We start from the raw sequence: 215,940 nt of genomic DNA, 5'->3' as shown, positions 1-215,940 counted from the left end.
GCCCCCTGATCGCCTCATAACAATTCAAGCACAATGTTGCCGAGACTGACGACAGCGCTGCAGCGCTCGCACCACAATTATGAGTCTTGGCCCTAGTATGGGCATGGTTTTTCTCGAGTCCTCAGGACCTCAGTCTCGATCTCAATGCCGTCCAAGAGTGTTCACAGGGCAGACTGATTTACATCCGTAAAAAGTTTGACGATCCGACTACGCCACTTACAAATGGCGCGGATATGCTGACGATTTGCGATACAGAATCCCTGCAAACGACTCGACCTGAATTGCCTCATGACCTTTCAATCCGGTTCCCCGGTTGCCTTGTCTGGCGCGGCAAGGAAAGTGGTGGGCTCATTATGGTGCGCAAGAGCGATGCCGTCTGCGCCCTGCCAGATGGCAAAGGTTTGTCTGCGATGGCGCGAACGCTCGGCACTCTTCAGGAACCAGCGCCATTGGGGATTCAGTTGATCCTGTCAAACCTTGCTCGGATGACACCTTGCGGCGATTCGGGTTCCGGCCCTGATCTTCCAATTCCCTAGAACGACCCCTGGGCCGGAGCCTGCTGCGGAAACTTGATCTGCGTGGCCGGCTTCTCGACAATCACCAGGGCATCATCTGGGGCCGTACGCTGTAGCCGCTTAGCCTCCGACCATGGTGCTGTCAGCCAGGTCTCATTGGGCGGTCCTCGCCTCGGGCGAACCAGAAGTTCCAGGGCTCGGCTCCGCGAAGCTCGTCACGGGCACCACACAGCGGTTCTCCACGCCAACGTATTGCTGCAATGGCCATACTGCGGATTGCGGATGTTGGTGGTGCCGTAGTCCGCCTTGCCCTTCACCCGCTCTGTCGGCGTAGGCATGCCCAATAACAGCTTGGCAACCTCACCCTGTCCTTTCGGACCACAGCGCACAGCATGTTGGGATAGACTCTAGCGACCGCAAAAGGTTGCCCCTGATGTCCCGCATGGCGCGGGTCAACTCGCGGACGGCGTCTTGGCTGGAGGTGATGTTGTAGAGATTACACATTGTTTGGCTCAATCAGCCTCGTTCGGTCCGTAGTTGTGGAACCGTGCAGTGTCTGGATTGATGGTCCAGCCTCCGCCCCTCAACCTACTAGCTGCGTTATATCGGTGGCAGAACGTCGTGAAACGTGCTGTGTCGAAACCGTCCGTATACCAGACGCCACCCCAGACGTAGATATAGGTCTTCGTGCCCCTAATCAGTTTCGGCGGAGGGGTGCCAAAGTCTGCGCCTCGTTTAACAACGGCTCGTGGATGGACCGCACCAATTCGTTCGGCAGTTGCTTCGTTAATAGGAAACACCGCAAGTTCCCGATCGTTTGAGACGACCATATGGACGGACAATTTGACGTCCGAGGCAAAGACGTTGCCGACATTTTCGACCAATGCATGACCTATTACAGTCGGCTCAATCCGTTTCATGCGTAGGACACCACCCGGGGCTATGCTTAGGTAGGCTCTTAACTCGCGTCTGCTGGTTTCCTCGCTTTGCGTGAGCGCTGCCGTTGCTGTCCTGTCAGCACTGATCGAAAGGCGAAGTGTAAATATCAAGGCAAAAATACCGAACGCCGACAACCACACCTGCCACCAAGCCGCCGTTGCCATCGACTGCTGAACTTTGAGATCTACTGCGTTGCTAGGGCCAAATGTGAGCGCAGCAGCTACGCCGAGAAAGATCAGAACAGCAGCGGTAATTCCCTCCGCAAACGATATTGATTTCACACGGGCTTCAACGTGCCTAGCGAGCCAGTTCAAAGCCCCCTCCACTGTCTAGAACTCTGGCACCGGCTTGTCCCGGCAGCCAAACTTGCCCCCAGTCCCCGAGTCCTTGATGTTTGAATGGTAGAAGCTGCCCTTGGACTCTACGGCCAACAGCGCCGACACCGTGCCTTGGTCGATCTCGCAGTAGTGATACCAAACCTGCTTAAGCCGAATGAGCATATAGGAGTGCTCGGCGTTGTAGCAGACGCGCTTGACCACGCTGCTGTCTAACTCCCCAGTGCATTCGAACTTGGCGAGGTCCACAGGGCCCCGATACTTCACGTCCACCGTCTCAGCGAAAGCGGAAACAATAGAGCTGGGGATGACAAGTGATAGCAGCACAAGGCCGGATAGGAAGTTCCTCATGGATTCTTGTCACCTCAAGATGGTATCACGACACTTCGCGAAGCAAGGGGCGAGCACATGGCAGTGACTGACGATAAATCTGAATTGGAGGAGAGGCTAGGCCGTCTTGAATTAATTACTGCGGTTTTGGCCGCGAGTCCGTCTTTGGAGCCCGACCGGTCCGTTCTAGCAAGACTGAAGAAGGCTTTACGCTGGGATAGGCCCAATCCTCTCAATGACCCAGAGCTATACGCCCTAGCCCGAACAATTTTGAACGAACGACGTCCCTCAGAATATGGTTTCGAAGAAGATGGAACAGCAAATAACGCGGCTGGCTTCGAAGAGCCTCCGTACCGCTCTGTGCAGGATGCTCTTCTTTCGAGGCAAACGCTAAGATTGGATGATCGCATAACCGAGTTGCAGAACAAGCAGTTAGAAACCAGCCGCGAGATCCATTCCTGGCTCACAGTTCAATCTATGGGACTCGATACAAGCGACATTCCGCTGACGAGGTTCATACCGCTCAAGGTCTATCTTTCTGAGACTGAGAATGTGAGCGTGACCGAGGTAGCCGCTGCGCTGTCTTCGCTGGTTGAGGCGGTCGGTTTCGAGGTTTCGGACGAGTTCCCCGGCATAAAGGGTTCTTGGTATCAGAAATGGTTCGCAAGGACGAAAGACGTTGCGACGAGTGATGCCGTAAAAGAGAGGCTAGCTAAGGTTGAGCGTGCTCTGGAAATCAAGGGATTGGCCCTGCCACAAGCTGAGGCAGATGAAAAGCTGGCAAGTGCGGTAGAAAAATTGTCAAAGGCAACCGAACATGTTCCGTCCACTGCGATGCAGGTCGGATCAATTCTCTTCGTCAAGGTTACAAAAGACGACGCACCCGCTATACACGTTCGCACTCTAACCGCAGTCGAGATGATTCAGCTGGAGAATAACCCGGACTTACTTTCGTCGCCGCGCGACATTCTCCAAAAACTTGCGAGCCTTTGCTCTCGGCCGTCAGTTATTGGCGCTGATAGCGACCAAAACACCTTATCTCTTTCTTATGGAGGCATTGATTCCATAAAGAAATATATTGAAACTGGGAAGGGAGAGTTGCCTACTGTAGGATTAAAGGGGCTAAAGGAGGAGGATTGGCGGATTCTGGGGGGCATCTTAGCATCGAAGCCCGGTGGGTCGGATGACGACACGACCACGCCGCTGCTGGGTAGTCCAAAGCCCGAGAAGAATTCTTGAGACCGACCTCAGGAACTAGCTAGCTCGGCTTCGCCGGCTTTTCGAACGTGTGCAAGAGATGCACCCAATCGCACTGCCGAACCTATGGCACCTCCTCCTAGCCTCGCTTCGCCAGCCTCGCCAGGGTGCTCCTGGAGGCCCCGGTGGCGGCCACTATGCTGCTCCAGGACTGGCCTGCCTTGAGCATCTTGGCGATGGCTGCGTTGCGCTCCTGATCCTCGGGGCGGCCCCTATAGCGTCCCTCCTGCTTAGCCTTCTGGATTCCCTGTGCCTGCCGTCGCCGTCGGTCGTCATAGTCCTTGCGGGCGATCGCGGCGATCATATCCAGCATCATGCCATTGATGGCTTCCTGCATCCGCGCGTTAAACTCATCGGTTTCGCTTGAGGCCATGCTCCATGAGGTGGGGAGATCGAGTGCCACCACCTTCACCCGACGTTGCCTGATCTCATCCTTGAGCCGTTCCCAATCGGCTCCATTGAGGCGGCTCAAGCGGTCTACCTGTTCAATCAGGAGGGTGTCTCCCGGCTCGCAATCGGCCAGGAGGCGGAATAGCTCAGGGCGGGCCAGGGAGGCTCCGCTCTCGTTCTCTAGGTAGGTGGCGGCGATCTTGAGGCCCCGCTCCTTGGCGAAGGCTTGGAGGTCCGCCCTGGCGCGGCTGGCGTCCTGTTCCTTTGTGGAGGCGCGAAGGTATGCCCGGACAAACATGTGGAGACCCCTTTGGTAGGAATGGTCCTCGGACTTGCGTGGCCCTCGGTTCGTTTAGAGTGGTCTCCTTATTTCTGGTTCGCTTTGAGTCGTCAATGGGTATTTATCGAACCACGTCTGGGGCAGTTCGCAAAAGGTATACTCAAATCGACTGTTACGCTCACTGGCGTTCAGGCGTTGCCAGTAAGGCCCAGAGCAAGAGTGGACCGGACCCCTTTGGCACAACGTGCGAGGCGTCAATGTCAACGTCCGCCCCTCGGTTTCATCTCGCATTCACGGCCGTCCCTAGGCATTGCAATTGCTTTCCGGCTTTCTTACTGGTGACCCCAATCGGCCGGGGGGCGGTGGTATGTTGAGGCGAATCATATTTGCGGCGATATTCATAGGCTTGAGCTTTCTCGGCTATGATCAATACCGCGCCGGGTATTTCACTCGGCCAGCCATGCCAGAGGGTGCATTCTCGCTTTCTTACAAGAACGGACTGCGCGGCATATTGGTTGGCATCCCAGACGAGAAAACAACCCGTCGCTATTTGGGATTTCCCAGGGAGGTCCCGTTCTATCTGGTTGATGCTTGGTCGTTCTGCCGTGCCCCTCGCGGAGATGAGGAGCAGCATGTCTCCAAATTTATGATGGACAGGAATTGGCCCGGCGAGCGGTTCGAAGCCGTCTGTGAAATTGACGTTGAGGGCGTGCCTGTCGTACGCGGCTGGATTACCTCAGTCCCGAAGGTATAAGCGCTACCGGCATCCCCCTTTGAGGCGGGGATCAATTGATCGGCCAATATTTAGACCCAACTCGCAGGTTTCAAATCGCGCCGAAAAGGTAATAGAGTTGCCGACGCGACAACGAAAAAACGATGAGATGGGGTCAATCGATGGCTCGAACCAAGAGACTTTATCGAGCGGATAAGCGCCTTTTCAAGCGGGAAGATGCCATAACGTGCGCTGGTGAATTCGACCATCTTCAAAATCAAAATGCTCGGCAAACTACCGACTTTTTGGATGCCCTGAGGCCAGCCGGGTTTAGGAGGCGACTGGAATACCTGATGCTATTTGAAAGCGAGGAGTGTGCTAAAAACTACTTCGTCCGAATGGATAGCAGCGAACGCAAGCTCTACGAGGTTGAAGTCCTACGCGATGAAATTGTCCATTGGGGAGACATGCATCTGGTGGATCTAATCAATGCTTCGTTTTTGCGCGGTGAAGGCCCTGACCCGGCTCTCGCGAAACGATACTGGAACAGTGAGAGAACGGACCAACCATGTGTGGAGGTCTTGGTGCCGGCCGGAAAAGTTATCCGTCAAATTGTTGTTCGGCCGGCCGATGCGGCTAGACGCCTGAAGCGGCAGTACCCGGAACTTTACGCCGAAATGAGAGCCAAAGCTGGAGTACCTCCGGAATAGGTTGATTTCTCGGACTTAAGTCACCGGCAGAACGCTAACCGTGACCAACATTGGCGCTTAAGATAATCTATTGCGGGCAACCTCAACGACTGCCTCAGGGAAGCATTGAGGGTATGTCAAAATAGCGTGCTCGAAAGTCAGCTCTGCCGGCAGGGTGGCGAAGCCCATCGAAGCTCCTCGCATTACAATGTTTTCAACTGCCGACTTTAGTCCGTTACGAGAAATCGCATTTCGCGTCCTAGAGGCACGGAAACTCTTTTGCCCCTTCTCCCGCGCCTTAAGGGACTCGTACGCGCTTAGTGCCGCTTCGAGTTTAGCGGAAACCTCGGCGGGCAATTCACCTCCATACCGTCTCTTCGCCCCCTCCTCCTCGCACATTTTGACTACATCCTCCGCGCCGAGGCGCCGAGCATTGCCGAGCAGGTTCTTTAACCCGGCGTCGGTCATTGCAGCTATCTTTTCCGGCGTGTAGCTGTGCTTCATCTTCTCTGACCGTTCAAATTCTAAACTCTGCCGCCGCGCCGCCAAATAGCCGCTGCGCGGAGATCATTTGACTTTAACTTTCATCGTGGCGGTGAAGGCCTGAAATATCCGCTCGCCGCTATCATAAGCACGTAATTCATCGGACTCCAGCCAAGCGAGACCTGGGGATGTGCAATGTTTTGACCCGCAGACCATTGCCGTGTTCGGATAGCCTATCGGCTCAACTGTGACGACATACTGTCTTGTACGGCCCGTAGGTTCATGGGCTAAGCATCGAATAATTGTCATTATGACCTCTCTTGAAATGCCCTGTGGCAGATGAAATCAGACAGCTTATTCGTAAATGGACCATTTTGTGAGACTGCTACGCGCTCTCACCGTTAGCAATCCATATGAGATCGTTCGCAGCGCCTGTTGCCGCATTCACATGGCCTTGCCCTAGTGAGATTGGATATGGTCCAGTGGCGTTTGATGTTGGAGGCGGAAATCGTGAAAACGTTGGCCGAAATGCTGCCGGACCTGGACCTCCTGCTGGAGATGGAGCCAGAGGAACTCGGAGCTTTGCTGCTTTTCGTCATCCGCGAGGCCACAACGCGCAATTCAATGAGCATGGCATCGCTTACTAATATCCTCAGCAGCATTGCCACATCGGACGTAAGTGGCAACTCAGCAATCCCTATGGAGAAAAGAGACCGTGTTTTCCAGGCCATCACCGAGGCTTGGATGTGGCTTGAGGCTCAGGGCTTGCTCATACCCGCGCCGGACACCAATGGTCAAAATGGTTGGCGGAAGCTGAGCCGACGAGCCGTGAAGATTGAAAACTCTACTGACTTCTCGCGTTATTCGGCCAGTCGTTATCTCCGCAGGGAACTGTTGCATCCCCGAATGGCGAGTTTGGTATGGGCAGCCTTTTTGCGCGGCGAGTACGACGTGGCCGTATTTCAATCAATGAAAGCCGTCGAGGTCGCCGTAAGGGAGGCAGCGGGATTGGCGGAGAGCGAATTGGGCTTGTCTCTTATGCGCAAAGCGTTCAACCCCGAGCATGGAAAGCTCGCTGACCGAACAGCACAAGGGAGTGAAAAGGATGCGTTGTCCAACCTCTTTGCTGGTGCGATAGGATGTTACAAGAACACCCACTCGCATCGTTACGTTATGGTGACTGATCCTGCCTCAGCGGCAGAGGTCGTCATGATGGCAAACCAATTGCTCCGCATTGTTGACGAAAGACGCTCGGCGTTGAGCGAGAACCAAGCTGAATAGCGGGGGGCGGGGGGGGGGAACCTTGCTGCCACTGGCTCGTATACGACCTTTCAAATCTGTGACCCAAAATTTTATCGGGCGGTGCGGTGGAGGTCTGCGAACATCGTCTCAGCCATCCCGGCACAGTACAGCTCAGCGAGTTGAAGCTGGTTGAGACCATTGAGTTCCCAAGGAGGAACATAGTCCGACATCCACTCTATCAGCAGGTTTTTATCGGTGCGGTGGTAAGTACGGAAGAGAAAATCAAACGCATCAAGGGGATGCCGAAACCCTTTAGCTCTTTTCTCTGAGTGAACGCTCCGCAAAAACGAGGCAATAGGGTGTTCAGAAAAATAGTTCGGGACCGAGGAAAGCTGCTGCATGGCTTGAAAAACCTGATAGGCCTCAATGTGCAGCATTCTCGCCCGTTGCATATTGATTATGCCGCGCAGTCGCTCAGGAGGAAAATCCGCTATCTTAAATCCTGCACTGCCTACCTCATAACCAACCTTCGCCTTCGCACCCCCCACAAGCAGAGGTCTGTTTGTCACGTACAAGTAGGCCGGGGCTGCTGGGGTATCACCGACCATCATATCAATTTCCGCCTGTCGCACCTGCTCTACAAAGTGTGGAGCCCATTCCGGGACAGATTCTTTCGGTGAAATTGCTCGATTGATCTCGATAAAAATCATCCTGGGATGGTCTGCCTGTTTTAGCAGGGCATCGTAGAGCTTACCGCGAAGTCGTGGCGGTTCTGCCGATGCGCCAGCACGGGCTGAACGAGAAGTCACTGCTTTTGCTTCAACTGAGAACTTTCGGCCCGTGCCCTTGTTGGTGGCTGTGAACTCACAGTGAGACTGGCTTTTGTCCGTCTCGTCTTCAAAGGCAATTTCGAACCCTGCACGTGCAAATATTCCGATGACGTGGGCCTCGTATAATGCCCCCTCGTAGTGTTGTGCCGACTTCAAGCGCTCCAGCAGCGGTTTAGGTATTTTCTCGTTGTGAGCGCAAAGATATAAGTCATATGCGAGTGCCATCAGAGCAGCCATTGGGCCGGAAGGCTTTATCGAAAATAACCCACTACTGCCTCTACTTGAGGCCTTTTCGGCCTCCTCATACTGCGTAAATTGTTGAACGACTGGATGCCGATCTGTGAGCGGCTTACTCCGCTCTGCCTGCCACCAATCTCTACCAAAACTAATCTGAAGAAATGAAAATAGAAAATCGTTAAACGTTCGCCAATATGCCGATTTATATGTGATATTGTTGACCCTTACGTGCCTAACATCGTCTTTGACCCAGGACTCCGGTAACCTGCCGTAGCCGTACTCCCGCTTATGACTTAGTGCGATAGCGGCGTTAAAATCGCTGTTCCCCACAATGCTAGAGATCTCTTGGGCCGCTGGTGACAAAAGGTCCAAATGATTGAAATAGTGTCCGTGGCATTCTCGATGCGTCCGACCAGAACCGCATTCGCAGGCATTGGTCATGTGACCTCCACACCAAGAAACAATAAAGGCTCGATTCGTCCATGCCCCATCATAACGCAAGTTAGACACGTCATCTCGCACTACCAACTGGAAGCCGCACTGCCTCCACAAGCGCTCTCTTCGCCTTCTCCGGGTCCTGTCCCGCGTAGCGGTGCTGGGCTCTTGGACCGCTCGCTATCCGTATGGCCCACCACCCACGCGAAGGTCCACTCGTCAAACCCAGCGCCACCCGCAAGCATGGCATCAAGCGCCTTGCGGATGAACCAGCGGCGGAAGGAATGGAAGTCCACATATTGGCCTCATCGTTCGGACACTCATCTGCCCCAAGTTTGGCGATAACATTTCTGGGTAGTCGGACGAGCCCTGTAGTTATAGGCTCCGTTCAATGATTGCCCGGACTTGTTCCGCATCCATATGATCGTGCCGGCCGTCATAGGTAGACGTATCCCCGTTCCAAAGACTTGCTTTGGCGACAATCAGGACGTTGCCTCGCAGAAGCCGCACTACGACACTCGCGTCGTCTGGCAATGGAATCTCCTGGCCATCATCTTCAAAGCCGAGAACTCCATGCTCCCATATCGAGTAGTCGAGGTACTCATCATCGACTTCGACCAACTGCTCGCTCTCGGAGCGAACCGATTCATAGACGTCAGTTGGCTTCAGGCTGGCCAGTTCCATCAAAAAGAATGAGTTTGCCGGGGAACGGGCAACATATCCAAACGATAGCTTCCGTGGCTTCGCCAGATAGAAGGATCGCTCACCAGTATCGAAACGAATGCACCCGGTTTCGCGGCTGTGAGTAACCACGTCGACGTCCAGTCCTCCGCCACCGGGCAGCATCGCGTGGTTGACATTGAACCCCATGAAAGGTTGGAGGACGTCGATCATCGCATAGATGTCCGTCCACGTGGCCGATTCAGGGGCGGCCCCGAACGCCGATTTGATAGCGGCCTCCCAAGCTCTTAGGTTGTTCGCTTCGAAGTCTGACACCATTCCCGTCCCGCCCGAGTCATGAACAGCTTTATGATAGCGTACCGGGCTTGACGAGAGAAAGCTGCTCTACAACGCGCCTAAGATGGCAACTTCACGGCCTCCACAAGCGCCCTTTTCGCCTTCTCCGGGTCCTGCCCCGCGTAGCCGTGCTGGCTTAGGTCTAGGCTCTTGGCCCGTTCGCTATCGGTGTGCCCGACTACCCACGTTATAGTCCACTCGTCAAAGCCCTCTGCACCGGCAAGCTTGGCATCACGCGCCTTGCGGATGAACCAGCGTCGGAAGGAGTGGAAGTCCACGTTGCTCTTCGCCTTTTCGTTCGGGCGCTCATCCACCCCAACCTTGCGGCGATACCGTGTGAATTGCTTGGCGGCCGGATCGGAGCGCGTCTCGCGTGACTTTGGGATGGGCGGCAAATCGGCAAACAGATAGTCGCTGTCCTTCTTGCCCTCGGTGCGCCGCTTAACAATCTCCTTAAGGCCACTGTGGATCGGGACGGTACGGCGGGCGCTATCGGTCTTCCCTGCCCACACGCTGAACATCTCATCTCGGCAATCGGAAACGTGGAGCTGGCAAATCTCCTCGATCCGCATTCCGCTCAGCGCTCCAAGCGGCATCAGGTCATTGAGCAGCGGGCCGCCGTCGCCACTGAGCAGCTTGGTCACTTCCTCGTCGGTGAACGGGCGCTTGCCCTTGTCTGTTTCCGCGTCGCGTGCCTGCCTCCTCTCTGCGGGAAGCTTTTGGCCGGCCCACGGGTTCTCGCCGGCTGGCAAGTGCCCCTTGTCGAGAAGCCACGTCCAGTACTGCCTAATGAACCCTAGATAAGCCGTGGCCTTCTGCCGGCTCCTTCCCACCATCAGGGACTCAGCCAGGAACTTACCGGCGTCAACGCGCCTCACTGCCTCAAGGGCAACGGGAAGCCGACTGTCACGAAGCCACGCACCAAACCAACCTAGCACCCTTCGGAAGTCCCCTTCAGACTTCATGCGGTAGCCTTGGTGCTTCAGGAACTCGGCGGCGTGATGGTCAAGCGGTGTGACCTTTCTGCTAGCGAGGTCAAAGAATGCGTGTGCGGGACTTATGCCCTGAGTTTCCTCAATTTGCTCGGCGCGAAGCCTTATGGCGAATTGGGTGTCTTCCTCATCGCTGGAAAGCCGATGGCGGAGAGCTTCAGCCTCCAAAGGATCGTTTGTCGCCAAGACCTTCTCGGCTGCCGCTATGATGCCCTTGAGGCGCGACACCACGGGCCACTTGCGGGTATCTGCGTCTTTGAGGTCGGCGGTGTGAAGGGGATGGGTAAGCTTTCCACGGCCAATCAAATCCCGCACCCGTGCGGGCACCTTAACGCGGACCCGCCACTGCTGCCCATGCCATTCAAGATATTGCCGCTGGTTAGCCATCCCACACCCCGGTGCCCCACGTTGGTGCCCCACAGGTGAGTCTTCAAAGCCCAGAAGTCAAGGGATACAAGGGGTTCATGGTCTTGGAGGAGAGTGTCCCGCTCTCTCCGCCATATCATCAAAAAAATCAATAACTTAGATTTGAGTTACAGAACTTACCCGCCCAAAAGCCCCTCATGTAGGATGCTCTTGATTTAGACAGCATGCGACGGCATGAGACATCCAGTCGGGTTCCATTCCCATCATAAAACGATGTCATGGACCCCCATCGAGATCACTATTCTGGCAAAAGCGGTGAGCGACTACTAGGCTGAGGTGAATCCGGCCTTCTGGGTAGCGCTGTTGTGCAAATCCTGTGTCAGCTAGATTAGCACAGACCGGTCTATTCAGACTGCCCGACCGGCTGTTAGCCGGTGCCTTTTGTACGCCATGGCACGAGTTTGCGTGTCAGCGTGCGATTTTTCCCTACGCTTCGATCCCGTTAGTCTCTGCTTCCAGAGTGTCAGAGCATCAAGGGCGGAACGAAATTAGGCAAGGACGGCGGATACGCTCCGACGCGAACTGCAGCCCTCACGCGGGCTGAGCATGGTGGCAATGACGGTCCAGCCCAGCCTCATTTCCGATAAATGACTCGGCAATAGGCGGCACGCCAATCCTGAGACAGCTGTCAAGCATTGCTAATCACAGCTGTCGCCTCAGCCACCGTTTCTTTGAGCGCGATCATGTTTCTGGCCTCAACCCGATTGTTCCAATGGGCCTGGTCGACGACGGCAACGGATTTTCCTGGGTAAGCGGGTTTGCCACCTACGATCGGACTGACTTGCACTGCCGAAATACCATCCGCATTCAATGCCACCGGCGCGCCCGTTGGCAGATGGAGCATGGCGAGCCGGATGTGGGGTGCGAAGAGTGCACATATCGCTGCAAACGTCCCACGAGCAAACAGACCATTTGTCGCGTAGTCCACGAAGACGGTACCCTTAGGCTCCTCTGCCAGAAGAGCAGACCGGATCTTGATAACGGCCGTTGGGTCGACGGATGCAGGATTGCCGTTGTGGTCGGTAAGATTAATAAGCAAGGGTCCCTCCCTGAGGTTCAGTTCTTTGTTTGGGCGAAGTCCGAGACATAACTCTCAACATATGTGATGGAGTCGCGGCGCGAAGACTATTTCGCGTGAGTGAGTTCGAAAGCTGGCTACTCTCGGTGCGGATGGGTACTCGACGACGTCGACCATGCTAGCACCACTGCTCATACGGATGCATCAAATAGTTAGTGATCATTGCGTAGAAGCCGCAAAAGGTGCAGGCTGATTGCCATTCGGGCGCATAAAAAAAGGGGGTTTTGAACATGTCGGAAGCTGACGCAGCGCAATTTTTTACTTGGGGGAGTCTTCTTACTCTCGCGGGCGCCTCAGGCGCGACGTTTGTAGTGACCAATACGCTAAAGACGGCGTTTGACTTTTCACCTAAGTGGATCGGTCTCCTCATCGCGCAGATTGTATGTCTTGGGACCGCCGCCTATCTGGGGAAAAGCAGCTCAGACTACGTGATTGCGGTTTTGAACGGCTGTCTTGTCTATTTGTCTGCAGCCGGAGCATCGGTAGCGGGTGCTGCTGTTGCAAACCCCACACCGGTAGATGCCGCTGCGCGCGGCGGAAATGTTATAACTCCGAGGGACGCCGCACCCCCGCAACCTGCATCACGCTCTTTCTTTAGCTCGTGGTTTTGAGGCAGAGCAGCAAGCCGTATGCGTCAGAGTGCGGGCTCATTCGCTGAGTCGATTCGGGCCTTGGTTATCGGGGTCGGTTCGGTTGCGGAGAAAACGTTAGCCCCTCTTCCCGAATGCGTCCAAGGTGCCAATAGGGTCTTTGAAACGCTTACGGCGCAGTCGGCCTGTCGGCTGCCGCCCGCTCACGTGTGCCGCCTCACATCCTTAGAGGAAACGACACGCAATGAGATACGCGTTCAGTTGAAAAACGTCGGCGCGGCAGCCGGCTTGGACGATACTATCGTTGTCTATTTCGCCGGGCATGGCGTTGAGGCTAATAACGAATTCTTCCTGTCAACCTCACAAACAAAGTACGATGACCTCAGAGAAACCTCGATCTCTGCAGACGACATTATCGAGGCATTGGGACCAACTAGAGCAAGAGGTCTCCTGTTGATTTGCGATTGCTGCGGGGGCGCGGCGATTGCGGAGCGCTCCCCTCAGCTCTTCACACTATTAGGCGATCATTTCGAATACCGGATCGTATTGAGCGCCTCAAAGCGCGGGCAATCGTCATGGGAAGTTCGCGGGAAAGGGTCTCCCTTCACGAACCTTCTTATTGAAGCGCTACTCGGAAGATTTTCCGGGTTGGGGCACAACGGCGAAATCTATTTCAACGACCTGTTCGACTATTTGTCTAGCGAGATGGAAACGACTTTCAGCAACGAGCTTAAGGCGTTGCCACGCCAGGAACCTGTCTTCGCAGGCTCTTTTGCCAAGGATCCACTAATATTCGTCAATAGTGACGCGACCCTTAACGCCATCCGACTGAACACCAGTCGGTACTCAGCGGCTTACGTGCGCCGACGCGTGCGAACAACTCTAGTGACCTTGGGCGCCGCCGCTGCGATCCTTGTCATAGGCCTATGGACGTGGTTGGACCAGCATCACTACCTGAGTATCGAGGGGAACGGACAGGTATCCATCTACCGAGGCTATCCCGATTGGAAGCTTCTGGGGTACCCACAGTTGTTGTGGGAAACCGGCATTCGCAGCACGGACATTTCGCCGGCTTCGAAGATTGCCATGAACCACGAGTTGGTTTTCCAGAAGGACAGCGATGCTGTTGCATTGATCGCCGACCAACTCACAAGCACTGGAAGAGCTCGTTGGCTTGAGTCGGGCGGTCAGTGGGAAGAGGCTCGACGGGTGGCCGAAACCGCCCTTAGTGAAGAAAAGCTGACGAATGACGAAATTCTCGATACCCAAGAAGTAATAGTCAAGACTGCGACAGTAAACGACACTGCCGAACTCATCAGACTGGCGAAAGTAGGTAGCGATATCCGCACGGCGGTCTTAAAGCGACTACTGCAGACCGATCGACCTGCAGCCGACAAGCAGCTCGCCGATTCAGAACAGATACATTTCGACTGGGCGGAGGTGCAAACGGCTCTTCCGACGGGTTGTTCAGCTGACCTGCAACGGTATGTAGATTGGAAGCTGAAAGCAGAATGGGCCTTTGCCCCGAGAGACGCCGATTTTCTCTTGCGCACAGGATGTGTCGCGCCTGCGGTTAGTCGCGACAAAATTGACTGGTCTGAATTTGAACTAGGACAAGCATTGGTCCGAAAATATCAGAACCCCATGGCTGACGCAGCCCTTGCGTCGAGTTTTGGTGATCTACTAGCCACTTATTTTAGCCAGGTTCCGGCCTACAAACCCCTGCAAGGAGCAGCAGCCGATTTACCGGGTTTGTATCAACAGCTCGATTCCGCACTGAAGGCTTTTCTCGCTTTCCATCCGCGAGAGATGTCTTGCGACCCACGCGTTCAAGAGATTGTCGAGCGAGGCGAAGGAAGTGAACGCGGCGTCTTAGAGCCCAGCCTTGTTCAATCATACCTATTCTATTTGCTGGCCTTTTGCCCCAACGCCAAGACAGCGATCGCCTACGGCGACGACAAACTGCGCTTCACTCCGCAGGGCGGCATCGCATTTGACATCGAACCAGCAAGGTTGGAGCCAGAACTGATCAAATTGCTGTCGCAGACCGATCCGCATACAGCAGAGATGATGGCACAGGCAGAAATCCAACGTCCATGGAGGCCGACAGTTCTGATCATGCTTCTCGGGGCAATCGGGAAAAGTGACGAGGACCGCCTGATCATCGAGCGTCTCCTCAAAACCAACGAACCGGCAGTACAATTTGCGGCTCTGGTGAAGCTGTCCGATCATTGGAATGGACAATTTGTGTCGATCTCAGGTGACCATCTTTCGTCCCTTCAAGACGAAGCCATTCTAGATGTCGTTGCATTTCTAAACGCTAAGCCGGAGTTGCGAGACGAACTCATACAGCCGATTGCACACGACAACCGTCGTCCTGCTCTGCAAGGAGAACTGCGGGTACTGACCGGTACGCCAAGCGACGTAGTCAAGGAGCTAACCAATCCAGAACGAGGCAAGAGAATTGTTGCTTCGAATCTTCTCTCCTTCCGCGGCGACCTGGACGATATCCTCCAAACAGCTCAATCGTCGCCGAATGCTTTTGCAGCCTTTGTGGTCGATGACGTCAGAAAGGCTATTGGAGAGCATGCTCGGCTTATCCACGACATATCTTCGGTTGGCGTCGACGATCGAGTGTGGCGTGCAAATATTGAGCAGGATCTATCCAAAGGCGGCAAACTACTTCTTCGAAAACTGCTGGGCGTAGACGCAGCACTGGTTGAGTAAATTGACGTAGCCCAGCGCTTCCCGAACGGCTCTGAGATCGCTCGACGTTCGTCTCGAAGGACGTTTGTGCTATTCTGAGTGTGCAGAACCGCGCAAAACTGGGGCCATAGCATTGACCGCCCCGGGCACTCATGGCTTCGATCAACCAGCTCTCTCAATCTCATCTTCAGTAGAGAAAGTGCGGCCTCCGATGGGCGCATTTCGATCGGGAGACCGCGTTGCGAGTACGCCAAATTCCTTCTGAACATCACACTGACTTCGTTTCCGCCGGTCGCGAGCGCGTCGTCGCCTTTGGTGTAGCCATGGGCCGGGTCGTTGATGTCATCCGCCCAGACCGCCGCATGAACGAAGGCGTATTGCGCCTTCTTGTCGTCCGGTACGCCGGCAATCCAAGCCAACAGCTTGAATTTTAGCCTCGCATCTTTGGTTCTAAGAATTCGTAACAGGGATTGGCAAGGCACTCAATTCGTGATTGTGCACGGTCAGCTACGGAGTCATCATCAATAGGTGCGTGAAAGACGAACCATTGACGACTTGCTTTTAGAAGCGCGTTCGCGCATTCGCCGCTATACGCCTGCGGAAGCCGCCGCCGCTGTCGCAGCCGGCGCCGTCGTTATCGATACGCGCTCAGACATTGACGTCCAAACCGAGGGCCGCATCCCCGGTTCGGTCTATTTCCATCGCAACGTACTTGAGTGGCGGTGCGATCCGGCGGCATCGCACAGCGATCAGCGAGTAAATGACGTTCGCCAGCGGCTGATCATCGTTTGCAACGACGGTTGCTCCTCAAGCCTTGCTGCCGCTTCACTCGTCGCGCTCGGCTTTGCCGAAGCAGGCGATCTGATCGGCGGTTACCGCAGCTGGGTCGCCGCTGGCTTGCCCGTCGATCGCGAGTGCGTCGAACCCAATGTCGCTGTGTGTCACAATCGCCAGCAAACCGTTAGCTGGCGGGAGCGTTTCAGCAAATTTGCGCAGGCGATCCAGATTCAGAAAAGCTGAGGTTCGAAGTCTCTCATGAGCAGCAATTTTGCCCGATTTCCATCAGTCGATCGCATACTTCGAAGCGCGTCCGGCGTCGAGGCTGCTGCCAAGTTTGGTCACTCAGCAACAGTTTCGATGATTCGAATATGTTTAGCCTCGGAACGAGTTTCTTCTGAATCGACCCCAACCGTCGAGAAGGTGGGGGAACTGGCCTTATCACTCCTTAAGGATCGGATGGCGCCTCGGATTAGACCAGTGTTCAATCTGACCGGAACCGTGCTGCACACCAATCTCGGACGTGCTTCGCTTGCAGAGGAGGCCATCGAGTCCGCAACCACTGCCATGAGGCGGCCGGTCAATATAGAGTACAACTTGAATTCTGGCAGACGGGGAGAGCGTGACGATCACATTGCCGATCTGCTCTGTGAATTGACCGGAGCGGAGGCGGCAACGGTCGTCAACAATAACGCAGCAGCGCTTCTGCTCACGCTCAACACATTGAGCCAAAGTAAAGATGCCATTGTCTCTCGAGGCGAACTCATCGAAATCGGAGGGTCGTTCCGCTTACCGGAAATAATGCAAAGTGCTGGAGCCCGGTTAGTTGAAGTGGGAACTACAAATCGCACCCATGCGAGGGACTACGAGCGTGCGATGGGTGCCGAGACCGGCACATTGTTGAAGGTACACACATCGAATTTCAAAGTGCAGGGTTTCACTGCCGAAGTGTCAACGAAAAAGTTGAGTAGCATGTGCAGGCCATTGGGTGTCCCTTTGGTGTTCGATCTAGGTTCGGGATCCTTTGTCGATATGTCAACCTTAGGGCTTCCTCATGAGCCCACAGTGCGCGAGTGTGTAAATGAAGGGCCTGATCTCGTACTGTTCTCGGGTGACAAGGTCCTTGGAGGTGTACAAGCGGGCTTCATAGTTGGGCGCAAGAAATTGGTCGAGAAAATCAACCAGAACCCGATGAAACGGGCCCTCCGCGTCGACAAAATCCGCTTCGCAGCGATAGAGGCGACGCTCAAACTTTATCTGAACCAAGAGCTGGCCCTGCGTCATATACCCACACTACGGCTGCTCACGAGACCACGCGAAAAGATCACTGAAGTGGCGCGAATGGTACTGGCCCATCTTAAGCCGAAGCTGGGTGCCGCCTTTTCTTGTAAAATTACTGAATGCGAAAGCGAAATTGGCTCTGGTGCCGCTCCGACGGCAACGATCCCTAGCGTCGCGATTGCGATTCGGCCGAAGGGCGACGCAAGCGTCGTCGCACTCGAGGAAGCGATGCGTCGACTCCAAGTCCCCGTTCTTGGGCGAATTTCACATGGAACCATGATTCTGGACTTTAGATGTTTGGAGGAAGAAAGCATCGGGGATTTCGTTAAGTCGATTGGCTCCTTAAAAACTAGACAAAGTCCGTAAGGTACATTTTCTGAGGCCGCCAAATGATCATTGGGACTGCTGGCCACGTCAATCATGGCAAGACCGCCGTGATTCGCGCATTGACCGGCGTCGACACCGATCGCCTTAAAGAGGAAAAAGCAAGAGGGATCACGATTGACCTGGGGTTCGCTTACCTGTCGGCCCCGGATGGCGCGGTCCTAGGCTTCATTGATGTGCCGGGGCACGAACGGTTCGTTCGTAACATGCTGGTCGGCGCGACTGGAATAGACTTCGTACTTCTTGTCGTGGCGGCTGACGATGGGATAATGCCCCAAACCCTCGAACATCTCTCCATAGTCGACCTTCTTGGCATCGAACATGGAATTGTTGCCCTCACGAAAACCGATTTGGCCCTTGATGTTCCGCAGTCAGATATTGTCTCTAAAGTCCAGGAAACGCTCGAACAGACCTCCATTGCGGGCGCAAAAATCGTTCCGGTCTCAACCATTACTGGCGAGGGAATCTCGCAACTTCGGAACGAGCTGTTTTTGGCTTCCGCCGACCACAAGCCCCGCCGGCTCGATGGTCGTTTCAGGATGACCGTCGACCGGTCTTTCACTTTGTCGGGTACCGGCACCGTCGTGACTGGCACAGTGCTTTCCGGAGCGGTCTCGATGGGCGATCACGTGTGTATCAGCCCGTCGGGGCTCGGAGCGCGTATACGTTCCATTCATGCGCAGAACCGGCCCGTGGAACACGCCAACGCCGGAGAGCGTTGCGCCCTCAACCTTTCAGGCGATGGAGTTACTCGGGATGCGGTATCACGAGGGAGCCTAATATTGGCCCCAGAATTGCATGCGCCGACCACTCGGATTGATGCAACGCTGCGGCTCCTCCGTTCTGAGACGAAGCAACTGCGTCAGTGGACCCCGGTTCGATTGCACCATGCCGCTGCCGATGTTGGCGCACGGGTCGTTCTCCTTGGCGAAAAGTCGATATCTCCTGGGGAAGAAGCCCTTGTCCAACTTGTCCTTGATCATCCGATTGCCTCTTCGGTCGGTGACCGTTTCATCGTCAGAGACACCAGTTCCCAGCGAACCCTCGCTGGCGGGCGTTTCCTCGATCTGCGCCCGCCAATGCGAAGGCGGCGCACGCCAGAGCGTCTGAAGCAGTTGGAGGCAAACGCAATTGAAAATCCATCGCTGGCGTTTGCTGCCTTACTCCGAACACCTCCACTTTGTGTTCACGTATCTGTGTTCGCTCGCGACCGCGCTCTAGGAGAGACCGAGCTCGAAGCCATTCTTGACCGCAACGAGGTCATTCGAGCGGAAACTTCTGCTGGGACGTTTGCGATATCCATAGAAACTTGGATAGAGCTGAAGCAAAGCAGCTTGGCGATCCTAAAGGCTTTTCACATCAACAACCCGGATGCTGCGGGCATTGGAATTGAGCGCTTACGGCTACAACTCGATCCCCGCCTGCCCGCGCCTGCCTTCCGATCGATTGTTCAAGGCATGGTGCGGTCGGGGGACCTTGTGCTCGACGGAACCTGGCTAAGACTGCCCGAGCATCGGGCAATGTTGACAACACGTGGCGAACAAGTTTGGGGGACAATCCGGCCGCTCTTAGACGCGGCAGATCGTTTCTGTCCCCCGCGAGTTCGTGACATCGCCGGCCTGCTGGCGATGTCCGAGCATGAAGTGCGGCGACTGTTGAAGCTCGTGGGTCGCATGGGGAAGGTGCACGAGGTTGACCAAGATCACTTCTTCTTGACCGAAACTTTGGCCGAAATCCTATCTATTGCTACTAAGATTTCCCTAGGCGCACCTAAGGGCGAGTTTACGGTAGCCAGTCTTCGCGATCGCCTCGACATCGGCCGCAAGGTGACCGTCAAGTTGCTTGAGTTTTTTGATCGGCATGGCGTAACGCTGAGGCGGGGCGATTTCCGTCGCATGAATATTCGCCGCCTCGACCTTTTTCGGATTGAGTAACACCTGGATCCGGAGGACAACTTAGTATCTGGAGGAGAATCGCTCCCTGGTGGGACGTCCGGACTTCAAATCCGGGAGGGGCCGTTAGCCGGTCTTTGGTGGGTTCGACTCCCACTCTCCTCCGCCTCTCGAAAGGGCCTCTGCTGGCTCGGTTCTCGGGTCCCTTTCCGTCCAAACAACGATCGTTGGCCGATCGCCCAGCATTTCAGAGCTCTACCCGAACTCTAGGTGTTCCTTCCTCGACTTGACCAATGATGCGCGAGGCGAAAAAGCCCGAATCTAAAATACGGTTGAGCACGCCCTGCGCCGCTGCCGCTTCGACGGCGATCAACAAGCCGCCAGATGTTTGTGGATCAGTGAGCAGGTCGCGCTGCCATTCCTTGATACCATCCGGCAAAACTATTGAGCCCCCATAGCTCGCCCAATTGCGCTTCGAGGCACCTGTCACACAACCGTTCCTGACCAAGCTTTCTGCATCCCCGAGAAAAGGTAGTTCGCTAAAGCGGAGCACAATAGTCTTCGACGAACCCGACGCCACTTCGAGTGCGTGGCCCAGCAATCCAAACCCGGTCACATCCGTTATTGCGTGAACGCCGGGATCCTTGGCCAGGTCCGCTCCAACCTTGTTGAGAAGCGTCGTCGTGGCGATCAATTCGGCATAGCCATCAGCGGATAATACACCTTTCTTGAATGCAGAAGAGTAAACGCCAACCCCAAGAGCCTTCGTGAGTATTAGCGCGTCACCAGTGTGAGCGTCGGCGTTGCGACGCACTTCCGTTGGGTGGCAGACACCAATAACGGCAAGGCCGTAGATAGGCTCTGGCGCATCGATCGAGTGCCCCCCTGCAATCGGGATATTGGTTGCAGCGCACACGGATGAACCGCCCTGTAGAATCCTTCGCACAGTGTCGATCGAGATCTTGCCGAGCGGCATGCCGAGAATGGCAAGGGCCATGATCGGTTTCGCGCCCATGGCAAAGATGTCAGATATGGCGTTGGTCGCTGCGATGCGGCCGAAATCAAATGGATCGTCCACTATCGGCGTGAAAAAGTCAGTGGTGGCAACGATGCAAAGATTGTCGTCGACCTGCCATACTGCGGCATCGTCTCCGGATTCTGTGCCGACTAAAAGTTGTCGATAGGCAGCGGCCGCCGGTTCGCTTGCTAAAAGTTCTTGCAGGACCGAAGGGGCAAGTTTGCATCCGCAGCCGCCTCCGTGAGCAAGTTCGGTCAGGCGCGTTGGCAGGTCCATTGCACGACTCCTTTTTAATCACCGGAACCGCTCCGGCGCTAGCTGTTGATGGGCGCCAGATAAGGACGAGGTGATTTCATGGTACTGTTTTTTGCCACTTCAAAAACAATGGCATCTAATCAGAACGACAATGACTTGACCATTCTCTAATCGACAAATAGTATTCACCCGGAATAATCCGCGAGCGAAAACATGTTCGGCGTTAACCGCAGAACACGAGTTTTACCACTGACCGCCTTTCTTTTGGCGTTACCTGCGGTTATTCCAACGGCGGCAAGCACAACAATTTGGGATCCGCCCGCGATCAATGTCTTTCCCGATCACCATGCCGTGGTAACGGGAAAAGAGGGCTTGGCGGGCTTTATCTCCGATGGCCGCATTTTATTCATGGCACGCTTTAACCTGCTGGACGGGGCTGGAAGACCTATGGCGACGGGTGACTCAAAGCCCACGATTCGTAATCCGGTTGGCAACCTGTTTCAGCGGATCGCGGGGCCCGATGCGAACTCATGCGCCGGGTGTCACAATCAGCCGTTCATCGGGGCAAGCGGAGACTTCGCGGCGAATGTTTTCGTCGGCGCGCATTTCTCGGATCCACCAACAGAGAGTATAGCAAGCTCGGGCACGAACGAACGAAATACAGTTAGTATGTTCGGGGACGGCGCAATAGAGATGTTGGCGCGCGAGATGACAGCAGACCTGTTGGATCTCCGAGATGAAGCGCGGGTTAGGGCGTCTGCCCTTCAACGAGACTATCGGGTCGCATTGATTACGAAAGGCATCGACTTCGGAAACCTCCTGGTACACCCAGATGGCACAGTCGATTGCGACGGGTTGCGAGGAGTAGATACTAGCTTGATCGTTAAACCTTTCGGCGTGAAAGGCGTCGCTGTGTCGCTTCGGGAATTCACGATCTTTGCCCTAAATCAGCATCACGGGATTCAGGCAGTAGAGAGGTTCGGTTGGCCCCGGACTGGCACGGACGATTTCGATGGCGACGGCGTGGCGGACGAATTCTCGGTTGGTCAAGTCAGTGCGTTAGCAACGTTCCAAGCAGTGTTACCCGCACCGGGTCGTCCTCAACCTACCGCGAGCACACGGCGTGGCGAAGCGCTGTTTAATGAGGTGGGCTGCGCGAGCTGCCATGTACCTAAGCTCCCGCTTCGGTCCCGTTGGTTTTTCGAGCCCAATCCTTACAACCGTCCAGGAGCGGTCGTTCCAAGCGATGTCGGCGGTCAGATCGCAGTGCCGCTTCCTGTCTCTGAGGACAGCGCTGTGTTTTCAGACTCCACTGGTCAGTTGTACGTTGCCGCCTATACCGATCTGAAGCGGCATGTGATCTGTGATGACGACGACCCCTTCTTCTGTAATGAGCGGCGGCGTCAGGATTTCGTTCCGACCAACCAGTTCCTGACTTCGAAACTTTGGGATGCAGGTAGTTCTGCCCCCTATGGTCATCGTGGTGACTTGCCCACGCTTTCGGAGGCAATTGTGCATCATTCTGGGGACGCAAAGGATGTGAAGCTGGCGTTTCTCGCGTTGTCAAATGAAGAAAAAACTGCGATCATTGTATTTTTGCAGTCGCTTAAAGTGACAAAGGACTTCTCAGGTTCGACCGGATGGAGGTAGAAATGAAAGAAAAATACTTCGTTACACGAATGATCGCAGTGTTGAGTGTTTTCATGCCGATTTATATCTTCGGGGCGAATGAAGCGCAGGCGCACGCCTACGCTTGACACCGCCTCTACGTTGACAGGTCTGTCACGCTGAGGTTCTACGAAACTGCATTTGACGAATCCGAGATGATTAACGTCCGGATGCTCGGAGCGCAGACAGAAGCTGATCATTGGCTGGAACAAGGAGTCCTCGCGGATCTCAAAGGTGAGGACGCTATTCCAATCCTCGAACGAGCCTTGCAAAAACTCAAGGATTCGCGCGCGGAAATGGATCGGGCCTATGATCAGATCGGTAAACTCATCGACATCGAAAAGAACAATAAGGCGATACCCGAGCACGACGCAGCGATCGAGAGGATTCTGAAGGCCTATCCGCCGATCGAGCGCGTCAGCTTGACCAATACCCGCTTCGCGAATATCGGCGCGGGAACCGGCATCGCGATAAATTACGGACCGATTGGTGCGAACTTTAAGGAGCTGCTGGAGAACTTGCGAACTGATTTGAAAATCCTCGAGCTTGAAACAGATCGCACAATTGATGCATTCGGTGACGTGTTGCCGATGGCACAGCACGGAGGCTTCGCTTCTATAGTGCTTTCCGGTCGCGCGCCGCTACCCGAGAGGGTCATGCATTCTGTAGACCAGACCATTGTGTTCGTTCAATTTCACAATCGAGCATGCCAAGCCGCGATCGCTGCCGATATGCAAGTCTATCCCAAAGGCTTGGAGTGGATACCGAAGCCTCCGTGATTCAGCTGAACTTGCCTTGGCTGGTTCAACAAAATTGATCGGAAAGTACCCGGCCCTGCAGACTACCTGCAGGGCCAACTCATTTACAATTTCGGCGAAGCACTTCCCCCAGAGACACCCTCAACACAATCACTTCGATATAGTACAGCGGCGAGGCGATACGAAAGTCTCTTGTGGGCGTATTGCGTTCGGGCGCGTGCACTCCCGCGTCGCTTACTATTTAGAGATCGAAGACATAGTGAAGTTCGCGGTGTATCCATACTTGGAAAATACGCAGGGCTTCGAAAGTCTTCCCGGCTTTCGCGCAACGACGCCAAAGGCCATGGCCCCGTGGGTCATTATGAATGAGGGCCACTCCTTCAGCGGCATTGCCTAAGAGAATTGTCTATCCAGCAATCGGAGTAGAGTACAGAACTCCGAGAAGCTAAGTGGCAGGCTATGGCCAAGTCTGAGGTGTGCCTTGGAAGGCACGGCTCATGAACCCCGCAGCTTTCTTCCACTTGCCGCCAGGGTCCGGAAATTCGGAAACCTGTGAATGGTTGGCCCATGTTTCGTCGAGCCTAGGAGTTCAAATAGCTTGCATCATCCACCAATCGCGGTGAAGTAACCTCCAACGTTCATCGTGCGCGAATCATGATCGATTTCACAATTGACCTATTCTGGCGGGCCAGACTGGCCGGCACCGCTCGGTCAGCCGACCCGCTGGTCGCCGGCTGGAGCTTCCCGAGTGCCGGCCTGCCCGGCTTCAAAGAAGCACCGCTCTCGCCGAGCGACCTTGGGGCTAGCGATGCCGCGTTGAACTCTGGCGTCATTCTCGTGTCGGCGCCGGGCGCAGTGGGCAAGTCAACGCTTGCCCGTCAGATCGCATTCGAAACCGGAGCGGTATACGTAGATCTTGCCAAATCCGAGCCGGTTGGTGGCAACTCGATTACCGGCGGTCTTGCAAAGGCTGCACTTTTCCCATCGTGGACGGCTGACAGTGTTGCTCTACTGATCGACGGTCTCGACGAAGCGCGTATTCGCGTAACTCAGGAGGCTTTTGAGGCGTTTCTTGGCGACGTGGCCGAGCTCGCGAAAGGCAGAAAAATGCCCGTCGTGCTCTTTGGCAGGACTGGAGCCGTACAGGATGCTTGGTTGATCTTAGCCGAAAAGGGCCAAGATCCTGCCATTCTTGAGGTTGGCTACTACGATCTCGAAACCTCCGTTGAATTTGCCGTCGCGGCGTTGCAGGCGAAACGGCCGGAGAAGCAGGTATCGGTAACGGAACGCGAAGCGCTGCAACTTATTCTCGGCAGGCTGCGAGAACAGACGAAAGGCGACGGCGACCGCTTCGCTGGCTACGCTCCCGTCCTTCAGGCGGTTGCAGATCACGTCAACGCAGAGAAGAATCCCGCCGTGCTTGTCGCGAGGCTGGAAAGCGGCGAGCAGCCCGTAACGCTTCTGACCGTGGCCAATGCCATTCTCGAACGCGAGCGCGGGAAGCTTGACACGCTTGCATTCGAGAACGCGTCTGTGCGTGAGCAGTTGTACAGCCCAAGCGAACAGCTGGGGCATCTCGCGGCGAGGTTGTATGGTTGCCCGGCACCTGCTCTGCAGGCGCTAACGCCCAAGGACGAACAGACCTATGCCGACGCTCTCAACACTTGGGTGGCCGAACACCCGTTCCTGAAATCGCTTCACAGCGCCTCATCCGTAGTGTTCGAGGCCATGATTGCCACTCATGCCTTGAAAAATCCGGCCATTGCGGACCAGGTTGTCGCGAGAGAACTGGCACGCGGCGCTGCCGCCAATCCCTTCCTCGCGGAATTCTATGTACTCGATCCGGCCGAGAGCGTGTTTCTCCCACCTGACCATGTGGGCATTGTGTACGCGTCGCTGCGCGCGAGGCTTGCGCTCGGTGACAGTGCCAGTCTGCTCGTTGAGGATGCCGACGGCGGCGAGGGACCGTCTCTTCGAGCAGAGGTGGAAATTACGTTTGCACCCAAGGGCTATGAACGCTCACGTGCGCTGAAATTTGAGACCGACTATTCGTCACCGCTTAAGCTCGGCAGCTATATCGAGGATATTGAGATTGCCGCATCTGAAGCCAATGTAGAGATCAGCCAAGGGAAGGAAGCAATATTAGTCGCACCGGTTTCAATCCAGTGCGAAGGCCTGATCATTTCTGCAGACCGGCTGATTGTAGAACCCTCGCGCACGGGTCAGCAGGTTGTTTTTCTGGAAGCAGCAACCTTCGTGGGTGCGGACAGCGCTTCAATGCCTACCGTAAGGTCGGGTGCGTCGCTAGCTGCATCATGGCCGGGAGTGCGAACTTATCCGTGGACCGCATTTGCTTCTGATCCATCGCCGGTCGACGATCAGCGGATCGTCGAGGGGCTTCGGCGCTTTCGTAAATTCGTCATCGCCTTCCGCTCGCACAGCAAGGGCGAGCTGGCCAGGTACCAAGGGAAGATCGAGAGTGGCCGGATGACAAAAGGATCGGGTCAGCGGATCCTTGACCATTTGGTGTCGTGCAAGATTCTTGAACTCGTCGGTCCAATGTACATTCTTTACCCAGACGAACTCGGAGCTGTCGCGGGCGCGACGTACGCTGACTGCGTCAGGCGCGTCTACAATCCGAAGACCATTGACTTCGTCAAAGCCGCTCTCGGGATAATGTGACGGAATGCGTTTCGGGGGCCGAACCGGCCTTCGGCCGAATTCGTTTAGCAACCTCAGTTCATGGTTGTTGGCATTTTGTTCATGTGACAGAATGTCAGAAAGATTCCCAGCGCCAGCCATTTTTTTTCTCCGAGGTTCCGAATGAGTTCCTTCACCGATCTCCGCCTACGCGCGGGTTTATCAAGACGCGACGTGGCCGACCGGATGGGGAGATCCGAGAGAACTGTGTACAGATGGGAAGAGGGAGTAACTGCGCCGCTAAAGCCCGCAATTGACCTTCTGCACACGATGGCCGGTAAGCGGAAGGCAGAGCGAGAGGCGTCGTTCACGTTTGTTGATCTGTTCGCCGGCATCGGTGGGTTTCGCCGAGCGTTCGAGCCTCTAGGCGGAGAATGCGTATTCACCTCCGAGTGGGACCGGTTCTCCCAGGTTACCTACCGAGCCAACTATAATCTCAATCACGACCTAGCGGGCGATATCACGCTGGTAGAGGCCGACGAGGTTCCCGCTCACGATCTCTTACTGGCTGGATTTCCCTGTCAGCCATTCTCACTGGCAGGTGTATCAAAGAAGAACGCGCTCAAGAGGCCCCACGGCTTTCAGTGTGACGTGCAGGGAACGCTGTTCTTCGATGTTGCACGGCTGATACAATATCATCGACCCAAGGCTTTCCTCCTTGAGAATGTAAAGAATCTGAAAAGCCATGATCATGGACGCACCTTCGATGTGATCATGAAGACCCTTCAGGAGGATCTTGGCTACCACGTCCAGACAAGAGTCCTTGATGCACGCTCCTGGGTGCCCCAGCACAGGGAGCGCGTCTTTATCGCCGGATTCCGGGATAAGAATGATTTTGACTTTTCGACGCTCGTCCTTCCCCCTCAGCGCATGAACCCCACACTGGGGTCCATTCTTCATCCGGAGGATGGTTCAGAGGAAGCTGATGGGGCGGTCCTGGTTGGCCCGAAATGCAAGGTATCGGACCGCTACACGCTTTCGGACAATCTGTGGAATTATCTTCAAGCTTACGCGGAAAAGCACCGCGAGAAGGGAAACGGGTTTGGCTTCGGGCTTTTCGGTCCCGGCGATGTCGCTCGCACTCTTTCAGCTCGCTATCATAAGGATGGTTCCGAGATTCTAATTCGCCAGAAGCGAAAAAACCCCCGCCGTCTCACGCCAATCGAATGTGCAAGACTGATGGGCTTTGAGCGTCCCGGCGATACGTTCAAGATACTCGTCTCCGATACGCAGGCCTACAGGCAGTTTGGAAATGCGGTCGTTGTTCCCGTCGTCAAAGCCGTCGCTGAACACATGATGCCGTGGATAGTCAGCGATGCAAAGCCAGCAGCCAAGAAAGGACGCACGAAAGCCGTTGCCTGATATCGTAAGCGAGGAAACCAGAAGCCGGATGATGTCCGGCATCAGGGGTAAGGATACGAAACCCGAAATTCTGATCCGAAAGGCCCTGCACGCTCGCGGCTTTCGTTATCGTCTGCACTCAACCGGCATTCCAGGCAAGCCTGATATCGCGCTGCCATCACGGCGGGCCGCCATTTTCATCAATGGTTGCTTCTGGCATGGCCATGACTGCCATCTCTACCGACTTCCATCAACACGGCCGGAATTCTGGCAGACGAAGATCGATCGCAATCGTGCACGCGACGAGTTGGTTAGGGCACAGCTTGTTGCCAAGGGCTGGCGGCACCTCACGATATGGGAATGCGCAATCCGCGGTCCGACAAGGATTGGCATCAATGAGACCGTTGAACGTGCGCACCGCTGGATCGAAAGCACGACGGGAAGTTCCGAGATACGGGGTATCGCGTGAGACAATGGGTTCTTGATAACGGCTTCCTCAAAATCGCGGAAAGCTCGGGCATCGCTGACGTAACAGCCGATGAGATCTATCGTGCCGTTATAGAGAACGATGCCCCTTGGCCCGATTTGCAGGCAGGGAAGAGTGGCGCCGCGGCGGCGCTGACGTTTTCGCGCTACCCGGCATCACTTTCGATTGTGATGAACGGTCCCCTGGAGGGCGTACTGCCCCACCTGACTTACGAACTCCGCACGCAGGGCGGTCACACATTCATGGTGTCGGCAGAAGCCGTTCTTCATGGTCACGTGATCGTTGAAGATACCTGGTATCCCCTGCTTCCCGAAAACATTGAGGAGCTAAGCGGTCTGCTAGGTTCGGTCCGTCCGGGACAAAATCCAAAAAGCCTGCGCGAGGTCCTCGGACTGCGAGAGGCCGCTCTCCGGAGCGGGCCAGTAATCGACAGGATGTCGACGGGTGCGCTCGATGCCGTTGCCTTGGCCGGGAAGGCCGGACCGGCTCCGGACGGCATCCGCGCAAATCTTTATAATTATCAGGCCGGCGGCTGGCGCTGGCTGCGCTTCATCATGCGCGAACGCCTGGGCGGTCTGCTGGCCGACGAAATGGGGCTTGGAAAGACCCTCCAGATCATCAGTGCCGTTCGTGACCCGGGCACCGGCTCTGCCTTACAGGATGTCCTGGTTGTCGCCCCAGGCTCGCTACTCGAGAACTGGAAACGCGAACTCGCAAAGTTTGCTCCGGACCTTGCCGTTCTGAAGCATCACGGGTCGCTTCGCACGGGCAGACCGGCCGAACTTTCCGGCTACAATGTGGTTATCACGTCGTATGACACGGTCATCCGCGATCTCTCCCTTTTGAAGTCGATAGCGTGGAGTGTGATGATCGCGGATGAGGCCCAGAACATCAAGAATCCGGATGCCCTTCGCACGCGATGCCTGAAAGAAATTCCGCGTGCAGTCGGGCTCGCAATGACAGGCACACCAGTGGAAAACCGGCTGACTGACCTGTGGTCGATCATGGATTTTGCGGTGCCGGGATATCTCGGCGACATCGGTTCATTCAGGAAAGCGTATGACGACACTCCTGAGGGTGCTGCAATTCTCGAGCCCGTCATTTCACCGCTGATGCTGCGACGGCGCGTTGTTGATGTAGCAACCGATCTGCCCGAGCGTATCGATATTCCGGAGGCTATCGAACTGACGGAGAGCGAAGCGTCAGAATATGAGCGTATACGGGCGGAAATCGTGGAGAAGTACGGTGCGGCGGCTACGCTGGTTTCACTGACCAGCCTCAGGCAGTACTGCGCCCATCCATCACTTTTGGATTCGGAAGAAGACCTAGCGACCGTCGAGTTCTCAAAATTCCAGAGGCTCCTCGAAATCCTGACTGAAATCAGTGCATCCGGTGAAAAGGCGATTGTCTTCACATCGTACAATGGCATGGCCGACAGAATCGCACATTCCGTCCGCGATCAGCTGCGCGTTGAGGCGTACACGTTGGATGGTCGCCTCGAAATCGATGCACGTCAGCCGCTGATCGATCATTTCTCCCGCATGGAGGGAGCCGCGGTTCTTGTGCTCAATCCCAAAGCGGGCGGCTCCGGGCTGAACATCACGGCCGCTAATCACGTCATCCACTATAACCTCGAATGGAATCCCGCACTGGAAGACCAGGCTTCAGCGCGAGCACACCGGCGCGGACAGACCCGACCTGTAACAGTTCGACGAATGTTCTGTGCCGGCACAGTCGAGGATGTTGTCAATGCACGGGTCGAGCGTAAGCGGCAGATTTCGTCGAGTGCGATCGTGGGCGTTCGGGGAGCCGAGAACGACTACGCCGACATTCTGGCCGCATTGCAATCGTCCCCCTTGCGTGGGAAATTGACTGCATGAGCGAAATCCGGTCCATTTCCAAGATTTTGAGCGCCAACGACACGGGAGAGACCGGGGGTCATCAGGCTGGCATTCTCGTGCCCCGGGACAGCAAGCTCCTTGCCTTCTTCCCAGCGCTTGACGCGAAGAAATACAACCCGCGCGTTCACCTGACTTTTCAGGATTCAGATGGTCTTAACTGGGAATTCGCTTTCATTTACTACAACAATAAGTTTTTCGGTAAGACGCGGAATGAGTATCGTCTCACGCGGATGACGAAATATATCCGCGACTCCGGTCTGGCGGTCGGGGATGAGGTTGTCCTTAGTCGTGACGAAAACGACGGATATTCCGTATCCTTTCGCCGCGAGCGGTCAGTCACCGCTCCCGGAAAGGTCCTTGAGCTTGGATCCGGCTGGCGGATTATCGATATCTGAGAGGTAGCATGTCGCACGTTGAAAACATCAATTCTCCACCGGACCCCGGCCGGACCATGGCGGGTCTGCGCGATACCGGCTACAATTTTGAAACTGCTATTGCGGACCTCGTCGACAATTCGATCGCTGCCCAGGCGAACATTGTCGACATACGCGTGACGATGGATTTTCGCGGAAAGCTCCGGGTTTCCATTGCAGATGACGGCACTGGGATGGATCGGACCGGCCTTCTCGAGGCGATGCAATACGGATCACCCAAGCGGCCAGACCCGGCAAGCCTCGGTAAGTATGGACTCGGCCTTAAGACGGCATCTACGGCATTCTGTGAATGCCTGAGCGTCATCTCGCGAAAGAACGGCGCCGATCCGACTCTGATGGCGACATGGGACCTTGAGCACGTTACGCATGCCAAGAAGTGGGAACTTCTGCTATCAGACAGCCCTGACCCCGAAGCGCTGGAGCATCTCAACAAGATCGCTCCCGAGAAGTCCGGCACCGTCGTCCTCTGGACCAAGATCGATCGCCTGATGAAAGACTATCAGGCTCCTGAAGGCGCGCCGGCCAAAAAGGCCCTGCAAAAGAGGATTGAACAACTTCGGGAGCACCTCGGCGCTACCTATCAGCGTTTTCTCGATCCGAATGATAAACGTGCACGCAATGTCATCATCGTGCTCGATGGGTACCCGGTTATCGCATGGGACCCTTTCCAGCAGGGTCTCTCGGAACTGCTGGTGCAGGACACAATCACGGTGAAGGGTCCTGACGCACCGTTCACCGTGCGCGCTTTCATACTGCCGCGTCGTGAAGAATTTCCCACCGAGGAGATGGCGAAGGCCGCAAGACTCTCTTCAGACCGGCAAGGTATGTATATCTACCGGCAGGAACGTCTCATCCATTCGGCAGACTGGCTTGGCATGTTTCAGCAGGAGCCGCACAGCACGCTCCTTCGTGTCGAGTTTTCATTCGATCACAGGCTGGACGAGGCCTTTCACCTGGACATCAAGAAATCGCAGATTATCCTGAACGACGCCTTGTGGAACTGGCTGAAAGAAAGCTTTCTTCCAGCTCCCCGCCGCGAGGCAAACCGCCGATACCGCCTCGGTCAGAGAGCCGATGTCACAAAGGCTAGCAAGGGCGCCCATGACGCGTCCAACCGGACAATCGCCAACAAAGAAGCCGATGTTGGCGGGGCCGTTGTCAACGTCAAGAATCCGAACACCAACGAGGTCATCGTCACCAATCCCAACGGGAAATTCACACTCGTTCTTCCGATCGGAACGGCCGCCAAGCCAGGGGAGGTTTACGTTCAGCCCGTTGGTGAAATTGCCGATGGGCTCCTGTTCGAGCCCGCCTTTATTGACGGACATCGGGCGGTCCAAGTGAATACTGCGCATCCCTATTATCACAAGGTTTATGTTCCGAATTTCAAGGAAAGCGTAACCATCCAAGGAATGGATTCACTGCTCTGGGCGCTTTGCCTCGCTGAGCTCAACGCGACGAGCGACAAGACCGCAGAATCCTTTGCGGACATGCGATTTGAAGTCTCGCGCATTCTTCGAAAGCTGGTCGAGAGCCTCCCGGAACCCGAAACGGGAAGCAAGCAGGATGTTGCTTGATCCGGTCACACTTGCCGGGCGGATTTCCAGCGAGGCCGGACTTCAGCTCTCATCAGAGGGCGGTGCTGACGAAGACCGTCATCAGTGGATCGTATTGCGCCCGGCGGAGCTTGACCCAGCGCACACCTTTGAGATCCGGATTTCCATACTCTGGCGCCGGCTGAAGATCGAATTTCTCCCAGGGAAGTTTGCGCGACCTCTGCTTGCAGAGATGGCGAAAGCCGACGAGGACGGCAGGGCAGCCTTTGGTTCCATCGTACGCGACCTTGCGCTTCGCGGAGCATCATTTGAATGGCAAGTGGACGGGGTTTCCATTCCCTTTGATGCTCCTGACATCTGGGGACGCGATTGGTCACGGATGAGACTTCAGTTGAATCGCGGAAATCTGGAGCTTGGCATCGATGAAGGGCGTTCGGATTTCGAGATTGTAAGCGAATGGACGCAGCGTTTTGTAGCAGCGATCGTGGCGTTGCTGCCTCTTGAAGCGGTTCAGACAGAAAGGAACGAACTTCCACCAGGATTTCCCGAAGGTGCTGCGGCACCAATGCTGGTCAATCGATACGAGCGCGACCGTCGCAACAGGGCGGCGGCTTTAGCCATTCACGGCACGCGCTGCAAGGCTTGCGGGGTCGATTTTGGGGAACGATATGGCCCGATTGCTGCGGGGGTTATCGATATCCATCACACGACCCCGCTCTCGCGACTGGGAGAAGACTATGTCATTGATCCGTTCAACGACTTAGTTCCGCTTTGTCCAAACTGCCATCGCGTGGCACACAGGACCGACCCACCTCTGAAGGTGGAAACAATCACGGCAATCATGCAGCAGCGATTTGGCGGGCCCCCAAACGCCGCTAGTTAAGGATGATCTGCCGAGAGCCGACCGTCCCCTCCATCCCCTCATCTACCGTGGGAAGCCATTTCGCGGTTTCAGCAGGCCGTGCAAAAGCAAACGGAGAGGTTTGCTGACGGCCCGATTAGCTGCAGCCTTCCGAAGTCAGCCGCTTTGGGCAGGTAACCGATAGCTTCTGCGCGAGCCGGCGCGCCAATCACTGTGGCGTTTAAGTAGGAGGTGCCGCTGAATCCCAGCGCGATGCTGCGATCGCGCATTCCTTGCCGTCGTAGACAAACGCTACGCTGTAGCGCGCGCGGGTTGCGGCGACATACATGCGGGCAACCGACTTGTCGATCGCTGCGAGGCTGCCCGTTGCCAACCATTTCTTGGCACCGAGGTGTGGGAAGACCAGCACCCTTGGAAAGGTCATGCCCTTCGACTCGCCGAAATTGATCGCATCATGCGATCCGCACGCGGTCTTCACATTATAGCGGAGCACCTGCGGCGTGTAGCGCGCGACATAGGCGTCGGCATCGGCGCTTCCGACGAGGAACACGCCGTCGTGGCCCGTCACAAACTGGTTGTTCGACACCGTCTTCGGCTCGCCTGGGAAGAAACTGTCCCCGAGATCGGCGATCGCCTGATTGCAGCGATGTGTGTGCTGCTCGTACGTGATGGAAGCGAGCCCGGCCTTTTCCCATGCACGGAACTTCTTGATGATCGCGGGTCCGGCGAAGTGCTTGTGTCTCGACGAGTTATTCGTAGACAGGATGGCTTGCCGGTGGTCACCAACAAGGGTGACAATGATGCCCGCCTTCAAGATGAGCTCAAGCACGTCGAGGTCGTAGCCGGCCATGTCTTGCACTTCGTCGACGATTATCTGACCGAACCGCTGCCTAAGCCGGCTCATGACCGCGCCGCCGGTGCGGGCGTCGCATACGCAGATGAACTTTGCAATCTTGTCGGAATAGATACGGGTTCCGCTGAGGAAATAATGCCCGTCGATTTTCACCTCAGGCACATATTGCACCGACCTACCTTCGACCCAGTGAATTCCCTCTATGCGGTGCCTGTGCAGCGCGGATCGATAAGGTCGGGCCAGTTCACGCAGCAGGAACGAGTACCAGGAGATGATCTCGACATGCGGAGGAATGGCCGCAATGCGCTCATAGACCTTGCGCTCAATCTCGCGGACGTTGTTGCGAGTATATGTCACCAACGCTGTCGCGCCTTCTGTGGCAGCGAGCGACTGCTCAACAACACGCGTTGTCTTGCCCCCGCCGGCCGCGGAGATGATGATGCGGTTAGCGGATGGCACGGTCTATATAGTCCGGTGCCTTCCATGCCACGTCCGTCCCGAAGAATCGAAGGCCGGTCTCCGCCTTGTGCTTTTTCATCCACGCGAGCGCGGTTGCCCTGTCAGCGAAGGACTTGTTGAGCACCGCGTTGATCACTGCCAAACCGTTCTTTTTCAAGAGCTGCGGCTCAAGGGTGGCCGCGCCTTCATCGTCATCATACTGGATTGCGATGCCGGCGATACCTAGATGGTCGGCATATCTTGCCTTGAGCGTAGCGACGTGGCCGTCGTTGTCGGTGACCACGTCGGTTTCCTTGTCGAGCAGTTGGGCTATCGCGAGAAAACGCTTGAACGCGAGCGAGTTAACCGAGATGACATCGATGCCATCCTCGATCGGCATCCTCCCATGCTTCTTCTGAAAGGCGCGCTGCACGATCAGTTCATCCGACGGCCCTTCGACCAGGATTGTGCGCTTCGAGAGAATGAGACGAAGCGTGTCGTGGCCAGGCAGCTTCATGAAATAGTCGCGGGTTGTGGTGTCCTTGAGCTCGTTCAGACGCACGCCTTTCCCACGCTGGAACAGGAGAACTGTCTCGACCCCAAGCTTGTTAAGCACGAAGCTGCTGTGGGTAGTGATGAAGATCTGCCGTTCGCCGGCATTGGCCGCGATGTGGCCAATCAGCTCGTTCAAACTCGCGTAGGAAAGGTGGTTTTCCGCTTCCTCGATCAGGATGATGTGCGACCGGGCTGATGTTTCAAGCGCGAGCTTGATCTTTACCGCATTCTGCTCGCCCTTACCAATCAGCGGCAGAGGGATGTCGTCGAGGTGCGGCATGATCCCCGCTTCCCACGTCGCCCGCGACGAGGTGTCGAGTGATAGCGAGATCGCCTTATCGCTGATCTCTCCTTGCTTGGCGGCCAGCGCATCGTTTATGGCTCGGACCTTGGGCTGTTCTAGGAAGCGGTGCTTCATCAGGCGATAGGTCAGCGCCAAATCAACCTTCTCTTTCGGGCTCAGGCTCTCTTTGACGATATCGATGATGTAGCGGCTCGCCGCAGCGTTATTCCGGATCGTGCTCGCGTCAATGAGGCTGGCGTTGAGGGGAATTTCACGCGAGTTGAGGATGTCGCTGTCGTGAAAGCCGCGCCAACGAATACAATAGTATTCGATAGGAACCGTGCGGATTTCGGACGGATCGGCTACGTATTGCGCGAACTCTGACGCCATCGCCGGATTCAGCTCGATTGCGAGCGAAATGCCAGGGAGATCGAGCCGCTTTGAGTTGTTATCGCCCTTCAGCTTCGCTAGCGCGGGATCGTCCGCAAGGTACAGCTCGATCAGTATACGGGGCGGCACGGGGTTAAGGGCCTGGGTTCGTTGCTCGAAATATTCTGAGACTACATCGACGTTGAAGAGGTAAGGATGGATTTCGATCTGAAGCGGCCTGCCGTTCAATTGGCCGGTCAGCGCCAAGTGGATCGCTTCAAGCAACGTGGATTTGCCGCACTCGTTCTTTCCGACGATTACGTTCATCGGGGCATTGAATGTGACATCTGCTTTCTTCAAGCAGCGGTAGTTGTCAATGACGACACGTTGAATGAACATACTTCCCCCCTTTTGCGCAGAACTAACCAACGGCTTTGCCAGCTGCGAAGTGTACCCGCGATGCTTCTCCGCCTTATCTTGGCGCGGCTGACCGGAGTGATCTTGGTGATCTTTGCTTCGCCCACACGGTAGTAGCAGTTCTCCACCCAAGAAACTGCCCCCGAAGTTGACACCTGAAGTACCGCAGATTTTGGGGTCGTCCACTGGCCATCCCGGCACGCCTTGCTAGGACAAGGAGCAGCTTTCGGGAAACTGCCGGTGGTCTCGAACGTTCGAAATGGGTTCGTTCTGCGGCCCCAGCCAAGATATCCGCGGCCTCGCGATCCATTCGGTTGCAGACGCACGTTGCATTAGCTTCCGACTGCCTGTGATGGCGGACGGCGCTACGATATCGAGGTCTTCGCGCTGCCCGCCATCGGTCAGGGTCTGTCCTGCCGTGCCTGCGATGCGGTCCGTGAATTCGCCAGTTGTTCGCCCGCGAACGCCGCTTTGCCCTTTTCGGACCAGAGGCTCGGCGCGCGTTCGGCGTCCTCACTTTTGAGCTTATCAGCCATCCAGAGCAGCGCGCCGTAGATGGTAGCGCGATCGTCATTGGTGAGCTCGACAATGCCTGCCTTGACGACGAGGCCACCGAGTTCGATCAGATGTCGGGTACGTTTGCGACGCTCGACCTGCCAGGTGCGCATGTCATTGCGAGCCAGGGCCGCTTGCCGGCGATTGTGGGCTGCCCGGTTGCGCTGGAGCGCCGCGTGGGTTGCGCTGAGATGCCGGAGCAGTTCGCCTGGACCGGCTCTCGAAAAACATCACTCCACGCTTGGCCCATGCCTCACGCTTTCCGGTATCTTTCGTTTCAGCGATCGCGACCAGCGCGCCGGCCAGTTCGTCTGTGCCCAGCTGATCGGCGCCGGTGGCGATCACCAGCTGGCCAAGCTGCTGAACCTTTCGCGTTTTGAGCTCTCGCGCTTTGTCTTCCAGCGCCTTCAGTTCCGCATCGTAGTCGCGTGGCTTGCGCATCTGCTGTCTCCATCATCTCCATTGATTGTCGATGCGGCAATGATAGGCGAGAGCTTGCCGGAAGGCTTCAGCGTTGCCGAGACAGCCCGGGACGGGCTGGTCCATCCCGAGAATTTTTCGAGGGAGAGCGCGCTTATACGTCGTGCCGACGTGCGCTTTGACGTGCAAATGATCCTGTCGCGATGGCGATCTATCATCTTCACGTCAAGGTCATTGGCCGCAAGGCAGGCTCAAGCGCCGTGGCGTCGGCCGCATACCGCTCGGCTTCGCGATTGCGTGACGAGCGGATCGAACGCAGCCATGATTTTTCAGCCAAACGTGGTGTCGTCCATTCCGAAGTGATGCTGCCTGCGAATGCACCCGAAGCCTGGCGCGGCCGCGAACGGCTGTGGAACGATGTCGAGGCGTTCGAAGTCCGCAAGGACGCGCAGCTTGCCCGCGAGGTCGAGTTTGCGCTCCCGCGCGAACTCAGCCAGGCGGAAGGCATCGAACTGGCGCGCGACTTTGTACAAGTCGAGTTTGTCAGCAAGGGCATGGTGGCCGATCTCAATGTGCATTGGGACAGGGCGGAGGATGGCAGCCCCAAACCGCATGCCCACGTCATGCTGACCATGCGGTCCGTGGACCAGAACGGATTTGGTCCGAAGGTTCGAGACTGGAATGCTACCCAGATGGTTGAGCGCTGGCGCGAGCGGTGGGCGGAGCTGGCCAATGAACGGCTGGCCGAACTGGACATCGACGTGCGCATCGATCATCGCAGCCTGGAAGCGCAGGGCATTGCCCTGGAGCCGCAGACGCAGATTGGTGCGCCAGCCCAACGCATCGAGAGCAGTAGCCTGGACGCTGGCGACACTGAAGCAGATCGCGCCGAACTGCATCGCGAGATCGCACGCAACAATGGTGCGCGCATCATTGCCGATCCATCCCTGGCGCTCGATGCCATCACGCATCAGCAATCGACCTTCACCCGAAAAGACATTGCGAAGTTCTCGCATCGCCACAGCGACGGAATGGAGCAGTTCAACGAGGTGGTGGCAGCCATCAGCAACGCACCCGATCTGGTCGAACTCGGCAAGGACGGACGCGGCGAAGACCGTTTTACCACCCGGCAGATGATCGACACCGAACAGCGCCTGCATCGCGCGGCAGAGCGTATCGATTTGGACGAGCGACACGCGGTGAGTGAGGCGCATCGCGAGGCAGCGCTGGCGCGGGCTGCGCAACACGGGCTTGTCCTGTCAGGCGAGCAGAGCGATGCGCTTGCGCATATCACCGATCGTCGCGGTCTTGGTGTCGTCGTCGGCTTTGCCGGAACGGGCAAGAGCGCCATGCTGGGCGTTGCGCGACAGGCATGGGCAGCAGCGGGCTACGAGGTTCGAGGCGCGGCACTCTCGGGCATTGCCGCCGAGAATCTGGAGGGCGGATCAGGCATCTCGTCTCGAACCATCGCCAGTATGGAACATAGCTGGGGACAGGGCCGGGATCTGCTCACCGCGCGCGATGTCCTGGTGATCGACGAGGCCGGCATGGTAGGCACGCGCCAGTTGGAGCGCGTGCTTTCCCATGCGGCGGACGCTGGCGCGAAGGTCGTGCTGGTAGGCGATCCGCAGCAGTTGCAGGCGATCGAAGCCGGCGCCGCATTCCGCTCGATCCACGAGCGACACGGCGGCGTCGAAATCGGTCAGGTGCGGCGGCAGCGCGAGGACTGGCAGCGCGACGCCACGCGCGATCTGGCAAGCGGCAGGATCAATGCTGCGATCAGCGCCTACGACGCACAAGGCATGGTGCATCAGGCTGCGACGCGCGACGAAGCGCGGAATGAACTCGTCGAGCGCTGGGATCGCGACAGGCAGGCGCATCCAGAGGCAAGCCGGATCATTCTCACCCATACAAACGACGAGGTGCGCGCCCTCAACCAGGCAGCGCGCGAGCGCATGCGCGCTGCTGGCGATCTGGGCGACGATGTTCAGATAAGCGTCGAACGCGGTGCAAGGAACTTCGCCAGCGGCGACCGGGTCATGTTCCTGCGCAACGAGCGCGGGCTTGGCGTCAAGAACGGCACGCTTGGTGTGATCGAAGCGGTCAGCGACCAGAGGATGACGATTCAAACCGACGACGGCCGATCCATGCGCTTCGACCTGAAAGACTACGCGCACATCGACCACGGCTATGCCGCGACCATTCACAAGGCGCAGGGCATGACCGTCGACCGCACCCATGTGCTCGCCACGCCGGGCATGGATGCGCATGGCAGCTACGTCGCACTGTCGCGGCATCGAGACAGCATGGACCTGCATTACGGCGGCGATGACTTCGCGACCCGCGAACGGCTCATCCGCACGCTGTCACGTGACCGCGCCAAGGACATGGCGTCGGACTACGAGCAGATCGATCCGGCGCAGAGCTATGCCGAGCGGCGCGGCATCACCTTTCACGAGCGTGTCGCACAGATCGTGCGCAAGGTCGTGCCTGAAAGGCTACGCAACATGTTCGACGGCCGGCACCCTTCGGCAGATGGCGCGCCCGACTTCGACGCCATGCGCAGGCCGGAAAGAGAAGAAGTGCGCCTCGAACCCGCCGCGCCTGCCAGGGAGATCGCCGAGGACGGGCAAGCGGCGTTACGGAAAGCCCGAACCGATGCGCTCGTGCGTCATGCCCGCGCCATGGACGCGATATTCAGCGACGAGGGCGCAGGAAACAAGGCCAGCCCGATGCGGTTGCGGGAACTGGCTGACGCCCGAATAGCCTTCGATGAGGTGCGGCCCCATGGCTGGCGCGATGCCGAGGCGGCTTATGTCAAGAGCCCGGAACTTGTCGCCGAGGCCGCCGGCGGACGGATCAACCGCGCCATCCGCGCCCTCCAGTTTGAAACCGAAATCCGCACCGGACTGTACAACGATCCGGGCCGCCGCGCAGACCATTTCGTGGAGCGTTGGCACAAACTCGACCGGACCAGTCAGCACCAGTATCAGGCGGGTGACATGTCCGGCTACAAGGCGACGCGATCGGCGATGGGTGACATGGCCAAAAGCCTCGAGCGCGATCCGCAGCTTGAATCCATCCTCGCCAACCGCAAGCACGACCTTGGCATCAGCATCGATTCTGATCGGCGCCTTGGTGCGGAACTCGCATTCACCCACGGCATCGACCTCGGGCGGGGCCGGGGCATTGGACTCTAGACAGTCCTATCTGCCGCCGTCCCTATGCCGGGGTACGATGACGCGGAAAACCCTCTTGCGCGCCCGCAAGTGTCTGTCCTCTCTTGATCAGGAGCAGTCAAAAACAACCAGCAGGAGATGCGTCCATGCGCGAACCAGACCGTATCATCCGCCTGAAAACCGTCGTCTCCCGGACAGGTCTGTCCCGGTCCACCATCTATCGCAAGATCGCCGACGGCACCTTCCCACGCCAGATCCAGATCAGTATCCACGGTGCAGGCTGGCATGAATCCGACATCAGTCGCTGGATCACCAATCCCGTTTCGTGGCGTCCGCAAGACGAGGGCGACAAGTTGTGATGAGGGCGATGCACACTGCGCGGAAAGCTGGCCTTCACCGAGACGCAGCGGTCACGGCGGCAGGGCTACTGCTTGAGCCCATGTTCATTCGGAGCGCCGCCGAGGCGAGCGAACACGGCAAATGAGAAACGATAGTCGCCTCGCGCCCATCAAGATGGGTTGCTCAAGCAAGGCAACTTTGGAGCGAACCGCACACAACTGGCCGCTTGGTCTGGTTTCCCGAGCCCGCGCCGGATCGGCGGCCGCCCCTCAGGCTGACACAGCAAGCGTCACTGCGATGCGGCTGCGGCCGTGGCGGCGGCCACCGATCGGCTTCCTTCGAAGCAGACTACGTCCTCACCGCCTGTGAGGACCGTCAACTAACGGTTGCCCGATCGATCCGGCGATCATCGCCGGATCGATACTTATGGTGGCGGGCGAGGTCATCCAGCACCGAGCGGATATGCGGCCAGGGGAAATCGTCGGGATGTTCCCAATGCTCACCGTCATGCAGGATAACGAGCAGCTTGGCTAAAATGCCCTCCATGGAGGTAGCCGCTGTCTGCGGTAGATTATCCAGAAGTACGCGTTCGGCTGTTTCGGATTGCCGTATCAGTTCGTCTGCTCTCGAATAGCCGATCTCGGCATCGGCGGCGTCCCAACGCGCCTGGTGTGCCGCGAAGTCGGCAACCGCCCTACCCCATTCGACTTGAATTTCGGGAGAGTAGGCATCGTTCATGCCTTCCATGGAATGGAGCGTTAATTCCGTACCATCGGCAAGCCGTACCTTGGCGCAGGGAAAGCCGACCGTCCTGGCGAGGTGTGTCTCCAACCTTTGCTGTTCGCGGCACAGCGACAATGTCTCGTTGTGGATCTTTTGCCAGTTCCCACACAGACGAAGAGCAGGATCAGCCGCGCTGCTGCCGTCCGTCAGTTCGGCGGCCCGTGACTTTACATGGAAGGGCCATGCCACGGCGGCCGTGGCCGTGCCCGCCAGCAAGCGCCGCCGGGTGACGAAAGACAAACTCATGCTATTGTCGGAATCATCCATGATCCGAGCTCCATGAAAGCTGGGGTTGTGGTTAGGTTGGACAGGTGTGACCGCACCTGTCCAACCGCTCAAGATGCTTGTCGGCATCAACGGTAGTATCAGTGTTACTATCTATGGCCAGCAAATGCAACAAATTAGTAACAGGGTTACTACGGATGGCGATAACTTCGGCCCAGTGTCGGATGGCGCGGGCAGCTCTTCATCTAGGCATTCGCGAGCTTGCTGCCCTCGCCAAGGTGTCTCCCAACACTATCGCGCGATTGGAGCGCGGCGAGGTTTTGTTCGACAACACGCTGCAGGCGGTACAAGGTGCCCTGGAGAACGCTGGCATCGAATTCATTCCAGAGAATGGTGGAGGGCCCGGCGTGCGCTTAGCCAGGCGAAATTAGAGATGGCGTCACGCAGCGCCCATATGAGCGGAAACATCTCAGCGCCACCGCTGATAATTCCGGTTGGCCCGACGCGATCAGCGATCGATATTGCTGAACAGCTTAGCGTTCCGTTTTGCTCGCGAGCTTATCGCCTTCGGCCAGCGTTGCCGAGGCTCATGTCTTAGAGCTTTGGTCAGTTCCCGCCCCGCAAAAACGCAGCCCAATCGCTCATCATGGCGCGGCGCTTCTCAATCATGGTTTCGCGCCGGTATGCGGCCTCAACGTCGCTGTTGATGGCGTGGGCGAGCGCAAATTCCCGCATGTCTCGGGGATAGTCGGACAACTCCCCTGCCCAATCAGAAAACGTTGACCGCAGCCCATGGGGCACGGCTGGACGCTTCGAGTTCTTGTCGAGCCAGCCCGTGCGGCCCGCCTCAATCTCGCTTTCGTGCATCCGTCTCATGGTAGCGCTCAACGTCATGTCGGATAGCATGCCGCCCCGGATCGCCGGAAACACATATTCTGTGTCGGCGGCCGCAGCCTCTCTCATCGCAGTTAGGATTGTTATTGCCGCATCGGATAGCGCCACAACGTGCGGCCGCCTCATTTTCATTCGCGATGCCGGCACCGTCCACAATTTGGCGTGCCAATCGATTTCAGGCCATTCCATGCCGCGCACTTCGCCTGATCGCGCAGCGGTCAATGTCGCGAATTCCAATGCCCGTGCACCCGTGCCTTCGCGTTTGCGCAATGCTGCGAACCACGTGGGCGCGTCTTTCAACTGAACGGCGGGCTGATTATCGACTGTCGCAACCTTGCTTGGCTTGGACAACATTGCATTGAGATTGCCCTTCCACTGTGCCGGATTGTCGCCCTCGCGGTGTCCGTGTGCCTTTGCCCAATCAAGCACGCGTTCGCAACGTTGCCGCAAACGCGTGGCCGTCTCAGTCTTGGTCGTCCAGATCGGCTTAAGGATTTCGACCATGTGATGTTTGGTGACTTCGGAAACGGCAAGATTGCCGATGACGGGCATTGCATACGTGTCCAGCGTGGATTGCCATTGCTTCCGATGCTTTTCGTTCCTGAATTCCGCCAGCGTGTCGGCAAGGAATTTGTCAACGGCAACGCGGAATGTGAGATGGCGCTTTGCGGCCTCGATCGCGGCTTTGCGACGCTCGCGCTTCTCTTGAAGCGGATTGATGCCGTTGCGGATTTTGTCTTTGGTCGCCCTCGCCCGCTCGCGGGCTTCGCCCAATGATACGTCATGCCCGCCAAGACCCATTTCGCAACGCCGACCATCGACGTTTGTAGTGCGCAATAGCCATGACCGGCCGCTGCCCGGCGTGATTTGGAGCATGAGCCCGGCAACACCGCCAACAGCAAACACAGCGTTGCCTGGTGTGGTCGATCCGGGGTGTTTCAAGTTCTTGACGGCTAGTGCTGAAAGTTCCTTGGCGATCTTCGGCATTTCTCAATCCCATCATCTTACCCGCCAAAGATAATGGCATTGGATGATACAGATTGCAACGGCGCGAGACACCCATTTTATATTAAACCGTTGATATTACAGCATGATTTTCATCGGTTGAGACGACATGAGACAGCAATATGGCTGTCGCTCTCTCCGCCATTATCAAGCCAATGAAACCGCCTGCGATTTCCCACCCAGCGGGTGCGGCTGACTTTACTTCACATGCTCGCCCTGGGTTCATGGCGGATTGCCGGCTTGCTCGCCAAGCCAGGCTCAGAAATGCCGCGGAGCGATCCGGCGGTCGCCGTCACCTGTTCAACCGCCAGAGTTTCAAAGGCGTAGCCGGACCTCTGTCTTCACTCTTCGTGCCCCATCTGTCACCGTCGCAACCAACGCGTTAGTGCCGCCTGGTGCGGTCTCAGGTCGCAGATGAGGTAATTCCATGAATTATAACGATATCGACCTCAATCTATTGCGGGTCTTTGACGTGATGATGCGGGAAAGGAGCGTGACGCGGGCGGCTACCGAATTGGGCAGAACACAATCAGCTGTAAGCCACTCCCTGTCGAAGCTTCGGTATCTATTGCAGGATGAATTGTTCACCAGAGATGGCGGCGAGATGCGGCCAACTCCCCGGGCAGTTGAGCTGCTGTCGAATATTTCCGCCGCACTCGCAACGATCCGCGCATCGATCGACCGGCATCAGATCTTCAATCCAGCAACGACGCGGCGCAACTTTCGCGTTGGACTTACAGATTATCATGCCATGGTTTTCATCCCGGGCCTCATTCGAGAATTTTCCAGGCAAGCTCCTGGCGCGACGCTGAACGTCATTCCCGCAAACGGACCCGAAATCGGTTCATCGGTCTATCTGAGACAAGTTGACTGCGCGCTGACGGGAGCAGCGATACGCGACGACCCAGGTCTCTTGAAGGTGGAGCTTGGCCAGGACCGATTGTTTTGCGCAGTGTGGAGCGGAAGCAAGATCGCCAGAAGCGCAATGACGCTGGAAACCTATCTGGCCAGTTCCCACCTCCAGATTTCCGCAGATGGCCTGGCGGAAGGCCTCGCGGATGCCGCCCTCAAACAGATGGGTCTTCGCCGCAATGTCGTTGCGACCATCTCGAACTATCCGGTGCTGCCCTGGGCGCTTCGCGGCACTGAACTGATTACCCATTGCGGTGATGCCATCCTGCAAATGCTGGATGAGAGGAGTGAGGTGACGTTGGTCCCGCCACCCCTTCCGATAGCGAATGTGAATGCCTGGCTTATTGTTCACCGCCAGATGGCGAATGACCCGGGAACCAGGTGGCTCCGGGAAATCATCGTGGGAATCTACAACGAATCGCGGAGCAAGAGACACCAAGGCACCGTCGGAGCACCGGGGTCGGCCGTAAAATAGGTCGCGCGCGCTGCTTCACCACTCAACCGCTTCTCAGCTGGGAGTGCTTCGCAACTATGAGCAGCGCTCATTTTCACCATGAGAACAATCGATTTGACGAATACTTGGGCTGGAGAGCACATTCCCTTCAACAATAACAGGGGAATGCCGAAATGAGATCAACGTTCAAGGGCCTTCTTGCCCTCGCCATCGCGTGCACCGCCTCCTCGGCGTGGTCCGCAACCCTCGATAATGTCAAGAAAAATGGCGTGCTGACCTGTGGCACGAATTCGGCCACGGCTGGCTTCAGCCTTCCCGACAATGAAGGCAAATGGACCGGATTTGTCGTCGATTATTGTCGCGCCGTGGCCGCTGCCGTGCTCGGGGACGCGCAAAAGGTCAAGTTCATCCCATTGACGCCAAAGGATCGCTTCACCGCCTTGCAGTCGGGAGAGATCGACATTCTCGCCCACAACGCAACCTGGACATCGTCCCGCGATACGTCGCTAGGCATACTGTTTGCCGGCACGTATTTCTATGACGGCCAGGGGTTCATGGTGCGCAAGGCGGACAATATCACGTCAGCCAAGGGACTTGACGGCGCATCGATATGCGTCACCCAGGGCACCACGACCGAGTTGAACCTTGCCGACTATTTTCGCTCGCGGTCGATCAAGTACACGACGGTTGGTTTCGCAGACGAGGAAGCTGTAGTGAAGGCTTATGAGGAGGGACGTTGCGACGTCTTGTCCGCAGACACCTCCACCTTGAACGCGTCGCGGCTTCGCATGGCCAAGCCGGACGACAGCATTGTTCTTCCCGAGCTGATCTCCAAGGAGCCGCTTGGCCCGGCCGTGCGGCAGGGTGACGACCAGTGGCTCAATGTGGCGAAGTGGACGCTCTACGTCATGGTGGCCGCGGAGGAATACGGGGTCACCTCCAAGAACGTCGATGCCATGAAATCGTCGGACAACCCCAGCATCCGCCGCTTGCTTGGCGTGGACGGCAGCATAGGCAAGGACATCGGGCTCGGCGATAACTGGCCGGTCGAGGTGATCAAGCAGGTCGGCAATTACGGCGAAGTGTTTGATCGCAATGTCGGCAAGGATTCGCCGCTGAAAATGGAGCGCGGCATGAACGCGCTCTGGAACCAAGGCGGCGTTCAATACGCTCCGCCGATCCGCTAACGCATGTCGCTCAAAAATGGCCCCGGTTTTGAGACACGACATGCATAACGAAGACCCTAAAGCGCGTCGCCTGAGTCCGTTCAATGGCGACGCGCTTTAGGCAAAGGCATGGTTGCAAGGCGCTGGCGTGTTACCGTCAGCGCCTTGCACGGACCCGATAGGAACAGCCCATGTCCCATTTGTCGCTTCCCGCGCCGTCGCGCAGGAGGTTGTCGCTGCACGATACGAAGGTGCGGGGCATCTTCTACCAGCTCTTGCTCGCCGGCTGCCTGCTGGCCTTGGCCCTGGGCATCGGCATGCAGACTGCATCGAATATGCGGGTCCGGGGGATTCCGCTCTCATTCGACTTTTGGAATGAGTCTGCCGGCTTCGACATCAATCAAACCCTGATACCGTACGATGCATTGTCCAGCTACGGTCAGGCGTTCTGGGTGGGAGTGGCCAACACCCTCTACGTCAGTCTCCTCGCAATCCTGTTTGCGACCTTGCTTGGCTTCGTCATCGGCGTTGCCCGCCTGTCGCCGAACTGGATCGTTTCGAAGGTGGCGACCGCCTATGTCGAGCTTGTGCGCAATGTTCCGTTATTGCTGCAGCTGCTGTTCTGGTACAACGCCGTCCTCAAGCCGTTGCCCTCGCCGAAGGCGTCCATCGCCATTCCCGGCGGCATCTACCTCAACAATCGCGGCCTCATCGTTCCGGAGATTCATCTGCATCCGGGAGCGGGGCTGGTGGGCTTGGCATTCGTTGCGGCCATTTCCTGCTGCGTTGCATTCTGGTTTCGCGCCAGGAGCGTCCAGAGACGGACGGGCAGGCAGCTGCCGGTGCTTCTGGTCAGTCTGGCGACCTTGATAGGATTTCCGTTGGTCCTTTTCCTGGCGGCTGGCGAGCCGGTCTCGTTCGTCGCCCCGCAGCTACGGGGTTTCAATTTTCAAGGCGGGCATCAGCTCTATCCGGAGTTTGCCGCTCTCCTGATCGGTCTGTCGGTCTACACCGGTTCATACATCGCCGAGATCGTGCGAGGTGGAATCCAGGCAGTGCCAAAGGGCCAGACCGAGGCTGCGCATGCGCTGGGGCTGGCGCCGGGCAAGACGCTTCGTCTGGTCGTCGTTCCCCAGGCGCTGCGCATCATCATTCCCCCTTTGACAAGCCAGTATCTCAATCTCATCAAGAACTCGTCGCTTGCCGTGTTCATCGGCTATCCCGACCTCGTTCAGATCTTTGCAGGCACGGTGCTCAACCAGACCGGAGCCGCCGTCCAGGTCATGGCGATTACCCTGTCGGTCTATCTCGTTATCTCCCTTGCCACGTCATTGGCCATGAACGCGTGTAACCGACATTTTGCAATCGTTGAAAGGTGACGGATGAGCGATCAGTCCATGCGTTCGCCAGTTGACGTCAGCGCGCTCATACCAGCCATGGCGCCTCCCGCGGACGTTCGACCGGGTCCAGTGAGCTGGATGAAAAAGAACCTGTTTTCGACGCCGTCTTCAGGCGCGCTGACAATATGCTTTGTCCTCCTAGCCGCGTGGCTGCTGCATCACTTCCTGAGCTTTGCGATCTTCAACGCGGTCTGGAGCGGCGGCCATGAAGCTTGCCGTGCGAACAGCCAGGGGGCTTGCTGGCCTTTCATCGCCGAGAAGTTCGACTACCTGCGATACGGCGCGTATCCGGTTTCCGAGCGGTGGCGCGTGGACCTTGCGCAGGCGATCGGCGCCATCCTCATCGTTTGGCTCCTGTGGACGAAGGCTCCGCGGCGCAAAGTGGCGGCGTTGCTGTTCTTCCTCGTCTACCCCGTGGCCGCGTTCGTTCTCGTGCGCGGCGTTGCCTGGCTTCATTTGCCTGTCATCGATACGACGCTCTGGGGCGGTCTCTTGATCACGTTGCTGATGTCGATCGTGGGTATCGTCTTCTCGCTACCGATCGGGGTTATCCTGGCGCTTGGGCGCAGGTCGGAACTCCCTTTCGTCAAGACGGTTTGCGTCACGTTCATCGAAGTCGTCCGCGGCGTGCCGTTTATCACAGTGTTGTTCATGGCGAACTTCATGATGCCGCTCTTCGTCCCGGATTATCTGACACCTGATCGTCTGTTGCGCCCGCTCATCGCGATAGCGTTGTTCTCGTCCGCCTATATGGCCGAGGTCGTGAGAGCCGGCCTTCAGGCGATCCCGAAGGGCCAACACGAAGCGGCCAAGGCGCTCGGGATCGGCTACTTCGACATGATGCGCCTGATCGTCCTCCCTCAGGCGTTGACGATCGTCATACCGAGTATCGTCTCGACCTTCATCGGTCTGTTCAAAGACACGACTCTGGTCGCCGTCGTCGGCATCGCGGATTTTCTGAAGGCCGTCGAAACGGCGCGCGTCGATCCGAACTGGGCAGGCCCGACGATCTCATCAACCGGCTACCTCTTTGCGGGGCTGGTCTACTGGAGCTTTTGCTTCGGCATGTCGCGTTACTCGCAATCTATGGAGCGCCAATTGGCGCGTGGCCACAAATCCTAGGAGGCGCTGATGATGCCGCAAGCAATGCCCGCGGCAAGGTGACTATCAAATGGCTTGTGCAGACACGCCCGCATCGGCGCTTGGGCAACGACATATCGCGGGAATAGATTTCGACCAGATCCACGACCGTCAGCAGTTCGGATCCGTCAAATGGGCCAACCAGTGGGACGAGTTCTCTCCCCAGGTCGAGGGCCAGGACCTGCTGTCGCTGTGGACGGCGGATATGGACTTCCGCGCTCCGGAAACCGTCATCGCGCGACTGCGCGAGGCCGCGGAGCATGGCATTTACGGCTACACACGCCGCGATCCGCGCCACTATGAGATCGTGCAATCGTGGTTCGCGCACCGGCACAACTGGTCGCCGAAACTGGAGAACTTGCTTCCCGCGCCGGCGATCATGCCGTCCGTGGCTGCGATACTGCGAACCTTCACCAAGCCCGGTGACTGCGTCATTGTGCAGTCGCCCGTGTACTCGCCCTATTTCGAAGTGGTTCAGGGAAACGGCCGCGTTCTCCTTACGAACCGGCTGAGGCTGCAGAACAACAGATATGAGCTCGATCTCGAGGATTTCGAGAAACTGGCGGCCGGCGGCGCCAAGGCATTCCTGCTGTGCAATCCTCACAACCCTGCCGGAATGGCCTGGACACGCGAAGAATTGGCGGCGCTCAACGACATCTGCGAGCGTCATGGAATCCTGGTGATATCCGACGACATTCACTGCGACATAAGGTTGTCGGATCGTCCTCACATCGTCTTCTCCTCCATCTCGGAAGATGCTGCGGAGAAATCGTTCATCTGCACCGCTCCAACGAAGACTTTCAATCTTGCCGGGGTTCCTTCGGCAACGATTTCGGTAGCCAGCAAAAAGCGCCGCGAGGCGCTTCTTGCCGCAATGCAGGCGTCATTCATGGTGAATGCGAACTTTTTCGGCCGCCTGGCCCTGGAGGTTGCTTACAGCAGCGGCGCGCCGTGGCTCGACCAACTCACGCGCTACATCGCCGGCAACATCGATCTGGTTTGCGAGTTCGCCGGTGAACACCTTCCAGGCATCACGCCCATGCGGCCCGACGCATCGTTTCTGGTGTGGTTGGATGCGTGCGCGCTCGATCGCCGAGTGGGTGGAATTCAGAAATTCTTTGTCGATCGGGCCGGGGTTAATCTCTATGACGGCCGCGTCTATGGGCCTGGCGGCGAAGGCTTCATTCGCCTGAATGTCGGCTGCCCGCGTCCTCTGTTGCGCCAAGGACTGGAGCGCATGTCCAGCGCGCTGGCATCCCTGTGATCGACCGCCAGGGTGCTTCGGATGCGAGCCTGGTACTTGATGCCGGCAGCCGGTAAGGAAACGTCCAGGGCCGACGAGCCGGATGACCGCAAGTCCGGATTCCATAGACCTCGGCAGCCTTGCCGGCCCGACCCTCAAGCCAAGGTCGACATGTCCATCTCGATCGCCGCTACCATTTCACAGCGAACCCGAGTTTGGCGCCCAGGGCATGGCTGTCGCCAAAATCCTTGAGGCTTGTCCGCGCTGTCCCTTCTCCGAAGACGGCGTAGCGACCGTCCGCCCAGCTCAGCGAGCCACCAAGGCCGACACCGCCCCACAGCGCCTGATTTTCGCTGACCAGTTTCGTGCCAGACACATCGACATCATTTCCGTCGAGGAAGTCGTAGTAAAGGTTGCCGAGCCCGTAAATGTGCGTGCGGCTGACTTGCCCCGCATCGTCCACCCACTGGTCTTCATAGTCCGCGGAGAGGCCGAGGCGGCCGACGAGACTGTTGCTGCTGCCGGGCGACACGACGGCGCCAAACGGGTCGGTGAACGCGTCGAAGTCGACCGAGGAATAGGCAAGCTGGGCCTGCGGCGTCAGCGACCAGTTGCCGTTGAGGGCGATCTTCTGTCCGGCCTCCACGCTCAGCCCGTAGCCGAAACCGTTGTTGCCGTCCGCAAGCGTGGTGCTTAGCGTGGCCGACCGGATGTCACTGTCATACCATGTCGCCTCAGCCTGCGCGTCGACGTAGAAGCCACCGCTGCCGAACCAGGTGAGCGTGCTGCCGACGCCGTAGCCGGTGGCAGCGATCGACCCTGCCCCGAAGATCGAGGAGACGTCCGACGACGCGGTTCCGTAGTGGGCCGTAATCCCTCCGATCAGGGTACCGGCGTCGCTTTCGTGCAGCAGGCCATCGACGCCGGCCTGCAGCTTCCAGGTGGTCACGTCATAGTTCGTGCCGGAGGTCGACGTCTCCGGCTTGATCTCGGCATGGGCAGCTTCGATGCGCGCCCATATCGCCTTGCCGTCGACCGAGCCCTGGCCTGGCAGGTCCGCACCTTGCGGCGTAGCACCCTCGCCCCACGACCGATTGCCAATGCGTTGCTGCATGGTGCCCAGTTCATTGAAGGCCTGCAGCACCCCTTCATAGGCCTCGTACAGAGGCACGCCGGGCGAATAGAGCGGCTGCGGATCGGGATCGCCGTTGACCAGGGCCGAGCGCAGATACCAATCGCCATCGGCCGGTGTGCTGACGCCGTTCTTGTAGAGCCTGTATGCGTAGGCGCCCGCGACGACCGCTGCATCGTCTTCGAAGGTATAATTGCCGTCGAGCGAGAAGCTGCCGTTTGAGACGCCGCCGACGTCGACGATCTTGATGCCTCCGACCGTTTGGGCGCCCGACCCGCCGAAATTGACGACCTGAAGGGTACCCGTCCCTGACGTGTTGCCGGCGATCACCAGCATGTCTGTCGGCGAACCGTCACCACCGAGCGCAGCGTTGAGAACGACGGCGCCGCTATTGCCGACATAGTCGCCGCTTACGGTAAGTGTGTCGCCTGGGACGCCACCCGCGATGCGCACCGTTCCGGCGTTGCTCAGCCCCGCAATCGTCTGGGACGTGCCGGCAAGATCGAGCGTGGCGCCCGAGGCGACGGAAAACTGCGAGGAGGAACTGAACGCGTTCGCAGCGCCCGCGGCAAGCGTGCCGCCGCTGACCGTAGTGGCGCCGGTAAAGCCTGAGTTGTCCAACGCAAGCAGCAGCGTGCCTTGGCCGTCCTTGATGAACGTACCGGCGCCCGAGAGCACGCCGGCATAGCTGGCGGAGGCGACTTGGTCGAATGTGAAGGAGGCGCCGGCGCCGATCGCGACATCGCCACCGAAGCGCTCGGCTGCCGAGGCGAGGCCGCCTTGATTGACGGTCCAGTCCAGCAGCGACGTGCCTGACAGCGTCAGCACGCCGGCGCCATCCTTCATCATTGCGCCGGTGCCGGAGATATCGCCGGCGAAGCTGGCGTCCGCCGCCTGGTCGAACACGACAGTGCCGGAATTGCCGATGTCGCCACGAATCGAGGTTGCATCGCCGACCAGCGTGCCAGCGCTGACCAACGTGTTGCCGCCATAGCTGTTCGTTCCCGTAAGCGTCAGCGTGCCGGCGCCGGTCTTGGCAAGGCTGCCAGCGCCAGAGATCGCACCGGACAAGGTCAGGTCGGCCACAGTGTCGAAGGTGCCGCCGGCCGACGAAAGCGTGACGTCGCGCGCCGAGCTGAACGCCGCTGTGTTGCGCAGCGTCCCGCCGGAGAGCGTCAGGCCGCCAGCGGCAACGCCGAGATTGTTGTCGGCTGAAACAGATAGCACGCCGCCCAGGACGGTGGTGCCGCCCGTGTAGGTGTTGGCGCCGGACAGCACCAGCGTGCCCGCATCGGTCTTGGTCAGGCTGCTGGTCCCGGTTAGCACGGAGGCGATGGTGGCGGTGTAACCTGCTCCGGCCACCGTGCCGTCGCCGACCCGAATGATGCTCTCGCCGCCAGCGCCATCAAGCGTGATGGCTTCGCCTTCGATGCGGTAGCCATCGGCGGCGAATTGCATGCCCGTAATCGCAAGCGCGCCGGCGCTGCCGTCGGCGATGACGGTGCCGCCGAGCGTCTGGAAGATGGCGAAGCCGGGCTGCGGCTTCATCGCGCCAGTTACCAGGCCGGTGCTCGTCGTCCAGTTCAGGCTTGTCGCCGTCCACGTGCCGTTGCCGCCGTCGACCAGATCGTTGTTGGCATTCCCGGCCGCGTCACCGTCCCAGAACAACAGGTCGTTACCGACACTGCTGATAAGATTGACCTGGTTGGCGACAGAAGTCTGCACCGTCAAATCGGCCGCCGTGACGCCGGCCGGCAGATTGCCGAGTTCGAGACCATTGTCGGTGAGGGCGCCGCCATAATTGATGAGCCGGTAGACGCCAGGGCCAAAGCCGCCTACATCGGTGATGTTGAGGCTGCCGTCCAGCGTCAGCGCTCCGGTCACCTCGATCAGGTCGTTGACACCGCCGCCGACAATTCCTGCCTGGCCGAGCTCGTAGTCGAGCATAGAACCGGAGCTCAGGCTGAGCGATCCGACCGTAAGCGTACCCGGACTGGAGCCGGGGGCCAGCACGCCGCCATCGGCGACGATCACCGCGCCGCCTATCGAGCCGGAGCCGCCCAGCGTGCCGCCGCTGTTGACCGTCGTTTCGGTATTCCCAAGCGAACCTTCGACGACGAGCTTGCCCCCGTCGACCGTGGTGCGGCCGGAATAGGTGCTGTCGCCGTTGAGCACCAGGGTGCCGGCGCCCTCCTTGTAGACGCCGCCCACGCCGCTCAGCTCGCCATTCGCGGTCAGCGTCGTACCCGCCGCCGCGCGGAAGTAGCCATAGGCGGAAGTGAGCTTGACATCGCGGCTCATGGCGAAGCTTGCTGTCGTGCCGAGTTCGCCGCCGTCGAGTGTCAGCAGGCCCGTAGCGGCACCCAGATTCTGGTCCGACGCGACCGAGATGCTTTTGCCGGTCCCGACCTTGGTGCCGCCGCTGTGGGTGTTGGCACCGGTCAGCGTCAGCGTGCCGAAGCCTTCGATGTCGACGCTGCCCGAGCCGGAGATATTTCCGCCGAAGGTGTGGGGGCCGAGGTCGAGAAACGAGACAGCGCCGTTGTCCAGGATGTCGCCACGGATCGCCACGGTGTTGCCGGCAAGCGTTCCTGCGTTGACGATGTTGCCACCCGTATAGCTGTTGGACAAATTGCTGACGTTGAGCGTGCCGGCGCCGCTCTTGACCAGTGTGCCGGTGCCGGTCACCTGGCCTGACACGTCCAACTGCGTGCCTGCCACCGTGTCGAACCCGCCGGTCGAATTGATCAGGACATTGCGATTGGTGGCGAAGCTGGTGGTCGTGCGCAACGTGCCGCCGTCGAAGGTCAAGCCGCCCGAGAGGGCGCCCAGATTGTTGTCACTCGAAATTTGCAGGGTCCCGCCGGACAAGGTCCAAGGCGTGACGGCAGTTGTCGTCCCCGTTAGGGTCCAGGTGCTGTTTCCGGTTTTCTCGTAGAACCCAAACCCGTCATATTTGGCGCCAGCACCGATCTGCGACACACCGAAACTGGCGCTGATATCGCCACCCAGCTTGAATGTATCCGCGGCGCTGAAAGCGACCACATTGCCTATGATGGTGGAGCCGGCCTGAATCTCCAGCGAATTGACGCCGCCGGTGAACTGGATGGCTTTGCCGGCTGCCGGCGTTCCGCCACCGGTGCCGACGGCACCGCCGCTGATCGTACCCGCATTGATGACCGCGATGTTGGCGCCCTTGATCCCTGCGGCGCCATCGCCGCCTGCCAAGGAGCCCTGACCGCCACTGCCGCCAACGATCGTCGCACCTAGCTTGTTGATGACGGTTCCACCTGAAAGCAGCAGAACAGCGGCGCCACCGTCCCCACCGCCGCCGAGAACTGTTCTTCCACCGGCACCCCCGAGCAGATTCCCGCTGTTCTGGATTGTCCCGCCGCCCATCAGGACGATGGCAGCTGCGCCGCCGCCACCACCTGCTTGGACCCCAATTGTGGAAAGACTCGTGCCGCCGGTAACGCTGCCGCCCGCCTCTACAAACACGTTTGCGGACGAGAATATGCCGACGCCGCCACCACCGCTGCCGCTGTTGCCATTGGTCCCACCTCGGCCGCCAGTGCCACCACTCACCGATCCTGTGCCAGTGACTGTAACGTCGGCCGTGGCACTGACGCCCACACCGCCACCGCCACCGCCGCCGCTCCTGACGACGCCATTCGTGCCAGGGGAGCCCAAAGCGCCGGCCCCGCCGCTGATGCTGGTTGCAATGGTCCCGTCTGTCGAGATGACCAGACCCGTAGCACCAGTGGCACCGGCAACGCCATTTGGGTTGTTGGCTGTCCCACTTACCGCTCCCGATCCTCCTGGCGCCCCGTCACCCGTCGTGAGGTCAATGCCGCCACCACCGCCACCAGCGGTCGCGCCATTGGCGGCATTCTGACCCGTGGCACTCGCGAGCGCGCCGTCAACGCCACCTTGTCCAGCGCCTGCGCTGCTACCATTGCCGCCATCGGCCCGAGCCGGCGCGGCGCTCAGCGCAAGGGCAACAGTTAGGATCGTCAAGGCGGAAGTGCCGGAGCGAAGCGACACGACTTGCGGCAAGCGCGCGAGATGCAAAACCCAAAACCCATCACGCGCAATCCGCTCCGCCATGCCTAAGCTCCCTGATTCCTGAGTGCGCGAAGGCAGCATGAAAGCTATTCGCCCGCAAGAAGTTTATAGTCGTGAGAGCTACCAAGAAGCTAACGGTGATCAGTAAAATGAAGTCTGCGACTTTTGAGCGACAGAAAATAGTCAATATTAGATATAGCTTATTAAACAGAGACCTTACGGAATCGCGAGAACAATCTCGCTGCATGAATTTATGCGGAAACGTTCGGACCTCCTGGGCCCAGCCGATCCCATCGGGCGGAGGTGAGTTTCGCCTCTACGGGGCGATGAGGCGCTAGGCTGCCCCTTGGGCGACCCTCACTATCCTGCAAGAAGTGATTCTGTAATCGACTCCCACTCTGCGTCTAGCTTGCCAGTTGCCACAGGCTGCCCGGCGCGGCGGTACCAGTAGGCTGCATTAGAAAGGTCGCCTTCTTTGCGGTGCAGATAGGCATGAACCCATACAGAGGCCGGATCAGATTCGTTGGCCTGCACACACTCATGCGCCCGCTCCCAATCGCCCTGTCTATCCCACCATAGAGCGTGGAGCGCCATCCCAAGATTCGCCGGGGGCTCTACACCCTGAAGGGTCGCACGGAACTCGTCGATGTCCATAGTTACCTCGCCTCTGGCTACGCCGGTCCTGTCCCGTTCCGTGCAACGAAATGCGCCCTCTGCCGGTGATTTGCTCTGCCGACTTTAGCAATGGCTCTGGCGATCTTTAGCGGAAACGGGGTTTTCGCTCGGCAAAGGCCGCATCAAGGGCTTCCAATTGACGAATGCTCGTTGCAGGGCTGCTTCCTGCTTCTAAGCTTCATGGTCGGCAGAAGCTGCCACGGAAACCAAAGGCGCTTCCAGGCTCCATGTTATGCCATGCGGACCGTGTTCGAGAATTCCCTGCCCACTGACCGCTGCGGGCGCAACCCGCTTCAGCACAACGGTTCCAAAGCCACCTTGTCCGACAGTCTGGACCTGCGGACCATCGGATTCGGCCCAGGTGAGGTGAAAGAGCCTCGAAGCACCGGAACCGGTGATGCCCCATGTGACCGAAATCCGGCCCTTGTCCCCTGAGAGCACGCCGTATTTGGCCGAGTTGGTCGCCAGTTCGTGGAAGGCAATCCCGAGATACTGAACTGCGTTGGGACTGAGCACCAATGATGGGCCCGACATTTCGATCACATCCCCCCGCGGGAAAGGCTCGACCTGGGCCGCCAAGAGGTCGCTGATCGTGGCACCCTTCCAATCCGCCGAAACAAGCAGGTCGTGAGATCGCGACAACGCCATGATGCGCTCGCGCACCTGGGTTTCAAAGTGTTTTGGCGTCTCCGATCGCTTGTTGGTCTCCCGGATCATCGACAGGATGACCGAATACTGGTTTTTCACCCGGTGGTTGACCTCGCGCATCAGCATGCGGATGCGGTATTCATTCTCCTTCGCCGACGTGATGTCTCGCGCTATCTTCGATGCGCCGGTGATCTGCCCGGTTGCGTTACGCACGGGCGATATCGTCAGCGAAACCGGAACCAGGCTGCCATCCTTGCGCAGGCGGGTCGTTTCGAATGGTTCGACGCGCTCGCCGCGGCGAATGCGTTGGAGGATGCGGGGTTCCTCGTCCTGATGGTCTTCGGGGATCAGCATGGTCACCGACCGGCCAATCGCTTCGTCGGCGGTATAGCCGAAAAGCCGTTCGGCGCCGTGGTTCCAGCTTTTTATGATGGTGTTGAGATCCTTGCTGACGATAGCGTCAAATGAGGATTCCACGATCGCTGACAGGTGCTGCCTGGTTTCTTCGGCACGCTGGCGGTCCGTCAGGTCCAGCAGCATGTTGACGGCGCCAATCAGAGCGCCGTGCTCGTCCCGCAGCGGTGTCGGGTAGGGCAGGAACGGAAAAAACGATCCATCGGGACGCTGCGCAACAGCTTGCTGATTGCGGACCGGCCTGTTCTCCTTGAGCGCGATGGCCATCGGGCATTCATCGTGCGGCAATTCCTTGCCGTCGGCACTGAACAGCTTGAACGTCACACACCATTTATCCTTGCCGACCTCAGGCTCCCTGCCTGCCAGATCGGCCGCGGCGCGGTTGTAGTAGGTGATCGTCCCATCCTGATCGGTCGTGTAGATGGCGACGGGTAGGCCGTCGAGTATCTGGTGATAGGTACTGTCATGCTGCCTGAGCTCCGAGCGGGTGTGCACCAAGTCGGTTACATCGACCGTGAAGCACCGGGTGTTGATCAGCTTGCCGTCCCGGAAATGTCCGCTTGAGGTGACTTCGACGTGCTTGATCGATCCATCGCTGGCCCTCAATCGCGCCGGATATCTTACGATCTTCTCGCCATTGGCAAGGCGACCCAAAATGTCCTCTATGACGTCCCGGTCGGGATAGAACTCGGCGATGTGGCAACCGAGGTAGTCCTCTGCGGGATAGCCGAGAAGGTCGAGCTCAGCCTGGTTGGCATGCACGATTACGCCGTCTGCGTTCACCAGATGGAGGGCAACGGCGCCGTTTTCGAAGAAATCCTTGTAATCGAAATCCAGACCGTCATTGCTGGACACCCCCGGGTTTTCGAAGGCGACAACATTCGCCTGTGTTGCTTCATGCATCCCAAACACCTTGTCCAGTCCAACCAAATATAATGCGGCTTGGATCAGTTGGTTCCCATTGCTCGCGGTCTCGACCCGCTGCGTACGGGAACCGGACCCTAAAAGGGTCGTAGCCTCGACTCGTCTTCCATCTACAAACGTGCGATCATCCGCGCATGGGCAAACCCTTGGTCCTTGTCGTCGACGACGAAGCCTTGATAGCACTGGATATGGAGTCCACTCTTTCGGAGGCGGGCTTTGCCGTGGCATTGGCGGCGACATGTTCCCAGGCGAAACGTTTTCTTGCGGACCATACCCCCGCCGCAGCGATCCTGGACGTAAGGCTGTCGGACGGCGAGGCTGTTGACGCGGCAAAAACCTTGGCAGGGCGGGCGGTTCCTTTCATCGTCTATTCCGGCCTGGGGCTCGAGGAAACCCCCGAAGCGTTCTCGTCCGGCGTAAGAGTGATGAAACCCGCCGGACCTGCAGAGGTGGTCCGGGCTCTCAAAGCGATGACCGCCGGGCAGCAGAAGGCGACGGGATAGCCGTGCTCTGAGCACCTTCGGTCTAAACTAGCCAGGCGCTGCCGGAGCAGCTGCCGTGCCTCACGGAGCAGCGAATTGCGGCCGGTGCCGATCAGGCGAACAAGGTCGCGCGCTTGATCCTCGGTGATGCCGGTCTCTTTGGCAGTTGACAGCACCAGTGCTTCATTCCCTTCCACTTTCTTAGGGTTGTGCTCGTCCTTGCCCGTGCTGATCATGCCTTCTCCATCGGCTCAACGCCAGGATCTGAGACTCATTCTTCGACGCACGGTCAACCTCGCTGTGCCGCGTTTGAGCGACAGAGATAGCGGCTCAATTATTGCGTTGCCAGAAACGATCCTGGCAACAGCCAAGTGGCCGGGTCCGTTCGTACGATAAAGCGCCCCGCGCAGGGACGGCGCCAGCATGGGCCAGATCGACCAGACAGATTGACCGGTCCTATGCCTCTCCGAAATCGGTTTCGTTTCTTGACGTCGGTTGCCGCTCGTAGTCAACGGGCGGCGGCAGGAGCATGATTTCGGTCTCCTTGCGGCCGAACTCTCTGCCGATCTGGAACGCTGCATAGATCGCGCCAAGGCGGATAAGGAATCTAAGCATGGGGGGTCTCCTTCGACGTTAGGAACCGCAAGGCCGCGAGATTGTTCCATGGCTTGCGAGTGGGGGACGATCTTGCCGTCTCACCAGGCATTCCAGCGCCGGCGCGGCAATCTGAGACATGGCGGTGCGGCTAGGCTGTTGCGGCCGTTGCCTGGGCCGGGATCCGTTTTCGAGGGGCCGGACGGCGTCGATCGCGGCGTTTCGAAACGACTTTGAGGGGAACGGCCGGCGCTGGAGAAAGTGCGCCAAGCACAGCGTTGACCATGCCGTGCGCTACGAAATCGGCGCTGATGTCGGCGGCCAAAGCTTGCCTTTCTTGCCCGACATCGCCCTGCTCCGCGTCTGACCAGAACACAATCCCAATTCTCAAACCTGCCTTGGCGCGCTTCAGTCTCCGGACCAGAAAGCGGGCATGCTTGAGCGAATCCCGGTTCAGGAAACCGACCACGACGGTGTCGATCGCCTCTAGTTCGAGACGACGAATACCTGCCGGCTCCATATCGACAAAACTGGCCTTCGCCACCGTAGCACCTTGCACCTCCAGCACCTGAGCGAGCATGGCGGCAGCGGCATCGTCGAGTTCGCCGCGACCGCCGGCACAAAGCACCGACATGTCCTTGCCGTCGGGCAGCTCGATCTCTTCCTCTTCGACGCCATCTGTTTCCCTGCTCGAGCTCCCTTCCGCGGTGGTTGCCGGCGCATCTTCCTCGCTTGCCTCTTCCTGTGCATCGTCGGCAAGATTTGCCACAAGAATTTGGGCGCTCGCCGCCACCTGCCTTCGCTGTTGATCGCCCATCACGCCACGCATGCGGTCCTGCTCGCCCAACAGGAGAGCAGGAATGGCGACAGTGTCGTAGAAATCGATCAGGTACTTCTCCTCGAGGATCTCCTCGGCATGGTCAGTGGCCTCGTCGGGATCGCCGGCCAGGAGCCGTTGATAGAGCCGGGCGTGAGATTCAAGGACGGGCTCGTTGCCAAACAGGACGTCGAGAAATTCGAACTGCGGAACATGTCGCCCGAGGACGACGAGGCAAACTGTCAGCGGCGTCGAAAGGACCAGGCCGAGCGGCCCCCACAACCATGTCCAGAAAATTGCCGCAACGATGATTGCCAAAGGAGAAAGTCCCGTGCGCGAGCCATAGAGCCACGGTTCGATGACGTTGCCGGTTACCAATTCCATGACGACAAACAGTGCGGCGGTCCACAGCACCAGCGACCAGCCGGGCGCAACCGCCAAGGCCAGAAACAAGGGCAGCAGCATGCCGATAACAGGGCCGATATAGGGAACGAAGCGCAGCGCCAGTGCCAGCAACCCCCACAGCAGCGCGTTGGGAATGCCGAGCACCCAAAGGCCAATTGCGATTGGTATCGCGTAGACGATATTGACCACCAATTGCATGATCAGATAGCGGCCAACCCGTTTGCCGGCATCCTGCAATGCCTGCGTTGTGCGATGGAGGTCCCCATAGCCGACGAGGCGGATAAACCGGTCGCGCAGATCCTCGCGCTCAAGCAACATGAAGATGACGACGATGATGATCAGGCCAGCTGATGCCAGCGGGCTGATCAACGGTCCGATGATGTTCTGCAATACCTCCAGAGGTCTCTCGCGGGCGACGATCTCGACGGGAACAGGCTCGCGCCGGGGCTTGTCGGCCGCAGGCGGCGCCACATCCTGCTTGTCGATCTCCTGACCGACACGCTCGATCACCCCGCTCAGCCTGGCAATTATGCCGCCACCAACGCCCGTCTCCTTGAGGGAACGTACCTTGGTCAGAATGTTTGTCTGGTAGACGGAAATGTTCTGAGCAAGCTCGCTTACCTGGGTCGCAACAATGAAGCTGAACAGGCCCAGGGCCGCGAATGCGCCAATCACGCTCAGAAGCACTGCGGGCAGCCGAGGCAAGCCGACACGCTTCAGTGCGGAGACCATCGGCACCAGCGCAAAGGTCAAAAGCAGCGCGATGGCAATGGGAAGGAACACCTCACGACCGAAATACAGCGCAGCTACTGTCGTGACGATGGTTGCCACGGTAGGCAGAGCTGTGCGCGGATGGGCATTGCCTGCCGCAAGAATCCGTCCTAGCCCTCGCTCGGACGATGAGATGTCGTTTCGACGATTGGCAGCCACGTGATTCCCCCCGTTTCCTAGCGATAGTTAGACCCATTCGCCTGCCGGGCAATGTTTAGCAGGGCCGAATACATACGTTTTGCGGTTTTGCGCCCTGGGCGCTGTGCTCTGACGGTTCAGTCGATATCGTCGGAGCCGCAAATCTGTGGTAAAGCCGCCGCCCAACCAACCAAAGGACGACATCTGTGAGCGAACCGACTGTGGCTGAAGCGACCGAAAGTATCTATGCCTCGCTGCGGGCGGACAATGCCGACATCGACGCCCATATCGCGGAGCTCAAGGCTGCGCTGACACGAGAGGGCGCAAAACAGGCGGTGTTCAATCCGGCCAAATTGGCCCAGAACAACCGCTCGGGCCGTAAGTTGATGCAGGCTTATTTTCGCCAGCGCGGCGTGAGCGTCAGGTTTTCGGACCAGTAGCGCGCGGCAGCTTGGGGGAACCGCGTCTCGACGGACGGTCCGTATCTCGCCCGCTCCGCCCTGCGGTGGACTTTCGTCAATCCTAGATCGAATGGCCGCCTTGCCCTGCCCAGGTCGGTGTCACCCCCTGCCCCTGCAGCTCTTGACGGAAACCGGTGCCTCCTGTTTGAGGTGGACCAGGACGTTTGCTGCATGGGGAGATGGGCAAGGGTGGGCAAACAGTGAAGCGCGTTCTTCAGATGCTTGCCGCGGCGATCATCGCGTCCGGGGCGACCGGCTGCACGAGCATTTCCTACTACGCGCAGTCGTTGCAGGGTCACACGCAGATCATGGCCGCGCGCAGGAATGTCGGGAAACTCATCCTTGACCCTTCGACGCCCGAGGCATTGCGCGCGAAATTGACGTCGGCCAGCGCGATAAGACGGTTTGCGACGGATGAACTGGCATTGCCCGAGAACAGCAGCTACCGCAGCTATGTCGACATCCATCGCGATGCCGTGACCTGGGCCGTTTTTGCCGCGCCGCAATTCTCGCTTGCGCCACGAACATGGTGCTTTCCGGTTTTCGGCTGCGTTCCATACCGGGGTTATTTCTCCCGGAAATCCGCGGCTGAAAGCGCTGTCGAGCTTCAAAGACAAGGCCTCGACGTCTATGTCTCGGGCGTCACCGCCTATTCCACGCTTGGCTGGTCGAGTGACCCGCTGCTGAGCACCATGCTGCGTCAGGACGACACCTATCTCGCAAGCCTTGTTTTTCATGAACTGGCGCATCAGCGGCTTTATGTGGATGGCGATTCCGCATTCAACGAGGCATTCGCCGTTGCCGTCGAAACCAGCGGCGTCAGGAAATGGCTGCGCGCCGCCGGCGACTGGGCCGGATTGCGCCGATACGAAGCCGACCGCAAACGCAGCGCCGATTTTCTCGGACTGGTGGCGAGGACGCGCGACGAGTTAAGGCAGGTCTATGGTAGTCCCCGTACCCCGGAGCAGATGGCGACTGCCAAGGCAGCCGCGATCGAGAGGATGCGGGCGCGCTATCGGCGGATGCGCGACAGGCACTGGGCGGGATCCCGGGGATACGACGCCTGGTTCGCTGCCCCGATCAACAACGCCAAGCTCGCCGCAACTTCTGTCTACGGTGAACAGGTTCCGGCCTTTCTTCGCTTGTTCGACCTGTGTTCCGGCGACTATCCGAGGTTTTACGCTTCTGTCCGGCGGATCGCGGATTTGCCCAAATCGTCCCGCGCCGAAGCGCTCAAGGCTGCGGGCACATGCAATTGACTTGAACAAGCACAGGCAGGTCCTGACGATCACCCCAGCGACAGTTCCTTCGTCTGGTGTCTCAAAACGAGGCCGACCGCGCCCAGCAAGGCATCGTTCTCGGTGTGCTTGCCAACGATGATGCGCGTGCGCAGGGCGGGAGCGATATCGCGGGACTTGATCAGCGTATGGCGTTCATAGGACGCGATCAGCGGCGTCAACAGAATGTCCCCTGCCAAAGCCATGTGGCCGCCGATGATGATAAGCGGCGGATTGAGCACCGAGCCGATCAGGCCGAGACCCCGGCCGGCGATCTCGGCGGTATCCTCGATCATCCGCAACGCCCTGACGTCGCCCTGCTCGGCCATGGCGATGACATCGTCCATGGTGACTTGCCGCCCAACGACACGCGAAATCTGTTCCAGCGGCCGGGTAAAACTCGCGTAGAGCTCCAGGCATCCGCGATTGCCGCAGCGGCAAAGGTCGCCGCCGGGATCGATGCTGATGTGCCCGAATTCGCCGGCGCCGCCTGCGACGCCCGTCACCAGCCGGCCATGCTGGACAATGGCGCCGCCGACACCCAGATCGATCTTGAACAGCACGAAATCGTCCTGGCCGACGGCCGCACCCCACATCAGCTCGGCAATGGCCGCGCAGTTGCTCTCGTTGTCGGCGAAGATCGGCTGTTCCAGGACGGGTCCGAACACATCTCGTATGTTGACGCTGGCCCATGTTGGAACCATGCTGGCGCGCAGCACCACTCCATCGCGGCTGACAGGGCCGGAGACGGAGACACCAACCCCCAGGAGCCCCGCTACCGGCAGACCGTTTTCCCTGTAGGATTGGGCAATCGCCGATTTGACCGCCTGGGCCGCCTGTTGCGGCTGGTAGTCCAGCGCCATTGGAATATTTTGTTCGGCAATGACGGAATGCGAGACATCGGCGACGATGAGCCGTATCTGCTGAAGAGCCAGGTGAATGCCGACGCAGGTGCCCGCTGTCGGATTGAGCGTCACCGCCGCGGCTGGCCTGCCGATGCCTCTGATGCCGTCGCGGCTGGTCGGGGCTTCGATCACCATTCCAGACTTTTTCAAGCCGTTAAGCGCGGTTGACACCGTCGAGCGCGCCAGACCGGTGGCGCGTGCGATCTGCAACGCGGAGAGTGCGCCGCGCTCGCTCAGGCAGCGCACGATCATGCTCTCCGGCGACGCGGAGGGTCTGTCGATCAGCCAGGTTCTAAGCGAAGGTTTTGTCATGGCTCAACATAAACATCGTTGACTGATAGCTCCAATATGTCATCTTGGAAAGAACTCGAGATTGACGCATCTCGCCGGCGGCGGCTTCAAACCACGGCCATAAGCGGTCGAGACGAACCGTGCAACACGATATGGGAGTGAAACGATGAAGTCCGTCATGACCGTGCTTGCGGCCGCTGCTGCGTGCACATTTTTCGCCGGAACAGCCTTCGCCGAGCCCAAGACCAACCTTTTGCACCAATGGGCGACCGGATCGGACGCCCAGGCGATCGCCAAGCTCGGCGAGATGTTCACGGCCAAGGGCGGCAAATGGGAACAGACCTCGATTGCCGGCCACACCGCCAATACGCTGGCCAAGCTGCGCGCCGACGTGATCGCCGGCAATGCCCCGCCTGCCGTGCAGCTCAAGGGCCCTGAGATCGCCGAATGGAACGAGACCGGCATGACCGCCGATCTCGACGAGTTGGCGGCCTCGGAAGGGTGGGAGAAAGTGGTGGCGCCGGAATTGCTTCCGGTGATGAAGCCGACCGGCAAATGGGTCGCCGCGCCCATGAACATCCACCGCATCAACTGGCTCTGGGCCTCGCCCAAGGTCATGCAGGCGGCCGGCGTGGCGGAAATGCCGAAGACCTGGGCCGAGTTCAATGCCGCCTGCGACAAGATCGTCGCCACAGGCAAGATCTGCATCTCGCATTCGACCGCCGACTGGACGGATTCGACGGTGTTCGAGGTCGTGCTCTACGGCCAGGACATCGATCTCTACCGCAAGGCCTTCGTCGAAGGCGATGTCGAGTCCATGCGCAGCCCGGGGATGGTCAAGGCCTTCACGCAGATGCGCCTGATGACGAGCAGGTACATGGATCCGGGCATGGTCGGCCGCGACTGGGATTCGATGTCGGCGCTCGTCGGCAAGGGCGACGCGGCGTTCCACATCATGGGCGACTGGACGATCGGCCTTTTGACCGCCGCCGGCTTCAAGGAAGGCACCGACTATGTCTGCGCCCAGGCGCCGACCGATTGGGGCAAACCCGGCTTCATCCTCAACTCGGACTCGGTCGTGTTCTTCAAGCAGAAGGACCAGGATTACATCGACGGGCAGAAGCTGCTGGCCAGCCTGATCCTGTCGCCCGACTTCCAGACGGTCTTCAACCAGGCCAAGGGCTCGATCCCCGCACGCCTGGATATCGATCTGTCGAAGGGCTTCAATCCGTGCCAGCAGCTCTCGCAGAAGGATCTCCAGGCTTCGATCAAGGACGGCACACTGGTCCGCTCGATGGCCCACAACATGACCATCCCGCAGAAGATGCGCGGCGCGATCATGGACTCCATTACCGAGTTCGTGGCGACGCCGGACATGTCGCCGGAGGATGGCGCCAACGCGATGGCCGACGCGGCGGAAGCACAGAAATAGATGGCAATGGCCGGGCGCCATCCGCACCCGGCCATCCGCCATCCCGGTCCCGCGCTCCGCCAGTCCTGTGCTCTGCCAATCTCCGTGCTCTGAATGTCAAATCACGACCTGATCCTGTCGGTACCGGCGCCCGCCCGCCCCTGGCGCGAGCGGCTGGGCTCCGCGATGCCCTTGCTGGTGCTCGGCCCCTCTCTCGTGGCGAGCTTCGTCTACATCTTCGTGTTCACCGGCTGGACGCTCTATATCTCGCTGTCCAACTCCTCGCTGCTGCCGACCTACGGCTTCGTCGGCCTGGACAACTACGCGTCGCTGTGGGCGAACCGGCGCTGGAACATCGCCTACAACAACCTGTTTTTCTTCAGCGCTTTCTACATCGTCGGCTCGATGGCGGTGGGACTGCTGCTGGCGATCCTGATCGACCAGCGCGTGCGCGGCGAAGCGGCCTGGCGCACGATCTTCCTCTATCCGCTGGCCGTCTCCTTCATCGTCACCGGCACGGTCTGGAGCTGGCTCTACAATCCGACCGACGGCATCCAGGCCATGGTGCGCGGTTTCGGCTGGGCGAGCTTCAGTTTCGCACTCGCCAGCGACCGGCACTATGCGATCTACGCGGTGATCATCACCGGTGTCTGGCAGGCCTCGGGCTTTGCCATGGCGCTGTTCCTGGCCGGCCTGCGCTCGGTGGATCAGGACCTCGTCAAGGCCGCGCAGATCGACGGCGCATCGACGTTCCGCATCTATCGCAAGGTGCTTCTGCCAACCATTGCGCCGATCTTCCTGGCGGTCGCCGTCATCCAGATCCAGTTCGCCATCAAGACCTTCGACCTCGTGGCGGCCCTGACCAAAGGCGGCCCGGGGATCTCGACCACCTTCCCCGCCATCTACGTCTATGACCTGATGTTCCAACGCGGCCAGATCGGCGAAGGTGCGGCCGCCGCCATCATGATGCTTGCCGCTGTTGCCGTGGTGCTGGTGCCCTATTCATTCTGGGTGGTCTGGCGCCGGCGCAAGGAAGCCGGCCATGGCTGACGTCTCCCTGGACCAGTCGCTCGACCGTCGCGCTGCCGCAGTCGCGTCGCGCCGGCATTTTCTCACCCGCTTCGCCATCTATGGGCTGCTGGTCGTCTTCGCGGCGATCTACCTGGTCCCGTTGCTGGTGGTGGTGCTGAATTCATTCCGCGACCAGCAGGAGATCGCGCGCAATGGGTTGATCTCGCTGCCGCGCAGCTTCCGCCTCGATGCCTGGGGCCAGGCCTGGAGCACCTATTGCATCGGCGGCACCTGCGAGGGCATGCAGCGCAACTTCTACAACTCCCTGAAGATGACGATCCCGGCCACGATCATCTCGACGGCGGTCGGCGCGATGAACGGTTACATCCTGTCGAAATGGCGCTTCAGAGGCTCGGAAGCTTTGTTCACCTGCATGCTGCTCGGCGTCTTCATTCCGGGCCAGATTTCGTTGATGCCGTGGGCGTTCATCCTCGGCAATCTCGGCCTCAGCAATTCGGTCTACGGGCTCGTCCTCATCCACGTTATCCAGGGCATTTCGTTCACCACTTTGTTTTGCCGCAACTACTACGTCAGCATCCCCGACGACCTGATCAAGGCGGCGCGCATCGACGGCGCCGGCTTCTGGCGCATCTTCCGCAAGATCATTCTGCCGCTCTCCTCGCCGATCCTGATCGTCACGGTGATCTGGCAGTTCACCGGCATCTGGAACGAATATCTGTTCGGCGTCGTCTTCACCTCCGGGCAGCAACAGCCGATCACGGCAGCGCTCGTCGCGCTGACGGCAAGCGGCACCAATGTGCGCGCCTACGATGTCATGAGCGCCGCCGTGCTGATCGGCGCGCTGCCGCCGCTGCTGATCTATCTCTTCGGCGGCAAGTATTTTGTGCGCGGCCTGACGCAAGGTGCCATCAAATGAGGCGCGATCAAGTGAAGGGCATCGCATGTCGACATTGACCATCCGATCGCTGCGCAAGAACTACGGTGCGGTCGAGGTGCTGAAGGGCGTCGATCTCGAGGCGCAGGACGGCGAGTTCATCGCGCTGGTCGGACCCTCCGGCTGCGGCAAGTCCACTCTGCTGGCGATGATCGCCGGGCTCGAATCTGTTACCTCCGGCGAGATCCGCATCGACGGAAGGCTGGTCAATTCGGTGCCGCCGAAGGACCGCGACATCGCCATGGTGTTCCAGTCCTACGCGCTCTACCCGACGATGACGGTGCGCGAGAACATCACCTTCGGCATGGAAAGCCGCCGCGTCCCGAAGCCGCAGCAGGACGAGGCCGTCAGTCGAGTTGCTGCCTTCCTGCAGATCGAACCGCTGCTTGGCCGCAAGCCCGGACAGCTCTCGGGCGGCCAGCGCCAGCGCGTCGCCATGGGCCGGGCGCTGGTGCGTGATCCCAAACTGTTCCTGTTCGACGAGCCGCTTTCCAATCTCGATGCCAAGCTGCGGGTCGACATGCGCACCGAAATCAAGAAGCTGCATCACCGCGTCGGCAAGACCACGGTTTACGTCACCCACGACCAGGTCGAGGCGATGACGCTGGCGTCGCGCATCGCCGTGATGCATCAAGGCGAGGTCCAGCAATTCGACGATCCGGCCACGATCTACAACCGTCCGGCCAACATGTTCGTCGCCGGCTTCATGGGCTCGCCGGCGATGAATTTTTTGGCCGCGGAACTGAGCCAGGAAGGCGGTCGCGCCACTGTTGTGTTGCAGGCCGCCGATGGCAAGACGGCCAGCCTGCCGATCGTCCAGGCGCTCCCATCCGATACGCCGCGACAAATCATTCTCGGCATCCGGCCGGAGCACATCTACCGCTTCGATCCGGATCTTGCGCGCCGCAAGCCGGGCATCGCGCAGATCGATGCCGTGGTCGAACTGGTCGAGCCGACAGGCGCGGAGACCATGGCCGTCCTGCGCCTGGGCGGCAAGGAGATCACCGGCCGTTTCGACCCCGACGGCACGCCGCTTATGGGCGAGACGGTGACGCTCGGCATCGACATGGCGCGGGCGTGCCTGTTCGACCCGACGACCCAACGCCTGATCTGACCCGATCTGACCGAAGCTTGATCTGAAAAGAGTTCCGCCTTGTCCTTCGCCACCTATCCGAGCCTGTCCGAGCGTGTCGTGCTGATCACCGGCGGTGCGTCGGGCATCGGCGCCGACACGGTCCGCGCCTTCGCCGCCAATGGCGCACGAGTGGCGTTTCTCGATCTGCAGCAGGAGGCCGGCGAGGCGCTCGCGCGCGAACTCGCCACGGCAGCGCACGCGCCCCTGTTCCTGCGCTGCGACGTGACCGACATCCCTGTCCTGCAGGCCGCGATTGGCACGGTGCGCGAGCGCCTCGGGCCTGTCGCAGTGCTGGTCAACAACGCCGCCGATGACAATCGCCAGCCGGTCGCCGACGTGACCCAGGCGACATGGGACCACGCCCAGGATGTGAACCTCAGGCACCACTTCTTTGCCGCCCAGGCCGTGCATCCGCACATGAAGGAAGTGGGCTTTGGTTCGATCGTCAATTTTTCCTCGATCGCCTGGCGTTTCGGCGCGTCAGAGATGGCGCCCTATGCGGCGGCCAAGGCTGCGGTGGTCGGGCTGACCTTCGCGCTGGCGCGGGCGTTTGGCCCCGACAACATCCGCGTCAACGCCATCGAGCCGGGCGCCGTCATCACCGACCGGCAGCGGGAGCTTTGGTACAAGACCCAAGGTTCGGTCGACCAGGTCGTGCAGCGCCAGGTGATCCGCAAGGTTCTGCTCGGCGAGGAGATCGCGCGCACGGTGCTGTTCCTCGCCGCCGACGACAGCCGCATGATCACCAAGCAGTCGATCACCGTGGATGCCGGCCTGAGATGACCACACCTGACTCAAAGGATCGCTTCATGCTCGAGGTCGGCCTGAACCCCTACGGCCTGACCTATCATCTCGGCCTCCAGGGCCGCGGCACGCCACGCGCCAATCCGCAGCCAGCGGGGCTCGAAGGTTTCATCGCGCTCGCGACCGAACTCGGCGCGCGCGTGCTGGAGATCTGGGTGCCATGGCTGAGCGAGCTTTCCGACGACGCGGTGATCGCGCTACGCGAACGGCTCGCCGGCCTTGGCATCACGCCGGTCGTCAGCGGCGGCCTGCTGGTGGGCGAACCGCTCGACGATGCCTTTCGGGCCGCGCGCCTGCTCAAGGCCAAAATCATCCGCACGGCGCTGACGCCCATTCTCTGCGGCGACCGCAACGCCGCCGGCGAAAAATGGAGCGAGTACGCCGGCATCATTCGAGAGCGATTGGTGGAATGGGGTCCCCGCGCGAATGCCGAAGGGTATGTCCTTGCGATCGAAAACCACCAGGACTTCACCAGCCGGGAACTCGTCGAATTCTGCGCGCTAGGTGGTGACAGTGTGGGCGTCACCTTCGACACCGGCAACACGTTCCCGGTCGGCGAAGCGCCGCTCGATTTTACGAAGGTGATCGCCCCCTATGTCCGCCATGTCCACCTCAAGGATTATCGCGTGCAGTTCACGACCGAAGGTTACCGGCTGATCCGCTGCGCCATCGGCGACGGTGCGGTGCCGTTTGCCGAGCTGTTCGCAATTCTTGGCCAACACCACGAGCGCCTGACCGCCGTCCTCGAACCGGGCGCATTGGAGGCGCGGCATGTCCGCTATCTCAGCGACGACTGGTGGCGCGGCTACCCCGAGAAGACAGCGCGCGAATTTGCCGCCTGCCTGGCGGCCGCGCAGCGCAACCGGCTGCCCGACGATGCCGACTACCGCACGCCTTGGGAGCGCGAAGCCGACGTCTCATTGGTTTCCTATGAGCTCGACATGATCCGGCGCAGCGCCGCCAACATGCGCAAACTGATGGAGAATATCCGATGACGGCACGTGAACTCGATGGATTGACCGCCTTCGTAACCGGCTCCGGCCGTGGCCTCGGCCGCGTGATGGCCGAGCGCCTGGCCGAACTCGGCGCCAATGTCGCGATCCACGACATGGACGAGGAAGCGCCGGCGAAGTACGGCGAGTTTGCCAATCTCGGCGAAGTGGTCGAGCGCCTGAAGCGGCACGGCACGAAGGTCACGTCGGTGACCGGCAACATCGGCGACCAGAAAGCGGTTGCCGAGATGAAGCGCAGGATCGAGGCCGATCTCGGCGACGTCCATGTGCTGGTCAATTGCGCTGGCGGCGACATCGGCGCCAAGGGCGGCAAGCCGAACCCGAACAACGCCCTCGACATCGAACTGGACGACATCCGCGTGCTCACCGAGAACAATCTGATCGGCACGATGCTGGTCTGCCAGGCCTTCGTGCCTCCGATGAAGCAGCGCGGCGGCGGCTCCGTCATCAACATCGCCTCCGCGGCGGCACATCTCGGCTGCTCGCCCGAGGTCGTTTACTCCACCTTGAAGGCCGCGGTCGTGCATTACACGCGCTGTCTCGCCAAGGAACTGATCGACGACGGCGTGCGCATCAACGCGGTCAGCCCCGGCGCCACCAAGACGGCACGCTTCCAGGCGACCCGCGTGGTCGATCCCGAGCGCATGGACTCGAGCAGGAAATCGCTGAACCGCTATGCCGAGCCCGAAGAGATCGCCGAGGCGGTGGCGTTTCTGGCTGGCCCGCGGGCGCGGTTTATCAACGGGCAGGTGCTGCGGGTGGATGGCGGGTTTACGATTTTTCCGGGGTGATGGGGCGGGCCTCGAATTTCAATTTCGGGGCCGAAAGCGGAAGTGCCGTTTTCGGGATTCCTGGGTTAAATTGCCCCCTCACGCCTCGAGCTTTTCGCAGCGTCAAAACGGCTGTGGAGGGATTGGCAGGCTATACCGCTGACGAAGCGCACATGTGACGCACCGAGGATAAGTAACCCCGCTTGGTCACGAGGGCGCTGCCGACCGGTTGGTCGAAACTGGCGCTGGTACTCGCTATTCACGAAATTGCCGATCACCCTGACGAGGTCCACTAAGCAATGGTGAACGTCATTTCTGAAGTCGCAAGCAACTCGGCCGCCCTACTCCATTGAGGTCAGCCATGCCTTCGCGGAGCCGACGCAATCTCTGCTGGAGCCTGCATGCTTCTTCAGGCGCAAGCGCCGTGTCTCAGTGCGGCATGAATCCTTTTCTCAGCCAAGCCAATATCTTGCTCCCATTGAGAACCCTGCGGACACGCCCGGCGGCCCAGCCAGCCTGCATGGTGGCGCCGGTGTGGCAACTGCAGACGATCTCATGCAACTGCCAATCGGAGAGTTCGAAGAAGCGTCTGGCTTCCCCGTAGGTATCCGATTGCATGCCCGATGCACGCAGCAGTGGATCGTCAAAGGCGACACTAATCGCCGATCCGACCGCGCGCGCTTCTCCGCGGACAGAGGGATGCAGATGCTCAGTCCCGGTGAGAGCCACAAGGGAGCGCGTCGGATTTCGATAGAGCAGTTCCGCCCACCGCTCTATCCGTTGCGTCCTTGTAGCCAGCAGAGCCGGCGATAGTGGACTTATGTCCGCGACTGACTGGAGTTGATCGAGTGTCTGGTGCTTCATGACTGCCTCCTGTTGGTCGTTCCAATCCCTAGGCCTTTGCTGCAGGATTGGCTCACACGCTAAGCCGCCTCGTAAAGGAGCGGCGGCCGATCAGGTGTTGCCACCAATCGCCCACTGGCACCGCGCGGCGGCATCTGCAGCGACACCAACTGCATTCCTTCGCCAATGTTCCAGCGGGATGAAAAAAACTGTGCGGCCGGCCGACCCGACGGATCCGGCTGGCGCACGCAGGATCCTGAACTGCTGGACGATGATGACGCAGGCCTGGAAAGGCGGCTAGGTTGGACCTTGCTTTTCAGGCTTGACCATGATGTTTCACTACCCGCTCGGTCATCGCGGGAAGGCCAGGAGCAGAGCCGCTGGCAACGGTGAGTTGCGGACCAGGGCGGGCGGTGGTGGACGACGCCCTTGGGCCGCCAGGTCACTGAAGGAGCAACCGAAGCGGCGCTTCGGGCGTAAAAGCGATGTCCTTGTAGGTCTGCAATGTCTGCTTATGGAGGAACGGCGGCAAGGCCTCTTTGACCGGCATGGGGCGCATTGCTGACCGGCAGATTTTCGGCCGACAGCAGACCCTCTGCTGCTTGGGTACCCAGCACGCAAGCTGACATGTGAGACCTCGGTGCGAAGGCCGGGACCAGGCCCACTGCGAACGTACGTGTTGGTTCGCATGTTGGCGCTGAAGCGCCTTATCGTTCAGCCTCGCGGCACATAGATCATATGAACCGTATCGTCATCGATCAATGTGCTCGACACCAGTTGCAGCGGAGGCCTTGCCTCGTGGAAGAAAGGCTTGCCCTTGCCGAGCACGAACGGCCTCACGTGCAGGTGATATTCCTCAATCAGGCCCAGCCCGGTCATAAGACCGGCCAGTTCCGGACCGGAAACGCTCAGGATACCCTCCGTGCGGGCCGCGATCTCGCGAATCTGCGTTTCAATATCTCCGGAGATGAGGGTGGAGTTGGGGCCTACCCGTGAAAGTGTGTGCGAAACGACCCATTTGGGCAGCTTGCGCCAGAGTGTCGCGAACTGGCGAAGCGGAGCGTCCCATTCCGCGTGATCATCGTCCCAATAGCGCATGACCTCGTACATCCGGCGGCCATACACAGCGCCGGCATGGTTGCGGATCGTCTCGATCCAGTACTCGAAGTGCTTCTGGCTTGGTGCGCCCATGACCAGATTTCCGGCAAGGTCATCGACATAGCCATCGATGGAAACGTTCATTCCCAAGATAAGTTTGGCCATAAGCAGCGCCTTCGCATAGTCGGTTCACGGATTAACCGCTTGTAATTTGCAAGCAGTCAGACGCTATAGCAACTGATTGCAAATCGCAAGCAGCATGGAAGAAGCGTTCGTGCCGCAAACGAGCCCTGCCTTGTCCCATCAACCCTGCACTTGAACAGCTGGGTGATCCGTCCCCGCTACCGCCATCTAGGCCTGCCTTCCCGAATCAAGCTGCACCCCAAGTCGCTCGTTCCGTCTCCACCGCACCACGGCGCGATAGCTGGTATGATCGACCGGCACGTGAAGCACGAAACGGTCGGGGATTGCGATATCGGCCTTCACCCGTAGCTCCGCGCCATGGGCGTGCTGGTTACAAACCAGACAATTGATACTGGCGTCGCCAACGCGGATTGTCGCTTCCTTCAGAACAAGATCACGGATAAGCGACCGTCGCTCTATCGGTGGGTCAGCCGGCATTGCCTTATCCCTCTGATTTGACGACCTGAAACTCTTCTGAACCCGGAATGGAAAGCGCACTACCGGCCCAGCGGTTGCCTCGAAAGACTGACGAGCTCGGCTTCGTCGACCACGCCGGCCATATAGTTCGCGATAATCCGGGATGCGATGGCGTCGCGTGCTTCGGGCGACTGACCGTCGCGCTTAAGCTGCTCGAATACACGGCCCAACAGCTCGAGTTCGGATGGCTGCAAAACGCCGGCCTCGGTGGCTTTGCGTCGAATGGGCATTTGTGATCCTCCACTACGGTCAACAACATACGACCGCGGCAGGGAAACTCAACTCACCTGTCGAGGGCGCCGCGCGGGCGGCGCCGACCACAAATCCCGTTTACCCGAGCGGGGAGTTTTTCACTCAAAGCCTCAGTGATCTGGCGTCCATACAAAGCCCGCCAGCAAAGCCGGCGGGCGCAATATTCATAAGATACGCCGCTAGAACCAGCTTCGGTCGCGTTCCTGGCTTTGCCCGAGCAGCATGCCGATCAACAACCCGGCAATGCCACCAAGCACGAAAGCGCTGCTGATGGTGCCGGGATTTTGCTGGACGGCTTCGGACACCGTCTGCGCCTGCGATCTCAGCTGCTGCGTTGCCCGTGCCGCGCGCTCGGTCGCGCTGCCGTACCAGCCGCCGGCTTCGCCGACGGCATCTTCTGCGCGGTCGGCAAGCGTCCGGTTGATCTTGCTGATCTCGCGCCTCAGCGATGCGACCTGCTTCTCCAGGGCCTCCTGGGCCTCTCGGGCGGAAATCTTCGGGGTGTCCTTGGGGGTGTCCTTCGCGGTGTCCTTCGGGGTGTCGTTGTCGGCCATGGCTGTTCCTTTCGTTGAGGCAGGGGGAACGGCCAACGGACAAGGATGGTTCCGCTGCCTGCCGTCACAGTCATTCGCCCGGCCGGCCGCTAACTTTGGGAACACTCTCCCGATCCAACGGTTGTGTCTGATGGAGGGCACGCATTTGTCGAATCGATCGAGCCATGCTGAAACGCTGCGGACGGTCTCCGACCTGCTCCACCGCGCCCGCCGTGTCATTCGCGACGGCGGCCATGCGGCGGCGATGTTCGAGATAGACACGCTGCTGCAGGTCGCCCAGACAGAGGTTGCGCGCCGCCTCGAACGCAACGATCGCTGAACCTCGATAGGCCACCGCGGGCGCTATTCATTGCGGGCGGCGAAGGCCTCGTTTCCCTTTGCGATGGACTTGCAAGGCGCCCATCGAGCGGGTCGCCGTCCGAGCCACGCGTCGACATCGCAAAGGCGCAAAATCCGAGGATGAGGGGCCATCATCGCGGCATCGACCCTCCCGGTTATAACGCTTGGGCGGCGGAACAAAGCTTGGCCGCACTGGTTAGGCTCACAGCACGATGTGTGCCCCAACGAGGATCTCTGTCCATGAAAACACGTGTTCTTCTAGCTTCGCTGGCCACCGCCACAGCCATGGTCTTCGCCCTGCCCGCCTTCGCCGCCGACAGCGCTCAGGACTTTGTCGACAAGGCCGCCATCGGCGGCCTGTTCGAAGTGGACTCCAGCAAGATCGCAGAAGGCAAGGCCCAGGATCAAGGCGTCAAGGATTTCGCCAAGAAGATGATCGACGATCACGGCGCCGCCAACGCCAAGCTTGCGACCATCGCCGGCGAACAGAAGCTGAAAGTGCCGACGGAGCTGGACGCCAAGCACAAGGCCGATCTGGAGGCTCTGCAGAATGCCAACGATGCCGTCGACAAGCCCTATGTCCAGATGCAGCGCGATGCGCATTCGGAGGCGGTCACGCTGTTCGAGAGCTATGCCAAGGACGGCGACAACGCGCAGCTGAAGACCTTCGCCTCCGAGACCTTGCCGACGCTCAAAATGCATCAGGGAATGGTCGAGAAGATCGCTTCCACCGACAATGCATCGTCGACCACCAGCTCCACCACCCCGGCCGTGAGCACGACCGACACCACCAATCCGGCCGCCCCGGTCCCGGGTGCCAACAGCTTCACCGAGGATCAGGCGAAGAGCCGCATTCAGGATGCCGGCTTCTCCGGCGTGTCCAAGCTGACCAAAGACGACCAGGGCATCTGGCGCGGTCAGGCCACCAAGGATGGCAAGACCACGACCGTGGCGCTCGATTATCAGGGCAACGTCGTTGCCGGCGCCAACTGAACCTCTGAACCAGATCGAGGAGATCAAGACCATGAAAACCGTAACAGGACTTTTCGACAACTACGATGATGCCTCCGATGCCGTCGGCGAACTGGAGGCAATCGGCGTGCCGCAGGCCGACATCAGCATCGTCGCCAACAATTCGGACGACTGGTACGACGATGGCGACACCTCCAACGCCGCCGAGGATGCAGCCGGCGGCGCCGGTCTCGGAGCTGTCATTGGCGGCGCCGGCGGGCTTCTGACAGGGCTCGGCATCATGGCCATTCCGGGCGTCGGTCCGGTCGTGGCCGCAGGATGGCTGGCCGCCACCGCGGTCGGCGCCGTTGGCGGCGCGGTCGTCGGTGGCGCTGCCGGCGGCATCGTCGGGGCGCTGACCGAGTCAGGCGTCCCCGAAAGGGATGCGCATGTCTATGCGGAGGGCGTTCGCCGCGGTGGCACGATGGTGACCGCCAGGGTCAGTGACGAACTCGCCGACGAGGCCGAGCGTATTCTTGGCGAATCCAACTCGGTCGATCTGCAAGACCGCCGACGCGCCTATGAAGCCGGTGGCTGGACCGGCTTCGATGCCAATGCCGACCCCTACACCGACATCGAGGCCGAGCGCGACAAAACGCGCAACGCCAGCCCACTCTGATCATCGAGCCCCGTCGCCGCACGGCGGCGGGGCCGAAGGTGCTGTCGGCGCAGCAAGCGGCGTTCAAATTCGGCCATAAGGGGCGGGTTCTCATCGGACCTGCCCCTTTTCGCTGTTGCCTTGGCTTTACCGGCTCTTGCCGTGTTAGCATCGAACCAACGAAACCAGCCCCAGGAAGGCATGAGCCCGTCCCCGCAACTGATTGCCGAATGGCCGTTGTCGCCGTCAGCGACACTCGGGTCCGCCGTGCGCTCCAAGGGGATCGAACGTGAAGTCAGAGCCCGCCTTCCATGGGCAGTCAGGAAGCACGTCAAGGCCGAGACGGGGCGCATCGCATTGCGAATGTCGAGATCCGAAGCGGAAGCGTTCAAGGCCGCCTCTGCCAGTATCTCCAAAACACTGGAGGGAGTGGAGGCGCTGCCTGTGCTTCCACGCGAGGTCGAGGATATCCTTACGATCTCTTCGCGCGAGCGCCACAAATGGCTCAAGGACGGTCGGCTGCAAAGCACCGGCACACGTACCGTCAAGATGCGTGGGCGATCAAAGTCTGTCACCTTCCACGTTTTCGACCCGCGCCACATCGAAGACGTCCTGGACCGCGATCTGGCAACCGTGTGGAGAGAGCAGGATGTCCAGGAGGTCGCCGAGAACAGGCGGCGCGGCGCGGGCAAGGCCGCGCTGACGCGCGCGGGAAAGGGCACCGGGCAGGCTCGCACTGCGAGGAACGCCCGGGACACGGATGGCCCGCCGCCCGGACTGAAGGGCTGGGATGCGTTCGAGGACGAAGGCCTGCTGCGATAATGATGCTGGCGCTTGCCCTTGTCCTTTGTGCGGGGCGAGCCTCAGCCTCAGCGCATCAATCCCGCTGCCCGCAGCGCGTCCTCGATGACCTTGGTAATCCCGCCAGCCGGACCGCCTGGCGGATTGACAGGCTCCGGGGTCGGATCGACACGGACGGCTCGCGGTTTTTCCTTCGGCGAGAAAGGCTGCAATGCAGTGCCTGAAGCGGCCTCGGCTTTCGCCGCGCGTCGTACCTCTGGCTTCGTCAGCCCCCAGAAACGGGCGATGTGGCGCGTCGAGGAAATCCCGGCATCCAGCATGAACGGCCCTGCTTTGCCGAGAGCATTGTCGCCGCTCGCTTGCAATGGCGTGCCATGGCCCATGCCGGCAATGCTGTATGCCTCGACCACGTCGCGGCCTTTGCCATCGGACCAGACTTTGCGGCTCTGACCGTCGACCTTTTCCGTGCGTGTCGGCGCTTGAGCGAGGCCGTGCACGCCCTGCCATTGCGCCAGCACCGCGCCGGCATTAGAAGGCACCACGGTCGTGTCGGCCGAGCCCTGCCAGATCGAAATCCTCGGCCACGGCCCCTTGTGCGGCGAAGCCTCCCGCAACAGACGCTGCAGGTCGGTTCTGGACGGGCCGCCATGGCCACGCATGCGGTCGAAGGCTTCGGGGATGGTCGAGGCGCTGCCATAGGCAAGCCCGGCAATGATCGCGCCACCGGCAAACACGTCCGGGTAGGTCGCCAGCATCACCGCCGCCATGGCGCCGCCGGCGGAAAGACCGGTGACGAAGATTCGCTTGCGGTCGAGACCGTGGGTGAGGACAGCCGCCTCGATCATCTGGCGGATGGACAGTGCCTCGCCGCTGTCGCGGCTTACATCGCCCGGCACGAACCAGTTGAAGCAAAGATTGGCGTTGTTGGCGCGCTGCTGCTCGGGGAAAAGCACGGCAAAACCCTGCTCGTCGGCGAGCTCGGTCCAGCCGGAACCATAGTCGTACGCGGCGGCAGTCTGGGTACAGCCATGCAGCACCACGACCAGCGCCGCCTGCTTCGGCAGGTTTTCAGGAAGATAAAACCGCGCGCGCAAGGCGCCGGGATTGGACCCGAACCCTGTCATCTCGGACAGGTGGTCGTCCTTGCTCTGTCCTGTACCGGCTGGCCGGCCGCGCATCGCGCTCAGCCGGGCGATCGTATCGGATATGTCTCGCAAATCGGTATCCTTGCGCGCCGGAATGGGCAGACTCGTGCACACAACGCACACGCAGGAATATCGTTGCTGCACTGCACAATAACAAGCGCCGCGGTCGATTAAATGACCCGGTGGATCACAGGATCCGCTGCACGGCTTGTGACGACGAGCGCAATTTGGCCCGGCTGGCCTCTGGTCAGTCAGCCGGTCGAGGGCGGCAGGCGCTGGCTCACCAGCGCTGATGCACGTAGGGCTTGATGTTCTCGTCGTAGACCGCCTCCACCTTGGCCATCAACTCGGAGGACAACGGCGCAAGCTCCGCCGCTTCCGCATTGGAAACCGCCTGCGCCGGATTGCGGGCGCCGGGGATGACGACCGTCACAGCGTCGAACATCAGGATCCAGCGCAGAGCGAATTTCGCCATGGTGGTGTCGCCTGACACCAGCGGCCGCACCTTCTCGACGGCCGCCAGGCCGACCTCATAGGGCAAGCCCGAAAACGTCTCGCCGACATCGAAGGCTTCGCCATTCCTGTTGAACAGGCGATGGTCGGTGGTCTCGAACTTGGTGTCCGCCCTGAACTTGCCCGACAGCAGGCCGCTGGCCAGCGGCACGCGGGCGATGATGGCGACGTCGTTCTTTTTCGCCTGGTCGAAGAACAGCTCGGCCGGGCGCTGGCGGAAGGCGTTGAAGATGATCTGCACGCTGACGACGCCGGGATATTGCATCGCCTTCAGCGCCTCTTCGACACGCTCGACGCTGACGCCGTAATTGCGGATCTTGCCTTGCTCGGCGAGCTTGTCGAGACGCTCGAACACTTCCGGGTGGTAATAGAGATCGGTCGGCGGGCAATGCAGCTGCACCAGGTCCAGCGTGTCGGTCTCGAGGTATTTCAGGCTGCGGTCGATCCAGCCGTTGAGGTTCTCGACGCTGTAGCCTTCGACGGTCTGTTTCGGCAGCCGCCGTCCGGCCTTGGTGGCGATGAACGGGCGCGCGCCGCCACGTTCCTTCATCACCCGTGCGATCAGTTTTTCCGAACGGCCGTCGCCATAGACGTCGGCCGTGTCGAGGAAGCTGACGCCGGCATCGAGCGCGGCATGCAGGGCGGCGACCGCATCGTCGTCATTGACCTCGCCCCAGGCGGCGCCGATCGCCCAGGCGCCGAAGCCGATCTCGCTGACTGATCTGCCGGTACGGCCAAATTTCCGTGACTGCATTTTGCTTCCTGACTTGCGGCTTTGATGACGGTTCTGATTTCGGGAGCCTCATACCGCATGGCAACGCGATTGACATCCCTCTTCCCTGGATTTACCAGATCACAGGGTTGTATGACAACCCGGTAAGATTGCAACGATTTCGAGCCGGGAGGAACATGTCGCTGATTCGCGAACTCGATCTCCGACGGGGTCGCCGGATGAGCAGTCCGTCAACCGTGGTTGGCCCCCTAATCGTGAACAGCCTTGTCGCGCAGATCCTCGAAGCGGGCATAGCTCTTGGTCAGATGGCTGCGCATGGCGCGCCGCGCGGCATTGACGTCCCTGGCTTCGATGGCCCCGAGAATGGCGCGATGCTCGCGCTGCATGCGGTCGAGATATTTTTCCCGCTCGGCCTCCGTCATGCGGTCGAGCCGCGTCCAATGGCGCGGGACCATGGCGCTGCCGAACGTGTCGAACAGCCGGGTGAAATTCGGGTTCTGCGTCGCGGCGAGAATGGCGCGGTGGAAGCCGAAATCCTCTTCCGAGCCGGAGCCGCCGGCACGCACCGCCGCCTCCAGCGCGTCGAGCCGCGCGCTCATCTGTTGAAGCGCCGCCTCGCTGCGCCGTTGGGCAGCGAGGCCGGTCGCCTCCACCTCGATGCCCATGCGCAGTTCGAGCACGCGCAGCACCTCGTCGATCGATTCGAGATCGTCGGGCAGCACGGAAAACGTCTTCGGCGGCGGATCCTTGGCGACGAAGGCGCCGAGCCCCTGGCGCGTGGTAATCAGCCCGCGCGCACGCAGCGCCGCCAGCGCCTCGCGCACCACGGTGCGGCTGACGCCTGTGGCAGCAACAATCTCCTGCTCGGTCGGCAGCCGCTGCCCCGGCGCAAGGTCACCGGATTCGATCTGCGCAATCAGCGTGTTGACCAGACCCGTCCGCAGGTTGGGCGCCTGCGGTATGGCGTCGAAAGTCATGGGCTCCGCCATCAGCGCGACTCCGGTTCGATTCTTGTTCAAAGGATTGCATCGACGGGTGCCCGCCGCAAGGTGACGAAAGTTCGGCCCGTTGGCACGGGCGATAGGAGGATTGCATGAAAGAACGCATCGGCTTCATCGGCCTGGGCAGCATGGGCGCCGGCATGGCCGACAATCTGCTCAGCAAAGGCTGGCCACTGGCGGTGTATGTCCACCGCAGCCGCACCGCCGCCGACCGGCTGATCGCGGCCGGCGCCACCGAAGCGGCAAGCCCGCGTGCGCTTGCCGCCGCCTGCGACATCGTCATCCTGTGCGTCACCGGCACGCGCGAGGTCGAAGCGCTGGTCAAGGGACCGGACGGGCTGGCAGCGGCCGCGACGCCTCTGCTCATCATCGACTGCTCGACCTCCAACCCGTCATCGACGACAGCGCTTGCCACCGATCTCGCCCAGCAAGGCATAACGCTGATCGACGCGCCGCTGGCGCGCACGCCCAAGGAAGCCACTGAAGGCAAGCTCGACGTCATGGTCGGCGGTCCGGCGGAAGTCGTTGCCCGCGCCCGGCCGGTGCTCGAAGCCTTTGCCGCCCGTGTCGTCCACACCGGCCCGACCGGCAGCGGCCACACCATGAAGCTGCTCAACAATTTCGTCTCGATGGGCTATTCCGCGATCTATTCCGAAGCGCTGACGCTGGGCGCCAAGGGCGGCCTGACGCCGCAGGTCTTCAACAGCGTCATCTCCGGCAGCCGCATGGATTGCGGCTTCTACCAGGCCTTCTTCGACTTCGTCCTCAACCGCAACGAAAACGCCCAGCGCTTCGCCATCGCCAACGCGCTGAAAGACATGACCTACCTCGCGTCGTTCGCCCAGGCCGCAGGTGTGGCCAACCCGATCGGCGCTGCCGTGCGGAATGGGTTTGCCACGGCGGTTGCCACCGGCCACGGCGAGAAGTTCGTGCCGGCATTGTCGGATATTGTCGCGGGGTTGAATGGGGTGTCGCTGGTGGAGACGGCGGGGGAGTGATGGGACTGGAGCGATAGGGCAGCGCGATCATATATTTGAGCGCCATGGGTGCCAGAGGATTATCGAACTGAACCCCGCGATTTGGCGATCTGGGTGTACTCGGTGATGGCAAAGTGCGCGCCTAGCTGAGCGAGTTCCATCGACGGAAACTCCCAATCGAATTGACGCTCACCATCCAACCAATCGAGATATTGGACGATTGACCCAGCGTAGCGCTCTAGTGCCCGCACGGCGCGCGTGAATGTATAAATCTCTTCGGAGCTCACCTCGGTATGGGTGCCGATATGCACGTCGAGTTTGTGTGGGCTCTTTCGGTAGCGCGTCACGTATGATTGGCGAATGTACGATGTTACCCCACTAGTGATTGGGTCGTGGATAAATCGGTTGCGGGCTGCTCGAATTTCACCATCGATCAAGTCAACCAGGATAGGGATATGGTCGCTGTGGCGCTCCCAGCGGTTAGCGACCGCATGTCCCTTGCAGACCTGCAAAGCACCGCGAAGGTCGAGCTCGTTTCGGATAAGTTCATAGGCCGTGTATTCGATATCCCGCATGGTGTAAAAGAGGACCATGAAGCACCCTTCCTCAAGATGTGCCCATGCAATGCACATGTCGCCAAGAGCGTGCTTAATTCTGTCAATCTCAAATTCGTCGTAGGCCATTCTAGAACCTAGTGAAAAACGGATATATGCAGCTAAAGACACGCTGAAGCGAATGCTCAAAACGCCGCAGCTGCATGGCTACAGTAGAGACACAAAGACGAATCCGCAGGCCTGGGCAAGTCCAGAAAGCGCAGATAGCAATCAATCCATAGATATGTCATTATCCGTGCTCACTTCATCAAATTTGGGGAACCCGATGTTGCGGGCAGCACTGATTTTTCTTGCAACAACATCGGCCGCGCTTCCAGCATTTGCTGGCGATGTACAGAAGTGGATTGAGATGCCTCCCGATCAGAGTGGGATAGCAGTCTATGTCCAAAATCCGTCCAAAGAACTGTCCATTTCCGCCACCGATGCGAAGGGCAATTCTCTCGACAATTTTGAATGGAACCTGCCCGGTTTTCCCCTCGTAAGGCAATACCGCGTGCCGCCTGGGGAATATCAAGTGATGCTTGATGGGCAGCCAGGTGCATTGATCGCCAATACATCGAGGTGTCACAAAATGACGCTTCTGATTTTCGCGCCGTTCTAAAATCTGACAATTTCGACGCGTATAAGTCTGGCTTCGTTGATGCGCTTGGAGCGATAACTGAAAAACTTGGATACGAGAGTATCAAACCTCTCATATTTGCTCCGGTCGGGAATAAGATCTATATTAGGATGGCGGGGCCGGGAGTTAAACCGCCCCCAAACTGATGGCAAATGCGATGCGCGAACCGTCTAAAATCAATTTTGATGCGCTCAGAAACGCGATCTACCACACCGCGCGGCGCAACTACTACGACCTGCTCAACCGGCTCATGAGCTTGATAATTGTCGCAGCGGGCGCAGCGGCCGTAGCCGATTTTGAGAAGACCTTCGCTCCCCCGGCGGTTCTGGCTTTTGTGGCAACCATGGCGGGACTATTGCAGTTGGTGTTCGACTTTGGAGGTAAGGCGCGCACACATGAATTTTTGCAACGCCGTTTCTACGAACTAACGGCGGAAATCGCTGAGGCCGACAAGCCTAGCCCCTCAACGGTCAGAGATTGGGAGGCGACCCTTAAACGCCTCTACGCAGAGGAGCCGCCTCCGATGCGCGCAATGGACGCCATAGCCTACAATGCTGCTGCCGAAAGCCTAGGCAGCGACAAGTCAAAGCGCATTTACTTGACTTGGTGGCAGATTATTAATCGCTACTGGTGGGCATTCAACGGCGCGGAGTTTCCCTTCGTTTCTGACGTAAAAGCAAAAGACGCGTCGCCTTCTGCTTAGCTTCACCAATCCGACGGGTACGGCAGGTCATTCACACTGCCGCCAGCGACCTTAGCCCTGCGATGATCACTCTCGATGTCGTGTTGGAACAGTCCGCCGACCGGACAGACTGAGCCACTGCCTATCTTGCGACCTGCCCGCAGCCATCCGCAGTCGTTAATGCGCGCCGGAGATGCGGCACGCGTCCATCCGTGTCAAACCGCAAGATCGGTCGAGCGCGACATATCCGGGAGCGCCTATCTGGTGTCGCCACGCAGGACGAGACGTTTGATGACGCCACTTGAAAACTACCATGCCCGGATGCAGCGGGTGCTGGACCACATCGACCAGCATCTGGACGGCGATCTGGGCCTGGAAGCGTTGAGCGGCGTCGCGGCGTTCTCGAAATACCATTTCCACCGGCAGTTCACGTCAACCTTCGGCTTGTCCGTGCATCGCTATGTCCAGCTCGCCCGCCTGAAGCGCGCTTCGTACCGGCTTGCCGAGAGCGACGCCCAAAGCGTCACCGACATAGCGATGGATGCCGGTTACGACGCGCCGGATGCCTTCGCCCGCGCCTTCAGGCAACGGTTCGGACAATCGCCTTCGTCGTTTCGGAAATCTCCCGACTGGGGGTCGTGGCTCATGGCCTTCGGGCCGCTCGACAAAGCAAGGACCACGCTCATGCAGATAATCTTCGAACCCGACGACGTGATGATCCGCGATGTGCCGCCGACGCCTGTGGCGATCATGGAGCATCGCGGCGACCGGGCGACGCTCCAGGACACCATCCAGCGCTTCATCGCCTGGCGCAAGGCGGCCGGCCTCTCGCCCGAGACAAGCCCGACCTTCAACATCTTCCGTTCCGAAAGGGAGCCGGCGAACCCGGCCGATTACAGCATGGATATCTGTGCCGGAACCGACCTGCCGGTAGAAGGCGGGCGGATCGAGGACGCGCAGATGAAGGCCGGCGTGATCCCCGCCGGACGCTGCGCGGTGCTGCGCTATCCCGGCAACACCAACAATCTCGAGCCGGCAGCGCTCTACCTCTACCGCGAATGGCTTCCGGCCAGCGGCGAGGAGGCGCGCGACTTTCCGATCTATTGCCAGCGACACTTTTCGTCGAACGGACCGGTGCGCGAGGTGGTGCTTGAGCTGTTTTTGCCGCTGAAATAGCGCGGTGGGTGGCGGCCTATCTCCGGCCCTGAGCTGGTTGAGCCGACGACCGAGTGAAATCTGATATGGCGCTCCCCCACTCCGTCTCGGCTTCGCCGAGCCACCTCTACCCCCACATTCGTGGGGGAGAGGAAACCCAAGCTTTGAAGGGCTGCGATGTCGGAGATTGGCATTTCCTCATCCCCATGAAATGGGGGGTCCGAAGGACGGGCGAGACCCGTGGCTCGCCCCGGCAAGGTGGCTCGGCGAAGCCGAGACGGAGTGGGGGTCAGCGCCGCCATAGGCGATTGGCCCAGCGCGCGGATAAGGCAAGGCTATCCCTAAGCCTGCCCGCGCACAGCCTTCCGCAACCGCGAATGCCGTACCGGAGACGCCGCCTCGGGCCCCGGCGCTATCTCCGCAGCTTCCCCCTCATGCAACCCCACCCGCAGCGCCGCGCCCGCCAGATGGTCGCGCATCGCCGCTTGCGCTCCTTCGGCGTCGCCGGCACGGATCGCTCTCAGGATGCGCTCATGTTCGCCGAGCGTGATGCGGGCCATGTCGTCCGACTTTTGCTGGTTGCCGGCGGCGAGAATGCTTTCGCGCACCCGCTCGGACACGAAGACCAGGAATTGGCCCATGTAGGAATTGCGCGTCGCCTCGGCGACGGTGCGGTGGAATTCGAGGTCGCTGCGCAGCCAGGCGACGCTGCCATAGGGGGCGGCGCGCATGCCGGACAGCGCATCGCCCATGGCTTTGAGATCGGCGTCGCTGCGCCGTTTTGCGGCAAGGGCCGCCGCCTGCACTTCGAGGATGCCACGCAGTTCGAACAGATTGCGAAACGAGTCGGCGCGCTGCAGCGTCTCATGGTCGATGGTCAGCACCGTCGGGTTGTTGCTCTCGACCACGAAGGCGCCGCGCCCCTGCTGCGACCAGATTCGGCCTTCCGAGCGCAGCCGCGCGATCGCCTCGCGCACCACGTTGCGGCTGACCCCGAAAGTGGTTGCCAGCGCCGCCTCGGTCGGCAGCTGGTCACCCGGCTTCAGCCGGCCTTGCGCGATCTCGCGCGAGATGGAACTGGCCACCAGAGTGGAGAGGTGTGGGCCGCGATTGACCTTGTCGAGTTTCAGCGTCATCGCTCACCTATAGTCGACGGCGGGTGCGGACGCCAGAATGCGGCCGTTGCTGAGAATGTGGCGCGGGTCGAATGCGTCCTTGATGCCGGCGGCGAGGTCGAGCGTCACCGGATCGATGCGTTCGAGGAACGCCTTCTGCTTGACCCGGCCGATGCCGTGCTCGGCGCTGATAGAGCCGCCATAGCGATCGACGACGGTGAAGATCTCGGCTTCCGCCTGCTCGAACAGATGTTCCATCGCCTCGGTGCCCATGCCTTCCGGCGGCACGACGTTGAGGTGGATGTTGCCGTCGCCGACATGGCCGTAGGTGACGGCCAGCGCGTCGGGCCGGGCTTTCTCCAAGGCGGCCAGCGCATCGGTGACGAAATCGGCAAGCCTGGAGATCGGCACCGACACATCGGTGCGCAGGTAGCGCCCGCCCCTGCCCTGCCGCTCGACCATGATCTCGCGGTAGAGCCACAACCGCTCACCTTGAGCCCTGGTCGAAGCGATGACGCCGTCCTCGACGATGTCCTCGACGCTGCCGAGAAACCCCAGCAGCATATTGGAGAGGTCGATCAGCCCGCCCGACGACACCTCGATCAGCACATAGACGGGATAGGGCTGGCTGAGCGGATCGGGAAAATCCTGGCCTTCGCGCATGGTGATCTCGATGCCGCCGCGCAGGATCAGTTCGAAGGCGGTGAGCAAATCGCTGCAATCGCGCCGGGCGCGGGCATAGAGTGCCATCGCATCCTCGACCGAGCGCAAGCCGACAAGTGCTGTTTCGATCTGCGTCGGCTTGGGAAACAGCTTCAGCGCCGCCGCGGTGACGATGCCCAGCGTGCCCTCCGAGCCGATGAAGATCTGCTTCAGATCATAGCCGCGATTGTCCTTGCGCAGCACTTTCAGCCCGTTCCAGATGCGGCCGTCGGCCAGCACCACTTCGAGGCCAAGCACCAGGTCCCGCGTCATCCCGTAGCGCAGCACGTTGAAGCCGCCGGCATTGGTGGCGACATTGCCGCCGATACGGCAGCTGCCCTGCGCGCCGAAGGTGATCGGCAGCAGGCAGTCGCTCGCTTCGGCGGCGCGCTTGGCGTCCTCGAGAATGCAGCCGGCCTCGACCACCATGGCAAAGTCGATCGGGCTGATCGAACGGATACGGTTCATGCGCTCCAGCGAGATGACGATCTCGCCGCCATCCGCCGCCACTGCGGCGCCCACGAGCCCGGTCAGGCCGCCTTGCGGCACCACCGGAATGCGCTCGGCATGGCAGAACCGCATCAGCGCCGACATTTCCTCCACCGAAGAGGGCCGCGCCACCGCCAGCGGCCGGCCGAAATGATCGCCCGACCAATCGCGGCTGTAGCGCGCCAGATCCACTTCCTCGGTCAGCAGCCCGCCATTCGGCAGCAAGCCGGCCAGGGCTGCGATCTGCGATGCGGAGGGTGGCGGCACGGCATTCATGGATTGGCTCTGGGCCCCTCGGCAAAACGGCTGGACAAATACCGGCGTTGTCGTGTTATCATACAACCCTGATTGAGAACATCAAGCGAGGCTTGCCGCCAAGCGTTCGATGTGGATGATCAGACCCGCAAATCACAGAATTCGGAGGACTTCCCCAATGAGCGACGCCCCGGGATTTCGCTATATGCACACCATGATCAGGGTGCTCGACCTCGACAAGTCGATCGCCTTCTACACCGAGGTGCTCGGCATGACTCTGCTGCGCCGCGACGACTACCCCGGCGGCAAGTTCACCAACGCCTTTGTCGGCTACGGCCCCGAGGACAAGGAAGCCGTCGTCGAGCTGACGCTGAACTGGGGCCGCGAGGAGCCCTACGAGATCGGCACCGGCTTCGGCCATCTGGCGCTCGGCGTCAACGACATCTACGCCGTCTGCGCCGAACTGGAAAAGCGCGGCGCCAAGATCCCGCGCAAGCCCGGCCCGATGCAGCACGGCACCACCCACATCGCTTTCGTCGAAGACCCCGACGGCTACAAGATCGAGCTGATCGGCCTCGACACGATGTAATCCGATCGGGCCGGACCGCATCGGCCTCGCGCCGATGCGGTCCCGGCCTGTCCGCGCTTGCCTGGGAGGCGGGATCACTTGATGACCGCGATCTTGCTGCGGTCGATGGTGATGGCGACGGCGGCAATGAGCACCGCGCCGAACACCATGTTTTCCAGGAAAATATTGACGCCGACGAAGGTCATGCCGATGCGCACGATCGAGATGATCAGCGCGCCGACCGCCGTGCGGGCAACGCCGCCGAGCCCGCCGGTGATCGCCGTGCCGCCGACGATGACGGCGGCGATGGCCGGCAGCAGCAGCTGGTTGGCCAGCACCGGCGAACCGCTCGACAGCCTGGCTGCCAGCACGATGCCGGCGAAGGCCGCGAGCATACCCGACGCGGCAAAGGCGATGATCTTGGTGCGGTCGACATTGATGCCCGCGGCCCACGCCGCCGGCTCGCCGGCGCCGACCGCGATCGCCTGGCGGCCGAAGCGTGTGTAGCGCAGCGCCAGAAAGGCGGCGATGCCGATGACCGCCGAAATCAGCACCACCACCGGAATGCCGATGATGGTGGCGTTGATCCACGCCGTGTTTTCGCGACCAGCCTCCTCGATGGTGATGGCGCGGCCATTGGAGACCCAGAGCGCCAGGCCGGTGACCACGCCGCCGGTGGCGAGTGTCGCGACGAAGGACGGCACGCGCAGCTTGACATGGACGACACCGCTCAACACGCCGAAGGCGAGCCCCGACAGGATCGCCACCGGAAAGGCGGCGAGGCCGAGCGACGGCAGCAATTGCGCCAGGATGACGCTGGCTAGTGACGCCACCGCCTGGATCGACAAATCGATGCCGCCGAGCAGAATGGCGAAGGTGACGCCGGTCGCCAGGATGAACAGCACGGAGGTGTTGGCAAACAAAAGCGCCACGGTTTCGCCGGCGAGGAAGCCGGGCGCGGCGATCTCGATGACCAGCAGCAGGCCGACCAGCAGGATCAGCGGAATGGCGCCTTGCGTCCACTTGCCCTCGAAAACCTGCCTGATGGAGAACGCCTCATTCATCGGTTCACACCATTGCCCTGAGAAGATCGACCTGGTTCGGCTTGTTGCCCGGACTGGCATCGAAGCGCGCGGTGATTGCACCGTCGCGCATCACCAGCACCTGGTGCGACAGACCGATCGTTTCCTCCAGCGTGTCGGAAATCAAAAGGATCGCCACGCCTTGCGCCGAGAGATCGCGCACCAATTCGTAGACCTCCTCCTTGGCGCCGACATCGAGGCCGCGTGTGGGATGGTCGAGCACCAGGATGCGCGAGCCCGCCGTCATCCAGCGCGCCAGCACCACCTTCTGCTGGTTGCCGCCGCTGAGCTTGCGGCAGGCGGCATCGGGACCGGGCGCCTTGATGCGCAGCCGCTTGATCCAGTCGGCGGCAAGCCGGCGCTCCTTGCCATAGTCGATGGCGCCATGGCGCATGACGCTGGAGAGATCGGCCAGCGAAATGTTCTCCGCGATCGACAGGAACATCACCAGCCCTTCGAGCCGGCGCTCGCGCGGGACATAGCCGATGCCCTTGCGCACAGCCGGCTCCGGCGAGGAGAAGCGCACGGCATCGCCGGCGATTTTCATCTCGCCGGCATCATGCTGGACGAAGCCGCCAACGGTGCGCGTCACCTCCTCGCGGCCGGAGCCGACAACGCCGGCAATGCCGACAATCTCGCCGGCCCGGATCGAGAGATTGACGCCGTGATAGTAACCGTTGGCGCCAAGCCCCTTAGCCTCGACCATCACGATATCGCGCGGCGCGAGCTGGCGGGCCTCGCGGTAATATTCGGCCTGCAGGCCGCGCCCGACCATGATCTCGTGCAGCTCCGGCGCGGTGACTTCAGCTGCGCGGTGCTCGGCGACGACCGCGCCGTCCTTCATCGTGTAGACACGGTCGGAGATGTTGAGCACCTCGTCGAGGCGGTGCGAGACGAACACAAAACTGGCGCGGGATTTAAGCGAGCGCACCCGCGCGAACAGCACCTCGATATCAGCGGCGTTGAGCACCGAGGTCGGCTCGTCGAGCAGGATGAGCAACTGCCGCTCGACCACTTCCTCCAAGGTCAGCGCCTTGGCGAGCTCGACCATCTGGCGTGCGGCGAAGGTGAGTTCGGAGGTGCGCGCGGTGACGTCGATGTCGATGCCGATCTTGGCCAGTTGCCGCCGCGCCGCCGCGTTCATGGCGCGCCAATTGACGAGGCCGAAGCGGGTGAAGCGGTCCTCTTCGCCGAGATAGATGTTTTCGGCAACCGTCAGGTTCAGCACCAGCGACTGCTCCTGGAACACCATGCCGATGCCATGCCTGGCCGCATCACGGGCGTTGCGCATGCGCAGCTGTTCGCCATCCAGCGTGAGCGAGCCGCCATCCGGCCGGTAGCCGCCTGCCAGCACCCGCATCAGCGTCGACTTGCCGGCGCCGTTCTCGCCGATCAGCCCGACAACTTCATTGGGCCGCACCTCGATGGAGACGTCGCGCAGCGCCTGGACGCCGGGGAAATTCTTGATGATGTTGGACGCCTGCAGCATGGCGTTCACTTGACGATTTTCAGGCGGACACGGTCGAGCGACAGCGCCACCGCGGCGATGATCATCAGACCCTGCACCGTCTGCTGGATGTAGGGCGAGATGCCGAGCAGGATCATGCCATTGGCAAGCACGGTGACGATCAGCACACCGATCAGCGTGTTGACGACGCCGCCCTCGCCGCCGGTCAAAGCGGTGCCGCCGACGACCACTGCGGTGACCGCTGCAAACAGCCTGCCGTCGCCGATGACGGCGTGCGACTGGCCGAGCTGTGCCGCGGCCAGCACGCCGGCAATGCCGAAGAAGAACCCTGCCAGCGCAAAAGCGGTGATGCGCACGCGCACGACATTGACGCCGGAGAGCTTGGCGACATCCTCATCACCGCCGATCGCCAATATGTGGCGGCCGAGCTTGGTGTGATACTGGATGACAGTGGCGAGCAGGAAGGCGCCGAACGCGACCCAGACCGCCACCGGCAGGCCGAGGAAACGGTGCAAGGCCAGGTCGCGGATCGAGGCGTCGTTCAGCTTGATGGCCGTGCCGCCCAGCATATAGACCGACAGGCCGAGGCCGATGAACCACATGCCGAGCGTGCCCATGAAGGACGGGATGCGCAGCATGGTCTGGACGAGACCGCTGACGAAGCCCATGGCGGTGCCGGCGGCGATGGCAGCGAGCACCGCCCACCACCCATAGTCGTTGCCGTTGCCGTCATTGGCGGCGAGCAGCACAAGCACCATTGCCGCCACCGAAAGCGTGCCTTCGACTGCAAGGTCGATGCTGCCCATCAGGATGATGAAGGTCAGCCCCATCGCCAGCGTCAGCGGCACGGCGGCGGAATTCGCAAGCCGCACCAGATTGCGCAGCTCGATGAAATTGGGGTTGGCAATGGCGATGAGTACGCAGAGTACAATCAGCACCGCCAGCGGCGCCAGGCTGCGCCAGCGCCTGCCGCCCAGGAATGTCGCGATACGGCCGGGGAACGGTGTCATAGGCGTCGTCCGCTCGATGTCCGAAACGGACTTCAGGGGTTCTGTATGGATTGTCAAGAAACCGCTTCCCGTCTGCTGGTGACAGCCGTCGCGACAAGGGGATCGCGACGGCTGCGGGAGGAAGCGGGCCGCCAGGGAGTTGCAGCCCACTCCGATGGATCAGGTGCGGATTGCTCCGGTGACCCGGCCCCACAGATCGTTCCAGTCGATCTCGGGCTTCGCATCGACATTGGTCTTGTAATATTCCTCGACATTGTCGTGCGAGATCAGCACCGCCTTGCCGTAGAACTCACGGTGCTCCGCGGGCTCCTTGGTCGGGTCGAACTTGCCGATCTTGGCGTTGTAGCCGATGGCCAGACCCATGCCGCCCTGCCAGAACGGATCCGAAGTGACGGTGCAGGCGAACTCGCCGGTGCGCACCGCATCGACCGCCGTCTTGATGCCGTCGACGCCGACGATCGGCACCTTGCCGGCGAGATTTTCGGCACGCAGCGCTTCCAGTGCGCCGGAGCCCATATCGTCATTGGCCGCCCAGATGCCCTTGATGTCGTCGCCGAAGCGGGTGAGCAGATTGCCCATCAGGTCGAAGGCTTCGGTCGACTTCCAGTTAGCGACCTGGAAATCGAGCAGCTTGATGTCTGGGTTGGCGGCAAGCGCCGCATCGAGGCCCTTCTTGCGTTCGATCGCCGCCGTGGTCGAGATCAGGCCGCCGAGTGCGACGATGCCGCCCTTGCCGCCTATGGTCTTGAACAGGATCTCGGCGATGGTCTTGCCGCTGTCGATGCCGTCGAACTCGATATGCGAGACATAGTTCGGGTTGAAATCCTTCGGGTGCAGATCCCCAGGCTTGTTCCACTGCGTCACCACATAGGCGCCGGCCTTGGCGCAGGCCTCGACGATCGGGCGCGCATCGGGCGTGTCGTTGGGATCGGAATTCAGCACCATGTTGCCGCCGGTCTTGGCCAGCATCGCCTTGATGTCGGCAATGCCCTTCTCGCTGTTGCCTTCCGAAACCAGCGTGACGTGTTCCAGCCCGGCCCATTTGGCATACGCTTCGGCGCCGGTCTTCCACACCGCGTGATAGGGGTTGGACAGCGAGCGGATCGACGTCACCAGAGTCGGCTTGTCCTGCGCGCGCAGCACGCTCGGCATGGCGAGTGCCGCCACGCCGGCGGTGGCGCCCATCATCAGCGTGCGCCGGTTGACCGCAAAATTCTTCGTGTCGTTCATGCCTCGAAACCTCCCGATTGAATTCTGTTCCGCCCGGCATCTTGCGCAGGGAGCGCGGCCGGGACCTCCTGGTGAGGATCGTCAAGCTCCTCCACTTGTACGACAACCCTTCAACACGATAACCATACCCTTTCTCTTGACGCGGCACAAGCGACTTGAGATCGTCGCGCGCAAGAGGAAGGGGCGGTGATTTTCATCGCCCGCCGGAGCATGATCCCTAGAAGTGGGAACCGGTTTTTTCGGACAAATCGGGAAACCGTTTTGTCCGGAGATCATGCTCCAACAAAGAGAACCCGGGAGTGGAAATGACGGATTACATCATTGTCGGCGGCGGTTCGGCCGGCTGCATTCTGGCCGCCCGGCTGAGCGAGGACCCGGACGTGTCCGTCGTGCTGCTCGAGGCCGGTCCGCCCGACACCGACCGCTACATCCATTTGCCGGTCGGCTTCTTCAAGATGACGTCGGGGCCGCTGATCTGGGGTTATGACACCGCGCCCGGCAAGGAGATCGACGGCCGCACCATGGTCTATCCGCAGGCCCGCGTGCTGGGCGGCGGCTCCTCGATCAACGCCCAGGTGTTCACCCGCGGCTGCCCTGAGGATTATGACGGCTGGGCGACTGAGAATGGCTGTGCCGGCTGGAGCTATGCCGACGTGCTGCCCTACTTCGTCCGCTCCGAGGGCAACGACACTTTTGCCGATGCGCAGCACGGCACTGACGGCCCGCTCGGCGTCTCCAGCGGCGCGCCGCATCCGCTGACCCGCATCTTCGTCAAGGCGGCGCAGCAGGCGGGCCTTCCTTTCCGCGCCGACTTCAACGCCGGTGAGCAGGCGGGCGCCGGCTTCTACCAGACGACGACGCGTCGGGGGAAACGCTCGAGCACGGCGGTTGCCTATCTGAAGCCGGCGCTCGGCCGCAAGAATCTGACGCTACGCACCGACGCCTCCGTCAGCCGCATCGTGGTCGAGAACGGCCGCGCCATCGGTGTCGAGATCATCGTCAATGGCCGCACCGAACTGCTCCGCGCCGAGCGCGAAGTCATCGTCGCCGCCGGCGCCATCGGCTCGCCGAAATTGCTGATGCTGTCCGGCATCGGCCCGGCCGTGCATCTCGGCCATCACGGCATCGAGGTGGTCCACGATTCCAAAAACGTCGGCCAGAATCTGCACGATCACATGGACGTCGATGTCGTCGCCGAGCTCAACGGACCGCATGGCATCGACCGTTACAAGAAGAAGCGCTGGCAGGCGGTTGCCGGTCTTGAATATGCGCTGTTCGGCAAGGGGCCGGTGGCCTCCAACATCGTCGAGGCCGGCGGCTTCTGGTGGGGCGACCGCGCGGAGAAGACGCCGGACATCCAGTTCCATTTCCTGCCCGGCGCCGGCGTCGAGGAAGGCATCGGCTCGGTTCCCGGCGGCAATGGCTGCACGCTGAACTCCTACCATGTGCGCCCGCGTTCGCGCGGCAGCGTCACGCTCAAGTCCGCGGACCTGCGCGATGCGCCCATCATCGACCCCAACCCGTTCGCCGAGCGCTATGATCTCGAACGCGCCATCGACGGCATCGAGATCAGCCGCGAAATCCTGTCGCAGCCAGCCTTCGCCAGATACATCAACCGCGAGCATCTGCCCGGCAAGGCGATGCAGGGGCGCTCAGCACTCGAAGCCTTCGCCCGAGAACATGGCCGCAGCGCCTATCACCCAGTCGGCACCTGCCGGATGGGCGGCGATGCCGACAGCGTCGTCGATCCCGAGCTGCGCGTGCGCGGTCTGCAAGGCCTGCGTGTCTGCGACAGCTCGGTCATGCCAAGCATCGTGTCGTCGAACACCAACGCCGCCGTGGTCATGATTGCGGAGAAGGCGGCGGATCTGATTGCGGGGCGGATGCTGCCGGTGGCGTAAGCAGGACAATCGCATGTGGTGGCGCCACGCGATTGCCCTGCCTTGAGCACCTATCGCTGAGCGCATAGCACTCGAACCGCACTAAAAACGACAGCCTCCCGCAGCGCCTTCAACCGACGCTTGCGCAATCCACCAACCGACCGGAAACCCCCGGTTGCGGGCTCGTTGCCGACGCCTGCGCGGGGATGTGAAAGCGCTTTTGCGCCAGTTCCGCGATCACACCATATGAACCGATCCAAGCTCTGCTAGCTTGTGGGCGTGGGACTTGTCCCGCTTTGGCCGGTGCTTCAGGCAACCCCATCCCAACCCCCCGCCCCCTGCGGTACCGGCCATCCCCCTCCCCCTTTTGGCAGGCTTCTCGACCTGCCATCCTCAGCCGTCGCTGCCAACTTCGAGGTCGACGACGAGGCCTGATGCGTGGCATGCAAATCAAGACCATCGGCAGCGTATCGAGGGATTTCACATCGGCTGTCTGGACGACGTCCTGGAGAGCGACAGATCGGGGTCGAGCCGCCTCAGCTCCCGGTTGATGGCCGCCAGGTGCTCCGGTTCGCCTTCCGTGTTGCAGACATTGAGAGTAACGACGCGTAAGCGCATCAGCGAACCACCGCCGCGATGCGTTCCAACGTGGTGCGCGAAACGGCTCGGCCATCGGCGCGGTTCGGCTTGCCAAATGCCGCCATGCCGCCCATACACGGCTTGAACAACCGCCCCGAGGGTCCGCGCCCATTTTGCCAAAGGATACTCTCCGATGTCTGTGACGCCGTCCCCCTGGTCAAAGCCATGACGGCCTCCCTCGCAAGCCTGGGCTGGACGGATTTCTTCGGCGACCAGCTTGAAGCCGATGAGGCAGACCTCGTGCCGACGCGCATCGCCTCGGTGCACCGCGACCGCCTGGCCGGCCTGTCCCGGGCAGGGCCAGTGGATCTGACGCTGCCGGCCAATGCCAACACCGGCGACTACGCCGTCGGCGACTGGGTGCTGGTCGAGCAGCATACACATCTGCTGCTCCGCCGGCTGACCCGCAAGACGGTGCTGGAGCGCCGTACCCAGGGCGGCAGGATCCCGCAGCTGGCCGCGGCCAATGTCGACACGCTGTTCATCGTGACGTCCTGCAATGCAGATTTCAACATCGCCCGGCTGGAGCGCTATCTGGCGCTGGCCAACGAGGCCGGAACGACGCCGGTGATCCTGCTGACCAAGGCCGACACCGCTGACGATGCCGAGAGATACCAAAGCCAGGCTGCCGCCCTTCAGCGTGGTTTGCCCGTAGTGACGCTGAACCCGCGCGTCGCCGATGCCGCAGCGGCGCTTGCTCCCTGGTGTGGCGCAGGGCAGACGGTGGCGCTGGTCGGCTCCTCCGGCGTCGGCAAATCGACGCTGGTCAACACGCTGGCCGGAGCGGCGCAGCAATCGCCGCAACAGACTGCGGGCATTCGCGAGCACGATGCCAAGGGTCGCCACACCACCACGGCGCGGTCGCTGCACCCCATCGCCGGTGGCGGCTGGGTAATCGACACGCCGGGCATGCGCACGCTGCATGTCAGCGACGTCGCATCCGGCATCGACACGCTGTTTGCCGAAATCACCGAGCTCGCACCGCTGTGCAAGTTCCGCGACTGCACCCATGTCCACGAACCGGGCTGCGCGGTGCAGGCTGCGTTGAAGGCGGGTACGCTCGACCCTGAGCGCCTTGCCCGCTGGCGCAAGCTGTCGGAGGAAAACCAGGGCAACACGCCGGTTCAGAGCGGCCCGCGCGGCAACAAATCGCCTGCCGGGCGCCCGAAGCGGCGTTGAGAGGATAGGAATTGCGGAACGAGACGTCGGAGGCCCGGCATGTGCCGGGCCTCCCTTTTTTCACTCTCCGCGCATCGTTGCCTGGAAGGTCGGCAGGTGCTTCTGCTGCGCCTCCAGCATGCGCTCGCGGTAGACGCCGTAGATGACGTCGGTGTCGTGCAGCGTCACGCCGGCAATGGTCGGCGAGGCGAAGACCGGCAGTTCGATGCCGCGCTTGGCGAGCTGCTCGGCCGTGCGCGCGATCAGCTCATGCGCCAGGATCATGGCAAGCACCGTCGATGAGCCCGACACCGGCCGGCTCCAGCCCTCGACCGGCACGATGGCGTCCTCGATCGGCGAACAGGTGTCGATGACGAGGTCGGCGGCATCCGCCAGCCGCTTGCCGGACGAGTGCGTCGCCGGCTTGTCCAGATTGTTCTTGCTGGTGACAGCGACGACGAAGATGCCGCGCTTCCTGGCGTAGAGCGCGGTGTCGATGCCCGACGAGTTGCGGCCGCTATGGCCGAAGATGATGATCGAATCGCCCTTGTTGAGCGGCTGGTGGTCGAGGAATTTTTCGGCGTATCTTTCCGTACGCTCCAGCCACAAAAGCTCGCGCACGCCGCCGGCGCCGAGCACATTGTGCCACATCACGCGCGGGTCGGTCAGGGGGTTGAAGCCGACATAGCTGCCATAGCGCGGAAACACTTCCTGCACCGGCAGCACCGAATGGCCGGAGCCATAGAGATGCACCAGCCCGCCGCCCTCGAGCGAGTCGGCAAAGCGGCTGGCGGCCTGGCCAAAGGCCTCTTCATTGGCTTTCGCAGCCTGGTCGATGAGGGCGGCGAGACGGTGGATGTAGAGATCGGACACGTGGGTACTCCTGTTTGCTGTGTCGGTCTGGAATGGATCAGCTTCTCGGGTTCAGCGGCACGCGTCCGGCGCGCAGCGTCGAGCGGATTTCGTAGCGGTCGCCGCGCATGATCGAGACGGTGAATTCGAACGGGCCGCGCTCGTCGGTGGTGATGCGTTCGACGACGAAGGCCGGGCTGCCGACAGCGAGGTCGAGCAGTTCGGCGTCCGCCGCGCCGACCGCGCCGACCCGGTAGTTTTCCCGCGCCGCCACCGGCACGATGCCGTAATGGCGCTCCAGCGCCTCGTAGAGCGAGCCCTGCAGCAGGCCGGCATCGAGGAAGCCCGGCACGCGCACGGCCGACAGCTGCGCCGTCTGAATGCCGATCGGCTCGTTGTTGCCGAGCCGCAGCCTGCGAATGCGCACCACCGGATCGCCTTCCTCGATCTCCAGCGCGCCGGCAGCCGCCGCGTTGGCGGTGGTCAGGCTGCAGTCGAGCAGGCGCGAGCCCGCGACCACGCCCATATTGCCCATCTCCTGGGTGAAGCTGGTCAGCTCGCGCGTGCCGGCGACCAGCGTGGTCGAGCGCACGAACGTGCCGCGGCCATGTTCGCGCCTGAGCAGTCCTGCCTCCTCGAGGTTGCGCAAGGCGTGGCGCAGCGTGATGCGGCTGACGCCGAACAGGGCGCACAGCCTGTCCTCCGCCGGGATCTGGTCGCCCGTTGCCCATTCGCCGCTCTTGACGATGGCGCGGATCGCCTCTTCGACCTGATACCAGAGCGGCTCCGGCCGTCTGCGGTCCGGCTGCTGAAAGCTTGCTTCGCTCATCGCACATGCCTCCACCCTTGCCCAACGGCGCCGGCCAGCGCCGCGCCGACGAGGCCGGCGCGGGGACCGAATTTTCCGGGCTTGATGTCGATGCCGCGCAGATGCGGCGGCAGTTGGCGTCGCAGCGCTGCAAGCAGCGGCGGCCGGATCACATCCAGCGCCTCCGCCAAACCACCCGAAATCAGAACCGCTTGCGGATCGAGCAGCGCGACAGCGCCTGCAAGCGCGGTGCCGAGCTGTCGCGCCGGCAGTTCAAGCAAGGTGAGTGCGGCCAGTTCGCCGGCCTGGGCAGCGGCGATCAGCTGGCGGCCGTCGGCAAGGCCGATCTGTCCGGCAAGGGCATCAAGCGCCCGGCCCGACGCGACGCGCTCCAGCCAGCCGCTGCGCTCTTCACCATGATCCCTCACGTCGGCGCAGGCCCAGCCGAACGAGCAGGCGCCGCCATGCGCGCCGGCAACGATGCGGCCATTGGCCAGCACCGCCGAACCGATGCCGGTGCCGATGGCGAGCAGGATCGCTTCCGACATGTTTTTCGCACTGCCTTCGACAGCCTCCGCCAGCAGCGCAATCTGCGCGTCATTGCCGAGCGCTACGCGCAGTTTGGGAAACAGCGGCTGGATATCGACGCCGTCGAGGAACGGCAAGTTGGGGATCCAGCGGCAGATTGAGCCCTCGACCAGACCCGGCACCGCGATGCCAAGCGCTGAGACCGACCCGGCCTCAGCGCACAGCGCGTCGATGCGCGCAATGAAGGCACCAAGGGTTGCCGGCGCCGGCTCGCTGCCCAGCGCCTCCAACGCACCGACATCGCCCGTAGATACGGCGGCGCGCAGATTGGTGCCGCCGAGATCGATGGCGAGTACCCGCCTCATCGACCGGACCCTTTGCCGAAGGGGAGCGAGAACAGGCCGCTGCCGGCATTCCACGAATGCGACGCCGCCGCGAAGGCCTGCGCATGGCGCGTGCCACGCAGGCAGCCGCGCAGCCGGTAGAGCGAACTGTAATAGTCGACATAGGGGAAGCTGCTCAGGCCGCGCGCCAGCTCATACTCCATGACCGCGTCGCGCCAGGCCTCGAACCCGTCGCTGACATCGACGAGATGCTCGGGCCGGAAGCCGTCATCGTCCTCCCAGTTCTCGCCGAACAGCAGCAGTTGCGGCGTGTGCGCCGGATGGTCGCTGGCAACGGTCGGCAGTCCGGCGAAGAAGATACCGGTCTTCGTCAAATGCGCGGCGGCGCGATGGTCCTTGTGCCAGCTGCCATGCCAATGGGTGATGACGATCTCGGGTTTCAGCTCGCGAATGATGTCGCCCACTTCGAGCGCCGTCTGATCGTCTGTGGGCAGGAAGCCGTCGCGCAGGCCAAAGCTACGCATGGCGACGCCGAGCCGCTCCGCCGCGCTGCCCGCTTCCTCTTCCTTCTGCACGCAATAATGCGCGGGAACCAGGTACGGATGGCCCTGCTCACCCATGGTCAGATGCAGGAAGGTCACCGTGGCGCCGCGCTTGACGGCAGCGGCCGCCAGCGGCCCGGCCATCACCTCGGCATCGAAGGCGTGTGCGCCGACCACCAGGATGGATTTCGCCGCATAAATCCTGTCTTCGATCATTTCATGCCCCCTCCGGTGCCGACGCCTTCGCGAATCTGCCGCGCCAGCAGACAATACATGATCAGGATGGGCGCCATGGATATCGCCAGCGAGGCGAACACCAGGCCCCAGTCGGTGCGGAACTGGCCGACGAAGACGCTGATCGCCAGCGGCACCGTCTTGTAGCGGTCGTCGAAGATGAAGATCAGCGGGAAGAAGAAATCGTTCCACACCGCGATCGCGGTGAAGATTGCCACGATCGACACCGCCGGCTTGACCATCGGCAGGATGATCTGGAACAGGATGCGGACCTCGCCGGCGCCGTCCATGCGCGCCGCCTCGTCCAACTCGGAGGGCAAGACGCGCATGAAATTGGCGAAGATGAAGACGGCGAAGGGAATGCGGATCGCCGAATAGACCAGGATCAGCCCGGTCAGCGAATCCAGCAGGCCGAGATTGCGCATCAGCGTGAACAGTTCGACCGAGGCCAACCGGATGGGCAGCATGATGCCGGACAGGAACAGGCCGAGCATGATGGCATTCCAGCCAAGCTTGTAGCGGCTGAGCGGATAGGCGGCCATCGCCGAGACGACGATGGTGAGGATGACGGCGCCGCCCGTGACGATCAGGCTGTTGATGAAATTCTGGCCGAGATCGGCGCGCGTCCAGGCGTTGATGAAATTGTCGAAGGCAAAGCTTTGCGGCAGGCCGAGCCTGTTGTCGTAGATCTCGGCCGTGGTCTTGAAACAGGAAACGATGAGGATGTAGAGCGGCAACAGCACGGCCGCCGTCCATACGACCAGCACCGTCCAGCCGGGCAGCCGCGCCAGCTGCCGAGAGATGGCCGGTCTTTGTGAAATCGCCAGCGCGCTCATAGCTGCACCGTGCGGCGGTCGAAGAAGCGCAGCATCATGAGCGTGCCGATGCTGAGGATCAAAAACAGCACGGTGCCGAGCGCCAAAGCCAGACCGATATCGGTGATGCCGACAGCACCTTCCGCGCCGAAGGCCAGCCGGTAGAAGTACGTCACCAGCGTGTCGGTCGAATAGCTCGGATTGCCCTGCACGCCCTGCATGACATAGACGAGGTCGAACTGGTTGAAGGTGTTGATGAACGACAAAGTCGTCAGCGTGCCCAGCGCCGGCATCAGCAGCGGCAGCGCGATCGAGAACAGCATGCGCGCATTGCCGGCGCCGTCAAGTTTTGCCGCCTCGAAAATCTGGCCGGAAATCTGCCGCAGACCTGCCGTGTAGATCAGCACCGGCAGGCCCATCCAGTTCCAGGCATCGACGGCGATCAGCATGGCGAGCGCGGTGTGGCTGTTGCCGAGCACAGTCAGGCTGCCCTGGTGCAGGCCGAGCCCGTTCAGCGCCCATTCGACGACGCCACCCGGTGCCAAAAGCAACCGCCACAGCGCGCCAATGATGACCGGGCTCAGCACCGCCGGAAAGAAGAACACCGACTGGAAGAAGGCCGCACCCTTGTCGCGCAGGAACAGCAGCCAGGCGAACAACAGGCCGAGGCCATTTTGGAAGACCATGATGCCGAAGAACCAGGCGGTGTTGTGCCACAGCGCGCCGTAGATCCGCGCGCCGCTGGGGAAAACGAACAGCCTTGAGAAATTCGACAGGCCGGCGAACTCGACCATGCGCAGCCCCTTCCAGACGAAGAAGCTGCCCCAGAGCGACATCCCCAGGGGATAGAGGACGAACAGCGCATAGACCGCCAGCGCCGGCAGGATGAACAGCACGGCCATGCGCTGCTGCGTGCGGCGAAGGCTGCTGGTGCGGCGAAGGGTGCTCATGCGCTTTTCTGGTCCGTGAGAGGCCGGCCGCTTTGCGACGGGCCGCGCCTACTGCTTCGGCTTGAACCAGGTGGCGACTGCGGCCTGCATGTCGGCCGCCAGCTTCTCCGGCGCGATGTTGCCTTCGACCATGTCGATGATCTCCGACTGCAGCACCGAAGACGCCGTCGGCGACTGCCAGCGGAAGCCGACCAGCGTCAGATAGGGCGTCGAATTCTTCGCCATCTCCATCATCGAGGCCAGCACTGGATCCTTCACCGTCACATCCGTGCGGGCCGGCGGCCAGCCGAGCTCGTCGGCGAACATCTGCGCGAACTCTGCCGAAGCCATGAAGCCCAGCACCTTGGTCGCGGCTTCCTTGTTCTGGCTCTCGGAGACCAGGCCATAGGAGCCGTCGGAGAAGGCCGAGGTGTAGAGTTTTGCCCCGGCATCGTCGGCGGGGAACGGGAAGATCGAGAATTTCAGCTTCGGGTTCTGCGCCTTGAAGCTGCCGTTCTCGAACGAACCGCCGAGGAACATCGCCGCCTTGCCGCCGATGAACTGCTGCGTGGCGGTGGTGTAGTCGATGCCGGCGAAGCCGTCGGGGAAATACGGCTTCAGCTCGGCGAAGCGCTTCAGCGCCGCGACATAGCGCGGATCCTCGAAGGTCGCCTTGCCGCTCATCATCTCGTCGTAGAATTCAGGACCATAGACGGTCGGGCCGACGACGCCGACGGCGATCTCCAGTTCCCAGGCCGAGCCGTTGGCGCCGCCGGTGGCGATCGGCGTGATGCCGGCCGCCTTCAGCTTCTCGCAGACAGCGGTGAAATCCTTGTAGGTCTTGGGGATCTCGATGCCCTGGGCGGCGAAAATATCCTGGTTGTAGAAGACGCCCATCATCGGCACCGAATAGGGCACGCCATAGAGCTTGCCGTCGCTGCGGCCGCGCGCGCCGCCAAGCGCCGCGTCCTCCATATTCTTCAGCTCCGGCACGCTGTCGTCCAGCGCGTCGAGATAGCCGGCCTCGACGAAGGGCTGCAATTCGCCATAGGCCTTGAGCTGCGCGATGTCGGGCCCGCGCCCGCCGCGCAGCGCCGTGCTCAGCCGGTTCTGGTAGTCGGCATCCGGCGTGAACTGAATGGCGACCTTGATGCCGGGATTCTTCGCCTCGAAGGCATCGAAGATGCGGCGCATCGCTGCCTCGTCCTCGGTGCGCCAGCTCCACAGCGTCACCGTGCTGTCGGCGGCTCGCGCCGGCAATGAGGCGAAGACGCCGGCGCAGGCGGCGGCAAGGCCGCCGATCAGGCCAAGTGCTGCGCGCCGGTGAAGTGAAAGCATGCTCATTGCCAGTCTCCCATTGTTCTCTGTGCTTGGCGTCCCGCGGCGTTCCCGTGCCGTGAGAAGCCATTGGTTCGGCAAAAGTCATTATAACGACATAGCGGTATTCGCAAGAGGTCTGCTGCGCCTCAGGAATGGCGGCGTTTGGCCCCCTCGCGACATTGCAGTACCCGCAACTGTTTGTTACATAACGACAAATACCCACATTCCAGCGCCGCAAAGAAATCTGTGACCGTACCATGTGAGACTTTTTCGCCAGCAAGCCCTTGCGTCGCCGCGCTGACTTGTCATAACCTCATGCGAACCAATAGGGAGGATGAGGAATGTCGTTTGCCTGGACGTCGAAACTGGCACTGGCCGCAGGCCTCGCCATCCTGCCCGCCACGGCCTGGGCGCAGTCGGTCAACATCTCCTATCTCACCCACTGGTCGCCGGAGACGGTCGCGCTGCTGGAAGCGGCGGCCAAGGATTATGCCAAGACCAATCCGGATGTCAGCGTCACCGTGCGCGCCGTCCCCTTCGGCGACCTCCTGACCACGCTGCGCTCGCAAGGCGGCGGCGCGGACGGCCCGACGATCGGCGGCATCTACGATCTCTGGTTGCCGGAACTGGCGCGCGACAAGCTGGTCGCGCCCGCCCCCGATGCGGTGGCCAGCGAGGTCAAGGCCGCATGGCCGGCGGGCATCACCAGCGCCGCCTCGGTCGGCGGCACGCTCTACGGCATCCCCAACGAAATCGACGTCTATGCGCTGAACTACAACAAGGCGCTGTTCAAGCAGGCCGGCATCGCGGCGCCACCCAAGACCTGGGACGAGTTCAAGGATGCGGCCAAGAAGCTGACCAACCAGGATGCGGGACAGCAAGGCTTCGGCATGATCAACTCCTGGGCGGCCGGCGTCGTCCACCCCTTCGCCTCGCTGCTGGTCTCCAATGGCGGCGACCTGGTCAAGGACGGCAAGCCGGTGCTCGACAGCCCGCAGGCCGCGGAGACTTTCCAGCTCTATGAAGACCTGATCAAGTCGGGCGCCAGCGTGCCGTCGATGGCGACAGCCGACGCCAACACCACCGGCCCCTTCCTCGACAATTTCGTCTCCGGCAAGACCGGCATGATCATCATGGCCAATTGGTGGGAGAGCGCGCTGAAGGCCGGCATGGGCGACAGATTCGCCGACATTGCAACGGCGCCGATTCCCGTCGGCCCGAGCGGCGACAAGCCGCATTCGATCTCCTACTCCTGGATGACCGTGGTCAACGCCAATGCAGGTGCCGCCGAGCAGAAGGCGGCGTGGGACTTCCTCGCCTGGCTGAACAATCCAAAGTCCGGCAAGAACGGCGCTTCCGCGATGTCGGATATCCTGATGTCGATGGGCATCCTGCCCTCACGCCTCTCCGACATCGAGGCGCACAAGGACAAGCTCGGCTCGGAATTCCTCTCCGGCTATGTCAGCGTGCTCACCGACGCCAAGCCGTTCCCCGTCGTGCCCGGCGGCCAGGAATTCTCGGAATCGCTGCAGCAGACGCTCGAGGCGTTGCAGTATGGCCAGGTCTCGGCCAAGGATGCGCAGGCGACGGCGCAGGCCGACGCCATTTCGATCCTGGAGCGCGCCGCCAAATAATGATTCAGAGGTACCGTGCCTCGGCGGGCATCATGCTGGCGCCCGCCGTGACGCTGATCGGCATCTTCGTCCTGTTGCCAATGCTGCTCACCGTCTGGCTGTCGTTCCAGGACTGGTCGACGCAGACACCGTTTTCCAGCGCCGGCTTCGTCGGCGTCGACAATTTCCGCGAGATTTTTGGGGTCTCCTCGGTCGGCCGCGATTTCAAGGCCGCGCTCGCCAACACAGCCGTCTACACCGCGCTCTCCGTCGTCCTCATCCTGCCTCTGTCGGTGGCCTTCGGCCTGATGGTTTACCAGCGCGACGTCGCCGGCGGCACGGCGCTGCGCACGGTGCTGTTTGCCACCTACATGGTGCCGATGATCGCTGTCGCGCTGGTCTGGTCGAAACTCTATTCGCCGAGCGAAGGCCCTCTCAACCAGATGCTCGGCCTTATCGGCATCGGCCCGCAGCCTTTCCTGTCGTCGCCGCGCTCGGCGCTGATCTCGATCGTCTTCCTCAATGTCTGGCAGCAGGTCGGCTATTTCACCGTGCTGGCGATCGCCGGACTGACGCAAATCCCCGGCAGCCTGTATGAAGCAGCAAAGCTCGACGGCGCCAACCGTTTCGAGCAGTTCCGCTTCATCACCCTGCCGCTGATACGGCGCACGCTTCTGTTCAGCGCCGTCATCGCCATCATTAACGCCGTGCAGGTGTTCGAGCCGGTTGCCCTGATCACGCAGGGCGGGCCGGTCGGCTCGACCAATGTGCTGACCTACCACATCCGCCGCGTCGGCATCGAGCGTGCGCAGGGTGGACTGGGTTCGGCCATGGCGGTGATGCTGATGCTTTCGCTGATTGTCGTCGTCTGCGCGCTGTTTGCCTTCGCCAACCGGAAGAACGACGAATGAGCGCGGGATCGTCGAGCCGGCTGTCGCGCCGGCGCCCGTCGGGCCGCAAGGCGCTGCTGGCGACGCTGATGCTGCTGGTCGCCGTCGCCTCGGCCTTCCCGCTGGTATGGATGGTGCTGTCGAGCCTCAAGACGCCGGCCGAGAGCATGCAGGTGCCGCCGGTGTGGATCCCCCTTACGCCGAGCTTCGACGCCTATGAGAAGGTGTCGGGCGTGGTCAATGTCGGCCGCTCGATGTGGAATTCCCTGGTCATCGCCTCGATCACCACCGCCGGCATCCTGCTGACCAGCATGATGGCCGGCTACGCCTTCGCCAAATACCACTTCCCCGCCAAGTCGCTGCTGTTCTCTGTGCTGATCGCCACCATGTTCCTGCCGCCGATCGTGACGCTGATCCCGCTCTATCGCCTGGTCGGCTCGATCGGCCTCAACGCCAGCCTCGCCGGCATCATCGTGCCCAATCTCGCCAATGCTTTCGGCATCTTCCTGATGCGCCAGTTCATCTCCGGCGTTCCCGACGAGCTCATCGACGCCGCGCGCATGGACGGCGCCTCGGAGTTCTTGATCCTCTACAAGATCGTCGCGCCCAGCATCGCCCCCGCAATCGCGGCTCTGGCCCTCTTCGCCTTCGTCTACCACTGGAACAGCTATCTGTGGCCGCTGACCGTGCTGCAGGGCAATGCCGACGCCTATCCGATCGTCATCAGCCTGAGCCGCCTGCTCAGCTACAACAGAGGTGCGGTCAACACCGGCCTGGTGATGGCCGGCGCGACGCTGGCCGTGCTGCCGCCGCTCATCCTGTTCGTCTTCCTGCAGCGCTTCTTCGTCGATTCCATCGTCGGCTCGGCGATCAAGGGATAGCTCGCCTCACCCGAACCTTGCCGCCGTCCAAGCCCCACCCGCAGCATTCGACTCCACCGCCGCCGCCACAAACTTCACCCCGCGCGCGCCATCGACGACATCGGGCACCTGTGCCGCGCGCGCCGGATCAACCGTCCCGCCCGAACGGTGCGCGCGAATGATATCGGCGGCGTCGCGGTAGAAATTGGCGAAGGCCTCGATATAGCCTTCCGGATGCGCCGCCGGCATGCGCGACACGCGTTGGCTTTCCGCCGTCGAGCCATGGCCGCCGCGCACCAAAGTGCGGGTTTCCTCGCCATGGATGGAGAAGCGCAGTTCCTCCGGCCGCCCGCCCGACCATTCGAGCCCGGCTTTGTCGCCATAGATGCGCACGGAGAGATCATTGTAGTGGCCGGGCGAGGTCTGGCTGGCCAGGATCGTGCCGCGCGCGCCGCCGGTCCAGCGCAGCAGCACATGTGCATTGTCGTCGAGCCGACGTCCCGGCACGGCGGTGAACAGATCCGCCGACACCGCCTCGGCCTCGCAGCCGGAGATATAGCTCGCCAGGTTGAAGGCGTGCACGCCGATATCGGCCAGCACCGCCGACTGCCCGGCGCGCGCCGGATCGGTGCGCCACTCCGCCTGCTTCTGGCCGTCGGCGTCGATCGGTTTGGTCAGCCAGTCCTGGATGTAGGCGCCGTGCACGGAAACGATCCGCCCAAGCGCACCCGCCGCCACCATCTCGCGCGCCTGGCGGACCATGGCGTAGCCGGTGTTGTTGAGCGTGACGACAAAGCGGCGCTTCTTCGCCTTCGCCAGCGCCACCAGCGCCTCAGCGTCGGCCAGCGTCGTCGACAGCGGCTTGTCGCAGATCACGTCGATGCCGGCCTCGAGAAAGGCCGTGGCAATCGGCGCGTGCAGATGGTTGGGCGTGACGATGACAACCGCCTCGATACCATCCGGCCGCGCGGCTTCGGCCTGCGCCATCTCGCGATAGTCGGCGTAGCTGCGCTCGGGCGCGATGCCGATCTCGGCGGCCGAGGCGGCGGCGTTCTCCGGGTCCGACGACAGCGCGCCGGCGACCAGTACGATCTGGTCGTCCAGGCGCATGGCGAGCCGATGCACGGCGCCGATAAAGGCATTGCGCCCGCCGCCGACCATGCCGACCCTGAGCCGCTTGCCCGCCGATCCGTCCGATGTTGCGTAGACCATTTCAAACTCCTCCACCTGTGGCTTCGTCATCCTGGGGCGTAGCAAGGAGCGCAGCGACGCAGCGCAGACCCCAGGATCCATGCCGTGACATCAGAGCGATGCTACGGTGCAGAACCTTCTCGTCCGCTGCATTCCTCGACCATCGTCACGGCATGGATCCTAGGGTCTCCGCGACGGAGCTTCGCTCCTGCTTCGCCCTAGGATGACGACGTTGGGAAACCGCACCCCTTTCGAACGCGATTTCCAATTTTCATATTGTAAAACGATCGTACCGCGCTAGCCTGAAATCATGAGTGGGGCAAGCAAGGCATCCGGGCGATCGAGCACCGACGAGGCGGCGACGCGCAAGCGCGGGCGCTCTCTGGCGGCGCTCGGCTACATCCAGCCGCAGACCTACGAGGAGCTGCGCGCCGTGCTGTCGTCGGGCACGGTGCATTTCCCCAAGCGGCTGCGCCAGGTGGCGATCTTCCTGTGGCAGCATCCGAGCGATGTCGCGCTCGGCACCATCGCGCAGGTGGCGGCACAGGCCGGCGTGCAGCCCTCGACGCTGGTACGCTTTGCGCAGATCTTCGGCTATTCCGGCTTTTCCGATTTCCAGGGCCTGTTCAAGGAGCACATCAAGGGATCGTGGCCGGAAGGGCGCGGCGAGCCGCGCACCGAGACGGAGCCCAATCTGCATTTCCTGCACGGCATGGTCGGGGCATCGCAGGCCTCGCTTGGCCGCATCGAAGCCGGCTTCGACGTCGCGAGTTTCGACAAGATGGTAACGCTGCTGGCGGCCGCCGAGCTGATCTATGTCATCGGCTCCAAGCGCGCCTTTCCGGTCACCGCCTATCTGTCGCTGACACTGTCGCAGCAAGGCGTGCGCAACGTGCTGGTCGACAATGTCGGCTCCTCCGCACTCGACCAGATCGGCTGCATCGGCGCACGGGACGCCGTGCTTGCGGTCTCCTTCAGCCCCTACAATTCGATCACGCCCGATCTCGTCGCGGTGGCGCATGAGCGCAAGGCCCGCATCGTCACCGTCACCGACAGCACTTTCAGCCCGCTGGTTCGGCTCTCGGACGCTTGGCTGGAAGTGGTGGAATCCGACTTTGCCGGCTTCCGCTCGCTGGCGGCCTCGCTCGCCGTTGGCATGGCGCTGGTCCATGGGGTGGCGGCGCGGCGCGGCGAATGAGCCGCCGCTGGCACAATTGACTATCCAGAATTGCCGTTCCATATTTAAAAAAATAGAAACTTTATTCCCGGGAGGAGGAATGGAGATCCGGCTTGACGGCAAGGTGGCTCTGGTCACCGGGTCGACGCAAGGCATTGGCCGCGCCATTGCCGAGACGCTGGCGCGTTCCGGTGCCGCCGGGCTGCTGGTCACCGGGCGCGAGAGGGCGCGTGGCGAGGCCGTGGCGGCCGAGCTTTCGCAATTGGGCACGCCGACCATCTTCGTCGCCGCCGACCTTGCCGATGCTGACGCCCCCACCCTTCTGGCGCAGGCCTGCATCGAGCGCTTCGGCCGCATCGATGCGCTGGTCAACGCCGCCGGCCTGACCGATCGCGCCTCTTTCCTCGACGCCAGCCTCGACGATTGGGCGGCGCTGTTTGCCGTCAATGCGCGCGCGCCGTTCTTCCTGATGCAGGCGGCGATTGCCGACATGAAGCAGCGCGGCCAAGGTGGCGCCATTCTCAACATCCTGTCGATCAATGCCCATTGCGGCTCGCCGGAGCTTGCCGTCTATTCCGCCACCAAGGGCGCGCTGGCGACGCTGACCAGGAACGCCGCCAACGCCCACCGTTTCGACCGCATCCGCGTCAACGGCATCAATGTCGGTTGGACGGACACGCCGGCCGAACGCATCATGCAGGCGGAGACTTTGGGCAACGGCCCTGGCTGGCTTGAGAAGGCCAATGCCGCGCAGCCTTTCGGCCGGTTGCTGACGCCGGACGACATCGCCAGCCTCGCCGTCTTCCTGCTGTCCGACGCCGCCGGCCCGATGACCGGCGCGGTCATCGACCAGGAGCAGGCGGTGATCGGGGCGAACCGGTGAGCGCCTCCACCGAAACGCTTGGGCCGGCGCTGCTCGACCGCTTGCCGGCCTCGGTCCAGACACCGTCCTATGACCGTATGCTCCTGGCGCCCGGCATGGCGCATCTCGGCGTCGGCGCTTTCCATCGCTGCCATCAGGCCGAATACACCGACGATCTCATCTCGCTGCGCTTCGACCGCTGGGGCATCGTCGGCATCAACATCCGTCCGCCCAGCCTTGCCGACACGCTGGGACGGCAGGGCGGGCTCTACACAAGGCTGATCCGCGAGAACAGCCACATCGAGGCGCGCGTCATCGGCAGCATCGTCCGGGTGGTCGACAGCCAGGAGAGTGCGGCACCGGCGCTCGGCGTGCTGATCTCACCCGATATCGAGCTAGTGACGATGACGGTGACCGAAAAAGGCTATTGCCACATCCCGTCCAGCGGCGAACTCGACCTCGGCCACCCTGATATCGTCCATGACCTCGCCAACCCCGAGACGCCACGCAGCGTCCCCGGCCTGTTGGTGCGGGCGCTGGAGCAGCGCAGGGCCACACATGAGCGACCCATAACGTTTCTCTCCTGTGACAACATTCCGACCAACGGTACTATCCTGAACAATGTCGTGCGGACGTTTGCCGAACGGCGGAGCAAAGGGCTGGCCCGCTGGATAGAGGCCAATGTCGCCTTCCCCGCGGCCATGGTCGACCGCATCGCGCCGGCGGTAACGCAAGATGACCTCGACAGTGTCGAGCAATGGTTCGGCTACCACGATGCCGCCGTCGCTGTCGGTGAGCCGTTCCGGCAGTGGGTGATCGAGGAAAAATTCGCCGGCCGCATGCCGCGCTGGGATCTGGTCGGCGCCACCTTCGTCGACGATGTGACGCCGTTCGAGCATCTCAAGATGCGGGTGCTGAACGGCGCCCAGACGACACTGGCGACGCTCGGCGTGCTGGCCGGGCTCGAGCACACATCGGACGCCATAGCCAACCCGCTGCTGTCGGACTTCATCCGGCGCATGCTGGTCGAGGAGACGCTGCCGACGCTGATGCCGGTATCCGGCGTCCTGCCGCTTGCCTATGTCGAGCAGAGCCTTGCCCGGCTGAAGAACACCGCGATCCGCCACCGCAACCACCAGGTCGCAACCGACGGTTCGCAGAAGATCGTCCAGCGCCTGCTCAACCCGATCCGCGACCGGCTCGCAATGGGCCAGAGCATAGGCCTCCTGTCGGTGCCGGTCGCCGGCTGGATGGCCTATCTCATCCATGCTTCCGCACGCTTCGGCAAACGCTGGCCGGTGTCGGATCCCTATGCCGGCAAGGTCGCCGCGATCGCCGATGCGACCGGTCACGATGCCAGCGCGCTGGTGTCCGCCATCCTTGCCATCGACGGGATATTCGACCCCGGCCTTGCCGCCGACGATACGTTCCGCGCGGCCGTCACATCGGCGCTGGGCGACCTGCTGTCGGACGATCCGATGGCGGCTGTCCGGCACAGTCTTGAACAAGATGAGGTCGCGAGGTTGAAGCGATCCAAACAATCGGCATTATAGTCGTCGGGTCTAGGGAGGCAGAATGAAACTTGGAGTTCTTACAGCACCCTTTGCGGAGACGCCGCTTGGCGAGGTCGCCGGCTGGGCGCACTCGGCCGGCTTCGAGGCGCTGGAAATCGCCTGCTGGCCGAAGACCTCCGGCCCGACGCGACGCTATGCCGGCACCAGCCATATCGATGCCGCTTCCACCTCGCCCGCGCAGGCCAAGGAGATCGTCGCTTCGCTGACGGAGAAGAAGCTGACGGTCTCTGGCCTCGGCTACTACCCCAACCCACTGCATCCGGACCCTGCCCATCGCGAGGCCGTCATCGGCCATCTGAAGAAGGTCATCGTGCTGGCCGCCAATATGGGCGTGCCGGTGGTCAACACCTTCTGCGGTGGCGATGCCTCGAAGACCGTCGACGTCAACTGGCAGGACGCGCTGAAAGTCTGGCCCGAGACCGTCGCCTATGCGCGCGATCACGGGGTAAAACTCGCCTTCGAGAACTGCCCGATGATCTTCAGTTATGACGAGTGGCCGGGCGGGCACAACATCGCCTATTCGCCCTACATCTGGCGGCGCATCCTCGAGGCCTGGGGCGGCGAGGTCGGCATGAATTTCGACCCCTCGCACCTGGTCTGGCAAATGATCGACCAGGGCCGCTTCATCAAGGAGTTCGGCCCCTACATGCTGCATGTCCACGCCAAGGATTTGATGATCGATCATGATGGTTTGTATGAGCGCGGGATCCTTTCCGCCGGGATAGGCTGGCAGGTGCCGCGCATGCCGGGATTGGGCGATGTCGACTGGAGCGGCTTCTTCTCCGGCCTCTACCGCGCCGGCTATGACGGCTCGGTCATCATCGAACATGAGGACAGGCGGTTTGAAGGCAACGACGATGCGGTGAAGCGGGGCTTCCTGCTCGCCCGCGACGTGCTGCGCCCCTTCGTCAAATGACGAGGTGAATGACTTGGTCTGAACCTGCCGAAGGGTCTGACCCTGAGACGAAAAACAACAATGTGGAGGAGTACTGACATGAAGAAAATACTGACCATGGTCCCGTTGCTTGCGGGCGCTGCCTTGCTGGCATCGATGGGCGTGTCGTCGGCCGAAGCCAAATATACGATCGGCATTTCCAACACCGTGCAGGGCAATGGCTGGCGCGAGGAAATGGTCTGCGCCATGAAGGCGCAGGCGCTGGCTTCGGGCGAAGTGACGAAGCTCAACATCGCCCACCGCAACACCGATGCCGCCGGCCAGCTCGAAGACATCCGCAATCTGATCAGCGCCAAGGTCGACGCCATCGTCGTCAACCCCGCTGATCCCGCCGGCATCAAGGCGGGCCTGGAAGAAGCCACCAAGGCCGGCATCGTCGTCGTTGCCGTCGACCAGGCGGTGACCGAACCGTCGGCCTACATCATCTCCAACAACCAGGAACAGTATGCCTATCTCGGCGCCAAATGGCTGTTCCAGCAGATGGGCGGCAAGGGCGAAGTGTTCTACATGCGCGGCGCCGCCGGCGCCTCGGCCGATAGCGATCGCGACAAAGGCTTCAAGAAGGCGCTGGCCGAAAACCCCGGCGTGAAGGTGGCGCAGGAAGTCTTCACCGGCTGGCAGCAGGATCAGGCCAAGCAGCAGATGCTGTCGTTCCTGGCCACCGGCACGCCGTTCAACGGCGTGTGGACGTCGGGCATCGACAACGTCATCGTCGACGCGCTGGTCGAATCGCAGGCGCCGCTGGTGCCGGTGGTCGGCGCCGACAATGCCGGCTTCGTCGGCCAGCTGAGCTCGGTGAAAGGTCTCGTCGGTGCAGCCGTCACCAACCCCGGCTCGATCGGCGGCGCGGGCGTGACGCTGGCGCTGCAGATCCTCGACGGCAAGAAGCCGGCGCAGCAGACCGTGCTGGTCGACCCGCAGCTTTGGGACAACGCCACCGACGAAGGCAAGGCCAAGCTGAAGGCAGCCGCCGACCCGTCGCTCAGCCCGGAATGGCCGGTCTCGATCTCGATCCCGGAGTGGACGACCTACACGAAGGACCAGATCGTGGCCTGCAAGGGGCCGGGGGAGTAAGCCTGGTTTGAATGAACTGGCGAGGACGGCGAACGACCGTCCTCGTCACACAGACTAGCGCTCTACGGCGCCCCCTCTGTCCTGCCGGACATCTCCCCCACAGGTGGGGAGATTGGCTGTCATCTCGGCTTTCGCTAATTTTCTACGTCGCAAGACGAGGGGCGGCGCCGGAACTGCCAATCTCCCCACCTGTGGGGGAGATGTCCGGCAGGACAGAGGGGGGCGCCGTAGAGCGCCGACATTAGTTTCTGGAACCATCAATTTTGACAACAAACCAGTTGACCACCAGCCCCCTCCTCGACGCCACCGGCGTCGCCAAGAGCTACGGCGCGGTTGCAGCGCTTCGCAACGCGTCGCTCTCCGTGCTGCCGGGCGAGGTCCACGCGCTGATGGGCGCCAACGGCGCCGGCAAGTCGACGCTGGTGAAGATCCTGACCGGCGCCATTCCGGCGAACTCCGGCCGCATCCTGATCCGTGGCGAGGCGCGCGACATTCGCTCGCCCGCCGCCGCGCGCCGCGCCGGGCTGCTGCCGGTCTACCAGGAGCCGTCGCTAATCCCCGATCTCGACGTTCTCTCCAATCTCAGGCTCACCGGCACGCCGGTCGAGCCGTTCCGCGCCTGGGTGCGCGAGCTCGGCATCACCGACCTCGATCTGCGCGACACCGCGCGCGACATCCCGCTGGCCGTGCTGCGCGTGCTCGACCTGGCGCGGGCGCTCGCCGTCGAGCCGGACGTGCTGCTGCTCGACGAGATGACGGCGGCCCTGCCCGCCAACCTCGCCGAAAAAGTGCTGGAAGTGGTGCGCCGCCAGGGCGATGCCGGTCGCGCCGTGATCTTCATCTCGCACCGCTTCGTCGAAATCTCCGCACTGTGCGACCGCGCCACCGTGCTGCGCGACGGCGAGACCGTCGGTGTCGTCGACATCGTACCCGGAGTCGAGGAAAAGATCGTCGAGCTGATGCTCGGCACCCGCATCGTGAAAACTCATGTCGCCGCCCGCAGCGCCGCCGAGAAGGCCGCGCCCGCAGCTGCCCGGCCGCGCATCTCCGTGCGCAATCTCCGCGTCGGCGCCAAGCTCAGCGACGTCTCCTTCGATCTCGCCGACGGCGAAGTCGCCGGCGTCGTGGCGCTCGAAGGCCAGGGCCAGGACGAATTGTTCGCCGCCCTTGCCGGCTCGATCCGGCCCTCCGGCGGCACGATCGAAGTCGATGGCCAGCCAGTGAAATTCGCCCACCCGATCGACGCCATCCGCGCCGGCATTGCCTATGTGCCGGGCGACCGCTCGGAAGCGCTCGCCATGCAGCGCTCGGTGCGCGAAAACATCGCGCTGCCTTTCAGCGCTGCCTTGCGCAACTGGGGGCCGATCAACATGCGCCGCGAGCGCGCGACCGTGCTCAGCGCCATCGAGCGGCTGCAGATCGACACCCGCGCCCAGGGCGAAGTGCAGCGCCTGTCCGGGGGCAATCAGCAGAAGGTGACCATCGCCCGCTGGATCGCGGCGGATGCCCGCACCATCCTGTGCTTCGACCCGACGCGCGGCATCGATGTCGGCACCAAGCAGGAGATCTACAAGCTGCTGCGCGAACTCGCCGGCAACGGCAAGTCGGTGCTGTTCTACACCTCGGAACTCGAAGAGGTGCAGCGCGTCTGCGACCGCGTCATCGTCATCTTCGGCGGCCGCCTGGTCGACATTTTTCCGGTCGAGGACGCCGACGAGCCGGCGCTGATGCGCGCCGCCTACGGCCTGCCGCGCGGCGCCAAGGCCGATATCGGCATATTGGCTGATCCGACCGCGAACACTTCGGCTTCGCCGGAGGCCGCGCCATGAGCCATTTCCTGCGCCGCCAAGGCTGGGTCGTCGGCCTGTTCGCCCTGCTCATCGTCCTGTTCATCACCACCAGGATCATCCAGCCGGCCTATGGCAGCAATGATTTCGGCTCGCTCGCCCGAGCCGTTCTGCCCTATGCCTTCGCAGTCGCCGCGCAGACGGTGGTCGTCATCGCCGGCGGCATCGATCTGTCGGTCGCCGCCATGATGGCGCTGACCAGCGTCACCGCGGCGTCGATGATGAATGGCGCGAGCGAGGAATACGCGCTGTTCGTGGTGCCCTTCGTGCTCGCCATGGGTTTCGTGCTCGGCGCGCTCAACGGCCTGCTCATCGTCGTCACCCGCGTGCCCGACATTGTCGTGACGCTGGCCATGCTGTTCGTGCTGCAGGGAGCAGCGCTGTTGGTGCTCGACGCGCCGGGCGGCGGCATCGCCGAATGGCTGAAGGCGCTGATCTCCGGCACCGTGCCGATCCCCGGCCTGCCCGACGCCATAGACGCCTGGCTGCCCAAGGCCCTGCTGGTGCTGATCGTCTGCCTCTGCGTCATCTGGATACCGCTCAGGCGCTCGCGCCTCGGCCTCTCCATCTACGCCATCGGCTCCAGCGAACTGGCGGGGTTTCGCTCCGGCGTGCCGGTCAAGCGCACCCGCATCATCGCCTATGCGCTGTCCGGCCTGTTCGCCGCCTTTGGCGGCCTGGCGCTGACCATGAGCACCGGCATCGGCGCCCCCATCCCCGGCCCCTATCTGCTCGCCAGCGTCGCCGCCGTGGTGCTGGGCGGCGTCGCGCTCGGCGGCGGCAAGGGCGGCCTGCTCGGCCCCATCGTCGCCGTCTTCGTGTTGAGGCTGGTGCGCACCGACCTGACGCTGCTCGCCATCGACCCGAATGTCACGGCTATTATCGAGGGGCTGATCATGGTGGCGGTGGTGATGTTCGGGGCGTTTATCACGATGCGGGGGCGGCAATGATGGGAGGGCTGTCGCAGAGAGACGTCGGCGTTCCTTCGCGCCCCCCTCTGTCCTGCCGGACATCTCCCCCACGAGGGGGGAGATCAGCTGTCATCGCTGCTTTCGCCAGCCTTCAACGTTGCAAAAAGGAGCGAGGCGCTGAAGCTGCCAATCTCCCCACAAGTGGGGGAGATGGCCGGCAGGCCAGAGGGGGGCGCCGTAGAGCGCCATCCTCGCAGCACACAACACCAAGAGCCGCCCCATGAGCACCACCGCCATCACCCCGGTCCCCTTCGGCCGCCGCATAAAGCGCTTCATGGCCGATCGCCCGCTCATCCCGCTGATCGTCCTGCTCGCCATCCTGGTTATAATCCTGCAGGTCCTGCGCCCCGGCATCGTCAACGAGCGCTGGATCGCCAACACCATCAAATTCGCCATCCCGCTGGCGATCCTCGCGGGATGCCAGACCATGACCATGCTGACCGGCGGCATCGACCTGTCGGTCGGCACGGTGGCAACGATGAGCGCCTTCATCATGGCGACGCAAGTGGTCAACCAGGACCCGGCGGTGGCGTTCCTGCTGGCGATGATGCCGGCGGTGCTGATCGGCCTCGTCAACGGCATCGGCGTCGGTGTCTTCCGCGTCCACCCGCTGATCATGACGCTGGGCACCAGCCTGATCGGCACCGGCTGCCTGCAGGTCTACCAGCGCACGGTGATCGCGTCGGGCGCAAAAATCCCCGACTTCTTGGCTTGGCTCGGCACCGGCGTGACATGGGGCTTCCCCAACGCGCTGCTTTTGTTCGTGCCGCTCGCCGCCCTCATCGTCTTCACGCTCGCCCGGACCGGCTTCGGCCGCCTGCTCTACGCCGTCGGCGACAATGAGCGCGCGACCCGCCTGTCGGGCGTGCAATACTGGCAGGTCATCACCGCGCTCTACGTCACCTCCAGCGCGCTCGCCGGCATCACCGGCCTGCTCTATATCGGCTTGATCAAGGCCCCCTCGCTGTCGCTCGCCGAACCGCTGGTGCTGCCCTCGGTCGCCGCCGCCGTCATCGGCGGCACCTCCATCTTCGGCGGCCGCGGCGGCTACACCGGCACCATCATCGGCGCCCTGATCCTGACCGTGCTGACAACACTGCTGACCATCCTGCAGATGCCGGAGGGGGCACGGCGGATCTTGTTCGGGCTGATCGTGCTGTTCGTGACGGCGGCGTATTTGCGGATTGTGGAGGAGCGGTAGGGGGCTGGCGGCAGTAGTGCCGCCGGTCCGGCGCTGCAAGCCAGGCTTACCCGTCAGAAGCGCAAGGCTATCGCCTACGGCAGCGCCAGCCCCCACTCCGTCTCGGCTTCGCCGAGCCACCTCTACCCCCACGTCCGTGGGGGAGAGGAAATGCCAAGCTTTCATAGGAAGGAAATCCAAGTTTTTCTTGAGGCAGAACCTAAGCCTTTGAAGCCGCGACTTCCAAAATTAGCGTTTCCTCTCCCCCACGAAAGTGGGGGTAGAGGTGGCTCGGCGAAGCCGAGACGGAGTGGGGGACCGACCTACTGATTGCCACCATCCTGGGCGACCTTGCACACCCAGACGCAACGCCCCTTACTTCAACGAAATCGCCATCCCGCTCAGATCCGCATTCACCTGCAGGCCCACCTGCCGGCCGGTAAGCTCGAGCTGGGCGCCCTTGTCGTTGGTCATGACGATCACCTGCGCCCCCTTGCCGAGCGCGCCGCCACCGCCGGCCGCGCCATAAACGCCGGTCGCATCCCGCACCCTGCGGATATGGCGCACGGTGCCCCGGAAATAGGTCTTGGAAACCCCGAAGGCGAAGCCGCCCGAAACGCCGCCGATCGTGATGGGATAGGAGCGGCCGTGGAAGGTCAGCGTCCCCTCGCCGCCGGAACCGCCGACGAAGAAGGCCGCCTTGTAGACGGCAAAGCGGATCGTGCCGCTATCGGCATGCGCGGCGCTGGCAGCGCTGACGGACACAGTTGTGATGGCCGCAACCGCAAGCGAACGAAAGCTGGACGAGATGGTCATGGTGGGAGCTCCTCAAGTGCGCCGCTTGCCCAGCCGGCAGGCGGCGTCGAATTCGTAACCAACTTGAACAATCTAGCCCGTGATTTGGTTCCAGGCAGGCTGTGACAAGATCCGACGAAACGTGACGTGGTGTACTTTCGGGTTGCGGAGGAGGCGGCGCCTATTTTCTCTTCCTGAGCACTTTTCGCAGCATTAACTTCAGCCGCCTCATCTGGTAATGGCGCCGCAACTTGGCCAGCGCCGACTGGTGGGCGGTGTCGATTGCAGCCAGCGAGTCCGCCTCGGTAGCCTGCGGCAGCGCGAGCAGCGCGTCGGCCTGAAGATCGGCAAAGGGCTTGGGGTCATAGCTGGCGAACGGCGTCGGCGGGTCGCTGAGCACGGTGGGGTTGCTGTTGATCTCGAACACCACCAGCCTGCCGTCGACGAATGTGTAGTCGATGCGGCCATACTGCATGCGGGCTTTTTCGAAGACCTGCATGACCGCATTGGCGTCAGGATTCGTATCGACATAGGTCCTGATTTCTTCGATATGCGCCGGCAGCAATTGCTCGGGCGAATTCTTGACGAACCACGATTTCGACATGGCGCAATGCTGGCCGTAGATCGTATCGCCGACCCGAAACGCCGCGTACTTCCTGAAATAACCGTCCATTCCGGGGGTGCCGATCATCTCCACCACCATCGGCCGCACCAGATCGCTACCGTCCAGCCGGGCGATCGCGGCGTCCAGCGCCGGCCGGTCGTGCAGCAGCGGCGGCTCCCTGTAGAGTGCGCCCGTCTCGTCGCGGATGAAAACGGGATAGCGTATCGCCTCTTCCAGCTCGTCCGGCCTGAACACACGAAAAGCGTTGCTGCCGTCGGCATGAAGCAGGCGCAGCAGGTCGAAGCGCTGCAGGCTGGCGGTCGGGTGATTGAGCTGCGTCAGGCCGGTGTTGTCAGCCAGTTCGGCGCTGATGCCGGCCGCGCGGCTCAATTCGTCCGATGTCAGCCGGTCCATGTCGGACCAGATGACCACCCCGGCGCGAACGCCGCGCAGCAGCCCGGCATCCTCGTAGCGCACCAGCCGGAACCACGCCTCCAGGTCAGTCCGGTGATACAGAAGCACCACCGCCTGCGTGTAGGCGTGCTCCCGGTGCGCGACGTAAAATATCATGCGTTTCCGTTGTCCGTATGTAATTGCAAAGGGGAACCATGATAATTAGACAGGCTTGTGAAAGCCGTGAAATGGTTCTCGATCCGGCATGCGTCAAACAGGAGATAGAACAGGTTGACGTTTCCGTGAAGCTGCAAACCGCATTGGCAAGAAACTGCCATGCGCCATCAACGCGTTGGAAGTCGAGGCAGCCGACACATGAATTTAGACGATGTTGCGATACCCATCCGCCGGTTAGACCTGGAAGACATCCCTTTGCTGATGGAGCTTGAGGCTGCCGCCTGGGCCGCACCGCTGCAGGCGAGCGAAACGACCATCCGCCACCGGCTGGCACTCGGACACACCATGTTCGGCGCGATCGATGGCGATCTGCTTGCTGGCACCATCTGCTTTACCGAGACCAGCCAGGATCCGCTGGTGCGCGCCGATTTCCCCAGGAATTTCGATGCCTATGCATCGCTGCCGCGCAGCGAGCCGGTTTACGCACTTTACGCCTACAATCTCTGCGTCCGGCCGAGCCATCGCGGCTCCAATACGGCGGTGCGGCTCTTGAAGGAGATGGAGAGCCACGGCCGCCGCCTGGGCGCCAGCTGGCTGATCGGCGATGGCCGCTGCTCGTCCTATGCCGGCTCCTCGGGCGAAGAGTATGATCATGTCAAGGCCGATGCGCGGTTCCGCGCCACCATCGACCGCTGGAACCAGACCGGCACAAGACCGCCGCTGGAAGAGATCATCCGCGATCCGCTGCTGCGCATGCACTACCGCGTCTACGGATGCGAGTTCCTCTACGTCATGCCGGACTTCTTCCCGCAGGACGCCACGTCAGGCGGCTTCAGGGTCATTTCAGCCAAGAATCTCAAGGCATGAGATTCGAGCCGTCATGACAGCTCCGCATTTCGATCCGTTCGCGCTCGGCGACGACCCGTTTCCGCATTTCGCCCGCATGCGCGCCGCCGGCGGCATTGCGCGCGGCGTCGCGCCCTATCCCGAGCTGGCCGACGCGCATTATGTGTTCAGCCATGAGCTGGTGTCGGGCGCGCTGAAGCATCCCGCTCTTCTTCAGGCGCCGCCGGGTACATATGAAGAGGTCCGCCGCAAGCTCGTCGACCATGCGCCCATGGCTCTGCTCAGCCGCTCGGTGCTGCTCGCCGATCCGCCTCAGCATGGCGCCTTGCGCCGGCCGGTCGCTGGCTTTTTCTCACGGCCGGCCATCGAAGCGCTGACGCAAGGTCTTCGCGCGCTGAGCCACGAGCTGGTCGAGCGTGCGCTGGCGGATGGCCGCGTCGACGCCGTCGCCGGGCTCGCCGTGCCAGTGTCCTTCTGGCTGCTGCAGGAAATCCTCGGCATCGAGATCGAGGACCCTTGGGCGTTGAAATCGGTGACCCGCCGCATGGCCAGCGCATTCGACCTGCGAAGAGCGCAGCCGCCGGCAGCAAGCGCCGAGGCCTATCGCGAATGCCAGGCTTTTGTCGAGGAGCGGCTGGCTCGACAGGCCTACCGGCCGGACGGAATGGTTGCCGGCATGGTGCGGGAGGTTGCGCAAGGCCGCTGGTCGCGCGAGGACATGGTGGCCAACATCGTCTTCATGCTGTTTGCCGGACAGGAGACTGTCGTCGACGCTCTCGGCAACGCAATTGTTGCGCTGGATCGCTTTCCCGAACAGCGCGCGCTGCTCGAGCGCGGCGCTGTCGACTGGAGCAGCGCGGCGGCCGAACTGCTGCGCTATGGCGCCTCGGTGCAATACGCCGTCGCCCGCATCGCGGCGCAGGACATCGACCTCGGCGACGTCAGGATTGCGGCTGGCGAAGCGGTCGTGCCGGTGCTCGGCAGCGGCAATCGCGACGATGCCGTCTTCGCCGATGGCGACCGGCTGGACCTCACGCGCCCGCCAACCATGTCGATGACCTTCGGCACCGGCCTGCATGTCTGCCTCGGGCAGCATGTCGCCCGTATCGAGATCGCGGCGATGATAGAAGCCCTGTTCACCCGTGCGCCCGGATGGCGGCTCGATGCCGCAAATGCCGAGCGCCGCGCCTCGATGTCGTTTCACGGCATGGCTACCGCGCCGCTGATCCTCAACCCCGCTGCGTGAAAAGCGGCCGCGTCTGGGGGATGACCGCCGGGTCGAGCGACCTGACGATTTCCGAAACCTTTGCCCGCAAGGCGCCCACCGTCGCATCGTCGAGCGGATCGAGAATATCGTTCTGATCTCTCGATACCCGGTACTCGTCCAGCGACGGCGCCTCGCTCGACGGCGTGAAGCCGCCGCCGCGGGCATGCTTGTCGGCCAGTTCCTGCCTCGATTTCACGGCATAGTGGCGGATCCAGCCGATCTTCCATTCCATCGGCATGGCCGCCGGGTGCTTGTCGAGCGTCATGCCGTCGACCAGCGTCCTGCGCAGCGAGATGCGGAAACCGTGCGGGTGCGGCATGAACTGCCCGGGATCCCGCAGCGCCTTGCGCAGCACCGAGGACACGCGGGCAAACGACTTCTTCCAGCGCGCGGTCGGGGCGTCATGCGTGCCGCGCCTTTGAAACCGCACCGTCACCAGTTCGTCGTCATAGGCCTCTTTGCCGTCGCTGCCGAAATTCACCCAGCGAAAGGCGACGCTGCGCACGCCCGGGCGGCTCAAAAGCGAGCGGACCAGTTCGGCTCCGCTCCAGGGCGGCGCGTCGAGCGGCTCGAGGAACTCGTCGGCGTCCATGAAGCCCAGATAGCGATAGCCGTGGAGCAATGCCTGCCAGTAAAGATAGGAATAGGCCCGCCGCTGCGGCAGCACCGTGTCGTGTCGCCAGTCGACCAGCCGGATCCAGCCGGCATCGCGCAACGCCTGGAGCACCGCCGTCTGCGGTCCGGCGCTGCAGTTGTCGGCGATCATCAGGTCGAAGCCATGCAGCTTGTGCCAGGCGACCCACTCGATCACATAGGGCTGCTCCAGCTTCATGATCGCGCAGATCACCGGCCTGTTGACGGAAAACGGAATTCTCATCGCAACGCTTTCCCCGCGCCACCCGCTGCTGCTTGAGGCTCGACCTGCCGGAACGGGATCGCATCGCCATAAAATGCCGCAAGCTGCTCCGAAGAGCCCGTCCAGTCGCCCATGTCGAACTGGTGGAACCGATAGCGTGGGTCGTCAAGGGGCAGCAGGTCGATATCCGGCCTGATGCACCGGTCGAATATGCCGGCCACCGGCAGATGGATCGTCCGCGCCGAAGACAACCAACCGGCCAGCCAGGAGAAGCTGCTCACCCCCGTGACGAGATGGCTCGCCCGGCGCAGCGTCTCGAAATCGGTCAATGGCGACGCCTTCGGCGCGAAGACAGCATCGGGAAAACGCTGACGCAGGCGCCGGCAATAATCGTTGTCGTCATGGGTCTGGCCGACGAAGACCGGCTTGCGGCCGCTATCCTTGATGAGCGTCTCGAAGAAGCCGAATGGCATCGGGCAATAGTTGCGGTGGAAGCCGTCGAGGATGTCGCCGGCCCGCACATGGATGACGAGAAAATCGTCGCCATGGGTCGGCGCGGCGACGGCACGCCCGTCGAACAGCCCGGAGACCTCGTCCCGGTCATAATAACCCAGCCGCTGCGCGAAGCCCTTGAAGCGGATGCTCCGCGCCCGCCTGTCGCGGAACGCGGCTATGATCCCGTCGAGGTCGTAGCGGTGATAGCCGTCGACCCGAAGCAGCCGGTATTTCCACAACAAAGGCGGCCGCACCCTGGCAATGGACCATTCCGGCAGGTCGGCGTCGCAGACATAGCCACCGGGGATACGCTTCGCCAGCACATGGCAAAACATGTACTGGAACATCTTGTTCGCCATGCCGCCAAACGGCTGCATCACGATGGGCACTTGCCGCATTGGACCCCTTTCGCCAAAGACGGTCATTGTTACCCGAGCTGCGCGGGCCGGTCGACTGGCCTCTGACGCCAAGGGCGCATCATGATCGCCGCCGGCAAGCCACCCTCAGGGATAATGCGTCGGCTTTGGCGCGTAGATCTTTGGATCGAAGTCCAGATCCCTCGGCAAGGGCAGGCTTGAGCACTGCAAATGCACCTCGCGTGCGAGCAGCCTTCGCTGCTTCTGCTCGTTCTCCTTGATGGCCGCCACGAGGCCCATGCTGTAGGGCCCCAGCACGACGCCGGCGGCCCATCCCGGATGCTCCTTCTCGCGCGCGTCGTAATTCATGGCATCGGTGCGGGCCTGCTGGCATTCCGGCGTCGCCCATTTCGGGTCTTGGGTCGAGAGCGAGGCTCCATACTGGACCGGAGACGATACGCACCCTGCCACTGTCGCAGTCAACGCGACGACCATTGCAATTCTCATCCGCAAGCCCCTCCTAATGTAGGAGGCGACTACAAGACGATTCCAGCGGGAAAAAGGCAGCTTCAGGATGCGGATTTTGCAGGGCCGCTCACCCCAGCAGGTTGCGCGCCGTGCGCATGAAGATCTTCGAACCGATCGGGATCAGATCGTCGGGAAAATCATAATCGGGATTGTGCAATGACGGGGTGCGCTCGCCCGCGCCGAGGAAGAACATCGCCGACCTCGCCTTGTGGCCGAAGATGCCAAAATCTTCCGAAGCGCGCATCGGCAAGGCTTCCTCGCTGCGCGCGACGCCCTCTTCGTCCAGCGCGCGGTTGAGATGTTCCACCGCGTCTGGAGCGTTGACGCTGGCGACGAAAATCTCATGATAATCGCAGTGCACGGAAAGACGGTGCTCGGCCGCGATCCTGGTGGCCAACGCTTCCGCCGCCGCGACCAGTTCCGCCATGCGCTCGTCGCGCCTTGTACGCAGCGTCGCCCACACCTCGGCGTAGCCGGGCGCGATGCCGAACACGGCCTCGCCCATCGTCGCATGGGTGACGGTGACCATGCTGAAAACATCGTCGGCAAAGGTGCCGCGTCCGAGCGCCGGCAGCAGCGGCATGAGCTCGCTCACCGCCGGCATCGGCGACACGCCGGTTTCGGGCATGGAGGAATGCGCGGTCTTGCCCTCCAGCACGATGCGGATGCCGCGCGAGGCGCAGTTGACGACGCCGGGCTTGAGCCGCACCTCGCCGAACGGCACGCCCGGCAGATTGTGCAGCGAGAAGGCGAAGTCCGGCGCGATCTCGCCAAAGCGTGGATCGGCGACGACGCCGGCCGCACCATTGCCGGTCTCCTCCGCCGGCTGGAACATCAAGACGACGCGGCCGCGGGCCGGCCGCTCACGCCCGAGCTGGCGGCCAAGTGCGGCCAGGATCGCGGTGTGGCCGTCATGGCCGCACATATGCGATTTTCCCGGCACCTGCGAGGCATGCTCGACGCCCGAAAGCTCCTCGATCGGCAGCGCATCGATCTCCGAGCGGAACAGCACCGTCGGTCCCGCCTGGCCGCTGTCATAGACCGCCGCCACGCCATGACCGCCGAGGCCGGTCAGCACCTTGTCCGGCGCTGTATCGGCGAGGAAGCTGACGACTTCCTTGGCGGTCTGTTCTTCCTCGTTGGAGATTTCCGGGTTTTGGTGCAGCTTGCGGCGCCATGCCGTCAGCTCGATGATATCGCGATTGGTGAGGGTCATGGCTTGGGCTCCGCTTTGGTGCTGCAGGTTACACAAACACGATAGGGTTTTTCTCACGCCGTGCCATGCTGATCAATTCCACTGGTCCATCTGCCTGTCTTGTGTGAGCGTAGATGACGACATCCCATGACCACCACACAACCCAGAGAATTTCCAGCTCCGCACTGAGGCCGTCGATCTCATCTCCGACATCCGGTGGCTTCTCCTGAAAAGCGCCGCGTGCTCGCCTGTGCGACATCTTTGCTTCCATCCACCCGAAGGAACGTTTCGGAGCAACAATGGCCAGGCGGTTTGCGTTTCTCTTGGTTCGCGACTTCACGCTGTCGCCGCTGTCGCTGTTCATCGACACGCTGCGGCTGGCCGGCGATGAAGGCGACCGCAGCCGCCGGATCGAGTTCGACTGGGAGATCGTCGGCGAGCGTGGCCTGCCGATCCGCGCGAGTTGCGGTGTCGAGTTGCTGCCGACCAAGGCGATCGGCAATCCGCAGGAGTTCGACAATGTCGTCGTGGTCGGCGGTCTGCTCGACACCAACCGCAGCCTCAGCTCCGAAAAGGAGGCCTTCCTGTTGCGGGCGGCCGAAAAGTGCGTGCCGCTGACGGCACTCTGCACCGGCAGCTTCGTGCTCGCGCGCTACGGCCTGCTCGATGGCTACAGTGCCGCCGTCAGCTGGTTCCATATCAAGGATTTCCGCAGCCAATTCCCTGACGTGAACGCCCATGCCGACAGCCTGTTTTCCGTCGATAGGGGCCGCTCGACCTGCGCCGGCGGCACGGGTGCGGCCGACCTTGCCGGCCATTTCGTGTCGCAGTTCATCGGCCGCAAGGCTGCGGAAAAAGCCGCCAAGATCCTCGTGCTCGACCGCATCCGCTCGAGCCTGGATGTGCAGCCCGTCGGCGATCTCTTTCCGGCCGCGTCGAGCCGAGCGGTGAAACGGGCGCTGCTTCTGATGGAAAGCAATCTCCAGGAGACGCTGTCGGTCGCCGAGATCGCGGGCCGGTTGCATTTATCCCGGCGCCAGCTTGAGCGGCTGTTCTGCGCCGAGCTCGGCATCGGCCCGATGGCCGCCTATCTTGCGCTGCGCGTACATCAGGCCAAGTCGCTGCTGGAGGGGAGCGACTTGGCAATCGGCGACATCGCCTACCGCTGCGGTTTTCCCAATGCCGGCCATTTCAGCCGTGTCTTCCGCCATCAGACCGGTATCACGCCGACCCATCTCAGGCATCCGAACCGAATGTCCGGTGTCTTTGCCGACGGCAAGGGGAGCGGTCCCTAAGCCTATATTGGGGCGTGCGATCTCGCCGTTGGTATGATAATATCATACCAACCTGATAGGAGGGATCCATGTCCGCCACCGAAAAACGCACCTTCAGCCTGCCGGCCGAGCAGGCTGCTTTCATCGACCAGCTCGTTCGGTCCGGCACATACGCGACCAGCAGTGAAGTGATCCGCGCCGGTCTTCGCGCATTGCAGGAACGCGACGCCGCTGTGGAGCGCTGGCTGCGTGAGGAGGTCGCGCCGACCTATGATAGGTGGAAGGCAGACCCCTCCCAGGCCATCCCGGCCGACAAGTCTTTTGAAAGCATTCGCGCACATCACGCAGCTCGCCTCAAGGGGAACGTGTGAAGCGCCGGCATGTTGTCCTTTTGCCGGAAGCCCAGACGGACCTGTTATGGATATACGATACGGTCGCTCACGCATCCGGCAACCTCACCGCCCTTCGCTACATCGAGCGGATCGAGCGATTTTGCCTGGGTCTCGACTATGCCTCGGAACGCGGAACCCTAAGGGATGATGTGCGGCCGGGGCTTTGCATCGTTGGCTTCGAGCGCCGCCTGACTGTGGCCTTCACCGTAGAAGGCGACCAGGTGGTGATTCTCAGGGTGTTCTACGGCGGCGTCAACTGGGAGGACGAGTTGGCGCCTATCGCTCCGTGAACGCCCGCGCGAACGAGTCCAGCATCGGCCGCGCCAGATATTCGAGGAAGGTTCGGTCGCCGGTGCTGATAAACGCCTCGACCGGCGTTCCCGGGTAAAGCTGCTCGGCTTTCACGCCCTGCGGCAGCGTGTCGGTGATCTTCAGCCTGGCGCGGAAATACGCCTCATGCGTGGTTTCATCGATCAGCCGGTCGGCGGAAATTTGCGTCACCGTAGCCGGGACCTCAGGGGTGAGGCGCGCGTTCAGGGCGGACAGCCTGAGCTTCGCCGGCTGGCCGACGCGAACCAGGTCCACGTCTTTCGGCCGCAGCTTCGCGTCGACGATGAGGCCCGACGCGGTCGGCAGGATCTCCATGATCTTCTGCCCCGGCGCAATCACGCTGCCTTTGGAGTTGTAGATCGAGGATACCACGATGCCGGCTGCCGGCGCCTTGATCGTCGTGCGCCCCAGCACCGCCTCGGCTGCGGTGATCTGTTCGCCGATGTCGGCCAGGCTGGTGCGAACCTCGTCGAGCTTGGTCAGCGCGTCCTCGACGCGCTGCGTGGTCGCGCGCTCGACCTGCGCCTGGGCTTCGACGATCTGCGTCTTGGTCGCTGCGATATCCGCCTCCAGCGCGCCGGCCTGGCCGACCAGATCGGCCTCGCTGCGCAGAAGCTGCGAATATTCGCTGCGGTTGGTGAGACCCTTGTCGAGCAGGCCGGTCTTGATGCCGAGTTCCTTCTTCACGATCTCGGCCTGTTGCTGGATGGCGAGTTTCTGCGCCTCCAGTCCCAGCGCCGACTCACGATGCATGGCGACGCGCTGCGCCAGGATCGACTGCTCGGAGCGGAACCGGGCGAGCCTGGCCTCGAACTCCTTCTGCTGTTCGTGCACCAGATTGTCGAAATCGCGCTGGAACGGCGCGGGTGCTGCTTCGGCGATCGGCGCCAGCCTGTCCGATCCGTCGCGCTCGGCCTCAAGTCGCGCGGCACTTGCCCTGAGCGCGATCGTCTGTCTGGTCAGCCGGTTGAGGTCGGTCTGAGCCGCCCTGCGGTCGAGCAGGACCAGCGGTTCGCCTTGTTGCACGCGGTCGCCTTCATGCACCAGCAACTGCTCGATGATGCCGCCCTCGGGGTGCTGGATGAGGATGTTGCCGCCCGTCGCCGAGATCGTGCCGGAGGTGATCACCGCGCCGGAGAGCGGCGCGTTCGCCGCCCAATAGCCGAAGCAGCCGACGAAGAGCGCTATGGCCACGTAGCCGACGACGGCCATGCGGCGGAAGTCGGTGCGCGGTCGACCTTCGAAGGCGAGGCTCTGCTGCATCATCGTCTATGACCCGAAGCGGACGCTGTGCGGGCGCACGGTCGGCACGAACGAGCCTGTCACCACCGCGCTCCCGGCCTTGCCGGCCGCCGGTTGCCTCAGCACCTCGCTCGCAGGGCCGAAAGCTTCGACCATGCCGTTGCGCAGGACCATGACGCGGTCGCAGGCCGCGGCGATCGAAGGGCGATGCGTGATGACGACTGTCGTGACGCTTACACTTCGCGCGGCCGAAAGCATCCCTTCGAGCGCCGCCTCCCCACTGCCGTCGAGATGGGCGTTGGGCTCGTCCAGCACCAGCATGCGTGGCTTGCCGTAGAAGGCGCGCGCCAGCCCTATCCGCTGGCGCTCGCCGCCCGACAGCACGGTATGCGACGGGCCTATCATGGTCTGATAGCCGTCGCGCAGCGTGAGAATCAGCTCATGCGCCTCGGCGCGCCTGGCCGCTTCGACGATCGCGGCGTCATCGGCGTCGGGTTCGAAGCGGGCGACATTTTGCGCGATCGATCCCGGGAAAAGCTCCACCTCCTGCGCGAGATAGCCGATATGCCTGCCAAGCTGGGTTTCGTCCCAGCTCCTCAGGTCGGCGCCGTCGACCCTGACCGCGCCGCCGGTCGGCTGCAGCGCGCCCACAAGCAATTTCGCCAGCGTCGATTTGCCGGCCCCGCTCGGGCCGACGATCGCCACCGCTTCGCCGGCGCCGATGGCAAAATTCAACCGCTTGAGGATGGGCTCCGTGCCGAAAGCCGCAGTCGGCGCGATGAAGAACAGATCCTGCACCGAAATCGCGCCCAATGGATCGGGCAGTGCGAGCTTGCGCCCCTGCGCTGGTTGCGCCGCAAGGGCGGTGTCCAGCCGCTTCCAGCATCGCTTGGCGTCGACGATCTGCCGCCAGGATCCGATCAGCTGGTCGAGCGGCTGCAGCGCGCGCGACGACACCAGCGACGAAGCGAAGATCATGCCGGCGGTCATCTGCCCTTGTAGCACCAGCCACGCGCCGGCGCCGAGGATCGCCAGTTGCAGCATCATGCGCAGCGCCCGCGACGTCGCGCTGAAGATCGCATTTGCGCTTCCGGAACGGTCATGCAGGGTCAGCGCCTCAGCAACGTGTTGTCCCCAGACCGCGGCGGCATTTTGCACCATGCCCATGGCGCGCAGCGTGTCGGTGTTGCGGGCGAAGGCCTGCTCCGCCTGGCTGGCCACCGCCGAGCGTTCCGCCGACATGGCATCGTTCCTGCCGATGGCAAGCTGGTTGGCCACAACCAGGAGAAACAGCAGCACGGCGCCGGCGAGCGTCAGCCAGAACAGGACGGGATGGATGAAATAGAGCAAGGCCAGGAAGACGGGCGCAAACGGCAGGTCGAACAACACCGCCACGCCGCGCGACCTGATGAAGGCGCAAGTCGTGGCAAGGTCGTTCAGCGGCGACAGCCCGCTGCCGGCATGTCTGGCGCCAAGCGAGGCGGCGAATGTCCGCGCGCCCAGTTTCTGGTCGACGGTGGCCGCAACACGCTGCGCGTAGATGGCGCGGACCGCGTCCAGCAGGCCGAGGAAGGCGAGCGCGAGGACCGCCATGGCCGAGAGATAAAGCAGCGTCTCGACGCTGGAGGACGGCAACACCCGGTCATAGACCTGCAGCAGATAGAGCGGGATCACCAGGAGAAGGATGTTGATCAGCAACGAAAAGATGCCGATATCGGCGATGCCGCGCAGGAAAACCGGGCGCAGGCCGATGGCCGCATCCCTGAGTGGCGCGCGGTCCCGTGACATCTAGACCGCGTGCTCGGCTGTCGTGCTCAGATGGCTCTGCTGCAAATCGTTCAGCGTATAGGCGTGGATATAGTCGATCTTCATTTGCGCGGGCGTCGCCAGATGGTCGGGCGGCGCGCCGGCTTGACCGCCGACCGCAAGGTCGACCAGCATATACATGGGCTTGTTCATATCGGACGGCGTCGCCGCTTCCGCGACCTGGACGCCATCATAGGTCCAGACCAGCTTGTCCGGCGTCCACAACAGGCCATAGGTGTGATAGCCGTCGGTGTTGGAGACATTCACCGTCGACCCGACCGTGGTGTGGGTTCCCGTCTCATTTGTGTGCGCGGTCATGAGAAGCGCATTCGGGTTCTGCCCATACATTTCGATCACGTCGAGTTCCGGGGGCCATGAACCGTCTTCGGGCAGAAGCCAGAAGGCCGGCCACGCGCCGGCGTTTTCCGGGAGATCGGCCCGCATTTCGAAATAGCCATAGGTCTGCGAGAAGGTGTCGTGCGTCGTCAGTATGCCGGAAGTGTATTCGTAATTGTTGATCAGCGGCTTGATGTCGTCGGGCGCATGCGCCGCGGTTATGGTGAGCACGCCGCTTGCGACGCTGAACGGATGGACCGAGCTGGTCGGCGCATAATTGGCGTCGATATACCATTGCAGCTCGCCGTTCTGGGGCTGCGAGCTGCCGTTCTGCGCCCCCCACCAGAAATTGGAATCCCAGATGCCGCTCTGGCCGTTCCACAGCCTCAGCGTGTTGAAATCGTCGTTGAAGGACAGCGTCATGCCGGTCTTGTCGATCGGCAGCTCGAACTGCCCGGGCTGAAACTTGTCGATCGTGGTGTTGTGAAACACCAGCACCTCGCTCGAGCCGAGGTTCAGCTGCACGTTCGATCCCACCTGGACCATATTGGCGTGGACGGCCTCGAACGAGGTGAAAGCATAGCCGTTGAGGCGCACCGTGTCGGTCGCGCCGAAATCGGAGATCAGGTCGCTGCCATTGCCCTTGGTGATGATGAAGGTGTCGGCGCCGGCGCCGCCGATCAGGACGTCATTGCCCTTGCCGCCGTCCAGCGTCTGGCTGCCAGCGCCGCCCGTTATGATGTTGTCCTGACCATTGCCGAAGGCATAGTGGCCGTCGCCGGTGACGACGAGGTTCTCGAAATTCGCGGGCAGCTTGTAGCTCATCCAGGTATCGATCGTGTCGACGCCCGCGCCGTAGTTCTCGACCGCTTTGTTGATCGTCGAATAGAGATGGTAATAGTCGTCGCCCGCGCCGCCATACATGGTGACCTTGACGTTGGTGTCGCCCCAGAAGGAATCGTTGCCCGAGGTGCCGTAGCGGTAAGGCGCGCCTCCAGTCGCCGAGAACCAATGGGTGGAAGCGCCGGTATACGGAAGTGGAATGCCTTTGGCGTTGAGGACTGTGGTCATTCCGACACTCCTTGCGCGTGCTGCCTTGGTCGTTCGACAACCTTCGAGCGACCATTTCGGATCAACTCTTAAATTGATCCGTCGTTCCAGGGAATCATTCTATAGTACACCAAGGAGATCGTCGCCCATCATTTAATAGATAATGCCGAAGGCGTTAAGCTGATCCTAATACAACTTTGTAGGAGAGACTTACAATTTTAATAAATTGTGAGATCCGCGCCGAAAAGTTAGGCAACCTGTCAATGATGCATGCAATTTGACGCGACACGACCGCCTGCCTGAGGCGGCGGTCGAAGTCGCGGGCGGATGGCCGCGGGCAAAGGGCTCAAGAAAATTTGACAGGCTATGTCGGACCGGGTGAGGTTCACCCGTCCTTGGGGCATCGAACAACGAAACCACAAAGGATACCGAAGAGATGCCAAGCACCGTACGTTTGCACCGCGTTCTGACGACCAGCCCGGAGAAGGTCTACCGCGCATTCACAGAAGCCGACGCGCTGGCGAAATGGCTTCCGCCGAACGGCTTCACTTGCACGGTACACAGCTTCGACGCGAAAGTCGGTGGCGCCTTCAAGATGTCGTTCCGAAACTTCACGACGGGCGGCAGCCATTCCTTCGGCGGCGAATATCTCGAACTCGTTCCCGGCGAGCGCCTGCGCTACACCGACAGGTTCGACGACCCCAATTTGCCCGGCCAGATCGAAGTGACCGTGCTCCTGAAGAAAGTGTCGGTCGGCACGGAACTCGACATCACGCAGGCCGGCATTCCGGACGTTATTCCGGCTGAAGCCTGCTATCTCGGCTGGCAGGAGTCGCTGCGCAATCTGGCAAAGCTCGTCGAACCCGAGATCAATCAGTAGAGCCCATCGGATCGGCGGCGCCGCCCAGCCAGTCCGCGCCGCCGACAATGCCGAGCCGAGGACTCATCCCTCACGGCCCGGTGCAGATCGGCAACGGTTGCGGCGGCGGTGGCGGGTTGTCCTTGGCGTATTGCGCGATGATCGGCTCAAGGCTCTTTCGCGGCCAGAATTTCGGCTTGCCGATCTCCTTCAGGCAGGACGCATTCCAATAGGCGCCCGATTTACCAACGGCGGTGATGTCGCGCGATTCCGGGTAGATATAGAGCGTCGTCGGATTGCCCTTCACCATCGAAATGATCTGGTCGGCGTCGGACGGCGACCAGCTGGTGCAGCCATTGCTGCGGCCGCCAGCATAATCCACCAGCTTGCCGTATGGCACGAAGCCGTCATGGTCGGCATAGGAGCTGTTCGGGTTTTTGCGCAGGCACATGCCGCGCAACAGCCGCGCCGCGTGGCCACCGATCACCCGCTGCCTGGCGTTCGCCGTCTCTCCCTCACCGTCGAACTGGATGAAGGTGCGCAGCAGCGCCTGGTCCTTTTTTGCGCCGATGCGGTAAAAACCCTTGAATGAGGTCTTTGCCTCGCCGGTCATATAGGCGCCGCCGGTCGTCAAGGACGAGTCCAGGGCATTGCCGAAGTTTTTCGCGCAGCGTTTGCCGTTGGAGAAATCGACCACGCCCTTCAGATTGCGGCCGCCGCCATGGCCCGACGAGATCGCCCTGAACGACTGCTTGGCCTCGCAAATGACGTAGTAGCGCCGCCCTAGCACGCCATTGCCGAGATCGCCGGGGCGCGTCGCATCCATGGCGAAATAGCAGCCATTGTGGACCGAGCCTTGCGCGACCTTTTTCAGGTAAAGCGCGCGCGCCCGCTCCAGCACCACTTGCGAAATCTCGCCGTCGTCATTGCCGACATGGGCCTGCAGCCAAGCCGGTATATCGGAGGACGCGGCAAAAGACCGGGCAGACATCGTCAAGGCGATGCCGGCGATGGCGAGGAGGCCAAAGACAAAGACAGCCAGAGATTTCAACCGCACCGGACAACCCTCCCGCCCGAACCGTTCTGCGATTCTCGGAAACCCATCATAAATCGTCGCGCGCCGATCGGCGAAACACATCTTGTTCAGAACCGCGCAAGCAAGTCAGGTAGCTGCCTGTTCGCCTTTCAGAGCGCCAGGCTGCCCTGTTCCGCCTCCGCGGCATTGGGGTCGCCCGGCGCCGTCGCCCAGGCGAGCTCGACCAGCGTCACCGTGCGGCGGCCGGTGCCGTCGAGCTGGCAGACGATGAGGCCCTGCTCCTCGATATAGGTGAGCAGCCGCCGGGCGCGGCGCAGCGAATGCGAGCCGTAGGCGCGCGCGATCGCCGCGTCGCTCGGGCACGGCCAGCCCTCCTTGGCGGCGCGGGCGATCATCATGAACACGCCCTGCATGTCCTCGGGCAGCAGCGAGGCGCGCACGGAAACGTCCTGCCAGGCGTCATCGCCTGCCATGTCGGCGCCGAGCCCGGCGCGGGCACGCGTCAGCATGCGACGGAATTCTGAGAGGTCCGGCACCACCGAAGCGAGGCCTTCGATGCGGCAGCGGACGACGAACTCCTGATAAAGCACGCCGATGACGCGGAAACCCGCATCGGGCTGCGCCAGGATGGCGCGCAGGACACGGTCCACCCGCTCTCGCCGGTCGGCGATATCCTCGGCGCTTACCGCCGGTTCCGCAGGTTCCGGGCGGATCTCCATCGCCGCAGACTTCGCCGCCATCAGCTGGTCGAGCAAATCGGGCGACGCCATCCGGCGCGGCGCGCGCATCGTCTCGGGCGGCGGCGCTGCCAGGATGATGGCCCGTGCGTCCTCGAGCGCTGTTTCCGGCATTGCCATCAGCCGCGGCGTACCGTTGCGCGGGCTGGTCTCGGTCTGGCCGATGCGCACGCCGAGCGGGCGGCGCGACAGCGCTGGGCCCAACGCCATGAAGTGCCCGCGCTCCAGGTCTCGAAACGCCTCGGCCTGACGCCGTTCCATGCCCAGAAGGTCGGCGGCGCGCGCCATGTCGATATCGAGGAAGGTACGGCCCATGAGGAAATTGGACGCCTCCGCCGCGACATTCTTGGCGAGCTTTGCCAGCCGCTGCGTGGCGATGATGCCGGCAAGGCCGCGCTTGCGGCCGCGGCACATCAAATTGGTCATGGCGCCGAGCGAGAGCTTTCGCGCCTCGTCGGACACTTCGCCGGCCACGGCCGGCGCGAACAGCTGCGCTTCGTCGACCACCACCAGCATCGGATACCAATGCTCGCGGGCAACCTCGAACAACCCGCCGAGAAAGGCAGCGGCGCGCCGCATCTGGTTCTCGGCATCGAGCCCTTCGAGATTGAGCACGGTGGAGACGCGGTGGATGCGCGCCCGCTCGCCGGCTGCTTGCAGGCCACGCTCCGTATGCTCCTCGGCATCGATGACCAGATGGCCGTAATGGTCGCCCAGCGAGACGAAATCGCCTTCCGGGTCGATGATGGTCTGCTGCACCCAGGGCGCGCTCTGCTCCAGGAGCCGGCGCAAAAGGTGCGATTTGCCGGAGCCGGAATTGCCTTGCACCAGAAGCCGGGTCGCCAGCAGCTCCTCAAGGTCGAGCGCCACCGACGCACCCGCCGTCGTCTGTCCCATCTCGATGGCTACGGTCATGTCACGACTCTCCTTGCGGACAGGGCTTATCAACCCGGCCGCGAGCCGTCGAGCGCGCCATGGCAACTCGCCCGCTGTTCCACACCTATGCTGCCAAAGCGCCACACATCAGCCCATCTGCCCAAAGGGAAGCACATCAAGCGGAGTTGACCGGCGGCAGAAGCGGCGCGTCCAGCCCGTCGAAGGGATCGCGCCAGGCATCGATGGCTTCGAGCCGGCGATACCAACCCAGAACAGAGGGATAGTCCGCCAGCGGCAGGCCGGCTGGATCGTTGAACGGCAAAAACGTCGCCATGCGGAAATCGGCATAGGAGAGCGACTTGCCCACAAGCCATGGCCGCTTGGCGAGCTCCGCCTCGAGAATCGCTGCCGCGATGCGGAACTCCGCCAGCCCCTCCTCGACCTTGGTCTGGTCGACGGGCCCAATCCCGTAGCGCTGCTTGGTTCCGCGCTCGAAATGCACGGTGTCGCAGGCCCGCACGAAATTTTCCTTGCCCCAGCTCAGCCAGCGGATCATGTCGGGTTGGTCGCCGCCGCCGCGCCAGAAATCCGAACCCGCTTCGCGCGACAGAAGGCAGGCTATGGCGTCGGCTTCCCACAGGCTGCCGCCCGTCCATGCCAATATCGGCAGGGTAAGATTGGGATTGAGCTGACGAAACCGCTCAGCCTGCCGGGGCGCCATGGGTGCCGCGAACTCACACTCGACCTTGGCCTGCAGATGACGTGCCGTTGCTACCGCAAGGCGCGGATTGGGATTGCGGCTGAAGTACAGTTTCATATCCGGTCCTGGACGCTGTGGGCTCGACCCTATCAAACACGCAAACGTGCCCTCCCGGCAATCTGGTCGGACCACGATTCCGCTGGCACACGCCGTCGTTCGGCGTATTATTTCCTTCGGGAGAGGGTTCTTGGCAGGAGGAAGCCATGAACGTAGTGCCGAGCGTACCTGTCATCGACGTGACAACCCAGAACCTTGTTTCCTCTGCGCTTTCCAGATTCCGCGCCGGCGATACCGTCTCGACTAGAGCGGCGCTCGACGCCATCCGCCGCATGGATCCAACCTGTGTCGACAGCGACGACGATCTCGTCGAACTCGTCGTCATGGCGGCAATTGGTAAGACCATGGCGGTCGTGTTCGACCACCGCTCCCGCTAGCCCTGTGGGACGAACCTGTCCCGTTCAACTCGCTTGAGCTCGAGTGGGTTCGGTTGGCGAGCTTTTACAGCTGCAGCCCGGAAGCGGACGTCTTCGTGCGCGAAGCCGGCAATAGCATAAGCGGGTAAACCTCAGATCCCCAAGGGATGTGGCATGTAGCCGACGAAGCCGCCGATCTTCCAGTGGCCCGCCACCTTCCTGCAAAAATACAGCGTCTGCCATTTCAGCTTGTCGACGCTGCCATCGGCCTTGGCCACCGAGCCGTTGAACTTCTTGTGCAGCACGGCGCGGTCGCCATCGACATCGATGTCGCGCATGTTGGTGACGCGAAACAGCGCCTCGCGCAGCGGCTCGGCGAATCTGGCCGCCGCCGTCTCCTTGGCCTGGCGCAGCCATTCGTCGCGATAGACGGCAAGGCTCGGGAATTGCAGACGCCAGGCGTCGGCATCGCTGAGGAAATGCGCATGCATGCCGAAGAAGCTGTCGGCGAGGAAATCATCCTCGACCATCGACCAGTCCTGACCGATAAAGGCGTCGATGTCGCGCCGCACCAACATTTCCCAGAGCGCGTGGCGATCGGCATCGCCCTCTGGAAACGGGTTCTTGTCGAAGGTCATTGAAATCTCCTGTCGGGAAAATGCGACGCGCAAGATGCTGGCGAGCCTGCGATAAAGCAACACGCGTTTGGAAAAATGCTGCTTTCCAAAAAGCCCCCTATGAGGATCACCGGGACAGGCGTAGAGCGGTCGTCGAAAACGGGGCGCGGCCCGCCATTCTGAACAGGAGTTTCCTTTGCCTAAAGAGTGTTTTGGAACATCCCACGTGCCGCTGTCGCCGGCCGTGCGCGCCGGGGATTTCGTCTACATCTCAGGCCAGGTGCCGGTCGACAGCGACCGCATCGTGGTCAAGGGCGGCATCACCGAGCAGACCGAGCAGGTGCTGCAGAATGTGAAGGCGGCACTCGCGCTGGCCGGTTGCACCATGGACGATGTCGTCAAGACCACGGTCTGGCTCGAGGACGCGCGCGACTTCGGCGCCTTCAATGCCGTCTACGCCAAGCACTTCCCGAAGAATCCGCCGGCCCGCACCACGGTCGAATCGCGGCTGATGATCGATATCAAAATCGAGGTCGAAGCCGTCGCCTACCGGCCGGTTTGACCAGTCGGGGCATGATCTCGAAAAGTGGAAACCGGTTTTCTCGGACAAACGGAAACCGTTTTGTCCAGAGATCATGCCCCAAAACGAAGAGAGGCAGGCGCCGATGCAGTTCGATCTCCTGATCAAGGGCGGCCGCCTGATCGATCCGGCCTCGGGCCTGGACGCGCCGCGCGATGTCGCCGTTGCGGGCGGACGCATCGTGGCCATCGAGGCGGCGATCGATGCCGAGCACGCCACCAAGATAGTCGATGCTCGTGATTGCATCGTCACACCCGGCCTCATCGACCTGCACAGCCATGTCTACTGGGGCGGCACCTCGCTTGGCGTCGACGCCGACCGGCTGGCGGCCAAGAGCGGCACCACCACCTTCATCGATGCCGGCAGCGCCGGCGCCGGCAATTTTCTGGGCTTTCGCCGCCATGTCATCGAGCGCTCGAAGGTGCGCATCCTGGCCTATGTCAACATCTCCTTTGCCGGCATATTCGGCTTCTCGCAAAGCGTCTCTGTCGGCGAATGCAGCGATCTCAGGCTCTGCGAGCCACGCGAGACGGTGGCTGCGGTGCGCGAGCACGCCGATGTCGTCGTCGGCGTAAAAGTGCGCTCCGGCAAGCATGCCGGCGGCGCCAGCGGCATCGCGCCGGTCGATCTCGCGCTGGAAGCCGCCGACCAGGCCGGCCTGCCGCTGATGGCGCATATAGACGAGCCGCCGCCCGGCCGCTCCGAAGTGCTGCCGCGGCTGCGCAAGGGTGACATCCTCACGCACTGTTTTCGCCCGTTCCCCAACGCGCCGGTCTTCGCCTCCGGCGCGGTGCGGCCGGACATGCGGCTGGCCCGCGAACGCGGCGTCATCTTCGACATCGGCCACGGCATGGGATCGTTCGACTTCGCCGTGGCGAAAGCGATGCTGGCCGAGGGCCTCGCGCCCGACGTCATCTCCAGCGACGTGCATCTCTATTGCGTCGACGGTCCGGCCTTCGACATACTGGTCTGCATGTCGAAGCTAATGGCGCTGGGCATGCCGCTGGTCGAGGTGCTGCGCGCCGCCACGCAAAGGCCAGCCGAGGCGATCGCCAGGCCGGAGCTTGGGACGCTGAAAGTTGGCGGTGTCGGCGATGTCGCGGTGCTGAGACTGCGCCCCGGGCGCTTTACCTTCGTCGATGCGGTCGGTGCGGCGCTGATCGCGGATCAGCGGCTCACATCGGACGGCATCGTCGTGGGTGGTGTCTGGTGGCCGAACGAAGCCGCCGGCCACAACGAGACCGAGCGCTTCGAGGCCCACACGCACCATACGCATGTCGAGGTCGCGGCACGGCATTTCGGGCGTAGGCACGATTAGCTGGTCTCCCCTTCATGGGAGATGGTCTGTCTTTCGGCGGCGCGTTTGAGGACCGCCTTCCCCCACTCCGTCTCGGCTTCGCCGAGCCACCTCTCCCCCCTCCGGAGGGAGAGGAAAGGCGCCAGCTGGAATCGCTTCGCGCCATTCCTCTCCCCCGTCGATCGGGGGAGAGGTGTCGAGCGAAGCTCGACGGAGTTGGGGGTCGAACCTTACCCCGAATTACTCACCGCCCCAAACACCGGCGTCGCAATCCCTTCCATCCGCGCCTTGATCTGCAGCGCCACATATTTCGAGTAAAACCGCGACAGCGCCAGATTGCCGCCGTGGAACCACAGCGCGTCCTGCGCCGTCGGCTTCCACATGTTGCGCAGCTCGCCTTGCCAAGGACCGGGATCGCCCTTGACGCCGGAGCCGAGGCCCCAGCATGGCCCGACCTTGTCGGCGACCTCGCGCGAGACGATGGCCGCCACGGTCTCGTTCATCGACTGGTAGCCGGTACAGGCGACGATCGCATCGACGGCCAGCTCGCTGCGGTCGTCGAACAGGATGCCGGTCGGCGTCAATGAACTGATGCCGACGCCGCTCTTCACTTTGATCTCGCCATTGATGATCAGTTCGCAGGCGCCGACATCGATGTAGTAGCCGGAGCCGGTGCGGTAGGCCTTCATCAACAGCCCGGTCTCGTCCTCGCCGAAATCGATGGCGAAGCCGGCGGCGCATAGCTGGTCGTAGAAGTCTGCGTCGCGTGCCTTGATCACCTCGTAAAGATCCCGCTGGCCCTTGGGTACAAGCGCGAACGGCGTGGACGCGACGATCAGGTCGGCCTTGTCGGTGCTGATGCCGCGCGCCAAAGCCTTTTCCGAGAAGATCTCGAAGCCGACTTCCATCAGAGTGTCGGATTTCACCACTGTCGTCGGCGACCGCTGGATCATGGTGACGTCTGCGCCGCTCTCCCAGAGGTCGACGCTGACATCGTGCCCCGAGCTTGCCGCGCCGATGACAGCGACACGTCTGCCGCGGAATTTCTCGCCGCTTGCATACTGGCTGGAATGCAGGAGTTCGCCCTTGAAGGTCTCGGCGCCGGGCAGCGCGATCTGGCGTGGCGGGCCATAGGCGCCGGTGGCAAAGACGATATGCTTCGGCTTCAGCGTGATCTGCCGGCCGACGCGGTCGACCACCACAGTCCACACCTTCTCGGCCTCGTCATAGCTGGCGCTGAGGCATTTGGTGGCGACCCAGTAGTTGAGCTCCATCACCCTGGTGTACATCTCCAGCCAGTCGCCCATCTTGTCCTTGGGCGTGAACACCGGCCAGTTCTCCGGGAACGGAATGTAGGGCAGATGGTCGTACCAGACCGGATCGTGCAGCACGAGCGAGCGATAACGGTTGCGCCAGGAATCGCCGGGGCGCGCATTTTTCTCGATGATGATGGTGGGCACGCCGAGCTGCCTCAGCCGCGCGCCGAGCATGATGCCGCCCTGCCCGCCGCCGATCACCAGGCAATAGGGCTGCTCGGTGGCGCCGAGGTCACGCGTCTCGCGCGCCCGCGCCTCCGCCCAGGTTTCGCGCTTCGGATCGGCCTTGTGACGGATGCCTAGCGGCCGCGCCGGTCCCTTTTTCTCCTCGAACCCTTTGAGCTCCCGCACCGCCGTGAACAAGGTCCGGCAGCGGCCGTCCGTGAGGCGCACAATCCCTTCGCCCCGCGCGACAGACGTTTCGAACGTGAACCAGGCCTCGACGGTGCCCTCATCCGAGGTCGCCTCGCCGGACAGCGTCCAGTGTGAGGGCTTCGCTTCCGCCAGCGTCGCTTGCAGCATGTCGCGGATCGCACCGCGGCCTTCCATCGTGGTGATGTTCCAGGTGAAAGCCAGCAGATCGCGCCAGTAGCAGTCCTCGACGAACAGGTTGGCGGCCGCTTCGGCGTCATCAGCTTCCAGCGCCCGTGCAAGCGCGCAAAGCCATGTCGCCGCCTGTTTCGATGGTGCCATGTCGAGCATCTGTTTTTCCCTCACTTTGCGTTCCCATTGTTTCGAAAGACGGCGGCGCCGCAAGAGGGGTCGCGATATCATGGCCTCGGTTTCTAGCGGCCCGGAACGGAGCCATCTCCCGGAAATCTTTATAGGAATTTTATATCTTTCCTCCCGGCCCCGTCTCGAACCTTTATGGCGATCGGGTCCATATTCCACCACGAGCAAAACGCTCCGGACGCCGTAGCCTTCGAAGCTACGGCGGGTCGTTCTCATGGAATTTACGGCCTGCCAGCAACTGGCGCCAAATACAAGCAGAAGCAAGGACCAACACAAATGGAAATCGTCGTCATCGGGATCGAGGTTTTGTTCTTCGGTCTTTCCCTCGCCTACATCAAAGCTTGCGACGCTCTTTAAGCGGAAGGATCGCACCATGCTTGTCGATTACATCCTCGGTGGCGGCGTGACCTTGTTCCTGCTCGTCTACCTGACATACGCCCTCGTTCGCCCAGAACGCTTCTGAAGCAAGGCACGGAAAGCCATGACACTCAACGGATGGATACAGATCCTGGTTTATTGCGGGATCGTCGTTTTGCTGGTGAAGCCGCTCGGCGGCTACATGTACCGCGTCTTCAACGGCGACCGCACATTGCTGTCGCCAATACTCGGGCCCGTTGAGCGCGGCCTCTACCGCATCTCGGGCACCAGCGAACGCGAGGAGCAGCACTGGACCGCCTATGCGGCCGGCATCATCTTCTTCAGCCTTGCCAGCTTCCTGGTGCTGTACTTTGTGCAACGCCTGCAGGGCGTCCTGCCTTACAATCCGGCCGGGATGGCATCGGTTGAGCCCAATCTCGCCTTCAACACCGCCGTCAGCTTCGTCACCAACACCAACTGGCAGAATTACGGCGGCGAAAGCACGATGTCCTATCTCGTGCAAATGGCCGGCCTCACCGTGCAGAACTTCATGTCGGCCGCCGTCGGCATTGCCATCGCGGTGGCGCTGATCCGCGGCTTCGCCCGCGCCTCGGCAAAATCGATCGGCAATTTCTGGGTCGATATGACCCGCTGCACGCTCTACATCCTGCTGCCGCTCAGCATCGTGCTCACCCTCGTCTATGTCTGGCTCGGCATGCCGCAGACGCTCGGGCCTTATGTCGACGCCACCACGCTGGAGGGCGCCAAGCAGACGCTCGCCCTTGGGCCGGTCGCCTCGCAGGTCGCCATCAAGATGATTGGCACCAATGGCGGCGGCTTCTTCAACGCCAATGCGGCGCATCCTTTCGAAAACCCCGACGCCATCTCCAACATGATCCAGATGGTGACGATCTTCGCGCTGGGTGCTGCACTCACCAACGTCTTCGGCCGCATGGTCGGCAACCAGCGCCAGGGCTGGGCGATCCTGGCCACGATGGGTGTGCTGTTCATCGCCGGCGTCGTTATCTGCTACTGGGCGGAAGCCGCGGGCAATCCGCTGGTCCATGCGCTGGGCGTCGACGGCGCCAACATGGAAGGCAAGGAGAGCCGCTTCGGCATTGCCGCTTCGGCACTATTCGCCGTCATCACCACGGCTGCGAGCTGCGGTGCGGTGAACGCCATGCATGACTCGTTCACAGCACTTGGCGGCCTGATCCCGATGCTCAACATGCAGCTCGGCGAAGTCATCGTCGGCGGCGTCGGCGCCGGCTTCTACGGCATCGTCATGTTCATCGTCATCACCGTGTTCGTCGCCGGCCTGATGGTTGGCCGCACGCCCGAATATCTCGGCAAGAAGATCGAGGCCAAGGAGGTCAAGATGGCAATGCTCGCCATCCTAGCTCTGCCGCTGGTCATGCTGGTCTTCACGGCAATAGCGGTCGTGCTGCCAAGCGCCGTCGCCTCGATGGCCAATGGCGGTCCGCATGGCTTCTCCGAGGTTCTTTATGCCTACACTTCGGCGGCGGCCAACAACGGCTCGGCCTTTGGCGGCCTTTCCGGCAACACGCCCTGGTACAACATCACGCTCGGCATCTCCATGTGGGTGGGTCGCTTCTTCGTCATCATTCCAGCGCTTGCCATTGCCGGCTCGCTAGCGACGAAGAAGACGGTTCCGGCTTCCGCCGGCACCTTCCCGACCGACGGCCCGCTGTTCGTCGGCCTGCTCGTCGGCGTCATCCTGATCGTCGTCGGCCTGACCTTCTTCCCGGCACTGGCGATCGGACCGATCGTCGAGCACCTGGCTGCCATCAACGGCCAGACATTCTGAGGCTTGTCATGTCCTGGTTCTACCCAAAACGCATGAAGGCCCGGCCGCGAGCCGGCCCACGAGCCGGCAATGAGGGGGAGGAAACGCCCCCTCCCTTCCCCAGCGTATCTACCTTCCTCGGCCTCGCGGCAGTCATGATCGTGATCTGGCTGCTGGCCTATGGTCCGCCGCCCCTCTTTTCGGCATCCGATCGGTCGGTGCCGGCCAACAGTTCAGATTCTGGAGCCATCAAATGAGCCAGTCCAAATCCGCGGTCATCATGGATGCCCGCATCCTGTGGCCGGCCATCGGCGGCGCCTTCAGGAAACTCGACCCCCGCACGCTGGTCAGGAACCCGGTGATGTTCGTCGTCGGCATCGTCTCGCTTCTTACCACGGTCCTGTTCGTCAAGGATCTCGTCACCGGCGGCGGCGATTTCGGCTTTACGCTGCAGATCATCATCTGGCTGTGGTTCACCGTGCTGTTCGCCAACTTCGCCGAGGCCGTCGCCGAAGGCCGCGGCAAGGCGCAGGCCGATTCGCTGCGCAAGGCGCGCACCGAAACCCAGGCCAAGCTGCTTGCCGGCGAAGACCGCTCCAGGTTCAAGCTGGTGCCCGGCACCAGCCTGAAGGTTGGCGACATCGTGCTGGTCGAAGCCGGCGACATCATCCCGTCCGACGGTGAAGTGATCGAAGGCGTGGCCTCGGTCAACGAGGCGGCAATCACCGGCGAGTCCGCACCCGTCATTCGCGAATCCGGCGGCGACCGTTCGGCGGTCACCGGCGGCACGCAGGTTCTGTCCGACTGGATTCGCGTGCGCATATCAGCCGCCTCCGGCCACACCTTCCTCGACCGCATGATCTCGCTGGTCGAGGGTGCCTCGCGCCAGAAGACGCCCAACGAGATCGCGCTCAACATCCTGCTCGTCGGCATGACGCTGATCTTCGTGCTGGCCACCGCCACGATCCCGAGCTTTGCCTCCTATTCCGGCGGCTATATCCCGGTGACGGTGCTGGTCGCGCTGTTCGTCACCTTGATCCCGACCACCATCGGCGCCCTGCTGTCGGCCATCGGCATTGCCGGCATGGACCGCCTGGTGCGCTTCAACGTGCTGGCCATGTCCGGCCGTGCCGTCGAAGCGGCGGGCGACGTCGATACGCTTTTGCTCGACAAGACCGGCACCATCACGCTCGGCAACCGCCAGGCCACCGAATTCCGCCCGGTCAAGGGCGTCACCGAACAGGAACTGGCCGATGCCGCGCAGCTCGCCTCGCTCGCCGACGAGACGCCTGAGGGACGCTCGATCGTCGTGCTGGCCAAGGAGAAATACGCCATCCGCGCCCGTGACATGGCAACCTTGCATGCCAGCTTCGTGCCCTTCACCGCGCAGACCCGGATGAGCGGCGTCGACATCGATGGCTCGTCGGTGCGCAAGGGCGCCGTCGATTCGGTTCTCGCCTATGTCAGCCAGTCGTCATCGGCCACTCACGGCACGCGCCCCGGCAGCGACACCGTCAAGGATCTCCAGGCGATCGCCGACGAGATCGCCAAGTCGGGCGGCACGCCGCTGGCCGTCGAGCGTGACGGCCGCCTGCTCGGCGTCGTCCACCTCAAGGACATCGTCAAGGGTGGTATCCGCGAGCGCTTTGCCGAACTGCGCAAAATGGGCATCCGCACCGTGATGATCACCGGCGACAATCCGATGACTGCGGCGGCGATCGCAGCCGAAGCCGGCGTCGACGATTTCCTCGCCCAGGCCACGCCCGAGGACAAGCTGAAGCTGATCCGCGACGAACAGGCCAAGGGCAAGCTGGTCGCCATGTGCGGTGACGGCACCAACGACGCGCCGGCCTTGGCGCAGGCCGATGTCGGCGTCGCCATGAACACCGGCACGGTTGCCGCCCGCGAGGCCGGCAACATGATCGACCTCGATAGTGACCCGACCAAGCTGATCGAGATCGTCGAGATCGGCAAGGCGCTGCTGATGACGCGCGGCTCGCTGACGACCTTCTCGATCGCCAACGACGTCGCCAAATACTTCGCCATCATCCCGGCCATGTTTGCCGTCTTCTACGTTGCGCCGGGACATACAATCGGCCCCCTGCAAGCGCTCAACATCATGCATCTGGCGACGCCGCAGAGCGCCATCCTGTCGGCCATCATCTTCAACGCGCTGATCATCATCGCTCTGATCCCGCTGTCGCTTAAAGGCGTCAAATACCGCGCCATCGGCGCCGGCGCGCTGCTCAGCCGCAACCTGCTGGTCTACGGCCTCGGCGGCATCATCGTTCCCTTCGTCGGCATCAAGGCGATCGACATGATCGTCACCGGCCTCGGCCTCGCTTAAGGAAATACGTCCATGCTCACTCAGATAAGACCCGCTGTTATCATGATCGTCTTTTTCACCGTTTTGACCGGCCTGATCTATCCCCTGGGCATGACCGGCATCGCCCAGGCGCTGTTTCCGCACCAGGCCAATGGCAGCTTGATCGAGAAAAACGGCACGGTCATCGGCTCCGAACTGATCGGCCAGGGCTTTGCCGACGACAAGTATTTCCATGGCCGCCCCTCGGCTGCCGGCGACGGATACAACGCCGCAGCGTCCAGCGGCTCCAATCTCGGTCCAACCAACCCCAAGCTGATCGACCGCATCAAGGGCGATGTTGCAAAGCTGAAGGCGGAGAACCCGAACCAGCCGGTGCCGATGGATCTGGTGACGACGTCCGGCAGCGGCCTCGACCCCGCCATCAGCCCGGACGCCGCCTATTTCCAGGTCGCTCGGGTGGCCAAGGCCAGGGGCTTCGACGAAGCCAAGGTCAAGGCGCTTGTCGACAGCCATGTCGAAGGCCGCGAACTCGGCTTCCTCGGCGAGCCGGTCGTCAATGTGCTGGCGCTCAACCTGGCACTGGACGATACCAAGCAGTGAGAGACAATCTCTGAAGCCAGGGGCCGGGGATCGACACGATCCTCGGCGCCGTTCATGATCGAGCCTGATGCCGGACGCCAGAAGCAACGATACCAGACCCTCTCCGGACGCGCTGCTCGAGCATGCGGAACGGGAAGAGCGCGGCCGTCTGCGGATATTTCTCGGCGCGGCCCCCGGCGTCGGCAAGACCTATGAAATGCTGATGGCCGGCCGCGCCAGGTTGGCCGACGGCGTCGACGTAGTGATCGGCGTCGTGGAGACCCACGGCCGCAAGGAAACACTGGCGCTGGTCGACGGCTACGAGGTCATCCCGCGCCAGAAGGTCGACTACAAGGACCGCGTGCTGGACGAGATGGACATCGATGCCATTCTCGCCCGCCGGCCGGCGCTGGTGCTCGTCGACGAACTCGCCCACACCAATGCGCCAGGCAGCCGCCACCCCAAGCGCTATCTCGACGTCCAGGAAATCCTGACGCGCGGCATCGATGTCTACACCACGCTCAACATCCAGCATGTCGAGAGCCTGAATGACGTCGTGGCACAGATCACCCGCGTCAGGGTGCGCGAAACGGTCCCGGACTCCATCATCGACCAGGCCGACGACATCGAGATCATCGACCTCACGCCCGACGACCTGATCAAGCGGCTGAAAGAGGGAAAGGTCTATTTCCCCAACACTGCCCAGCGCGCAGTCGAAAACTATTTCTCGCCGGGCAATCTGACCGCGCTTCGGGAATTGGCGCTGCGCCGTACCGCCCAGCGCGTCGACGAGCAGTTGCTCAACCACATGCAGTCGCACGCGATTCCCGGCCCTTGGGCGGCGGGCGAAAGGGTGCTCGTCTGCGTCGATGCGCGTCCGGGCGGAGCGTCTCGTGTCCGCTATGCGCGCCGGCTGGCCGACCGGCTGCGCGCACCGTGGACGGCGCTGCATGTCGACACGCCGCGTTCGGCCGCCATGTCGGAGGAAGACAAGGACCAGCTGGCCACGCTCTTGCGCCTGGCCGAGCAGCTCGGCGCCGAGGTGACGACCATTCCGGGCCAGAACGTCGCCCAGGACATCGTCCGCCACGCCACGGCCAACAACTTCACCCATATCGTCGTCGGCAGGCCGACCCGCTCGCGCTGGCGCGAACTGATCGAGGGTTCGCTCACCTACGATCTGATCCGCAATGCCGGCGATATCAGCGTCCATGTCATTTCAGGAACGGAGCGCGACAACGAGGCCACGTCGAGGGTCAAGGCGGCGGCCGAGCAGACGCCATTTCAAATCTGGCCTTATCTTTTCTCGACCGTCTATGTCGCCGGCGCGCTTGCCGTCAGCGCCATCCTCGATCAGTTCCTCGACGTTCGCAACCTTGCCAGCGTGCTGCTGCTGGCGGTGCTGACATCGGCAGTGACCTTTGGCCTGTGGCCGGCGCTGTACGCCTGTTTCCTCAGCGCCATTGCCTTCAACTTCTTCTTTCTCGAGCCGCGCTACACGATGACGATCCGCGATCCGGAGAGCATCGTTGCCTTCGCCGTCTTCCTCGTCGTTGCCGTCATCGCCAGCAATCTGACGGCGCGTGTGCAGCGTCAGGCAGCCGCCGCCCGTTCACGCGCCCGGGCCACCGAGGACATCTACCTCTTTTCAAAGAAGCTCGCCGGCGCCGGCACGCTCGACGACGTTTTGTGGGCCACAGCCTTCCAGATCGCCTCGATGCTGAAGCTGCGCGTGGTGCTGCTTTTGCCGGAAGAAGGCACGATCACCGTCAAGGCCGGTTATCCCCCCGATGACACGCTGGCCGAGGCCGACATCGCGGCTGCACGCTGGGCTTGGGAACACAACCGGGCTGCCGGCCGTGGCGCCGATACCCTGCCCGGGGCAAAACGGCTCTACCTGCCCTTGCGGACCGGCCGTACCGCCATCGGCGTCGTCGGCCTCGACAATGACAAGCAGGGGCCGCTCTTGACGCCCGAGCAACAGCGCCTGCTCGACGCGCTGGCCGACCAGGCGGCGGTTGCCATCGAGCGCATCCAGCTGGTCGCCGATGTCGACCGCGCCAGGCTGGTGGCCGAGGCCGACCGCTTGCGCTCGGCACTGCTGACGTCGATCTCGCATGATCTGAAGACGCCGCTGGCGGCAATCATGGGCGCGGCCGGCACGCTCAGGGAATTTGCGCCGGCACTGCCCGAGGACGATCGGGCCGAGCTGCTGACCACCGTGCTCGACGAGTCCGAACGGCTGAACCGCTTCATCGCCAATCTGCTCGACATGACCAAGATTGAATCGGGCGCCATGGAACCGAATTTCGCCCTGCACTATGTCGGCGATGTCGTTGGCTCGGCCTTGCAGCGGGCACGCAAGATCACTGCCGGGCACAAGACCGAGGTTGATATTCCGGCCGACCTGCCGATGCTGAAGCTTGATCCCGTGCTGTTCGAACAAATGCTGTTCAATCTGCTCGACAATGCCGCGAAATACGCGCCACAGGGATCGACAATCCGGCTGCAGGGCTGGGCCGACAATGGCTCCGTCGCGCTGCAGATCATGGATGAGGGACCGGGCATTCCGCCCGCCGACCTGGAGCGCGTCTTCGACAGCTTTTACCGGGTGCGCAAGCGCGATCAGGTCCAGGCCGGCACCGGGCTCGGCCTGTCGATCTGCCGGGGCTTCATCGAGGCGATGGGCGGCACGATCCTGGCGGCGAACCGCAGCGATCGCCCGGGCGCAGTCTTCACAATCCGCATGCCGAGGTTGGTACAATCGTCCGATACGGACGTATCAGGTGTGGACGAGCAAGCATCTGGTGATCCGGCATGACAAATTCCAATGTCAGCATACTGGTCGTCGATGACGAGCCGCCGATCCGCAAACTGCTGCGCGTCGGCCTCGGCAGCCAGGGCTATGCGGTCAGCGAAGCGCCCAACGCCAAGGCTGCGATCGAACTCGTCGATGCACAAAAGCCGGATCTGATCCTGCTCGACCTCGGCCTGCCCGGCATGGGTGGCCTCGATCTCCTGCGGAAATGGCGCGACGACGGCCTCGACGTGCCCGTGGTCATCCTGTCCAGCCGCACCGACGAAGCCGGCATCGTCGCGGCGCTCGAACTCGGCGCTGACGACTACATCACCAAGCCGTTCGGCATGAACGAGCTTGTCGCCCGCATCCGCGTCGCGCTGCGCCACAAATTCCAGCAGCAGGGCGAAAAGCCGGTGTTTCAGACCGGCGATCTCTCGGTCGACCTGGTCAAGCGCATCGTCAAGGTCGAAGGCAAGGAGATAAAGCTCTCCCCCAAGGAATACGACATATTGCGTATTATGGTGCAGCATGCCGGCAAGGTGCTGACCCACCATTTCATTCTGAAGCAGGTGTGGGGCGATTCGACCGACGTGCAGTATCTCAGGGTCTATGTCCGCCAGCTCCGGCAGAAGATCGAAAAGTCGCCCGACCAGCCGCGCTACATCACCACCGAAACCGGGGTGGGGTACCGGCTGCGCGAGGTTGAGTGACCGGACGTTTTCCGCTCAGTCCGCCGAGAGTTCCGCGGTCCGTGCCAGTGCGCCGCCGAAGCCGTTGAGCGGGATAGTGAAACTCACCGCTTGACCGGTGTCGGCCGCGAAGGCGTCGATCTTCAGCGTGGTGGCTGCCTTGAGCAGCGGCGTGACGCTGGCATCGAACGCCACCGGCACCAGGCAGCCGACGGCCTGGCAGGTGTTGAACGGCAAGCTGCCTTCCAGCTTCTGGTCGTCGATGGTCAGGCTGACTCCTTTGGCGAGCGCCAGGCCGAACGGCAGCGCCAGCGTTCCGGCGGCATCCTCGCCGCTCTTGCTCGACAGCTCGATCGCCAGCAGGCGCTGGTTGGACTGCTTGTTGAACTGCTGATGCGACAGGCTGCAAACCTTGGCCGTGCCGGTTACCTGGCAATTGACCGTCCAGTCGCCATGTGTCTCGGACAGCGCCGAGGCGCCGCCAGGCAATGTCAGGCCGGCAGCAGGGGCGGGCGCTGCGGCGGCAGGCGCCGCCTTGTCGGTCTTGGTTTGCGCCGCGACTGCCACCGGGCCAAGAATACAGATGCTGCCCAGTAGCGCCGCGAAATATACTTGCCTGCTTTTCATCAATATGCTCCCGATTGTGCCTCGAGTCAGCCGCGATTGAGGCCGAGATCCGCGCCCGATAGAGCGGTCAATCGATCTTTTCTGTCAAGTGCGGCCGGGCCGCTTCCTCAGGGATTTCGCCAACCCGTGGCAGATCGGCCCATGGCAGACCGGCCCATGGCAGATCGAGACGAACGCCCTATATAGAGAGGAGGTTATATCTGTACGGGAATGAACTGATGTCGACGCTTCGCCTATCGACAGTTCTCATGTCGGCAATGCTGGCGGCGGCAACGCTCGCCGGCATCATGCAATCTGCTGCGGCTCAGTCCGTCAATCCCAGCGCCAACCGGCTGATCCAGCAGAACCAGCTGCAGCAATTGCGCAACAGCCTGCAGCGGCAGCAGTTCCAGCAACAGCAGCAGCAATATCGCGAGCAGGACCGTCGGATCGTGCCGCAGCCGCGCCCCGAAGTGCCCGTCGTCCGGCAAGCTTGTCCGATTCAGATCGTCAACAACCAGATTGTGCGTGTTTGCCGTTGATATCGGTCGCTTGCGATTTACTTAGTCGACTTATTTACTAAAAATGCTCATTGCCTCGCGGGCATATCAGGGTTTGCAGGCGGCGTGCGGCGGTGCGCCCGCCGACCGGATTTTCAGCACATGGCGACGACGAAGAAAAAGGCGGTACGCAAGGCAAGGCGAGGCGAACGCATTCGCCAGGTCGCCGCCATTCCCTTTCGTCTGGACGTTTCAGGCAATTTCGAAGTGATGCTGGTGACGTCGCGAGCGACGAAGCGCTTTATCGTGCCCAAGGGCTGGCCGATGAAAGGAAAGAGCGGGCGCAAGGCCGCCACCATCGAGGCGCGCGAAGAAGCCGGCGTGCTCGGCAAGACCCGCAAGGCGCCTGCCGGCAGCTATTCCTACTGGAAACGGCTGGAGCACAATTTTGTGCGCGTCGACGTCGTCGTCTATCTGTTGGAGGTGTCCGAGGAACTGGCCAACTGGCAGGAGGCCAAGAGCCGCCAGCGGGCATGGCTCAAGCCGCAGGACGCGGCGTTGCTCATCGATGAGCCGGATCTCTCGACGCTGATGGCCAACCTGGCGCCGCCTCAGCCGGCAGTGCCGGACCCGGCCTGACCAACCTCACTTGCCCTCGTCCCCTTCAGCGGGACCCTCATCCCCCTCAGCGGGAAATGGCCGCAGCGGCGTGCCCGTATAGGCCCACAGCCATTCGCGCGGCAGCGGCCCTTTGTTGCGCTCGCTTTGCTGCGACTGTTCCCATGCATGCGCCAGGATGCCGACCGAGCGCGAGAGCACGAACAGGCCGCGCGTCAACGGCGGCGGAAAGCCGAGCTCGCCATAGATGACGGCGGTGGCGCCGTCGATGTTGAGCGGTATTTTCTTCCCCTTGCGCCGTGCCACCTCTGATTCGACGGCCTCGGCGATGTCGGCAAAGCGTCCGCTGACGACGCCGCGCGCGGCAAACTCGCGCGTCACTGCGATCAGGCGCGGCGCGCGCGGATCGACCGGGTGGAAGCGATGGCCAAATCCCGGCACATAGCCTTTCTCCTCGGCGAAGAAACGGTCGAGCCGTGCGGCTACGGCTTGGTCCAGCGCAACACCCTGGTCAAGTGCCACGGCAATGTCGCCATAGAAGGACAGCGCCTGTTCGCCGGCGCCGCCATGCACGTCACCCAGCACGTTGACGGCGGACGCCATGGCGCTGTTGATGCCGACGCCGCAGGTGATGGCCATGCGGGCAATGGCGATCGACGGCGCCTGCGGCCCGTGGTCGACGGCCGCCCCCAGCGCAATGCCGAGCAGCGCCGCCTGCTCCTCGCTCGGCAATTCGCCGCGCAGCATCAGCCAGATCGTGGCCGGAAAGCTGACGCGGCCGATCAGCTCCTGGATTTCATAGCCGCGCAGCCGGATAATGCCGGGGCTCATCTCGATGATGCCGGTCTGCCACCATTCCTCGCCGCGTTCGCGGCCGGTTTTTCTCTCGCTCACGCGCTTCTCCTGGCGCGCGGCGGCAGGGTGGAAAAAACCTCGTCCATATGCTCGCCCAGCACAGGCGGCGGCAGGACCGGCAAGGGTGCCGCGCCATCGACCATGAAGCCGCCGCGCACCACGGTCAGCGGCTGCGCCATGCCGGGCAGACCCTGGAAACGCGTGGTCATGTCGCGCTCGACCACCTGGCGCTCGCCAAGCACTTGGGGGATCGTCAGCACCCGGCCCGCCGGCACGCCGGCGCGGTTGAATTTTTCCTCCCAGGCTGCGGCCGAGGCGCTCGCCAAGGCCGTCTCGATCAGCACCTTCAGCACAGCGCGGTTCTGCTTGCGCGTCTCGCGCTCGGCAAAGCGCGGATCGTCGGCCAGTTCCGGCTGGCCGATCAGCCGGCAAAGCGTGACGAACTGCTCCTGCTTGTTGGCGGCGATGTTGAGCAGGCCGTCGCCGGTGCGAAACGCGCCGGAGGGCGCAGCCGTCATGTTCTCATTGCCCATCGGCTGCGGCTCGACGCCGGCGGTCAGATAGTTGGACACCGGCCAGCCCAGCGCCGACAGCGTGCATTCGAGCATCGAGACATCGAGAAACGCGCCCTCGCCCGAGGTCTTCTGCTTGACCAGCGCCGCGGCGATGGCGAAGGCCCCGACCAGCCCGCCCAGCGTGTCGGCGACGGGATAGCCGACCCGCAAGGGTGCGGTCTCCGGCGTGCCGGTGATGCTCATGATGCCGGACAGCCCCTGGATGATCTGGTCGTAGGCCGGATTGTCGCGCATCGGCCCGGTCTGGCCGAACCCCGATATGGCGCAATAGACGAGACCCGGACGAACCGCTTTCAGCGCCTCATAGCCAAGCCCCAGCCGCCCCATCACGCCCGGTCGAAAGTTCTCGACCAGCGCATCGGCGGAGGCGACGAGATCGAGGAAGCGTTCGCGGTCGGCTTCGCTTTTGAGATCCAGCACCACCGATCGCTTGCCGGCATTCTGCGCCAGGAACGACGCGCCCATCCCCGCCTCGTTGAGCGCCGGCGAGGCGCCGAGCTGGCGCGCCAGATCGCCGCCTTGCGGCGTCTCGACCTTGATGACATCGGCGCCGAGCAGCGCCAGCTGGTAGGCACAATAAGGGCCCGCCAGCACATTGGTCAGGTCGAGAATGCGGATGCCGGCAAGCAGATCGGTCATGATGCTCCAGGTCGCTCAGGCATCGCCCGGCACATGCTCGGGTCCGCGCCGGCGCCGATGCTCGATGAAGGCCCAGATATGCGGACCGGCGAGCCCGATGAAGGCAAGGATCAGCAGCACCAGCGACAGCTTGTGGGTGTAGAACACCGACCAGTCGCCGTTCGAGATCGTCATCGCCCGGCGGAACTGCGTTTCGGCAAGCGGCCCCAGGATCATGCCGATGATGACCGGCGCGGTCGGGAAATCGAAGCGCCGCATCAGGAAGCCGGCGGCCCCCAGGAGATAGAGGATGACGAGGTCGATCGGCGATTGCGAGATGCCGTAGGTGCCGACGGTGGCGAACACCAGGATGCCGGCATAGAGCTGCGGCGCCGGGATTTTCAACAGCCGTACCCACAGCCCGATCAGCGGCAGGTTGAGGACGACCAGGATGACGTTGGCGATGAACAGGCTGGCGATCAGGCCCCAGACCAGATCGGCCTGCGTCGTCAACAGCAGCGGTCCCGGATTGATGCCGTAGCTCTGGAAGGCCGACAGCATGATTGCGGCGGTCGCCGAGGTCGGCAGGCCAAGGGTGAGCATCGGCACCAGCACGCCGGCGGCAGACGCATTGTTGGCGGCTTCCGGTCCGGCAACGCCCTCGATGGCGCCGACCGTGCCGAACTCCTCCTTGTGCTTCGACAGCTTCTTTTCGATGGCGTAGGACAGGAAGGTCGGGATCTCGGCGCCGCCGGCAGGCATGGCGCCGATCGGGAAGCCGATGAAAGCGCCGCGCAGCCATGGCTTCCACGAGCGCCCCCATTCGGCCGCGGTCATGTAGAGCGAGCCCTTGAGCGGCACGATCTCGTCCTTGCCGGCATAGCGGCGCGAGGCCATGTAGAGCGTCTCGCCGACGGCAAACAGGCCGACCGCGGCAATGATGACATCGACGCCATCGAGCAGTTCGTTCATGCCGAAGGTGAAGCGCGGCTGTCCCGTCTGCAGGTCGACGCCAATCATGCCGATGACGAAGCCGATGAACAGGCTGGTGAGGCCGCGCACGGAGGACGAGCCGAGCACCGCCGACACCGTGATGAAGGCAAGCACCATCAGCGAGAAATATTCGGCCGGCCCGAAGGCGAGCGCGAACTTCACCACCACCGGGGCCAGGAAGGCGACGCCCATCGTGCCGATGGTGCCGGCGACGAAGGAGCCGATCGCCGAGGTCGCCAGCGCCGCGCCGCCGCGACCCGAGCGGGCCATCCTGTTGCCTTCCAGCGCGGTGACGATGGTGGCGCTTTCGCCCGGCGTGTTGAGCAGGATCGAGGTCGTCGAGCCGCCATACATGGCGCCGTAATAGATGCCAGCAAACAGGATGAAGGACGCCTCCGGCGCCACCTGGTAGGTGATCGGCAGCAGCAGCGCGATGGTCAGCGCCGGCCCGAGGCCGGGCAGCACGCCGATGGCCGTGCCGAGCGTGGTGCCGACCAGGCACCACAGCAGGTTCATCGGCGAGAAAGCGACGGAAAATCCGTGGGCGAGATGGCCGAGCGTCTCCATGGCGTCAGCCCCTCGCAGTGGCGATGATCGCGTCGATCACCGTGTTCAGCTGGTTTTCGATGAAGCCGGCGCCAATGTTGACGCCGAGCGCCCTGGCAAAGCCGAAATAGGCGGCAAGCGCCAGGATCAGGCCGGTCAGCGCATCGCGCAGCGTGTGCTTGCTGCCGAAGCCATAACAGACGAGCACGAACATGATGACCGAGGCGGCGGTGAAGCCGAGCGGCTGGATCAGCACCAGATTGGCGACCAGGCCGGCAACGACGATGCCCATGGCCTTCCAGTCGGTCGGCGTTTCCTTTTCCTCCTGCGGCTGCCAGCCGCCGCGCAGCGCGGCGACGATGAGCAGCAGCGAAAGCACGATCATGCCTGTCATGGTGATGTAGGGGAAGATGGTCGGCCCGACCTTGGAATAGAGCGGCGAAACCGGGATCGCCAGGGTCTGCCACGCCACGGCCGCGGCACAGGCGAGAAGCCCGATGCCGATCAACAATTCGGGCATGGCAAGGCGCGGGGGCGCCGGCTGCTGGTCGCTGGTGCTCATCGATGTCCTCCCGAGATGGCCGGCATCCTCCCGCCGGCCGCATCCGCAGTTTCACTCCCAGCGCATGATATGTCCATGCCGCAGGCTAATGTCGGAAGGGGCGGCCGTGGCCGCCCCTGAAGACATCAGGCGAGGCCGAGATCCTTGAGGATCGCGGTGATGCGGGCGGTGTCGTCGACGAGGAATTTCGCATAATCGTCGCCGGTCAGAAGGATGGGGGTCCAGTTGCGGTTCTTGCATTCGGCTGCCCAGGCATCGCTCTTGGCCATGGTCTCGATCATCGTGACCATCGCCGCCTTGTCGGCGTCGGAGACGCCTGGCGGTGCGAATACGCCGCGCCAGTTGAACAGTTCGACGTCGATGCCGGCTTCCTTCATCGTCGGTGCGTCGATGCCGTCCTGGCGCTTGTCGGCGGAGATCGCCAACAGCCGAAGCGCGCCCGCCTTGACCTGCTCGGAGAACTCGCCGAAGCCGGAAATGCCGGCCGCCACCTGGTTGCCGAGCAGCGCCGACAGCGCCTCGCCGCCGCCGGCGAAAGGCACATAGGAGAGGTTGGTTGCCGGAACGCCGACCGTCTTGGCGATCAGCCCGAACAGGATGTGGTCGGAGCCACCGGCCGAGCCGCCGGCCACCGGAACCTTGGTCGGATCCGCTTTGAGCGCGGCGACGAAATCGCCGGCCGTCTTGAACGGCGAATCCGCCGGCACCACCAGCGCCTCGAACTCGCCGGTGAGGCGAGCGATGGGCGTCACTTCGGAGAGGTTGTTGGCCGATTTGTTGGCGATGATGGCGCCGACCATGACCATGCCGGCCACCATCAGCGAATTGCCCTTGCCCTTCCACTGGCTGATGAACTGCGGCAGGCCGACAGTACCGCCGGCGCCGCCGACATTGGTGATCTGCGAGCCGGAGATCAGTTTTTCACTGCGCAGCACCTGGTCGATGGTGCGCCCCGTCTGGTCCCAGCCGCCGCCGGGCGCGGCCGGCACGAAGATCTGGATCTGCGGTGCATCCTGACCGAGGGCGGGCGTCAAATGCGTTGCAACGAATCCGGCAGCGCCTGCGGCCGCGGTGCTCATCAAAAATCTGCGTCTGTTCAGCATGGGATTCCTCCAAATCACGACACCTCCTCCGGTGCCTGCCAGAAACGTAGCCTGAAAACAGACCCGCTCGGCAAAAATTCATGCCGATTTCGGTACGTTCTGTCAACAGGAACGCTGTTCTACTAGACAGAACCATGGATGTGCGGCACAATCGCTTCGGCCGGCCTTTGTCCGAGCAGGTAAACTGGAATGAAACTGTTCGTGAGATGACCGAAGCGCGATCCCAGCCGTTGCCGGCCGATGGTGTTGCCGCGCTCGACCGCGCGATCGCCATTCTCGACGCGTTCGCGACCGCCGACCGCTCGCTCAGCCTGGCCGAGATCGCGGCGCGCACCGGGCTCTACAAAAGCACCATTTTGAGGCTGGCGAACTCATTGCTGCGCGGGCAGTTGCTGGAGCGGCTCGACGATGGCCGCTACCGCATCGGACCCGCCACCTTTCGGCTTGGCGCGCTTTACCAGCGCTCGGTCGTGGCGGTCGACATCCTGCTGCCGATCATGCGTGATCTTGCCGAACGCAGTTGGGAAAGCGTGGCGTTCTATGTCCGCTCGGGCGACGCCCGCACCTGTCTCTACCGCGTCGAATCCAAGCATCCTATCCGCTACACGATCCGGGAAGGCGACCTGCTGCCGTTGCTCACCGGCTCGGGCGGCCGCGTGCTGGCAGCGTTTTCAGGCCAGCCGGGCGAACCATACGAGACCATCCGCAACGCCTGCCACTATCTGTCGATCGGCGACCGCGACCCTGAGACGGCGGGCGTCTCGGTGCCGGTGTTCGGACCGGGCCGCGTTCTGCTCGGCGCCTTGACGCTCGCCGGCCCGTCGACACGCGTCGATACGGCGTTCCTGCGCCGCATGACACCGGACCTGCTGGAGGCCGCCGCTCGCGCCACCCGCGCCTTCGGCGAGGATGCCTCGATGCTGGAGCAGGCAGCGCGCCTAGCCGGCGCTGAAACCGTGATCGGCCTCAGTTCGCCTTGACCAGCACCACACGGCGGTTCTTGGCGCGGCCGGTTTCGCCGTCATTGCTGGCGACGGGCGCCATCATGCCGGCGCCGGCGGCGGTCAGCCGGCCGCCATCGATGCCGTATTTCGAGACCAGCGCCGCCTTCACCGACTGCGCCCGCCGCGACGACAGATCGATATTGTAGTCGAAGGCGCCCTGGTTGTCGGTATGACCGACGACGATCACCGCCATACCGGGCTCGTTGGTCAGAAGCGTCGAGATCTCCTTCAGCGTCGGTTCCGATTCCGGCTTGATGTCGGCCTTGTCGGTGTCGAAGAAGATGCCGTAGAGCGAGATGGAGCCGGTGGCCGACAGCGAATCCGCCATCTTGGCCGCTTCGACCACCACCATCTTCTTGTCGCGCGCCTTGGGCTCCAGCACCTGAACGACGGCGATGGTGCGGCCGTTGAGTTCCTTGCAGTAGAGGTCGTCGATCAGCGAATAGGCCTGAACAGTGACATAGGCGTCGCCGCCATCCTGCGGCACCTTGGCAGCGAAGAAGCGCTGGTCGTTGATACCGGTGGTTACCGCACAGGCGCCATTGGAAAAGGCCGCGTCCTTGACGTCGCTTTCATGGAAGAAATACATCATCAGGCTCATGTCGCCGCCGCCCCCGCTCGCCGACCGGTCGGCGGCGCCGCCGCACTCTTCCTTCTTGCATTCGAACAGGACTTCGCCGCCGGCGGCCGCGATCACATCCTGGTAGTTGCGCAGCACTTCGAGCGGGGAGCGCTCGGCCGGCAGCACATAGGCGATGCGGGTCAGCGCGCCTTCGACCTCGGCCTTCATGTCCGGCGCGAACACACGGTTGTTCATCGTGTCACGGGCATCCGGATCGGCGCTCGGCTTCAGCGGCGACAGCGGCACTGTAAAATCGGTATAGGCGAATTTTTCGTAGGAGACGATGAACGACCCCTCATAGCGCTTGGCCAGATGATTGTCGGCACCGCCCTCGATGTCGGCGGTCGGCACCGTCGCATCGGCGCCCGCCAGTTGCACGGCCGCCAGGAGCAGCAGCCCCGCCCAGAAAAGCTTCAGAAATATCGCATTGATCGCACGCATGGTCGGCTCCCCCAAAGAGCAATTCCAGGAAAAGTGTGAGCGGTTTTCCCACAGGAATTGCGTAGCTAGATTAGAATAGCCAACCCTAGCAGAACGTGGAAATTGCGTCGATGAAGCGCTTCACACCCGCCGTTCGAGCAGGATCGTCGGCCCATCGTGATAAGTGGTTTCCAGGACCTTGGTGTAGCCGCACTTTGCCGCGACGTTCAACGAGCCGGTGTTTTCCGGATCGATGATGCAGACGGTTCTCGCGCCGGCAAAGGTTTCGTCGCCCCAGGCCAGGGCCCTTCTGACGACTTCGCTGGCAAGACCCTTGCCATGCGCTTGCGGCGCCAGCGCCCAGCCGGCTTCCGGAATGCCCTCGAGCGACGGCTCGATGTCGCGCTTCAGATCGTGGAATCCGGCCTCGCCGATGAAGCGACCGCTGGCCTTGTCCTCGACCGCCCAGAAGCCGTAGCCAAGCAGCGACCACAGGCCGGCATGCCGCAGGAACCGCATCCAGCTTTCCTCCCGCGTCCGCGGCTTGCCGCCGATGAAACGGGTGGTGACGGGGTCGGCCCACATGACAGCATAGTTGTCGAAGTCTTCGATCCGGTGCGCCCGCATGATGGTCCGTTCCGTTTCGAGAACCGGGACGCCGGCTGTTTTTGGACTGCCCATGAAACTCTGCCTCCGTTGACGGTCAGCGCTTAGCAAACCAGCGCGCCCGGACAAGGGCCAAGCCGGATCATCATTCAGCCAGGGAAGCTTCCGAACGGCCTGGCGCGACCAGGCGGTCGAAGCGAACAGCGTCGGCTTACTTTCAGCCGTGCCAGACCATCTTCATGTAGAGCCCACCGCGCCGCAATTCGTCCAGCATCTGGTCGAGCCGCTTCTGCCTGGTGTCGCTGCGTTTGGCGCGGGCGACCCAGCCGAGATAATCGTTCTTCTGGTAGTCCGGCCGCGCCTCGTAGGCCGCTGTCAGTCCTTTTTCGGTCAGGGCGATGCGGATGTCGTCCGGCATCGGGTACAGGGCGCGCTTCAGTCCGGTCATTTCAGAAAACCCCAGCTGTCAGGATGGCGACGCCGATGGTCCAACCCAGATCCGCCTCTGGGAATTCTGCCGAACGATGCTACCTTTCGCAACCGGTCCGGCAAGGGCCGGTCTCGATACCGCCAATGGGAGGAGAACGCCATGGACACCACCGATCTCGTGCTTGCCATTTTCCATCATCTGCTGGTGTTCTCGCTGGCCGGCATCATTGGCGCCGAATTTGTCCTGATCCGCGGCGACCTCTCCGCCGCCACGCTGAAGCGGCTTGCCGGCATCGACCGCCACTACGGCATCCTCGCGATGTCGATCATCATCGTCGGCATCGGCCGCGTCGTCTACGGCCTGAAGGGCTGGGAGTTCTATGTCTACAACTGGGTGTTTTGGACCAAGATGGCGGCATTCGGCATCGTTGGCCTGCTGTCGATCATCCCGACCATCCGCTTCATCTCCTGGAACCGGCAAGCCAGTGCAAATCCCGGCTTTCAGGTGCCGGTTGCGGAACTCGCCTCGGTGAAGACCTATGTGCGCGCCGAAGCCTTCATCTTCCTGCTGATCCCGATCTTCGCGGCGGCGATGGCGCGCGGCTACGATTATTGAAGCAACGCCAACACCAAACCCATCTCCTCCGGGCATACTCCCCACTGATCGCCATGGTTGCGCACGACTGTATTTTGCAGTTTGCGTCAGGCGACAATCTGTTAGCTTGCCTTTGTTGCACCCTCGCTGCCTGACCTGCACAGCGATCGGAGATTGATATCCTGGGAGGAGAATTACGATGAGGAAAATTGTAGCCGCCCTGGCCGCCGCCGCGGCCGTCACGCTTTATTCGTTCACCGCCAGCGCACAGACCTATCCCGAGCGCACCATCACCGTCGTCGTGCCGTTTGCGGCCGGCGGTCCGACCGACACGGTTACGCGGCTCGTCGCCGAAGCCATGTCGAAGGATCTCGGCCAGCAGATCATCGTCGAAAATGTCGGCGGCGCCGGCGGCACGCTGGGCGCCGGCCGCGTCGCCAACGCCGACCCGGATGGCTACACGCTGCTCCTCCATCACATCGGCATGGCGACCAGCGCGACCCTCTACAGAAAACTCGCCTACGACACGCTGAACGCCTTCGAGTATGTCGGCCTCGTCACCGAGGTGCCGATGGCCATCGTCGCCCGCAAGGACCTGGAGCCGGCCGACCTGAAAGGGCTGGTCGAATACGCCAAGACCAACAAGGACACCATCACCGTCGCCAATGCCGGCATCGGCGCTGCCTCGCATCTGTGCGGCATGCTGTTCATGAGCGCCATCGGCACGCCGCTGGTCACCGTGCCCTACAAGGGCACCGGTCCGGCCATGACCGACCTTCTCGGCGGCCAGGTCGACATTATGTGCGACCAGACCACCAACACCACCAAGCAGATCCAGGGCGGCACGATCAAGGCCTATGCCGTCACCACGCCGGAGCGCCTCGACGTGCTGAAGGACGTGCCGACGACCATCGAAGCCGGCCTGCCCGCGGTGCAGGTCGGCATCTGGCACGGCCTCTATGCGCCGAAGGGCACGCCGGCCGAGATCACCGGCCGACTGTCGAAATCGCTCCAGGTCGCGCTGAAGGACCCCAACGTCATCGCCCGCTTCGCCGAACTCGGCACCAAGCCGTCGTCCGAGGCCGACGCGACGCCGGCAGCGCTGAAGGCCAAGCTGGAAGGCGAGATCATGCGCTGGAAGCCGATCATCGAAGCCGCCGGCCAATACGCCGACTGAGGCTTGAACGGGGCGCTGCCGGCGCCCCGTTTTCGCTTCGACGTCCGTTTTCACATTTGCAACGGCAAGCCCGTTGCAAGGGTCAGGGGAGGACCGCCATGAAACCTTTCGCCATCGACAGGGCAAACGGCCTGTGCGCCGCGCTGTTCATCTTTTTCGGCGCCTTTTTCGCGATACAATCGCTCGGCCTCGAAATCGGCACCGCCTTCCGCATGGGACCGGGCTATTTCCCGCTGGTGCTGGCGATCGTGCTGATCGTGCTCGGCGCCATCATCCTCGTTCAGGCGGTGCGCGTCGAGGGCGAGCCGATCGGCCCCATTGCGTGGCGCGGCATGCTGTTCATCCTGCCGGCGCCGATCTTTTTCGGCATGACCGTGCGCGGCCTCGGCTTCGTCCCGTCGATCTTCCTGACGGCGCTGATCGCCTCTTTTGCCAGCGCCCGCATGAAGCCGCTGACGGCACTTCTGCTGTCGGCCGGCCTGACGCTGTTTTCGGTGCTGGTCTTCAGCTACGCGCTCGGGCTGCCATTCCAGCGCTTCGGCCCCTGGTTGCCCCAATGGCTGGCATTGTGAGGCGCTGAGATGGACCTCCTCAGGAACCTCGAACTCGGCTTTTCGACGGCCACCACGCCGGCCAATCTGGGTTTTTGCCTCATCGGCGTTCTGCTCGGCACGCTGATCGGCGTCCTGCCCGGCATCGGCGCCACCGCAACCATCGCCATGCTGCTGCCGATCACCTTCCAGATCGGCGACCCGGTCTCGTCCCTCATCATGCTGGCCGGCATCTACTACGGCGCCCAGTATGGCGGTTCGACCACCGCCATTCTCATCAACATGCCCGGCGAATCCTCCTCGGCCGTGACCGCCATCGACGGCTACCAGATGGCCAGGAACGGTCGCGCCGGGGCGGCTCTGGCGATCGCCGCGATCGGCTCGTTCTTCGCCGGCACGGTGTCGACCTTCCTGGTCGCCGTCTTTGCCCCGCCGCTGACGGCAATAGCCCTGCAATTCGGCGCGGCCGAATATTTTTCGCTGATGATCGTCGGCCTCGTCTCGTCCATCGCTCTCGCCCATGGCTCGATCGTCAAGGCGCTGGCGATGGTCGTGCTCGGCCTGCTGCTCGGCATTGTCGGCACCGACATCTACACCGGCACGCCGCGCTTCACGCTCGGCATCCGCGAATATGCCGACGGGCTGAACTTCGTGGCGGTGGCGGTCGGCGTCTTCGGCGTCGCCGAGATCCTGCGCAATCTCGAAAACGAGCACGAGCGCTCGGTGATGATCAAAAAAGTCTCCGGCCTGATGCCGACCCGCGACGACTTCAAGGCGATGGCAGCACCCATCGTGCGCGGCACGATCATCGGTTCGGCGCTCGGCATCCTGCCCGGCGGCGGCGCGGTGCTTGCCGCCTTTGCCTCCTACACGGTCGAAAAGCGCGTGTCGAAACACCCGGAGGAGTTCGGCAAGGGCGCCATCGCCGGCGTCGCCGGACCGGAATCGGCCAACAATGCCGGCGCCCAGACCTCCTTCATTCCGATGCTGACGCTGGGCATTCCGGCCAATCCGGTCATGGCGCTGATGATCGGCGCCATGATAATCCAGGGCATCGTGCCCGGCCCCAATGTCGCGATCGAGCAGCCGGCGCTGTTCTGGGGCATCATCGCCTCGATGTGGATCGGCAATCTGATGCTGATCGTGCTGAACCTGCCGCTGATCGGGCTATGGGTGAAGCTGCTGACGATCCCCTATTATGTGCTCTTCCCGATCATCATGGCGTTCTGCTCGATCGGCGTTTACAGCGTCAACACCAACGCCTTCGATCTCTACGCGGTCGCATTCTTCGGCCTGCTCGGCTACATCCTGACCAAGCTGCGCTGCGAACCCGCACCCCTGCTGCTCGGCTTCGTGCTCGGCCCGCTGCTCGAGGAAAACCTGCGCCGCGCCATGATCCTGTCGCGCGGCGACCCCTCGACCTTCGTGACGCGGCCGATCAGCGCCGGCCTGCTGCTCGTCGCACTGGCCGTGCTCGTCGTCGTCTTCCTGCCGTCGGTCAAGAAGAAGCGCGAAGAGGTGTTCGTGGAGGAAAGCTAGTTGTCGGGACGCCGGGCGCCGCGATTTCCACGAGCGGCGCCGGCACGTCTGTCGTCTTCACCTCGGCCTTGCAGAGATCGGCGATGACGCAGGCCGGGCAATCGGGCTTGCGCGCCTTGCAGACATAGCGGCCATGCAGGATCAGCCAGTGATGCGCATGGCGCATATACTCGTCCGGGATGATCCGCAGCAGCCCTTGCTCGACCTGTTCGGGCGTCTTGCCTGGCGCCAGGCCGAGGCGGTTGCCGATGCGGAAAATATGGGTGTCGACCGCCATCGTGTGCTGGCCGAACGCCATGTTGAGCACGACATTGGCGGTCTTGCGCCCGACCCCCGGCAGCTTGACCAACTCATCGCGCTCGCTGGGCACCTCGCCGCCGTAATCGCGTATCAGCGCCTCCGAGAGCGCCACGACATTCTTGGCCTTGTTGCGCCAGAGCCCGATCGTGCGGATGTACTCGCCGACCCTGGCTCCGCCCAGCGCCAGCATCTTTTCAGGTGTGTCGGCGACCTTGAACAACGCCCGCGTCGCCTTGTTGACGCCGGCATCGGTCGCCTGCGCCGACAGCACCACGGCCACCAGCAGCGTGAAGGCGTTGACATGCTCGAGCTCGCCCTTCGGCTCGGGCCGTTGCACCGAAAACCGCCGGAAGATCTCATGCACCTCGGCCGCGCTGTAGAGCGAACGGACCCGCGCCGGCGCCGGTCGCGGCTTGGCATTCGAGCCGTCGCGCCGCCCGGGCGGCAGTTCACTTTTGGATAGGGAAAGATTTTTGGACTTGGGGCTGGCCATTCCCTTCCTATAATATCCTGGGATGAGCGACACAAACGCCTCGTTTCAGGCCGACGAGCCATTCTTCCAGGCGCTGCTGACACCGCACCGCTCGCTAGGCCGCACCGGCTTTGCCGTGCTAATGGGCGCGCTGCTGTTCGGCTGGGTGGTGACCGGGGCGTTTTTCCTGTCGCGCGGCGCCTGGCCGGTGTTCGGCTTCTTCGGCCTCGACGTCATCGCCGTCTACGTCGCCTTCCGCGCCAACTATCGCGCCGCCCGTGCCCGCGAGGAAGTGTCGGTGTCGCGCACCAGCCTCGACATCCGCAAGACGGCGCCCTCGGGAAAGTCGGAAGCGCATCGCTTCAACCCGTTCTGGGCGCGCTTTTGCGTCGCTCGCCATGCCGAGATCGGCATCACCAGGATGACGGTGGAAGCACAAGGACAGAATGTGCCGATCGGATCATTCCTGGACCCAGACTCCCGCGAGAGTTTTGCTGTGGCCTTTTCGCGGGCACTGACAAAAGCCAGGACGCGCTAGAGCCGCCGCATTAGAACCGGTAGCGTAAAATCCTGCCGACCTTGCGCAATGCGGGAATGTGTCTCCACAGTCCGATGAACAGTTTCGCGGACCAGCCCATGTGCGCGGTGCGTTCGGCGCTGTAGGCCGAGATGTCATCGACAAAGCGCAGCTTCGGAACGGCACGCTCCAGTACCTGCGGGTCGTCGATCGCCCAGTGAACCTCGGCGCCCGTCGCCCTGATGGTCGGATTGAGGCGCAGCATCTTCAGGCCGAAGTGGCTGTAGGCGTCGAACATCAGCTCGCCGCCGGCAAGATGCGCGACAAGGCGGGACAGCAGCCGTGGCCCCTCCTCTACCGGGAGATAAGGCGTCAACCCCTCCATCACCACGACGGCCGGACGATTGCGCGGCACTTCTGCCAGCCAGTCTGGGTCGGTTACCGAAGAGCCGACGAGGTGGTAGTGGTCCCGGGACGGGTAAAGCTTGCGCCGGAGCGCGATGACATCCGGAAAATCGACATCGAACCACTCCACGCCTTCGGGTGGATCGACACGGAAAATGCGCGTATCGAGCCCGCAGCCGAGATGCAGCACGATGGCGCCGGGATTTCTGGCGATGAAGTCCTGAACGCGGACATCATACGTCTTGGCCCGGATCGCCAGGCCGATGCCGAGATTGGTGTCGACCTTGAGGCGCGAGAAATCATAGTCGATCTTGCGCACGGCCTCGTCGGCGAAGCGATCCCCGAGCAGCGAATGCGGCAGCCGGCTTTCCAGTGCCTTGCCATAAAGCGTCATCAGCAAGGTTTCCCTTGCTCCGCTCAGATTCACCCTTTCGCCGGCCATTGGCATCTCCCGGGGCGCAATCCAGTATTTATCTGGTAACAGGCGGCAACAAGGCAAGTTTCGGGTGGTTGCAAGGGGCGGAAAGACCGATATTCGCGGTCAAGGAGATATTGCCATGAACGCCCAGATGACCATGAATACGCAGATGAAACCGACAGCGATCCTGCAGCACGACATCACCCCCGAGGGCAGCGACTACGAGGTCGTGCGCCGCGCCATCGAGAAGATCAGCCTCGACTATCGCGACCAGCCCTCGCTGGAAGCCCTGGCAGCCGATGTCGGCGAGACACCCACGGGCCTGCAAAAGCTGTTCACCCGCTGGGCCGGCCTGTCGCCAAAAGCCTTCCTGCAGGCGGTCACCCTCGACCATGCCCGCAAACTGCTCGATTCCGGCATGCCGCTCCTCGAAACATCGTTCGAACTCGGCATGTCCGGCCCCGGCCGGCTGCACGATTTGTTCGTCACCCACGAGGCGATGTCGCCGGGCGACTACAAGACGCGCGGCGCTGGCCTGACCATCCGCTACGGCTACCACATCTCGCCCTTCGGCATCGCCCTGATCATGGTCACCGACCGTGGCCTTGCGGGGCTCGCCTTCAACGATCCGGGCGGCGAGCGGGCGGCGTTCGCCGACATGTCGGGCCGCTGGCCGAACGCCACCTATGTCGAGGACATGAGCGCCACCCAGCCCTATGCGGCGCGCATCTTCGATCCGACATTGTGGCGCGCCGACCAGCCGCTGCGCGTGGTGATGATCGGCTCCGACTTCCAGCTGCGCGTCTGGGACGCGCTGCTCAGGATCCCGATGGGCAAGGCCTGCACTTATTCCTCGATCGCCTCCAGGATCGGCGCGCCAAACGCCAGCCGGGCGGTGGGGGCGGCGGTCGGCGCCAACCCATTGTCATTCGTCGTCCCTTGCCATCGGGCGCTGGGCAAGTCCGGCGCACTCACCGGCTACCACTGGGGCCTGACCCGCAAACGCGCCATCCTCGGTTGGGAAGCGGGCCAGACCGCGTCCTGAAGCTGCCCGCATCAAACAACACCGGCGAAATCCCTTCGCCGGTGTTGTTCTTTTTGCGAGCTCCCGGCGCAAAACATCCGCACGCTCTGGCAAGCCGCCGGCTTACAGGTTAGCTTCCCGCGCATTCCGCAGGAGGCTTTCTTGATCATCGTTGTCGGCTCGATCAACCTCGACCTTATCGCCAATGTCGACCGCCTGCCTTCGCCGGGCGAGACGGTCCGCGGCTCCGGCTTCGCCACCGCGCCCGGCGGCAAGGGCGCCAACCAGGCGCTGGCTGCGGCGCGCGCCGGCGCCAAGGTGCGCATGGTCGGCGCCGTCGGCAAGGACAATTTCGCAACCGAAGCCCTGGCTTTGCTCGTGGCCGGCAAGGTCGATCTCTCCGGCGTCGGCCAGAGCTTCGCCTCCACCGGCACGGCGCTGATCCTCGTCGGCGCCGATGGCGAGAATGTCATTGCCGTGGTGCCGGGCGCCAATGATTCGGTGCTGCCCGGCGATCTCGCCAAGGCTTTCCTTGCGAAGGGCGACGTCGTCCTGCTGCAGCACGAGATCCCGTTGCAGACTGTCGATGCAGCGCTCGACGCCGCACGCGCCGCCGCCGCGGTCACCGTGCTCAACACCGCGCCGTTCCGTAGCGAGGCGGCAGCGTTGCTCGGCAAGGCCGACTACGCCGTCGCCAACGAAACCGAATTCGACCTTTACGGCGAGGCGCTGTCGCTGAAAGGCCGCGACCGCCCGGCGCGCATGCGCGACTTCGCCCGCAAGACCGGCCGCACCATCGTCGTCACGCTCGGCGGCGACGGCGTGCTGGCGGCGACCCCGGAGGATTTCCTGACCGTGCCGGCGCTGAAGATCACGCCGGTCGACACCGTCGGGGCCGGCGATACTTTTTGCGGTTATCTCGCCGCCGGGCTGGCGTCCAACCTGCCGCTGGAGCAGGCTCTCACCCGCGCCGCAGCCGCCGGCTCGCTCGCCTGCCTGAAGCCCGGCGCCCAGCCGGCCATCCCGCTGGCCGCGGATGTGGACACCGCCCTGCGCAACAACGCCGGATGACAGCCCTGCGCCCCGCAACGAAGCACGCCGTGCCCCCCGCCGGCGACATCTGCCGGATGTCCGCTGTCGACCTGGCCGAGGCGATCCGGCTGCGCCGCCTGTCCGTGCGCGAGTTGGTCGCCGCATTCCTTGACCGCATCGACGCGGTAAACCCGCTGGTCAATGCCATCGTCTCGTTGCGCGAGCGCTCCGACATCCTGCGCGAGGCCGACGCGGCGGACGCGCATCTAGCGCAAGGCGGGCCGGCCGGCTCGCTGTTTGGCCTGCCGATGGCGATAAAAGACCTCGCCATGACGCGCGGCTTGAGGACCAGTTTCGGCTCGCCGATCTTCGCCGATTTCGTGCCGCAGGAGGATGATTTCTTCGTCGAGCGCATCCGCAAGGCCGGCGGCATCATCATCGGCAAGACCAACGTTCCCGAATTCGGGCTGGGATCCAACACCTACAATAATGTTTTCGGACCGACGCTGAACGCGTTCGATCCGGCGCTGACCGCCGGCGGCTCGAGCGGCGGCGCAGCGGTCGCCCTTGCGCTCGACATGGTCCCGGTCGCCGACGGCAGCGATTTCGGCGGCTCGCTCCGCAATCCGGCGGCGTGGAACAATGTCTTTGGCTTCCGCCCGTCGCAGGGCCTTGTCCCCGGTGGGCCGGACCTCGAAGTCTTTCATGCCCAGATGGGCATAGACGGGCCGATGGGCCGCAGCATCAGCGACATGGCGCTGCTGCTCGATGTGCAGGCGGGCTACCACCCGCACGCGCCGCTGTCTTGGGAGAAACCCGGCTCGTTCCTCGAAGGGCTGGCAACGCCGGCAAGCGGCGGCCGCGTCGGCTGGCTCGGTGATCTCGGCGGTCACCTGCCGGTAGAGCCTGGCATCCTCGATCTGTGCGAGGCCGCACTCGGCCGCTTCGCGGAGGCATCCTTCCTGACCGAGCCCTTGCTGCCGGATTTCGATTTCGAGGCACTGTGGCAAGCCTTCGTGGTGCTGCGGCAGGCGAGCAGCGGCTCGGCGCTGAAAGTCCATTACGACGACCCGCTCAAGCGCGCCCTGCTGAAGCCGGAAGCCGTCTGGGAGGTGGAGAACGCCATGCGGCTGACGGCGCCGCAGATCCGCGCGGCCTCGGTCATCCGCACCTCCTGGCACCGGACGCTTCTGTCGCTGTTCGAGCACTTCGATCTCATCGCGCTGCCGACGGCGCAGGTCTTTCCTTTCGACGTCGGCACGCATTGGCCAAGTGAGGTCGCCGGACGGACGATGGACAGCTACCATCGCTGGATGCAGGTTTCGGCCTTCGCCACGCTCGGCGGCTGTCCGGCGCTCAACGTGCCGGTCGGCTTCGACGACAAAGGCCGCCCCTTGGGCATGCAGCTGATCGGCCGGCCGCGCGGCGACCTCGCCGTGCTCAGGGCCGGAGCGGCCTATGAGGCGACCTTGCCTTGGCAGGTGGGGGCGTCCTGACGCGAGGGGCGGCACGGTCTGCGACCGGCTTGCACCAGCCCCGCCGCCATGCATTGATTGCAGCCAGCCGCCTAAGCGCATCCTCGAGGAAATCCCCCATGTCGCTGGAACTCTACGCCGCCTATGTCCTTGCCTGCATCGTCATCATCCTGGTGCCCGGTCCGACTGTCACGCTGATCATCGCCAACAGCATCCGCCATGGCTACCGCGCCGGCCTTGCCAATGTCGCCGGCACGCAGGCTGGGCTCGCCGTGATGATCGCCATTGTCGGCATCGGCCTCAACACGCTGATATCGGGCATGGGCCACTGGTTCGAATGGGTACGCCTGATCGGCGCCGCCTATCTGATCTGGATGGGGGTGCAGATGTTCCGTTCCAAGGGCGCGCTGAATGCCGACGGCACCGCGAGAAAGCCGCGCGGCGGCTTCTTCCTGCAGGGCCTGCTCGTGGCGCTGAGCAACCCCAAGACCCTGGTGTTCTTCGGCGCCTTCTTCCCGCAATTCATCGCCCCGCAGGGCAATTACACCCTGCAGATCGTCGTCATGGGCCTCACCGCCATGATCTTCGCCGCCGTCTCGGATTCCACCTATGCTCTCGCCGCCAGCCGCGCCGGCCGCCTGCTCTCGGCAAGCCGCATTAAGCTGATGTCCAGGATCAGCGGCAGCTTTCTGGTCGGCGGCGGCCTGTGGCTAGCTTTTTCGAAGGCGAAGTAACAACCGTGGACGGTCGTTTCCAACGGCAGAATGAGCCCGTACGTGAAGGCTGATTGAAAGTCAGTCTCCACGCCACCACATGACTTTGTGCTGGGGATTCTTTCAAATGTCATGGACTTATAGGGATTTGAAAAGGAACGCGCCCGGCGTGGTCCTGATCGTCGCCATGTTCGCGATGATGGTTCCTTCGGCGCTCTACAAATGGACGAATGACGCGAGCCCTATCCGGTCAGTCGAGCCAATCCACGCAACGGTCAAAAGCGCCCAATCGGACCACGACCACACCCTTTATCTGGTTTCGCTCGAAAGCGGTTCGTCCATTCTTGTCGATGACGACCGGCCGCATCTGATCGGCGCGACGGCAAACATGGAGCGCGTCACGCGCGAGAATGGAATGGTCTTCTATCGATTTGCAAAGTGAACGGCGGCGGCGCCTTCCTTCTCCCCCTGTGGGAGAAGGTGGATCGGCGCGATAGCGCCGAGACGGATGAGGGGTGTTCCAGCGGAGTGAGACGTGGGCGTTCCCTGGAACACCCCACATCCGTCGCCTTCGGCGACGCCGCCCGGGGGCGAGCCACTTGTCTCGCCCCGTCCCTTCGGAACCCACAATGGGAGAAAGGAAAGACAGAGCTAAAGCCGCGCCAACCTCTCAACCAGCAGCGCGAAAAACGCGTCATGGTCGATGTCGCGCATCACCATGGCGTTCTTCGGCCGCTTGGTCACGCCCCACCAGTCGATCACGGTCATGCCCATGGTGAGTTCGGAGGTGGTTTCCACGGTGACGTTGCAGTTGCGGCCCTTGAACAGCTCCGGCTTCAACAGATAGGCGATGACGCAGGGGTCGTGCAGCGGGCCGCCATCGGTGCCGTATTTCTCCTCGTCGAAGCGCTCGAAGAACTCCAGCATCTCGGCCGTCGCGGTGCCGACCCTGGTGCCGAGCTGGCGGATGGCCTGCGTGCGCTTGGCCGTGGTCAGCGCCTTGTGGGTAACGTCGAGCGGCATCATGACGATCGGAATGCCGGATTTGAAGACCAGGTCGGCGGCTTGCGGATCGACATAGATGTTGAATTCTGCGGTCGGCGTGACATTGCCGCCTTCGAAGAAACCGCCGCCCATCAGTACGATTTCCTTGATGCGCGGCGCGATCTTCGGCTCACGGATCAGCGCCAGCGCGACATTGGTGAGCGGGCCGAGCGCGCACAGCGTGATCGTGCCGGCCTCTTCCTTCATCAGCGTCTCGACGATGAAGTCGACCGCATACTGGCCCTGCAGCTTCATCTTCGGATCGGGCAGTTGCGGGCCGTTGAGGCCGGTCTTGCCATGCACTTCCTCGGCGGTGACCAGCTCGCGCGCCAACGGGCGGATGGCGCCTGCATAGACCTTGATATCGGGCCGTCCCGCCAGTTCGCAGATTTTCCTGGCGTTCTTTTCGGTCAATTTCAGCGGCACGTTGCCGGCAACAGCAGAGATGCCGACGATCTCCAACTCGGCGCTGCCGAGCGCCAGCAATATGGCGACGGCATCGTCCTGGCCGGGATCCGTGTCGATGATGATCTTGCGGGTCTGGGGCATTTCATTTCCTTATGCGGGGGAGTCTTTTTGGCGAGGGTGTTCGGCGGCTTGAACTTGGCCGCGGCGCGGACCATATCAAGACCATCGGGAAAAATGCCATCCGGGTTTTTCCAGTTTATGTCGCTCCAAAGAGGACAGTGTAACATGAGCCGAATGACGCCCTTCTCCAGCCCGCTTCTCCTTGGTTTCGATGCCATGGAAAAGACCCTGGAACGACTGGCGAAATCCGGTGACAGTTATCCTCCCTACAACATCGAGCGCCTCAGCGGTGCTGACGGCAAGGCCGAAAGGCTGCGCATTACGCTGGCTGTCGCGGGTTTCGCCGAAAGCGATCTCGATGTCACCACGGAGGAAAACCAGTTGGTCGTGCGCGGCCGTCAAACCGACGACACCGAGCGCGAATTCCTCCACCGCGGCATCGCCGCGCGCCAGTTCCAGCGCTGTTTCGTGCTGGCCGACGGCATGCGGGTGATCGCAGCGGAACTGAAGAACGGCCTTTTGTCGATCGATCTCGATCGGCCGGATACCGAACGGCTGGTACGGAAAATAAATATATCGGTGAAAGACTGATCTTTACCGATGGCTCTCATGCGGGATGGCCTTGAGCGGCGTCCTCGCGCCAAGGAGGCTTGAAATGACCAGAACTGACGAAACCATCACCATGACCAGCGGCGAATTCGCCCATCTCGGCGAAGGCTCGGTCGCTTATCTCCGCAAGGTCTCGAGCGACGAATTGCTCGGCCGCTTCCCCAATCTGGGCGAAATCGCGCCCGGCATGGTCCTGTGGGCCCTGTTTGCCGCCAACGGCCAGCCGATCCTGCTTTCGGATGCGAAAGACCGGGCTTTGGCCGGCGCCATGGAAAACGACCTGACCACTGTCGCCATTCACTAAGGCGACTGCTGGCGGTTGAAATGGAGAGGGCCGCCTTCGGCGGCCCCTGGAAGACTTAAATCCGAAGAACTTCAGGCGGCGTGCGAGGCCTGCGTGTCCGAAAGCAGCGCGTGGATGGCGACCGCGTCGCGCGTGCCTCTGATCTTGGCCACCGTGTCGGCGTCGCGCAAAACCCTGGCGATGCGAGACAGTGCCTTGAGGTGATCGGCGCCGGCGCCTTCCGGGGCCAGCAGCAAAAACACCAGATCGACCGGCTGGTCATCCAGGGCCTCGAAATCGACCGGCGTCTCCAGCCGGGCAAAGACGCCGGCGATGCGCTTCACCCCGGCGAGCTTGCCGTGCGGAATGGCGATGCCGTTGCCGACGCCGGTGGAGCCCAGCCGTTCGCGCTGCAGGATAGTGTCGAACACTTCGCGCTCCGGAATGCCGGAAATCGCCGCCGCTCTCTCGGACAGCAACTGCAGAAGCTGCTTTTTGGAGTTCGCCTTCAACGCCGGCAAGATCGCCGGAACGTTGAGAAGATCGCTCAGATCCATATTTGAAATCCCTTATTCGCCTGCCGTCGCCAGTCCTCGCCCCTCGCGCGGCTGGCTATTATCTCCGCGAGACCATTGTCGTCACCTGTGCGACCATTGTCGTTGTCGTCACGCCTGTGCGACTTTGGTCGTCGACGGGTCGATCCAGCCGATATTTCCGTCCGGCCGCCGATAGACGATGTTGAGGTGGTCGTTTCCGGCGTTGCGGAAGACGAAAACCGGGCTGTCCTTGGTGTCGAGTTCGATAACCGCCGACGCCACCGACATGGTCTGCAGCGTCATGGTTGATTCGGCGACGATGGCCGGGGCGTAGTCCTCCGGAATGTCCTCATCGTCATCGGTCAGCGGCGCCATCACCGTATAGGCGATGTCGGTGATTTCACCATTTCCAGTGCCTGAATTGTGCGATTTCAGACGGCGTTTGTAGCGCCGCAGCCTGGTTTCGAGGCGGTCCGCGGCCGCCTCGAAGGCAAGTGTCGGATCCTGGGAATCGCCGGTTGCCTGCAGCGAAGCGCCGGAATCCAGCCTGATCATGCAATCGGCCGAGTAACGCGACCCCGATTTGATGACCGTGACGTGCCCTGAAAAACCGCGATCGAAATATTTTCCAATCGCCTCGCCGACACGATCGGTAATGCGCGTACGCAACGCATCGCCGATATCCATGTGTTTACCCGATATGCGCAATTTCATCTGAAAACTGACCTTCCTTGCTCAGGCTTCAAACTGGCCAGAGTTTATACTCGTGATCCGTGCGCACAAGCTTTGCGGCGTCAACTCGCGCCGATTTTAGATCCGAACTTTCCGGTTGATCACAATCCGCCTTCTTGGCCGTCCCGTGGCCTTCATCGTGACGGACCATCCGCATGCGGGCCGCGAGCCCGTCTCATGCGGGCGGGCTTCTAGACACTTCATTGCAGCTTGTCAATTAATGCATGTCGCCCAGAAGTGCGCTGCGGTTCTGGGACAACGACATGCATCAAAACAAAGACTTAAAGCGCGTCGCATGAATCCGTTTCAGCGCGACGCGCTTTAAGGTCGAAAGTTGTGGAAATCCAACCATAGCAAAAGCCTTGCCGGGCAAGCAGAGCTAGCGCCCCGCGCTCGCCAGAGCGCGCTTTTCACGCCGCCGCTGCACCGACGAGGGAATATTCATACCCTCCCGGTACTTGGCCACCGTGCGCCGGGCAATATCGACGCCGCTTTCCTTCAACATATCGACGATTGCGTCATCGGACAGCACATCGGCGGGCTTTTCCTCGTCGATCAGCTGCTTGATGCGGTCGCGCACCGCTTCCGAGGAATGCGCATCACCGCCGCCCGACGCCGCGATCGAAGCCGTGAAGAAATAACGCAGCTCGAACACGCCACGCGGCGTCAGCATGTATTTGTTGGCCGTCACCCGGCTGACGGTCGATTCATGCATGCCGATGGCATCGGCCACCGTGCGCAGGTTGAGCGGCCTGAGCTGGCGCACGCCATGGACGAGAAAAGCGTCCTGCTGGCGCACGATTTCCGACGCCACTTTCAGGATCGTCTTTGCCCGCTGGTCGAGGCTCCGCGTCAGCCAGTTGGCATTCTGCAGGCATTCGGCCAGGAAATCCTTCTCCGCCTGATTCTTCGCATGCGGCGAGACCTGGGCGAAATAGATGTGATCGACCAGCACGCGCGGCAGCGTCTCGGCATTGAGCTCGACCGTCCAGCTACCGTCATTGGCGGCACGGACTTCGACATCGGCGACGATGGCATCGCTGGCGCCGCCTGAAAATGCCGTGCCCGGACGCGGATCGAGCGCGCGGATTTCGGCCAGCATGTCGAGAAGATCCTCCTCGTCAACCCCGCAAAGCCGCTTCAGCGTCTGGAAATCGCGCCGCGCCAGGAGTTCGAGGTTGCCGATCAGCGTTTTCATCGCCGGATCGAGACGATCGCGCATGGCAAGTTGCAGCGACAGGCATTCGGCAAGGTCGCGCGCAAAAAGGCCGACCGGCTCGAATGTGTGGCAGGCTGCCAGCACCTTGGCCACCACCGCCTGATCGGCGCCGAGCCGTTTGGCGATCTCGGCGGGATCGGCGCGCAGATAGCCGGCCTCGTCCAGGCCGTCGGCCAGTTCGGCTGCGATCAGCCTTGCGGCCGGATCGGCAAAGGCAAGCGCGATCTGCTCGCCGACATGCTGGCGCAGCGTGATCGCCGCGGCGGCCATGTCGCCGACGTCGAAGCCTTCGGAAGAACCGGACGAACTATTGCCGGTGGCCGACTTCCACTGCGCCGTCAGGTCCGGACCGAGCCGCTCGCTGGTGCCGGGATCGTCGGGGAACAGATTTTCCAGCGAGCTGTCGAGCTTGTCGGAGATCGCTTCGGCGCTCCACGCCGTCTCGTTTTCGAACCAGTCGCCATCGGCAGCAGGCTCAGGAGCGGCATCGCCCTTCTGCACCTGGTCGCTTGCGGCGTCATCCTGGGGCTCGGCGCGCTCCAGCAGCGGATTGCGCTCGATCTCGTCGTCGATGAAGTGGTCGAGCTCGACATGGGTGAGCTGCAACAGCCTGATCGACTGCATCAGCTGCGGCGTCATCACCAGCGACTGGGATTGTCGTAGCTGTAGTTTCGCCGCCAACGCCATGGTTCGGTTTCAAACGCCCTTCTGCACCCGGAAGCCTACACATCAGAAGCTGCCGGAAAATGAATTTTTCCGACCTTCCATAGAAACTGGCCCGGCTTTTGCTTGTCAAGGCGAACGATGGCAAAAGGCCCCTACCGAAGCATTATCTCACGCAAAATCGGAGAAAAAAGCCCGGCGGGGCGGCAAAAATCACGTCAGGAAACAAATTTCACGCTCAGAGCGTGAAACCTTCGCCGAGGTAGAGCCGGCGCACATCGGGGTTCGCCACCACCTCGTCGGCACGGCCATGAGTCAGCACCTGGCCGGCATGGATGATGTAGGCGCGGTCGATGAGGCCGAGCGTTTCGCGCACATTGTGGTCGGTAATCAGCACGCCGATGCCGCGCGCCGTTAGATGACGAACCAGTTGCTGGATGTCGGCGACGGCAATCGGGTCGATGCCGGCGAACGGCTCGTCGAGCAGCATGTAGGCCGGGCGCGTCGCCAAAGCTCGGGCGATCTCAAGACGCCGCCGCTCGCCACCCGACAGCGACATGGACGGCGACTTCCGCAGATGGCTGATGTGAAATTCCTCGAGCAGTTCGTCGAGATTGCGCTCGCGCACCTTGCGGTCCTTCTCAACCACTTCGAGCACGGCGCGGATGTTCTGCTCGACATTCAGGCCGCGGAAGATCGAGGCTTCCTGCGGCAAATAGCCGATGCCGAGGCGGGCGCGGCGGTACATCGGCATCGAGGTGACGTCGAAACCGTCGATCTCGATCGTGCCCTCATCGACCGGCACCAAGCCGGTGACCATGTAGAAACAGGTGGTCTTGCCGGCGCCGTTCGGCCCGAGCAGCCCGACGGCCTCGCCGGCGCGCACGCCGATGGTGACACCGCTGACCACCTTGCGGCCCTTGTAGCTCTTGGTCAGACCCTTGGCGATCAGGGTGCCCTTGAACTTCGAGGAATCAACGGTGACTGTGGCCGGTGCTGCAAGTTTACTGGCCGCCCGTCCCGGAAGGCGGGTCAGCAGCGAAGACACGCCAGTCATTCGGGCTTCGGGGCCTCGGATTTCGGTGGCGGCGTCATCGACATGATGACGCGCCCGCCGCAGCCATCGACCTGAGCAAGGCCGCTTTTCATCTGCACGGTGAGCTTGCAGCCCTTGAGGACGTTGGGTCCTTGGGACAAGACGACCTCCTTGCCCGACAGAACTAGCACCTGCGTCTTCATGTCGAACGTGGCGTTGTCGCCGGTGGCGATCTGGTCATTCGACTTGATGTAGACTTTGTTCTTGACCACCAGATGGTCGATATTGGCCGAACCGGTCATCGCCGAAGCGCCGGCGGCAGCACCTTTGGCGGCGTTGGGGTCCTTGACGTAGTAGACCTCCATGCTGCCGGCCTTGAGCAGCGTTGGCCCTTGCGTGACGGTGACGTTGCCGCTGAACAGCGCCATGCTGTCGGCCTGGCGGACCTCAAGTTTGTCGCTCTCGATCTGGATCGGCTGGTCGCCCGACAGTTTGAGCCCGGACTGGCTGCTGGCGCTGGACTGAGCCCAGGACGGCGCCATACCCAGCAACAGCAAGGCCGAAGCTGCGGCGACTAGCCGTGCCGAATTACTGGGACGCATTCGTTTCTCCGCTCTTTGCCTCTGCCGCCTTCATAGTGGCCGGATCGATGTGAACGCTTACCTTGTTCTCGAAAACGATGACCTTGCCATTGTCTTCGACCGACATTGAACCCGCGGTGATCCGCGAGCCGTTACGGCTGACATCGACCGCATCACCTGTCTTCATAGAGCCTTTGCCCATATCGAGGAAGACCGATTTGAAGATGGCAGCGACGCCGTCGGTGGTGGTGACGGTAACGTCGCTGGTCATGTCCATCGTGTTGGCGTTTCTGTTGTAGATCCCGCGCTTGGCGTCGACGGTCGCCACATTGTCGGCCGTCAGCGGCAATTTGGCATGGATGCCTTCGAGTTCGATGATGTCCTGCTTGCCGACATCCTGGATGGCGCGCAAGGCCGTCAGCGAATAGGGCAGCTTGTCCTTGGTGAAGCCGTTGAGCTTCGGATTGGCCATCACCAGCTTGCCATCCGCGAAAGCGGTGCCGTCTGCCTGTATCGAAATGTTGATCGGCGCCGCCAGATAGGAATAGACCGGAAACGCAACCGCGATCCCGGCGGCAAGCACCGGCACGGCAAACTTAAGCACGCGCACGCGGCGCGAGTGGCGCTGGGCGCGGTCGAAGGCGTCGCCGCGCGTGCCCGCTGGCGCCGTGGGCGCCAAGGCCGCATCGGCATTGGTCGGTTCGTTCGATCGCGCAAGCATGACTGACTTCTAATAAACCCTTGTCCGCCAAAACACCTGCTATAGGTGGGTTGCCGGCCCCCGCAAGCAAGCAAAAGCGGAGGAAAACCGCAAAAATGTGACGGCCGCTGTTTTACAGACGGAACTCAGGCGACACAATTTCGTCACTTCATAGCAGAAACGAACGCGCCGCGTCATTTTTTCCTGAAATGCCTCCGTCGTGAAGGTCGCTTCGTCGCAGGCCCTTGAGGAAGAGGTAGCCGGGCGCGGACGCTTGCTTTAAAAGCATCGCTTCCCACCGACTGTGAGGCAGACCATGGCACTGAGAGCCGACGACCTGATCGACCGCCGCCGCTTGCGGCGCAAGCTGACCTTCTGGCGCGGCGCCGCCATTGCCGTCGTGGCCCTTGGGGTGATTGCGCTTGCAAGCTGGTTCTATGGCGGCGACCTCGGCGGTTCTTCCGTCGACCACATCGCCAAGGTCAGGATCGAAGGCACAATCACCGAAGACGAGGAACTGATCAAGCGGCTGGAAACCATCCGCACGTCCTCGCAGGTCAAGGGCGTCATCCTGGCGATCGATTCGCCCGGCGGCACCACGGTCGGCGGCGAATCGATCTACGAGGAGGTGCGCAAGCTTGCCGCCGACAAGCCGGTGGTGGCCGAGGTCGGCACGCTGGCCGCATCGGCCGGCTACATGATCGCCAGTGCCAGCGACCATATCGTTGCCCGCAAGACGTCGATCGTCGGCTCGATCGGTGTGCTCATCCAGTATCCCGATGTCAGCGGTCTGATGGACAAGGTCGGCATCAAGCTCGAGGAAGTGAAATCCTCGCCGCTGAAGGCATCGCCCTCGCCCTTCAAGCCGACCAATGAAGACGAGCGAGCCATGGTCCGCAAGCTCATCCTCGACAGCTATGACTGGTTCGTCGGCATCGTCGCCGAGCGCCGCAAAATGACCCGCGATCAGGCACTGGCCCTTGCCGACGGCTCGATCTTCACCGGCCGCCAGGGCCTTGCCAACGGTCTGATCGACGCTGTCGGCGGCGAGAGCGTGGCGATCGACTGGCTGGCGACCAAGGGTGTCGACGCCAAGCTCAAGGTGGTGGAATGGAAGGACACCGAGCGGCGTGGCGGCTTCCTGTTCTCGAAAGCAATAGCGCGCAGCGTCGGCAGCGCGCTCGGCCTGTCGGAGGCCGGCAGCGACGTGCTTCACGAAATTGGCGCGGATCGCTTGTTTCTTGACGGTCTCGTTTCCGTCTGGCACCCTTGATCTGCCGGTTGGGGCGAGTAAAAAAGCAAATAAAATCATCCTGATAATTTGACCGCAGCGCTTTCACGGGGACCTTTCTGATGATCAAATCCGAGCTTGTGCAGATCATTGCCACGCGCAACCCGCATCTTTTCCTGCGCGACGTCGAAAACATCGTGGGAGCGATCTTCGACGAGATCACCGATGCCCTGGCGGAAGGCAATCGGGTCGAGTTGCGTGGCTTCGGCGCTTTTTCGGTGAAGAATCGCCCTGCCCGCACCGGCCGCAACCCGCGCACCGGCGAATCCGTCGAGGTCGAGGAGAAGTGGGTGCCGTTCTTCAAGACCGGAAAGGAATTGCGTGAAAGGCTGAATGGCGGCAAGTAGGCGCGGACCACGCGCCGACCTTATCAAGGCCTGCCTTCTCCAGGGAATCTCTATGTTGAACCGCTTCATACTTATCGTGGTCTTCGTGCCGCTCGCCGTCATCCTGATTGCGCTGGCCGTCGCCAACCGCGAGCTGGTCGCCTTCACGCTCGACCCGTTCAACCCCGGCAATCCGAAACTGACGCTGACCTTGCCGCTGTTCATCTTCCTGTTCGTGGCGCTCGCCATCGGCATGGTCGTCGGCAGCCTAGCGACCTGGGTCAAGCAGGGCCGCTACCGCAAGCTGGCGCGCCAGCGCGGGGTCGAGGCCGAGAATTTGCGCCAGGCGGTCAGCCGGGTACCCGCCGCACTGCAAGGCTCGGGCCAGGGTCCGGCGCTGCCGAAGCCAACGGCCTGAAGCCGAAGCTTTTGTCTTCGCGGAGTTTTGCATGCTGACCATTTCGGCCGACGCTGTCGACCAGGCGCTGACCTTTCCCGGGCTGGTCGAGACATTGCGCGCGGCCTTCCGCGAGGGTGCTGTGCAACCCGTCCGCCATCATCACGGAGTCGAACGGCCCGACGGTGCCACTTCCACGCTGCTGTTGATGCCGGCGTGGACCGACTTCCATGCGGCCGGCACGTCGGTCGGCGGTCATATCGGCGTCAAGATCGTCACCGTATCGCCCGACAACAACGCCATCGGCAAACCGGCGGTGATGGGGCTCTATCTCCTGCTCAACGGCGCCACCGGTGAGCCCGAAGCGCTGATCGACGGCCAACGGCTGACACAGTGGCGCACCGCTTGCGCCTCGGCGCTGGCCGTCTCCTATCTCGCCCGCGAGGACGCATCGCGGCTTCTGGTGGTCGGCGCCGGCGCGCTGTCGCCGTTCCTCGCCAAGGCGCACTCCGCGGTGCGGCCGATCAAGACCATCCGCATCTGGAACCGCACGCCCGCCAATGCCGAAAAGGTCGCGGCTGATTTGCGCGCGGACGGTTTCAACGCCGAGGCCGCAAGCGATCTCGACGCCGAACTCGCCGAGGCCGACATCGTCTCATCGGCGACGATCACGACGACGCCGCTGGTCAAGGGTGCGCTGCTCAAGCGGGGCGCGCATGTCGATCTGGTCGGCGGCTTCACGCCGCCCATGCGCGAGAGCGACGACGACGCGACCGCGCGCGCCCGCGTCTATGTCGACACCCGCGCCGGCGCCACCAAGGAAGCCGGCGACATCGTCCAGCCGCTCGCCTCCGGCGTGCTGAAGCCGGAAGCCATCGTCGCCGATCTGCATGAGCTGGCGCGCGGGGAAAAACAGGGCCGGCAGAGCCCCACTGAGGTCACGCTGTTCAAGTCGGTCGGCGCCGCCCTCGAAGACCTTGCCACCGGCATTGCCGTCTACAACGCGCTCAAGCAGTAGCGTCTGCCTGCACCGGCGCCGGCGCCGTTCCTGAGGCCAAACTTCCTGACCGCCTCCGCGCTGCCCGCGCCTTGGTCCCATCCAAACATTAGGCGTAGAAGACCAAGCGACTGAGAAGCGTGGGGAAGCGGAACGGCGGCTTTCGGGCCAAATCGCCGCTTCGCGTACGTCAGTGGTGACCGACAAATCTACGGGCGTTTGAAAGAAACTAGAATTGTGAAAGCGAGGAGACCCAAGCCAACGCTTATTGGTACGGCTCTTGGCGAAATCCAGTCCATGAGTGACCCGGTTCCAGTCGATCCCATAACGCTGCCTATGGAGTAGGCCAAAGAAAAGCTAGCAGTTCCGGCTACTAACATCCCGCCCTCGAAGCGCTCGCCCAAGATTGTGAGGGCACAAGTGCTCAAGGCGAATGTTGCAACGCCGATTATAGCGAACACCACCAGGATAGCGGCCTCGGATTGCAAAAACGGGATTGCCAGGAACGCGACCGCTCCTAAAAGGCCGCAGCAGATCGTCACACCGGCACGCGATGTCTTGTCCAGCAACCATCCGACCAGAGGCTGGGCAAACGCGGTGGGAAGTGACAGCACGGTAATGGCGTATGCTGCGAAAGCTTCGGAGTGGCCGACGCGAACGAAGTAGACCGCCATGCCTGAAATCGCAGCAATATCGGCAAAGCCGAAGGCCAATTCGATCAGAACCAGAATGGGTGCGGCGCTGATAAATCGGAGCAGCGCGCCTGCCGGCGCGCGTTCAGGCAACGTCGGCTAAAGTTCCCGGCGATCCGCCGCTTTGAGGCAACGGCAGAGCATCTCGAATGTCTCGGAAGCTGCCGCTACCATGGTAGGAATGGCCGGTCAGTCGGCCTTCATGGCAGCGCCCATCGCCTCGGCGATCAGCGCGAAATCATGCGCCGTAATTTCGAACAGCCCAAAGCGCAGTTGATAACCCCAGTTCGATTTGCCCGCGGTGAAGTCGAGCTGCTCGAGCAGCGGCTTGATCGGCGCCTCCTCGGCCTTGGCCCATTCGACATCCCTGCGGAACGGCGTGAAGCCACCGCCCATGTCGCCCTGGTAAGGCTCGCCTTCGCGCACGGTGCCGATTGCCGTGAAGGCCTGCAGGCCGTCCTTCTCGCGCAGAATTGTGGTCGGCGAGTAGTAGATGATGCCGTCGCCGGGCTTGATGCGGCGCAAAGGTGCCGCCTTGCCGTGGTTGACCTGCATGAAGCCGGCCTCGCGGCCGCGCCGGACATGTTCGGCGGAAGCGACCGCGATCCAGTGCGCACTCATTTCTGTTCTCCATTGGCCTGTTCCCCATTGGCCTGTTCTCCGTCGTTCAGCCAGTAGACGCGCAGCCGGTGCTTGTCGGGATCGAGCGCAACGAAGGTGCGGCCGAAGTCCATGTCGGTCGGCGTCTGCAGAACGGTCAAGCCGCGTCCTGCCCAGTCCGTGTAGGCGGCGTCCACCGCATCAGGCCGGTCCAACGCGAAGACGAGCTCCGCACCGCCGCCCGCGGCCGACGGCTCCACCGTGTGGCGCGACCACAGGCCGAGCTTGAAGCCATTGTCGAGCACGAACAGCACGAAGGTCGGCGACGTCTCCACCGGCTGGCGTCCCAGCAGCGCACCGTAGAAGGCGCCGCTCCGCTCCGGGCTGTCGACATAAAGGATGACGAAATTAGGGGTGTTCATGTCTGCTCTCCAGGTTTCGATTGGAGGAGCATAGGTGACCCCACTGTCAGATTCTGGCAGCAGCGTCTTGTGGGCGCGTGGAAAGGAGCATTAAGCGCCAGGCTGGCGCTCCGGTGCGTCCAGCGTCGCGCGCCATTCCTTCAGCAGCGCCTGCCGACGACGCGGATAGCGGATATCCGTGGTGTTGAGCCCCGACATCCGGTCGGCGCGAAAATGTCTGAAATCCTGCCGCGTCTCGCACCAGGCCACCACCACCCGCACCTTGTCGAAAAAGCCGAGCGCGAATGGCCAGATCAAGCGCTCGGAGGCGGCGCCGCCGGCATCGCGGTAAAGAAAGCCGAGTTTTCTCTCGTTGCGGATCGCCTGGCGCATCAGGCCAAGGTCGATGCTTTCGACAGCATCGCCGTGCGGCCCGACCAAAAGCGCGGTCGCATCGAGGTCCTCGCGCAGATCATCCGGCAGCACAGCGGCGATCTTGGCCAGCGCGTCGGTGGCGGCGGCCGACAGCCGCTTGTCCGGTTGTCTGGCAACCCAACGCGATCCCAGAACGATGGCCTCGATCTCCTCGTCGGTGAACATCAGTGGCGGCAGCATGAAGCCGGGTTTCAGCACATAGCCCAGCCCAGCCTCGCCCTCGATCGGCGCGCCTTGCCCCTGCAGCGTGGCAATGTCGCGGTAGAGCGTTCGGATCGAAACGTCCATCTCGCCGGCAAGCGTGCGACCGCTCACCGGCCGGCGATGCCGGCGCAGGATCTGGATCAGGTCGAGCAGGCGTTCGGAACGGGACATGATTCGAGATTTGCCTGTTTCCTCAGCGAGGTCCACCACCTCAGACATTCGCACGCTCGACCATTTTGTTTGCGCAGCCGGTGACCCTATGTCAAAAGCGGCCTGCCGCCTCCGGAGACGCTCCTGCTTGAAGTCCTTTCGCGACAAACGCCGCGACAACCGTCCGCCCGCAAAGGGCAGGACCGAACAGGCGCGGCCGCTGCCGGGCACCGTACCAGTCCGACCCGAAGCCAGACAGCAACGCCACGAAACAAAACCGGACGACCGGTCTGATCCGAAGCCCGCCCCCCGTATCCTGGCGCGTCGCGAAGGCATCCTGCCCACTGAGTGCCTGCCGGTGATCCTCGAAGTGGCGGCCAATCAGGATTATGCACTGCTCGACAGCGGCGCCGGCGAGAAGCTCGAACAATACGGCCCCTACCGCATCGTGCGGCCCGAGGGACAGGCGATCTGGCAAAAGGCCTTGCCCGCCAGGGACTGGGACCGAGCCGACGCCATCTTCACCGGCGACACCGACGAGGAAGGCATCGGCCGCTGGCGGTTCCCGAAGGTACCGCTGGGCGAGACCTGGCCGATGAAGCATGACGGCATCGACTATCTCGGCCGCTTCACCTCGTTTCGCCATGTCGGCGTCTTCCCCGAGCAGGCTTCGCACTGGGACCATATGGCCAGCCTGATCGCGGCGGCCAAGCGCCCGGTCAAGGTGCTGAACCTGTTCGGCTATACCGGGCTCGCATCTCTCGTAGCCGCCCGTGCCGGCGCCGAGGTCACCCATGTCGATGCCTCCAAGAAGGCGGTCGGCTGGGCGCGCGAAAACCAGGAAATGGCCGGTCTCGGCAGCAAGCCGATCCGCTGGATCGTTGACGATGCAGTGAAATTCGCCGAGCGCGAAGAGCGCCGCGGCAGCCGCTACGACATCATCCTGTTCGACCCGCCCGCCTATGGCCGCGGCCCCAAGGGCGAGGTCTGGCAGTTGTTCGAGGACCTGCCCGGCCTGACCGATCTTTGCCGCGCGATTCTGACGCCGAAACCGCTCGCCGTGGTGCTGACCGCCTATTCCATCCGCGCCTCCTTCTTCGCCATCCATGCCTTGATGCGCGACACCTTTGCCGGCATGGGCGGCACGGTTGAATCAGGCGAACTGATCATCCGCGAGCAATCCGCCGGCCGGGCGCTGTCGACATCGCTGTTTTCGCGCTGGGTGGCCTGAATGCCCGGGAGACCTGAATGCCCGGGAGTCCCGAATGAATGAGCGGCACGCAGGTGCGCCCGGGCAGGTCAAGGAAGTCACCAGCCTTGCCAATCCGCTGATCAAGGACATCAAGGCGCTCGCCCAGAAGAAATTCCGCGACCAGCAGAACGCCTTCATGGCCGAAGGGCTGAAGCTGGTCATCGACGCCCTCGACCTCGGCTGGTCGATCAGGACGCTGGTTTTCGCCAAGGCCGGACGCGGCAATGCGGCGGTCGAAAAGGTGGCGGCGCGCACGGTTGCCGCCGGCGGCACCGTGCTGGAAGTGTCCGAAAAAGTGCTGGTCGCCATCACTCGCCGCGACAATCCGCAAATGGTGGTCGGCGTCTTCCGGCAAAAACTGCTGCCGCTAAGAGACATCCGCGCTCACGACGGCGACGTCTGGGTGGCGCTCGACCGGGTGCGCGATCCCGGCAATCTCGGCACCGTCATCCGCACCGTCGATGCCGTCGGCGCCAAGGGCGTCATCCTGGTCGGCGAGACTACCGATCCTTTTTCTGTCGAGACCGTGCGCGCCACCATGGGCTCGATCTTCGCCGTGCCGGTGACCAAGGCGACGCCGGAAGCATTTCTGGCTTGGCGAAACAGCTTCTCGGGCCTGGTGGTCGGCACCCACCTGAAGGGTGCGGTCGACTACCGCTCGGTCGATTTCTCCCGAGGACCGGTGCTCTTGATGATGGGCAATGAGCAGCAGGGCCTGCCCGACAATCTGGCGGAAAGCTGCGACCGGCTGCTGCGGATTCCGCAGGCCGGCCGCGCCGATTCACTCAATTTGGCGGTCGCCACCGGAATCATGCTGTTCGAGATTCGGCGCGGAGCGCTGAAACTTGCCCCCGAGGACGCCACATCGTGAAATCATGGTCTCCCTATGCGCTGCTGGTGGTGGTGGCAATCGCGCTCGACCAGTGGATAAAGCATCTGATCGAGACCGGCCTCGGCTTCCAGGAAAAGCTCGACATGGTGCCATTCCTGGCGCTGTTTCGCACCTACAATACCGGCATCGCCTTCTCGATGTTCTCGTCCTTCGGCGACACCGGCCTGGTCGTCATCGCGGTCGTGGTCGTTGCCTTTGTGCTTTACCTCGCAACGCGCACCCCCGCCGGCCATGTGCTGGCCCGCATCGGCTTTGCATTGATCATCGGCGGTGCGATCGGCAATCTGATCGACCGCGCCGTCTACGGCCACGTCATCGACTATATATTGTTCCACACGCCGGTATGGTCCTTCGCCGTCTTCAACCTCGCCGATGCCTTCATTTCGGTCGGCGCGGCGCTGGTCGTCTTCGACGAGTTCATAGGCTGGCGGCGCGAGGCCAAGCCGCAAGGCCCAGAAGCCTGACGGCCCGACTCTTTTGACCAATTGACCTCGCCGGACGGTCGCCGCACAGTTCGGCCAGAGCCAGCCAATGCCGACCGCCAGCCTTTGCGAAGCCGAGGAGAAGAGATGCCTGAAACCTTCAAAGCCATCCTCGTTTCGCGCGACGCCGAAAAGAAACAGTCGGTGGAGGTCGTCGATTTCGGCGAAGCCGATCTGATGGAAGGCGACGTAACCGTCGCGGTCGAGGCGACGACGGTCAACTACAAGGACGGGCTGGCCATCACTGGGAAAGCGCCAGTGATCCGCCGCTGGCCGCTGGTGCCGGGCATCGATTTCGCCGGAACCGTCCTCTCCTCATCGCATGCCGACTGGCGCAAGGGCGACAAGGTCATCCTCAATGGCTGGGGCGTCGGCGAGACGCATTTCGGCGCCTATGCCGGGCGCGCCCGCGTCAACGGCGACTGGCTGGTGCCGTTGCCCGACGGCATCAGCGCGCACGATGCGATGGCGGTCGGCACCGCCGGCTATACGGCCATGCTCAGCGTCATGGCGCTGGAGCGGCACGGCATCCTGCCGGATCGCGGCCCGGTGGTGGTGACGGGTGCAGCCGGCGGCGTTGGGTCGGTCGCGGTCTCGATCCTGTCCAGCCTTGGCTATCACGTCATCGCCTCGACCGGCCGCAACGCCGAAAGCTCCTATCTGATCGACCTCGGTGCCGCCGAAGTGATTTCGCGCGAGGAACTCTCCCAGCCGGCCAAGCCGCTGGCCAAGGAGCGCTGGGCCGGCGGCATCGATGCCGTCGGCAGCCACACGCTGGCCAATGTGCTGTCGATGACCGCCTATGGCGGCGCGGTCGCCGCCTGCGGCCTGGCGGGTGGCATGGATCTGCCGTCGAGCGTCGCCCCGTTCATCCTGCGCGGCGTCTCGCTGCTCGGCATCGATTCGGTGATGGCGCCCAAGGCCGTGCGCCTCGAAGCCTGGCGCCGCATCGGCAGCGATCTCGATCTGCAAAAGCTCGCCGGCCTGTCGACGACCATCGGCTTCGACGACATCATCGCCGCCGCCCACGACATCGTCGAGGGCAAGATCAGGGGGCGCATGGTCGTGGATATGTGAGGCCCCGAAGCCGCCAGAACGGGCGGCAAAAATGCATGACCGCTAAAATTCGAACGATCCGCCGCGCTTTTCCATAATCTCTATCTGGCAAGGATTTCCGCATGATCGCGGAGTCCGCCAGGAAAGAGAAGAGCCACGCCGAAAGCATCGACGGGCCGAACCCGGCGACGCCCAAGCGGCAGCATGTTGCTGCGCCGCCGCTGGCGCCGGATTTTCCGCGCGCCACGCACGAGGGCCTGCTGTTCCTGACGGTCGTCGCCAGCGTCGTGCTGGCGGGCCTGTCTCACCTCACCGGCGCGCCGATCTTCATCACGTTCGGTCTGCTGGCGACCGGCCTTGCCGGCGTCGCCATGCACCTGCGCAACCGCCGCACCGTCCACCGCGCGACGGCCTTGCTCGACGAAACCGCCGCCCGCAGCCGCGCCGAGATCGAGACGCTGGCCGACCGCATGTGGGAGATGCAGGAGAGCGAGGAGCGTTTTCGCGGGCTGATCGATGCGCTCGGCGATCTCGTCGTCCACCGCGACCGCGACGGCCACATCGTCTATGCGAACATGGTTTTCGCCGGCCTCGTCGGAACCGATCAGCGCGACCTTGCCGGCAGGACTCTGGCCGACCTCGGCATCGATGTCGGTATCGTTCCCGACGCCGCCTTTTCCGATCATGAATGCCTGAGTTCCACCGACGTCTCCATACGTACCCCGAACGGTCCGCGCTGGTTCTCGTGGATCGAACTGTCGGTGCGCGACAAGGATAGCGGCGCCGTCTCGCACCGGGCGATTGCCCGTGACATCACCGCCCGCAAGCGCGCCGAATCCTCGTTGATCACCGCGCGTGAGCGCGCCGAATATGCCAGCCAGGCCAAGTCGCGCTTCCTCGCCACCGTCAGCCATGAGATCCGCACGCCGATGAACGGCATCATGGGCATGGCCAAGCTTCTGGCTGACACCAATCTGTCGCCCGAGCAGCGCACCTATGTCGGCGCTGTCTCGACCTCGGCCAGCGCCCTTTTGGCGCTCATCGAGGATTTGCTCGACTATTCCAAGATCGAGGCCGGCCGTTTCGACCCGGAGCCGCAGCCGACATCGCTGCGCGAAATCGCCGACAACATCATCGAACTGATGGCGGCGAAAGCCTTCGCCAAGAACATCGGCCTCGGCTGTCATGTCGAGCCCGACGTGCCACAGATGATCATGGCCGATCCGGGAAGAGTCAGGCAGGTGCTGCTCAACCTGATCGGCAATGCGATCAAGTTCACCGACACCGGCGGCGTGCTGGTTTCGGTTGCACGGGCCCGCACCGAGACCAGCGACCGCATCTGCTTCACCGTCGCCGACACCGGCCCTGGCCTGCGCGAAGAGGATATGGAGCGCATCTTCGAGGAGTTCGAACAGTCCGACGGCACCTCGACCCGCACCCATGGGGGCGCCGGCCTCGGTCTGGCCATATCGAGGCGCCTGGTCGCCGCCATGGGCGGTGCCATTTCGGTGTCGAGCCGGCTTGGCGAGGGATCGGAATTCGTCTTCGAGATCCCGGCTGCAGGAGCAACCGAAGCACCGCAGAACCGGCAGAACATCCTGGCCGGCCGGCGCGCCGTGATCGTGTCGAAGAACGCCGTCGAGGCCGACGCCATCGCCCGCACCATCCGCGCCCATGGCGGCGCCGTCGAGGTCGCCGCAACCGCTTCCCAGGCGACGCCCTTCGCCGAACATTGCGATGTGCTGTTGATCGACGCGGCCCTGGAGGACGGCGACGGCAGACTGCTCAAGCGCCTGCGCCAGAGTGGCTTTGCCGATTGCGAGGCGATCACGCTGATCGCGCCGACCGACCGCGGCATGCTTGGCGAATTCCGCACCAACGGCTACGCCACCTTCCTGGCGAGGCCGGTGCGCGGCGAAACCCTGCTGCGCATGCTGCTGACCAGTCATGCCTCTGCCTTGCCGCCGCCCAAGCCGGAAAAGACCGGTGCGTCCTCGCTTCGTGCCCATGGCGGGCGCCAGCAAGGTTTGTCGGTGCTGATCGCCGAAGACAACGACATCAACGCCATGCTTGCCCGCGCCACGCTTTTGAAGGCGGGACATCGCGTGAAAGTGGTCGGCAATGGCAAGGCCGCGGTCGAGGCGGTGACCGAAGCCGGGCTGAAAAATCGCTTCGATGTGGTGCTGATGGATTTGCACATGCCGGTCATGGACGGGCTGGACGCGATCGCCGCCATCCGCCGCCACGAGGAGGAAATGGCTGTGCCGCCGGTTCCGATCATGGTGCTTTCGGCCGACAGCCAGGAAAAGACCCGCCACACCGTGCTCGCCCATGGCGCCAGCGGCTTTGTCACCAAGCCGCTCGATCCCGACGCGCTGGTCCATGCCGTCGAGGGCCAGGTGGCCGCCTGAATTCATGTCGCTCAAAAGTGGCCCCGGTTTTGAGAAGACGACATGCACAAAACAAAGACTTGAAGCGCGTCGCGTGAATCGTCCCAGCGCGACGCGCTTCAAGGCGACGCTGGCGCAATCCTCTCGTCACGTAGGTAGCCGAATGAGGGTTTTCGCCAGCCGACGAAGTATTGCCCGTCGCGCCGTATCACGGTACTGTCACAATCCTGTTGCACCTACACCGTATCCCCGTGCCAAGAGGGATGGCTCGAAGGAGAATCACTCGTGCATACAGTTATGCCGGAATGTGACACTCGGCCCAGCGCAGGCGGCGCTTTGCTCGCCGCGCGGAACGCCGATGCCGTCGCAACAGGCGCACCGCTGGGCCGTATCGGCAATCTCGAAGTGCGGCTTGCCCGCAATGAGGCCGAGATCGCCGCCGCGCAGGAAGTGCGCTACCGGGTGTTTTATGACGAGCTTGGCGCCAGGAAGGACCTGTTCCAGGCGCAGGACCGGCGCGACGCCGACCGCTTCGACCCGCTGTGCGACCATCTGCTGGTGCTTGACACCTCGATCTCCGGCCCCGAGCATCGCCGCATCGTCGGCACTTACCGCCTGCTGCGGCAAGAGATTGCGGCGACCGCCGGCGGCTTCTATTCCGAAGGCGAGTTCGAACTGACCAAGCTGATCGCCCGCCATCCCGGCCAGCGCTTCCTTGAGCTCGGCCGCTCCTGCGTGCTGCCGGAATACCGCTCGAAGCGCACCATCGAGGCGCTGTGGCAAGGCATCTGGGCCTACATCAACCACTATGAGATCGGCGTGATGACCGGTTGTGCCTCGTTCCCTGGCACGGTGCCGGCTGCACATGCCGAGGCGCTCACCTACCTTGCCCATCACTGCCGGACCAACTCCGCCTGGGATGTGCGGGCGGTCTCCGGGCGCTATTGCTCGATGGACCTGATGCCGATCGAGGCGGTCAACGCCAAGGCGGCGATTGCGGCCATGCCGCCGTTGGTCAAGGGCTATCTGCGCGTCGGCGCCCGCATCGGCGACGGCTGCGTCATCGACCGTGAGTTCTCCACCGTCGATGTGTTCGTGGTGATGCCGGTCAAGGAAATCGGCGCCCGCTACGTCAACTATTATGGCGGGGAAGCGCAGCGCTTTGCGGCGTGAGGCAGTAGGCAGTAGGCAGTAGGCAGTAGGCAGTAGTGAAGGCTGCCGCGAATTGCTGACTACCGACTATTCCCTATTCCCTATTCCCTATTCCCTAATCCCTCTCCCTACGGAATATCCTCCGGTCGCCGTCCCGGGCGGCTCTTGTAGGACGGAAAGGTCCAGCCGAATTTCAGCGCGCCGCCGCGCACCAGGAAAGCCGCGACGAAGCCGGCGACATCCGAGGCGAGCGGCGGCAGGCCGGCAAGATCGCCAAGTGTGTAGAGGCCGGCGCCCGCGAGTGCGGCGGTGACGTAGATTTCGGGCCTGAGCAGCACCGATGGCTCGCCGGCCAGCAGATCGCGCAGGATGCCGCCAAATGTGGCGGTCAACACGCCCATAACAACGGAGACGACCGGCGAGCCGGTGATGGCCAGCCCCTTGGCCGCGCCCATTACGGAAAAGGCCGCCAATCCGATGGCGTCGAGCCAGAGCAGCCATTTCCAGCGGGATTCGACGCGGTGGGCGATGAAGAAGACCAGCACCGCAACCGCCGCGCAAACCAGCACATAGCCGGAGTTGGCGACCCAAAAGACGGGCAGGTTGAGGATGACGTCGCGAAGCGTGCCGCCGCCAATGCCGGTGACGCTGGCCAGAAACAGGAAGCCGATAATGTCGAGCTGCTTGCGCGAAGCCGCCAACGCCCCGGTCGCGGCAAAGACGGCGACGCCAGCATAGTCGAGGAGGTCGATGGGTGTCAGGGACATGAGGTAGTAGGGATTGGGAATTAGGGAAAGTATGAATAACACGAAGCCGCGCGATTGATACGCCTGCCCCTATTCCCTATTCCCTATTCCCTATTCCCTATTCCCTATTCCCTATTCCCTACTGCCTACCCTACTCACGCATCCTTCTCGGCCTGCTCGTTCACCGGCCCCGGCTCGACCGGCGCTTCGGTGGCCGCGATCTTGGGGCCGCCCTTGGCGACCCCGACCATGGCCGGCCGCAGCACGCGCTCGCCGATCGAATAGCCCGGCTGCACGACCTGGACGACGGTGTTGGCCGGCACATCGGGATTGGGCACTTCGAACATCGCCTGGTGGAAATTCGGGTCGAACTTCTCACCTTCCGGTTCGAGCTTCTTCACCCCATGCCGTTCCAGCGTCGACAGCATGGCGCGCTCGGTGATCTCGACGCCGTCGATCAGCGCCTTGAAGCCGGCATCTCCGGCCGCTTTCGCCTCGGCGGGGATAGCATCGAGCGCGCGGCGCAGATTGTCCGACACCGACAGCATGTCGCGGGCGAAATTGGCCACCGCATAGGCGCGCGCATCATGCACGTCGCGGGCGGTGCGGCGGCGCAGATTCTCCATCTCGGCCGCGACCCGCAGCGCGCGGTCCTTCAGCTCCTCGTTTTCCTTCAGCAGCCGCACCAGCGCTTCATAGTCGCCGTCGATGCCGCCTTGCATGCGCTCGGCCTCGGCCGTTTCGATATCCTCGGGCGCGCGTTCGTCTTTTGTCTGGTCGCTCATCGCCATTTCCCGTCATTCGAATGGTTTGGATTTGCGCCCGATATCGAGGTTTGGCGGCCAAAAATCAAGGGGCAAGCCCAGGAGGACGCCCAACAGCAGGCAATGTTGCGGGCTGCCCGTCGGACTTGGTGCGGGACGCAAAGACGTTCAAAATTAATTCAAACTTTACCGTAACGGCAGCCTTTGCTTGCCAATACCCCGCTATGGGGAACCATTCAAAGCTTGGAGGAGTTTTGAAACCGACACAGGATTTGAGACAATGGACCGCAATACTGGCAACAGAAGCGAAGAGCTCGCCGCCGACATCAGGCGCCAGTTCGGCACCGAGGCGACGACGCGCTTCTTGCGCACCTTGCCGGCCTTCCGCACCGAGGCCGACATTCCCGCCCGTTTCCGGGATCTGCTCGACCGGCTGGACGGCATAGAAGCCAGCATGGCCGGCGGCCAACGCCGTCAATAGCGATGCTATCGCGCGACAATTACGCGCAGTAATTTTGCGTGAGCTTTTCCTTGCGGCAGCGGGACGCCCCGCCTATGCTTCCTGATGAACATGATTTCCCCCGAGACGGCCGCCAACAGCAAGCGCGCCTGGTTGAAGATCCTGGCGCGCTACAAGAAGCCCGACCGGCGACGCAGCACTCTTGAACTCGCCATCACCCTTATTCCTTTCGTTACGCTGTGGGCGCTGTCTTCGGCAGCCTATTCCTATGGCCACTGGTGGGGCTTGATCCTGATCCTTCCCGCCGCCGGTTTTCTGGTGCGGATCTTCATGATCCAGCACGATTGCGGCCACGGCTCCTTCTTCGCCAACCGCACTGCCGACGACTGGATCGGCCGCGCGCTCGGCGTGCTGACGCTGACCCCTTACGATTGCTGGCGGCGCGCGCACGCCACCCATCACGCCAGCGCCGGCAATCTTGACGAGCGCGGCATGGGCGATATCAGGACGTTGACGGTTGCTGAATACCGGCAGCTGTCTTGGCGGGGACGCCTTGCCTATCGTCTCTACCGCCATCCCCTGGTGATGTTCGGCCTTGGCCCGATCTGGCTGTTCATCGTCGAGCAGAGGCTGCCGGTCGGCATGATGCGCGGCGGCCTGACGCCCTGGGTGTCGTCGATGACCACCAATCTCGGCATCGCGGTCGCGGCAGCGCTGCTTATCTGGCTGGTCGGCCCCGGCGCTTTCCTGATCGTCCATTTGCCGATCGTGATCCTGGCCGGATCGGCCGGAATCTGGCTGTTCTACGTCCAGCACCAGTTCGAGGAGACGGAATGGGCGAAGGACGAAGAGTGGGAATTCCAGCGTGCCGCCCTGCACGGCTCGTCCTATTATGATTTGCCGCCGGTGCTGAACTGGTTCACCGGCAATATCGGCGTCCATCACGTGCACCATCTCTCGGCCAAGGTGCCGGGCTACCGGCTGCAGGAAGTGCTGCGCGACTATCCCGAACTGCGCGGCATCGGCCGCGTCACGCTCCTCGACAGCCTGCGCTGCGTCAAGCTTGCGTTGTGGGACGAGAACCGCCGCAAGCTGGTCTCGTTTCGCGAAGCGCGGGCCTTGGCCTAAAAGCAATTCCAGCAAAGTGTGAGGCGGTTTTCCGGGCTTTCGCTTGGGAATTCCGTAAGACAAAGAAAGAAACCGCCGCACCGAAGGCGCGGCGGCATCTCCCAAAAACCGGCTCAGGCAGCCTTGCGCTCCTCGCGCATCCAGACCTTGCAGCCCTGATCATGTCAGGCGCCTTTTCGGCGATCATGATGGACGGTGCATTGGTGTTGCCGCCGATGAGCGCCGATTCCTCCCTCGCGCCCGGCGGATATTTCCGTCCGGACAGCCAGGAGAAGGCCCGATCACAGTCTTTGTAAAGACAGGCGAAATTACCGCTGCGTCAGCTGTTGCGAACGCGCCGCCAGGAGTATTTCGGCCCCTTCGGCTCCGACGCTTCGGTCGGCTGATAGTAAAGGCCCAGCCCGCCTGTGCGGCCTTCTTCGAGGCGCTTCAGCAGAACCGGGTTGGAGATCTCGAACTCGTCGAAGCCGAGGCGCAGCATATGCGGCAGCTGGTCGACGAGCACCTGGCCCGTGGCGCGGACCGCGCCCTCGAAATGGTAGCGGCTGCGCAGCAATTCGCCCTTGGAAAACGAGCGGCCGTCGCTGAAGGCCGGGAAGGCCAGCGCCACCAGCGACAGCTGGTCGAGCAGATCCACAATCTTTTCCAGCTGGTCGCCGGGCTGCAGCGCGACGCCAAGCCGCTCCTTGGCCGAGCGCCGCACTTCGGCATCGAGGCCGAGAAATGCCTGCAACGGCAGGATGAAGCGGCCATTGCCCGCCAGTGCATCCGCACTTTCGGCATGTGTCCACTCGTCCTCGCGAAAACCCGTCCGGGTCCAGAGGCGGGTCTCCGCTGTCGTCGGTTCAGTCATCGAAAATTCCTAAAAGCCCCAAAATCGAAGTCCGCGAAAGCCGGTCCACACGAAACCGGCGGCCTCCGGGCGGAAGCCGCCGTTGCAGGCCAACCTCACCTGAATATCACCATAGCTTAAAGGGATGCGTCGGTCAGCGACACTTCCAGTCCCGACAGATGGATGCCGCACTCGGTCTTGGCATGACCGGCCCAGCGGCCGCTGCGCGCATCCTCTCCCGGCTGCACCGGCTGCGTGCACGGGAAACAGCCGATCGACAGATAGCCGTACGCAACCAGCGGATTTTCGCGCAGCGCATGCGCGCGCATGTAGTCGGCCTGGTCGGATGTCGTCCAGTGCGCCAGCGGATTGATGCGTACGCGCGGGCCGACCGCCTCGAACACCGGCAGCGCGGCTCGCGTCGCCGCCTGGAAGCGCTTCCGGCCGGTCAGCCAGGCCCGGAAGGGGGCGACGCCGCGCGCCAGCGGCTCGACCTTGCGCACGTCGCAGCAGGCATCGGTATTGCTCTGGTGCAGATTGCCGGTCGGATCGACCCGCTCGAGCGCCGCGTCTTCGGGCTTGATCACCCTGATGTTGGTCAGCCCGAAATCGGCGACCAGCGCATCGCGATAGCCCAGCGTCTCTTCGAAATGCTTGCCGGTGTCCAGGAAGATGACCGGCAGCGTGCGGTCGACCTTGGCGATCATATGCAGCAGGACAGCGGAATCCGCGCCGAAGGACGACACGGCGGCGATCTCGTCATGAAACAATTCGCTCGCCGCGCGTTCGATGATGTCGAGCGGGCTCAGATGTCCATACAGCGCGTCGAAGCCCGCCGCTTTGGCGGCGATGCTGTCGTCGACGTCGACGATGCGGTCAAGCGGCCTTGGTTTCGCCAGCATAGAGCGCCTCCTTGAACGGCGCGGGACCGACACGGCGGTAGGCGTCGATAAAACGTTCACTGGGACCGAGCCGAAGGCCGAGATAGGTGTCGACGATCTGCTCGATGGCGTCCGTGATCTCTTCCGAAGAGAAGCCGCGGCCGATGATTTCGCCAACCGAGGTGTTCTCGTCGGCCGATCCGCCAAGCGTCACCTGGTAGAGTTCGGAGCCTTTCTTCTCGACGCCGAGGATACCGATATGGCCGACATGGTGATGTCCGCAGGCATTGATGCAGCCGGAAATCTTCAGCTTCAATTCGCCGATCTCGCGCTGCCGCTCCAGCGAGGCGAAGCGAAGCGAAATCTCCTGCGCGATCGGGATCGAGCGCGCTGTCGCCAGCGCGCAATAATCGAGGCCAGGGCACGCGATGATGTCGCTGATCAGGTTGGAATTGGCCGTCGCGAGGCCAATGTCGACCAAAGCGTCGTAGACCGCTTTCAAATCGGCGCGCGCCACATGCGGCAGGATCAGGTTCTGCTCATGGCTGACGCGCAGTTCGTCGAACGCGTATTTCTCGGCGATGTCGGCGACCGCTTCCATCTGGCTGTCGGTGGCATCGCCCGGCACTTCGCCGATACCTTTCAGCGAAATCGTCACCGCGGCATAGTCGGGATGGCGATGCGTCACGACATTCTGGTCGAGCCAATCCGAGAAGCTTTTGGAATCGAGCCGCGCCAGCTTGATCGCCGCGTCGCCTTCCGGCCGGGCGGTCAGTGCCGGCGGCGCGAAATAGGCGTCGATGGCACGGATGTCGGCTTCCGGCAGCTTCAGCTCGGCGTCCTTCAGCTCCTGCCATTCGGCCTCGACCTGGCGGGTGATTTCCTCGACGCCGGTCTCGTGGACGAGGATCTTGATGCGCGCCTTGTACTTGTTGTCGCGGCGGCCATAGAGGTTGTACACGCGCAGGATCGCCGTGCAGTAGGACAGCAGGTCGGCTTCCGGCAGGAAGTCGCGGATCTTGCGCGCCACCATCGGCGTGCGGCCCTGGCCGCCACCGACATAGACGGCAAAGCCGAGCTCGCCGGCGGCGTTCTTCTTCAGATGCAGACCGATATCATGCGTCTGGATGGCGGCGCGGTCGCGCTCGGCCCCGGTCACCGCGATCTTGAACTTGCGCGGCAGGAACGAGAATTCCGGATGCACAGACGACCATTGCCGCAGGATCTCGGCATAGGGGCGCGGATCAGCGACCTCGTCGGCGGCGGCGCCGGCAAAGTGATCGGCGGTGACGTTGCGGATGCAATTGCCGCTGGTCTGGATGGCATGCATCTCGACGCTGGCGAGATCGGCCAGGATCGCCGGAATGTCGGACAGCGCCGGCCAGTTGAACTGGATGTTCTGGCGCGTGGTGAAGTGGCCGTAGCCCTTGTCGTATTTGCGCGCGATGTGGCCGAGCATGCGCAGTTGCGCGCTGTTCAGCGTGCCATAGGGCACCGCGATGCGCAGCATGTAGGCGTGCAGCTGCAGGTAGACGCCGTTCATCAGCCGCAGCGGCCGGAACTGATCCTCGGTGATCTCGCCGGACAGCCGGCGTTCGACCTGGTCGCTGAACTCGGCGACGCGGGCCTGGACAAAATCGTGGTCGAACTCATCGTAGCGGTACATGTTTCGTCTTTCAGGGCGCGTCCGCCCGTATTTTGTTACGCTGCCCGCGCAGCCTGCTTGCCCAGATCTTCCCGGATGGTCGGGCCGGCGGCGCGGATCTTTTCGCGCAAGCGTACCGGCACGACGACGCCATTGATGACTTCAACGTCGATCAGATTGACGTCGACAACCTGATTGTTGGCGTTGGCCTTGGCGCCGATTGCTTCCAGCCTGTCCTCTGCCGCTTGGTCATGGGCAAGGTCGGCATGGTCGACCGTCTCGGCCCAGCCGCCATCGGCGTACCAGACGGCGATGCCGTCGGAGAGGCGGTTTGCGGTCAGTATCTTCATGGCTCGACCTCTGCGTCGGCCGCGTTGGCGGCGCCCTCATAGTTATGGGCCGCGAGCGGCTCGGAACGTTCAAAGTTGGCGCCGGCAACCGCGTCGCCGATGATGGTCATCACCGGACCGGCCAGATCGGCACGCTCTTCCAGCGACGGCAAATCGGCCAGCGTGCCGTGGAAACGGCGGCGGTTCTGCAAGCTGGCATTCTCGACCACGGCAACCGCCGTGTCCGGCGACAGGCCGGCCTCGATCAGCCGTCCGGCGACTTCGGCGGCGACCGAGCGGCCCATATAGACGGCGACGGTGGCGCCGGAAATGGCGAGCTTGGCCCAATCCGGCAGCGAATTGCCCTTCAGATCATGGCCGGTGGTGAACACCATCGACGAGGAGACGCCGCGCAGCGTCAGCGGCAGCTCGAAATCGGCGGCGGCGGCAAAGGCGGCGGTGACGCCGGGGACGACATCATAGGCGATGCCGGCATCGCGCAGTGCGGCCATCTCCTCGCCGGCGCGGCCGAACACCAGCGGGTCGCCCGACTTCAGCCGCACGACGCGCTTGCCCTGCCTGCCAAGATCGACCAGCAGCGCATTGATCTCGGCCTGGCTCTTGGTGTGGCATCCCTTGCGTTTTCCGACCGGCAGCCGCTCGGCGTCGCGGCGGCCCATGGCGACGATCGCCTCCGGCACCAACGCGTCATAGACGATGACGTCGGCTTCCATCAAAAGCCGATGCGCGCGCAGCGTCAGAAGATCCTCAGCACCTGGCCCGGCGCCGACCAGGGCGATATGGCCCGAAGCCGGAGCCTTCGACAGCAACAGATCGGTGGCGGCGTCATGCGCCTGCGAAAGCTCGCCGGCTTCGACGCCGCGCGCCGGTGCCCCCTGGAAGAAACTGCTCCAGAACTGGCGGCGGGCGTTGCCTTTCGGCAGCAGCTTTTCGGCGGCACCCCGGAACGAGGCGGCAAGCGCTGCCAGCGGCCCGAGCGACGGCGACAGCATGCGGTCGATGCGGCTGCGCAGCATCTGCGCCAGCACCGGACCCGCGCCTTCCGTGCCGATGGCGATGGCGACAGGGGCGCGGTTGACCAGCGCCGGGGTGAAGAAATCGCACAGCTCCGGCCGGTCGACGGCATTGACCGGAATGCCAAGGCGGCGCGCATCGTCGGCGACGCGGCGGTCGAGCCTCTCGTCGCCGCTGGCGGCAAACACCAGGACCGCGCCTTCGAGATGCGCGGCGTCGTAGGGGGCGTCGATACGGATGGCGCCGGTCGTGGCGATGAAGCTCAGCAATTCGGCGTCGGCAACATCGGCGATGATGCGAAGCACAGCACTCGACTGATCAAGTAGCCGCGCCTTGGCCAATGCTTCGCCGCCGCCGCCGACGATGGCCACGGCTTCGCCTTCGACCCGCATGAAGACCGGGAACGCGGTGAGCTTGGGATTGGCGTGCGGCATGACGAACAGATTCCGGAACAATTCGGCAGTTTTAGGCGCGGACGCGAAAAAGCTGAAGGAACCCACTCGCGCATCCCCTGACGGGAGGCAATCGCTTTTCCGCAAGCCAAAGGGCCAAGAGAAAAATATTCCACATCCGCATATCAGGCGGATTCAAGCTACTGCCGCAGGCCTTGTTCTGCGGCTCTTTTATCCGGCAGTCGGCCAAGCTGCAAAATTGTTTTTTCTAAATTCTACCAATTTAGTAGATTAAAGCCGCCACCTCCGACATTGCTCGGATAGACGATAGATCGGGCTCGATATGGCTGCGTGCGATCTCGGCGAACGAAGTGGAACGTTCCCGCTTCGCCACGCGTTCTGCCCCTGCCGTAACAGACAATCGTCGGCTGGATTTGAACCTTCAAGCAGGAGCCCGCAAATGAGCAAGATCAACCTGAAACATGGCCTTTTGGTCATGGTGGCCGATGGCGAGAAAGCGCTGTTCCTGAAGAACGAGGGCGACAATCTCTATCCGAACCTGCAGCTCTTCCAGGAGATGAAACAGGACAATCCGGCAACGCGCGAACAAGGCAGCGACAGTCCCGGCCGCTACAATGACGGCCCCTCCGTGCATCGCAGCGCGGTTGAGGAAACCGACTGGCACCGGCAGGGCAAGGAACGCTTTGCCGAAGAGATCGCGGACCGGCTCTACAAGCTCGCCCATCACGGCATCTTCGACGACATCGTGCTGGTCGCGCCACCGCTGGTGCTCGGCACCATGCGCAAGAAACTGCACAAGGAAGTCACCGACAAGGTGCAGGCGGAGATCCCAAAGACACTGACCAACCGCCCGCTGATCGACATCGAGGCCATGCTGCAGCAGGCAGCCTGACGCTATCTCATAGATCATTCGCGCGCGCCGCGGTTTGGGGGCGCGCGCCTTTCGTTTTTCGGCGCCTCTGGCCACCAATTTACGTCTCGCGGGTTGCGTCGCCCGCACCCCCTCCACCATATTGCAAAGGCGGCGGCTGCGGGCGGCGCACACCCGACATTTCCCGAAAGGCGCTCCATAGACAATGCCGCATGACACGCCCCTTATCGCCACCATCGTCGCCGGTCTGGGGCTGGCATTCATCTTCGGGGCGCTCGCCAACCGTTTTCGCATCCCGCCGCTGGTCGGCTACCTCGTCGCCGGCGTACTGGTCGGACCGAACACGCCGGGTTTCGTCGCCGATGCCAGTCTTGCCAATGAGTTGGCCGAAATCGGCGTCATCCTGCTCATGTTCGGCGTCGGCCTGCATTTCTCGCTGAAGGATCTTCTCTCCGTCCGCGCCATCGCCGTACCCGGCGCCATCTTCCAGATCGGCTTTGCCACCGCGCTGGGCGCCGGCCTTGCCTGGATGCTCGGCTGGTCGATGGGCGCAGGCCTGGTCTTCGGTCTGGCGCTTTCCGTCGCGTCCACAGTGGTGCTGTTGCGCGCGTTGCAGGAGCGACGGCTGATCGAGACCGAGCGCGGCCGCATCGCCGTCGGCTGGCTGATCGTCGAGGACCTCGCCATGGTGCTGGCGCTGGTGCTTTTGCCGGCGTTGGCCGGCGTGCTCGGCGGCCAGCCGCAGGTCGATGACCATGCGAGCCTTTTGTCGCTGCCGGCCAGCTACGGCATCTGGGGCGTCGTCGGCCTCACGCTGGCCAAGGTCGTCGCCTTCGTCATCGTCATGCTGGTGGTTGGCCGCCGCGTCATTCCGTGGATCCTGCATTACGTCGCCCATACCGGCTCGCGCGAACTGTTCCGGCTGGCGGTGCTGGCGATCGCGCTCGGCGTCGCCTTCGGCGCCGCCAAACTGTTCGGCGTCTCGCTGGCGCTCGGTGCCTTCTTCGCTGGCATGATCATGAGCGAATCCGAGCTCAGCCACCGCGCGGCGGAGGAATCACTGCCGCTGCGCGACGCCTTCTCGGTGCTGTTCTTCGTCTCGGTCGGCATGCTGTTCGATCCGTTCAGCCTGATGAGCAATGGCTGGCCGATCCTGGCGACGCTGGCCATCATCGTCATCGGCAAGTCGCTGGCCGCCTTCGTTATCGTCATCGCCTTCCGCTATCCGCTGGGAACCGCCTTGATGATCTCGGCCAGCCTCGCGCAGATCGGCGAATTCTCCTTCATCCTGGCGGAGCTCGGCGTCGGGCTGAAGCTGTTGCCGCAACAGGGACGCGACCTGATCCTGGCAGGCGCCATCCTGTCGATCCTGGTCAATCCGCTGATGTTCCTCGCCCTCGACTGGATGAAGCCATGGCTGGACGCGCGCGCCGCCAAGGCAGCACCACCGGAAGAGGCCAAGCCGGTCGGCCCGGCGACGCAGCCCGGACAAGTGGCCTCGGTGGCCCCCGCGGCGAAAGAGAATGGCCCACCGCCACGCACAACGCTTTCGGGCCACACCATCCTGATCGGCTACGGCCGCGTCGGCAGCCTGGTCGGCGCGGCGCTGAAACAGGCATCGCTGCCCTTCCTGGTCATCGAGGACGCCGACAAGACGCTGGCGAGGCTCAGAGACGACGGCGTCGAAATCGTCTCCGGCAATGCGGCCAATGCGGGCGTTTTTGCCGCCGCCAATCCGCAGGGGGCCAAACGCTTGATCCTTGCCATCCCCAACGCGTTCGAGGCCGGGCAGATCGTGCTCAGGGCACGCGCCGCGAATCCCGGCATCAACGTCATAGCGAGGGCCCATTCCGATGCCGAGGTCGAGCATCTCAAAGGCCTCGGCGCCGACACCGTCATCATGGGCGAACGCGAGATCGCCCGCGGCATCGTGCAAGAAGTGCTGGAGTAAAAGCCGATGCCGCCGAAGCCATTGAGCCCTCCCCGGCCTGAGGCTTGCCCACAGGCGCGTTGATTACGCCACGAAGGCGGAGCCGCCATTGTATGCGACACTGCTGAGATACTTTGCCGGCGGCTTGCCGAGCGCTTTCTTGAACATGGTGATGAAGGCGGTGACGGAGGCGTAGCCGAGATCGCCTGAAACCTGCTGCACGCTGGCACCCGAGGCCAGCTCCCTTATGGCGACGATCAGATGCAATTGCTGGCGCCAGCGGCCGAAGCTCAGTCCGGTCTGCTTCACCACAAGACGGGCGAGACTGCTTTCTGAGAGCGCGACGCGACTGGCCCACTCTGCAAGCGTGCTGCGGTCGGCAGGGTCTTGCGCCAACGCATCGGCGATCCGCCGCAAGCGCGGCTCGGCGGAGATCGGCAGATGCAGCTGCTGGACCGGCATGCGCGGCAGTTCGGAGAGCAGGATCGTGGTCAGCAGCACGTCCCTCGCCTCATCCTCCTCCACGCGATCGGCCAGCTCGATGATCAGTTCGCGCAACAATGGCGAGATCGACAGCGTGCAGCAGCGGTCCGGCAGATCGGCGGCTCCCGGCTCGATATAGACGAAGAAAATCCGCGCATTGGCGGTGGCGATATTGCTGTGTCCCATGCCACCGGGAATCCACACCCCGCAATGCGGCGGCACCATCCACAGACCGCTTTGGACGCGGCAGGTGACGCCACCGCCGAGCGCGAAGACGAGCTGGCCCTTCCGATGCCAATGGGCAGCCACTTCCGCTTTGGTTTCGGTAACGTCGACGCGCACGGCAATCGCAGGTGCCTGCACATCATCGACATCGAAATTGACCCAGGGGTAGCGGAGCGGCTGTCTCATGATTGATGGCTTTTAGCGACTATTCGCCGTGATAGCTAAATTCTTTGATGCGGGGAGTCGATAGACTCTGGTTCGTGGCTGGCATGTCACAACGGCAGGAAGGCTTCCCATGCGCGCGCTTGTCATCTCTCCCGAGAGCATCACCCGGATCAGTCTCGCCGAGGTCGAGGACCCTCGGCCCCTCCCCAACGAAGCGCTTGTCTGCGTCCACGCAACCTCGTTGAACCGCGGTGAATTGCGCCTGCTCACCATACGCCCGGAAGGCTGGATACCTGGCCAGGACGTGGTTGGAGTAATCAAGCGGGCGGCAGCCGATGGCTCCGGGCCTGCCGTCGGCGCCCGGGTTGTGGCTTTGGTGGACGAGGCCGGCTGGGCCGAACGGGTCGCCGTTCCGACCGACCGTCTCGCAGTCATCCCGGACGAGGTCAGCTTCGGGTCCGCCGCCACGCTTCCGGTCGCGGGCACGACGGCGCTCAGGGTCTTGCGCCATGGCGGCGACCTCGCGGGACAGCAGGTGTTGATCACCGGCGCCAGCGGCGCGGTCGGCGGTTTCCAGATCCAGATCGCCCGCGAGCAAGGCGCCGCGGTGACTGCAATCGCCGCCGCCCGGCACGCCGAGGATCTCCGCGGTCTTGGTGCTCACGAAGTCGTCGAGTCGATCGAACTGGCCGAAGGGCCATTCTCTCTGATCACCGAGTCGGTCGGCGGCCAAAGCCTCGCCCATGCCATCGAACGCGTCGCCCCCGGCGGCACCATCGTCATGTTCGGTTCGAGCAGCGGCGAACTCACGCCGGTTGGTTTCAGACAATTCGTTCCAGGCCATGAGGGAGCGAGGCTTCAGACTTTCGCCTACTACACATCCGGTCCAGCCATTGGCGCGGACATCGCCTCGCTGCTCGCTCTGGTCGCGGCTGGCCGGCTGGAAACCCGCGTGTCCATGACCGTGCCGTGGACAGACATCGCCCAGGCTCTGGACGCCCTGCGACAGCGCAGCTTCAGCGGCAAGGCTGTTCTCACCATCGCCGAATGAGCAGTCTGTCAGCGCTCAGACGTGCTGGCCGCCATTGATGTGGATTTCCGAGCCCGTCACATAGGACGCCTGCTGCGAGCACAGGAAGAAGATGATGTCGGCGACTTCCGAGGTGGCGCCAAGGCGCCTGAGTGGGATCGTCTCGACGATCTTGTCGGTGCCAGGCGACAGGATCGCGGTGTCGATCTCGCCCGGCGCAATCGCATTGACGCGGATGCCGTGCGGGCCGAAATCATGCGCCATCTCGCGCGTCAGCGAGCCGAGTGCCGCCTTCGAGGTCGCATAGGCGGTGCCGGCGAAAGGATGCACGCGCGTGCCGGCGATCGAGGTGACGTTGACGATCGAACCTTTTGCTGCCGCAAGCTCCTTGAAGAGACCACGCGCGAGCATGATCGGCGCGAAGAAATTTACCTGGAACACATCGCGCCAGACATGCATCGGCGTGTCGATCGAATCCATGCGGCTGTTGCCGTCCTTGAGCTTCGGCGAAATGCCGGCATTGTTGACCAGCGCGTGTAATTGCCCGCCATGCGCTTCCAGCCGGTGACGGATCTCCGAGACGGCGATGCCGACATCCTCCTGGTCGGCGAGATCGACCTTGATGTGGTCCTCCGGGCCGGCCGGCCACGGGCAATCCTCGGCAAAAGCCTGGCGCGAACAGGTGATGACCCGCCAGCCCTCACGCGAAAAGCGCTTGACCGTGGCATGGCCGATGCCGCGGCTGGCTCCGGTCAGCACGATGGTTTTTCTGATGTCGGTCTCAGCCATGTCTGTCACTCCGGCCGGAGATGTAGCCGAATGCCGCGAAGGTGGCGAGAGGCCGAATTGTCACCGCAGCTCTCATATGAGGAACGGATTGCCAGCTCGCATTTGATTCGAAGCTAGAATGACGAGCCGCTCAGCCGCCGCCGAGAATATCCAGGATTGAGGTTTTCCGCTTCTTGGTCGGGCCGCCGACGCTGCCCGGCGGTACCGGATGCTTGATCGAGGCCGTGGTGCCGCCGTCGCCCGGCATGTCGAAACCGTCGGCATCGACGGTTTCGGCCGGACGGCGGACCGGTGCTTGTGCGGGTACAGCAGCAGGTGCCGGCGCGGCAGCAGGCTCAGAACGGCTGACGGCCACGGCAGGCAACGGCGCCGCCTGATTGTTATCGACTGACGGAATATCGTCGGGCACGATGGTGTCGGGCGGCGTCGACTTCCAGGTGCCGGGCAGCGGCCGGACCGGCACACCTTCATGCGCGGCCACCATGAACTCGTGCCAGGCCTGTGCCGGCAGCGCGCCACCGGTGACCTTCTTCATCGGCGTGCCGTCATCATTGCCGAACCACACGCCGGTGGTGAGGTTTGCGGTGTAGCCGACGAACCAGGCGTCGCGCGAATTCTGGCTGGTTCCGGTCTTGCCGGCCGACGGCCAGGCGAAGGCCGCCTTCCTGGCCGTGCCGATCTCGACCGTGCCGGTCATCATCGAGTTCATCATGCCGACAATGTTCTGCTTGACGACGCGCGGCGCGCTGCCGCCATTGTCGTCATAGAGCACCTTGCCTTCGGTCGTGGTGATGCGGCGGATGAAATGGATGTCGGGCTTGTAGCCGCCATTGGCGAACGGCACATAGGCCGATGTCAGCTCCAGCGGCGTCACTTCCGAAGTGCCGAGCGCGATCGAGGTGTTGGCGATCAGATCGGATTGGATGCCCATGCGGTGCGCCGCCTCGACCACCGCGTCGGGGCCGACCTCCATGGTCAGCTGCGCCGCGACGGAATTCAGCGACTTCGCCAAAGCGGTCGCCAACGTCACCTTGCCGAAATACTTGCCGCCGTAATTGTCCGGTGTCCACTTGCCGATCTTGATCGGTGCGTCGTTGCGCACGCTGTCGGGCGTGCGGCCGGCTTCCAGCGCGGCCATATAGACGAACGGCTTGAACGCCGAGCCCGGCTGGCGGCGTGCTTCGGAGGCGCGGTCGAACTGGCTGGTCGAATAGTCGTAGCCGCCGACCATGGCGCGCACGGCGCCGGAATTGTCGATCGAGACCAGCGCGCCTTGGCTGACATTGAGCTTCTTGCCGCTCTCGTCGATCAGCCGGCGGATCGACTGTTCGGCGAGCTTCTGCAGGTTGAGGTCGACGGTGGTGTCGACGACGATGTCGCTGCGCACGTCACCAATCAAATCGGGCAATTCTTCCATGATGGTGTCGGCGACATAGTTTTCCGAGCCGGTCCAATAGGATGGCGCGCGCGTTGCCGGCGCGCTCATCGCCGAGGCCAGTTCCTTGGCGCTGATCTTGCCTTCGTCGCGCATGGCGGCCAGCACCAGTTGCGAGCGCTCCTCCGCCGCCTTCGGATCCCGCGCCGGCGACAGTCGCGACGGCGCCTTCAAGAGGCCGGCGAGAAGGGCCGCCTCCGACAGAGTGACATCGCGCGCGCTCTTGCCGAAATAGCGACGCGAGGCCGCCTCGACGCCATAGGCGCCGGAGCCGAAATAAACCCGGTTGAGGTACATTTCGAGGATCTGGTCCTTGGTATGCTTGTGCTCCAGCCAGAGCGACAGCAGCACTTCCTGCACCTTGCGCTCCAGCGTGCGGTCGGGCTTCAGGAACAGGTTCTTGGCCAGCTGCTGGGTCAGCGTCGAGCCGCCCTGCGAGAAACGCCGGCCCAGAACGTTGGTCACCATGGCGCGCGATAGGCCGATCGGGTCGATGCCGAAATGCGAATAAAAGCGGCGATCCTCGATGGCGATGACGGCTTCCGGAATGTAGGGCGACATTTCGTGCAGGCCGACCGCCTCCCCGCCGCTCATGCCGCGGTTGGCAAGCAGTTGCCCGTCGACCGAGACGATCTTGATGTTGGGCGCGCGGTCGGGGATCGACCAGGTGGTGGCCGCCGGCATCTTGGCGCCGTAATAGACGACAATGCCGGCCACGGCGATGCCGCCCCAGATGCAGAGCACGAAGCACCAGTAGAACATCCGCGCCATCACGCCGAACAGCCCGCGCCGGGGTTTGCCGCGCTTGCCGCGTGACGATGATTTTGCCTTGGAGGTTTTGCGCGCCGAAGATGATTTGCGATTGGCCGGCACGACCCGATCCTCCTCGTTCACCGAAAAACCGGCCGCGGATTTCGCCTTTGGCGATCCCTCGAAGCTGGGTTCGATGCGACTGTCTCTGCGGTTCGCCATGCGTTGCGCTGTCTTCCCGGTGTCAATGGCGCTCGGGTTGGAGGGTAGATGCGGCGGTTTAAGGGCGCGTTAAAGCAGGGTTTATGCACCCTTCTGAAATTCCTCAAGAATTTCTAAAATCCGCTGCCGCTGGCTAACAGGCGTCGGCAACGCGGTACTTTGGCGGGTGCCCGAGATCACTGTTCAAACAGTTTGACGGATCTTGTCTCGCAACGCGGCGGCGACAAAGGCCGATCGGGTGACCCCCAACCGATTGGCTGTTTCGTCAGCCTCGGCGAGCAAACCGGCATCCAACGAGATATTGGCCCGGGCCGGACGGCCGGCATCTCGGATCAAGGGCACGGACATCAAGATAGCGCCAGCGGCGAGCGCTGCTCGAACCTCAGCATCTTCTAAAAGCGCCTCGACTTTGCGAGGAGTGGGGATTTTACGGCCGTCCGCGATTTCTTCAGCCACCCATTCGGCCAACGCAGCCATAGCGTCTTTTATAGCCTCGTCCCGGCTTTCCGACTGCGCGACGCAGCCAGGAGCATCGGGAAACGAGACGCCGACAAAGCCGTCGGCAGCATCCACGAGTGCGACATAGCGAGACATATCAAAGAACTTTCCTTATTCCGATTTTGCAAGCCGTTAGGCCCAACCTGCCGCCTGGGCGATAGACCGAGCTACCAACGGCGTCAGAGTCCTGTGGCGAGGAACCATGATCGTCGGCATTCCGTCCTTTTTGTACTTGTCATGCTTCGTGCCGCCGACGTTCTTCCAGCCTTCCCTCTCGAGCCGGCCCTTGACTTTGGCGGTGTTGGTTTCGTTCATTTCTCGGCTCAACTATGTGCAAATCTTTGCACATAGTGGAAACGGAAGTCAATCTCGTGTGCAAATATTTGCACAAGGCAACTCCCAAATCGCCATAAAATGCTTGGGCGACAAATCAGCGCCGTCTGCAGGCCGACATCATCAATTCTGCTGGATCGAAATGCGCTTGTCGTCGATCTTCAGTTCGACGCCCTTGGGCTTGGTCTGTTCGTGATAGACATATGCACCGAGCGCGATGACCACGACAACGAGCGCGCCGACAAGGAGATAGAGAGTGTTCTGTTTCACGGCGCGCTCCTTTGGCAGCAATTCCAGGAAAGCACAGGCTTTCTCCTGAGGAATTGCGTTGAATGAAACTTAGAGCGTCAAGCTCGCTTCAGAACCTTGACCAGCACCAGCAGGATGACGGCGCCGATCGTGGCGTTGATGATGGCAGCCAGAATGCCGCCGCCGATAGAGAAACCGAGCCTTGGAAATAGCCAGCCGGCGATCAGGGCGCCGATAATGCCGACGATGATGTTGCCGATGAGGCCGAAGCCGAAGCCCGAGACGATGAGGCCGGCGAGCCAGCCGGCAATGGCGCCGATTATGATGAAGATGAGAAGGCTTTCGATGCCCATGACGCGTTCCTCCAGGAAGAGAGGCTACGGAGCGGAAGGCCCCGAATCGGCCTCGATATCAACGACTTCAGGCTATGCGAAAGCAGTTGCACCCGCCAGCGGCGCTCATTGATCGTCGTCATCGTCGCTGGAGACTGGCCGCCAGCTGGTCGGGTCGACCTTTTTCTGGGTATCGCTGTCGGTGTAGACCCACCAGGCGCCGTCGCGATATTGCCCGACGGATTCGCTGACGACGCCGGCGCCGTCCTTCCACAGAACAGTGACCTTGGATCCATCCGTCGGGGCGGTCGCTATCGGTTTGCGGTCTGCCACGTCATCCCCCTCATTGAGTCGACAGAACGCCACGACGCGTGTCTGGTTGCAAGGCTGCCGGAAGCGTTATCCGAAGGCCATCAGCTGTGGGCAAAAATATCCTCTTCGTCCCAACCCATCAAATCGAGCTTGGCACGCGTCGGCAGGAAGCGGAAGCAGGCGTCGGCTTCCTTGGTGCGCCCGTCCCGCGCCAGGCGTCCAGCCAGCACCTCGCGCAGACGGTGCAGATAGAGAACGTCGGAAGCGGCATATTCGAGCTGTTCGGGCGACAGGGTCTCGGCCGCCCAGTCCGACGATTGCTGCGCCTTCGACAGGCCGACGCCAAGCAGTTCGAAGCAGATGTCCTTCAAGCCGTGCCGGTCGGTATAGGTGCGGGTCAGCCGCGAGGCGATCTTGGTGCAGAACACCGGCTCCGGCATGACGCCGAAGGCGTTGTAGAGCACGGCGAGGTCGAAACGGCCGTAGTGGAACAGTTTCGATATGCCGCGGTTGCGGAGCAGGCTGACGAGGTTCGGCGCTTTCTTCTGGCCGGGCGCGATCTGGATCACGTCGGCCGAGCCATTGCCGGGCGAGATCTGCACCACGCACAGCCGGTCGCGGTGCGGGTTCAACCCCAGCGTCTCGGTATCGATGGCCACCGCGTCGACATTGTAGTGGGCGAGGTCGGGCAGATCGTTCTTGTGGAAGCGGATGTCGGGCATGGTTTTCTCCGGATCGCGGCGTAACTCGTCCTCGCCGCGATCCGCTGAAAAATCAACAAGAAAACTTCCCAGCCTCCTCAGCGCGTCAGCGCATCGAGAATGCGCGCCCAGGAGCGCTGGCCCTTGTGGAAGGAGGTCAGCTCGTATTTCTCGTTGGGCGAGTGGATGCGGTCGTCGTCGAGGCCGAACCCGACCAGCAGCGATTCCATGCCGAGATAGGTCTGGAAGTCGCCGACCACCGGTATCGAGCCGCCGCTGCCCGTCGTCACCGCTGGCTTCGGCCATTCATCCGACAGCGCAGTCTTGGCCTTGGCCAGGAATGGCGAGTCGTAGGAAAGCTGAATTGCCGGCCCGCCGCCATGCGGGTGGAATTCGACCGAACAGTCCCCGGGAATGCGCGCCTTGACGAATTTCCGGAAAGCCGCGCGGATCTTCTCGGGGTCCTGCTTGTGGACGAGGCGGAAGGAGATTTTGGACGACGCTTCCGCCGCGATCACCGTCTTGAACCCCTTGCCGGTATAGCCGCCGATGATGCCGTTGAACTCGGCCGTCGGCCGCGCCCAGGTCAGTTCCATCACCGAGCGGCCTTTTTCGCCCGACGGGATCGACAGGCCGATCGGTCCGAGGAAGATCTCGGCTGTCTCGCCCAATGTCTCCCAGGATTTCAGGATCTGCGACGGCGTCTCCTCGACCCCGTCATAGAAGCCGGGAATGGTGATGTGGCCGTTCTCGTCATGGATGTCGGCGAGGATTTTCGCCAGGATGCGGATCGGGTTGGCGGCGGCGCCGCCATAGAGGCCCGAATGCAGGTCGCGATCGGCGGCCTTGACGGTGACCTCCTCGCCGACCATTCCGCGCAGCGAAACGCAGATCGACGGCGTCTCGCGGTCCCACATGCCGGTGTCGCAGACCAGCGCGAAATCGGCCTTCAGCTCATCGGCATTGGCCTCGAGGAACGGCTTCAGCGACGGCGAACCGGACTCCTCCTCGCCCTCGAACAGGATGGTGATGCGGCAGGGCAGATTGCCATGCACCTGCTTCCAGGCGCGGCAGGCCTCGACGAAGGTCATCAGCTGCCCCTTGTCGTCGGCCGAGCCGCGGCCGGTGATTACCTTGTGACCGGGCTCGATCTCATTGACCGCCGGCGCAAACGGGTCGTTCTCCCAAAGCTCGATCGGATCGACCGGCTGCACGTCGTAATGGCCGTAAAACAGCACATGCGGCGAACCGGCGGGGCCTTCATGGTGCGCAACCACCATCGGGTGTCCCGGCGTGTCGCGCACCGAAGCGTCGAAGCCGATCAGCTTGAGGTCCGCCACCAGCCATTCGGCGGCCTTGCGGCAGTCGGCGGCATAGTCTGAATCAGTGGAGATCGACTTGATGCGGAGCAGGCCGAACAGGCGCTCCAGGCTCTGGTCGAGATTTTTGTCGAGACGGTCGAGGACGGAGGAAATGGTGGACATTACTGCGGGCCTTTCTTTTCGGTGCCGGGACCGTAAAGGCAGCGCATCAAAACGAAAAGCCCGCGATCGTTGGACCACGGACCGTAAACACTTGTCAGAAGGCAAAAAAGAACCGCCGTGGTGGAGGGGAACCACGGCGGTCTTTTACTCGAAACGATGCGGCAGCCCGGAGAGGGGGGATAGGCTGCCGCAATTGTCCGGGATAGGCGGGGGACGGGCCTTGCTCCGGACTCGGCGAAAACTGCCGATAACCTTTATTTGTGTCTCGGATCGTGGCGTTTCAAGGGCACAAAAATTACACTTTTGTAACATAGCCGTGAGCGCCGAGGCAAACAGCAGCAGGACCTATCGGCAGGCAGGCTCTGTCAGCATGTCGCCGCAACACCTGTTGGAAGCCCGCCTTTGCCATGGACCGCGCCGTCCTGCCGCGCTATCCCTGCCGGCATGAAAAAAGGCGACCATCTCTTCCTTATCGACGGCTCCGGCTACATCTTTCGCGCCTATCATGCGCTGCCGCCGCTGACCCGCAAATCCGATGGGCTGCCGGTCGGCGCGGTCTCCGGCTTCTGCAACATGTTGTGGAAGCTGATGCAGGACGCCCGCAACACCGATGTAGGCATCGTGCCGACGCATTTAGCGGTCATTTTCGATTATTCGTCGAAAACCTTCCGCAATGATCTTTACCCGGAATACAAGGCCAACCGCAACGCACCGCCCGAAGACCTGATCCCGCAATTCGGTCTGATCCGCCAGGCAACCGTGGCCTTCAACCTGCCTTGCATCGAGATCGAAGGCTACGAGGCCGACGACCTCATCGCCACTTATGCCAGGCTGGCGTGCGAGGCCGGCGGCGACACCACTATCATCTCCTCTGACAAGGATCTGATGCAGCTGGTCGGACCCACGGTCGGCATGTACGACCCGATGAAGGACCGCCAGATCGGCATCCCCGAAGTCATCGAGAAATGGGGCGTGCCGCCGGAAAAGATGATAGACCTGCAGGCGCTGACCGGCGACTCCGTCGACAATGTGCCGGGCGTACCCGGCATCGGGCCGAAAACGGCGGCGCAGCTTCTGGAACAGTTCGGCGACCTTGACGGGCTGCTCGCCCGGGCCAGCGAGATCAAGCAGGACAAGAGGCGCGAATCCATCATCGCCAATGCCGACAAGGCGCGCATATCGCGCCAGCTGGTGACGCTGAAGAACGACGTGCCGGTGACAGACGGGCTCGACGATTTCGTGCTGCATGCGCCGGATGGGCCGAAGCTGATCGGCTTTCTCAAAACCATGGAATTCACCTCGCTGACCCGGCGCGTTGCTGAAGCGACCAGCACCGAAGCCGGCGATGTGCAGGCTGTCGCCGTCACCGTCGAGCGCGCCGACACCGCGCACGGCCCCGATGTCGGTTCCGGCATAGCGGCGCCTGCGGCAACACAGGATGAAGCCAAAACCGAAACCGCCAGGGCCGGCGACGCCCCTTCGCTGCTTGCCGCACTTCGCCTGGAAACGGCCGCTGCGGCCAAAATCGATCCCGCCGCCTATGTCGCCATCCGCGACACGGCGACGCTCAAGACCTGGCTGGCCCAAGCCAAGGAGACCGGAACCGTCGCCTTCGACACCGAAACCACGTCTTCCGATCCGATGCTGGCCGACCTCATCGGTTTCTCCCTCGCGATCGGCCCCGGCCGCGCCGCCTATGTGCCGCTCGCCCACAAGAGCGGCGCCGGCGACCTGCTCGGCGGCGGCACGCTGGAGAACCAGATTCCGGTCCGCGAGGCGCTGGCGCTGCTGAAGCCGTTGCTGGAAGACAAATCGGTGCTCAAAATCGCCCAGGACGCCAAATACGACATCGTCGTCATGAGCCGCCACGGCATCGATATCGCACCCTTCGACGACACGATGTTGATTTCCTATGTGCTCGACGCCGGCACCGGCCACCACACTTTGTCCTCGCTTGCCGACAAATGGCTCGGCCATGCCACGACGCCGCTCAAGGATCTCGCCGGTTCCGGCAGAAGCTCGGTCGGGTTCGAGCAGGTCGACATCGACCGGGCGACCGCCTACGCCGCCGGCCATGCCGACGTAGCGTTGCGGCTATGGCAGGTGCTGAAGCCGCGACTTGCCGCCAAGGGCCTGGTTTCGGTCTATGAGCGGCTGGAACGGCCGCTGGTGCCGGTGCTGGCGCGGATGGAACAGCGCGGCATCTCAGTCGACCGCCAGATCCTGTCGCGGCTCTCCGGCGAGCTGGCGCAAGGCGCCGCACGGTTGGAAGAGGAAATCTACGGCCTTGTCGGCGAGCGCATCAACATCGGGTCGCCAAAGCAACTCGGCGACATCCTGTTCGGCCGCATGGGCCTGCCCGGCGGCTCCAAGACCAAGACCGGGCAATGGTCGACCTCCGCGCAGCTTCTGGAAGACCTCGCCGCCGAAGGCCACGAACTGCCGCGCAAGATCGTCGACTGGCGTCAGCTGACCAAGCTGAAATCGACCTACACCGACGCGCTGCCCGGCTTCATCCATCCCGACACCAGGCGCGTGCACACATCGTATGCGCTGGCCGCAACGACGACGGGCCGGCTGTCCTCCTCCGATCCCAATCTGCAGAACATCCCGGTGCGCACCGCGGAGGGACGCAAGATCAGGACGGCCTTCATCGCCGACAAGGGCCAGAAACTGGTCTCGGCCGACTACAGCCAGATCGAACTGCGCGTGCTTGCCCACGTCGCCGAGATCCCGCAGTTGAAGCAGGCCTTCGCCGATGGCGCCGACATCCACGCCATCACCGCCTCGGAAATGTTCAACGTGCCGGTCGAAGGCATGCCTTCCGAAGTGCGCCGCCGCGCCAAGGCAATCAATTTCGGCATCATCTACGGCATCTCGGCCTTTGGGCTGGCCAACCAGCTGTCGATCCCGCGCGAGGAGGCCGGCGCCTACATCAAGAAATACTTCGAGCGTTTCCCCGGCATCCGCGACTATATCGAGGCAACAAAAGCCTATGCCCGCGAGCATGGCTTCGTCGAAACCATCTTCGGCCGCCGCATCCACTATCCTGAGATCCGGTCGTCAAACCCGTCGATCCGTGCCTTCAACGAGCGCGCCTCGATCAACGCCAGGCTGCAAGGCACCGCTGCCGATATCATCCGCCGCGCCATGGTGCATATGGACGAGGCGCTGGAAAAGGCCGGCCTGTCCGCCCGCATGCTCTTGCAGGTGCATGACGAATTGATCTTCGAGACGGTTGAAGCGGAAGTCGAGGCGACGATCCCCGTGGTGCGCAGGGTGATGGAGAACGCGCCGATGCCGGCCATCTCGATGTCGGTGCCGCTGCATGTCGATGCCCGCGCAGCGAACAACTGGGACGAGGCGCATTGAAGGTGCGATGATTGTCTTTGTCACCGGAGACCTGCTGGCCGCCCAGGAAAGCTATATCGCTCAAGGCGTGGCAGAGGGCAATCAAGAGGGCCTTGGCACCGGACTTGCGCTGAAGATTTCGAAAAAGTGGCCGAATGTGCAGGCTGCCTTCAAGAAATATGCTCGGACCGGCAGGTTTATTGGCGGTCATATCTGGACATTGGAGCCAGACGGCAATCAGCCGGGCTTCATTTATCTGGCAACCCAGCCAGATATGTATCACGCCACGCTTCCCTATTTACGGAAAGCAGTTCGCGGGCTTGTGAAATGGGCCGACAAAAACCGGGTAGAATCCATCGCCTTGCCAAAAATCGGGTCTGGCCTTGGCAAATTATCTTGGCTCGACGAGGTGAAACCCCTGCTTATGGAGCAGCTAACACCTGGGCCTACGCGGTACGTCGTCTATGAGACATTCTTGAACGAATTCGAGAATAGCGCACCGCCTCGGCTCAAGTAGGAAGCAAGCTAAGCCGCCTCAGCCAGGCACTTGGCACACGTCCCTCGAAACTCGATCACCGCCTTCTTGGCGGCAAACCCGGTCGAGCGCACCCATTCGTCCAGCCGATGGTCGACGTCATGGTCGGACATCTCCATCACCTGCCCGCATGTGTCGCAGATAGCGAAGGCTGTCATCGAATGCGTATGGTCGTGCGGTTCGGCGCAGGCGACGAAGGAGTTGAGGCTTTCCAACCGGTGCACGAAGCCTGACTTCACCAGGCTGTCGAGCGCCCGGTAAACCTGTAGCGGCGCGCGGAAACCGCGCTCGCGCAGCTGGTCGAGAAGCGTATAGGCGCTGAGCGGTCCGCTGGCGGCCTCGAGCTTTTCGAGCACGCTCAGCTGATTCTTCGTCAGCACATCCCTTGCCGCCATGATCCCGTTTTCCGATCGTTTAGAGCATGATGCCGAAAAGTGTGGAGCGGTTCTCGGACGACATCATGTTCTATCTGTTTGATCCAGCGCCGCTCGCAAATCATTTCTGCCATGCGACGGTCTCAATTCCCTTGAGATAGCGATGAAGCAGGCTTTTTGCCACTGTTTCCGTTATCGCCATCGACACCATGACCACCACCGCCGATTGACGGCACCGACCACATTCAAAATACTGACAAAATTCGCGACGAAAGGTGCCGCACTTGCAAATTCGATCGGGCTTGGGGAAGCAATTATGATCAAACTGACACGACGGACGCTGCTCGTCGGCACGTCGGCGCTTGTGGTTGCCGGTACGGTTTCGTTCCGTGCCCTCGCCGCCTCGCGCACCTATCACGCGCTGCTGGTTGCCTGCACCGACTATCCGAACCTGCCGCAGAAGAACTGGCTGATCGGGCCGAAGAACGATGCCGGCCTGGTGCACGACTATCTCCTGAAGAACACGCCCGATCCGGTGAAGTTCTCGGCCGAGAACGTGATCCTGCTCGCCAAGGACGTCGAAGGCGCCAACGGCCCGCCGACGCATGCGGCGATCAAGGCCGCTCTTGCCGACCTCGCCGGCAAGGTGCAACGCGACGATTTCGTCTATCTGCATCTGTCGGGCCACGGCGCCCAGCAGCCGCAAGCCAAGGCCGGTGACGAGACCGACGGCCTCGACGAGATTTTCCTGCCGTCCGATATCGACAAATGGATCAACCGCGAAGAGGGCGTGCCGAACGCGCTGGTCGACAACGAGGTCGGCGCCGCACTCGACGCCATCCGCGACAAAGGCGCCTTTGTCTGGGTGGTGTTCGACTGCTGCCATTCCGGCACCGCGACGCGCGCCGCGGAAGTCGATGACGAACTGGAGCGCAAGGTCGAGTTCGCCGATCTCGTCGGCGGCGACGACGCGGCGAGAGCAGCCGCGGTGAAGGCCTATGACGACATCTCGGCAAGCGCATCGCGCGGTTTCGACGAGAATGGCGGCCGCAAGCCGGCCTTCAACCTGACGCCGACCGGCGCAGAGCCGATCGCCAGGGGCAAGCTGGTCGCCTTCTATGCCGCGCAAACGGTCGAGACGACGCCGGAAATGCCGCTGCCCAAGGGCACGCCCGACGCGCCGCGCTTCGGCCTGTTCACCTTCACGATCCTGTCGAAATTGGCCGAGAACCCCAACGTCACCTATCGCCAGCTCGGCCAGGCCGTGCTGCAGCAATATTCGGCCGACGGCCGCACAAGGCCGACGCCCCTGTTCGAGGGCGAACTGGACGCCCGCGTGTTCGGCACCGACAAGACCGACGCCGTCATGCAATGGCCGATTGCCGTCAAGGACGGCGATGCCGCGATCGGCGCCGGGCTGCTGCAGGGTCTGACCCCCGGCAGCAAGCTCGCCATTTTGCCTTCGGCGCTGTCGAAGCTCTCCGACGCCGTCGGCTATCTCGAAGTGAAATCGGCAAAAAACCTCGAAAGCCAGCTCGCACCCGTCGAATTCGACGGCAAGCCGGCGCTTGCGCCGACGGCGGTGCCCGCCGGCGCCTATGCGCGCGTTGCCGAACTCGCAGTCGACTACAAGCTGCTGGTGGCAAAGCCGGCGCCGACCGCAGGGCTCGAAAAAGAAACCGAGCTGGTCAATTCGGTTCTGGACGAATTGGTGGCGAAGCCGAAGTCCGGCTTTCACATCGCGCTGGTCGAGCCCGGCAAGAGCGCCGATCTGCGGCTTGCGGTGCTGCGCGAAAAATCCATGGACGGCGCTGCCGCCAACGCCAGCGACGAACCGGCGCTGTGGTTCCTGCCGGCGTCCGGCGACATCAGCTTGAAGGACGGCAGCAAGCCGCCGCGCATCGTCATCCATCAGGATGGCCGCGACAAGCTTGCGGAAAACACAGCCAAGAACCTGACCACGATCTTCCGCGCCACCGGCCTGTCGCGGCTCGCCGCGGCGTCCGACTACCGGCCGGACGAGGTCAGCGTCCAGTTCCTGATCAAGCGCCAGGACAGCGATGTGCTGGAGCCGATCGAATCCTCGACGGTGCCGCGCGTTTCGCCGGGCGATCAGGTACACATTGCGGCCAAGAACGAGTCCGACGAGTTCGTCGACATCAACGTGCTCTACATCGGCAGCGACTATTCGATCACCCATATCGTCGCCGAGCGGCTGGCGCCGATCAACGAGCAGGCCGATCAGGGCCTGAAGGAAGGGCTGCTCGCCTTCACCGACACCAGCTTCGGCATGGAGCGCATGATTGCCGTGCTGACCGAGGCGCCGCCGCAGAGCGAGAAAGAGGATCTGAGCTTTCTTGCCCAGGAAGGCGTGCGCGCCGTGACGCGTGCCGCATCGGGAACGCCTGGTTTTTCCGACATGCTGGCCGACATCGGCATGGCGCCGGCGACGCGCTCGGTGATGCGGCTTGCCGACAAGAGCGGTCCCAAAGGCGCGGTGATGATCTTCCCGATGGAGACGGTGCCCCGCGCCTGACCTGACATCGCTTCGCCGGCTCTTGCCGGCGTGATATAGGAACATTCCCGGCTCGCGACACTTCTATGCGCCGCGGCTGGATGCAACAGATGAGGACATCAGTGACTATCCCCGTGCTCTCCTGGCGTGCAGCGACGGTCGGCCTTGCCGGCAGCCTGTTGCTGGTTGCCAGCG

General features: G+C 62.3%; 208 protein-coding genes and 1 tRNA gene (1 of these 209 running past the window's edge). 110 read left to right on the top strand and 99 right to left on the bottom strand.

Annotated features, from left to right (window positions below):
• Positions 1–730: 730 nt before the first annotated feature.
• The 3 genes from NKH35_RS31995 to NKH35_RS04545 all read right to left on the bottom strand — a co-directional run bounded on the left by NKH35_RS31995 (position 731) and on the right by NKH35_RS04545 (position 2,140).
• Complete coding sequence (locus tag NKH35_RS31995) at positions 731–853, bottom strand: hypothetical protein (RefSeq protein ID WP_502906971.1); 123 nt, start codon at positions 851–853, stop codon at positions 731–733.
• Positions 854–1,027: 174 nt separating this feature from the next.
• On the bottom strand, positions 1,028–1,768 hold the full coding sequence (locus NKH35_RS04550) for a hypothetical protein (RefSeq protein ID WP_352913522.1): 741 nt from the start codon (positions 1,766–1,768) through the stop codon (positions 1,028–1,030).
• 15 nt (positions 1,769–1,783) lie between these two features.
• On the bottom strand, positions 1,784–2,140 hold the full coding sequence (locus tag NKH35_RS04545) for a KTSC domain-containing protein (protein WP_352913519.1): 357 nt from the start codon (positions 2,138–2,140) through the stop codon (positions 1,784–1,786).
• Between the two features lie 57 nt (positions 2,141–2,197).
• Here NKH35_RS04545 and NKH35_RS04540 point away from each other — a divergent pair, with 57 nt between their 5' ends.
• Positions 2,198–3,358, top strand: coding sequence for a hypothetical protein (locus NKH35_RS04540; protein WP_352913516.1), 1,161 nt, complete (start codon positions 2,198–2,200; stop codon positions 3,356–3,358).
• Positions 3,359–3,455: 97 nt separating this feature from the next.
• Here NKH35_RS04540 and NKH35_RS04535 read toward each other — a convergent pair whose 3' ends face one another.
• Positions 3,456–4,064: a recombinase family protein gene (locus NKH35_RS04535; protein ID WP_352913513.1), complete on the bottom strand. Its 609-nt coding sequence runs from the start codon at positions 4,062–4,064 to the stop codon at positions 3,456–3,458.
• A gap of 388 nt (positions 4,065–4,452) precedes the next feature.
• Between NKH35_RS04535 and NKH35_RS04530 the strand changes: the two genes are divergently transcribed.
• Complete coding sequence (locus NKH35_RS04530; protein ID WP_352913510.1) at positions 4,453–4,800, top strand: hypothetical protein; 348 nt, start codon at positions 4,453–4,455, stop codon at positions 4,798–4,800.
• Positions 4,801–4,940: 140 nt separating this feature from the next.
• On the top strand, positions 4,941–5,468 hold the full coding sequence (locus NKH35_RS04525; protein WP_352913507.1) for a hypothetical protein: 528 nt from the start codon (positions 4,941–4,943) through the stop codon (positions 5,466–5,468).
• Between the two features lie 57 nt (positions 5,469–5,525).
• Here NKH35_RS04525 and NKH35_RS04520 read toward each other — a convergent pair whose 3' ends face one another.
• Positions 5,526–5,951: a hypothetical protein gene (locus NKH35_RS04520; RefSeq protein ID WP_352913504.1), complete on the bottom strand. Its 426-nt coding sequence runs from the start codon at positions 5,949–5,951 to the stop codon at positions 5,526–5,528.
• A 453-nt stretch (positions 5,952–6,404) separates the two neighbouring features.
• Here NKH35_RS04520 and NKH35_RS04515 point away from each other — a divergent pair, with 453 nt between their 5' ends.
• A complete protein-coding gene (locus NKH35_RS04515) occupies positions 6,405–7,211 on the top strand; it encodes a TIGR02391 family protein (RefSeq protein WP_352913501.1) in 807 nt (268 codons plus the stop codon).
• 71 nt (positions 7,212–7,282) lie between these two features.
• Here NKH35_RS04515 and NKH35_RS04510 read toward each other — a convergent pair whose 3' ends face one another.
• The 4 genes from NKH35_RS04510 to NKH35_RS04495 form a co-directional block, all read right to left on the bottom strand.
• A complete protein-coding gene (locus NKH35_RS04510) occupies positions 7,283–8,680 on the bottom strand; it encodes a hypothetical protein (RefSeq protein WP_352913498.1) in 1,398 nt (465 codons plus the stop codon).
• Positions 8,681–9,049: 369 nt separating this feature from the next.
• Complete coding sequence (locus tag NKH35_RS04505; RefSeq protein ID WP_352913496.1) at positions 9,050–9,568, bottom strand: hypothetical protein; 519 nt, start codon at positions 9,566–9,568, stop codon at positions 9,050–9,052.
• A 182-nt stretch (positions 9,569–9,750) separates the two neighbouring features.
• A complete protein-coding gene (locus NKH35_RS04500) occupies positions 9,751–11,070 on the bottom strand; it encodes a tyrosine-type recombinase/integrase (protein WP_352913494.1) in 1,320 nt (439 codons plus the stop codon).
• 667 nt (positions 11,071–11,737) lie between these two features.
• The gene (locus tag NKH35_RS04495) at positions 11,738–12,148 is read right to left on the bottom strand and encodes a hypothetical protein (RefSeq protein WP_352913492.1); all 411 of its coding nucleotides are present in this window, start codon (positions 12,146–12,148) and stop codon (positions 11,738–11,740) included.
• A 668-nt stretch (positions 12,149–12,816) separates the two neighbouring features.
• On the opposite strand from NKH35_RS04495, the gene NKH35_RS04490 reads away from it, so the two are divergent.
• The 6 genes from NKH35_RS04490 (at position 12,817) to NKH35_RS04465 (ending at position 19,983) form a co-directional block, all read left to right on the top strand.
• Positions 12,817–15,504 carry a caspase family protein gene (locus NKH35_RS04490; protein ID WP_352913490.1) on the top strand — a complete coding sequence of 896 codons (2,688 nt, stop codon included), beginning with the start codon at positions 12,817–12,819 and terminating at the stop codon, positions 15,502–15,504.
• Between the two features lie 218 nt (positions 15,505–15,722).
• Positions 15,723–15,917 carry a hypothetical protein gene (locus NKH35_RS04485; RefSeq protein WP_352913488.1) on the top strand — a complete coding sequence of 65 codons (195 nt, stop codon included), beginning with the start codon at positions 15,723–15,725 and terminating at the stop codon, positions 15,915–15,917.
• A 94-nt stretch (positions 15,918–16,011) separates the two neighbouring features.
• Complete coding sequence (locus NKH35_RS04480) at positions 16,012–16,503, top strand: rhodanese-like domain-containing protein (protein ID WP_352913486.1); 492 nt, start codon at positions 16,012–16,014, stop codon at positions 16,501–16,503.
• A gap of 15 nt (positions 16,504–16,518) precedes the next feature.
• Positions 16,519–17,907, top strand: a complete 1,389-nt coding sequence (gene selA / locus NKH35_RS04475; protein ID WP_352913484.1) for an L-seryl-tRNA(Sec) selenium transferase — start codon at positions 16,519–16,521, stop codon at positions 17,905–17,907.
• Positions 17,908–17,930: 23 nt separating this feature from the next.
• Positions 17,931–19,859: a selenocysteine-specific translation elongation factor gene (gene selB, locus NKH35_RS04470; RefSeq protein WP_352913482.1), complete on the top strand. Its 1,929-nt coding sequence runs from the start codon at positions 17,931–17,933 to the stop codon at positions 19,857–19,859.
• Positions 19,860–19,889: 30 nt separating this feature from the next.
• A tRNA-Sec gene (locus NKH35_RS04465) sits at positions 19,890–19,983 on the top strand.
• 81 nt (positions 19,984–20,064) lie between these two features.
• Here NKH35_RS04465 and selD read toward each other — a convergent pair.
• Entirely contained in the window at positions 20,065–21,111 is a 1,047-nt protein-coding gene (gene selD, locus NKH35_RS04460) for a selenide, water dikinase SelD (protein WP_352913480.1), read from the bottom strand.
• Between the two features lie 192 nt (positions 21,112–21,303).
• On the opposite strand from selD, the gene NKH35_RS04455 reads away from it, so the two are divergent.
• The 9 genes from NKH35_RS04455 to NKH35_RS04415 all read left to right on the top strand — a co-directional run bounded on the left by NKH35_RS04455 (position 21,304) and on the right by NKH35_RS04415 (position 32,818).
• Positions 21,304–22,740: a cytochrome c family protein gene (locus NKH35_RS04455; RefSeq protein ID WP_352913478.1), complete on the top strand. Its 1,437-nt coding sequence runs from the start codon at positions 21,304–21,306 to the stop codon at positions 22,738–22,740.
• 173 nt (positions 22,741–22,913) lie between these two features.
• Positions 22,914–23,537 carry a hypothetical protein gene (locus NKH35_RS04450; RefSeq protein WP_352913476.1) on the top strand — a complete coding sequence of 208 codons (624 nt, stop codon included), beginning with the start codon at positions 22,914–22,916 and terminating at the stop codon, positions 23,535–23,537.
• Positions 23,538–24,170: 633 nt separating this feature from the next.
• Positions 24,171–26,198: a hypothetical protein gene (locus NKH35_RS04445; protein ID WP_352913474.1), complete on the top strand. Its 2,028-nt coding sequence runs from the start codon at positions 24,171–24,173 to the stop codon at positions 26,196–26,198.
• Between the two features lie 141 nt (positions 26,199–26,339).
• Positions 26,340–27,578, top strand: a complete 1,239-nt coding sequence (gene dcm, locus NKH35_RS04440) for a DNA (cytosine-5-)-methyltransferase (RefSeq protein WP_352913472.1) — start codon at positions 26,340–26,342, stop codon at positions 27,576–27,578.
• The gene (locus NKH35_RS04435; protein ID WP_352913470.1) at positions 27,532–28,026 is read left to right on the top strand and encodes a very short patch repair endonuclease; all 495 of its coding nucleotides are present in this window, start codon (positions 27,532–27,534) and stop codon (positions 28,024–28,026) included. Before dcm ends, NKH35_RS04435 begins: the two co-directional genes overlap by 47 nt.
• Positions 28,023–29,924 (top strand): DEAD/DEAH box helicase, encoded by a 1,902-nt coding sequence (locus tag NKH35_RS04430; RefSeq protein ID WP_352913468.1) that lies wholly within the window; start codon positions 28,023–28,025, stop codon positions 29,922–29,924. The genes NKH35_RS04435 and NKH35_RS04430 overlap by 4 nt, the downstream gene beginning before the upstream one ends.
• Positions 29,921–30,340 (top strand): EcoRII N-terminal effector-binding domain-containing protein, encoded by a 420-nt coding sequence (locus tag NKH35_RS04425; protein WP_352913466.1) that lies wholly within the window; start codon positions 29,921–29,923, stop codon positions 30,338–30,340. The genes NKH35_RS04430 and NKH35_RS04425 overlap by 4 nt, the downstream gene beginning before the upstream one ends.
• An 8-nt stretch (positions 30,341–30,348) precedes the next feature.
• Positions 30,349–31,956, top strand: a complete 1,608-nt coding sequence (locus NKH35_RS04420) for an ATP-binding protein (RefSeq protein WP_140648127.1) — start codon at positions 30,349–30,351, stop codon at positions 31,954–31,956.
• On the top strand, positions 31,946–32,818 hold the full coding sequence (locus tag NKH35_RS04415; RefSeq protein WP_352913463.1) for an HNH endonuclease: 873 nt from the start codon (positions 31,946–31,948) through the stop codon (positions 32,816–32,818). The genes NKH35_RS04420 and NKH35_RS04415 overlap by 11 nt, the downstream gene beginning before the upstream one ends.
• Before the next feature lie 199 nt (positions 32,819–33,017).
• Here the strand turns inward: NKH35_RS04415 and NKH35_RS04410 are convergent, their stop codons facing one another.
• The 4 genes from NKH35_RS04410 to NKH35_RS04395 all read right to left on the bottom strand — a co-directional run bounded on the left by NKH35_RS04410 (position 33,018) and on the right by NKH35_RS04395 (position 36,708).
• Positions 33,018–34,109: a UvrD-helicase domain-containing protein gene (locus NKH35_RS04410; RefSeq protein ID WP_352913461.1), complete on the bottom strand. Its 1,092-nt coding sequence runs from the start codon at positions 34,107–34,109 to the stop codon at positions 33,018–33,020.
• Positions 34,096–35,694, bottom strand: a complete 1,599-nt coding sequence (locus NKH35_RS04405; RefSeq protein ID WP_352913459.1) for an ATP-dependent nuclease — start codon at positions 35,692–35,694, stop codon at positions 34,096–34,098. Before NKH35_RS04405 ends, NKH35_RS04410 begins: the two co-directional genes overlap by 14 nt.
• A gap of 419 nt (positions 35,695–36,113) precedes the next feature.
• A complete protein-coding gene (locus NKH35_RS04400) occupies positions 36,114–36,380 on the bottom strand; it encodes a conjugal transfer protein TraD (protein WP_352913457.1) in 267 nt (88 codons plus the stop codon).
• 1 nt (position 36,381) lies between these two features.
• On the bottom strand, positions 36,382–36,708 hold the full coding sequence (locus tag NKH35_RS04395) for a conjugal transfer protein TraD (protein WP_352913455.1): 327 nt from the start codon (positions 36,706–36,708) through the stop codon (positions 36,382–36,384).
• 182 nt (positions 36,709–36,890) lie between these two features.
• Between NKH35_RS04395 and traA the strand changes: the two genes are divergently transcribed.
• Together traA and NKH35_RS04385 are read left to right on the top strand one after the other, a co-directional pair.
• On the top strand, positions 36,891–39,887 hold the full coding sequence (gene traA, locus NKH35_RS04390) for a Ti-type conjugative transfer relaxase TraA (protein WP_352913453.1): 2,997 nt from the start codon (positions 36,891–36,893) through the stop codon (positions 39,885–39,887).
• A 125-nt stretch (positions 39,888–40,012) separates the two neighbouring features.
• Complete coding sequence (locus NKH35_RS04385) at positions 40,013–40,225, top strand: helix-turn-helix transcriptional regulator (protein ID WP_023825499.1); 213 nt, start codon at positions 40,013–40,015, stop codon at positions 40,223–40,225.
• 355 nt (positions 40,226–40,580) lie between these two features.
• Here NKH35_RS04385 and NKH35_RS04380 read toward each other — a convergent pair whose 3' ends face one another.
• Entirely contained in the window at positions 40,581–41,255 is a 675-nt protein-coding gene (locus NKH35_RS04380; protein WP_352913450.1) for a hypothetical protein, read from the bottom strand.
• Between the two features lie 182 nt (positions 41,256–41,437).
• Between NKH35_RS04380 and NKH35_RS04375 the strand changes: the two genes are divergently transcribed.
• Entirely contained in the window at positions 41,438–41,644 is a 207-nt protein-coding gene (locus NKH35_RS04375) for a helix-turn-helix domain-containing protein (protein WP_023825501.1), read from the top strand.
• 175 nt (positions 41,645–41,819) lie between these two features.
• Here NKH35_RS04375 and NKH35_RS04370 read toward each other — a convergent pair whose 3' ends face one another.
• The gene (locus NKH35_RS04370) at positions 41,820–43,094 is read right to left on the bottom strand and encodes a tyrosine-type recombinase/integrase (protein ID WP_352913448.1); all 1,275 of its coding nucleotides are present in this window, start codon (positions 43,092–43,094) and stop codon (positions 41,820–41,822) included.
• 445 nt (positions 43,095–43,539) lie between these two features.
• Between NKH35_RS04370 and NKH35_RS04365 the strand changes: the two genes are divergently transcribed.
• The 5 genes from NKH35_RS04365 (at position 43,540) to NKH35_RS04345 (ending at position 49,448) form a co-directional block, all read left to right on the top strand.
• The gene (locus tag NKH35_RS04365; protein ID WP_023686474.1) at positions 43,540–44,499 is read left to right on the top strand and encodes a LysR family transcriptional regulator; all 960 of its coding nucleotides are present in this window, start codon (positions 43,540–43,542) and stop codon (positions 44,497–44,499) included.
• A gap of 152 nt (positions 44,500–44,651) precedes the next feature.
• The gene (locus tag NKH35_RS04360; protein WP_352913446.1) at positions 44,652–45,665 is read left to right on the top strand and encodes an amino acid ABC transporter substrate-binding protein; all 1,014 of its coding nucleotides are present in this window, start codon (positions 44,652–44,654) and stop codon (positions 45,663–45,665) included.
• 230 nt (positions 45,666–45,895) lie between these two features.
• A complete protein-coding gene (locus NKH35_RS04355; protein ID WP_352913444.1) occupies positions 45,896–47,023 on the top strand; it encodes an amino acid ABC transporter permease in 1,128 nt (375 codons plus the stop codon).
• Between the two features lie 18 nt (positions 47,024–47,041).
• On the top strand, positions 47,042–48,166 hold the full coding sequence (locus NKH35_RS04350; RefSeq protein ID WP_031243988.1) for an amino acid ABC transporter permease: 1,125 nt from the start codon (positions 47,042–47,044) through the stop codon (positions 48,164–48,166).
• 49 nt (positions 48,167–48,215) lie between these two features.
• Positions 48,216–49,448 (top strand): MalY/PatB family protein, encoded by a 1,233-nt coding sequence (locus tag NKH35_RS04345; protein ID WP_050586810.1) that lies wholly within the window; start codon positions 48,216–48,218, stop codon positions 49,446–49,448.
• A gap of 169 nt (positions 49,449–49,617) precedes the next feature.
• Here NKH35_RS04345 and NKH35_RS04340 read toward each other — a convergent pair whose 3' ends face one another.
• The 3 genes from NKH35_RS04340 to NKH35_RS04330 form a co-directional block, all read right to left on the bottom strand.
• Positions 49,618–54,576 carry an autotransporter outer membrane beta-barrel domain-containing protein gene (locus NKH35_RS04340; RefSeq protein WP_352913442.1) on the bottom strand — a complete coding sequence of 1,653 codons (4,959 nt, stop codon included), beginning with the start codon at positions 54,574–54,576 and terminating at the stop codon, positions 49,618–49,620.
• Between the two features lie 408 nt (positions 54,577–54,984).
• Positions 54,985–55,278, bottom strand: a complete 294-nt coding sequence (locus tag NKH35_RS04335; RefSeq protein ID WP_023704064.1) for a hypothetical protein — start codon at positions 55,276–55,278, stop codon at positions 54,985–54,987.
• Positions 55,279–55,470: 192 nt separating this feature from the next.
• Entirely contained in the window at positions 55,471–57,264 is a 1,794-nt protein-coding gene (locus NKH35_RS04330) for a PAS domain S-box protein (protein WP_023683170.1), read from the bottom strand.
• Positions 57,265–57,419: 155 nt separating this feature from the next.
• Here NKH35_RS04330 and NKH35_RS04325 point away from each other — a divergent pair, with 155 nt between their 5' ends.
• Positions 57,420–57,788: a response regulator gene (locus NKH35_RS04325; RefSeq protein WP_023671108.1), complete on the top strand. Its 369-nt coding sequence runs from the start codon at positions 57,420–57,422 to the stop codon at positions 57,786–57,788.
• Positions 57,789–58,223: 435 nt separating this feature from the next.
• On the opposite strand, the gene NKH35_RS04320 is transcribed toward NKH35_RS04325, so the two are convergent.
• Positions 58,224–58,382: a hypothetical protein gene (locus tag NKH35_RS04320; RefSeq protein ID WP_023671107.1), complete on the bottom strand. Its 159-nt coding sequence runs from the start codon at positions 58,380–58,382 to the stop codon at positions 58,224–58,226.
• A gap of 130 nt (positions 58,383–58,512) precedes the next feature.
• Positions 58,513–60,513, bottom strand: a complete 2,001-nt coding sequence (locus tag NKH35_RS04315; protein ID WP_352913439.1) for an AI-2E family transporter — start codon at positions 60,511–60,513, stop codon at positions 58,513–58,515.
• A 185-nt stretch (positions 60,514–60,698) separates the two neighbouring features.
• Between NKH35_RS04315 and NKH35_RS04310 the strand changes: the two genes are divergently transcribed.
• Positions 60,699–60,932 (top strand): hypothetical protein, encoded by a 234-nt coding sequence (locus NKH35_RS04310; RefSeq protein WP_023683168.1) that lies wholly within the window; start codon positions 60,699–60,701, stop codon positions 60,930–60,932.
• A 239-nt stretch (positions 60,933–61,171) separates the two neighbouring features.
• The gene (locus NKH35_RS04305; protein WP_352913437.1) at positions 61,172–62,212 is read left to right on the top strand and encodes an aminopeptidase; all 1,041 of its coding nucleotides are present in this window, start codon (positions 61,172–61,174) and stop codon (positions 62,210–62,212) included.
• A gap of 29 nt (positions 62,213–62,241) precedes the next feature.
• On the opposite strand, the gene NKH35_RS04300 is transcribed toward NKH35_RS04305, so the two are convergent.
• Complete coding sequence (locus NKH35_RS04300; RefSeq protein WP_027049782.1) at positions 62,242–63,447, bottom strand: ROK family transcriptional regulator; 1,206 nt, start codon at positions 63,445–63,447, stop codon at positions 62,242–62,244.
• A gap of 145 nt (positions 63,448–63,592) precedes the next feature.
• Between NKH35_RS04300 and NKH35_RS04295 the strand changes: the two genes are divergently transcribed.
• The 7 genes from NKH35_RS04295 to NKH35_RS04265 all read left to right on the top strand — a co-directional run bounded on the left by NKH35_RS04295 (position 63,593) and on the right by NKH35_RS04265 (position 70,546).
• Positions 63,593–64,858 (top strand): ABC transporter substrate-binding protein, encoded by a 1,266-nt coding sequence (locus NKH35_RS04295; protein ID WP_352913435.1) that lies wholly within the window; start codon positions 63,593–63,595, stop codon positions 64,856–64,858.
• 93 nt (positions 64,859–64,951) lie between these two features.
• Complete coding sequence (locus tag NKH35_RS04290; protein WP_023735066.1) at positions 64,952–65,887, top strand: carbohydrate ABC transporter permease; 936 nt, start codon at positions 64,952–64,954, stop codon at positions 65,885–65,887.
• Positions 65,880–66,785 (top strand): carbohydrate ABC transporter permease, encoded by a 906-nt coding sequence (locus NKH35_RS04285; RefSeq protein WP_023671100.1) that lies wholly within the window; start codon positions 65,880–65,882, stop codon positions 66,783–66,785. The genes NKH35_RS04290 and NKH35_RS04285 overlap by 8 nt, the downstream gene beginning before the upstream one ends.
• A gap of 25 nt (positions 66,786–66,810) precedes the next feature.
• Positions 66,811–67,917, top strand: coding sequence for an ABC transporter ATP-binding protein (locus tag NKH35_RS04280; RefSeq protein ID WP_023817219.1), 1,107 nt, complete (start codon positions 66,811–66,813; stop codon positions 67,915–67,917).
• A gap of 39 nt (positions 67,918–67,956) precedes the next feature.
• A complete protein-coding gene (locus NKH35_RS04275; protein ID WP_352913432.1) occupies positions 67,957–68,721 on the top strand; it encodes an SDR family NAD(P)-dependent oxidoreductase in 765 nt (254 codons plus the stop codon).
• Positions 68,718–69,737 (top strand): sugar phosphate isomerase/epimerase family protein, encoded by a 1,020-nt coding sequence (locus NKH35_RS04270; RefSeq protein WP_352913430.1) that lies wholly within the window; start codon positions 68,718–68,720, stop codon positions 69,735–69,737. Before NKH35_RS04275 ends, NKH35_RS04270 begins: the two co-directional genes overlap by 4 nt.
• Positions 69,734–70,546, top strand: a complete 813-nt coding sequence (locus NKH35_RS04265; protein WP_352841987.1) for an SDR family NAD(P)-dependent oxidoreductase — start codon at positions 69,734–69,736, stop codon at positions 70,544–70,546. The genes NKH35_RS04270 and NKH35_RS04265 overlap by 4 nt, the downstream gene beginning before the upstream one ends.
• A 408-nt stretch (positions 70,547–70,954) precedes the next feature.
• Here the strand turns inward: NKH35_RS04265 and NKH35_RS04260 are convergent, their stop codons facing one another.
• The 4 genes from NKH35_RS04260 to NKH35_RS04245 form a co-directional block, all read right to left on the bottom strand.
• The gene (locus tag NKH35_RS04260; protein ID WP_023671095.1) at positions 70,955–71,389 is read right to left on the bottom strand and encodes a hypothetical protein; all 435 of its coding nucleotides are present in this window, start codon (positions 71,387–71,389) and stop codon (positions 70,955–70,957) included.
• 693 nt (positions 71,390–72,082) lie between these two features.
• Entirely contained in the window at positions 72,083–72,631 is a 549-nt protein-coding gene (locus NKH35_RS04255; RefSeq protein WP_352913428.1) for a dihydrofolate reductase family protein, read from the bottom strand.
• A gap of 515 nt (positions 72,632–73,146) precedes the next feature.
• Complete coding sequence (locus tag NKH35_RS04250) at positions 73,147–73,356, bottom strand: hypothetical protein (protein ID WP_023671091.1); 210 nt, start codon at positions 73,354–73,356, stop codon at positions 73,147–73,149.
• Between the two features lie 201 nt (positions 73,357–73,557).
• A complete protein-coding gene (locus tag NKH35_RS04245) occupies positions 73,558–73,932 on the bottom strand; it encodes a hypothetical protein (protein WP_023750126.1) in 375 nt (124 codons plus the stop codon).
• 145 nt (positions 73,933–74,077) lie between these two features.
• On the opposite strand from NKH35_RS04245, the gene NKH35_RS04240 reads away from it, so the two are divergent.
• From NKH35_RS04240 to NKH35_RS04225, 4 genes are all read left to right on the top strand, one after another.
• On the top strand, positions 74,078–74,251 hold the full coding sequence (locus NKH35_RS04240; protein WP_155923304.1) for a hypothetical protein: 174 nt from the start codon (positions 74,078–74,080) through the stop codon (positions 74,249–74,251).
• Positions 74,252–74,511: 260 nt separating this feature from the next.
• Positions 74,512–75,264, top strand: coding sequence for a DUF4142 domain-containing protein (locus NKH35_RS04235; RefSeq protein WP_352913426.1), 753 nt, complete (start codon positions 74,512–74,514; stop codon positions 75,262–75,264).
• Positions 75,265–75,295: 31 nt separating this feature from the next.
• The gene (locus NKH35_RS04230) at positions 75,296–75,901 is read left to right on the top strand and encodes a general stress protein (RefSeq protein WP_023671087.1); all 606 of its coding nucleotides are present in this window, start codon (positions 75,296–75,298) and stop codon (positions 75,899–75,901) included.
• A gap of 180 nt (positions 75,902–76,081) precedes the next feature.
• Positions 76,082–76,702: a hypothetical protein gene (locus NKH35_RS04225; RefSeq protein ID WP_031195548.1), complete on the top strand. Its 621-nt coding sequence runs from the start codon at positions 76,082–76,084 to the stop codon at positions 76,700–76,702.
• A 47-nt stretch (positions 76,703–76,749) separates the two neighbouring features.
• On the opposite strand, the gene NKH35_RS04220 is transcribed toward NKH35_RS04225, so the two are convergent.
• The 3 genes from NKH35_RS04220 to NKH35_RS04210 form a co-directional block, all read right to left on the bottom strand.
• Positions 76,750–77,898, bottom strand: a complete 1,149-nt coding sequence (locus NKH35_RS04220; RefSeq protein WP_352913424.1) for an extracellular catalytic domain type 1 short-chain-length polyhydroxyalkanoate depolymerase — start codon at positions 77,896–77,898, stop codon at positions 76,750–76,752.
• Between the two features lie 208 nt (positions 77,899–78,106).
• Positions 78,107–79,093, bottom strand: coding sequence for an aldo/keto reductase (locus tag NKH35_RS04215; RefSeq protein ID WP_352913422.1), 987 nt, complete (start codon positions 79,091–79,093; stop codon positions 78,107–78,109).
• A gap of 227 nt (positions 79,094–79,320) precedes the next feature.
• Positions 79,321–80,061: a FadR/GntR family transcriptional regulator gene (locus tag NKH35_RS04210; RefSeq protein WP_023828273.1), complete on the bottom strand. Its 741-nt coding sequence runs from the start codon at positions 80,059–80,061 to the stop codon at positions 79,321–79,323.
• 104 nt (positions 80,062–80,165) lie between these two features.
• Between NKH35_RS04210 and NKH35_RS04205 the strand changes: the two genes are divergently transcribed.
• The gene (locus NKH35_RS04205; protein WP_023825514.1) at positions 80,166–81,071 is read left to right on the top strand and encodes an NAD(P)-dependent oxidoreductase; all 906 of its coding nucleotides are present in this window, start codon (positions 80,166–80,168) and stop codon (positions 81,069–81,071) included.
• Positions 81,072–81,130: 59 nt separating this feature from the next.
• Here NKH35_RS04205 and NKH35_RS04200 read toward each other — a convergent pair whose 3' ends face one another.
• Complete coding sequence (locus NKH35_RS04200; protein ID WP_023691893.1) at positions 81,131–81,733, bottom strand: hypothetical protein; 603 nt, start codon at positions 81,731–81,733, stop codon at positions 81,131–81,133.
• A 52-nt stretch (positions 81,734–81,785) separates the two neighbouring features.
• Here NKH35_RS04200 and NKH35_RS04195 point away from each other — a divergent pair, with 52 nt between their 5' ends.
• From NKH35_RS04195 to NKH35_RS04185, 3 genes are all read left to right on the top strand, one after another.
• Entirely contained in the window at positions 81,786–82,265 is a 480-nt protein-coding gene (locus NKH35_RS04195) for a hypothetical protein (protein ID WP_352913421.1), read from the top strand.
• Positions 82,266–82,440: 175 nt separating this feature from the next.
• Positions 82,441–82,986 (top strand): hypothetical protein, encoded by a 546-nt coding sequence (locus NKH35_RS04190; RefSeq protein WP_023728487.1) that lies wholly within the window; start codon positions 82,441–82,443, stop codon positions 82,984–82,986.
• 270 nt (positions 82,987–83,256) lie between these two features.
• Complete coding sequence (locus NKH35_RS04185) at positions 83,257–84,141, top strand: AraC family transcriptional regulator (protein WP_031237733.1); 885 nt, start codon at positions 83,257–83,259, stop codon at positions 84,139–84,141.
• Positions 84,142–84,461: 320 nt separating this feature from the next.
• Here the strand turns inward: NKH35_RS04185 and NKH35_RS04180 are convergent, their stop codons facing one another.
• Positions 84,462–85,256 carry a FadR/GntR family transcriptional regulator gene (locus NKH35_RS04180; RefSeq protein ID WP_023671079.1) on the bottom strand — a complete coding sequence of 265 codons (795 nt, stop codon included), beginning with the start codon at positions 85,254–85,256 and terminating at the stop codon, positions 84,462–84,464.
• 3 nt (positions 85,257–85,259) lie between these two features.
• A complete protein-coding gene (locus NKH35_RS04175; RefSeq protein WP_023728490.1) occupies positions 85,260–86,702 on the bottom strand; it encodes an FAD-binding oxidoreductase in 1,443 nt (480 codons plus the stop codon).
• A 157-nt stretch (positions 86,703–86,859) separates the two neighbouring features.
• Between NKH35_RS04175 and gloA the strand changes: the two genes are divergently transcribed.
• Entirely contained in the window at positions 86,860–87,270 is a 411-nt protein-coding gene (gene gloA, locus NKH35_RS04170) for a lactoylglutathione lyase (protein ID WP_019856614.1), read from the top strand.
• A gap of 74 nt (positions 87,271–87,344) precedes the next feature.
• Here the strand turns inward: gloA and NKH35_RS04165 are convergent, their stop codons facing one another.
• The 4 genes from NKH35_RS04165 to NKH35_RS04150 all read right to left on the bottom strand — a co-directional run bounded on the left by NKH35_RS04165 (position 87,345) and on the right by NKH35_RS04150 (position 92,039).
• Positions 87,345–88,313 (bottom strand): ABC transporter permease, encoded by a 969-nt coding sequence (locus tag NKH35_RS04165; protein WP_352913418.1) that lies wholly within the window; start codon positions 88,311–88,313, stop codon positions 87,345–87,347.
• 4 nt (positions 88,314–88,317) lie between these two features.
• Positions 88,318–89,820 (bottom strand): sugar ABC transporter ATP-binding protein, encoded by a 1,503-nt coding sequence (locus tag NKH35_RS04160; protein WP_352913529.1) that lies wholly within the window; start codon positions 89,818–89,820, stop codon positions 88,318–88,320.
• 5 nt (positions 89,821–89,825) lie between these two features.
• The gene (locus NKH35_RS04155; RefSeq protein ID WP_245262508.1) at positions 89,826–90,866 is read right to left on the bottom strand and encodes an ABC transporter permease; all 1,041 of its coding nucleotides are present in this window, start codon (positions 90,864–90,866) and stop codon (positions 89,826–89,828) included.
• Positions 90,867–90,968: 102 nt separating this feature from the next.
• Positions 90,969–92,039, bottom strand: a complete 1,071-nt coding sequence (locus tag NKH35_RS04150; RefSeq protein ID WP_023671074.1) for a sugar ABC transporter substrate-binding protein — start codon at positions 92,037–92,039, stop codon at positions 90,969–90,971.
• Positions 92,040–92,344: 305 nt separating this feature from the next.
• On the opposite strand from NKH35_RS04150, the gene NKH35_RS04145 reads away from it, so the two are divergent.
• Entirely contained in the window at positions 92,345–93,940 is a 1,596-nt protein-coding gene (locus NKH35_RS04145) for a GMC family oxidoreductase (RefSeq protein WP_352913416.1), read from the top strand.
• 459 nt (positions 93,941–94,399) lie between these two features.
• On the opposite strand, the gene NKH35_RS04140 is transcribed toward NKH35_RS04145, so the two are convergent.
• Positions 94,400–94,537, bottom strand: a complete 138-nt coding sequence (locus NKH35_RS04140; protein ID WP_352913414.1) for a hypothetical protein — start codon at positions 94,535–94,537, stop codon at positions 94,400–94,402.
• A gap of 186 nt (positions 94,538–94,723) precedes the next feature.
• Here NKH35_RS04140 and rsgA point away from each other — a divergent pair, with 186 nt between their 5' ends.
• A complete protein-coding gene (gene rsgA / locus NKH35_RS04135) occupies positions 94,724–95,737 on the top strand; it encodes a ribosome small subunit-dependent GTPase A (protein ID WP_023698615.1) in 1,014 nt (337 codons plus the stop codon).
• 60 nt (positions 95,738–95,797) lie between these two features.
• Here rsgA and NKH35_RS04130 read toward each other — a convergent pair whose 3' ends face one another.
• From NKH35_RS04130 to NKH35_RS04100, 7 genes are read right to left on the bottom strand one after another with little or no spacing between them, the layout of a single operon-like run.
• Positions 95,798–96,589: a sugar isomerase domain-containing protein gene (locus NKH35_RS04130; RefSeq protein ID WP_023686509.1), complete on the bottom strand. Its 792-nt coding sequence runs from the start codon at positions 96,587–96,589 to the stop codon at positions 95,798–95,800.
• A gap of 37 nt (positions 96,590–96,626) precedes the next feature.
• The gene (locus NKH35_RS04125; RefSeq protein ID WP_023683130.1) at positions 96,627–97,397 is read right to left on the bottom strand and encodes a GntR family transcriptional regulator; all 771 of its coding nucleotides are present in this window, start codon (positions 97,395–97,397) and stop codon (positions 96,627–96,629) included.
• Entirely contained in the window at positions 97,394–98,269 is an 876-nt protein-coding gene (locus tag NKH35_RS04120) for an ROK family protein (protein WP_023733558.1), read from the bottom strand. The genes NKH35_RS04125 and NKH35_RS04120 overlap by 4 nt, the downstream gene beginning before the upstream one ends.
• Positions 98,266–99,006, bottom strand: coding sequence for a PIG-L deacetylase family protein (locus NKH35_RS04115; RefSeq protein ID WP_023698618.1), 741 nt, complete (start codon positions 99,004–99,006; stop codon positions 98,266–98,268). Before NKH35_RS04115 ends, NKH35_RS04120 begins: the two co-directional genes overlap by 4 nt.
• Positions 99,003–99,860, bottom strand: coding sequence for a carbohydrate ABC transporter permease (locus NKH35_RS04110; protein ID WP_023698619.1), 858 nt, complete (start codon positions 99,858–99,860; stop codon positions 99,003–99,005). Before NKH35_RS04110 ends, NKH35_RS04115 begins: the two co-directional genes overlap by 4 nt.
• On the bottom strand, positions 99,857–100,789 hold the full coding sequence (locus NKH35_RS04105; RefSeq protein ID WP_031196540.1) for a carbohydrate ABC transporter permease: 933 nt from the start codon (positions 100,787–100,789) through the stop codon (positions 99,857–99,859). The genes NKH35_RS04110 and NKH35_RS04105 overlap by 4 nt, the downstream gene beginning before the upstream one ends.
• Before the next feature lie 48 nt (positions 100,790–100,837).
• Positions 100,838–102,112, bottom strand: coding sequence for an extracellular solute-binding protein (locus NKH35_RS04100; protein ID WP_352860099.1), 1,275 nt, complete (start codon positions 102,110–102,112; stop codon positions 100,838–100,840).
• A gap of 317 nt (positions 102,113–102,429) precedes the next feature.
• On the opposite strand from NKH35_RS04100, the gene NKH35_RS04095 reads away from it, so the two are divergent.
• Genes NKH35_RS04095 through NKH35_RS04085 form a run of 3 tightly spaced genes read left to right on the top strand, consistent with a single transcriptional unit; the run spans position 102,430 to position 105,472 of the window.
• On the top strand, positions 102,430–103,722 hold the full coding sequence (locus NKH35_RS04095) for an ABC transporter substrate-binding protein (RefSeq protein WP_352543218.1): 1,293 nt from the start codon (positions 102,430–102,432) through the stop codon (positions 103,720–103,722).
• Positions 103,722–104,612 (top strand): carbohydrate ABC transporter permease, encoded by an 891-nt coding sequence (locus NKH35_RS04090; protein WP_023698623.1) that lies wholly within the window; start codon positions 103,722–103,724, stop codon positions 104,610–104,612. Before NKH35_RS04095 ends, NKH35_RS04090 begins: the two co-directional genes overlap by 1 nt.
• Positions 104,609–105,472: a carbohydrate ABC transporter permease gene (locus tag NKH35_RS04085; RefSeq protein ID WP_023710857.1), complete on the top strand. Its 864-nt coding sequence runs from the start codon at positions 104,609–104,611 to the stop codon at positions 105,470–105,472. The genes NKH35_RS04090 and NKH35_RS04085 overlap by 4 nt, the downstream gene beginning before the upstream one ends.
• 6 nt (positions 105,473–105,478) lie before the next feature.
• Here NKH35_RS04085 and NKH35_RS04080 read toward each other — a convergent pair whose 3' ends face one another.
• Positions 105,479–106,663: a Gfo/Idh/MocA family protein gene (locus NKH35_RS04080; RefSeq protein ID WP_023820598.1), complete on the bottom strand. Its 1,185-nt coding sequence runs from the start codon at positions 106,661–106,663 to the stop codon at positions 105,479–105,481.
• A 289-nt stretch (positions 106,664–106,952) separates the two neighbouring features.
• Here NKH35_RS04080 and NKH35_RS04075 point away from each other — a divergent pair, with 289 nt between their 5' ends.
• The 8 genes from NKH35_RS04075 (at position 106,953) to NKH35_RS04040 (ending at position 116,303) form a co-directional block, all read left to right on the top strand.
• Entirely contained in the window at positions 106,953–107,840 is an 888-nt protein-coding gene (locus NKH35_RS04075; protein ID WP_023710855.1) for a MurR/RpiR family transcriptional regulator, read from the top strand.
• Positions 107,841–107,919: 79 nt separating this feature from the next.
• The gene (locus NKH35_RS04070; RefSeq protein WP_023691914.1) at positions 107,920–108,702 is read left to right on the top strand and encodes an SDR family oxidoreductase; all 783 of its coding nucleotides are present in this window, start codon (positions 107,920–107,922) and stop codon (positions 108,700–108,702) included.
• Positions 108,699–110,234 carry a mannitol dehydrogenase family protein gene (locus NKH35_RS04065; RefSeq protein WP_352913411.1) on the top strand — a complete coding sequence of 512 codons (1,536 nt, stop codon included), beginning with the start codon at positions 108,699–108,701 and terminating at the stop codon, positions 110,232–110,234. Before NKH35_RS04070 ends, NKH35_RS04065 begins: the two co-directional genes overlap by 4 nt.
• Positions 110,235–110,256: 22 nt before the next feature.
• Positions 110,257–111,171 carry a sugar phosphate isomerase/epimerase family protein gene (locus NKH35_RS04060; RefSeq protein WP_352498313.1) on the top strand — a complete coding sequence of 305 codons (915 nt, stop codon included), beginning with the start codon at positions 110,257–110,259 and terminating at the stop codon, positions 111,169–111,171.
• A gap of 78 nt (positions 111,172–111,249) precedes the next feature.
• The gene (locus tag NKH35_RS04055) at positions 111,250–112,284 is read left to right on the top strand and encodes an ABC transporter substrate-binding protein (protein WP_023683115.1); all 1,035 of its coding nucleotides are present in this window, start codon (positions 111,250–111,252) and stop codon (positions 112,282–112,284) included.
• Positions 112,285–112,562: 278 nt separating this feature from the next.
• Positions 112,563–114,113, top strand: coding sequence for a sugar ABC transporter ATP-binding protein (locus NKH35_RS04050; protein WP_352913409.1), 1,551 nt, complete (start codon positions 112,563–112,565; stop codon positions 114,111–114,113).
• Positions 114,110–115,081: an ABC transporter permease gene (locus NKH35_RS04045; protein WP_352913408.1), complete on the top strand. Its 972-nt coding sequence runs from the start codon at positions 114,110–114,112 to the stop codon at positions 115,079–115,081. Before NKH35_RS04050 ends, NKH35_RS04045 begins: the two co-directional genes overlap by 4 nt.
• Positions 115,082–115,322: 241 nt before the next feature.
• Positions 115,323–116,303 (top strand): ABC transporter permease, encoded by a 981-nt coding sequence (locus tag NKH35_RS04040; protein WP_023669687.1) that lies wholly within the window; start codon positions 115,323–115,325, stop codon positions 116,301–116,303.
• Positions 116,304–116,657: 354 nt separating this feature from the next.
• Here NKH35_RS04040 and NKH35_RS04035 read toward each other — a convergent pair whose 3' ends face one another.
• A complete protein-coding gene (locus NKH35_RS04035) occupies positions 116,658–117,098 on the bottom strand; it encodes a lipid-binding SYLF domain-containing protein (protein WP_023686526.1) in 441 nt (146 codons plus the stop codon).
• Positions 117,099–117,258: 160 nt separating this feature from the next.
• Positions 117,259–118,251, bottom strand: coding sequence for a hypothetical protein (locus tag NKH35_RS04030; RefSeq protein ID WP_352913406.1), 993 nt, complete (start codon positions 118,249–118,251; stop codon positions 117,259–117,261).
• 198 nt (positions 118,252–118,449) lie between these two features.
• Between NKH35_RS04030 and NKH35_RS04025 the strand changes: the two genes are divergently transcribed.
• Together NKH35_RS04025 and NKH35_RS04020 are read left to right on the top strand one after the other, a co-directional pair.
• Positions 118,450–119,118 (top strand): GNAT family N-acetyltransferase, encoded by a 669-nt coding sequence (locus tag NKH35_RS04025; protein WP_031202403.1) that lies wholly within the window; start codon positions 118,450–118,452, stop codon positions 119,116–119,118.
• A 13-nt stretch (positions 119,119–119,131) separates the two neighbouring features.
• Positions 119,132–120,343: a cytochrome P450 gene (locus tag NKH35_RS04020; RefSeq protein ID WP_352913404.1), complete on the top strand. Its 1,212-nt coding sequence runs from the start codon at positions 119,132–119,134 to the stop codon at positions 120,341–120,343.
• Here NKH35_RS04020 and NKH35_RS04015 read toward each other — a convergent pair.
• The 4 genes from NKH35_RS04015 to NKH35_RS04000 all read right to left on the bottom strand — a co-directional run bounded on the left by NKH35_RS04015 (position 120,327) and on the right by NKH35_RS04000 (position 123,815).
• Positions 120,327–121,241: a glycosyltransferase family protein gene (locus tag NKH35_RS04015; protein ID WP_023691919.1), complete on the bottom strand. Its 915-nt coding sequence runs from the start codon at positions 121,239–121,241 to the stop codon at positions 120,327–120,329. The two genes, NKH35_RS04020 and NKH35_RS04015, sit on opposite strands and share 17 nt — an antisense overlap.
• Positions 121,238–122,113, bottom strand: coding sequence for an alpha-1,2-fucosyltransferase (locus NKH35_RS04010; RefSeq protein ID WP_023686531.1), 876 nt, complete (start codon positions 122,111–122,113; stop codon positions 121,238–121,240). The genes NKH35_RS04015 and NKH35_RS04010 overlap by 4 nt, the downstream gene beginning before the upstream one ends.
• 105 nt (positions 122,114–122,218) lie before the next feature.
• The gene (locus tag NKH35_RS04005; RefSeq protein ID WP_023691921.1) at positions 122,219–122,578 is read right to left on the bottom strand and encodes a hypothetical protein; all 360 of its coding nucleotides are present in this window, start codon (positions 122,576–122,578) and stop codon (positions 122,219–122,221) included.
• Between the two features lie 88 nt (positions 122,579–122,666).
• Entirely contained in the window at positions 122,667–123,815 is a 1,149-nt protein-coding gene (locus NKH35_RS04000; RefSeq protein ID WP_023707586.1) for an amidohydrolase, read from the bottom strand.
• Positions 123,816–124,093: 278 nt separating this feature from the next.
• Here NKH35_RS04000 and NKH35_RS03995 point away from each other — a divergent pair, with 278 nt between their 5' ends.
• The 3 genes from NKH35_RS03995 to NKH35_RS03985 all read left to right on the top strand — a co-directional run bounded on the left by NKH35_RS03995 (position 124,094) and on the right by NKH35_RS03985 (position 125,750).
• A complete protein-coding gene (locus NKH35_RS03995) occupies positions 124,094–125,089 on the top strand; it encodes a GlxA family transcriptional regulator (RefSeq protein ID WP_023707585.1) in 996 nt (331 codons plus the stop codon).
• A 68-nt stretch (positions 125,090–125,157) separates the two neighbouring features.
• Positions 125,158–125,439, top strand: a complete 282-nt coding sequence (locus tag NKH35_RS03990) for a type II toxin-antitoxin system ParD family antitoxin (protein ID WP_023707584.1) — start codon at positions 125,158–125,160, stop codon at positions 125,437–125,439.
• A complete protein-coding gene (locus tag NKH35_RS03985) occupies positions 125,436–125,750 on the top strand; it encodes a type II toxin-antitoxin system RelE/ParE family toxin (RefSeq protein ID WP_023707583.1) in 315 nt (104 codons plus the stop codon). The genes NKH35_RS03990 and NKH35_RS03985 overlap by 4 nt, the downstream gene beginning before the upstream one ends.
• Here NKH35_RS03985 and NKH35_RS03980 read toward each other — a convergent pair.
• Genes NKH35_RS03980 through eglC form a run of 3 tightly spaced genes read right to left on the bottom strand, consistent with a single transcriptional unit; the run spans position 125,737 to position 130,245 of the window.
• Complete coding sequence (locus tag NKH35_RS03980) at positions 125,737–127,056, bottom strand: HlyD family type I secretion periplasmic adaptor subunit (protein ID WP_023707582.1); 1,320 nt, start codon at positions 127,054–127,056, stop codon at positions 125,737–125,739. The two genes, NKH35_RS03985 and NKH35_RS03980, sit on opposite strands and share 14 nt — an antisense overlap.
• Positions 127,057–127,059: 3 nt before the next feature.
• Positions 127,060–128,820, bottom strand: coding sequence for a type I secretion system permease/ATPase (locus tag NKH35_RS03975; RefSeq protein WP_023707581.1), 1,761 nt, complete (start codon positions 128,818–128,820; stop codon positions 127,060–127,062).
• Entirely contained in the window at positions 128,821–130,245 is a 1,425-nt protein-coding gene (eglC, locus tag NKH35_RS03970; RefSeq protein WP_023817186.1) for an endo-1,3-1,4-beta-glycanase EglC, read from the bottom strand.
• A gap of 415 nt (positions 130,246–130,660) precedes the next feature.
• Here eglC and NKH35_RS03965 point away from each other — a divergent pair, with 415 nt between their 5' ends.
• Positions 130,661–131,104 (top strand): SRPBCC family protein, encoded by a 444-nt coding sequence (locus tag NKH35_RS03965; RefSeq protein ID WP_023683102.1) that lies wholly within the window; start codon positions 130,661–130,663, stop codon positions 131,102–131,104.
• A gap of 70 nt (positions 131,105–131,174) precedes the next feature.
• Here NKH35_RS03965 and NKH35_RS03960 read toward each other — a convergent pair whose 3' ends face one another.
• The 3 genes from NKH35_RS03960 to NKH35_RS03950 all read right to left on the bottom strand — a co-directional run bounded on the left by NKH35_RS03960 (position 131,175) and on the right by NKH35_RS03950 (position 134,549).
• Entirely contained in the window at positions 131,175–132,140 is a 966-nt protein-coding gene (locus tag NKH35_RS03960; RefSeq protein ID WP_352913402.1) for a hypothetical protein, read from the bottom strand.
• A 128-nt stretch (positions 132,141–132,268) separates the two neighbouring features.
• Entirely contained in the window at positions 132,269–133,771 is a 1,503-nt protein-coding gene (locus tag NKH35_RS03955) for a helicase HerA domain-containing protein (RefSeq protein WP_023707578.1), read from the bottom strand.
• 136 nt (positions 133,772–133,907) lie between these two features.
• Positions 133,908–134,549: a glutathione S-transferase family protein gene (locus NKH35_RS03950; protein WP_023707577.1), complete on the bottom strand. Its 642-nt coding sequence runs from the start codon at positions 134,547–134,549 to the stop codon at positions 133,908–133,910.
• 146 nt (positions 134,550–134,695) lie between these two features.
• Between NKH35_RS03950 and NKH35_RS03945 the strand changes: the two genes are divergently transcribed.
• Positions 134,696–134,926, top strand: a complete 231-nt coding sequence (locus NKH35_RS03945; protein WP_023669703.1) for a hypothetical protein — start codon at positions 134,696–134,698, stop codon at positions 134,924–134,926.
• A gap of 131 nt (positions 134,927–135,057) precedes the next feature.
• Here the strand turns inward: NKH35_RS03945 and NKH35_RS03940 are convergent, their stop codons facing one another.
• Positions 135,058–135,543 carry a hypothetical protein gene (locus NKH35_RS03940; RefSeq protein ID WP_023669704.1) on the bottom strand — a complete coding sequence of 162 codons (486 nt, stop codon included), beginning with the start codon at positions 135,541–135,543 and terminating at the stop codon, positions 135,058–135,060.
• A gap of 175 nt (positions 135,544–135,718) precedes the next feature.
• On the opposite strand from NKH35_RS03940, the gene NKH35_RS03935 reads away from it, so the two are divergent.
• Positions 135,719–136,084, top strand: a complete 366-nt coding sequence (locus tag NKH35_RS03935; RefSeq protein ID WP_023707576.1) for a RidA family protein — start codon at positions 135,719–135,721, stop codon at positions 136,082–136,084.
• A 103-nt stretch (positions 136,085–136,187) separates the two neighbouring features.
• On the top strand, positions 136,188–137,420 hold the full coding sequence (locus tag NKH35_RS03930) for an amidohydrolase/deacetylase family metallohydrolase (protein ID WP_023733572.1): 1,233 nt from the start codon (positions 136,188–136,190) through the stop codon (positions 137,418–137,420).
• A gap of 209 nt (positions 137,421–137,629) precedes the next feature.
• Here the strand turns inward: NKH35_RS03930 and NKH35_RS03925 are convergent, their stop codons facing one another.
• Entirely contained in the window at positions 137,630–139,417 is a 1,788-nt protein-coding gene (locus NKH35_RS03925) for a flavin-containing monooxygenase (protein ID WP_023733573.1), read from the bottom strand.
• A 165-nt stretch (positions 139,418–139,582) separates the two neighbouring features.
• On the opposite strand from NKH35_RS03925, the gene NKH35_RS03920 reads away from it, so the two are divergent.
• The 8 genes from NKH35_RS03920 to NKH35_RS03885 all read left to right on the top strand — a co-directional run bounded on the left by NKH35_RS03920 (position 139,583) and on the right by NKH35_RS03885 (position 148,026).
• Positions 139,583–139,804, top strand: a complete 222-nt coding sequence (locus NKH35_RS03920; RefSeq protein WP_023733574.1) for a hypothetical protein — start codon at positions 139,583–139,585, stop codon at positions 139,802–139,804.
• A gap of 16 nt (positions 139,805–139,820) precedes the next feature.
• Positions 139,821–139,910, top strand: a complete 90-nt coding sequence (locus tag NKH35_RS03915) for a K(+)-transporting ATPase subunit F (protein ID WP_023669708.1) — start codon at positions 139,821–139,823, stop codon at positions 139,908–139,910.
• 18 nt (positions 139,911–139,928) lie between these two features.
• Complete coding sequence (gene kdpA, locus NKH35_RS03910) at positions 139,929–141,632, top strand: potassium-transporting ATPase subunit KdpA (protein WP_023733575.1); 1,704 nt, start codon at positions 139,929–139,931, stop codon at positions 141,630–141,632.
• An 8-nt stretch (positions 141,633–141,640) separates the two neighbouring features.
• Positions 141,641–141,868: a hypothetical protein gene (locus NKH35_RS03905; protein WP_023733576.1), complete on the top strand. Its 228-nt coding sequence runs from the start codon at positions 141,641–141,643 to the stop codon at positions 141,866–141,868.
• Positions 141,865–143,958 (top strand): potassium-transporting ATPase subunit KdpB, encoded by a 2,094-nt coding sequence (kdpB, locus tag NKH35_RS03900; RefSeq protein WP_027049747.1) that lies wholly within the window; start codon positions 141,865–141,867, stop codon positions 143,956–143,958. The genes NKH35_RS03905 and kdpB overlap by 4 nt, the downstream gene beginning before the upstream one ends.
• A 12-nt stretch (positions 143,959–143,970) precedes the next feature.
• Complete coding sequence (kdpC, locus tag NKH35_RS03895) at positions 143,971–144,537, top strand: potassium-transporting ATPase subunit KdpC (RefSeq protein WP_023744101.1); 567 nt, start codon at positions 143,971–143,973, stop codon at positions 144,535–144,537.
• A 67-nt stretch (positions 144,538–144,604) separates the two neighbouring features.
• Positions 144,605–147,337 (top strand): DUF4118 domain-containing protein, encoded by a 2,733-nt coding sequence (locus tag NKH35_RS03890; protein ID WP_352913398.1) that lies wholly within the window; start codon positions 144,605–144,607, stop codon positions 147,335–147,337.
• The gene (locus NKH35_RS03885) at positions 147,334–148,026 is read left to right on the top strand and encodes a response regulator transcription factor (protein WP_023733578.1); all 693 of its coding nucleotides are present in this window, start codon (positions 147,334–147,336) and stop codon (positions 148,024–148,026) included. The genes NKH35_RS03890 and NKH35_RS03885 overlap by 4 nt, the downstream gene beginning before the upstream one ends.
• Before the next feature lie 15 nt (positions 148,027–148,041).
• Here the strand turns inward: NKH35_RS03885 and NKH35_RS03880 are convergent, their stop codons facing one another.
• Positions 148,042–148,632 carry an invasion associated locus B family protein gene (locus tag NKH35_RS03880; protein WP_352913396.1) on the bottom strand — a complete coding sequence of 197 codons (591 nt, stop codon included), beginning with the start codon at positions 148,630–148,632 and terminating at the stop codon, positions 148,042–148,044.
• A 218-nt stretch (positions 148,633–148,850) separates the two neighbouring features.
• On the opposite strand from NKH35_RS03880, the gene NKH35_RS03875 reads away from it, so the two are divergent.
• Both NKH35_RS03875 and NKH35_RS03870 read left to right on the top strand, forming a co-directional pair.
• A complete protein-coding gene (locus NKH35_RS03875; RefSeq protein ID WP_023683090.1) occupies positions 148,851–149,153 on the top strand; it encodes a hypothetical protein in 303 nt (100 codons plus the stop codon).
• A 120-nt stretch (positions 149,154–149,273) separates the two neighbouring features.
• Complete coding sequence (locus tag NKH35_RS03870; RefSeq protein ID WP_023669717.1) at positions 149,274–149,750, top strand: NUDIX hydrolase; 477 nt, start codon at positions 149,274–149,276, stop codon at positions 149,748–149,750.
• 6 nt (positions 149,751–149,756) lie between these two features.
• Here NKH35_RS03870 and NKH35_RS03865 read toward each other — a convergent pair whose 3' ends face one another.
• The 5 genes from NKH35_RS03865 to NKH35_RS03845 all read right to left on the bottom strand — a co-directional run bounded on the left by NKH35_RS03865 (position 149,757) and on the right by NKH35_RS03845 (position 154,981).
• A complete protein-coding gene (locus NKH35_RS03865; RefSeq protein ID WP_031196006.1) occupies positions 149,757–150,623 on the bottom strand; it encodes a citryl-CoA lyase in 867 nt (288 codons plus the stop codon).
• Entirely contained in the window at positions 150,620–151,798 is a 1,179-nt protein-coding gene (locus NKH35_RS03860) for a CaiB/BaiF CoA transferase family protein (protein WP_031196007.1), read from the bottom strand. The genes NKH35_RS03865 and NKH35_RS03860 overlap by 4 nt, the downstream gene beginning before the upstream one ends.
• Positions 151,799–151,813: 15 nt before the next feature.
• Positions 151,814–153,337 carry a tripartite tricarboxylate transporter permease gene (locus NKH35_RS03855; protein ID WP_023686551.1) on the bottom strand — a complete coding sequence of 508 codons (1,524 nt, stop codon included), beginning with the start codon at positions 153,335–153,337 and terminating at the stop codon, positions 151,814–151,816.
• A gap of 4 nt (positions 153,338–153,341) precedes the next feature.
• Positions 153,342–153,878 carry a tripartite tricarboxylate transporter TctB family protein gene (locus tag NKH35_RS03850; RefSeq protein ID WP_023726471.1) on the bottom strand — a complete coding sequence of 179 codons (537 nt, stop codon included), beginning with the start codon at positions 153,876–153,878 and terminating at the stop codon, positions 153,342–153,344.
• A gap of 125 nt (positions 153,879–154,003) precedes the next feature.
• On the bottom strand, positions 154,004–154,981 hold the full coding sequence (locus NKH35_RS03845; protein WP_023726470.1) for a Bug family tripartite tricarboxylate transporter substrate binding protein: 978 nt from the start codon (positions 154,979–154,981) through the stop codon (positions 154,004–154,006).
• A 206-nt stretch (positions 154,982–155,187) separates the two neighbouring features.
• On the opposite strand from NKH35_RS03845, the gene NKH35_RS03840 reads away from it, so the two are divergent.
• A complete protein-coding gene (locus tag NKH35_RS03840) occupies positions 155,188–155,961 on the top strand; it encodes an IclR family transcriptional regulator (protein WP_023686553.1) in 774 nt (257 codons plus the stop codon).
• On the opposite strand, the gene NKH35_RS03835 is transcribed toward NKH35_RS03840, so the two are convergent.
• The 3 genes from NKH35_RS03835 to NKH35_RS03825 form a co-directional block, all read right to left on the bottom strand.
• Positions 155,948–157,048 carry an OmpA family protein gene (locus NKH35_RS03835; protein WP_352913393.1) on the bottom strand — a complete coding sequence of 367 codons (1,101 nt, stop codon included), beginning with the start codon at positions 157,046–157,048 and terminating at the stop codon, positions 155,948–155,950. The two genes, NKH35_RS03840 and NKH35_RS03835, sit on opposite strands and share 14 nt — an antisense overlap.
• Positions 157,049–157,168: 120 nt before the next feature.
• Positions 157,169–157,708 (bottom strand): GNAT family N-acetyltransferase, encoded by a 540-nt coding sequence (locus tag NKH35_RS03830; RefSeq protein WP_023726468.1) that lies wholly within the window; start codon positions 157,706–157,708, stop codon positions 157,169–157,171.
• 142 nt (positions 157,709–157,850) lie between these two features.
• Positions 157,851–158,081, bottom strand: coding sequence for a YdeI/OmpD-associated family protein (locus tag NKH35_RS03825; protein ID WP_023669726.1), 231 nt, complete (start codon positions 158,079–158,081; stop codon positions 157,851–157,853).
• 141 nt (positions 158,082–158,222) lie between these two features.
• On the opposite strand from NKH35_RS03825, the gene NKH35_RS03820 reads away from it, so the two are divergent.
• The 4 genes from NKH35_RS03820 (at position 158,223) to NKH35_RS03805 (ending at position 161,924) form a co-directional block, all read left to right on the top strand.
• Positions 158,223–158,678, top strand: a complete 456-nt coding sequence (locus tag NKH35_RS03820) for a DUF2214 family protein (protein WP_023669727.1) — start codon at positions 158,223–158,225, stop codon at positions 158,676–158,678.
• A gap of 178 nt (positions 158,679–158,856) precedes the next feature.
• Positions 158,857–159,834, top strand: a complete 978-nt coding sequence (locus NKH35_RS03815; RefSeq protein ID WP_023683081.1) for a tripartite tricarboxylate transporter substrate-binding protein — start codon at positions 158,857–158,859, stop codon at positions 159,832–159,834.
• A 98-nt stretch (positions 159,835–159,932) separates the two neighbouring features.
• Positions 159,933–160,406, top strand: coding sequence for a tripartite tricarboxylate transporter TctB family protein (locus tag NKH35_RS03810; protein ID WP_023683080.1), 474 nt, complete (start codon positions 159,933–159,935; stop codon positions 160,404–160,406).
• 9 nt (positions 160,407–160,415) lie between these two features.
• Positions 160,416–161,924, top strand: a complete 1,509-nt coding sequence (locus NKH35_RS03805; RefSeq protein WP_023683079.1) for a tripartite tricarboxylate transporter permease — start codon at positions 160,416–160,418, stop codon at positions 161,922–161,924.
• Here NKH35_RS03805 and nth read toward each other — a convergent pair.
• Positions 161,884–162,717 carry an endonuclease III gene (gene nth, locus NKH35_RS03800; protein ID WP_023691952.1) on the bottom strand — a complete coding sequence of 278 codons (834 nt, stop codon included), beginning with the start codon at positions 162,715–162,717 and terminating at the stop codon, positions 161,884–161,886. The genes NKH35_RS03805 and nth overlap by 41 nt on opposite strands.
• A 22-nt stretch (positions 162,718–162,739) precedes the next feature.
• Between nth and NKH35_RS03795 the strand changes: the two genes are divergently transcribed.
• Positions 162,740–163,234: a DUF2244 domain-containing protein gene (locus NKH35_RS03795; protein WP_352913390.1), complete on the top strand. Its 495-nt coding sequence runs from the start codon at positions 162,740–162,742 to the stop codon at positions 163,232–163,234.
• Between the two features lie 10 nt (positions 163,235–163,244).
• Here the strand turns inward: NKH35_RS03795 and NKH35_RS03790 are convergent, their stop codons facing one another.
• Complete coding sequence (locus NKH35_RS03790) at positions 163,245–164,060, bottom strand: class I SAM-dependent methyltransferase (RefSeq protein WP_023683077.1); 816 nt, start codon at positions 164,058–164,060, stop codon at positions 163,245–163,247.
• Positions 164,061–164,175: 115 nt separating this feature from the next.
• On the opposite strand from NKH35_RS03790, the gene NKH35_RS03785 reads away from it, so the two are divergent.
• The 5 genes from NKH35_RS03785 to NKH35_RS03765 all read left to right on the top strand — a co-directional run bounded on the left by NKH35_RS03785 (position 164,176) and on the right by NKH35_RS03765 (position 168,722).
• Positions 164,176–165,081 carry a methylated-DNA--[protein]-cysteine S-methyltransferase gene (locus NKH35_RS03785; protein ID WP_023669734.1) on the top strand — a complete coding sequence of 302 codons (906 nt, stop codon included), beginning with the start codon at positions 164,176–164,178 and terminating at the stop codon, positions 165,079–165,081.
• A gap of 141 nt (positions 165,082–165,222) precedes the next feature.
• The gene (locus tag NKH35_RS03780) at positions 165,223–166,131 is read left to right on the top strand and encodes a ribokinase (RefSeq protein ID WP_023740841.1); all 909 of its coding nucleotides are present in this window, start codon (positions 165,223–165,225) and stop codon (positions 166,129–166,131) included.
• Complete coding sequence (locus NKH35_RS03775; protein ID WP_031209132.1) at positions 166,128–167,588, top strand: amidase; 1,461 nt, start codon at positions 166,128–166,130, stop codon at positions 167,586–167,588. The genes NKH35_RS03780 and NKH35_RS03775 overlap by 4 nt, the downstream gene beginning before the upstream one ends.
• 98 nt (positions 167,589–167,686) lie before the next feature.
• Positions 167,687–168,301, top strand: a complete 615-nt coding sequence (locus NKH35_RS03770; RefSeq protein WP_023669737.1) for a LysE family translocator — start codon at positions 167,687–167,689, stop codon at positions 168,299–168,301.
• 106 nt (positions 168,302–168,407) lie between these two features.
• A complete protein-coding gene (locus NKH35_RS03765; RefSeq protein ID WP_023728527.1) occupies positions 168,408–168,722 on the top strand; it encodes a hypothetical protein in 315 nt (104 codons plus the stop codon).
• 209 nt (positions 168,723–168,931) lie between these two features.
• Here NKH35_RS03765 and NKH35_RS03760 read toward each other — a convergent pair whose 3' ends face one another.
• Positions 168,932–169,873, bottom strand: a complete 942-nt coding sequence (locus NKH35_RS03760; RefSeq protein ID WP_023698210.1) for a nucleoside hydrolase — start codon at positions 169,871–169,873, stop codon at positions 168,932–168,934.
• A 144-nt stretch (positions 169,874–170,017) separates the two neighbouring features.
• On the opposite strand from NKH35_RS03760, the gene NKH35_RS03755 reads away from it, so the two are divergent.
• Together NKH35_RS03755 and NKH35_RS03750 are read left to right on the top strand one after the other, a co-directional pair.
• Positions 170,018–170,443: an Hsp20 family protein gene (locus NKH35_RS03755; protein ID WP_023669741.1), complete on the top strand. Its 426-nt coding sequence runs from the start codon at positions 170,018–170,020 to the stop codon at positions 170,441–170,443.
• A gap of 64 nt (positions 170,444–170,507) precedes the next feature.
• Positions 170,508–170,765 carry a BQ00720 family protein gene (locus NKH35_RS03750; protein ID WP_023683072.1) on the top strand — a complete coding sequence of 86 codons (258 nt, stop codon included), beginning with the start codon at positions 170,508–170,510 and terminating at the stop codon, positions 170,763–170,765.
• A gap of 71 nt (positions 170,766–170,836) precedes the next feature.
• On the opposite strand, the gene ptsN is transcribed toward NKH35_RS03750, so the two are convergent.
• From ptsN to lptC, 6 genes are all read right to left on the bottom strand, one after another.
• Positions 170,837–171,301 carry a PTS IIA-like nitrogen regulatory protein PtsN gene (ptsN, locus tag NKH35_RS03745; RefSeq protein ID WP_023669743.1) on the bottom strand — a complete coding sequence of 155 codons (465 nt, stop codon included), beginning with the start codon at positions 171,299–171,301 and terminating at the stop codon, positions 170,837–170,839.
• Positions 171,302–171,409: 108 nt separating this feature from the next.
• Positions 171,410–171,994, bottom strand: coding sequence for a ribosome hibernation-promoting factor, HPF/YfiA family (gene hpf, locus NKH35_RS03740; protein ID WP_023683071.1), 585 nt, complete (start codon positions 171,992–171,994; stop codon positions 171,410–171,412).
• Between the two features lie 397 nt (positions 171,995–172,391).
• The gene (rpoN, locus tag NKH35_RS03735) at positions 172,392–173,918 is read right to left on the bottom strand and encodes an RNA polymerase factor sigma-54 (RefSeq protein ID WP_023735117.1); all 1,527 of its coding nucleotides are present in this window, start codon (positions 173,916–173,918) and stop codon (positions 172,392–172,394) included.
• A 214-nt stretch (positions 173,919–174,132) separates the two neighbouring features.
• Positions 174,133–174,951 carry an LPS export ABC transporter ATP-binding protein gene (gene lptB / locus NKH35_RS03730; RefSeq protein WP_023669746.1) on the bottom strand — a complete coding sequence of 273 codons (819 nt, stop codon included), beginning with the start codon at positions 174,949–174,951 and terminating at the stop codon, positions 174,133–174,135.
• Complete coding sequence (locus NKH35_RS03725; RefSeq protein WP_023683069.1) at positions 174,948–175,532, bottom strand: LptA/OstA family protein; 585 nt, start codon at positions 175,530–175,532, stop codon at positions 174,948–174,950. The genes lptB and NKH35_RS03725 overlap by 4 nt, the downstream gene beginning before the upstream one ends.
• Positions 175,519–176,232, bottom strand: coding sequence for an LPS export ABC transporter periplasmic protein LptC (gene lptC / locus NKH35_RS03720; protein ID WP_023669748.1), 714 nt, complete (start codon positions 176,230–176,232; stop codon positions 175,519–175,521). Before lptC ends, NKH35_RS03725 begins: the two co-directional genes overlap by 14 nt.
• A gap of 295 nt (positions 176,233–176,527) precedes the next feature.
• Between lptC and sppA the strand changes: the two genes are divergently transcribed.
• The 4 genes from sppA to lhpI all read left to right on the top strand — a co-directional run bounded on the left by sppA (position 176,528) and on the right by lhpI (position 179,243).
• Complete coding sequence (gene sppA / locus NKH35_RS03715) at positions 176,528–177,484, top strand: signal peptide peptidase SppA (protein WP_023820573.1); 957 nt, start codon at positions 176,528–176,530, stop codon at positions 177,482–177,484.
• An 80-nt stretch (positions 177,485–177,564) separates the two neighbouring features.
• The gene (locus tag NKH35_RS03710; RefSeq protein WP_006200394.1) at positions 177,565–177,849 is read left to right on the top strand and encodes an integration host factor subunit beta; all 285 of its coding nucleotides are present in this window, start codon (positions 177,565–177,567) and stop codon (positions 177,847–177,849) included.
• Positions 177,850–177,901: 52 nt separating this feature from the next.
• Positions 177,902–178,246 carry a DUF1049 domain-containing protein gene (locus tag NKH35_RS03705; protein ID WP_352913388.1) on the top strand — a complete coding sequence of 115 codons (345 nt, stop codon included), beginning with the start codon at positions 177,902–177,904 and terminating at the stop codon, positions 178,244–178,246.
• A gap of 31 nt (positions 178,247–178,277) precedes the next feature.
• On the top strand, positions 178,278–179,243 hold the full coding sequence (gene lhpI / locus NKH35_RS03700; RefSeq protein ID WP_352913386.1) for a bifunctional Delta(1)-pyrroline-2-carboxylate/Delta(1)-piperideine-2-carboxylate reductase: 966 nt from the start codon (positions 178,278–178,280) through the stop codon (positions 179,241–179,243).
• A 188-nt stretch (positions 179,244–179,431) separates the two neighbouring features.
• On the opposite strand, the gene NKH35_RS03695 is transcribed toward lhpI, so the two are convergent.
• The 4 genes from NKH35_RS03695 to NKH35_RS03680 all read right to left on the bottom strand — a co-directional run bounded on the left by NKH35_RS03695 (position 179,432) and on the right by NKH35_RS03680 (position 181,725).
• On the bottom strand, positions 179,432–180,007 hold the full coding sequence (locus NKH35_RS03695; RefSeq protein WP_023824626.1) for an MFS transporter: 576 nt from the start codon (positions 180,005–180,007) through the stop codon (positions 179,432–179,434).
• A gap of 96 nt (positions 180,008–180,103) precedes the next feature.
• A complete protein-coding gene (locus NKH35_RS03690; protein WP_023698201.1) occupies positions 180,104–180,535 on the bottom strand; it encodes an EVE domain-containing protein in 432 nt (143 codons plus the stop codon).
• Positions 180,532–180,936: a VOC family protein gene (locus tag NKH35_RS03685; RefSeq protein WP_023824627.1), complete on the bottom strand. Its 405-nt coding sequence runs from the start codon at positions 180,934–180,936 to the stop codon at positions 180,532–180,534. The genes NKH35_RS03690 and NKH35_RS03685 overlap by 4 nt, the downstream gene beginning before the upstream one ends.
• Positions 180,937–181,026: 90 nt before the next feature.
• A complete protein-coding gene (locus NKH35_RS03680; RefSeq protein WP_023824628.1) occupies positions 181,027–181,725 on the bottom strand; it encodes a helix-turn-helix transcriptional regulator in 699 nt (232 codons plus the stop codon).
• Between the two features lie 127 nt (positions 181,726–181,852).
• Here NKH35_RS03680 and NKH35_RS03675 point away from each other — a divergent pair, with 127 nt between their 5' ends.
• The 6 genes from NKH35_RS03675 to olsB all read left to right on the top strand — a co-directional run bounded on the left by NKH35_RS03675 (position 181,853) and on the right by olsB (position 188,949).
• Positions 181,853–182,935 (top strand): RsmD family RNA methyltransferase, encoded by a 1,083-nt coding sequence (locus NKH35_RS03675; RefSeq protein ID WP_023824629.1) that lies wholly within the window; start codon positions 181,853–181,855, stop codon positions 182,933–182,935.
• Between the two features lie 34 nt (positions 182,936–182,969).
• A complete protein-coding gene (locus NKH35_RS03670) occupies positions 182,970–183,827 on the top strand; it encodes a TrmH family RNA methyltransferase (protein WP_023683061.1) in 858 nt (285 codons plus the stop codon).
• A complete protein-coding gene (gene lspA / locus NKH35_RS03665) occupies positions 183,824–184,312 on the top strand; it encodes a signal peptidase II (protein WP_023712332.1) in 489 nt (162 codons plus the stop codon). Before NKH35_RS03670 ends, lspA begins: the two co-directional genes overlap by 4 nt.
• A gap of 105 nt (positions 184,313–184,417) precedes the next feature.
• Positions 184,418–185,407: an acrylyl-CoA reductase (NADPH) gene (gene acuI / locus NKH35_RS03660; protein ID WP_023740833.1), complete on the top strand. Its 990-nt coding sequence runs from the start codon at positions 184,418–184,420 to the stop codon at positions 185,405–185,407.
• 101 nt (positions 185,408–185,508) lie between these two features.
• Complete coding sequence (locus NKH35_RS03655; protein WP_023824630.1) at positions 185,509–187,797, top strand: response regulator; 2,289 nt, start codon at positions 185,509–185,511, stop codon at positions 187,795–187,797.
• 276 nt (positions 187,798–188,073) lie between these two features.
• Entirely contained in the window at positions 188,074–188,949 is an 876-nt protein-coding gene (gene olsB, locus NKH35_RS03650) for a l-ornithine N(alpha)-acyltransferase (RefSeq protein WP_023683057.1), read from the top strand.
• 107 nt (positions 188,950–189,056) lie between these two features.
• Here the strand turns inward: olsB and NKH35_RS03645 are convergent, their stop codons facing one another.
• Together NKH35_RS03645 and grpE are read right to left on the bottom strand one after the other, a co-directional pair.
• The gene (locus NKH35_RS03645) at positions 189,057–189,689 is read right to left on the bottom strand and encodes a trimeric intracellular cation channel family protein (RefSeq protein ID WP_023744087.1); all 633 of its coding nucleotides are present in this window, start codon (positions 189,687–189,689) and stop codon (positions 189,057–189,059) included.
• 140 nt (positions 189,690–189,829) lie between these two features.
• Positions 189,830–190,459: a nucleotide exchange factor GrpE gene (gene grpE / locus NKH35_RS03640; protein WP_352913382.1), complete on the bottom strand. Its 630-nt coding sequence runs from the start codon at positions 190,457–190,459 to the stop codon at positions 189,830–189,832.
• A gap of 259 nt (positions 190,460–190,718) precedes the next feature.
• On the opposite strand from grpE, the gene NKH35_RS03635 reads away from it, so the two are divergent.
• Both NKH35_RS03635 and NKH35_RS03630 read left to right on the top strand, forming a co-directional pair.
• The gene (locus NKH35_RS03635; RefSeq protein WP_023669766.1) at positions 190,719–190,919 is read left to right on the top strand and encodes a hypothetical protein; all 201 of its coding nucleotides are present in this window, start codon (positions 190,719–190,721) and stop codon (positions 190,917–190,919) included.
• Positions 190,920–191,003: 84 nt separating this feature from the next.
• Positions 191,004–192,026 (top strand): fatty acid desaturase, encoded by a 1,023-nt coding sequence (locus NKH35_RS03630; protein ID WP_352913380.1) that lies wholly within the window; start codon positions 191,004–191,006, stop codon positions 192,024–192,026.
• Between the two features lie 319 nt (positions 192,027–192,345).
• Here NKH35_RS03630 and NKH35_RS03625 read toward each other — a convergent pair whose 3' ends face one another.
• The 5 genes from NKH35_RS03625 to cysG form a co-directional block, all read right to left on the bottom strand.
• Positions 192,346–192,879: a DUF934 domain-containing protein gene (locus tag NKH35_RS03625; RefSeq protein WP_023686582.1), complete on the bottom strand. Its 534-nt coding sequence runs from the start codon at positions 192,877–192,879 to the stop codon at positions 192,346–192,348.
• Positions 192,880–192,995: 116 nt separating this feature from the next.
• Positions 192,996–193,760 carry a phosphoadenylyl-sulfate reductase gene (locus NKH35_RS03620; protein ID WP_023700114.1) on the bottom strand — a complete coding sequence of 255 codons (765 nt, stop codon included), beginning with the start codon at positions 193,758–193,760 and terminating at the stop codon, positions 192,996–192,998.
• Positions 193,735–195,405: a nitrite/sulfite reductase gene (locus NKH35_RS03615; RefSeq protein ID WP_023683051.1), complete on the bottom strand. Its 1,671-nt coding sequence runs from the start codon at positions 195,403–195,405 to the stop codon at positions 193,735–193,737. Before NKH35_RS03615 ends, NKH35_RS03620 begins: the two co-directional genes overlap by 26 nt.
• A gap of 35 nt (positions 195,406–195,440) precedes the next feature.
• A complete protein-coding gene (locus NKH35_RS03610; RefSeq protein ID WP_023669771.1) occupies positions 195,441–195,734 on the bottom strand; it encodes a DUF2849 domain-containing protein in 294 nt (97 codons plus the stop codon).
• Positions 195,731–197,182: a siroheme synthase CysG gene (cysG, locus tag NKH35_RS03605; protein ID WP_352913378.1), complete on the bottom strand. Its 1,452-nt coding sequence runs from the start codon at positions 197,180–197,182 to the stop codon at positions 195,731–195,733. Before cysG ends, NKH35_RS03610 begins: the two co-directional genes overlap by 4 nt.
• A gap of 418 nt (positions 197,183–197,600) precedes the next feature.
• On the opposite strand from cysG, the gene NKH35_RS03600 reads away from it, so the two are divergent.
• Together NKH35_RS03600 and NKH35_RS03595 are read left to right on the top strand one after the other, a co-directional pair.
• Positions 197,601–198,053 carry a baeRF12 domain-containing protein gene (locus tag NKH35_RS03600; RefSeq protein WP_023700117.1) on the top strand — a complete coding sequence of 151 codons (453 nt, stop codon included), beginning with the start codon at positions 197,601–197,603 and terminating at the stop codon, positions 198,051–198,053.
• A gap of 184 nt (positions 198,054–198,237) precedes the next feature.
• Entirely contained in the window at positions 198,238–199,983 is a 1,746-nt protein-coding gene (locus NKH35_RS03595; protein ID WP_352913376.1) for a cation:proton antiporter domain-containing protein, read from the top strand.
• Positions 199,984–200,046: 63 nt separating this feature from the next.
• Here NKH35_RS03595 and NKH35_RS03590 read toward each other — a convergent pair whose 3' ends face one another.
• Positions 200,047–200,856 (bottom strand): AraC family transcriptional regulator, encoded by an 810-nt coding sequence (locus NKH35_RS03590; protein WP_352913374.1) that lies wholly within the window; start codon positions 200,854–200,856, stop codon positions 200,047–200,049.
• A gap of 109 nt (positions 200,857–200,965) precedes the next feature.
• Here NKH35_RS03590 and NKH35_RS03585 point away from each other — a divergent pair, with 109 nt between their 5' ends.
• The gene (locus NKH35_RS03585) at positions 200,966–201,886 is read left to right on the top strand and encodes a zinc-binding dehydrogenase (protein ID WP_023814715.1); all 921 of its coding nucleotides are present in this window, start codon (positions 200,966–200,968) and stop codon (positions 201,884–201,886) included.
• A 15-nt stretch (positions 201,887–201,901) separates the two neighbouring features.
• Here NKH35_RS03585 and NKH35_RS03580 read toward each other — a convergent pair whose 3' ends face one another.
• The 9 genes from NKH35_RS03580 to NKH35_RS03540 form a co-directional block, all read right to left on the bottom strand.
• Positions 201,902–202,654: an SDR family NAD(P)-dependent oxidoreductase gene (locus NKH35_RS03580; protein ID WP_023686590.1), complete on the bottom strand. Its 753-nt coding sequence runs from the start codon at positions 202,652–202,654 to the stop codon at positions 201,902–201,904.
• 130 nt (positions 202,655–202,784) lie between these two features.
• A complete protein-coding gene (locus tag NKH35_RS03575; protein WP_352521587.1) occupies positions 202,785–205,061 on the bottom strand; it encodes a transglycosylase domain-containing protein in 2,277 nt (758 codons plus the stop codon).
• Positions 205,062–205,244: 183 nt separating this feature from the next.
• Positions 205,245–205,655 (bottom strand): type II toxin-antitoxin system HicB family antitoxin, encoded by a 411-nt coding sequence (locus tag NKH35_RS03570; RefSeq protein WP_023733597.1) that lies wholly within the window; start codon positions 205,653–205,655, stop codon positions 205,245–205,247.
• Between the two features lie 36 nt (positions 205,656–205,691).
• On the bottom strand, positions 205,692–205,874 hold the full coding sequence (locus tag NKH35_RS03565) for a hypothetical protein (RefSeq protein ID WP_023733598.1): 183 nt from the start codon (positions 205,872–205,874) through the stop codon (positions 205,692–205,694).
• Between the two features lie 141 nt (positions 205,875–206,015).
• A complete protein-coding gene (locus tag NKH35_RS03560; RefSeq protein WP_352913371.1) occupies positions 206,016–206,162 on the bottom strand; it encodes a hypothetical protein in 147 nt (48 codons plus the stop codon).
• Between the two features lie 77 nt (positions 206,163–206,239).
• The gene (locus NKH35_RS03555) at positions 206,240–206,494 is read right to left on the bottom strand and encodes a GlsB/YeaQ/YmgE family stress response membrane protein (RefSeq protein WP_023733599.1); all 255 of its coding nucleotides are present in this window, start codon (positions 206,492–206,494) and stop codon (positions 206,240–206,242) included.
• Positions 206,495–206,599: 105 nt separating this feature from the next.
• A complete protein-coding gene (locus tag NKH35_RS03550) occupies positions 206,600–206,806 on the bottom strand; it encodes a hypothetical protein (RefSeq protein ID WP_023683046.1) in 207 nt (68 codons plus the stop codon).
• Positions 206,807–206,886: 80 nt separating this feature from the next.
• Positions 206,887–207,507, bottom strand: coding sequence for a ribonuclease D (locus NKH35_RS03545; protein WP_031262143.1), 621 nt, complete (start codon positions 207,505–207,507; stop codon positions 206,887–206,889).
• Positions 207,508–207,584: 77 nt separating this feature from the next.
• Positions 207,585–208,970, bottom strand: coding sequence for a M20/M25/M40 family metallo-hydrolase (locus NKH35_RS03540; protein WP_023733601.1), 1,386 nt, complete (start codon positions 208,968–208,970; stop codon positions 207,585–207,587).
• Between the two features lie 444 nt (positions 208,971–209,414).
• Between NKH35_RS03540 and polA the strand changes: the two genes are divergently transcribed.
• Together polA and NKH35_RS03530 are read left to right on the top strand one after the other, a co-directional pair.
• On the top strand, positions 209,415–212,342 hold the full coding sequence (polA, locus tag NKH35_RS03535) for a DNA polymerase I (RefSeq protein ID WP_023733602.1): 2,928 nt from the start codon (positions 209,415–209,417) through the stop codon (positions 212,340–212,342).
• A 7-nt stretch (positions 212,343–212,349) separates the two neighbouring features.
• Positions 212,350–212,838, top strand: coding sequence for a macro domain-containing protein (locus NKH35_RS03530; protein WP_023691986.1), 489 nt, complete (start codon positions 212,350–212,352; stop codon positions 212,836–212,838).
• An 8-nt stretch (positions 212,839–212,846) separates the two neighbouring features.
• Here the strand turns inward: NKH35_RS03530 and NKH35_RS03525 are convergent, their stop codons facing one another.
• Positions 212,847–213,251, bottom strand: a complete 405-nt coding sequence (locus NKH35_RS03525) for a Fur family transcriptional regulator (protein ID WP_023669789.1) — start codon at positions 213,249–213,251, stop codon at positions 212,847–212,849.
• A 295-nt stretch (positions 213,252–213,546) separates the two neighbouring features.
• On the opposite strand from NKH35_RS03525, the gene NKH35_RS03520 reads away from it, so the two are divergent.
• Both NKH35_RS03520 and NKH35_RS03515 read left to right on the top strand, forming a co-directional pair.
• Positions 213,547–215,766 carry a caspase family protein gene (locus NKH35_RS03520; protein ID WP_023733603.1) on the top strand — a complete coding sequence of 740 codons (2,220 nt, stop codon included), beginning with the start codon at positions 213,547–213,549 and terminating at the stop codon, positions 215,764–215,766.
• An 89-nt stretch (positions 215,767–215,855) separates the two neighbouring features.
• Positions 215,856–215,940, top strand: partial view of a hypothetical protein gene (locus NKH35_RS03515; protein WP_027049727.1) — the 5' end (the start) only. The gene runs 308 nt beyond the window's last position; only the first 85 of its 393 coding nucleotides appear in the window; it begins with the start codon at positions 215,856–215,858; the stop codon falls past the right edge of the window.

Source organism: Mesorhizobium sp. M1143 (assembly GCF_040318435.1).
Classification (GTDB): domain Bacteria; phylum Pseudomonadota; class Alphaproteobacteria; order Rhizobiales; family Rhizobiaceae; genus Mesorhizobium.
Note: the sequence above shows the minus strand (reverse complement) of the source record. Positions and strands in the feature narration are given on the sequence as shown.

What these genes read in the sequence shown, in the direction of transcription:
- NKH35_RS04110 (WP_023698619.1), bottom strand. Translation starts at nt 99,860, where the DNA reads ATGAGCGCGCTGGCGATTTCACAAAGACCGGCCATCTCTCGGCAGCTG.
- NKH35_RS04320 (WP_023671107.1), bottom strand. Translation starts at nt 58,382, where the DNA reads ATGCTTAGATTCCTTATCCGCCTTGGCGCGATCTATGCAGCGTTCCAG.
- lptC (WP_023669748.1), bottom strand. Translation starts at nt 176,232, where the DNA reads ATGCTTGCGCGATCGAACGAACCGACCAATGCCGATGCGGCCTTGGCG.
- NKH35_RS03690 (WP_023698201.1), bottom strand. Translation starts at nt 180,535, where the DNA reads ATGAGTGCGCACTGGATCGCGGTCGCTTCCGCCGAACATGTCCGGCGC.
- NKH35_RS03825 (WP_023669726.1), bottom strand. Translation starts at nt 158,081, where the DNA reads ATGACCGGACTGAAGCGCGCCCTGTACCCGATGCCGGACGACATCCGC.
- NKH35_RS03995 (WP_023707585.1), top strand. Translation starts at nt 124,094, where the DNA reads ATGGCCAGGCGGTTTGCGTTTCTCTTGGTTCGCGACTTCACGCTGTCG.
- NKH35_RS03705 (WP_352913388.1), top strand. Translation starts at nt 177,902, where the DNA reads ATGTTGAACCGCTTCATACTTATCGTGGTCTTCGTGCCGCTCGCCGTC.
- NKH35_RS03685 (WP_023824627.1), bottom strand. Translation starts at nt 180,936, where the DNA reads ATGAACACCCCTAATTTCGTCATCCTTTATGTCGACAGCCCGGAGCGG.
- NKH35_RS04405 (WP_352913459.1), bottom strand. Translation starts at nt 35,694, where the DNA reads ATGTTCATTCAACGTGTCGTCATTGACAACTACCGCTGCTTGAAGAAA.
- NKH35_RS04525 (WP_352913507.1), top strand. Translation starts at nt 4,941, where the DNA reads ATGGCTCGAACCAAGAGACTTTATCGAGCGGATAAGCGCCTTTTCAAG.
- NKH35_RS03835 (WP_352913393.1), bottom strand. Translation starts at nt 157,048, where the DNA reads ATGCGTGCGATCAATGCGATATTTCTGAAGCTTTTCTGGGCGGGGCTG.
- NKH35_RS04445 (WP_352913474.1), top strand. Translation starts at nt 24,171, where the DNA reads ATGATCGATTTCACAATTGACCTATTCTGGCGGGCCAGACTGGCCGGC.
- NKH35_RS04015 (WP_023691919.1), bottom strand. Translation starts at nt 121,241, where the DNA reads ATGAGAATTCCGTTTTCCGTCAACAGGCCGGTGATCTGCGCGATCATG.
- NKH35_RS03925 (WP_023733573.1), bottom strand. Translation starts at nt 139,417, where the DNA reads ATGCTCGACATGGCACCATCGAAACAGGCGGCGACATGGCTTTGCGCG.
- NKH35_RS03815 (WP_023683081.1), top strand. Translation starts at nt 158,857, where the DNA reads ATGAGGAAAATTGTAGCCGCCCTGGCCGCCGCCGCGGCCGTCACGCTT.
- NKH35_RS03850 (WP_023726471.1), bottom strand. Translation starts at nt 153,878, where the DNA reads ATGAGCACCAGCGACCAGCAGCCGGCGCCCCCGCGCCTTGCCATGCCC.
- NKH35_RS04055 (WP_023683115.1), top strand. Translation starts at nt 111,250, where the DNA reads ATGAAGAAAATACTGACCATGGTCCCGTTGCTTGCGGGCGCTGCCTTG.
- NKH35_RS03845 (WP_023726470.1), bottom strand. Translation starts at nt 154,981, where the DNA reads ATGCTGAACAGACGCAGATTTTTGATGAGCACCGCGGCCGCAGGCGCT.
- NKH35_RS03915 (WP_023669708.1), top strand. Translation starts at nt 139,821, where the DNA reads ATGCTTGTCGATTACATCCTCGGTGGCGGCGTGACCTTGTTCCTGCTC.
- NKH35_RS03940 (WP_023669704.1), bottom strand. Translation starts at nt 135,543, where the DNA reads ATGACCTTCGACAAGAACCCGTTTCCAGAGGGCGATGCCGATCGCCAC.
- NKH35_RS03540 (WP_023733601.1), bottom strand. Translation starts at nt 208,970, where the DNA reads ATGTCCACCATTTCCTCCGTCCTCGACCGTCTCGACAAAAATCTCGAC.
- NKH35_RS04540 (WP_352913516.1), top strand. Translation starts at nt 2,198, where the DNA reads ATGGCAGTGACTGACGATAAATCTGAATTGGAGGAGAGGCTAGGCCGT.
- NKH35_RS04515 (WP_352913501.1), top strand. Translation starts at nt 6,405, where the DNA reads ATGGTCCAGTGGCGTTTGATGTTGGAGGCGGAAATCGTGAAAACGTTG.
- eglC (WP_023817186.1), bottom strand. Translation starts at nt 130,245, where the DNA reads ATGACCACAGTCCTCAACGCCAAAGGCATTCCACTTCCGTATACCGGC.
- NKH35_RS04035 (WP_023686526.1), bottom strand. Translation starts at nt 117,098, where the DNA reads ATGACCATCTCGTCCAGCTTTCGTTCGCTTGCGGTTGCGGCCATCACA.
- NKH35_RS03610 (WP_023669771.1), bottom strand. Translation starts at nt 195,734, where the DNA reads ATGAAGATACTGACCGCAAACCGCCTCTCCGACGGCATCGCCGTCTGG.
- NKH35_RS04040 (WP_023669687.1), top strand. Translation starts at nt 115,323, where the DNA reads ATGAGCACCACCGCCATCACCCCGGTCCCCTTCGGCCGCCGCATAAAG.
- NKH35_RS04250 (WP_023671091.1), bottom strand. Translation starts at nt 73,356, where the DNA reads ATGCCCATTCGACGCAAAGCCACCGAGGCCGGCGTTTTGCAGCCATCC.
- NKH35_RS03750 (WP_023683072.1), top strand. Translation starts at nt 170,508, where the DNA reads ATGACCAGAACTGACGAAACCATCACCATGACCAGCGGCGAATTCGCC.
- NKH35_RS04100 (WP_352860099.1), bottom strand. Translation starts at nt 102,112, where the DNA reads ATGAGCATGCTTTCACTTCACCGGCGCGCAGCACTTGGCCTGATCGGC.
- NKH35_RS04060 (WP_352498313.1), top strand. Translation starts at nt 110,257, where the DNA reads ATGAAACTTGGAGTTCTTACAGCACCCTTTGCGGAGACGCCGCTTGGC.
- NKH35_RS04270 (WP_352913430.1), top strand. Translation starts at nt 68,718, where the DNA reads ATGACCACACCTGACTCAAAGGATCGCTTCATGCTCGAGGTCGGCCTG.
- NKH35_RS04115 (WP_023698618.1), bottom strand. Translation starts at nt 99,006, where the DNA reads ATGATCGAAGACAGGATTTATGCGGCGAAATCCATCCTGGTGGTCGGC.
- NKH35_RS03595 (WP_352913376.1), top strand. Translation starts at nt 198,238, where the DNA reads ATGCCGCATGACACGCCCCTTATCGCCACCATCGTCGCCGGTCTGGGG.
- kdpA (WP_023733575.1), top strand. Translation starts at nt 139,929, where the DNA reads ATGACACTCAACGGATGGATACAGATCCTGGTTTATTGCGGGATCGTC.
- NKH35_RS03580 (WP_023686590.1), bottom strand. Translation starts at nt 202,654, where the DNA reads ATGGCTGAGACCGACATCAGAAAAACCATCGTGCTGACCGGAGCCAGC.
- olsB (WP_023683057.1), top strand. Translation starts at nt 188,074, where the DNA reads ATGCCGGAATGTGACACTCGGCCCAGCGCAGGCGGCGCTTTGCTCGCC.
- NKH35_RS03620 (WP_023700114.1), bottom strand. Translation starts at nt 193,760, where the DNA reads ATGCTGGCGAAACCAAGGCCGCTTGACCGCATCGTCGACGTCGACGAC.
- traA (WP_352913453.1), top strand. Translation starts at nt 36,891, where the DNA reads ATGGCGATCTATCATCTTCACGTCAAGGTCATTGGCCGCAAGGCAGGC.
- NKH35_RS04045 (WP_352913408.1), top strand. Translation starts at nt 114,110, where the DNA reads ATGAGCCATTTCCTGCGCCGCCAAGGCTGGGTCGTCGGCCTGTTCGCC.
- selA (WP_352913484.1), top strand. Translation starts at nt 16,519, where the DNA reads ATGAGCAGCAATTTTGCCCGATTTCCATCAGTCGATCGCATACTTCGA.
- NKH35_RS03520 (WP_023733603.1), top strand. Translation starts at nt 213,547, where the DNA reads ATGATCAAACTGACACGACGGACGCTGCTCGTCGGCACGTCGGCGCTT.
- NKH35_RS04345 (WP_050586810.1), top strand. Translation starts at nt 48,216, where the DNA reads ATGGCTTGTGCAGACACGCCCGCATCGGCGCTTGGGCAACGACATATC.
- NKH35_RS03955 (WP_023707578.1), bottom strand. Translation starts at nt 133,771, where the DNA reads ATGACCGTAGCCATCGAGATGGGACAGACGACGGCGGGTGCGTCGGTG.
- NKH35_RS03945 (WP_023669703.1), top strand. Translation starts at nt 134,696, where the DNA reads ATGAACGTAGTGCCGAGCGTACCTGTCATCGACGTGACAACCCAGAAC.
- NKH35_RS04415 (WP_352913463.1), top strand. Translation starts at nt 31,946, where the DNA reads ATGTTGCTTGATCCGGTCACACTTGCCGGGCGGATTTCCAGCGAGGCC.
- NKH35_RS04280 (WP_023817219.1), top strand. Translation starts at nt 66,811, where the DNA reads ATGTCGACATTGACCATCCGATCGCTGCGCAAGAACTACGGTGCGGTC.
- NKH35_RS04150 (WP_023671074.1), bottom strand. Translation starts at nt 92,039, where the DNA reads ATGAACGACACGAAGAATTTTGCGGTCAACCGGCGCACGCTGATGATG.
- grpE (WP_352913382.1), bottom strand. Translation starts at nt 190,459, where the DNA reads ATGAGCGACCAGACAAAAGACGAACGCGCGCCCGAGGATATCGAAACG.
- NKH35_RS04105 (WP_031196540.1), bottom strand. Translation starts at nt 100,789, where the DNA reads ATGAGCACCCTTCGCCGCACCAGCAGCCTTCGCCGCACGCAGCAGCGC.
- NKH35_RS03975 (WP_023707581.1), bottom strand. Translation starts at nt 128,820, where the DNA reads ATGTCACGGGACCGCGCGCCACTCAGGGATGCGGCCATCGGCCTGCGC.
- NKH35_RS03840 (WP_023686553.1), top strand. Translation starts at nt 155,188, where the DNA reads ATGACCGAAGCGCGATCCCAGCCGTTGCCGGCCGATGGTGTTGCCGCG.
- NKH35_RS03615 (WP_023683051.1), bottom strand. Translation starts at nt 195,405, where the DNA reads ATGTACCGCTACGATGAGTTCGACCACGATTTTGTCCAGGCCCGCGTC.
- kdpB (WP_027049747.1), top strand. Translation starts at nt 141,865, where the DNA reads ATGAGCCAGTCCAAATCCGCGGTCATCATGGATGCCCGCATCCTGTGG.
- NKH35_RS04095 (WP_352543218.1), top strand. Translation starts at nt 102,430, where the DNA reads ATGTCGTTTGCCTGGACGTCGAAACTGGCACTGGCCGCAGGCCTCGCC.
- NKH35_RS04165 (WP_352913418.1), bottom strand. Translation starts at nt 88,313, where the DNA reads ATGAATGAGGCGTTCTCCATCAGGCAGGTTTTCGAGGGCAAGTGGACG.
- NKH35_RS04010 (WP_023686531.1), bottom strand. Translation starts at nt 122,113, where the DNA reads ATGCGGCAAGTGCCCATCGTGATGCAGCCGTTTGGCGGCATGGCGAAC.
- cysG (WP_352913378.1), bottom strand. Translation starts at nt 197,182, where the DNA reads ATGCCGCACGCCAATCCCAAGCTCACCGCGTTCCCGGTCTTCATGCGG.
- NKH35_RS04030 (WP_352913406.1), bottom strand. Translation starts at nt 118,251, where the DNA reads ATGATATTTTACGTCGCGCACCGGGAGCACGCCTACACGCAGGCGGTG.
- dcm (WP_352913472.1), top strand. Translation starts at nt 26,340, where the DNA reads ATGAGTTCCTTCACCGATCTCCGCCTACGCGCGGGTTTATCAAGACGC.
- sppA (WP_023820573.1), top strand. Translation starts at nt 176,528, where the DNA reads ATGGCACTGAGAGCCGACGACCTGATCGACCGCCGCCGCTTGCGGCGC.
- NKH35_RS04325 (WP_023671108.1), top strand. Translation starts at nt 57,420, where the DNA reads ATGGGCAAACCCTTGGTCCTTGTCGTCGACGACGAAGCCTTGATAGCA.
- NKH35_RS03875 (WP_023683090.1), top strand. Translation starts at nt 148,851, where the DNA reads ATGTCGACGCTTCGCCTATCGACAGTTCTCATGTCGGCAATGCTGGCG.
- NKH35_RS04190 (WP_023728487.1), top strand. Translation starts at nt 82,441, where the DNA reads ATGCGCGAACCGTCTAAAATCAATTTTGATGCGCTCAGAAACGCGATC.
- NKH35_RS03655 (WP_023824630.1), top strand. Translation starts at nt 185,509, where the DNA reads ATGATCGCGGAGTCCGCCAGGAAAGAGAAGAGCCACGCCGAAAGCATC.
- polA (WP_023733602.1), top strand. Translation starts at nt 209,415, where the DNA reads ATGAAAAAAGGCGACCATCTCTTCCTTATCGACGGCTCCGGCTACATC.
- NKH35_RS04505 (WP_352913496.1), bottom strand. Translation starts at nt 9,568, where the DNA reads ATGATCGACGTCCTCCAACCTTTCATGGGGTTCAATGTCAACCACGCG.
- NKH35_RS04195 (WP_352913421.1), top strand. Translation starts at nt 81,786, where the DNA reads ATGCTCAAAACGCCGCAGCTGCATGGCTACAGTAGAGACACAAAGACG.
- NKH35_RS04125 (WP_023683130.1), bottom strand. Translation starts at nt 97,397, where the DNA reads ATGAGCGAAGCAAGCTTTCAGCAGCCGGACCGCAGACGGCCGGAGCCG.
- kdpC (WP_023744101.1), top strand. Translation starts at nt 143,971, where the DNA reads ATGCTCACTCAGATAAGACCCGCTGTTATCATGATCGTCTTTTTCACC.
- NKH35_RS03820 (WP_023669727.1), top strand. Translation starts at nt 158,223, where the DNA reads ATGGACACCACCGATCTCGTGCTTGCCATTTTCCATCATCTGCTGGTG.
- NKH35_RS03545 (WP_031262143.1), bottom strand. Translation starts at nt 207,507, where the DNA reads ATGCCCGACATCCGCTTCCACAAGAACGATCTGCCCGACCTCGCCCAC.
- NKH35_RS03760 (WP_023698210.1), bottom strand. Translation starts at nt 169,873, where the DNA reads ATGCCCCAGACCCGCAAGATCATCATCGACACGGATCCCGGCCAGGAC.
- NKH35_RS04260 (WP_023671095.1), bottom strand. Translation starts at nt 71,389, where the DNA reads ATGAAGCACCAGACACTCGATCAACTCCAGTCAGTCGCGGACATAAGT.
- NKH35_RS04365 (WP_023686474.1), top strand. Translation starts at nt 43,540, where the DNA reads ATGAATTATAACGATATCGACCTCAATCTATTGCGGGTCTTTGACGTG.
- NKH35_RS04145 (WP_352913416.1), top strand. Translation starts at nt 92,345, where the DNA reads ATGACGGATTACATCATTGTCGGCGGCGGTTCGGCCGGCTGCATTCTG.
- NKH35_RS04235 (WP_352913426.1), top strand. Translation starts at nt 74,512, where the DNA reads ATGAAAACACGTGTTCTTCTAGCTTCGCTGGCCACCGCCACAGCCATG.
- NKH35_RS04395 (WP_352913455.1), bottom strand. Translation starts at nt 36,708, where the DNA reads ATGCGCAAGCCACGCGACTACGATGCGGAACTGAAGGCGCTGGAAGAC.
- selD (WP_352913480.1), bottom strand. Translation starts at nt 21,111, where the DNA reads ATGGACCTGCCAACGCGCCTGACCGAACTTGCTCACGGAGGCGGCTGC.
- NKH35_RS03710 (WP_006200394.1), top strand. Translation starts at nt 177,565, where the DNA reads ATGATCAAATCCGAGCTTGTGCAGATCATTGCCACGCGCAACCCGCAT.
- NKH35_RS03870 (WP_023669717.1), top strand. Translation starts at nt 149,274, where the DNA reads ATGGCGACGACGAAGAAAAAGGCGGTACGCAAGGCAAGGCGAGGCGAA.
- NKH35_RS04245 (WP_023750126.1), bottom strand. Translation starts at nt 73,932, where the DNA reads ATGGCCGACAACGACACCCCGAAGGACACCGCGAAGGACACCCCCAAG.
- NKH35_RS03860 (WP_031196007.1), bottom strand. Translation starts at nt 151,798, where the DNA reads ATGACCGATCTGCTTGCCGGCATCCGCATTCTCGACCTGACCAATGTG.
- NKH35_RS03930 (WP_023733572.1), top strand. Translation starts at nt 136,188, where the DNA reads ATGCAGTTCGATCTCCTGATCAAGGGCGGCCGCCTGATCGATCCGGCC.
- NKH35_RS04295 (WP_352913435.1), top strand. Translation starts at nt 63,593, where the DNA reads ATGAAGTCCGTCATGACCGTGCTTGCGGCCGCTGCTGCGTGCACATTT.
- NKH35_RS04330 (WP_023683170.1), bottom strand. Translation starts at nt 57,264, where the DNA reads ATGCATGAAGCAACACAGGCGAATGTTGTCGCCTTCGAAAACCCGGGG.
- NKH35_RS03680 (WP_023824628.1), bottom strand. Translation starts at nt 181,725, where the DNA reads ATGTCCCGTTCCGAACGCCTGCTCGACCTGATCCAGATCCTGCGCCGG.
- NKH35_RS04140 (WP_352913414.1), bottom strand. Translation starts at nt 94,537, where the DNA reads ATGCGCTTACGCGTCGTTACTCTCAATGTCTGCAACACGGAAGGCGAA.
- NKH35_RS04535 (WP_352913513.1), bottom strand. Translation starts at nt 4,064, where the DNA reads ATGTTTGTCCGGGCATACCTTCGCGCCTCCACAAAGGAACAGGACGCC.
- NKH35_RS04285 (WP_023671100.1), top strand. Translation starts at nt 65,880, where the DNA reads ATGGCTGACGTCTCCCTGGACCAGTCGCTCGACCGTCGCGCTGCCGCA.
- NKH35_RS04215 (WP_352913422.1), bottom strand. Translation starts at nt 79,093, where the DNA reads ATGCAGTCACGGAAATTTGGCCGTACCGGCAGATCAGTCAGCGAGATC.
- NKH35_RS03575 (WP_352521587.1), bottom strand. Translation starts at nt 205,061, where the DNA reads ATGGCGAACCGCAGAGACAGTCGCATCGAACCCAGCTTCGAGGGATCG.
- NKH35_RS04175 (WP_023728490.1), bottom strand. Translation starts at nt 86,702, where the DNA reads ATGAATGCCGTGCCGCCACCCTCCGCATCGCAGATCGCAGCCCTGGCC.
- NKH35_RS04450 (WP_352913476.1), top strand. Translation starts at nt 22,914, where the DNA reads ATGATTAACGTCCGGATGCTCGGAGCGCAGACAGAAGCTGATCATTGG.
- NKH35_RS04255 (WP_352913428.1), bottom strand. Translation starts at nt 72,631, where the DNA reads ATGGCCAAACTTATCTTGGGAATGAACGTTTCCATCGATGGCTATGTC.
- NKH35_RS04205 (WP_023825514.1), top strand. Translation starts at nt 80,166, where the DNA reads ATGAAAGAACGCATCGGCTTCATCGGCCTGGGCAGCATGGGCGCCGGC.
- NKH35_RS03990 (WP_023707584.1), top strand. Translation starts at nt 125,158, where the DNA reads ATGTCCGCCACCGAAAAACGCACCTTCAGCCTGCCGGCCGAGCAGGCT.
- NKH35_RS03950 (WP_023707577.1), bottom strand. Translation starts at nt 134,549, where the DNA reads ATGAAACTGTACTTCAGCCGCAATCCCAATCCGCGCCTTGCGGTAGCA.
- NKH35_RS04225 (WP_031195548.1), top strand. Translation starts at nt 76,082, where the DNA reads ATGAGCCCGTCCCCGCAACTGATTGCCGAATGGCCGTTGTCGCCGTCA.
- NKH35_RS04545 (WP_352913519.1), bottom strand. Translation starts at nt 2,140, where the DNA reads ATGAGGAACTTCCTATCCGGCCTTGTGCTGCTATCACTTGTCATCCCC.
- NKH35_RS04080 (WP_023820598.1), bottom strand. Translation starts at nt 106,663, where the DNA reads ATGGTCTACGCAACATCGGACGGATCGGCGGGCAAGCGGCTCAGGGTC.
- NKH35_RS03785 (WP_023669734.1), top strand. Translation starts at nt 164,176, where the DNA reads ATGAACGCCCAGATGACCATGAATACGCAGATGAAACCGACAGCGATC.
- NKH35_RS04305 (WP_352913437.1), top strand. Translation starts at nt 61,172, where the DNA reads ATGCTTGCCGCGGCGATCATCGCGTCCGGGGCGACCGGCTGCACGAGC.
- NKH35_RS04455 (WP_352913478.1), top strand. Translation starts at nt 21,304, where the DNA reads ATGTTCGGCGTTAACCGCAGAACACGAGTTTTACCACTGACCGCCTTT.
- NKH35_RS04400 (WP_352913457.1), bottom strand. Translation starts at nt 36,380, where the DNA reads ATGCGCACCTGGCAGGTCGAGCGTCGCAAACGTACCCGACATCTGATC.
- NKH35_RS03855 (WP_023686551.1), bottom strand. Translation starts at nt 153,337, where the DNA reads ATGGAGACGCTCGGCCATCTCGCCCACGGATTTTCCGTCGCTTTCTCG.
- NKH35_RS04375 (WP_023825501.1), top strand. Translation starts at nt 41,438, where the DNA reads ATGGCGCGGGCAGCTCTTCATCTAGGCATTCGCGAGCTTGCTGCCCTC.
- NKH35_RS04520 (WP_352913504.1), bottom strand. Translation starts at nt 5,951, where the DNA reads ATGAAGCACAGCTACACGCCGGAAAAGATAGCTGCAATGACCGACGCC.
- NKH35_RS03570 (WP_023733597.1), bottom strand. Translation starts at nt 205,655, where the DNA reads ATGTCTCGCTATGTCGCACTCGTGGATGCTGCCGACGGCTTTGTCGGC.
- NKH35_RS04385 (WP_023825499.1), top strand. Translation starts at nt 40,013, where the DNA reads ATGCGCGAACCAGACCGTATCATCCGCCTGAAAACCGTCGTCTCCCGG.
- NKH35_RS04070 (WP_023691914.1), top strand. Translation starts at nt 107,920, where the DNA reads ATGGAGATCCGGCTTGACGGCAAGGTGGCTCTGGTCACCGGGTCGACG.
- NKH35_RS03790 (WP_023683077.1), bottom strand. Translation starts at nt 164,060, where the DNA reads ATGGCCGGCGAAAGGGTGAATCTGAGCGGAGCAAGGGAAACCTTGCTG.
- lhpI (WP_352913386.1), top strand. Translation starts at nt 178,278, where the DNA reads ATGCTGACCATTTCGGCCGACGCTGTCGACCAGGCGCTGACCTTTCCC.
- NKH35_RS04350 (WP_031243988.1), top strand. Translation starts at nt 47,042, where the DNA reads ATGCGTTCGCCAGTTGACGTCAGCGCGCTCATACCAGCCATGGCGCCT.
- gloA (WP_019856614.1), top strand. Translation starts at nt 86,860, where the DNA reads ATGAGCGACGCCCCGGGATTTCGCTATATGCACACCATGATCAGGGTG.
- NKH35_RS04425 (WP_352913466.1), top strand. Translation starts at nt 29,921, where the DNA reads ATGAGCGAAATCCGGTCCATTTCCAAGATTTTGAGCGCCAACGACACG.
- NKH35_RS03530 (WP_023691986.1), top strand. Translation starts at nt 212,350, where the DNA reads ATGATTGTCTTTGTCACCGGAGACCTGCTGGCCGCCCAGGAAAGCTAT.
- NKH35_RS03905 (WP_023733576.1), top strand. Translation starts at nt 141,641, where the DNA reads ATGTCCTGGTTCTACCCAAAACGCATGAAGGCCCGGCCGCGAGCCGGC.
- NKH35_RS03765 (WP_023728527.1), top strand. Translation starts at nt 168,408, where the DNA reads ATGTCATGGACTTATAGGGATTTGAAAAGGAACGCGCCCGGCGTGGTC.
- NKH35_RS04000 (WP_023707586.1), bottom strand. Translation starts at nt 123,815, where the DNA reads ATGACCCTCACCAATCGCGATATCATCGAGCTGACGGCATGGCGCCGC.
- NKH35_RS04200 (WP_023691893.1), bottom strand. Translation starts at nt 81,733, where the DNA reads ATGGCCTACGACGAATTTGAGATTGACAGAATTAAGCACGCTCTTGGC.
- NKH35_RS04160 (WP_352913529.1), bottom strand. Translation starts at nt 89,820, where the DNA reads ATGCTGCAGGCGTCCAACATCATCAAGAATTTCCCCGGCGTCCAGGCG.
- NKH35_RS04510 (WP_352913498.1), bottom strand. Translation starts at nt 8,680, where the DNA reads ATGACCAATGCCTGCGAATGCGGTTCTGGTCGGACGCATCGAGAATGC.
- NKH35_RS04265 (WP_352841987.1), top strand. Translation starts at nt 69,734, where the DNA reads ATGACGGCACGTGAACTCGATGGATTGACCGCCTTCGTAACCGGCTCC.
- NKH35_RS03635 (WP_023669766.1), top strand. Translation starts at nt 190,719, where the DNA reads ATGGACCGCAATACTGGCAACAGAAGCGAAGAGCTCGCCGCCGACATC.
- NKH35_RS03890 (WP_352913398.1), top strand. Translation starts at nt 144,605, where the DNA reads ATGCCGGACGCCAGAAGCAACGATACCAGACCCTCTCCGGACGCGCTG.
- rpoN (WP_023735117.1), bottom strand. Translation starts at nt 173,918, where the DNA reads ATGGCGTTGGCGGCGAAACTACAGCTACGACAATCCCAGTCGCTGGTG.
- NKH35_RS04085 (WP_023710857.1), top strand. Translation starts at nt 104,609, where the DNA reads ATGAGCGCGGGATCGTCGAGCCGGCTGTCGCGCCGGCGCCCGTCGGGC.
- NKH35_RS03585 (WP_023814715.1), top strand. Translation starts at nt 200,966, where the DNA reads ATGCGCGCGCTTGTCATCTCTCCCGAGAGCATCACCCGGATCAGTCTC.
- NKH35_RS03670 (WP_023683061.1), top strand. Translation starts at nt 182,970, where the DNA reads ATGAATGAGCGGCACGCAGGTGCGCCCGGGCAGGTCAAGGAAGTCACC.
- NKH35_RS04490 (WP_352913490.1), top strand. Translation starts at nt 12,817, where the DNA reads ATGCGTCAGAGTGCGGGCTCATTCGCTGAGTCGATTCGGGCCTTGGTT.
- NKH35_RS04120 (WP_023733558.1), bottom strand. Translation starts at nt 98,269, where the DNA reads ATGAGGCGGGTACTCGCCATCGATCTCGGCGGCACCAATCTGCGCGCC.
- NKH35_RS03565 (WP_023733598.1), bottom strand. Translation starts at nt 205,874, where the DNA reads ATGAACGAAACCAACACCGCCAAAGTCAAGGGCCGGCTCGAGAGGGAA.
- NKH35_RS03885 (WP_023733578.1), top strand. Translation starts at nt 147,334, where the DNA reads ATGACAAATTCCAATGTCAGCATACTGGTCGTCGATGACGAGCCGCCG.
- NKH35_RS31995 (WP_502906971.1), bottom strand. Translation starts at nt 853, where the DNA reads ATGCCTACGCCGACAGAGCGGGTGAAGGGCAAGGCGGACTACGGCACC.
- NKH35_RS04360 (WP_352913446.1), top strand. Translation starts at nt 44,652, where the DNA reads ATGAGATCAACGTTCAAGGGCCTTCTTGCCCTCGCCATCGCGTGCACC.
- NKH35_RS04500 (WP_352913494.1), bottom strand. Translation starts at nt 11,070, where the DNA reads ATGGCTAACCAGCGGCAATATCTTGAATGGCATGGGCAGCAGTGGCGG.
- rsgA (WP_023698615.1), top strand. Translation starts at nt 94,724, where the DNA reads ATGACGGCCTCCCTCGCAAGCCTGGGCTGGACGGATTTCTTCGGCGAC.
- NKH35_RS03600 (WP_023700117.1), top strand. Translation starts at nt 197,601, where the DNA reads ATGAGCAAGATCAACCTGAAACATGGCCTTTTGGTCATGGTGGCCGAT.
- NKH35_RS04075 (WP_023710855.1), top strand. Translation starts at nt 106,953, where the DNA reads ATGAGTGGGGCAAGCAAGGCATCCGGGCGATCGAGCACCGACGAGGCG.
- NKH35_RS03810 (WP_023683080.1), top strand. Translation starts at nt 159,933, where the DNA reads ATGAAACCTTTCGCCATCGACAGGGCAAACGGCCTGTGCGCCGCGCTG.
- NKH35_RS04300 (WP_027049782.1), bottom strand. Translation starts at nt 63,447, where the DNA reads ATGACAAAACCTTCGCTTAGAACCTGGCTGATCGACAGACCCTCCGCG.
- NKH35_RS04180 (WP_023671079.1), bottom strand. Translation starts at nt 85,256, where the DNA reads ATGACGCTGAAACTCGACAAGGTCAATCGCGGCCCACACCTCTCCACT.
- selB (WP_352913482.1), top strand. Translation starts at nt 17,931, where the DNA reads ATGATCATTGGGACTGCTGGCCACGTCAATCATGGCAAGACCGCCGTG.
- NKH35_RS03795 (WP_352913390.1), top strand. Translation starts at nt 162,740, where the DNA reads ATGAGCGACACAAACGCCTCGTTTCAGGCCGACGAGCCATTCTTCCAG.
- NKH35_RS03625 (WP_023686582.1), bottom strand. Translation starts at nt 192,879, where the DNA reads ATGACTGAACCGACGACAGCGGAGACCCGCCTCTGGACCCGGACGGGT.
- nth (WP_023691952.1), bottom strand. Translation starts at nt 162,717, where the DNA reads ATGGCCAGCCCCAAGTCCAAAAATCTTTCCCTATCCAAAAGTGAACTG.
- NKH35_RS04435 (WP_352913470.1), top strand. Translation starts at nt 27,532, where the DNA reads ATGCAAAGCCAGCAGCCAAGAAAGGACGCACGAAAGCCGTTGCCTGAT.
- NKH35_RS03830 (WP_023726468.1), bottom strand. Translation starts at nt 157,708, where the DNA reads ATGGGCAGTCCAAAAACAGCCGGCGTCCCGGTTCTCGAAACGGAACGG.
- NKH35_RS03555 (WP_023733599.1), bottom strand. Translation starts at nt 206,494, where the DNA reads ATGGGCATCGAAAGCCTTCTCATCTTCATCATAATCGGCGCCATTGCC.
- NKH35_RS03920 (WP_023733574.1), top strand. Translation starts at nt 139,583, where the DNA reads ATGGCGATCGGGTCCATATTCCACCACGAGCAAAACGCTCCGGACGCC.
- NKH35_RS03965 (WP_023683102.1), top strand. Translation starts at nt 130,661, where the DNA reads ATGCCAAGCACCGTACGTTTGCACCGCGTTCTGACGACCAGCCCGGAG.
- NKH35_RS03770 (WP_023669737.1), top strand. Translation starts at nt 167,687, where the DNA reads ATGTCGCTGGAACTCTACGCCGCCTATGTCCTTGCCTGCATCGTCATC.
- NKH35_RS04370 (WP_352913448.1), bottom strand. Translation starts at nt 43,094, where the DNA reads ATGCCGAAGATCGCCAAGGAACTTTCAGCACTAGCCGTCAAGAACTTG.
- NKH35_RS04210 (WP_023828273.1), bottom strand. Translation starts at nt 80,061, where the DNA reads ATGGCGGAGCCCATGACTTTCGACGCCATACCGCAGGCGCCCAACCTG.
- NKH35_RS03805 (WP_023683079.1), top strand. Translation starts at nt 160,416, where the DNA reads ATGGACCTCCTCAGGAACCTCGAACTCGGCTTTTCGACGGCCACCACG.
- NKH35_RS04005 (WP_023691921.1), bottom strand. Translation starts at nt 122,578, where the DNA reads ATGAGAATTGCAATGGTCGTCGCGTTGACTGCGACAGTGGCAGGGTGC.
- NKH35_RS04230 (WP_023671087.1), top strand. Translation starts at nt 75,296, where the DNA reads ATGAAAACCGTAACAGGACTTTTCGACAACTACGATGATGCCTCCGAT.
- NKH35_RS03525 (WP_023669789.1), bottom strand. Translation starts at nt 213,251, where the DNA reads ATGGCGGCAAGGGATGTGCTGACGAAGAATCAGCTGAGCGTGCTCGAA.
- NKH35_RS04090 (WP_023698623.1), top strand. Translation starts at nt 103,722, where the DNA reads ATGATTCAGAGGTACCGTGCCTCGGCGGGCATCATGCTGGCGCCCGCC.
- NKH35_RS03590 (WP_352913374.1), bottom strand. Translation starts at nt 200,856, where the DNA reads ATGAGACAGCCGCTCCGCTACCCCTGGGTCAATTTCGATGTCGATGAT.
- lptB (WP_023669746.1), bottom strand. Translation starts at nt 174,951, where the DNA reads ATGACTGGCGTGTCTTCGCTGCTGACCCGCCTTCCGGGACGGGCGGCC.
- NKH35_RS04020 (WP_352913404.1), top strand. Translation starts at nt 119,132, where the DNA reads ATGACAGCTCCGCATTTCGATCCGTTCGCGCTCGGCGACGACCCGTTT.
- NKH35_RS03775 (WP_031209132.1), top strand. Translation starts at nt 166,128, where the DNA reads ATGACAGCCCTGCGCCCCGCAACGAAGCACGCCGTGCCCCCCGCCGGC.
- NKH35_RS04420 (WP_140648127.1), top strand. Translation starts at nt 30,349, where the DNA reads ATGTCGCACGTTGAAAACATCAATTCTCCACCGGACCCCGGCCGGACC.
- NKH35_RS03980 (WP_023707582.1), bottom strand. Translation starts at nt 127,056, where the DNA reads ATGATGCAGCAGAGCCTCGCCTTCGAAGGTCGACCGCGCACCGACTTC.
- hpf (WP_023683071.1), bottom strand. Translation starts at nt 171,994, where the DNA reads ATGAAATTGCGCATATCGGGTAAACACATGGATATCGGCGATGCGTTG.
- NKH35_RS03755 (WP_023669741.1), top strand. Translation starts at nt 170,018, where the DNA reads ATGAGCCGAATGACGCCCTTCTCCAGCCCGCTTCTCCTTGGTTTCGAT.
- NKH35_RS04025 (WP_031202403.1), top strand. Translation starts at nt 118,450, where the DNA reads ATGAATTTAGACGATGTTGCGATACCCATCCGCCGGTTAGACCTGGAA.
- NKH35_RS03725 (WP_023683069.1), bottom strand. Translation starts at nt 175,532, where the DNA reads ATGCGTCCCAGTAATTCGGCACGGCTAGTCGCCGCAGCTTCGGCCTTG.
- NKH35_RS04335 (WP_023704064.1), bottom strand. Translation starts at nt 55,278, where the DNA reads ATGGACATCGACGAGTTCCGTGCGACCCTTCAGGGTGTAGAGCCCCCG.
- NKH35_RS03880 (WP_352913396.1), bottom strand. Translation starts at nt 148,632, where the DNA reads ATGAAAAGCAGGCAAGTATATTTCGCGGCGCTACTGGGCAGCATCTGT.
- NKH35_RS04290 (WP_023735066.1), top strand. Translation starts at nt 64,952, where the DNA reads ATGTCAAATCACGACCTGATCCTGTCGGTACCGGCGCCCGCCCGCCCC.
- acuI (WP_023740833.1), top strand. Translation starts at nt 184,418, where the DNA reads ATGCCTGAAACCTTCAAAGCCATCCTCGTTTCGCGCGACGCCGAAAAG.
- NKH35_RS03630 (WP_352913380.1), top strand. Translation starts at nt 191,004, where the DNA reads ATGAACATGATTTCCCCCGAGACGGCCGCCAACAGCAAGCGCGCCTGG.
- ptsN (WP_023669743.1), bottom strand. Translation starts at nt 171,301, where the DNA reads ATGGATCTGAGCGATCTTCTCAACGTTCCGGCGATCTTGCCGGCGTTG.
- NKH35_RS04380 (WP_352913450.1), bottom strand. Translation starts at nt 41,255, where the DNA reads ATGGATGATTCCGACAATAGCATGAGTTTGTCTTTCGTCACCCGGCGG.
- NKH35_RS04185 (WP_031237733.1), top strand. Translation starts at nt 83,257, where the DNA reads ATGACGCCACTTGAAAACTACCATGCCCGGATGCAGCGGGTGCTGGAC.